Here is a 230,686-nt window from a genome sequence, read left to right as displayed (position 1 = left end):
GGTTGGCAGGCGAAAGATGTTTTTCTTCCTGACGATTATTTGATCAAACAACGCTTTCCGGGCATGACACCAGCCCAGATCCGGCGCTATGCCGAGCGCTGGAAGCCGTGGCGCTCCTATGCGTTATTGCATATCTGGTATACGGAAGGGTGGCAGCCGTCAGTTGATAGCGAAGTTGCTGGTATTGAGTAGCAGATCCAACGGCTGAGCATCAGCAATGATGTCGCCGTAGATCATATCAATACCGATGCCAGAAAGTGCGTCCATAATAAGCGGCATTTGCACGGGGCCGGCGATCGTTTTGATATCCAGTCGCTGTGCATGTCCCTGGATAATAGAAACCCACATTTCATCCATCAGGTTGCCGTGAACACTGGCACTGATCTCACTGTCGAGTAACAGGTAATCGACGGTGTGAAACTTCAGGTTTTCAACGATCTCTAAGTCACGTCCAACCTGGCTTAAAATAATCCGACAACCCGCGTGACGAAGTCGCTGAATGGCCGATAGGCTCTGAGCTGGATGCGATTTCATCACTCCGGCTGGAATGGTCAGGTGTAATAAGCGTGGTGGTAGCGAACTACGTTGCAACTGCGCCAGCATTTCATCCACAAGTTCGGTACTCAACAGTCCGGCGGCAGAAAGGGGAAGGGCAATACTGAGCCCCTTACTGGCAATCGCCGCCGCTGCATGCTGGAAAAATTCGTTAAAAACCCGACGGTCAAGCGCATGATTAAGCGCAGGGTCAACGAGTCCGGTTCGGAGGATATGCTCTTCGATAACATCACCGTCCTCTGTCCCCAGGCGCAGTGAGAGTAGCCAGAAGCTGAATGTCTCAGGAATGCGTGGAGAGGCCACACCCCGGGCGATCATGAGCATCGGGTTATGCGCAATAATGTGCTTCTGTTCATCAAACGACAGCAGTTCCCGTGAGACATGCGTCTGACTTTGCTGGGGTTCATACACACAGACCCGGCCACGCCCACTATTTTTGGCGGCATAACAGGCGATATCTGCCTGAGACATGACCTCAGTCGCGATATAATTTTTCTCATCGATCAGCGTAATACCCGCACTGGCGCCTATGCGGTGCAGACGGTCTTCCCACCTGAACTGATACTCGTTGATGGCGTTGATAATACGGCCTGAGATAAAGCGAGCGCTTTCGATGTTGCAATCAGGCAGCAACAGGCCGAATTCATCGCCACCGAGACGAGCCAGTACATCGCTGGTGCGCAGCATGCTGAGCATCAGAGAAGCCAGTTCGCGCAGCAGGGCATCGCCTGCAGCATGGCCCGCGCTATCGTTCACGGCTTTAAACCTATCCAGATCGATAAAGACCAGAACATGGCGTTGATGCGTATCGTGTACGGCTTGTAGCAATTGTTTCAGATGGTTCTCGAAGCTGACCCGGTTAGCAAGATGGGTGAGGTCATCATGCGACGCGCTGTAGCTCAGTTGGCGTAACATCTTACGTGACTCGGTGACATCCTGAATGACCAGTACGGAGCCAATGCTACCACCGTCAAGGGTACTGAGTGGCGTAATGCTGTACTGAATGTCGTAACTGCCGCCGTTACGGCAATGCAGAACCACCTCCTGCTCTATGGCAGTACGCGACATATCGGCACTGTAGATGTTTTCCATCAATGGGCCGTTATCACCAAAGGTAATTCGCAGCACTGTCAGTAACGGAATACCTATCGCGTCGTCCTGCTGCCAGCCGCTCATCTTCTCGGCAACCGGGTTCATGAAGGTCACGTTCATGTCGGCATCAATGCAAATCACCGCTTCGCCGATTGAGTCCAGCGTGATGTGCAGACGCTCTTTTTCCTGGTACAGCGCTTCGTTGAGCTGCTTCACTTCGGTCATATCCAAATTGATACCGAGTAAGCGTTCAACTTCTCCGTCTTTATTCAGTACCCGGTTAGCTAACGAGCGGATATGGCGCACGCCGTCACGTACTGCAATACGAAATTCGAGCTTAAAGGGAATTCGTGCTGCCAGAGAGTCGCGAATCACATTTTCAGCATGCTCGCGATCTTCCGGTACGACGCACTCGTACCAGACTTGCCAACTGGGTTTGATATGTGGCGGGACTTCATAGAGATCGAACATGCGCTTATCCCAACTGATCACGTCGGGTTGCAGTTCCCACTCCCAGATACCGATACCGCCCGCTTCGTTGGCGAGGGTAATGCGTTCCATCAGCCGCTTATTCATCCACTCGGTGTGCTTCAGGTCGTTTATGTCTTCAACCTGTGCAATAAAGTAGAGTGGGGTGTTGTCGCTGTGGCGTACCAGCGAAACGGCCAGCAATGCCCAGACGACGTCGCCCGCGCGCGTGTAATAGCGCTTTTCCATGGAGTAGCTATTGATTTCACCACGGACCAACATGCCGAGTTGTTCGAGGTCGTTATTCAGATCTTCCGGCCAGGTGAGCTGCTGGAAGGTCAGCGCTCTCAGCTCTTCCTGACTGTAGCCAAGAAACTGACACAACGCTTTGTTTGCCTGTAACCACTGCCCTTCGGTACCGACCAGCGCCATACCAATCGCAGAATATTCCATAGCATTACGAAAACGCGATTCGCTTTCCGAGATGTGTTTTCGCTCGGCCCGAAATGCGTACATCACCATAGTCATCATGTTGGCTGGCAACAGAATCATCAAAAACGGCAGCCACGGAATACTTGTCATCACATTCGCTTTCGGGGTGTAGAGCAGCGATGGGTTGGCAGCCAGCATCAGAGAGACCATCAGGATGGTGCTGAGAAAAATTAAAAATGCTTCCATACGCGGCAAACGGACGGCGCTCCACATCAGCAACACAATGACGCAGGTAAACGGCCACGGCACGTACATCATGGAGAGCCAACTGAACGTTAAGGTGACGAGCAGCGTGATGAGGGTCTCAAGCAGTAAACGTGGATCGCGGTGGCGCAGCAGATAATGAGGCTTGAATAACAGACCTAATGGCACCAGCGCCAGCGCGCCGATGGATTCGGAAAGCACCCAAATGAGAAACGTATTTAACGAGGTTCCCTCCGGGAGCAGTAGCCACATTAGCGCACCACCTAATAGCGGAGGTATGACGGCGCTACCCAAGGCCAAACGCGCCCAATCATTCAGATTCTGTAAGGGGTTATACCAAGGGAGCAGTTTGCGCAATAACATCGCGCCGACGACCGCTTCAATAATATTGATGGTCGTATAAGTATAGTTAAGCGAATCTCCAGGAAAAAACAGCAAAGACGCGCCGATGCTGCCGAATGAGCAAGCCAGCGCTATTCCGGGCCACATTTTTCCTGCATGGCGGTAAAACGCCACCATCATGATTGAGGTTGGAAACCAAAGCGGTGCCAGTTGGGTACCGAAATGCGACAGCTCCAGCGAGAATAGCGTAAAGATAAATGCTACCAGACCTAAACTGGCCAGGCGCAGCAGAGGATGGGGTAGGGTAACTAAAACATGTTGGAATTGTTTACTCATTACCACTTTACCCAAATCGCCGATGTCGGCCAGCAGAGTTACCGACCGCATCACATTTAATCTTCGTTTATGCTAGTACAAATAATTTACAATTTATACGCCAGTTGCTCATAAATTAACACGCTCAAGCCATTAATTCTTAAGGCGGGTGGATAAAACTTGAGCCTGCTTTAAAATTAACCGTTTTAATTTGCGACAGGGAAAGCATTGGTGCAGCCTGGGCTGGCATCGCGCTGCTGAAATCCCTATAATTGCCGCGTTTGGCGTTTCGACGCCGCCCTTCCTTACATCCAGGTTAATCAGGTCGCTAAATTTATGACTGATCAGTCCCATCAGTGCGTCATTATCGGCATTGCCGGCGCATCGGCTTCCGGCAAGAGTCTTATTGCCAGTACCCTTTATCGCGAATTGCGTGAACAAGTCGGTGACGAACATATTGGCGTTATTCCCGAAGACAGCTATTACAAGGATCAAAGCCATCTGTCGATGGAAGAACGCGTAAAAACGAACTACGACCATCCGAACGCGATGGATCACAGTTTGTTGTTTCAGCATCTGCAAACACTTAAACGCGGTTCCGCCATTGAATTGCCCGTTTATAGCTATGTTGAACACACGCGCACACAAGAAACTATTCATATTGAACCCAAGAAAGTCATTATTCTGGAAGGCATTTTGTTGCTGACGGATGCGCGTTTGCGTGATGAAATGAACTTCTCTATTTTTGTTGATACGCCGTTGGATATTTGCCTGATGCGCCGTATCAAGCGGGATGTGAATGAACGTGGCCGTTCAATGGATTCGGTGATGGCGCAATACCAAAAAACCGTACGTCCGATGTTCCTGCAATTTATTGAGCCTTCAAAACAATACGCCGATATTATCGTGCCTCGCGGGGGTAAAAACCGCATTGCTATCGATATTCTGAAGGCGAAAATCAGTCAGTTCTTTGAATAAGTTCAGCGAATTGTGTACCGTTCAGTGATAACCTGGTTCACCCTTAACGCGCCTGGCATTAAGGGGTTGAAGCACGAAAGGAGAAAGTGCCATGCGTTTATGTGACCGAGATATTGAAGCCTGGTTGGATGAAGGTCGTCTGTCGATCAATCCCCGTCCTCCTGTCGAGCGTATCAATGGCGCAACGGTAGATGTGCGTCTTGGTAACAAATTTCGTACGTTCCGCGGTCATACGGCGGCGTATATCGATTTGAGCGGACCGAAGGATGAGGTCAGCGCCGCGCTTGACCGCGTAATGAGTGATGAAATTGTCCTCAAAGACGGCGAGGCGTTTTTCCTGCATCCGGGTGAATTAGCGCTGGCGGTAACTTTCGAATCCGTTACGCTGCCTTCCGACCTTGTTGGCTGGTTAGACGGCCGTTCTTCGCTGGCACGTCTGGGCCTGATGGTACATGTTACGGCACACCGTATTGATCCGGGTTGGTCGGGGTGCATCGTCCTGGAATTTTACAACTCAGGAAAATTACCGTTGGCTCTGCGCCCCGGTATGCCGATTGGTGCACTGAGCTTCGAACCGCTTTCCGGTCCGGCAGCGCGACCTTACAACCGTCGCCAGGATGCGAAGTATCGCGATCAGCAGGGCGCGGTAGCCAGCCGGATCGATAAAGACTGAGTGTTTTTCAGTCCATTGGGGATAGCATGAGACGATTTCTGACGACGCTGATGATTCTTCTGGTCGTGCTGGTGGCCGGTTTCTCTGCGTTAGTATTGTTGGTGAATCCGAATGATTTCCGCGCATACATGGTGAAGCAAGTTGCTGCGCGTAGCGGATATCAACTGCAGTTAGATGGTCCTCTGCGCTGGCACGTATGGCCCCAGTTGAGCATTCTCTCCGGGCGCATGGTGCTAACGGCCGAAGGTGCCAGCGAACCTCTGGTTCGTGCCGACAATATGCGTCTGGACGTCGCCTTGTGGCCGTTGTTGAGTCACCAACTCAGCGTAAAGCAAGTCATGCTCAAAGGCGCGGTGATTCAACTCATACCTGAAACCGAGGCTGTGCGCGGAGTCGATGCTCCTGTTGCGCCAAAAGATAATACACTGCCGGATCTGGCAGAAGATCGTGGATGGTCGTTTGATATCGCTCGCCTGCGTGTGGCTGACAGCGTTCTGGTATTCCAGCATGAAGACGATGAACAGATAACGGTTCGTGATATTCACCTGAATATGGAACAGGATGCCCAGCATCGCGGAACGTTCGATTTCACCGGCCGCGTTAACCGCGACCAGCGCGACCTGACGTTGTCCATCAGCGGCGCTGTCGATGCGTCTGACTATCCGCATGATTTAGTCGCCAATATTGAGCAGCTGAGCTGGCAGGTACAGGGCGCTGACTTGCCGCCGCAGGGGATCCGCGGCCAGGGTCAACTGCAGGCTCGATGGCAGGAAGAGAAAAAACAGCTCAACTTTACGCAGATTAACTTAACTGCCAATGACAGTTCACTCGCCGGGCAAGCTCAGGTGACGCTGGCGGAGAAACCCGCATGGGACGTCGATCTGAAATTCGGCCAGCTCAATCTGGATAACCTGATCGTACGGCATGACGCTCTGGCGGCGACAGATACCGGGGCACAGCAGAGTCAGAGCCAGCCGACGCTGGCGCGACCGGTCATTACCTCGCAGGTTGATGCCGTCTCTTATCAGGGGCTGAAAGGATTTTCCGCCAATATTGCACTTCAGGCGGATAAAGTTCTCTGGCGGAAAATGGCATTTGATAATGTTTCTGCAAAAATCGTCAACCAGGCTGGCTTGTTGAATATCAATGAGTTGCAGGGGAAAAGTGACGGTGGATTGATCTCACTTCCAGGCTCGCTGGATGCCAGAAAAGGCTCACCACGGGCAGTCTTTCACCCGCGGCTGGAAGGCGTAGAAATTGGCACTATCCTGAAAGCCTTTGACTATCCGATTGCCCTTACTGGCAAACTGTCACTGGCTGGCGATTTTTCGGGCTCTGACATTGATGCGCAGGCATTTCGTCACAGCTGGCAGGGACAGGCCAATCTTGAGATGAGCAGCACGCGTATGGAAGGCATGAACTTCCAGCAACTGGTACAACAGGCGGTTGAACGTAGCGGCGGTGATGCAGGCTCACAACAGGATTTGGATAATACGACGCGGCTGGATCGCTTTGTGACCGATCTGACGCTGGATAACGGCAAGGTTACGCTGGATAACATGGAAGGGCAGTCTGCCATGCTGGCGCTTTCGGGTAAGGGCACGTTAGACCTGGTTGAGCAAAATTGTGATACTCAGTTTAACGTGCGCGTGCTGGGCGGATGGAATGGGGAAAGCAAATTGATCGATTTCCTTAAAGCGACCCCGGTTCCACTCAGGGTCTATGGCAAGTGGCAGTCGTTAAACTATAACCTGCAGGTGGACCAACTCTTGCGTAAGCATATGCAGGATGAAGCGAAACGCCGGTTGAACGACTGGGCCGATCGCAATAAAGACTCTCGCAACGGCAAAGACGTTAAAAAGCTGCTGGATAAACTTTGAACCCTGGTGCCGGATGGCGGCTTCAGCCCCATCCGGCATGTTGCTTATACCTCGTAATCCATCTCTTCTTCACTGCGCAGTGGTATCAACTGGACTTTCTGCACTCGATGGTTTTCTACTTGCAAGGTTTTCAGCAAATAGTCGCCAACCTGTACTTCCTCTCCGGTTTTCGGGATACGTTGCAAATACTCCATTAACAGCCCGGCAATGGTGTGATACTCACGTTTCTCATCTAATGGGAGCGGGACATACTGCACCAGGTCTTCCAGCGGCATATGGCCGTTTGCCGTCCACGACCCATCGGCATTTTTCTGAATATCATGACGAGCGTCGATCTCTTCGACTTCATTTGGCAAGTTACCCGCGATGGTTTCCATCACGTCGCTCAGCGTCACAATTCCTTCCACCGAACCAAACTCATCGGCCACAAAAGCGAAGTGTGTACGGGCATTACGGAACTGCTCCAGCGCCGGAAGAAGCGGCAGGGTTTCCGGGAATACCAACGGCTGGCGAAGTAAGACGCGCAAATCGAGCGGTTCGCCACGCAGCGACTGTTGCAGAAGGTCAATCACATGCACCACACCGAGCAGTTCTTCCTGTTCATCTTCTCCGGTTACGACCAGACGCGTATGCTGGTTTTTCTCCAGTAGTGTGCGAATTTCTGTTTCCGGTGCATTGAGATCAATATGCTCGATATCATGGCGTGACGTCATGATGCTGCTGACGGTTCGCTGATTAAGGTTCAGTACGCGCTCAATCATCCGCCGTTCTTGTGGTGCAAAAATCTGGCCTTCATGATGATCCGCCAACATGGCGGCAGTTTCGGCATCCAGCTCGGCATCTTCTTTTTGACCGCTTATCAGGCGCATCACCGCCTCGGCGGTACGCTGGCGTAACGTGTGGTTAGCCGACAGGAAACGACGACGGTTAAAAATAGCCAACTGGTTCAGGGCTTCTATCATGACCGAGAAGCCGATAGCCGCGTACAGATAGCCTTTCGGTATGCGAAAACCAAAGCCTTCCGCGACCAGGCTGAAACCAATCATCAGCAGAAAGCTCAGGCACAGAATAACAATAGTTGGGTGGCTGTTAACAAAGCGGGTCAATGATTTACTGGCCAGCATCATCAGGCTGATGGCAATAATCACCGCCGCCATCATGACCGCCAGATGATCAACCATACCAACAGCGGTGATCACCGAGTCCAGAGAGAAAATGGCATCCAGTACCACAATTTGCGCGACCACGCCCCAAAATTTCGCACCCCGACGTTGGGTGGGATTGTCGCTGTCTTTGCCTTCCAGCCTTTCGTTAAGCTCCATCGTCGCTTTGAACAGCAGGAAGAAGCCGCCAAATAGCATGATCAGGTCACGGGCACTGAAGCTGAAGTCCCGAATGCTGAACAGCGGTGTGGTCAGCGTCACCAGCCATGATATTGACGCCAGCAGCAGCAGGCGCATAACCATTGCCAATAGTAGCCCGGTAATACGCGCTTTATCCCGCTGCGATGGCGGAAGTTTCTCCGCGAGGATGGCAATAAAAACAAGATTATCAATGCCAAGAACGAGTTCTATCACGATTAGCGTGACGAGCCCGGCCCAGATTGACGGATCGGCAATCCATTCCATAGTAAATGCTATACCCATAGTTATATGACAATTGTCACAATTCGATCATGGGTAAAACCGACGAAAAATGCAATGGCGAGAAGGGATTTCTCTGCCCTTTATATCAGGACAGGGGCGAGAGAATAGTCTGAGGGTAACTGCAAGAAATGGCTTTATTTATGCAGTTATATTTAGGAAATATCGCAGGCTGGATATTTATATATTAACATTGTCAACATCAATAAAATCCTAAAAATATACATGTCTCACGCTTAATATTAATCTTAAAAGGCTACGTTTCAGGGCTCGGTATCTTGCCTGCTATTCGGTTAGCTGCAACAATTCTTCCCGTAATAATCAAAAGAGAAATATGTTGCCAGTATCGCACCATGCTATTACTGATGGGCAGGCGCCATGAATATGATGATAACTGCGAGGATGGGAAAAATATAAATTAATCAGTGCATTGGTAGCTAATAAAGCCAGGGGCGGTAGCGTGCCTGGTCGCCTGATGATAAACCTAAATTATTCTATCAAGAGACTGCAGATGAATTCATTTTTTTAGGACTGATGCCAGTTAAATTTCTATTCAATTAACGGCAAGGTAAATGCAAACAGGCGTAATGGCTATTTAAAACGCACGTGATAATTACTCTGCCAAAGTGATAAATAATCAATGATGAAATCCAAACTTAAATTGATACCAGTATTGGTGTCGGTAATATTGATCAACGGTTGTACCGTGCTTCCGGGCAGCAATATGTCTACCATGGGCAAAGATGTGATTAAGCAGCAGGATGCCGATTTTGATATCAACCGGATGGTGAATGTTTATCCGCTTACCCCAAGACTGGTTGAACAATTGCGTCCGCGACCGAATGTTGCTCAACCTAATATGTCGCTGGATCAGGAGATCTCCGGGTACCAGTACCGGGTCGGACCCGGCGATGTCCTGAATGTCACCGTCTGGGATCATCCCGAACTCACCACGCCTGCGGGACAGTATCGTAGCTCAAGCGATACGGGTAACTGGGTGCAACCTGACGGCACCATGTTTTATCCCTACATTGGCAAAGTTAGCGTGGTGGGGAAAACGTTGGCAGAAATTCGTAGTGATATTACCGGGCGCTTAGCGAAGTACATCGCAGACCCGCAGGTGGACGTTAATATCGCCGCTTTCCGCTCGCAGAAGGCTTACGTCTCCGGGCAGGTGAACAAATCCGGCCAGCAGGCCATCACCAACGTGCCGCTTACCATTCTCGATGCCATTAACGCTGCAGGCGGTCTTACCGAAGCGGCTGATTGGCGCAACGTTGTACTGACGCATAAAGGCCAGGAGCAACGCATTTCACTGCAAGCGCTGATGCAAAATGGCGACCTGAGCCAGAACCGCCTGCTCTATCCTGGCGACATCCTGTTTGTTCCGCGTAATGACGACCTGAAAGTGTTCGTGATGGGGGAAGTGAAAAAACAGAGCACCCTCAAGATGGACTTCAGCGGTATGACACTCACCGAAGCGCTGGGTAATGCGGAGGGCATTGACCTGACCACCTCCAATGCCAGCGGCATCTTTGTTATTCGTCCATTAAAAGGCGAGGGTGGGCATAACGGCAAGATAGCCAATATCTACCAGCTGGATATGTCTGATGCGACATCGCTGGTGATGGCGACTTCTTTCCGACTTCAGCCTTACGATGTGGTGTATGTCACGACCGCGCCGGTTGCTCGCTGGAACCGTTTGATCAATCAGTTGCTGCCGACCATTAGCGGTGTTCGTTATATGACGGATACGGCCAGCGACCTTCACAACTGGTAATCGCCATGTTTAACAAAATCTTAGTTGTCTGCGTGGGGAACATTTGCCGCTCTCCAACGGCAGAGCGCTTGTTAAGGCAATTCCATCCGGCGTTGACGGTGTCTTCCGCTGGCCTCGGCGCGCTGGTAGGTAAGGGTGCCGATCCATGCGCCATCAGCGTGGCGCAGGCACATAACCTGTCACTGGAGAATCATTGTGCGCGGCAGATCTCGGGACGAATGTGCCGGGAGTTTGACCTGATCCTGACCATGGAAAAACGTCATATTACGGCGTTGTGTGAAATGGTACCGGAGATGCGTGGCAAAGTGATGTTGTTCGGCCATTGGGACAGCGAACGCGAAATTCCCGATCCGTATCGTAAAAGTCGTGACGCGTTTGACGCGGTGTACGCCTTACTTGAACGGTCTGCCCGCCAATGGGCTCAGGCACTGAATACGGAGCAGGGAAAACAATGACAGAAAAAGAAAAACAGTCTGCAACGTCAGTAACAGGCAACGATGAAATCGATATCGGACGTCTGGTGGGGACCGTAGCCGAAGCACGTTGGTGGGTACTGGGCATAACCGCCGCATTTGCGCTGTGTGCGGCGGTCTACACCCTGTTTGTCACGCCGATCTACAGTGCCGATGCGTTGGTACAAATTGAGCAAAACACCGGCAGCTCGTTAGTCCAGGATATTGGCTCGGCGTTATCCAACAAGCCACCTGCTTCTGAAGCGGAAATTCAGCTTATTCAGTCACGACGGGTATTGGGCAAAACGGTAGCCGATCTCAATCTGGATATTTCCGTCACCAAAGATTCATTTCCTCTTTTTGGTGCCGGCTGGGACCGTCTGATGGGCCGCCAGAATGAAACGGTCAATATGACGACTTTCACCTTGCCAACGTCAATGAATGAACAGACCTTCACGTTGAGCGTACTGAACGACAAAAGTTATCAACTGGTGAGTGACGGCGGTTTTAGCGCGCGTGGTCAGGTTGGGCAGTTACTGAACCATGACGGTGTAACGATGATGGTTGAGGCGATTCATGCCAGTCCGGGTAGCGAATTTACCGTCAGTAAGTTCTCTACGCTTGGCACGATCAACAATCTGCAAAATAACCTGATGGTGACGGAAACAGGTAAAGATACCGGGGTGCTGAGTCTGACTTTCACGGGGGAAGATCGTGAACAAATCCGCCAGATCCTCGACAGTATTACCCGCAACTATCTGCAACAAAACGTGGAGCGTAAATCTGAAGAGGCCGCTAAAAGCCTGGCGTTTCTGGCAAAACAATTACCGGAGGTGCGCAACCGTCTGGACGTTGCCGAAAACAAGCTGAATGCATTTCGTCAGGATAAAGACTCCGTCGATTTACCTCTGGAGGCCAAAGCGGTGCTGGACTCGATGGTTAATATTGATGCTCAGTTAAATGAACTGACCTTTAAAGAAGCTGAAATCTCCAAACTGTTCACCAAAGCGCACCCGGCGTACCGCACGTTGCTGGAAAAACGCCAGGCGCTGGAAGATGAAAAAAACAAGCTGAACGGGCGTGTGACGGCGATGCCGAAAACGCAGCAGGAAATTGTCCGCCTGACGCGTGACGTGGAGTCCGGCCAGCAGGTCTATATGCAACTGCTGAATAAACAGCAGGAGCTGAAGATCACGGAAGCCAGTACGGTTGGCGATGTGCGCATTGTCGATCCCGCCATTGCCCAGCCCGGTGTCCTGAAACCGAAAACGGCGCTGATTATTCTCGGCAGTATCCTTCTTGGCTTGATGCTTTCAGTGGTTGGCGTGCTGCTGCGGTCGCTGTTCAATCGCGGTATTGAAAGCCCGCAGGTGCTTGAAGAGCACGGCATCAGCGTGTATGCCAGCATTCCCCTGTCAGAATGGCAAAAAGCCCGTGATAACGTGCAGACCATTAAAGGCGTTAAGCGCTATAAGCAGAGCCAGTTGTTGGCGGTGGGTAATCCGACTGACCTGGCAATAGAAGCGGTGCGCAGCCTGCGTACCAGCCTGCACTTCGCCATGATGCAATCACGTAATAATGTGCTGATGCTGACCGGGGTCAGCCCGTCGATCGGCAAAACGTTTGTCTGTGCCAACCTGGCTGCGGTTATCAGTCAGACCGACAAGCGCGTGCTGCTAATCGACTGTGATATGCGTAAAGGCTATACCCATGAGCTGCTCGGGACCAATAACGTCAACGGTCTGTCTGAGATCCTTAGCGGCAAGGGGGACATTCTCTCCTGCGCAAAACCGACTTCAATTGCACATTTTGACCTGGTCCCTCGCGGGCAGGTTCCCCCTAATCCTTCAGAACTGCTGATGAGCGAACGCTTTGGCGAGCTGATGACCTGGGCCAGTGCGAACTATGACCTGGTGCTGATCGATACGCCGCCAATACTGGCCGTGACCGATGCGGCTATCGTTGGTCGTCACGTCGGAACCACGCTGATGGTGGCGCGTTACGCGGTCAACACGCTGAAAGAGGTGGAAACCAGTCTGAGTCGTTTCGGGCAAAACGGAATTCAGGTGAAAGGGGTGATCCTCAACTCCATTTTCCGGCGCGCCAGCGGGTATCAGGATTACGGTTACTACGAATACGAATACACGTCGGATTCGAAATAGATAACTAACAGCAACGCATATCGAATGTAGGCCTGATAAGCGTAGCGCCATCTGGCAACTTTATCTGGGACAAAAAAATGACGACAGACAACCCGCTAATTTCTATTTATATGCCCACCTGGAACCGCCAGCAGTTGGCTATCCGGGCGATTAAATCGGTGCTGCGCCAGGACTATAGCCACTGGGAAATGATCATTGTCGATGATTGCTCTGCCGAGTATGAGCAACTGCAACAGTTTGTTGAGGCGTTAAACGATCCACGCGTGAGCTATACGCATAACGAGATGAACTCCGGCGCGTGCGCGGTACGCAATCAGGCCATCATGCAGGCCAGTGGGCAGTACATTACGGGGATTGATGATGACGATGAGTGGACGCCGAATCGCCTGAGCTCATTCCTTCAGTCTCGTCATCAACTGGTAACGCATGCTTTTCTATACGCTGATGATTATGTCTGTGAAGGTGAGGTTTATTCACAGCCAGCCAGTCTGCCGCTGTATCCAAAATCGATGTACTCACGCCGCCGATTTTATAAACGCAATATCATTGGTAATCAGGTCTTTAGCTGGGCCTGGCGTTTCAAAGCATGCCTGTTTGATACGACGTTAAAAGCCGCGCAGGATTATGACATTTTTCTGCGCATGGTGGTGGCCTACGGTAAACCCTGGAAGGTAAAAGAGGCGACGCAGATCCTGCATGTGAATCACGGCGAGATGCGCATTACTTCATCCCCACATAAGTTCTCCGGTTACTTCCAGTTCTATCGCAAGCACAAAGGTAAATTTGACCGGGCGAGTAAAAAATATCAGCTGTTTACCCTTTATCAGATCCGTAACAAGCGGATGAACTGGCGCACATTGCTGACGTTGCTTTCCATCCGTAACGGTAAGCGTCTGGCTGACGGTCTGCGAGGACGTTAAGTATGCTGGGTCAACATGTGAGAGCAAAGGTAATGCCATGAATATTCTGCAATTTAATGTTCGACTTGCCGAAGGCGGGGCGGCAGGGGTAGCGCTGGATTTACACCTGCGCGCGCTGGAAAAAGGATGGGCGTCGCGGTTTGTATACGGTTATGGCAAAGGAGGCAAGAGAAGCGCCAGTCACGGGAATTATCCGCACGTGATTAAACATGCGCCGCGTTTGACGTCGGCGGCGAATATTGCGCTGTTTCGCCTCGCAAACCGCGATCTGTTTGGCAACCTCGACAGTATGTATCGCACAATCATCCGCACCGCGGGCCCGCTGGTTCTGCATTTCCATGTGCTGCATAGTTACTGGCTGAACCTCGAAGAGGTAGTGGCGTTTTGCCAAAAGGTGAAGACACATAAGCCCGATATCACCTTTGTGTGGACGTTGCACGATCACTGGAGTGTTACCGGACGTTGCGCCTTTACCGATGGCTGCGAAGGCTGGAAAACGGGTTGCCAGAAATGCCCAACGTTAAGCAACTATCCCCCGGTTAACGTTGATAAAGCACATCAGCAACTGCCCGGAAAACGTCAAATGTTTCGCACGATGCTGGCGCTTGGCTGCCAGTTTATCTCGCCCAGTCAACATGTGGCGGAAGCATTTAACAGCCTGTACGGTGCCGGGTGTTGTCACATCATCAATAACGGTATCGATGTGGCGACGGAAGCGATTCTTGCTGACTTGCCGGTTCAGCATGAGCCACCGGGCAGACCGAAAATTGCCGTGGTGGCCCACGATTTGCGCTATGACGGCAAAACCAGCCAGCAACTGGTTCAGGCGCTTATCGCGCTCGGTGACAAAATAGAGCTGCATACCTTCGGTAAGTTTTCCCCGTTTGCCGGAGCAAACGTCATCAACCATGGGTTTGAAAGTGACAAACGAACCTTGCTGGGGTCGCTAAATCAGATGGATGGGCTGGTGTTCAGTTCGCGGGTTGATAACTATCCGCTAATCTTGTGCGAAGCGCTTTCTATCGGTGTACCGGTAATCGCCACGCACAGTGAGGCGGCACAGGAAGTGCTGGCAAAATCAGGCGGCAAAACATTCAGTGAAGCGGATGTTCTGCATCTGGTACAACTGAAAAAATCAGAAATTGCACAGGCGGTATTTGACACCACGCTGGCTACCTTTAGCCAGCAGAGCCGGACAGCATACAGCGGACAACAGATGCTGGAGGAATATGTCTCGTACTATCAGGGTCTGTAGCTATCTGGTGTTGCCGCTGCTGTATCTGCTGGTTAACGTCAAGCTTGCGCAACTGGGTGAAAGTTTCCCTGTCACCGTTGTCACTTTTTTACCGCTGTTGCTACTGCTGTTTGTCGACCGTATCAATATTAAAAAGCTGTTGATTGCGTTGGGAGTGGGTGGGGGGCTGACGGTGTTTAACTACCTGTTTGGCCAATCGCTGGATGCCAGCAAGTATGTAACATCCGCCATGTTGTTTATCTATACCGTGATCATTATTGGCATGGTGTGGAGCATTCGCTTCAAAACCATTTCGCCACATAACTATCCTAAGATTTTGCGTTTATTCTGGCTGGTGGTGGGGTTAGTGGTCGGTCTGGCGGCCGTTGAAATGACACAGATCATTCTCAGCGGTGGTAGCAGTATAATGGAAGCTATTTCGAAATATCTTATTTACAGCAATAGCTATGTGCTGAACTTTATTAAATTTGGTGGAAAACGTACCACTGCACTCTATTTTGAACCTGCATTTTTCGCTCTGGCGTTAATCTCAATTTGGCTCAGCATCAAACAGTTTGGTATCAAAACGCCCAGGACCGATGCTATGATTCTGACAGGGGTGATATTGTCAGGATCGTTTTCAGGGGTAATGACATTTATTTTGTTTTACCTGCTGGAGTGGGCATTTCAGTATCTGAATAAGGATGCGATAAAAAAGAAGTTACCCTTGGCGATTATCTCACTGAGTGTGTTTATGGTGGGCGTGATATTTGCCTTCCCCTACATCGCGACGCGTCTTGGTGATTTAGGTACTGAAGGCTCTTCATCTTATTATCGCATAGTAGGACCGTTGGTCATGGTTGGATATTCATTACTGAATGTCGACGGTGTAGTGAGATTTGGCTCACTTTATGAATATGTTGCATCATTCGGAATCTTTAACGGTGCAGATGTAGGTAAAACGATAGACAATGGTTTGTATCTGTTAATTATCTATTTTTCGTGGTTCGCCGTAATATTATCCCTGTGGTACATGGGGAAAGTAACGAAAATGATGATGAATGCGTTTGGTGATAATCAGAATTATCGGGTGCAGCTTTATCTTTTTACACCGTTGTCGTTGTTTTTCACCGGTTCAGTATTTAGTCCGGAATACGCATTTTTAATCGTATGTCCGTTTATTTTGCGCAAGGCGCTGAATATCGCGAGGTAATTTACATGCTGCTGAGTATTATCACCGTCGCTTTTCGCAATCTGGACGGGATCGTCAAAACCCATGCGTCACTGGCGCATCTTGCGCAGGCGAGCGATATCAACTTTGAGTGGATTGTTATCGATGGGGGGTCAACAGACGGTACACCGGCGTTCCTGGAGAATCTCAATGGAGAGCACCAGTTACGTTTTGTCAGCGAGCCTGATAACGGTCTCTACGATGCAATGAACAAAGGTATCGCTATGGCGCGCGGGCGTTTTGCACTCTTTCTCAACTCTGGCGATATTCTGCATGCCGATTCTGCACATATTATCCGCCAGTTAAAAACGCAAAGTGATAAATCGATGGTGATTGGCGATGCTTTGCTGGATTTTGGTAATGGTAAAAAAATGACGCGCCGGGCTAAACCGGGTTGGTATATCTACCACAGTTTGCCAGCCAGTCATCAGGCAATATTTTTTCCGCTGACGGGGCTGCAAACCTGGCATTATGATTTGCAATATAAAATATCATCGGATTATGCGCTGGCAGCAAAATTATACAAGTCCGGGTTCGCGTTTAAAAAACTGACTGGTTTAGTGTCGGAGTTTTCCATGGGCGGCGTATCGACTACGAATAATCTGGAATTGTGTCGGGATGCCAAAAGAGTCCAACGTCAAATATTGCGTATGCCCGGTTTTTGGGCTGAATTTTCTGAATACATACGTCTGCGTACAACCGCTAAGACAAAACACTTATATGGTAAAACGTAAGGTCACACTATGCAGGATTTAAACGGCTTCGCGGTGCCGAAAGGTTTTCGCGGCGGTGGTGCAATTAAAGTGCAATTATGGTGGGCGGTACAAGCAACATTATTTCACTGGTCACCACAGGTGATGTACCGCTGGCGTGTTTTTTTATTAAGGATATTTGGCGCAAAAATAGGAAAAAACGTAGTTATTCGGCCTTCAGTAAAAATTACTTATCCGTGGAAATTGACACTGGGGGATTACGCCTGGGTGGGGGATGACACGGTTTTATATACGCTGGGTAATATTACGATTGGGGCTCATACGGTTATTTCGCAGAAAAGCTATTTATGCACCGGAAGTCATGATTATGCCAGCCAACACTTTGATATTAGCGCCACGCCAATTGTGATTGGCGAGAAATGCTGGCTGGCGACAGATGTTTTTGTCGCGCCTGGCGTGACGATTGGCGACGGCACTGTCGTAGGTGCACGCAGCAGCGTTTTTAAATCGTTGCCGGCCAATGCCATATGTCGGGGTAACCCCGCAGTAGTTACGCGTAAACGCGTCGAGAACGTTACTCCCTGAAGGGATATTTTAAGAGGTAATAACATGTCAAAAGTCGCTCTCATTACTGGCGTAACCGGGCAGGATGGTTCTTACCTGGCAGAGTTTCTGCTGGAAAAAGGTTATGAAGTTCATGGTATTAAGCGCCGGGCCTCGTCATTTAATACCGAACGGGTAGACCATATTTACCAGGAACCACATGCGGGTAATCCCAAATTCCATCTGCATTATGGCGATTTGACGGACTCCTCTAATCTGACCCGCATTTTGCAAGAGGTTCAGCCGGATGAAGTCTATAACCTGGGTGCAATGAGCCACGTGGCGGTGTCGTTTGATTCACCAGAATATACTGCTGATGTTGATGGGATCGGCACGCTGCGTCTGCTGGAAGCGATTCGCTTCCTGGGTCTGGAAAAGAAAACCCGTTTCTATCAGGCCTCCACCTCTGAACTGTACGGTCTGGTTCAGGAGATCCCACAGAAAGAAACGACGCCGTTCTATCCGCGATCGCCCTATGCCGTCGCCAAACTGTATGCCTACTGGATCACCGTCAATTACCGCGAATCTTATGGCATGTATGCCTGTAACGGCATTCTGTTTAACCATGAATCTCCGCGTCGTGGCGAAACCTTCGTCACACGCAAAATTACCCGTGCAATTGCCAACATCGCCCAGGGGCTGGAGTCCTGTCTGTACCTCGGCAATATGGATTCGTTGCGTGACTGGGGACATGCCAAAGACTACGTCAGGATGCAGTGGATGATGCTGCAGCAGGAGCAGCCGGAAGATTTCGTGATCGCCACTGGCGTGCAGTATTCCGTCCGTCAGTTTGTGGAAATGGCCGCTGCCCAACTCGGTATTAAGCTGCGCTTTGAAGGTGAGGGCGTGAATGAAAAAGGCATTGTGGTTTCGGTGACTGGGCATGATGCGCCAGGGGTGAAACCGGGGGATGTGATGATCGCCGTCGACCCGCGCTATTTCCGTCCTGCAGAGGTTGAAACGCTGTTGGGCGATCCGACAAAGGCACACGAAAAACTGGGCTGGAAACCAGAGATCACACTGCGCCAGATGGTTTCTGAAATGGTTGCTCACGATCTGGAAGCAGCGAAGAAACATTCACTGCTGAAGTCCCATGGTTACGATGTTGTTATTGCACTGGAGAGCTAATGATGATGCAGAAGAAACGTGTTTATATTGCGGGACATCGGGGCATGGTGGGCTCTGCTATTTACCGACAACTCGCACAACGTGAAGATGTAGAGTTAATCATCCGTAACCGTGAGCAGCTCAATTTATTAGACACAACGGCAGTTAATGATTTCTTTACCAGTGAACATATTGACCAGGTTTATCTTGCCGCGGCAAAAGTTGGCGGGATTATGGCTAATAATAATTATCCATCTGATTTCATTTATGAAAACATGATGATGGAAAGTAATATCCTTCATGCGGCTCATAATTCAAATGTCGAGAAGCTATTATTTTTAGGCTCATCATGTATTTATCCTAAGTTTGCGCAGCAACCAATCAAAGAGAGCGAGTTGTTGCAGGGATCGCTGGAGCCGACAAATGAGCCCTATGCCATCGCTAAAATTGCAGGGATAAAACTGTGTGAGTCCTATAACCGGCAGCATCGCCGGGATTACCGTTCCGTGATGCCGACGAACCTGTATGGGCCTAACGACAATTTCCATAAAGATAATTCCCATGTGATTCCTGCGTTATTGCGTCGTTTTCATGAAGCCACCCAACGGGATGACAAGTATGTTGAAGTTTGGGGCAGTGGAAAACCCATGCGTGAATTTTTGCATGTTGATGATATGGCGGCAGCAAGCATCCATGTTATGGAGTTAGACAATGAGGTTTGGCAGGAAAATACAGAGCCAATGCTTTCTCATGTCAATGTAGGCACGGGGGAAGATTGCACTATTCGCGAACTATCCAACGCCATTGCAAAAGTTGTTGGTTTTCGCGGTGATATTATTTTTGATGCTTCTAAACCTGATGGGACACCACGAAAACTGCTTGATGTCAGTCGCCTGAGAAGACTCGGCTGGCATCATGAAATAGGACTTGAACAGGGGTTGGTTAATACTTATCGCTGGTTCCTTGATAATCAGCAGCGGTATCGGGGTGAGTAATGTTTCTCAATAATGAAGACTTCGCTAATGCGGTGCGCACGACGCCGCTGATCTCTCTGGACTTTATCATTGAGAATGAGTTTGGGGAGTTTTTAGTTGGGAAAAGAACTAACAGGCCTGCTCAAGGATATTGGTTTGTGCCCGGCGGTAGAGTATTAAAAGATGAAACGCTGGAACAAGCATTTATGCGTTTGACGGAAGAAGAATTAGGCCAGCAGTTTCCCATAACACACGGTCAGTTTTTTGGTGTCTGGCAGCACTTTTATGAGGATAATTTTTCTGGTTCTTCATTTACAACGCATTATGTGGTGCTGGGTTTTCGACTGAAGATTAATACCAGTACATCAATGTTGCCGTCAAAACAGCATGATACCTGGCGTTGGGCTAAAACAGATGAGCTGATTGCCGATGGGAATGTGCATAAGAATACGCAGGCATATTTCAACCCAGCGACGAAAGATCGGGTGCCCGGGATATGAGAATTCTGGTTTATGGCATCAATTACTCGCCCGAATTGACCGGAATTGGTAAATACACGGGAGAGATGGTGGAGTGGATGGCGAGCCAGGGGCATGAGGTTCGGGTGGTTACGGCGCCTCCTTATTATCCACAGTGGCAAGTCGGCGAACCTTATTCTTCCTGGCGCTATCGTCGGGAAGTTGGTGTCACCACTGTCTGGCGCTGTCCATTATATGTACCAACTCAACCTTCAACGTTAAAGCGGCTGCTACATTTGGGCAGTTTTGCCCTGAGCAGTTTTTTTCCCCTATTGGCTCAGTATCGGTGGAAGCCTGAATACATTATCGGCGTGGTACCCACGCTATTCTGTACACCAGGGATGCGTTTGCTGGCAAAACTGTCTGGCTCTCGTACCGTGCTGCATGTTCAGGATTATGAAGTTGATGCGATGTTGGGGCTGGGATTGGCGGCAACCGGAAATTCCACAATGATTGCGCGCATAGCCAAAGCATTTGAGCGTAGCAGTTTGTTGAATGTGGATAATGTTTCCACGATCTCCCGCTCTATGATGCAAAAAGCGCAGGAGAAAGGCGTTGCTGCAGAAAAAATTATCTTTTTCCCGAACTGGTCCGAAGTGGAAAGATTTAGCAAGGTGGATAGTGCTGATATAGCGCAAATTCGTCAGCGATTTGATTTGCCAACCGATAAAAAAATTATTCTTTATTCCGGCAATATTGGTGAGAAACAAGGCGTTGAAAATATCGTTGAGGCTGCAAGCCAGACTCAGGATAAACCATGGATATACGTTATTGTGGGTCAGGGAGGGGGAAAATCCAGGATGGAACAAATGGTCAAGGAACGAGCCCTAACGAATGTTAAGTTCTACCCCCTGCAACCATACGAAATGTTGCCAGCGTTATTAAGGTTGGCAGATTGCCATTTAGTCATCCAAAGACGTGGCGCTGCAGATGCGGTTCTTCCTTCGAAGTTAACGAATATATTGGCGGTCGGGGGAAATGCCGTGATTACAGCAGAGATACACACCGAACTGGGGCAGCTTTGTCAGAAACATCCCGGTATTGCGATCTGTATTGAGCCAGAATCAGTTGAGATGCTTGTGGCCGGTATTACGGAGGCAATCACTATGCCTGAATACAATATGATTGCACGTTCATATGCAGAGTCTGCACTTGAAAAAGATAATGTCTTAAATCAATTTATTAATCATTTGAAGGGTTGACTTATGAGTCAGAATAACATTCATCCGGTAATTATTGCCGGTGGTTCCGGTAGCCGTCTGTGGCCATTATCCAGAACATTATATCCAAAGCAGTTCTTATGTCTGGATGGGCAAAATACAATGTTGCAATCGACAATTTGTCGTCTTGATGGACTGGATTGTTCACCACCGCTGGTAATATGTAATGAAAAGCATCGATTTATTGTTGCTGAACAATTGCAAGAAATCGATAAGCTAACGGGGAATATTATTCTTGAGCCACAAGCCCGGAATACCGCACCAGCAATCGCACTGGCAGCAATCGCAGCATGTAACAATAATTCCGATCATAACCCGTTGTTGCTGGTCCTGGCAGCTGATCATATTATCGAAGAAAATAAATACTTCCACGATGCAGTGACCTCAGCCATTCCGTTAGCCGAAAATGGCAAGCTGGTAACATTTGGTATCGTCCCGGATACACCGGAAACAGGGTACGGTTATATTCGACGCGGTGAAGTCAGTAGTACCCAGATTCAAGTTGATTCTGTTGCTTTCAATGTTGATGCTTTTGTGGAAAAACCTGACCTTGAAACAGCCGAAAAATATATCTCTGCTGGTGAATATTACTGGAATAGCGGTATGTTTTTATTCCAGGCCCGACGCTATCTTGAAGAGCTTGAAAAATATCGCCCGGATATTCTACAGGCCTGCTTGGTAGCGATGGATAACGCTGAACTGGACAATGATTTTATCCGTGTCAGTCGGGACGATTTCCAGGCTTGCCCAGAGGAATCGATCGACTATGCTGTAATGGAGAAAACCACGGATGCTGTAGTCCTGCCGATGAACGTTGGCTGGAGCGATGTGGGTTCATGGTCATCACTTTGGGAAATCAGCGATCGTAACCACGAGGGCAATGTTTATCATGGCGATGTCATTGACCATAATACAGAGAACAGTTATGTCTACGCCGAGTCGGGATTGGTAGCAACCGTCGGCGTAAAAGATCTTATCGTCGTCCAGACTAAAGATGCAGTATTAATCGCAAATAAAACGGATGTACAAGATGTAAAAAAAATCGTTGCACAAATTCAGGCGGATGGTCGCTCGGAACATCATATTCATCGTGAAGTTTTTAGACCCTGGGGAAAATATGATTCTATTGATGAAGGTGAACGTTATCAGGTTAAAAGGATAACCGTGAAACCCGGTCAGGGCTTTGCATTACGTATGCACCATCATCGCGCTGAACACTGGATTATTGTTGCGGGAACGGCAAAGGTCACGATCTGTGATGAGGTCCAATTATTAAGTGAAAATCAATCAGTGTATATTCCTCAGGGCACTATTCATTGTCTTGAAAACCCAGGAAAGGTTCCGCTGGAGATGATTGAAGTCCGCTCTGGAGTCTACCTTGAAGAAGATGATATTGTAAGATTTGGCACACATCATGAGCATATATAGAAATCTATTATTCTTTTCTGTTAACTGACTCTCTGCGAACTTTTATGAAATAAAATAACAGAGACTGGACTTTGTTATTTATTTAGGCAATCAGACCTGGGCTAACTATTGCCTGAAGAAGGAGATAACATGAGCCAAATAATCCGCGTTACCACTTGTGATATTTGTTACGGGTCAGTTGGTGATGTCCGCCTGAACGTGCGAACGCGCACTCTCCTGGCATTGCTGAATCAGTAATGCTGGTATTTCCCTTGCCCGATAAGGGCAAGTGGCGACTAACAGGAACCACGATGACACATCTAAAAAAGCGCGAACGAGCCAAAACCAATGCGTCGTTAATATCGATGGTGCAACGCTTTTCAGATATCACCATCATGTTTGGTGGATTATGGATAGTCTGCGAACTGAGCGGTTTGCCTTTCCTGTATATGCACCTGCTGGTGGCGTTAATCACGCTGGTCGTTTTTCAGATGCTGGGCGGGATAACGGATTTTTACCGCTCCTGGCGCGGAGTGAAAATTTCAACTGAGTTGGTGCTGCTGCTGCAAAACTGGACGCTGAGTCTGATTTTTTGCGCGGGTCTGATTGCCTTTAATAACGATTTTGATAACCGGTTTGCTCTCTGGCTGGCATGGTATCTGCTGTCAAGTATTGGCCTGGTGCTGTGCCGTGCGTTTATTCGCTACGGGGCGGGATGGTTGCGAAATCGTGGTTATAACACACGTCGGGTAGCGGTAGCAGGGGATCTTCCTGCCGGACAGGTGCTGCTGGACAGCTTTCGCCATGAGCCGTGGTTGGGGTTTGAGGTCGCGGGTGTTTATCACGACCCCATACCGGGGAAAAACGCCCGGGATTGGGCGGGAAATCTGCAGCAACTGGTGGATGATGCCAAAGCTTCACGCATTCATAACGTCTATATCGCTATGTCGATGAGCGATGGGGCGCGGGTAAAAAAACTGGTACGCGAACTGGCTGATACCACCTGTTCAGTGCTCCTGATTCCTGATGTTTTTACCTTCAACATTCTGCATTCACGGATTGAAGAAATGAATGGCGTTCCGGTGGTGCCGCTGTATGACACGCCGCTCTCGGGGATTAATCGTCTGCTGAAGCGCGCGGAGGATATCGTCCTTGCATCGTTAATCCTGCTGCTAATTTCTCCTGTGCTATGCGCCATTGCGCTGATGGTGAAGCTGACCTCAAAGGGGCCGGTAATTTTTCGTCAGACCCGCTATGGCATGGACGGGAAGCCGATCAAAGTCTGGAAATTTCGCTCCATGAAAGTGATGGAGAACGACGCGGTGGTTACCCAGGCCACACAAAACGATCCGCGTGTGACCCGCGTGGGTAACTTCCTGCGGCGGACGTCTCTGGATGAATTACCACAGTTTATAAATGTGCTGACAGGAGGGATGTCTATTGTCGGGCCGCGTCCACATGCGGTGGCGCATAACGAACAGTATCGTCAGTTGATAGAAGGGTACATGTTGCGCCATAAGGTGAAGCCAGGCATTACCGGTTGGGCGCAAATCAACGGCTGGCGTGGTGAAACCGATACGCTGGAAAAAATGGAAAAACGGGTAGAGTTTGACCTCGAATACATTCGTGAATGGAGCGTGTGGTTCGATATCAAAATCGTTTTTCTGACGGTGTTTAAAGGCTTCGTCAATAAAGCGGCATATTAATATGAGCTTACGAGAAAAAACCCTCAACGGTGCTAAATGGTCAGCCATTGCTACGGTAATCATCATCGGTCTGGGGCTCATTCAGATGACGGTTCTGGCGCGGATTATTGATAATCATCAGTTCGGGTTATTAACCGTGTCGCTGGTGATTATTGCGCTGGCCGATACGCTGTCTGATTTTGGCATCGCCAACTCGATTATTCAGCGCAAAGAGATAGGTTATCTTGAACTAACCACCTTGTACTGGTTAAACGTTGGGCTGGGGATAGTCGTATGTATTGCTATGTTTGCGCTCAGCGAAACCATTGCCGATGCGCTTAATAACCCTGAGCTGGTGCCACTGATTAAAACCTTAGCGCTGGCGTTTGTGGTGATCCCGCATGGGCAGCAGTTCCGTGCGCTGATGCAAAAAGAACTGGCCTTCAACAAAATTGGCCTGATTGAAACCAGTTCAGTACTGGCCGGTTTTACTTTTACTGTGGTTAGCGCGCATTTTTGGCCGATCGCCATGACGGCCACTGTTGGATATCTGGTGAACAGTACGCTACGTACGCTGCTGTTTGGCTATTTTGGCCGCAAAATATATCGACCAGGGCTGTGTTTTTCACTTTCATCCGTGTCGCAAAATCTGCGCTTTGGGGCGTGGCTGACGGCGGACAGCATTATCAATTATGTGAACACCAACCTTTCGACGCTGGTGCTGGCCAGAACCCTGGGGGCTGGCGTGGCGGGAGGCTTCAATCTTGCCTGGAACGTGGCAGTTGTACCGCCAATCAAACTGAATCCGATAATTACCCGAGTACTGTTTCCTGCGTTTGCCAAAATTCAGGACGATACCGAAAAACTACGGGTCAATTTTTACAAGCTGCTATCTGTTGTTGGCATTATCAATTTCCCGGCCCTACTGGGACTGATGGTGGTATCAAATAACGTCGTACCGCTGGTGTTTGGTGAAAAGTGGAACAGTATTGTTCCGGTGCTGCAATTGCTGTGCATTGTGGGTCTGCTGCGCTCAGTCGGTAATCCAATAGGCTCTCTGCTGATGGCCAAAGCACGGGTCGATATCAGCTTCAAATTCAATATATTCAAAACCTTTTTGTTTATCCCCGCGATCCTGGTTGGCGGAAATATGGCGGGAGTGATTGGCGTCACGCTGGGTTTTTTACTAGTACAGGTCATAAACACCATCCTGAGCTATTTCGTGATGATCAAACCGGTACTGGGACCGAGCTATCGGCAGTACATGCTCAGCCTGTGGCTACCGTTCTATCTTTCTTTACCCACGCTGGTGGTGAGCTACGCACTGGGAATGACATTGCAAAATAAATTGCCGTTAAGTGCGTTGCTGAGCCTACAGATAACCGCTGGCGCGCTGGCGTTTGTCGTGATGATTGTGCTGTCGCGTGATCCGCTGGTGGTAGAAATCAAACGCCAGTTCTGCCGTGGTGAAAAAATGAAAGCCTTGTTCCGCGCAGGGTGAATTGCGTTTGTTGTCGTCCGGGGACGGGAAAACCGTCATCCACACTGATTTTAAGAGGTCATGATGAAATTACTGATTTTGGGCAACCACACCTGCGGTAATCGCGGGGACAGCGCTATTTTACGTGGTTTGCTGGATGCCATTCATACGCTCCAGCCTGAGACGGAAGTGGATGTGATGAGCCGCTACCCGGTGAGTTCCTCCTGGTTACTAAACCGACCGGTGATGGGTGATCCTCTGTATTCACAGATGAAGCAGCATAACAATGCTGCAGGCGTCATGGGCCGTGTAAAGAAAGTGCTGCGTCGTCGCTATCAGCATCAGGTGTTGCTCTCGCGCGTCACCGATTCCGGAAATCTGCGCAATATCGCTATCGCTCAGGGGTTTACTGACTTTGTCCGTCTGTTGTCGCGTTATGACGCCATTATCCAGGTCGGCGGATCGTTTTTTGTCGATCTGTATGGCGTGCCGCAGTTTGAACATGCCTTGTGTTCGTTTATGGCTAAAAAACCGCTGTACATGATTGGTCATAGCGTAGGGCCATTTCAGGATGAACAGTTCAATCAGTTGGCGAACTACGTTTTTGGGCACTGCAAGGCGCTAATTTTACGCGAATCGGTCAGTCTGGAACTGATGAAACGCAGTGACATAACGACAGAGAAAGTCGAGTCGGGGGTGGATACCGCCTGGCTGGTAGACAACCATCACGATGACTTTGACCCGGGTTATGCCGTACAGCACTGGCTACAAGCGGCTGCAAAGCAGAAGACTGTCGCCATTACATTACGTGAACTGGCGCCGTTTGATAAGCGTCTTGGAACCACACAACAGGCCTATGAGCAAGCCTTTGCCGGCGTGGTTAATCGGATCCTTGATGAAGGTTACCAGGTGATGGCGCTCTCAACCTGTACCGGTATTGATAGTTACAACAAAGATGATCGCATGGTTGCACTGAACCTGCGTCAGTACGTTAACGATCCGGCCCGTTATCACGTGGTAATGGATGAACTAAACGATCTCGAAATGGGAAAAATATTGGGCGCATGTGACCTGACGGTGGGCACACGACTGCACTCTGCCATCATCTCGATGAACTTTATGACGCCGGCGATAGCCATTAATTATGAGCACAAATCGGCGGGAATTATGCAGCAACTGGGGTTAGCGGAAATGGCGGTTGATATCCGCCATCTGCTGGATGGTAGCCTTGAGGGCAGGGTTGCCGATACCCTGGGACGGTTGGCTGAACTTAACGTCAGGGTGGCGGAGGCTGTTAAGCGTGAACGTGAACACGGTATGCATATGGTGCAATCGGTACTAACGCGTATTGAGGAGGGGAAATGAAAGTCAGTTTTTTCCTGCTTAAATTTCCGCTGTCCTCTGAAACCTTTGTGCTGAATCAGATCACCGCGTTTATTGATATGGGGCACGATGTTGAAATTATCGCGTTATATCAGGGCGATCTTGATAACACCCATGCTTCCTATGTGGACTACTGTCTGGGTGATAAAACGCGATGGTTATTGAAAGAGCCGACTGGCAGGTTGGCGAAGCTGAAATATCGCACCACGACGATTTTACAAGGCATTACCCGGACAGCGACCTGGAAAGCGCTCAACGTTCCACGCTATGGCGATGAGGCGCGTAATCTGATTCTAGCGTCCATCTGTGCGCTAACCCCACGAGCATTCCTGGCCGATGTCTTTATTGCGCACTTTGGACCCGCTGGCGTAACGGCGGCCAAACTACGTGAACTCGGCGTGATTCGCGGCAAAATAGCCACTGTCTTCCATGGTATTGATGTTTCACACCGGGACATCCTTGCCCGCTATACCCCTGAATATCAGAAGCTGTTTCAGCGCGGTGATTTGATGTTACCCATCAGCAATCTCTGGGCCGGACGTTTGCGGAATATGGGATGCCCACCGCATAAAATTGCGGTATCGCGTATGGGGATTGATATGACGCGTTTTACACCTCGTGAGGTGAAAGCGCCGGGTACGCCGCTAGAAATTCTCTCCGTTGCACGGTTAACCGAGAAAAAAGGGCTGCATGTCGCTATCGAAGCGTGCCGCCAGTTGAAGGAGCGGGGTATCTCATTTCGTTATCGCATTCTGGGAATTGGCCCTTGGGAGCGTCGGTTACGTACGCTTATCGAGCAATATCAACTGGATGACGTGATTGAAATGTCAGGATTTAAACCCAGTCATCAGGTTAAAGAGATGCTTGAACAGGCGGATGTCTTCCTGTTGCCTTCTGTCACGGGAATTGATGGTGACATGGAAGGGATCCCGGTGGCGTTGATGGAGGCCATGGCCGTAGGGATACCGGTCGTCTCTACCGTTCACAGTGGGATCCCTGAGCTGGTGGAATCTGGAAGGTCCGGCTGGCTGGCACCGGAGAATGATGCTCAGGCCCTGGCGGAGCGATTAGCGACGGTCAGTGTGCTCGACAGTGAGCAAGTGAAGCCGGTGGTGGCGTGCGCCCGCGAAAAAATAGCCGCTGAATTTAACCAGCTTGCGATCAACAAACAGTTAGCCAGTCTGCTGAAAACGATGTAAATCGAGGTTGTATGCCAGAGAAAAAACTCTCCCGACGTACTTTTCTGACGGCAGGTTCTGCGCTTGTCGCACTGCATTCTCCCGTCGCCCGGGCGCTTGAATCATCGGGCAGCGTCAACATTCAGGATTACAATCCACAGGATTGGGTGGCTTCTTTCCGGCAGGCATTTATAGACGCGCAAACCGTTGTCGTACCTGCTGGTCTGGAGTGCAGGAATATCAATACCGCAATCGTGATCCCACCAGGTAAAATGTTGCATCTGCAAGGCGGGGTCAGTAGCAGCAGTCGTGGGCGATTTATTCTGCAGGATGGCTGTCGCGTGACAGGGGAGCAGGGGGGGCGCTTGCGAAATATTACCCTTGATGTTAGGGGATCCGACTGTGTGATAAAAGGCATAGCCATGAGCGGTTTCGCCCCCGTGGCGCAAATTTATATCGGGGGGAAAACGCAGCGAGCGATGCGCAACCTCACCATTGATGACATTACTGTCACTGATGCGAATTACGGGATCCTGCGTCAGGGGTTTCATAACCAGATGGATGGGGTACGGATAACCAACAGTCGTTTTAGTGATTTACAGGGGGACGCCATCGAGTGGAATGTCGCGATAAACGACAGTGACATCGTGATTTCAGACCATGTTATAGAACGCATCAATTGTACGAACGGAAATGTTAACTGGGGTATCGGTATTGGGCTGGCAGGTAGTACGTACGACAACACCTATCCAGACGAACTGGCGGTGAAAAGATTTGTGGTTGCCAATATAACGGGCTCGGATTGTCGGCAGTTAGTCCATGTCGAGAACGGCAAACATTTTATCATTCGTAATATTACCGCACAAAATATCACCCCGGATTTCAGCAAGAAAGCAGGTATCGACAATGCTACAGTCGCTATTTATGGATGTGATAATTTCGTTATCGATAATATCAATATGAAAAATAGCGCAGGGATGCTGATTGGTTACGGTGTGATCAAAGGACGATATTTGTCCATCCCACAAAACTTTAAGTTAAATAATATTCAACTGGATAACACACAACTCGATTATAAATTACGTGGTATTCAGATTTCCTCTGGTAATGCAACTTCATTTGTGGCCATTACTAACGTTGAGATGAAGCGCGCGACGCTGGAGCTGCACAACAAACCTCAACATCTTTTCTTGCGAAATATCAATGTGATGCAGCAATCCACCATAGGGCCGGCGCTTAAGATGCACTTTGATCTGCGCAAAGATGTCCGCGGTCAGTTTATGGCCAAACAGGGTACATTGCTCTCGCTGGCCAATGTTCATGCAGTTAATGAAGCAGGACAAAGCTCGGTTGATATTGACGGCGTAAACCACCAGGTCGTGAATGTCGCGGCGGTGAATTTTCGACTACCGGGCCGGTAATTTTACGACCATTCCTGGCTAAAAACCTACCCGGCTAAGATTATGATTACTGCATTCTGCCGATAAGCGGCGTAACATGCGTCCTAACTGAGCAATGTAATTCATACTGGCTAAAACAAGCTAAAAAGCTATAATTCAGCAACTATTGAATAGGTGAATGACTTAATGATTAATTTGAAAGCAGTTATTCCGGTAGCGGGCCTCGGGATGCACATGTTGCCTGCCACAAAGGCCATCCCAAAAGAGATGCTACCAATCGTTGATAAGCCGATGATTCAATACATTGTCGACGAGATTGTAGCTGCAGGTATCAAAGAAATCGTTCTGGTAACACATGCGTCTAAGAACGCGGTTGAGAACCACTTCGACACCTCTTATGAACTTGAATCACTGCTTGAACAGCGTGTTAAACGCCAGTTACTGGCCGAAGTGCAGTCCATCTGCCCTCCAGGTGTGACTATCATGAACGTTCGTCAGGCACAATTGCTTGGTCTGGGTCACTCGATTCTTTGCGCGCGCCCGATAATCGGAGACAACCCTTTCGTGGTGGTGTTACCTGACGTCATTCTTGACACGGCGAGCGCGGATCCGCTGCGTTACAACCTGGCCGCAATGGTGGCCCGCTTTAATGAGACCGGGCGTAGCCAGGTGCTGGCAAAACGTATGGCTGGCGATCTTTCCGAGTATTCCGTTATTCAGACCAAAGAGCCTTTAGACAACGAAGGTAAGGTCAGTCGCATCGTTGAATTCATTGAAAAACCCGACCAGCCGCAAACCCTTGATTCGGACCTGATGGCCGTAGGGCGTTATGTGCTTTCTGCTGATATTTGGGCGGAAATTGAGCGCACGCAGCCTGGTGCGTGGGGGCGTATTCAGCTTACGGATGCTATCGCTGAGCTGGCGAAAAAACAGTCTGTTGATGCCATGTTGATGACCGGCGATAGCTACGACTGTGGTAAGAAAATGGGCTACATGCAGGCATTTGTGAAGTACGGACTGCGCAACCTGAAAGAAGGGCCGAAGTTCAGGGATCAAATTTTAAAACTGCTGAGCTAGTGCTATTGCTACCCTCGTTGCCTACGATTTGAACCGAGTATCGTAGCAGTATATGTAAAGAGTAATGATTTGTCTGATACCCGCAGAATGCTGCTATAAATGTTTTTTTTTAAATTTCAAATACTAAAAAAGGTAGATCGGTAAGAAATTACCGGTCCGCCGTAGGACATTTTTCTTGTCTACACAGTGAATAAATAAGAGAATATTCGGTTGAGATATTCCTTAATTCGTTGAGGGTTATCAGCAATTTGTTTGCCCAACATAAAATGAGCAGTGTCCTGGTAGCTGTAGAGCCAGTGCGGTAGCGTGCCCATTTTTCATTGAGCGACGATGAAAATCTTCTGTTGGTTTAGTATAACGCATTGATATTTAAGGACCTAAGATGTTACTTCCTGTGATAATGGCCGGTGGTACCGGTAGTCGTTTATGGCCGATGTCGCGCGAGCTCTACCCAAAACAGTTTCTTCGTTTGTATGGACAGCGTTCAATGCTGCAAGAAACTGTGCTTCGTCTGGATGATGTCGATGCACGGGAACCGGTAGTCATTTGCAATCAGGAACACAGATTTCTTGTTGCTGAGCAACTAAGACAAATTAATAAGCTCTCTCATAATATCATTCTTGAACCCGTTGGCCGCAATACTGCGCCAGCAATAGCGCTGGCAGCATTAAGTGCAATAGAGAATGGCGATGACCCAATTCTTCTGGTATTAGCCGCAGATCACATCATTAACAATAAACCGGCATTTCACCAGGCGGTAAAGTCAGCATTTAAATTTGCCATGCAGGGGCGCCTTGTCACATTTGGGATTGTACCAACCGGTGCAGAAACGGGTTATGGCTATATTCACCGCGGTAAGGAAGAGGTTCTTGGTGAGAATATCGCTTACCAGGTTAGCCGTTTCGTAGAAAAACCGAACAAAGAAACCGCGGAAGGTTATTTAGCTTCTGGTGAATATTACTGGAACAGCGGAATGTTCATGTTCCGGGCCAAGAAATATCTTGAAGAACTGGAAAAATTCAGACCCGATATTCTTGAGTCCTGCAAGGCGGCAATCCGCGGTTGCAAAGATAGCGATGAGTTTATCAAGATCGATCGCGATCTGTTTATCGCTTGTCCGGATGAATCCGTTGACTACGCGGTCATGGAGAAGACGACAGACGCTGTCGTCGTTGGGCTTGATGCAGACTGGAGTGACGTGGGTTCCTGGTCGGCACTATGGGAAGTGAGTCCTAAAGATAAAAAAGGTAATGTCCTGACGGGTGATACCTTCATGCACAACGCAAATAACTGCTATATCAACACTGATGAAAAATTGGTCGCAGCTATCGGTGTCGATAATCTGGTGATCATCAATACAAAAGATGCTGTACTGGTCGTTGATAAAGATCAGGTGCAGGATGTTAAGAAAGTTGTTGAGTATCTTAAAGCTAATCATCGCAGTGAATATAAGCGTCACCGGGAAATATACCGTCCGTGGGGGCGATGCGATGTGGTGGTACAGACCGAGCGTTTTAATGTAAATCGAATCACCGTTAAACCGGGTGCAGCGTTTTCGATGCAGATGCATCATCACCGGACCGAACACTGGGTTGTGCTGTCTGGCACGGGTGAAGTAACGATTAAAGATCAAAAATTCCTGCTGACTGAAAACCAATCAACCTTTATTCCCATCGGAGCACAACATCGACTGGAAAACCCAGGCAAGATTCCATTGGAACTGCTTGAGATCCAATCTGGCTCCTATTTAGGGGATGACGACATTATTCGTATTAAAGACCAGTATGGTCGTTGCTAATTTTGAAGGTATAAAGATCTATGTCTAAGCTGACTTGTTTTAAAGCCTATGATATTCGTGGAAAATTAGGCGAAGAATTAAATGAAGATATTGCGTATCGCATTGGTCGCGCATACGGTGAATTCCTCAAGCCTAAAACAATCGTGGTGGGCGGTGACGTACGCTTAACCAGTGAGAGCCTGAAACTGGCATTAGCGAATGGCCTAATGGATGCGGGTACCGATATCCTCGATATTGGTTTAAGCGGGACAGAAGAGATCTATTTTGCAACCTTCCATCTTGGTGTAGATGGCGGCATCGAAGTCACCGCCAGTCATAATCCGATGGATTATAACGGAATGAAACTGGTTCGCGAAAATGCGAAACCTATCAGTGGTGATACAGGACTACGCGATGTACAGCGTTTAGCCGAAGAAAATAATTTCGCGCCTGTTGATGCCCAACTGCGCGGAAGCTACAAGAAGATTTCTATTCTTGACGCTTATGTCGATCACTTAATGGGCTACATTGATTTCGCGAACTTCACTCGTCCAATGAAGCTTGTGGTTAACTCTGGCAATGGTGCCGCAGGCCACGTCATTGACGCGATTGAAAAACGTTTCGTTGCTGCTAGTGTCCCCGTTTCATTTATTAAAGTTCATCACCAGCCGGATGGCACTTTCCCTAATGGGATCCCTAATCCTCTGTTACCAGAATGTCGCAAAGACACTGCCGATGCTGTTAAAGAACATGGCGCAGATTTGGGGATCGCATTTGACGGCGATTTTGACCGTTGCTTCCTGTTTGATGGGGAAGGGCAGTTTATCGAAGGCTATTACATTGTAGGTCTGTTAGCCGAAGCATTCTTACAAAAAGAACCGGGCGCGAAGATCATCCATGACCCGCGATTGACCTGGAATACTATCGATATTGTAACTAAAGCTGGCGGCATTCCTGTGATGTCTAAAACGGGCCACGCCTTCATCAAAGAGCGCATGCGTAAAGAAGATGCAATCTACGGTGGGGAGATGAGCGCACATCACTACTTCCGCGATTTTGCATATTGCGATAGTGGGATGATTCCGTGGCTTCTGGTTGCTGAAATGCTGTGTGTGAAGAAACTCTCTCTTACCGATTTAGTTGGACAACGTATGCAGGCGTTTCCTGCTTCCGGTGAAATTAACCGTAAGCTCGAAAATGCTAATACCGCGATTCAACGTATTTGCGATATATACAAGCCAGAAGCACTAAATATTGACCATACTGATGGCATCAGCATTGAATATGGTGATTGGCGTTTCAACCTTCGCTCATCAAATACTGAGCCTGTTGTAAGGTTAAATGTAGAGTCAAAAAATAATATTGCATTAATGCAAATGAAAACAGATGAAATTTTAGCGCTAATGGCAGAGAAATAAATGAAAGATTTGCTGCTGATTATATATAAGTATCGTTGGTTTATACTTGGAAGCGTTAAGCGAGAATTCCAAGTAAAGTATAGAACAAGTATGTTAGGTGCCATGTGGCTGATATTGCAGCCACTTGCTATGATATTAGTATATACGCTGGTATTTTCCCAGGTTATGAAAACCAGGTTGCCTGGTACTGGGGGGGTATATATGTATAGTATATATTTATGTATTGGTATAATTACGTGGGGATTGTTCGCTGAGATCGTAACTCGGTGTACGAATATATTTATTGAAAGCGCTGGTCTTTTAAAGAAGCTTAATTTTCCAAGGATTTGCTTGCCAATAATAGTAACATGCTCAGCAATAATTAATTTTGTTATTATTTACACGTTATTTGTTTTGTTTTTATTATTTACCGGAAATCTTCATCCTCATAATATAATTCAAATAATACCTCTTTTAGTGGTGCAAATTATATTTTCAGTCGGACTTGGTATGGTTCTCGGTATTCTCAATGTCTTTTTTAGGGATATCGGCCAGTTTGTAGGTATCTTATTACAATTTTGGTTTTGGTTCACGCCGATAGTATATGTGCTTGATGCGCTACCGGAAAAAGCACGGGAAATCTTAAGTTATAATCCATTAGCAATTCTTGTTGAAAATTATCAACGCATTTATATTCACCAGCAGTCAACAGATTGGATGAGTATTTTGCCTGTTTTGATATCAGGTGGTGTATTATGCGTATTGGGACTTTCATTGTTTAGAAAGCATGCATCTGATATGGTGGATGAATTATAATGGCAAAGATTGTAGTGCAGAATGTGAGTAAGGCCTATAAGGTGTACCGCACCAGATTTAGTCGCTTACTTGAATGGTTTTCACCAACGAATGCTATTCGACATGATAAAAAATGGATATTAAAAGGCATTAACTTCGTCGTGCAGCCAGGTGAAGCTGTTGGTATTATTGGTATCAACGGCGCAGGCAAAAGTACTCTTCTCAAGCTCATTACTGGTACGATAAAACCGACGACTGGTAAGATCGAACTTACTGGTAGGGTTGCCGCATTACTTGAGTTAGGGATGGGATTCCATCCTGATTTCACCGGCCGGCAAAATGTTTACATGTCAGGGCAACTATTAGGGCTCAGTAATGAAGATATCGAACGTTTGATGCCTGAAATCGAAGATTTTGCAGAGATTGGTGATTATATCGATCAACCAGTAAGAGTGTACTCTAGTGGTATGCAAATGAGGCTGGCATTTAGTGTAGCAACAGCTGTTAGACCAGATATTTTGATTATTGATGAAGCTTTGTCAGTGGGGGATTCATATTTTCAGCATAAGAGCTTCGATAGAATCCGTCAGTTCAGAACCGAGGGGACGACGTTGTTAATTGTATCGCATGATAAACTGGCAATACAGTCTATATGCGATAAAGCCATTCTCTTAAATGCTGGTGAGATAGAAATTCAAGGAGATCCAGAAACGGTAATGGATTACTACAATGCCATGTTATCGGAGAAGTCTACATCGGCAAAAAATATTAAACAAGAAGTCGAAAATGGAATAACAAAAACCATATCTGGAACCGGCGAAGCTAAGATTGAAAATGTTTCTTTGTTGAATAAAGAGGGCAAAGAGGCTGAGATTTTAGGTGTGGGTGAAAAAGTCACATTAGATATATCTGTGATTATACATAAGGATATCAAAGAGTTAGTTCTTGGATATATGATTAAAGATAGATTAGGGCAACCTGTGTATGGGACTAACACTTATCACAATAATAAACAGTTGAAAAACCTTCAGGCGGGACAAAAATTCAAATACCGTTTTGATTTTGATCTAAATATAGGGGAAGGCAGTTATTCTGTTGCGATAGCATTACATGATAAAGACACACATATAGGTAATAACTACGAATGGAGGGACTTGGCATTAGTATTTAATGTAATCAACTTTAGCCAAAGTCCATTTGTTGGGGTTGCGTGGCTACCACCCGAGGTACAGGTAGATGAAAGATAGCTTCTATAGTTCGTTCGAAGGGATGCATCGAGGTGATAGGGAAGATATTAAAAATCGCTTGCGTGTTTATCTGCCCTTTATTAAGCCCTTCTCATTAACATCAAGAGATCCTGTGCTGTTGGATCTTGGATGCGGTAGAGGCGAATGGTTGGAACTTGTCACTACAGTGGGGTTTACTGCCAAAGGGGCCGATTTAGATGAGGGCATGCTGTCATACTGTACTGACCTTGGTCTAGATGTTGTTCAAGATGATGCAATTAGCTTTCTAAAGCAATTTCAGGATAATTCTGTCGATGTTGTCTCCTCGTTCCATGTTGTAGAACATATCGGGTTTGATAATGTTAAATTACTTATCCAAGAGTCACTACGCGTACTTAAGCCTGGTGGGATGATTATTCTGGAAACACCAAATCCTGAGAATATTGTAGTTGCATCAAGTAGTTTTTATTTAGACCCAACTCATATACAGCCAATTCCAAACCAGCTATTGTCATTTCTAACTGAATATATAGGTTTTGCAAGAACAAAAGTATTAAGGCTTCAGGAAAATAAAACACTGTATAGTAAGGAAAATATTGAACTAATCGATGTCATTGCGGGCGTAAGTCCCGATTATAGTGTTGTTGCTCAAAAAAAATCTGATGATTCTGTATTGGCTCATTTTGATGAGGCGTTTAATTTAGAGTTTGGGTTATCATTTAATGTTCTTGCCAATAAGTTTGATTCAGGGTTAAATAATAAGTTCCATAAGCTCTCAATCGAAATCGATGCGCTTAAACGAGATCTCAATTTGATTTCTGAAGAATATAGCATACTCAGAAAACAAAACTCTGAATTGCAATCTCAGATTGTGAGACAAGATTCAGAAGTTACAAAACAAAATTCAGAAATTGCCAGGCAAGGTTCTGAAATTAATGAGGTTAGACATTTAATAAGTAGAAGTATTTTTAATAGGATTAAGGCAAAAATAAGGTCGATTAGGCGTTAAAAATGCTTCAAATTTAGGTGCGAAACAATGAGAGTATTTTTATCAAGAATCATTAGACGGTTATTTAGAATTATTAATTCTAATGAAAGGTTAAGAGAAATAATCATTAGACTTTTATTAAAATTGAATTTATATGATTCTTTGAAGAGAGTTTATACTAAAAGTAGTAAATCAGTCTATGTTCATAAAACCCCTGAGTCTCAACCTTCATTAGCCATGAGTGGAGATATTGTAATTGAACATAACTTGTCTGAGCAAACACAGCGGATGTTCGAAATCTTAAAAAATAATAAAGAGTAGTGATATATGCGTATTGTAATCGACATGCAGGGATTGCAGGCAAGTAACTCAAAAAGAGGGATTGGCCGATATATCTTAAACTTTGTGAAATCATTTGTTCAGCAAAATAAAGATAATGATATAATTTTGCTATGCAATGGAATGCTACAGGAGTCTGTTGGCGCCATTAAAGATGAGTTTTTCGAACACGTTGATGACATATCATTTCGTGTATGGTATTCAACACCAGGCGTTTCATATATTAATACAGAGAATAAATCTAAGATTGAAATCGCTGAAAGAATTCGTGAAAATTATATATCCAGACTTGAACCTGATTTAGTAATTTTAACTTCACTATTTGAAGGCTTAGTTGATGATGCAGTAACAAGTATCAATACCTATGAAAAGCCGGTGAAAACTGCCGTTATTCTATATGACCTCATTCCATTAATTCATGAAAAAATCTATTTAGAGAATCCAGTTGTTAAAGACTGGTATCTTAAGAAAATATTAAATCTTAAAAGAGCAGACTTTGTTCTTTCTATATCGCAGTCGTCAGGTAAGGAAGCTGTAGATTACCTACATTTTGATGCTAATAAAGTATTTAATATATCTACTGCAGCTTCATCATTTTTTGAAAAACGTGTTTATTCAGAGGGTGATATCAATGATTGGAAAATTAAATTTAATATAACGCGGAAGTATATACTTTACACTGGCGGTATTGATTTTAGAAAAAATATTGAAAGGTTAATTGAAGCTTATGCATTGTTAAGTTTTGTTCAACGCAAAGACTATCAATTGGCAATTGTTTGCTCAATTACAGAACAAGACCTTATAAGATTGAAGAAGCTCTGCAAAAAGGTCGGTTTGAATCATGATGAGGTTATCTTCACTGGTTATATTAGTGAAGAAGATTTGCTAATCTTTTATAATTTATGTGAGTTTTTTGTATTTCCATCATGGCATGAAGGATTTGGATTACCTATTCTGGAAGCTATGCAGTGTGGAAAAGCAGTGATCGGCGGAAAATACTCTAGCATTCCAGAAGTAATAAATAATAAACAAGCATTGTTTGACCCTTATGACATTGCAGATATCTGCTCAAGTATGTCTAACTTAATTAATGATAATTGCTTTCGGGAAGAACTTGAAAAACACTCTAGTAAACAGTGTGAATATTTTTCATGGGAACAAACTGCAAATTTAGCATGGGCTGCAATTAATAATAATATCAACTCAACTAAACTGAATGCGGCTGCTTTTGTCGAAAGCAATAATACATTAAAAAAACTTGCATATTTTTCACCCCTTCCACCGATGAAAAGTGGCATCGCACATTATAGTGCAGAACTGTTAAGAGAACTTACTGCCTTTTATCATATAGATTTGATCACCATATCTGGTGAAGAAATTAATGATCCTTTTCTTCATTCAGTTTGTGGTATTCAGACCATTGAATGGTTTAAAACGAATGCCGAAACGTATGATCGAGTAGTATATCATTTTGGCAATTCGAGTTTCCACTGGCATATGTTTGAACTTTTGAAAAACTATCCTGGCGTTGTAGTATTACATGATTATTTCTTATCCGGAATAGTTGCTCATATGGATCTGCATCTACATCATACAATTAATGGGTGGGAGAAGGAGCTATTCAAATCAAGTGGCTGGCCCGCTGTTTCTATGCGCTATAAAGCCGCAGATACTGCTGATGTGATTTATAAATATCCGTGTAATATATCGGTTCTTCAAAACAGTTTGGGTGTAATAACTCACTCGGAATACTCTAGACAATTGGCCATCAATGAGTATGGCGCTGGCTCGCTACCAAAATGGGAGACGATACCTCTCTTACGTATTCCAGCTAAAAACTTCAGCAAAGTAGATTCGCGTAGAGTATTAGGTCTTGACTCTGATGCATTGATTGTCTGTAGTTTTGGACTCATGGGGCCTACGAAATTAAATAAGGAGCTAATTCAGGCCTGGATTGATTCTCCTCTATCAAAAGACAGCAAATGTTATTTGGTTTTTGCAGGCGAAAAACCGGGTGACCGGTATGGCGCAATTATTGATAAGCTGATTAATAATTGCAAATGCAATATACGAGTAACTGGCTGGTTAAGCAATGAAGAGTACGGCCACTGGCTGTCAGCAGCAGACATTGGGGTTCAATTAAGATCAAACTCCCGTGGTGAATCTTCTGCTGCAGTATTGGATTGTATGAATTATGGGCTTGCAACGATAGTAAATGCGAATGGATCAATGGCCGAGCTGAAGCGTGATTGCGTTGAGATGCTACCTGATACTTTCGATAAAGAGGAGCTTGTTCAAGCATTAAGCAAATTATACACTGATACTTCTTATCGTTCGAAAATATCTAACTCTGCATTTGCTGAATTGCGAAAACATTACCATCCAAGGGTATGTGCTGAGAAATATGTGTCTGCAATTGAAAATTTCTATCGTAAGCCTTCACCACAACCACACCATATAATACGTGCTGTTACTAATTTGTTAGGTAGTAACGACAATGATTGTATAAGTGTGTGTGAGAGCATAGCCAAGAACTTTGTGCCGACGCCAAGAAAGAAAAAGTTATTTGTAGATATCTCAGAACTGATTCAAAGAGATGCAAAGAGTGGTATTCAGCGGGTTGTAAGAGAAGTTATAAGTAGTTTGCTGACTGAATCACCTAATGATTATAATGTTGAGTTAGTCTATGCAACAAATGAATCAAATGGTTTCTTTAATGCTAGAAAGTATGGATGCAAACTTTTAAATATTCCGGCCCATTGGGCTGAAGACAACCCTATTGACTATTATGAAGGTGATGTTTTTTTAGGCTTGGATTTGCAGCCAGAAATAGTGAGATCACAATATAAAAAGCTGAAGGAAATGCAAAATGGTGGGGTGCATATTAGCTATGTAGTATATGATTTATTACCGGTGAATCAACCACAACACTTTTTTCCTGGTGCTAAAGAAGCGTATAACGAATGGTTTTCAAAGATTACAACATTTGATTCTGCAATTTGCATTTCTAATACAGTTGCAAATGAACTTAGAGAGTGGGTTGCAGAGAATGAACCAAATAACTTAAAACGTCTATCTATTGATTACTTCCACTTAGGTGCTAATCCTGCTGTTAAGCCCTCAGTTCATAAAAACAAGGATGATCTTTATAGCGCTATTAGCAGTCTTAAAAATAAAAATACATTCCTTGTTGTCAGCACTATAGAACCACGCAAGCAGCATGCAGCGGTTCTGAAAGCCTTTGAGCAGTTATGGCTCGATAAATTAGATGTAAATTTGGTGTTTGTTGGCAAAGAAGGGTGGATGGTAGAAGATCTTATGAACAAGATTAAAAAACATCCTCAGCTTAATAAACGTTTTTTCTGGTTCTCAGGCATCGATGATAATCTTTTAACTGAGATTTATGAAATGTCTACTTGTCTAATTTGCGCTAGCACTGGCGAAGGGTTTGGGTTGCCAATAATAGAAGCAGCACAGCATAATCTACCTGTAATCGCCAGGGATATTCCTGTGTTCAGGGAGGTCGGCGGTGATGCAGTTTATTATTTTTCAGGGGATTCATCTCAAATTGCAGTGGCTATTAAAAAATGGATTTTGCTGAAAGAAAATCATAAAATACCAAAGATTGAAAATCTCAATTGGCTAACATGGTCACAAAGTACTAAGCAATTGATTAATGCTGTACTTAAAAATGTTCAACAGTTAAACGGTGAGTAAGAATAACATGGCTAAAAAAACTGCAATAATTACTGGCATTACTGGTCAAGATGGTGCCTACCTTGCTGAGTTGTTACTAGGAAAGGGCTACGTCGTTTACGGAACATACCGCCGTACAAGTTCCGTCAACTTCTGGCGTATCGAGGAATTAGGCATTAAAGATAACGCTAACCTTCACTTAGTTGAATACGATCTCACTGACTTGTCTGCAAGTATCCGTTTGATGCAAACCACTGGTGCTACAGAAGTTTATAATCTTGCGGCGCAAAGTTTTGTAGGCGTATCATTTGACCAGCCGGTGACCACTGCTGAAATTACAGGGATTGGACCGGTCAACTTGCTCGAAGCTATTCGCATTGTAAACCCTGCGATTCGTTATTATCAGGCATCAACGTCTGAAATGTTTGGTCTGGTGCAGGCGGTGCCACAGAAAGAAGATACCCCGTTCTATCCGCGTAGTCCGTATGGCGTTGCAAAACTGTATGCTCACTGGATGACCGTGAACTACCGTGAAAGCTATAATATCTTTGCATCAAGCGGGATTCTGTTTAACCACGAATCACCATTACGTGGCCAGGAATTTGTAACGCGTAAAATTACTGATTCTGTTGCTAAAATCAAACTTGGCAAACTTGATGTCCTTGAACTTGGTAATATGGACGCCAAGCGTGATTGGGGCTATGCGAAAGAGTATGTCGAAGGGATGTGGCGTATTCTGCAGGCAGAAAAACCCGATACCTTTGTGCTCGCAACTAATCGTACAGAGACCGTGCGTGACTTTGTCAGCATGGCTTTCAAAGCTGCAGGATTTACACTGCGCTTTGAGGGTAAAGACGAGCAAGAAGTGGGCATTGATGTTGCGACAGGGAAAACATTAGTTCGTGTAAATCCTAAATTCTTCCGTCCTGCTGAAGTTGATTTGCTGATTGGTAACCCTGCCCGTGCAAAAGAAATTCTGGGCTGGGAGCCAAAAACCTCGTTAGAGCAGTTATGCCAAATGATGGTTGAAGCTGATTTACGCCGTAACCAGCAAGGGTTTTCTTTCTGATGTTCGGCGCCGGCAAACATGCCCTGGTAACAGGGATTAATGGTTTTACCGGCCGCTATGTGGCAGCGGAGTTATCCGCTGCCGGATATCGGGTATTCGGTATTGGTGCAATGCCTTTTGATGGGCCTGATTATTATCAGGTTGATCTAATGGATACTGCGAAGTTGCAGGATATTGTGGAGCGCATACAACCAAACGTTGTTGTCCATTTGGCCGCTATCGCATATGTCGGGCATGGTGATGCGGATGCCTTCTATAATGTTAATTTACTCGGTACGCGTAATTTATTACAGGCTTTGAGCACCCTTAACAGCTCTCTGGATGGTGTGCTTCTCGCCAGTAGTGCGAACATTTATGGAAATGGTACAGCAGGGCAACTGAATGAATCTGCGGCCCCAAATCCTGCGAACGATTATGCCGTCAGTAAGTTGGCAATGGAGTATATGTCTCGCCTGTGGATGGGTAAGCTACCTGTATTCATTACCCGGCCATTTAACTATACTGGCGTCGGTCAGGCAGAAAATTTCCTCTTGCCAAAGATCGTTAAACACTTTAAATCAAAATCGCCGACGATCGAGTTAGGAAATATTGATGTTTGGCGTGATTTTACGGATGTTCGCGCGCTTAGCAATGCGTATGTAAAATTATTGCAGGCTAAACCAGTCGGTGAGGTTATCAACATCTGCTCTGGTCGTACATACTCATTGAGAAAAGTTATTGAGCTGTGTGAGAAAATAACAGGCCATCATCTTACCATCCAAGTAAATCCTGATTTTGTCCGGGCGAATGAAGTTAAAACGCTCAGTGGGGATCCGTCAAAATTGCAATCATTTATTCCAGATTGGGATGTTCCACCACTCGAAGATACTCTACGTTGGATGTTGGAAAGCGAGTAATGAAAGTTATATTTGGAACTGATGCAATAAAATACCCATTAACAGGTATTGGACGTTATGCATTTGAGTTGGCTAAATGTTTATCTGATGCTCCAGAAATATCCGAATTGTTTTTTTTAAATGGGCATCGACTCTCTCAGCAAATGCCTGTGGCTAAAGAAAATAGCTCTTCAACAGAAGGGCTTAAGAGCCTGGTAAAAAAGAATCGACTGGCTTCGGAAGTATATAGAATCACAGCACCATGGTTGAAGACAAACGTTTTAAAAAATCATAAAAATGCCATTTATCATGGACCCAATTTTTATCTACCTCCAAGAGTGGATCGTTGTGTTGTCACTTTTCATGATCTCTCGGTTTTTACGTTACCGGAATGCCATCCTCCTGAAAGAGTTCGGTATATGCGGAAAGAACTGTTGCACACTGTAAAGCGTGCATCAGTATTTATCACAGACTCTGATTTCACCAGATTGGAATTGATTAATTATTTTAATCTTCCTGAAAATAGAGTGTTTACTGCAAAGTTAGCATGCGGGAGTGAATTTAGGCCGCGCCCTGAGGAAGATATAATCTCTGTTCTAGGAAAATACAAACTTTCCTTTAAAAAATATTCCTTATTCACTGGATCAATTGAACCGAGAAAGAATATTACGACATTGCTTGATGCTTACGAGCGTCTGCCACTGTCACTGAGAATGCGAACACCTCTCGTAATTAGCGGGTTCAAAGGGTGGAATAGTGATACTTTGCATCGTCGATTTGAGCAAGGTGAACGAGAAGGCTGGTTACGTTATTTAGGATTTACGCCTTCAAGCGATTTGCCAGCACTGTATGCCGGCGCGGTTAGCTTCTTATTTCCATCAATTTATGAAGGATTTGGGCTACCTGTATTAGAGGCGATGGCTTCTGGTACTCCTGTTGTTTGTTCAAATAGCTCTTCACTTCCTGAAGTTGCGGGTAGCAGTGCGTTAATGTGTGATGCCATGGATGTTGAGACGCTAACGTCTTTAATTATGAAGAGTCTTACGGATACGGAATGGCAGGATAGTGCCACTAACAGTGGGCTATCACATGTTAGCCAATTTTCATGGAAACGATGCGCAACTGAAACGGTTGCTGCATATAAACAGGTGAAGTAAGACTAATGCTGAAAGTATTGCACTTTTATAAAACATACTATCCAGATACTTTTGGTGGCATAGAGCAAGTTATCTACCAGTTAAGTGAGTCTGGGGCTGAATATGATGTTGAATCAACAGTACTTTCTTTAAGCAAACGTGGGGATATTAATAATCAAAAAATTGGTGTACAGCGTGTTTTTTACGCAAAAACCAATTTTGAGGTAGCCTCAACACCATTCTCTCTATCTTGCATTAAGAAATTTAAAGAATTAGCAAATCAAGCAGATATTATTCATTACCATTATCCATTTCCTTTTATGGATATGCTTCATTTTTTGTGTCGAATAAAAAAACCAACAGTTGTTAGCTATCATTCTGATATTGTAAAGCAAAAGTTTATTTCTCGGTTATATTCACCACTAATGAATCGCTTTCTGAGCTCAGTTGATTGCATTGTTGCTGCTTCTCCAAATTACGCAAAGACTAGTACTGTATTACAGAAATTCGAATCTAAAGTAAAGGTCATCCCTTATGGATTAGATGAAGATTCTTATCCTAATGTCAGTGATGACAAAATAAATTATTGGCGTAAAAAATTCGGAGATAAATTCTTTCTATTTATTGGCGCGTTTCGTTATTATAAAGGGTTACATACCTTATTAGATGCTGTCCATTCTACAACCTTACCAGTTGTTATTGTCGGTGGTGGTGGTATTGAACAAGAGTTAAAGTTAAAAGCTAGAGAACTTAACTTATCAAATGTTCACTTCGTTGGCGCATTAAACGACGAAGACAAAACTGCATTGCTACAGCTTTGCTATTCGGTTGTTTTTCCATCTCACTTACGTTCAGAGGCCTTTGGTATCACTTTGCTTGAAGGGGCTATGTTTGGAAAGCCTTTAATTTCTTGTGAGATAGGTACAGGTACATCATATATAAATATTGATAAATATACTGGCATAGTTGTCCCTCCTGCAAATACGTTACTATTACGTGAAGCAATGAATCAATTATGGGATAATCCGCAGTTGGCAAGGGTTTATGGTAATAATGCTCATGAACGATTCAATAAAACATTTACATCAGTTAAAATGAGTAAGCAATACTTTTTATTATATGAAAGTCTGTTGCAACAAAATATTTTATAAATTGAAACATGTATTGGATGAATGATTTGATGAGAACATGTAAAAATATTAATTTAATTAATTGTTCGGAATACCTAATTCCTTTATTGATCGGATGTGTTTTTTTTGGTTATGTCTTTAATTATGATATATTGGATCCGGCAAATATAAGTTGGCTAACTGATGATCGTTTTCAATCATATATAGGTTGGGAGTTTTTTAGGCATACACCATGGAGTTTTCCTATTATTGGAAGAACTGATTATGGGATAGAGTTATCGTCATCCGTTGTATTTACAGATTCTAATCCGTGGCTGTCTATTTTTTTTAAGATTTTTTCACCGTTGTTACCGGATACATTCCAATTTAGTGGTATTTGGTTATTAATATGTGTTATCTGTCAGTCCATCATTTTATGGAAAATTGTCAGTTTATACTCCCCTGATAGAAATATCAAAATTATAGCGACGCTATTGATGCTCTTTAATCCCGCCTGGATGGCCAGGTCAGGGCATTTAACATTAATGGCATTTTTTACATTCACGGTTGCTATTTATTTATCCCTAAGATATTCAAAAGAAAAAGAACTAGATAATAACAAGTGGTTGTTGTTATTAGTTTTCTCTATTGGTATTCATTTTTATTTGTATTTCATGGTTTTTGTTAATTGGGCTATTGTTTATTTGTATGCTCTCTTTACTAAAGATAAATCGAAAAAAGAAATTGTTCAATACTTTTTTATTAACTCCATTATATCTTTGGTGATATTTTATACTTTAGGCTATTTAACAGTTGGCTCAGGTAGCAGTGTTGGTGGTTATGGTTATTTTAAAGCGAATCTTTTATTTCCGATAATTTCAGGTAGTTATTCGAGACTTATCGGGTTGGAAGTTTTTCACCCAGGAGAAAGCGAAGGTTTTAATTATTTAGGATTAGGGTTTGTTGTATTAATTCTAGTGATGGTTTTTTTCGGGAAGGTTAATATATTCAAAAAAATCAGGAACCACAAGCCATTATTCACAATATCTTTAGTTTTCTTTTTTTTAGCTTTATCAAATATTATTGCTGTTGGAAGTAAAGAGTTTGTAATTCCTCTTCCAGATTTTATTCTTAATATTTGTGGTAACTTCCGTGCTTCTGGGCGTTTTATTTGGCCAGTTACAATACTAATTTATATTTATTTTATATCAATAACTCTAAAGCTGGATGGAAAATGGCCTAAAATACTTTTGTCAGTATGTCTTTTAATTCAGATAGTCGATACGTCATTTGCATGGCATGCAAACCATCAAAGTATGTTTAAAAAGAACCAAGGACGCTTGTTTGTAAATACTTACCAGGTGCTGTGGAGCAATTATCTTAAAAAATATAGTAATATCCGTTGGGTTCCAACCGATAACTCTAGTAAAAGATGGGCAGAAATATCTTATTTTGCTAACAAGTATAAACAAAATACCGATGCTGTTTATTATGCAAGAATAGATACTTCTAAAGTAGCCTCGTTGAGAGAATCTATTTTCACTGAACTAGTCTCCGGTGAGTATAAAAATGATACTGCCTACATAATGGATAAAAATTACTCAGAAAACTTAAAACTTAAACCTGGTGACAGAATATTTAAATTTAAGGACCTATATGTATTGATGCCCGGAGTAATGAACTGTTCCGATTGTACAGTTGATACAGTGAAAAATTCCAGTTTTATTAAAGACAAAAAAATAGATGTTACGTCTCACGGAACAGGTAATATACTTTTGTCAAAAGGTTGGTCTTCCCCAGAGGTATGGGGAGCATGGAGTGAAGGTTATGAATCCAATATTCTTGTGCCTGATACAGTAAAAAATATGCAGTTGAGCGTTGAACCTTTTTTAGTTAGAGGCAAACATGAAACTATCAAAGTTAACTTTTATTGCGGAATAACGGAGCTTGCTAAGGTTAGTATAGGATTTGACTCGTCGAAAATTATAAATATAACATTAGATAATTGCGTGAAAAATAATAATGGACTTTTCATTATTAAAGCTTACATTGAAAATCCAGTCCAACCAAGAGAGTTAATCGCTGGAAGCAATGACTTTAGGTTTATCGGATTTGGATTAAAAGAAATTAGAGTTACATACTGATTTTTTATTTTAATATATAAAGATTTCATGTGGCTATAAACACTGCTATGTGTTTATAGCCATTTAAGCATATATGTTATCTGATGCTTATGTAAACTTAGCGAAAATATTTAGAGATCCTCCGACATAATTAATCTCTCAACGAAGGAAAAGGATGTGGATGAAATGTTTTTTACTGAGTATTAGGTGAACCCCGTGATTAAATTGGTTGAATCTAGGCACTGTTAATGGTGTCGACTTGGAGACCAGTTTTTCTGAAGCTAATTATCATCACAGGATGTTAAACTACGTTAGCATAAGAGCTTCAATTTTTCTGGCTGGTGTTGTTTTCAGGGAAGAGATCGGTTGAGCGGCTTCCATTCCGCAAGTAATATGTCAAACAGCACTAATCCACATATAGTCTATGTTTATTCTAATGCTTTTTATCATGCACTCCTGGAGATAAAGACAATTCCGATACAGATAAGAGATAAACCAATTAGTCTCATTGTGTTTATGTCTTCCTTCAGGAAAAAATAGCCAATTGCAGCAGTGATAATAAAACCAACTGATGAAAGTGGATAAGCCAAGCTTACCTCTACTTTTCCCAGTACAGTCATCCATAAGCCAATACTTAGTACATAGCACGACATACCAGCAATAAACCAAGGATTCAGGATTAATTGAATTGCAAATCCAAAATAACCTGCAATAGCATCAGGAAGAGGTGCTAATGTGAGCATTGTTTTCCGCATTGCAACCTGTGCAAGAGCATTTAGAGATACGCTTGTTAACGCTAGTAATAGAACAATCAAACTCATTTTTCACCACGACTTATAGGTAACTTGCGATCATAAAACCAGCAGTAGCTACAAAACCTAAACAAATACTCGTTCTATCCTTGATCGCGAAAACCACGGGATCATCCGTTAATACTTTCCTATGGCTAAGAAACCATATTCTCATTACCCAACAAAATACGCATATTGGTTCAAGCAATAGCCATTCAGGAGTACTGTAATTTATCTGCACCATTGCTTCCTGAGTCAGGAAAAGTAGCATGATTAAAATTGAACAGACCGCGCTACTGATACCAAAGGCTAATGTTAATGGCCAGTCTTGATGAGTGTAACCGCGACCACCAATTTTGTTAGTCATTGTTTGATCAGACTTGAGAATCTCAACATGTCGTTTTGCCAGAGCCAGTGAGAAAAATAGCAAGACTGAGAATGAATTCAACCATGGAGATAGGGGAAGATCATTCAATACCGATCCCATGATTATTCTTAATGTAAAAAGAGCACCGATGATTGAAACATCTAACATCGGAACTCTTTTTAGTTTGAATGAGTAGCAGAGCGTTAACATTACATAAATTAAAATACAGTATGTTAAACCTATTGACAAATTTATTGATATTATTCCGCCGATTAAGAATAGTATCAACGCACCAAGGAGTCCTTGAAATGTGGAAATATTTCCAGATGCAAGAGGTCTGTTTCTTTTTGTTTTATGTCGACGATCGGCTTCAAGGTCTGCAAGATCGTTAATAATATAGGTTGCGGAAGCAATTAAGCCAAATGCGACAAATGCCAATGTGGTTTTTGCAATAACGTTCGCATCATTTGCAATATGTGCCAGAAATATAGGAATAAAAATCAGTATGTTTTTAGCCCACTGATGTAATCTCAGTTGTTTTATCCATTGTTTGAAAATACTTACCTTGGCATCTTCAAAAGCAAGACATGGGATTTCACTTTTTATATCTTTCTTAAATGTATTCCCATTCCCTACAAGAATAACACCTTTAGACTCGTTCCAGATTGTAATATCAGCTTTATGGTCACCTGCATAAATAAAACCTTGCGGGAATCTATCTTTTAGCCATGCTAATTTATTGACCCCTTTTAAATTTAATTGGCTATCAGAACCTTTTACACCATCAAAGATCCCCAGATACTCATTTATAGAGTCTGCAATTTTTTGGTTAGAGGCTGTGACAAGATGGATTTCTCTTCCTTTGCGTTTTTCTGTTTTTAAATAATCTATTAGATTATGTCTGTAACAGAATGAGTCTGCATTTTGCGTTACAGTTTCTGTAACGAAGCGTTTAAAAGATGTTTTTCCATCAAATAAGGCCTTAGTTAATCCAAATATTTTAATTGGTTTTTTGAATAATATTGACACAATGCCTTCATGTAGTGTGTCAGTTTTAGACAGCGTGCCGTCTAAATCGACAACAAGAGGCACATTTATGTCGATAGCATCAAATGGCTTGGTGGACATTTACATTCCTTGGCTAAGCAGAATCTACACCGATTCTCAATCGAGAAGTATTGAAAACGTTATTAACTGATTATTTTATACAAACTTAGTTATATTTTAAAGAAAAAGATAGTCCCTGAGCCAGATTTTACCCAACTGTGCTTGTTGAGATCAGGTTATGGCTTCGATGCAGGGTTTTGCGATAGTATGTTAGAAATTATGCGAGTAATGCATCTGCTCGTTAGATCACCTGACAGGAGTACATAATGTCTAAGCAACAAATCGGCGTCGTTGGTATGGCTGTGATGGGGCGCAACCTGGCGCTCAACATCGAAAGCCGCGGTTACACCGTGTCCGTTTTCAACCGCTCACGTGAAAAAACGGAAGAGGTTATCGCCGAGAATCCGGGGAAAAAACTGGTTCCTTACTATACGGTAAAAGAGTTTGTTGAATCCCTTGAAACACCTCGTCGTATCCTGTTAATGGTGAAAGCGGGTGCTGGCACTGATGCTGCTATCGACTCCCTGAAACCTTATCTGGATAAAGGTGACATCATCATTGATGGCGGTAATACGTTCTTCCAGGACACTATCCGTCGTAACCGTGAGCTCTCCGCTGAAGGTTTTAACTTTATCGGAACCGGCGTCTCTGGTGGTGAAGAAGGTGCGCTGAAAGGCCCATCCATCATGCCGGGTGGCCAGAAAGAAGCTTATGAGCTGGTAGCGCCAATCCTGACCAAAATCGCAGCGGTTGCTGAAGATGGTGAGCCGTGTGTGACGTATATTGGTGCCGACGGTGCAGGCCACTACGTGAAGATGGTGCACAACGGCATTGAATACGGTGACATGCAGCTGATTGCCGAAGCCTATTCATTGTTGAAAGGGGGTCTGAACCTGAGCAACGAAGAACTGGCCAGCACCTTTACCGAGTGGAATAACGGTGAGCTGAGCAGCTATCTGATCGACATCACCAAAGATATCTTCACCAAAAAAGATGAAGATGGTAAATATTTGGTGGATTTCATTCTGGATGAAGCGGCGAACAAAGGTACCGGTAAATGGACCAGCCAAAGCTCTCTGGATCTTGGTGAACCGCTGTCTCTGATCACTGAATCTGTGTTTGCGCGTTACATCTCTTCGCTGAAAGATCAGCGTGTCGCTGCCTCTAAAGTCCTGTCTGGACCTAAAGCTCAGCTTGCGGGTGATAAGGCAGAATTTATTGAGAAAGTACGTCGTGCACTGTACCTCGGTAAGATCGTTTCTTATGCTCAGGGCTTCTCACAGCTGCGTGCTGCCTCCGACGAGCATAACTGGGATCTGAATTACGGCGAGATTGCAAAAATCTTCCGTGCGGGCTGTATTATTCGCGCGCAGTTCCTGCAGAAAATCACCGATGCCTACGCTAAAAATCCTGGCATCGCGAACCTGCTGCTCGACCCGTACTTCAAGAACATTGCCGATGAATATCAACAGGCACTGCGTGATGTCGTAGCGTATGCCGTGCAGAATGGTATCCCGGTACCGACATTCTCTGCTGCTGTTGCTTATTACGACAGCTATCGTGCAGAAGTATTGCCCGCTAACCTGATTCAGGCTCAGCGTGATTACTTCGGTGCGCATACCTACAAACGTACTGATAAAGAAGGTGTTTTCCATACCGAATGGATGGAATAAGTCTTCTGATAGTCACTGGCCCGGTTCTCTAACCGGGCTTTTTTTTATCTTAAATCTGATTGATTTACGTTGATTGCTTAATCTTTACTTAATATTTCTGGCGTACCCTGATCAAGAAAATCTGAATTGTTTTAACCTTCGTTGACACAATATTCGACAAAACGTTAAAACATTATTCTCTTATCAGGATGTACGACATCATGATTAAATATTAAGTTAATACTGAGAGCATGAAATGAAAATTACCATTTCTGGTACCGGATATGTTGGCCTGTCAAATGGTCTTCTTATCGCCCAACATCATCAGGTCATTGCTCTGGACATTGTCCCTTCACGTGTCGAGATGCTAAATAATCGGATATCTCCGATAGTCGATAAAGAAATTGAACAGTATCTACAATCAAGCGATATAAATTTCAAAGCCACGCTGGACAAGTACGACGCCTACCAGAATGCAGATTTTGTTATTATTGCAACGCCGACAGATTACGACCCGAAAACAAATTATTTTGATACCTCCAGCGTTGAATCAGTTATCAAAGATGTGATTGCAATAAATCCTGATGCGCTCATGGTGATTAAATCAACGGTGCCTGTTGGTTTTACGCAGACTATGCGACAGAAGTTTAACTCGGATAATATTATCTTTTCTCCTGAGTTCCTGCGCGAAGGAAAGGCACTGTATGATAACTTATACCCATCACGAATTGTCATCGGTGAACGGTCTGCTCGTGCTGAACGTTTTGCTGCCTTGTTACAGGAAGGGGCAATAAAGCAGGATATCCCGGTGCTGTTCACTGATTCTACTGAAGCTGAAGCCATTAAGCTTTTTGCAAATACCTATCTGGCAATGCGTGTTGCCTATTTTAACGAACTTGATAGCTATGCAGAAAGCCTGGGGCTTAATGCACGACAGATCATCGAAGGGGTTTGTCTGGACCCGCGTATTGGTAACCATTACAACAACCCTTCATTCGGTTATGGTGGATATTGTCTGCCAAAAGACACGAAGCAATTACTCGCCAACTATCAATCTGTACCTAATAATATTATTTCAGCCATCGTTGATGCTAACCGCACACGAAAAGATTTTATTGCTGATGCTATTCTTTCGCGTAAACCCAAAGTTGTCGGTATCTATCGCCTGATTATGAAAAGCGGCTCGGATAATTTCAGGGCATCGTCTATTCAGGGCATCATGAAACGCATTAAAGCGAAAGGTATCCCGGTCATAATTTATGAACCGGTAATAGCAGAAGAGAGTTTCTTCCATTCACGGGTTGAGCGTGATCTGGCTAAATTTAAACGTGAGGCCGATGTGATTATCTCTAACCGCATGGCAGAAGAACTGCAGGATGTCGCTGATAAAGTGTATACCCGCGATTTATTCGGTAACGATTAAACGCTCGGCGAAATAATGATACCGGCATCATGCCGGTATCAGTCTATTATTGATGACGTTTGCGTAAATTCTCAATCACCGTCGTCAGATCGAGATCCTGGTCCTGCAGCAGAACCAGCAGGTGATACATCAGATCCGATGCCTCATTGGTCAACTCGAAACGGTCATGCACGGTCGCGGCCAATGCTGTCTCAACACCTTCTTCTCCAACTTTCTGGGCAATCCGCTTCGTACCGCTGGCGTACAATTTTGCGGTATAGGAGCTGGCGGGATCTGCCGTTTTGCGCTCAGCCAGCAATTGCTCCAGTTGATACAGGAACAGCCATTGGTGGCTGGACTCACCAAAACAGCTGCTGGTGCCTTTGTGACAGGTTGGCCCAATAGGGTTAACCAGCACCAGTAGAGTGTCGTTGTCGCAGTCAGGTGCAATGCTCACGACGTTCAGGAAGTGACCGGATGTTTCTCCTTTGGTCCACAGGCGCTGTTTAGTACGCGAGAAAAAGGTCACTTTCCCGCTTTCGATCGTTTTATCCAGCGCTTCCGGGTTCATATACCCGAGCATCAGTACTTCACCGGAAACCGCATGCTGCACGATGACCGGCATCATCCCATCGGTTTTTTCCCAGTCCAGCTCGCGGCATTGTTGCTTGGTTAACATATCCTGATCTCCACGCCCTGTGTTGCCAGGTACGCTTTTAATTCGCCAATATTGATAATTTGCTTGTGGAAGACCGAGGCGGCAAGCGCGCCATCGACATCCGCATCCCTGAAGGCTTCGAGAAAGTGCTCCATCGTTCCGGCACCGCCTGAGGCGATCAGCGGAACGTGGCAAACTTCGCGCACTTTTTTCAATTGCTCAAGATCGTAGCCGTTACGCACGCCGTCCTGGTTCATCATATTAAGAACGATTTCACCGGCGCCCAGTTTTTGCACCTCTGTTACCCAGTCGATCGTTTCCCACTGTGTAACGCGCGTACGGTTTTCATCTCCGGTGTACTGATTGACGTGATACTTCCCGGTTTGTGCATCATGCCAGGTGTCGATACCCACCACGATGCACTGCACGCCAAAGCGATCCGCCAGGCGGGTGATCAACGTTGGGTCAGCCAGAGCCGGGGAGTTGATAGAAATTTTATCTGCGCCGAAAGACAATATCTTTGCGGCATCCTCTGGTGATTTAATCCCACCGGCGACACAGAACGGAATGTCGATCACTTCTGCCACGCGTGATACCCAGCTTTTGTCTACCACACGACCATCGCTCGATGCGGTGATATCGTAAAAAACCAGCTCATCTGCGCCTTCATCGGCATAGCGTTTCGCCAGCGGGACGATATCGCCAATAATCTCGTGATTGCGGAATTGAACACCTTTGACAACCTGCCCGTCACGAACATCAAGGCAAGGGATTATGCGTTTTGCCAGCATTGGATGGCCTCCTCAACGGTGAATTTACCTTCCAGCAAAGCACGACCCACAATGACGCCGCCAACGCCGGTTCCGCGCAGGGCGGCGACATCTTCAATCCCACCAATCCCGCCGGATGACTGAAATGCCACCTGGGGGTATTTCGCACACACTTCTTCGTACAGTGCAACGTTTGAGCCAGCCAGCGTGCCGTCGCGGGAGATATCGGTGCACAGCACGTGCTTCAGACCGACGGGTAAATAGGCCTCAACCAGTTCTTCCAGTGAAACCCCGGAATCTTCCTGCCAGCCGCTGACCGCAACCTGTTTATTCCCGTGCTCGTCAATCCGTACATCCAGCGCCAGAACCAGCGCGTCGGCACCAAAACGGGCAAACCAGTTCCTGACGACTTCGGGAGATTTTACCGCCGTCGAACCCACCACTACGCGCGCGACGCCAGCGTTAAGCAGCGCCTCAACATCTGCTTCGGTACGTACGCCACCCCCTACCTGCACCGGTACGTTTACGCCAGCCACCAGTGTTTTAATCAGCGGTATTTGCCGTTTCTGCGGATCTTTTGCCCCGGTCAGATCCACAAGGTGCAACACCTTTGCGCCTTGTGCGGCATAGCTTTGTAAACGGGGCAGGGGATCGTTACCGTAATCACGCTGCGTTGCGTAATCGCCCTGATGAAGACGCACAACCGTGCCGTCGATTAAATCTAATGCCGGAATAATCATTACATCTCCAGAAAGTTTTTCAGCAACTTCGCGCCAGCAGCACCTGAACGCTCCGGGTGGAACTGCACGCCAAAGAAATTATCTTTTTGTACCGCTGCGGTGAAGGGCTCACCGTAATTGCATTGCGCAATAGTCCATGGGTTCACCGGCATGGCGTAGCTGTGTACAAAATAGAAATACGCCCCATCCTCAATGCCCTGGAAAAGGCGGTTTCCGGCCTGTGGATAGACACGGTTCCAGCCCATATGCGGCAACGGCAGACCAAAATCGGTCATTTTGGGTACGTCTTGATCAATAATCCCCAGCAGGGAGACACCGTTACTTTCTTCACTGCGTCGACCAAGCAGCTGCATACCTAAGCAAATCCCCAGTACAGGCTGTGTGCATGCTTTGATCAGTTCAATCAGCTCACGCTCGTGTAGCTGATCCATTGCCGCCTGGGCGGTACCGACGCCCGGCAGAAACAGTTTATCGGCGCGCAGCACAACATCCGCATCGCGGCTAACTACCGGATCGTAGCCGTGGCGTGCGACGGCGGATTTCACCGAGTTCAGGTTGGCACAGCCGGTGTCGAGGATCACCACGTTCATCACAGCACCCCTTTTGAAGAAGGAAGCGTGTCGCCTTCTACGCGAATAGCCTGGCGCAGCGTGCGGCCAAAGGCTTTGAACAGACTTTCCACGCGGTGGTGGTCATTTTTACCTTTGGTTTTAAGGTGTAACGTGACGCCCATGGTGTAAGAGAGCGAACGGAAGAAGTGTTCGATCATCTCCGTACTCAGATCGCCGACGCGCTGGTAGGTAAACTCAGCCCGGTACTCCAGGTGTGGGCGCCCGGAGATATCCAGGGCGCAGCGTGCCAGGCACTCATCCATCGGCAGCACAAAACCAAAACGGTTGATGCCTCGTTTATCGCCCAACGCCAGTTTTAAGGCTTCACCCAGTGCCAGCCCGGTATCCTCAACGGTGTGGTGATCGTCAATATACAGATCGCCTTTGACGGCTATCTCCATACGAAAACCGCCGTGGGTCGAGATTTGATCCAGCATGTGGTCAAAGAAGCCGACGCCGGTATTAATTTTGCTGCGGCCTTCACGGTCCAGCCAGACTTTAACGTCAATCTGTGTTTCTTTGGTATTACGCTCAACGTGCGCGTAACGATCCCGTTTGGTTAGCTGCTCACCGATCATTGCCCAGTTAAGCGTGTCGCGGTGATAGCGTAACCCGGTGATACCCATGTTTTCCGCCAGTTGAATGTCGGTTGCGCGATCGCCGATCACGTAGCTGTTCTCGGTATCCAGCGCCTGTTCAATCAGGTATTGCTCGACCAGCTTCACTTTGGGTTTACGACAGTCACACTCGTCTGCCGGCAGGTGCGGACAGATCAGTACTTCATCAAATATGACGCCCTGCGAGGTGAAAACTTGCATCATCAGGTTGTGTGGACCGTCAAAATCCGCCTGCGGGAAGCTCTGTGTTCCCAGTCCATCCTGGTTGGTGATCATCACCAGCTTAAAGCCTGCCTTTTGTAGTTTTAGCAAGACCGGGACAACCTCCGGCTCAAAGGCAAGCTTGTCGAAGCGATCAACCTGAAAGTCACTGGGCGGCTCGGAAATCAGGGTTCCGTCACGGTCAATAAAAAGATACTTCTGGCTCATACTTGCTCCGCACGTAAGGCGTCAATGACGCGCTGGCTCTCTTCGCGGGTTCCGACAGTAATACGCAGGCAGCCGCTCAATGAAGGTTGTTTGTTCTGGTCTCGTAAGATAATGCCCTGATCCCACAAAGATTTAAATACGCTGCTTGATGCTGTGAAGCGCGCCAGAACATAGTTGGTTTCAGAGTCGAAAACCTGTTCTACGCAGCGGATGGTTTTCAGGCTATCAACCAGGTACTGACGCTCTTGCAGAATCTGCGCCACGCGCTCGCGCATGGCGGAAATGCCTTGCGGCGTTAGTGCCTGAGCGGCGATATCTGCCACCGGTGTAGAGAGCGGGTAAGGAGCGATCACTTTCAACAACAGGTTGATGACGTCTTCATTAGCTAGCGTAAATCCGCAGCGCAAACCGGCAAGGGCAAACGCCTTAGACAGGGTGCGCAGTACCACCAGATTTGGGTATTCCGATAGCCAGCCCGCCAGTGTGGCCTGCGGGCAAAACTCGATATACGCTTCATCGGCAACCACGATGGCTTTACCCTGCGTCATGTCGAGCAGTGAACGCAGATCCTGCGGGTTAATTAACTGGCCCGTCGGGTTATTGGGGCTGCAAACGTAAACCACTTTCACGCCATCAAGCTTGTCAGCGATGCCCTGTAAATCCAGTTGCCAGTCGGCAAGTGTCGGTACTGTACGGCATTCAACGCCAATGGTTTCCGCACTGACGCTATACATGCCATAGGTCGGTGGGCAGTAGAGAATCGCATCTTTACCCGGCTCGCAAAAAGCACGTACCAGCAACTCGATACCTTCATCAGCACCGCGGCTGACCAGTACCTGCGCCGGCTTAACGCCTGCATACTGTGCGTAGTTCTCGATCACTGCCTTCGGCTGACACTCCGGATAACGGTTCAGTGTTTGCTGAGTTAGCTGGAATTCAACGGCGGTAGGGAACTCATTGGCATTGAGCCAGACGTCGCCATTTCCGCCCAGACGACGAGCAGACTGATACGGTGTTAGCTCACGGACATTTTTACGGGCTAAATCAGTAACGCTGAGAATGTTGTCAGTGCTCATGCTTGCTCCTTCAGGGCGTTAACGCGCAGGGTAACGGCATTTTTGTGGGCTGTCAGTCGTTCTGCTGCGGCCAGCGTTTCGATGGTTGCGGCCAGGGCAGAGAAACCTTGCGGCGATAATTCCTGTACGGTCATCCGCTTCTGGAAATCGGCCAGTCCAAGACTTGAGCAGGTTGCGGTATAGCCGTAGGTAGGCAGCACGTGGTTAGTCCCGGAGGCATAGTCACCGGCAGATTCCGGTGACCAGTCACCGAGAAAGACAGAGCCCGCACTGGTGATGTCATCGACAAGTTCGCGAGCATTGCGGGTCTGAATGATCAGGTGCTCCGGACCGTACGCATTAGAAATTGCTACGCATTGCGCAAGGGAGCGGGTGACAATCAGACGACTGGCGCTTAACGCCTGCCGCGCGGTTTCAGCGCGTGGCAGCGCTGCAAGCTGGCGTTCTACTGCTTCAGCAACCCGGCTGGCCATACCGGCATCCGGCGTCAGCAGGATCACTTGGGAATCGGGGCCGTGTTCGGCCTGCGAGAGTAAGTCAGAGGCAACGAAATCCGGCGTGGCGCCGCTGTCGGCAATCACCAGCACTTCAGACGGACCTGCTGGCATATCGATGGCGGCGCCGTCCAGACGCTGACTCACCTGACGTTTGGCTTCGGTCACAAAGGCATTACCGGGGCCAAAAATTTTGTCCACTTTCGGCACGGATTCACTGCCAAATGCCAGCGCGGCAATAGCTTGTGCGCCCCCAACGTTAAACACATCCTGTACGCCGCAGAGCCGCGCAGCATACAGAATTTCATCGGCGATAGGTGGGGGAGAGCACAGCACCACTTTTTTACAGCCTGCAATGCGGGCCGGGGTGGCGAGCATTAACACTGTTGAGAAGAGCGGCGCGGAGCCCCCGGGAATGTACAGTCCAACAGAATTTACCGGGCGGGTAACCTGCTGGCAGCGTACACCGGGCTGCGTCTCAATATCGACAACCGGCAGTTGTTGCGCGTTATGAAACGTTTCGATGTTTTTCACGGCGACTGCCATGGCCTGTTTCAGGTCATTGCCAAGACGTGCGCCGGCGGCGGCAATCTCTTCAGCGCTGACTTTCAGCGCACTCACGTTAGTTTTATCAAACTTTGCGCTGTATTCACGTAGCGCTGCGTCACCGCGCGACTTTACGTTATACAGAATTTCGCTCACGGTACGGGTGATGCTATCTGACGCCGAGATTGCCGGGCGCATCAGTAATTCACTTTGCTGCTCTTCAGTACAGCTATTCCAGTCGATAATGGTATTAAAGCTCATAATCGTCTTCCTTTTTTTGCCGGATGGCTCGTTGTTTATCCGGCCTACGGGTCTTGTAGGCCCGGCTAGCGAAGCGCCACCGGGCAGCATAAGTGGAATTACTCCATCATCTTCTCAATGGGCAGCACCAGGATGGAGCTGGCGCCAAGCGCTTTCAGTTTTTCCATCGTTTCCCAGAACAGGGTTTCGCTGCTAACCATGTGCATTGCCACGCGCTGCTGATCGCCGGCCAGTGGCAAAATCGTTGGGCGTTCAGCGCCTGGCAGCAAGGCGATAACGTCGTCCAGACGTTCACTTGGCGCGTGCATCATGATGTATTTAGATTCGCGCGCCTGAATAACCCCCTGAATACGGGTCAGCAGCTTATCGATCAGTTGTTGCTTGGCATCGGCCATTTCTCCGTCACGCTGAATCAGGCAGGCTTTGGAGCGGTAAATGACTTCCACTTCACGCAGGCCGTTGGCTTCAAGCGTTGCACCGGTAGAGACCAGATCGCAGATTGCATCTGCAAGTCCCGCACGGGGAGCAACTTCGACAGACCCGTTTAACAAACAGGATTTGAACGAAACCCCTTTCTGGTCGAGATAGCGTTTGAGCAGATGCGGATAAGAGGTGGCGATACGTTTGCCGTTCAGTGCAGACGGACCGTCCCAGGCTTCGTCTACCGGGGTCGCCAGCGAAAGACGACAGCCGCCGAAGTCCAGACGACGTAACGTAAAGTAACGAGGATCTTCACCCTGTGCCCGGCGGTTGAGCAGTTCTTCTTCCAGCACGTTTTCACCGATGATGCCGAGATCAACGACGCCATCCATGACCAGACCCGGGATATCGTCATCGCGTACGCGAAGAATATCGATAGGCATATTTTCTGCCATCGCAATCAGGCGCTGGGTGTGAAGATTAATTTTAATGCCACAGCGGGCCAGCAATTCGCGTGAGTCATCGCTTAAACGGCCTGATTTCTGCATAGCTATGCGTAAGCGGGTGTTGTCTAACATTCTTTATCCCTCGTTATCCTGTCTGAATCGGTTTGGGTCGCGCACAAAAAAAAGCCCCCGGAAGAAATCTTCCGGGGGCTTTCTCATACGCTCATGCACCGCTGGAAGATTTAAATGTCTCCCAGCACACATCGCCTGAAAGACTAGTCAGGATGATGGTGATGATGGTGATTAAATTGAGCGCGTGTCATAAATTTTCTCGATGAATGCTTATTCATTTAATGTCTTTTAACCTAAACCACTTTAGCCACGGAAAGCAAGGGCTTTTTTTGATCATTAATTCATTTCATATTGATACTATGAATTGTCAGCCACCGTGGGCTGGCGTAGCCTTGGGTTATAGGCCAAAAGTCAGGAGAAAAGGCATGAAAAAGGTCGCAATTGTCGGATTAGGTTGGTTAGGCATGCCGTTAGCCATGTCTCTGGCGGCCAGGGGCTGGCAGGTTACCGGCAGTAAAACCACATTGGATGGGGTGGAAGCGGCCCGAATGAGCGGTATTGAAAGCTACTCGCTGCGCCTGGAGCCTGAACTGGTCTGTGAACCTGACGATCTCGATGCGCTAATGGATGCGGATGCGTTGGTCATCACCCTGCCTGCACGCCGGAGTGGCCCGGGCGAGACGTTTTATTTGCAGGCAATGCAGGAACTGGTCGACAGTGCGCTGGCGTATCGTATTCCACGGATTATTTTTACCAGTTCTACCTCGGTTTATGGTGATGTGCAGGGAACCGTGAAAGAGGGCACGCCACGCAATCCGGTCACGGCAAGTGGTCGTGTCCTGAAAGAACTCGAAGATTGGCTGCACAATCTGCCGGGAACGTCGGTGGATATTCTGCGCCTGGCAGGCCTTGTGGGACCGGGCAGACATCCAGGTCGTTTTTTTGCAGGTAAAACAGCACCTGATGGACAGCATGGCGTCAATCTGGTGCATCTGGATGACGTGGTTTCTGCTATCACGTTGCTGCTACAGGCGCCTAAAGGGGGACACATCTATAATATATGTGCGCCTATGCATCCGGCGCGCAATGTGTTCTACCCTCAGATGGCTCGTCAGTTGGGGATGGAACCACCGGATTTCCGGGACGGAGTGGATAACGGTAAAGGTAAAGTCATTGATGGCAACCGAATTTGTAATGAGCTTGGGTTTGAGTACCTGTATCCCGATCCGCTGGTGATGCCGATGGAGTGACAGATCAGCAGAGTGTCGCTGTATACCGCCAGGGGGCGAGTATGAAACCACTGCTGGATGTTCTGATCATTCTTGATGCGTTAGAGAAAGAGGGGAGTTTCGCTGCGGCGTCCGCAAAATTGTATAAGACGCCGTCAGCGCTGAGTTATACCGTTCACAAACTGGAAAGCGATCTCAATATTCAGTTGTTGGATCGCAGTGGACACCGGGCCAAATTTACCCGTACCGGACAGATGCTGCTGGAAAAGGGACGCGAGGTATTACATACCGTGCGCGAACTCGAAAAGCAGGCCATCAAACTGCATGAAGGATGGGAGAATGAACTGGTTATCGGCGTAGACGATACCTTTCCCTTTTCTCTTCTTGCCCCGCTCATCGAATCTTTCTATCAACACCACAGCGTGACGCGTCTTAAATTTATCAACGGCGTGCTGGGCGGCTCATGGGATGCTCTGATTCAGGGCCGGGCCGATATCATTGTGGGTGCCATGCGTGACCCACCCACAGCGAGTGACTTTGGTTTTGCGCGTCTGGGTGTGCTTGAACAAGCTTTTGTTGTTGCCCCCCATCATCCATTGGCGCAGGAACCGGAACCGTTGAGTCGTAGAACGATCAAACGTTTTCGCGCCATTGTGGTCGGCGATAATGCACATCCCGCGAACGTATCGGCTTCTCAACTACTTGACGATCAGGAAGCCATCACCGTTTTTGACTTCAAAACCAAACTGGAACTGCAGATAAGTGGTTTGGGGTGTGGTTATATTCCGCGCTATCTGGCACAACGATTTCTGGACAGCGGGGCCCTGATTGAGAAGAAAGTTGTCGCGCAGATTCTGTTTGAACCCGTGTGGATTGGCTGGAACGAGCAGACCGCGGGATTAGCCAGTGCATGGTGGCGGGATGAAATTTTAGCAAATAGTGCTATCGCGGGTGTCTATGTAAAAACGGTTGTCGATAATTCAATCGGTTAGGAAAAAATATTTTTTGACAAGGCTCTCATTCTCTTGTCATTTCGCCCTAATTTAGTGCAAAATACGCCGCTTGCAAAAAATGACATTAACCGACGTTTTAATACGCGTCGGTTATTTTTTTGCATCAAACCAATCATTCATAAAAGAGGCCGGGCTTCGTACCGGATAGATACTTACTTAAAAATCGACAGTTGTTGTCGCTGAGGATTAACAAAAAATGGGGCAATTTTTTGCTTACGCGACGGTTTCCGCCGTAATGGAGGATAACCATGTCGCATAACGCTACTCCAAACACCTCTCGCGTGGAATTACGTAAAACGCTTACGCTGGTTCCGGTTGTCATGATGGGCCTTGCCTATATGCAGCCGATGACGCTGTTCGATACATTCGGTATCGTATCAGGAATGACCGATGGTCACGTCCCGACAGCTTACGCCTTTGCACTGATCGCCATCCTTTTTACCGCACTGAGTTACGGTAAACTGGTGCGTCGCTATCCGTCTGCAGGCTCTGCCTACACTTACGCCCAGAAATCCATAAGCCCGACCGTTGGCTTTATGGTGGGTTGGTCATCACTGCTGGACTACCTGTTCGCACCGATGATCAACATTCTGTTGGCGAAAATCTATTTTGAAGCCCTGGTGCCGTCGATACCGTCATGGATTTTCGTGGTAGCACTGGTGGCCTTTATGACTGCTTTTAACCTGCGCAGCCTCAAATCTGTCGCGAACTTCAACACCGTGATCGTGCTGTTGCAGGTCGTGTTGATTGCGGTGATCCTCGGCATGGTCGTTTATGGCGTGTTCGAAGGGGAAGGTGCGGGTACGCTGGTGAGCAGCCGTCCGTTCTGGTCAGGTGACGCACACGTGATTCCAATGATCACGGGTGCCACTATCCTGTGCTTCTCGTTCACTGGTTTCGACGGTATCAGCAACCTCTCTGAAGAGACCAAGGATGCTGAGCGCGTGATCCCGCGTGCAATTTTCCTGACTGCGCTGATTGGTGGCCTGATCTTTATTGTCTCTACCTATCTGTTGCAGCTGTACTTCCCGGATATCTCTCGCTTCAAGGATCCGGATGCTTCACAGCCTGAAATCATGCTGTACGTAGCCGGTAAGTTCTTCCAGGTCGGCGCGCTGATTTTCTCCACCATTACCGTATTGGCATCCGGGATGGCGGCGCATGCAGGCGTAGCGCGTCTGATGTACGTGATGGGGCGTGACGGTGTATTCCCGAAAAGTTTCTTCGGTTATGTACACCCGAAATGGCGTACTCCGTCCATGAACATCATCCTGGTTGGCGCGATTGCCCTGCTGGCAATCAACTTCGACCTGGTGATGGCGACGGCGCTGATTAACTTTGGTGCGCTGGTGGCGTTTACCTTCGTTAACCTGTCGGTAATCTCCCAGTTCTGGATCCGTGAGAAGCGTAACAAGACGCTGAAAGACCACTTCCAGTATCTGTTCCTGCCGATGTGTGGTGCGCTGACCGTGGGTGCGTTATGGGTAAACCTGGAAGAGAGCTCTATGGTTCTGGGGCTGATCTGGGCTGGTATTGGTCTGATCTACCTGGCTTGTGTGACCAAGAGTTTCCGCAACCCGGTACCTCAGTACGATGAAGATATTGCGTAATAGCTTAATCTGACATCGAAAAACCGGAGACATGTTCTCCGGTTTTTTTATTCCGCTGCTTTATTTCCAGCCAATATTAATAACCGTTAGTTCTAAATTAGAGAATTTGGTTATTGGTTCTGAACCAGTTAGTCATGAATAATTTCCTGACTAATATACTTCTGGCTAATTAATTTATGTTTTCAATGATCTTAAGCGGGCTCATCTGTGGCGCGCTGCTTGGCTTTGTCATGCAACGTGGACGATTTTGTCTGACGGGCGGTTTTCGCGATATGTATATTGCGAAAAACAATCGTATGTTTTATGCGCTACTGATAGCCATCTCTGTGCAAAGCGTGGGTGTCTTTGCGCTGATCCAGGCGGGTGTACTCAGCTATGATGCCGGCACCTTCCCATGGCTGGGAACTGTTGTTGGTGGTTATGTCTTTGGCATCGGAATTGTTTATGCGGGCGGGTGTGCTACCGGAACCTGGTACCGTGCAGGAGAAGGGCTTATTGGTAGCTGGATTGCGTTGTTTACCTACATGGTGATGAGTGCGGTGATGCGCTCTACGCATGCGAGCGGGCTGAATCAGGCGCTGAAAAACTACAGTACTGAGCATAATTCCATTGCAGACACGTTGAACCTGTCCGTATGGCCACTGATCGCTATTCTGCTGGCGGTTACAGTATGGGTGGTGGCGAAAGAGCTGAGAAAACCAAAATTGAAAGTCACTACACTACCGCCTCGTCGTACCGGCCTTGCGCATATTCTGTTTGAGAAACGCTGGCATCCATTTGTTACTGCGGTTCTGATTGGGCTGATTGCGCTGTTGGCATGGCCGTTGAGTGAAGCAACCGGACGAATGTTTGGCCTGGGTATCACGTCACCAACCGCCAATATTTTGCAATTTCTTGTCGCAGGCGACAGTAAGTTTATTAACTGGGGAGTGTTCCTGGTGCTGGGCATTTTTCTCGGTTCATTTATTGCAGCGAAAGCCAGTCGCGAATTTCGCGTGCGCGCAGCCGACGCACCCACCACGCTGCGTAGCGCTTTTGGCGGTCTGTTAATGGGCTTTGGTGCCAGCATCGCGGGTGGTTGTTCGATTGGCAACGGTCTGGTTATGACGGCGATGATGACCTGGCAGGGATGGGTTGGCCTGGTCTTTATGATTTTCGGCGTCTGGACCGCGTCATGGATTGTGTATATCAGACCGCAGCGTAAGGCAAAACTAACCGCTGCTGCGGCAAATTAAGCGTAAGGATTGGATGATGGCAACTAAAAAACTGGATGTGGTCACGCAGGTTTGTCCGTTTCCACTGATTGAAGCAAAAGCGGCACTGGCAGAAATGGCAAGTGGTGATGAGTTGGTGATCGAGTTTGACTGTACCCAGGCCACTGAGGCAATCCCGCAATGGGCCGCCGAAGAGGGGCACGTGATTACTGATTATCAACAGGTGGGTGACGCCGCCTGGAGCATTACGGTGCAGAAAGCGTAAAGAGGATCCCTCCGCCGTCTGGCGGAGGGCATTTCATCTTCAGACTATCTCTTGCGCATACTGCCAGAGTGATTTCAGTAGCATCAGCTTCTCTTTGTTGTCAGCGTATTGCTGACTCAATATCTGCAATTCATTCGCGTAATTTTGCAAAAACTCCGGTGTGAATACCTGACGACGATGATCCAGCCAGCGTTGCTGCTCTCCCTCATCCAGTGTCCCGGGGAAATTGCGCGCGCGATAATTAAACAACAGTTTTTCAATGCGCTTGTCGACAAAAGTGATGTCCAGTGCGGGTAAATTGCGAGGTTCGGTTTCCAGAACGATCTTCATTGCGGCGCGGTCGGCATCGCTGAAAAAACCGTTGTATAACTGCGCATCTACGTTATCCGATGGCGCAAAGGGTTCTGCTTCGGCAAAAATAGCCACCACTTTATCGCGTACCTGCGGGTTTTCACGCAGGACTTTAAGATTATCCAGGCAATGCTGGCGGTTAATTCCGAGACGATCGGCATCTTCCGGACGTAGCGTATTAGCCTGTGCCAGAACCGGACATTTGTTGATATGCACCAGTTTAACCGGCACCGCGGCGTTATCTCCCAGATCGGCTTTGGCGGTGTAAAGACGTGCGCGCAGGGTATCGCTATCCAGTTCAAGCAAGGGAGAAATATCACCGGCTAAGTCGACCATAATAACCGCATTACGATTATCCGGATGCCAGGCGAGCGGGGCAACCCAACTGGTGTTACCTCGCCATGCACCGAACATCCCAGATACATGCACTAAGGGCTTCATTTGCGGGACATCAATCAACGCAGCCAGCTTGTGTTTATTGCGGTGACTGTAGAGATAGTCAAACAGACGCGGCTGACGTGACTTTACGAGTTGCGCCATGGCAATGGTGGCATACACGTCTGCCATCGCGTCGTGGGCATTAGCATGCTCAATGCCGTTGGCGCGAGTCAGATGCTCAAGGCGGAAGCTGGGTAGACCGTCGTCGTTTTCTGGCCAGTTGATCCCTTCCGGTCGTAGCGCATAGCAGGCGCGCATCACATCCAGCAAATCCCAGCGAGAATTGTCGTTCTGCCAGCTCCAGGCGTAGGGATCATAAAAATTGCGATACAGGATATTACGTGTCACTTCATCATCGAAGCGCACATTGTTATAGCCGAGGATACACGTTTTCGGCACGGTAAACAGCGCATGGATGCGGGCAGCAAAAGCGGCTTCATTCTCACCCTTATCACGTGCTTCTTGCGGCGTAATACCGGTTATCAGTACCGCTTCTGGTTGTGGCAGATAGTCGTCGGCGGGCTTGCAGTAAAAGACTTCGGGATCGCCAATGATATTGAAATCGCTATCTGTGCGGATGGCCGCAAACTGTGCGGGTCTGTCCAGTGCCGGATGGGTACCAAAGGTCTCGTAATCGTGGAAGAGAAAACCAGGTTGCTGCTTGCCGTCATTCATTGTTCAGTTATGTCCGGGATCAATTTAGCGCTTATCTAAGAATACCAAAAAATAGCGCGGTAATCAGCAACGGGATTATCAATGCTCGGCGGTGGCCGCAATAAAATTGCGGTAAACATGATTAAAATAAAACGAATTAATAGGTTTGGGGTTTTAAAGATATTTCATGAAATAAGGTCATGTTGACGTGTAAGCTTATAAATAAGTTAACTGATAACTATTATTGTTATTTTTACGTTTGTCAGTGCGTTCTGGAAACTTTAAAATTCTTTTATAAACAATAAGTTTTATTCTTGCCGGTTAACGGAGTTTCATTGTAATGAAATGTGAGTGAGGTTAAAAATTAATAATTTAAAGGCCATATAATCATTGGATATATCTAATAACAGGAGGTTATATGAGCATTAGTCGGCGTAATTTTTTGCGGGGTGTAGGTATTGGCTGCTCGGCCTGTGCGATAGGCAGTTTCCCACCTGGCGCACTGGCGCGAAATTCGCCAGAAAGTATTAAAGGGAAAACATCCCTGACGCCGAGTCTGTGTGAAATGTGTTCCTTTCGCTGTCCAATTCAGGCTCAGGTGATTAATAATAAAACAGTTTTTATCCAGGGAAACCCTAATGCCCCTCAGCAAGGCACGCGCGTTTGTGCTCGTGGGGGCAGCGGTGTTAGCCTGGTAAACGACCCGCACCGGATTGTTAAACCAATGAAACGCACCGGGCCGCGTGGCAGTGGCGAATGGCAGGTCATTAGCTGGCAACAGGCGTATAAAGAAATTGCCGAAAAGATGACGGCAATAAAAAATCAATATGGGCCGCAGGGCGTTGTCTTCTCCTCTAAATCCGGTTCGCTTTCCGGCCATTTATTTCATTTGGCGACGGCTTTTGGCTCACCAAATACCTTTACGCACGCTTCAACTTGTCCAGCAGGTAAAGCCATTGCCGCCAAAGTGATGATGGGTGGGGATTTAGCAATGGATATCGCCAATACCCGCTATATGGTCTCTTTTGGACATAACCTGTATGAAGGGATTGAGGTTGCCGATACGCATGAATTGATGACCGCACAAGAGAAGGGCGCGAAGATGGTCAGCTTCGACCCCCGGTTGTCGGTATTTTCCAGCAAGGCGGATGAATGGCATGCGATTAAACCGGGGGGAGACTTACCGGTGCTGATGGCGATGTGCCACGTCATGATTACTGAAAAATTGTATGACGCGGAGTTCGTTGAACGCTACACAACAGGTTTTGACCAACTGGCAGAGGCGGTACAAGAGGCCACGCCGGGATGGGCACAAAAGTTGGCCGACGTGCCTGCGGATGTCATTACCCGGGTAACTCGAGAAATGGCGGCCTGCGCCCCCCATGCGATTGTCAGCCCTGGTCACCGTGCGACTTTTTCGCAGGAAGAGATCGACATGCGGCGCATGATTTTCACCCTCAACGTGCTGCTGGGAAATATTGAGCGCGAAGGCGGCATGTACCAGAAAAAAGCCGCTGCAACCTACAATAAGCTGGCAGGAGAGAAGGTGGCTCCGGTGCTGGCGAAACCGGATGCCAAACTCCCTAAGCCAACGGCGCAGCGTATTGACCTGGTCGCGCCGCAATTCAAATACATCGCTGCGGGCGGTGGGGTGGTGCAGAGCATTATCGATGCTGTGTTAAACCAGACGCCTTATCCGGTGAAAGGATGGATTATGTCCCGGCATAACCCTTTTCAAACTGTGACCTGTCGGCCGGATCTGGTCAAAACCGTTGAGCAGTTGGATCTGGTGGTGAGCTGCGATGTCTATTTAAGCGAAAGCGCGGCCTATGCCGATTACCTGTTACCTGAATGCACCTACCTTGAACGCGATGAAGAAGTCTCTGATATGTCGGGGCTGAATCCGGCCTATGCGCTGCGCCAGCAGGTCGTTGAGCCTATTGGTGATGCGCGGCCAAGCTGGCAAATCTGGAAAGAGCTGGGCGAGCAACTGGGTCTTGGACAGTACTATCCGTGGCAAGATATGCAAGTACGCCAGCTATATCAGCTCAATGGTGACCATGCGTTATCTGCTGAACTGCGCCAGAAAGGGTATCGGGAGTGGGGCGTTCCACTGTTACTCCGTGAGCCTGAATCGGTACGCCAGTTTACTGCGCAGTATCCGGGAGCAGTGGCCGTTGACAATGATGGTACGTATGGCGAACAACTCCGCTTCAAATCCCCATCCGGAAAGATCGAACTTTATTCCGAAGAACTGGAAACTCTCCTGCCGGGCTATGGTATTCCGCGTGCACGCAATTTTGCGCTCAAGGCCGATAATGAACTCTATTTCATTCAAGGCAAAGTCGCGGTTCACACCAATGGCGCGACGCAATATGTTCCATTACTCAGCGAGCTGATGTGGGATAACGCGGTGTGGATCCACCCGAAAACGGCTGGAGAAAAAGGGATTAAAAGCGGTGATGACATCTGGCTTGAAAATGCGACGGGTAAGGAGAAAGGCAAAGCGCTGGTCACTGCCGGTATTCGACCCGATACGCTGTTTGTCTATATGGGATTCGGCGCCAAGGCTGGCGCGAAAACCGCGGCGACAACGCATGGGATCCACTGTGGCAACTTGCTTCCGCATGTGACCAGTCCGGTTTCCGGCACGGTGGTTCACACCGCTGGCGTTACGCTTCGTCGGGCATGAGAAAGGAGAACATCATGAATCAGCCAACAAATCCGTATGTCATGCTGCATGACGAGAAACGCTGTATTGGTTGTCAGGCGTGCACAGTTGCCTGCAAAGTTCTGAATGACGTGCCAGAAGGTTTTAGCCGGCTGCAGGTGCAGATCTGCTCACCGGAAAACGAACCTGAGGTGCTGTCTCACTTCCAGTTTGTCCGCGTCTCCTGCCAGCACTGCGAAGATGCGCCTTGTGTCAGCGTCTGTCCGACTGGCGCTTCGTTTCGGGACGAAAACGGCATTGTGCAGGTGGACAAGTCCCGCTGTATTGGCTGTGATTATTGCGTTGCCGCCTGTCCGTTCCATGTGCGCTACCTGAATCCACAAACAGGAATTGCAGATAAATGTAACTTTTGCGCAGACACCCGTCTGGACGCTGGACAATCGCCTGCCTGTGTTTCCGTATGCCCTACGGATGCGCTGAAGTTTGGTCGCCGTGATGACCCTGAAATTCAGCACTGGATTCTTCAAAAAGAGGTTTACCGTCAGCAGGATACGCGTAGCGGTGCGGTAAGTATTTTCCGGCGTAAAGAGATTCATCAGGAGGGAAAAGTATGAATTCTATCTGGGGAGCAGAGCTTAACTATGCGCCAGACTACTGGCCGCTGTGGCTCATTTATGCAGGCGTAGTCATTCTGTTAATGATTGCCGGTCTGGTGATGCATGCGCTGCTGCGTCGAATGCTGGCACCCAAAACGGCAGCCGGAGAAGAGCACCGTGACTATCTCTACTCATTGGCTGTCCGCCGTTGGCACTGGGGAAATGCGCTGCTTTTTATCCTGCTTCTGCTCAGCGGTTTGTTCGGCCATTTTTCTATCGGACCGGTAGCGCTAATGGTGCAGGTGCACACCTGGTGTGGATTCGCATTACTGGCTTTCTGGATTGGCTTCGTCATGATCAATGCCACCAGCGGCAACGGTAGTCACTATCGTGTGCAATTTAGCGGGTTGATAACGCGTTGCCTGCTGCAAACGCGTTTTTATCTGTATGGGATAATGAAAGGTGAGGCACATCCGTTTGCGGCAACAGCGGAGAATAAATTTAACCCCCTGCAACAGTTAGCCTATCTGGCCATCATGTATGCGTTGGTTCCGCTGTTAATCATTACCGGGTTGCTCTGTCTTTACCCGCAGATTATAGGCGCCGGGCCGGTGGTGCTGGTGCTGCATATGGTGTTGGCGATTGTTGGCATTCTGTTCATTTGTGCACATATTTACCTGTGCACATTGGGTGACACACCGGGGCAAATCTTTCGCAGCATGATTGACGGCTATCACCGTCATCGCAGCCATCATGCAGAAACAGCATCACATAAAGGCTAATCCTGCGCGTTTTTTGCAGGAGAAGTCCGTCTGACTTTCTTCTTTAACAGCAAGAAAATGTGCCTTATGTCACATTTTCTTGCAATTTATCCCTGTTTGTTCGGCAGAACTTCCGTAAAAAGAACGGCTATTTCTCCTGGTTATGAGGACATGCTGTTGAAACGCCGTTTGTTTATTGCCGCTTCGCTATTCGCGATAAGTTTTTCGTCCGCTTATGCGACTGATGTCGCCAGTTTTGCACCTCGGCCTCCCGCCATCAATGCTGGCGCGTGGGTGCTTATGGATTACACCACGGGCCAAATCCTGACCGCCGGAAATGAACACCAGCAACGCAACCCCGCCAGCCTGACCAAGTTAATGACCGGCTATGTTGTCGATCGCGCGATTGATAGCCACCGCATTAGCCCAACGGATATCGTCACAGTCGGACGTGACGCATGGGCGAAAGATAATCCGGTGTTTGTAGGCTCATCATTAATGTTCCTGAAAGAAGGCGATCGCGTGTCAGTACGTGATTTAAGTCGCGGCTTAATTGTCGATTCCGGCAATGACGCATGCGTCGCGCTGGCTGATTACATCGCGGGTGGACAGCCACAGTTTGTCGCGATGATGAACAGTTACGTTGAGAAGCTGAAGCTTAAAGATACACATTTCGAAACGGTGCATGGGCTGGACGCACCGGGTCAGCATAGCTCGGCCTACGATCTGGCCGTCTTGTCCCGGGCGATTATTCACGGGGAACCTGAGTTCTACCACATGTACAGTGAGAAGAGTCTTACCTGGAACGGTATCACGCAGCAAAACCGTAACGGACTGCTGTGGGATAAAACGATGAACATTGATGGCCTGAAGACCGGGCACACATCCGGGGCAGGATTTAACCTGATCGCCTCCGCAGTTGATGGACAACGTCGCTTGATTGCCGTGGTCATGGGAGCCGAGAGCGCGAAAGGGCGCGAGGATCAGGCACGCAAACTGCTGCAGTGGGGGCAACAAAATTTTGATACGGTGCAGGTTTTGCGTAGCGGTAAGCAAGTCGGCGTCGAACGAATCTGGTATGGCGATAAAGAAAAAATTAGCCTCGGTACCGAGCAGGATTTCTGGATGGCGCTACCTAAGGCTGAAGTCCAGAATATCAAAGCAAAATATGTTCTTGATAAGAAAGAATTGGTAGCGCCTATTGCCGCGCATCAACGCGTGGGGGAAATTGAACTCTATGACAGGGATAAGCTGGTGGCGCATTGGCCACTGGTCACCCTGGAATCAGTGAGTAAAGGCAGCGTATTTTCGCGTCTGAGCGATTACTTCCACCATAAGGTGTAATTTTTCACCCATGCTACTGACTGGCAAGAGTGCGAAACTGCTCACATAATAATCACTATTTCCTTGTGGCCGTAATACACAATAATTACACTGTATATAAATACAGTGTAATGACGGAGGTTATATGGAGTACGAGATAAAGCAAGTCGATAAACGCAGGATTGCCGGTTTTCATATGGTTGGACCGTGGGAGCAAACGGTAAAGCAGGGTTTTGAGCAGTTAGTCATGTGGGTGGATGACAAGCAGATAGTGCCGCTGGAATGGATCGCCGTTTATTACGACAACCCGGATGTTGTGCCTGCTGACAAACTGCGCTGCGATACTGTGGTTTCCGTCGCAGAGAATTTCGAGATCCCAGAGAACAGCGAAGGTGTGATACTGACTGAACTGGCCGGTGGTGAGTATGCTATTGCTGTTGCTCGTGTTGAAAATCATGACTTTGCGACGCCATGGTATCAGTTTTTTAATCTTCTGTTGCAGGACGCAACATACCAGATAGCAGCCAAACCCTGTTTTGAGATTTATATGAATAATGGCATGGAAGACGGTTACTGGGACATCGAAATGTATGTTCCAGTACAGCCGAAGTAGCTGTTTTTTGTGTAAATCAGGATAAAAGTCCTGGTGATAACGATGATGTTTTCACTAAAAAAGCAGGTACAATTCTGTTCTTTGCTATTCCCTGACGGAGTGGATGAGTGCGTGCCGATAAGTCGCTGAGTCCTTTTGAAATTCGTTTGTATCGTCATTATCGCGTAGTGCACGGTATTCGCATTGCGCTGGCGTTTCTTCTTACTTTTCTGTTGGTTCGCCTGCTGGATATTCCTGAAGGTACGTGGCCTCTGATCACGCTGGTGGTGATTATGGGGCCTATTTCATTCTGGGGTAATGTCGTCCCAAGAGCGCTTGAACGCATCGGCGGGACGATTCTGGGCTCAGTACTTGGGCTGGTTGCTCTGCGTCTCGAACTCCTGTCACTTCCGCTTATGCTGATATGGTGCGCAGTAGCGATGTTTCTCTGCGGCTGGCTGGCCTTAGGTAAAAAACCCTATCAGGCGTTGCTGATTGGTATAACGCTTGCCGTCGTCGTCGGGGCTCCCGCGGGTGACATGAATACAGCGTTGTGGCGCGGTGGCGACGTGATTCTGGGATCGTTACTGGCGATGCTGTTTACCGGCATCTGGCCGCAGCGGGCATTTATTCACTGGCGTATTCAACTGGCGCATTGTGTCACGGGTTATAACCGGGTGTATCAGGCTGCGTTGTCACCTAACTTGCTCGAACAGCCCCGACTGGAGAAGCATTTACAACAACTACTGAGTGACGTTGTCAAAATGCGTGGACTCATCGTTCCTGCCAGTAAAGAGACCCACATCCAAAAATCAATCTTTGAAGCTATTCAGACGGTTAACCGCAACCTGGTGTGCATGCTTGAGCTGCAAATCAACGCGCTGTGGGCGACGCGTACCAGTCACTTTGTGATGCTGAACGCGCATACCTTGCGTGAAACTCAGCTCAGAACGCAACAAGCGCTACTGACGATCACTCATGCGCTATACGAAGGTAATCCGCAGCCGGTGCTTGCCAATACCGAAAAACTCAATGATACCGTGGCAGAGTTGCGCCAACTCATCGCTGAGCATAAAGGCGATAATGTTGCTGAAACACCTATTCATGGCTATGTCTGGTTGAATATGGAGATGGCACGGCAACTGGAATTGCTCTCACATTTAATTTGTCGCGCGCTGCGCAAATAAAGAGCAGATGAGGGGATTGGTTTTACTGCTGCTTCGATTCAGCAAAGATTAAGGGTATGATACTGAAAAAGGCTAAAACCATTGGTAACTACAATGGCTTTACCCCCGATAATTCAGGTTTCAGCCATGCATTATCAATGCAGATGCAACTTGAAGTATGGCGGGCATGAAAGTAATGTTGACCCACTTTAGCCGTTGTTTTAACGAATCCGAATCTCACATTATCAGGGGTGTAAAAATGGAAACTACCAAGCCTTCTTTCCAGGACGTGCTGGAATTTGTTCGTCTGTTCCGTCGTAAAAACAAACTGCAACGTGAAATCCAGGACGTTGAGAAAAAGATCCGTGACAACCAGAAACGCGTCCTGCTGCTGGACAACCTGAGCGACTACATCAAGCCGGGGATGAGCGTTGATGCTATCCAGGGTATCATCGCCAGCATGAAAAGCGACTATGAAGATCGTGTAGATGATTACATCATCAAGAATGCAGAGATCTCTAAAGAGCGTCGTGATATCTCTAAAAAGCTGAAAGCCATGGGTGAAGTGAAAAACGGCGAAGCGAAAGCAGAGTAACGTTTTATGGCAGTAGGGGGCGCTGCTAAGCGGCGGCCCCTACTGTAGTTTTACCCCGCCTGTTACCATCCGCAGTAAATGCTGCTCAGGCCAGTGAGTTGTCAGTTTTTTCTGTGCCAGCATCCATTTGATGTAATCAACATCATGACGTTTTCTGTCCAGCATCAGACCCACCACGCTGCCGCTGTGCGCAACGTTCACCCCGTATAAATCACATTCTTCTACCAGCGCCAATAGCGAATCGAAATCTGGTTTTGGCAACAACATTTGGCTGGCGATTGCGCTAAGTGTGGCGGCCTCCCCCATCCGATAGGGATTTTGGCTAATACAGGCTTCCTGTACTTTTTCCCATGCGCGTTTAAGCGCGGGAGCACCGGCCTGTAACCCGGGCTGGCGCGGAATGCGGTGATAATCTGCGGTACGTAATGTTTCCGGACTTTCCAGAACCAACAGGTCAAGCTGGGGCTGCGCTTCACAAGGAATTTGCGTAGAAGCGTCGTTATGATCGAAAAGGGTTAACTGACGGAAAAGGGTGCTGTCGGTAGGTTCAAGAGATACGCAAAGCTGCGCCAGTGTAGGTTCATCAAGCTGATGACCCAGAAAATGAGCGGTGGCAAGCGCGGTGGCGGCAATATCTGCGGTGCTGCTGGCCATTCCTTTCGCAATGGGAATCGTTGACTGGATATCTATTCGAATATCCTGACTGATATGCGCCGGGTAGTGCCAGTGCTGCAATAACCGGTTAACCATCGCTCGCGAGAGTGGGCGTTCATCCACTTGTGGTGATCCTGAACTGACCTCGACGGTGCTATACCATTCAACCGGGCAGGAGACCAGCTTCTCACTGCCCAGAATCCAGCCCTGGATAAGTTCCCCGCACGATGCAGGACATTGCGCAACAGCCACGTCTTCACCTTTGTGATCAGCAATCCTCGGCGCATAGTGTCATGGCGATCGCGCTATTACCATGATTTGCCGCAATTTGCGGTGCAGCAGGATTAAGCAGGAATGTCCAATGTCACAGTTTCTGATATCGCTATACGCATAACATCCTGCGCGATCATCAACTCTTCATTGGTATTTATAACGGCCACTTTGACCAGCGCAGTTTCAGTTTGAATGAAGGTTGCGTTGCGCTGATTTTTTTCATCATCAACGGCCAGGCCTAAGAAATTCAGATTGTGGCAAATCGCAGCGCGTGCTCGGGCTGAGTTTTCACCAATTCCACCCGTAAATACCAAAGCATCCAGACCGCCCATCTGCATAATATAACTGCCTATTGTGGCACGAATTCGCTCTGCAAACAGCGTAAGTGCGAGTGCAGCCTGTGAGTCGCCTTCGTCTGCGGCGCGTTCAACGTCACGATAGTCTGATGAGATACCGGAAACCCCAAGTAATCCCGATTCATTGTTGAGGAGTTGGTTAAGTTGCTGCGGTGTTTTGCCTTCGCGCAGGGCAATCCACGGCAAAATTGACGGGTCAATATCTCCGCTGCGCGTACCCATCATCACGCCAGACTGAGGTGTAAAGCCCATCGAGGTATTCACCGATTTTCCGCCCTTGATGGCACAGATGCTGCTGCCATTACCAAGATGACAACATACGACGCGCAGTGCGCTGAGCGGGATGCCCAGCTTTTCAGCCAAAGCGGTACTGACGTATTTGTGGCTGGTACCATGAAAACCATAACGCCGAATTCCCAGCTCTGAGTAATAGCGCCAGGGCAGCGGATAAATAAAAGAAGGCTCAGCCAGCGTCTGATGAAAAGCAGTGTCAAAAACTGCGACGGCAGGAGCTTCGGGTAATAGCTGACGAAAAACAGCGATCCCCAGCGCATTAACCGGGTTATGCAGTGGTGCCAGTTCTGCAAGGCGCTCTATTTCGGCCAGTGTTTCATCGTTGACGAGGGCTGAGTCTTTAAAGGACTCACCACCATGTGCGACGCGATGACCGACGCCATCGATCTCTTCCAGATTTTTGATGATGTTCAGGCTAAGCAGTTTTTCCAGTAACAGAGTTACTGCTTCACGGTGATCGGCAACGGGTAACGTCTCCTGCCATTTCTGCACGGGTGTTTTAAGCGTGACCTGCGCGTCAGACATCCCGATACGTTCAATCAGCCCCTGGCAGATCATTTCACCCTGCGGCATCGCCAGCAACTGAAACTTAAGAGAAGAGCTACCTGCGTTTATGGCCATTATTTTGTGAGACATGACGGTTCCTTTGCATTCAGAAAAATGAACATCTCATCGACCCCGGTATTCTCCAGCGCGCTGGTGATAAACACGTTCTGCGCTCCTGCCTGCACCAACCAGCTTTCTACGAGTGAAATTCTCTGAGGGTTAGCTAAATCGGCTTTGGTGACGAGGCCGATAACAGGTCTGTTCATTGGGCCAGTAAAACCGGGAGAAAAAGGTGACCATGGGGCGTCAGCATTCAGTACCAGAGCGATAATGTCGGCTTCACAGGCGCTGGCCAGCAACGCACTGTACAGGCAGCGGTTCTCAAGATATTCACCTGGCGTGTCTATTGTCGTTGGCGACCAGACAATCGCCTGAGTTTTCTGGTAATGAAGTGCTTCTCCACGCAAACATTGTGTGAGTGATGTTTTACCGCACTGGCTGGGGCCAATTAGCATGATGCGTTTCATGTGGTTACGTCCGGGTAATAGGGCATGCAGTAAAACGCATCATTTCGCCAAGCGTTCTGGTTACCTGTTTCAGCGCGTACTCAACGGCTGAAACATCGCCCGTCAGTACGACTGCACCAGTAAAACGATCGAGAAAACCAATCTCTACCGCCCCGGATTTCGTGGCGATATCACAGGCGATAATCGAGGCTTCACTGGGCGTAATGGTTAAAATACCAATGGCCGAGATTGAATCCTGCAACCCCAGCTTTTTGAATAAATCCTTACCTGGATTAGCAATAAGGTGCGCCAGCGTGACCTGCTTGCCGGGTACGTATTCCTGGATCATGCGATCTGTCGGCGGTTGTCTGTCCATTATCCCTCCACTATTTGCCGCCACATGCTTTCATGCGGGCGTGGTATGACGGAGCGATAAACCAGCAGACCTTTTTCCCCGGCGCTTTCGCTGGCGACGGTCACGGCGTTATTGACATCGGAAACATCTCCCGCGACAACCATGTAGCATTTACCACCAATACCGAATGCCATATGCACCCGTACCAGCGTGACATTGGACGCTTTGACTGCACGATCGGCGGCACAGATACAAGCCGCTACGCTCCAGGTTTCAACAATCCCGACGGCCTGATGCTTATCCACACTGTTAAGACCGCTAATTGCCGGGAGAACGCTGGCATGAATGTTTGGGAGCACCAGACTGTCGACGAGCATATCGCCTGCAAGAGACGTCCCTGTTGCAATGGCCTGCTGTACTGCTCCTACGTCACCCCCGAGCATCAGTAAAAACTTTCCAGGGCAGATGGTTTTGCTGACCAGCAAATTCACATTCGCGCTTTTTAACATGGCATCACCAGCTTCCATTCCTTTGGCAATGCTGGTGAGTTCTAAAATCCCTATCGCCTGAGACATGATTAACCTCTTATTACTGTGATGGATTGTTCAGTAATTTCGCTGACAATACCGTCAATACTGGCGTGTACAGGTGCGCCTAATGCACCGGACGGCACATCGGCGACGCATTGACCGCGAACAACGCGTTCGCCTTGCTGTACACATGGAATGGCGCTGGCACCAATATGCTGACGTAGCAACAGCGTCGTTTTATCTGTGGGATAATCAGTCTCAGCCAGTGGCGCGTCGTGGTACCAGTCGCTGAGGCCAAGTTTGGTGATGAGCCGTTTAACCGGAATCAAACGGTACCTGGCCATTTCATCCTCAGGATTTAGCGGCCCTTCATAACGATGGTTGAGCGCCCGTAGCTCGCGTTTAAGCATGCGGTTGATTCGCATCGGCGAAATGCCTACCGGACAAGCCACACTTTCACAGACATTGCATTCTGAACAGGTCAGGGCAGTGAGCAGCAGCTGCGGTGTGGCCGCCTGTTGGTAGTTCACTGCGCGAACCAGCAGATGTGGTGATAGTTCATGGCCGATTAAATGTCTTGGACATAAATCAGTGCACAGACGACATTGCTCGCAAACGGTTTTTGCAACCGAAAGCACGGTGCGTTCGTCCTGCATTCGTCGTTGAATCAGCGCATGGGATTTGGGCAATACCAGTAGCCCCCCGGTGGTCTTGCTCACAGGGGTATCCAGCGAAGTTATCAGGCCACCCATCATCGGACCGCCGTTGATAAAACCCGGATCGTCAACGGTGGCGCCACCCGCCAGTGCCAGGACTTCGCGTAAAGACATACCGATAGGAACACTCAGTGTTAACGGTCTGGCGACCGCACCGTTGACGGTCAGAGTGCGACGGGTAACGGAGTACTGCTGTTCAACCGCTCTGGCGATATTGAGCACGGTCTGGACGTTATTGACCACCACTCCTACGCTAACGGGCAGCGCGGCTGGAGGAACCCGCCGTCCCGTTGCCATCCAGATGGTCAGTACCTCGTCACCAGCCGGATACACATCGGGTAAAATATGTAACCTGATGTTGGCGGGTAAAAGCGGTGTTAACGCATTGATGGCCTTCTGATACTTTTCTTTGAGGGCAATAATGCCTGCATTGGCTCCTGTTGCTGTCATGGCATACTGAACGCCACGTACTAGCCTTGCCGCCTGCACCGCCATTAATTGTTGATCGACTTTCAGCATTGGCTCGCATTCTGCGGCGTTCACCAGAAACGTATCAACCTGCGCCTGGAGTTTAACGTGTGCAGGAAATCCCGCACCACCGGCCCCAACCACGCCTGCTGCACGCACGCGATCGCGTATCGTTTGTGCGTCATAAAGAACATGTTCTGCCGTCATGGCTGTATTCATAATAATTCCTCAAGCAGTTCCTGAATGGCACTGGCATCGGCTACGCGGGGATTGGTTTGCAACGTGACATCAGCCAGCGCGGCCTGAACCATCGACGGTATACGTTGCGACCAGGTATGCTTCTCGTCTTTCAGTGCATCAATGAATGTCGGTAATGCGCACTGTTTTTTGAGTTGTTCAATATGATGAATGAGCGCATTGAGTGCCGCCGTATCATTCGCGCTATCCGGGCATAAATGGCAGGCTTTCGCGAAACGGGCATAGCGCTTTGCTGCCCGCGGGTCGCGTGCATTAAACTGAATGACACGAGTGAGTAACAGTGCGTTAGCCAGTCCATGGGGTAAGTGAAACTGACCACCGAGCTGGTGGGCAATAGCGTGATTGATACCCAGCCCCGCCTGGCTAAATGCCATCCCTGCCAACGTGGAGGCATTGTGCATTTTCCCTCGAGTTGCCAGGCAATTGCCTTTGCTAACCGCAACAGGTAGGTACTGGAAGACAATTTGCGCGGCTTTTTCCGCCAGAGCATCCGTGAAGTCACTGGCTTTTGTCGATACATAGGCTTCCAGCGCATGCGTCAGGACATCCAGACCGGTATTTGCAGTAATGGCCGGAGGGACGCTGACAACCAGCATAGGATCAAGAATGGCCATGTCAGGGTAAAGGGCGTTATTAAATAGTGGATATTTAATACCTTTCTCCGGATCGCTGATCACGCAGGCGCTGGTCACCTCCGATCCCGTGCCGCTGGTGGTAGGGATTGCGACACAGGTTTCAATTTCAATACCAAACTGACGGCTGAACCAGACGATAGCTTTGGCGGCGTCAAGTGCGGAACCACCACCAAAGCCAATCACGACATCCGGTTGCAGGGACTGCATTTGTGCAATCCCCTGAACTACCGTACCAATGGTTGGGTCGGGTGTGATATCACTGAAAATGCTGATGCGATTATCCGCGGGCAGCGTATTTCGCAGCTTTTCAATCAACGGAGAACGTGCGAGAAAACCATCGCAGATAATCCAGATATGCTTATTGGAGAAACGCTTAAGCACATCCAGACTTCCCTGGCCGCTGAACAATCGTGTTTGCAGTGAAAAGCTATTCATAACGGCCTCATTAGCGAATAGAAAAACCGTTGGTGAGCACGCAACGACGAGAGCGTGCGAAAGTTCGCGCTGACGTTGTGCCTTCACCGGTTGGAGTAGCAATAGTAAAGGTGGTAAAGCCTTCACCGCCGACACCAATACCGGCGTAAGAGGGGCCATTTTTCACAAAGATAGAGGTCTGAAGGGTGCGGGCAGCAAGATTCAGACGTGACACGTTTTGTGAATGCATGATGGCAGTGTGATGCAGTCCCTCTTCAACTTTCAGTGCCAACGCCAGTGCACTGTCAAAATCCTTTACGCTCACGATGGGCAGCATTGGCATCAACTGTTCGCTGGTGACCCATGGATCGTCATCATTGACGATGCCAATCAACAGGCGAGGTGTTTTTGCCGGAACCGGTATGTCCGCAGCTTCAAGCAGGGCTGCTGGACTCTTTCCAACCAGTTTTTTATTGGCTATGCCTTCAGGCAGACAGGCGGCGCGCAGTTTGTTGATGTCTTCGTTGTGCAGAAGTAACGCGCCAAATGACTGCATTTGTTGAACCAGGCGTTCGGCAACGGCATCAACAACAATCAGGCTCTTCTCGGCAATGCAGGGGAGGTTGTAATCAAAGGATGCGCCGTTGATGATATCTTCCGCCGCTTTAACAAGGTCGGCTGTTTCATCAACAATGCAGGGCGGATTGCCTGCGCCTGCGCCAATGACTTTTTTCCCGCTTTTCATGCCCATAGCAACAATGCCTGGGCCACCGGTAATCGCCAGAACTGCGATTTTAGGGTGTGCCATCATCTGCTGGGTAGCCTCAAAAGTGGGTTCTGTGACCGTGACGACAAGATTGCGAATCCCACAGCAGCGAAAAGCAATATCTTCAATCATGGCAATTAGCTTCAGTGAGACCGCTTTAGCACCCGGATGAGGGCTAAAATAAACGCTGTTTCCCGCAGCAAGCATACTGATGCTGTTGTTAATAATGGTTTCCGTGGGGTTTGTACTTGGCGCAACGGAGCCAATCACCCCAAATGGAGAGTACTCAAACAACACCATGCCGCCGTCGCCGGTTAGTGCCGTGGTGGTGAGATCTTCGATTCCCGGGGTGTTGTCCAGCGCGGCTTTATTTTTGAGGAATTTATCCTCTTTGTTGCCCATTCCCGTTTCGGCAGCGCTCTCGGCGGCCAGTGAAGCGAGGTGAGGCGTCAGTTCTTCTCGCAGGGCATTGATGATGGCGCTGCGGGTTTTCAATGGACATTGCTGATAACGCAGAAAAGCCTGATGCGCGGCATCAATTGCTTCGTCAACGGAAGGAAAAATTCCATTACCCTTAACTTCTGCTTTTGCCGGGGCGAGTTGTTCACTCAAAATGTTACGAATAAGCGTTTCAAGTTCTGAAGTATTCATTGATGTGTTCTCACGTTAATCGCCGCAATGGCCGTTTCTGCAATATCCATATCCTGCTCAACGCTTCCCCCGCTGATGCCAAGACCCCCAAGGATTAAACCCTCTCGCCATAATGCGTACCCGCCACCGAAGGTGACGATTTTTCCCTGCATATGGCTTTCCAGACCGTAAAGCGCGGCCCCTGGTTGCACCGCTGATGTCAGCTCGTGCGTGGCGGTTTTCATCGCCACGGCGGTCCAGGCTTTTTTCGGTGCCAGTTCGCTACTGACCAGCAATGCATCAGGCATGCGCCAGGTCACCATTTGAGTTCCGTTCGCATCAACAATGCAAATGACGACCGGAACCTGAAGTTCTTCTGCTCTCGTCACTGCAGTGCGAGTCAGTTGGTGGAGCTCCTGAAAAGACAGTGACATAGTCGGCTCCTGGGGGGGGGATGTACGGATGGCTGCGAGATAGCGCTCCGTCACTTTCTGAATAATATCGCTTTGATGGGCGTCATGATCTTCTGCTCGAGCAAGCGCATATAAGCAGTCGGACAGGCGATTGATGTAACGCATCAATACATGTCTGACGGAGATCTCAGTGGAGAGTTCGACCAGTCGCCGCTCTGCGCGGCGAGCCAGTGTGCGGGCAAAGTGCAGACGGCTGGCGGCCTCACTGCGGCCAGGTAAAATAAAGCTGCGTAGGGGCGGTACTCTCCCCATCGCGGTATCGATGGTGGCTTCCAGCGCCGCAATTTCTTCTGAGCTGATATAGCGTTGTTCTGGCGTTGGCTGTTCGCTTTCGCTGGCCAGTTCGGCGCTGAACCAGAAAAGCTGCAGTTGAATATTTTCAAGCAACTGGCGGTGCTGCGGGTTTTTCGCTGCGCAAACGCACAGGCTGAGCGCGGCGTTAAGTTCGTCCAGCGTACCGTAAGCCTCGACGCGCGGATGCGTTTTGCTCACGCGTTGTCCGGTAAAGAGGGCCGTTGTACCGGCATCGCCAGTGCGGGTATAAATCGCCATAGTTCCTCCTAACGAGAAAGTGTGTCGACAATGCCGACGATAGCCAGGTCGATAGCCTCATTAGGGCCGGAAAAAACGTGTCTGGCGCTGGAGCCGCTGCTGAGTAACACCAGTTCCCCAGTTCCAGCGCCGACAGAATCAACGGCGACTTCATCTCCACTCACAGGGGACGCGGGAAGCTCTCCGTCAGCACTCACCCGACGTACCAGCAACAATTTTTTTCCCACCAGTGATGGGGATTTTTGCGTGGAAACCACAACGCCTGTAACTCGGGCCAAATGCATAGCTCACTCCTGCTTAATTAATTGGACATTTCGCGTAGCGACAGCTTCCTGAGCCAGAGCCGTCACGACACATCGACGGCGTAGCACCAGTACGCCACCCTTCAATTGGGCGACGTCGGCGTAGCTGAGAAGCGTTTCAGGATGCAGCACGATGATTCGCCCCAGTTCGTCACAGAACTCCAGCGGCAGACGTGCGAGTGTTTTCACGGGGATCGCGGGTAACAACCGGTGTTGCAACGAAATTTTCACGCGGACTCCGCATGCCAGCGCTTCGTGGATCGTTACCACCGACATGTTGGCTGGGCAGCCCTCGGCAATTTGCTCCAGGAAGGGCAGGTCGGCCAGCAGGAGATGGAGCGACGAGTATTGGCAGCATAATGTCCGTGGATCGATTTCCCGTAACTGCGCGACGCTAAGGGAGATCGTGCTTTCCGCGCGTTTTTTTAATCGGGAAACAACCTCCTCGATAATGCGTTGCAGCAGTTCGTTGTTCATCGTGAGGTCACCAGTGTGGCAAATGCCTGCGGATTATCAGCGCCTGCGGCATTGGCTTCGTCTGTATCGATATGCATCTCAAGGCGCATATCCGGCGAAACGCGTACGGCGACATTATCGAAAATCAGTCGGCGTTCATCGCCATTGATTGCCACGGAGACTTTATCTCCATGAGAGACACGCAGTATCAGCGCATCCAGCGGTGACATATGGATATGTCGTTGGGCAACAATAACCCCGGAGAGTAACTCCAGTTCAGCAAAGGGGCTGATAAGACGAATGCCAGGCGTTCCCTGAATATTGCCGGACATGCGCAGCGGCGCAGCGATGCCTAATGTGCGGGCGTCGGTACGAGAAATTTCGACCTGGCTTTTGCTGCGCAGCGGTCCGAGTATGCGCACATTATTTAACTGACCTTTTGGTCCGACTAACGTGACAGTCTGCTCTGCCGCATATTGGCCGGGCTGCAACAGGCTCTTTTTCTCGCTAATCGGCTGATTAGGGAACAGGCGAGTGTAGTCCTCGGCGCAAAGGTGGATGTGGCGATTCGAAATCCCGAGAGGAATAGGGCGTTCACGCATTTCATCAAGGACTTTAGTGACCGTTGTCTCCAGTTGCTGTTTATCCATTACGCTTCACCTCGTTTACCTGAATGCAGACAAAGAGTGCGCGGCTCGCCCTTTTGACGAGGGCAGGCAGGGTCAAGACATAGATTGCAGCTAATCAACTCTGTCTGTTGCGCGGCTTCAGGTAATGCAATTTCTGTAGCCATCTCTTCTTGCTCTTGCGATACATCAGGTATCGGTTCTGGCGCTGGCTCAGGCTGCACGGGCACACTGTGGGAAAGAATGCCTTCTCCGGGTCTGGAAATGACCCTGTGCGCAACCAGTCCATTTCGCAATTCTGCTAAATTAGCACCGGTGGATATAGCCGCCTGAACGGAGGCCACATCCCCGATGATTTTGATCACCGTCCAGCCTGAGCCGTTGGTTTTTTCGAGGCCCACCAGCGTGATGGAAGCGGCTTTCGCCATAACGTCCGCGCAACTGATGGCTAATGCCAGACCACTAACTTCAAGTAATCCCAGTGATTGCTTCACGCTGTGCTCCTTGTTTGCGGCGGTTTATGCGGATTTAGGTAAAATGGCTTCAACGTCGCTGTGTGGACGTGGAATAACGTGACAGGATTTCACCTCTCCAACAGCGCTCGCTGCTGCGCTTCCTGCATCTACTGCTGCTTTTACGGCGCCGACATCCCCGCGGACCATCACGGTGATCAGGCCTGAGCCAATTTTTTCGTACCCAACCAACTGCACGTTTGCGGATTTCACCATGGCGTCAGCGGCTTCAATAGCGCCGACAAGCCCTTTTGTTTCAACCAGTCCCAGTGCGTTATTCATACTGCTTTTCTCCTGTGGATTATGAGTGGCAGTCCCGGAAAGGGATGCCTTTAACCAGCCGCGCAGCGTTATTACCAATGCTGCGGCGATCGTGGCTATTTTGGTGATACGTCAGCGTAAAAAGTGGCGCTGATGTCGGTAAGTTTTTGTAGTGCACGACCAGTTTTTCGCGACTGCAGCCAATGCCAACCAGCAATGGCGATTGGCAGGCAGCCAGCCATGCGTTGTGGATAACGTCAGTTGAATGGCTCTCCTGAATCAAAAAGGGGATCCCTTCTTCCTCAATACCCAGCAGCACGTCATTCCAGACGCCTGCGCAGTCATTAGTGGTGAAGATAACAATGGCTGGCGTGGTGAGATTACTTTCCATGAGCGAATGCCTTGTACCAGGAGAGAATCAACCCTGTCGCAACCGCGTTGCGCGGGCCTTCCGTACCCCGAATATTGCCGCGGCCCGCAACCAGGCGATAATGAGCCAGTGCATCAGTAACCAGCTGCGGAACTTCGAAGTCCAGCGAGGAACCTCCAACCAGCACGACAAAAGGAATATCGCGAATATTCCCGGTCGGGCTAACCTGTCGCAACGCTCTCAGCGCGTTGGTAACAAAAACACGCTCTTTAGCGCTGCGACGAATAGCACGAACTTTTTCCAGCGCCAGATCGCCGGGCAGTGGCACCAGTTCATCAGGTTTTACCACGCATACGCGAGCGAAGACGGTCGGCGGGAGAGGCGTTGGGAAGAACTGGACGCTGCCATCTTCGTGGCGCAGGTGGAACAAACTCTCCACTTTCGCCAGCGGGTACTTCTTGATCTCTTCCGCCAGATAACGGTCATCCAGACCCAGTTCGCGGGCAATAATCATCGTGACCATATCGCCTGCGCCCGCCAGGTGTGTGGCAATAATGTCACCCTTAGGATTAATGATAGAGGCGTCAGTCGATCCGGCCCCAAGATCCAGAATAGCCAGTGGACGTGTAGTACCCGGCGTGGTTAAGGCGCCCAGAATAGCGGCTTCGGCTTCAGCACCACCAACCTGCACATCAACGTTGAGCTTTTGCGTGATTTCCTGGGCAATCATCGCCATTTGCAGACGATCTGATTTCACCATAGAAGCAATACCAACGGCCTGTTCCAACGAAAACTCGCCGGCAAGTCCCCCGGTCACGCTGACTGGGACTGAAGTATCAACTGCCAACAGATCCTGAATAAAGATTTCATGACTGGGTTTGTTGGTTAATTCAGCCATTGTCTGGCGTACGTTCTCCAGCATGCCGCCAATATTGGTTCCCGCCTCTCCGGTGACGTTATCCAGTTTCGGGCATTCACCAACCGCTTTCATAATCGCGTCGGCACCTGCCGCGACGTCGACGCGCACGGTACGTCCCTGCGACTGCAGTTCCAGATTACCAGCGGGAATGGCGCGTGCTTTCACATCACCTGACGGCGTTTTTACGACCACGGCAGAACGGTTGCCGATCAGCGCCCGCGCCATCGGGACAATGTTTTTAGTCTCGTCGGCATTGAGGCCAAAGACGGTTGCAATCCCGTAGGGATTAGAAAGGGTTTCAATGACTTTTCCTGGAACCGCGACTTCAATGGCGGCCAGCATACCCAACGGGATGCGGTCGATGTGAAGCACTTCATCGACGATGGGCAGGGGATGAGTCAGACGATTGCTGACCAACACGCCGTCGTCCTGCTGCAAAATAACGCCAGTTAACTGGTATCCGGCGCGGACGGAGGCATTTATCATCGTGGAGACATCGGCGAAATCAAATGCTGATGACACTACCAGAATATAGGGCGTATCCGCCGGACGACTGAGCAGATCTTCCGGCGTAATAGTGATGCCCACACCTAACCCGACGCCGCCCGGCGTTTTAGGGTTATGGCCGATCATGGTGGATTCAGTGATGATGGTTTCGGTGATCGTTTCCATCGCCACGTCGCCAATGACCGGGGTGGCTTCGTTAATGCGGATAAGCGAAATATCGCTGACATTGATTCCAGCGTTTTTAGCCGCCAGCGCAAGTGCCTCCTGAATGCCAAACACATTACGCAATGTGCCCTTAATCCCGGTGGTTTCCGCCAGCGCGCTGCCGGTGATGCTTAGCGCGCCAGTCTCATCCAGGGTTGCCAGTGCGACTTCCGTGGATGAGTTGCCTATGTCAATGCCAGCTATATATCGCATGATCCAGCCCCTGAGTTAGTCGTCGCCTTTAAGTTTTTTACGCTCAACGTACAGCGCTGCCGCTTCACGAACGAAAGCTGCGCAGATCTTTGCCTGATAACGATTGTCGAGATCGTCGGCGATGGCCATCAGCTCGTCTTTCGTTGAGCGGTACGGGCGCAGCGCGTTGTAGATCTCAAGAATGCGGTCGTCAGGTACGGCGGTTAGCTCAGCGGCGCGCTCGAAGTTCATCGCCAGCCTGTCACGTCCGGCGTCTTTGGCGATTTCCGCCTGGAGGCGCAGCGTTTCAGGGGTGATGCGCATGTCTTGCGCCGTCACTTTGTTGCTCAGAACGTTTTCGAGCGTGAAGTCATCCAGGGTTTTGTTGGTTGCGGTTTTTACCCACTCAGGATGTTTATTCGCGAGAGGGTAGTCCGTGACTTTCGCGGTATGTGCTGATGAACTCGCCGTGGTCGGAGTTGCGGACTCTCCCTGCAGGCTGTTCATCCGGCTCAACACATCCCGAACCATCGATTCAATTGCGTCGGTATTCATGGAGTTATCCTTTATCAAAGCGCCACGCGCAGTTCCTGCGGGTTTTTGCCCGTCACGACGTATTTGGTCTCTTTAATGTGCAGAATGGCTGATTTCGCCTGGTACTTAGGACGAGCCATCTGGTCATTCAGCGTCGGGACCGGTTGCGGAGATTCACGTTTGGCATAACGCGCGGCGTTCTTACCAATCTGACGGTAGGTTTCCAGCGTCAGCAGCGGTGCCTGAGGGAACAGCTCCAGGTTAGAAAGCGGCGGTAATCCCTGCTGGTGAATAACCGTGGTGCCTTTTGACTGGATGCCGATAGAGATCCCGGAACCACTCAGACGATTACCTTCCACGGCAACAAACGCCACATCAGAGGATTTAAAGCAGCGGATAACGCGCGCTTTAATGCCTTCTTCTTCAATACCGGCAATCACTTCGCGCAAAATATTCTTGTGCGGAATACCGACGATATTGACGGTTTGTGAGAGCCCAAACGCCGGCCCTACGGCAATAATCACTTCGTCCTGCTGCTGACCTTGTTTGGCTTCGCCAATTTCGGCCAGAAAACTGTCGCCTTGTACCGCTGCAGCCTGTGGTGCGCTAGCCGCTGTCGTTGAGCGGAATGAGACAGGTTTGTCGCTGGTTTGCATTTCAGACAGTACGTCTTCAATTATCTGGCGCAGCAGCTTTTCATTGATTTCCATTTTTCACCCCTTAGCCAAGCTCGTTGGGATCAAGTGCGCCAGGGATGTTTTTAATTTCTTCCCAGCGTTCGCCTTGCAGGCGATAACCTGTTGCCGGACCGGCATAATCGTTGACGTCATTCACTGCGGACAGCACTTGTCCGTCGCCGACGATAATGGCGGAGGTATGCAGATAGTCTCCGGTTAACTTGGCTTTTTGGATGTTGAGCATGTCCTGAGCGACATCGGTAAACCCACCCTGAGCAAGTGCTTTCACCACTTCCAGGCCGTTACGGTTTTTATTGATGATCTCTTGCGCAAATTTGATGTCTTCAACGATGTTACGCTCTGGCATATCTTTTGAACCGTGGGCGTAGGTCGCGGCCTCGACTTCTTCGTCGGTGATTGGCGGTAATCCCATTCCGGCGAATACGGCCTGTAGCGCGCGAGCTGCTTTATTGCGAATGGCGATAACGTCTTCTTCACGCACCGGACGCAGACCACCATCGACTTTCAAATCGCGCTGGATGACGTTGTAATCGTCAAAATCTTCGGCATCCTCGTTGGAACCGGCGAACATGTTGTCGTAGTTCGGAACAGCGGAATAGCCAGATGAAATGAAATCTGTACCCGGCAAGAATTGCATCAGCAGACGCGCAGTACGACGCATATCGGAGTGGGTAAAGGTCTGGTCATTACTGGAGGCGCACTCCAGATCCAGAGAAGAACAGATCAGGTTTTCTGCCAGCACTGCACGAATGCCCGACGGTACAGCGGAAGGCACGCCGATGCAGCTTACGGAACCGTTTTGCAAACCCTGAACGCCAGCCGCCTTGGTGATGTAAATGCAGCGTGCTTCCAGATAAAGCATCGATTTGCCTTCGGCGTAGCCCATCTGAACTTCTGAACCGGAGCCAGAAGTGAAGCGCATTTTCAGGCCGCGTGAGGCATAAGAAGAGGCCAGAAAACCTTTTGACCATGGCGTGTCGTCACCGTCTGTAAAGACAGGTTCAGTACCGTAGACGGAGATGGTTTCTGCATAACAGGTGTGGCCCAGCATGCCGAGTTTCAGCTCGGTGGCCTCTTCCAGAGAACACTGAGTTAACACACCAGGGCGTCCAACCTGCGAACCTACCAGCAGAGCAATCGCGTTAAACGGCGCGTAACGCGCAACAGCAACCGTCGTTTCCTGCTCATCAAAGCCACGCCAGGCACCCTCTGCAGCATCGGCGGCAATCTGTACCGGGTTGTCTTTGACGTTAGTCACGTGCGCTTGTTGAGATGGGGTACGGCGGGCACGCATTTTCTGCATTGCCATCATCATCTCAACAACGTTCATGTGCGAAACCACTTCCACAATTTTCGCTGGCGTCATTGCCGTGGTCAGAGGAACAATGTCCATACGCTTGACGTTGGGGTCGCAAAGCATATTGGCGAGTTTAACCGAGTCCATCGCCATCACCTCTTCAGCGCGAGCCAGGTTAATGCCGTAGCGCGCAATGAAGTGGTCAATCAGATCAAATTCACTGGCGGATTTGCCGTCCAGTTCAGTGACCATTCCGTTGACGATTTTAATCGACGGCTTAGGGTCGTTCGGGCTTTCCATCGCAATGAAGCCTTCTTCGATCCACTCCTTAACGAAGCCGTCCTGATTCACAGGGCGTTTCGCCAGTGCTTCAAATCTTTTCGATCTCATGAATCAGCCTCACTGATATCAGATATAGGACGGACGGTCGTTTTTGGGTTCTGAGCCGAGGGTCGCCAGCACGGTTTTACCGATTTCACGGGCTGAGATGACGGCCTGACGCACAGCCCCAGAGTCACCGGAAATGACCAAAATGGCTTCGTTGCTGAAACTGGTGCCATGGGCAGGGGAGCTGTAGGCCACCACTTCAACATTGGCGGATTTCAGCGCCGTATCGGCCATCAGGACACCAACGGAGGCTGGGGCACCGACGATAACGCCACAGGCACGACCAATTGGCGCACCAAAGGCTTTTTCCAGCGCGTAGCTGGCGCGCGCCGTGTATTGCATTTCGATGTGTCCGGCTTCATTGGCGTATACATCGCCAAAGGTGCGATCCAGCTCTTTCAGCGCAACTTCAATCCCGCGCTTCACGTCAGAAACATCGTTACCGCCTAAGATAATCAGCGAGCCGTGACCTGCGCCGCCTTTGGTATCACGTGGCAACTCGATGCTGACGACTTCAGTATTTGTGGCTTTCACCGCTTCATCAGCGGCCATGATATGTGGACCCGCACCAGTACGTGCGCCAAGGATGCCAATGGAGCGATAACGCTTTTCAAGTTTCATCGCGTCCAGTAAGGCACTGTCTACGTTGGCGATTACCAGACCGACGGTGTCGCCAATCGCAGTACCGACAAACTCCGTTAAACTGCAGCTTTTCTCTGCCATAGCCGTTTCTCGTGTTGGGGGATTATTTTCAGGGATAGCTTGCTGTTCCGGCGTCGCCACGCGAGCAATCACCTGCGCCATGATCTGTTCAACCAGCTCATTGCTGCTCATTAGCTAATTCCCTTCGGTAAGATTTTTTCGACATCGGTGTGAGGGCGTGGGATCACATGTACGGCTTTCACTTCTCCCACGTTGCGTGCGGCGGCGGCACCAGCATCTGTTGCTGCTTTGACTGCGCCGACATCGCCGCGGACAATGACTGTTACCAGCCCCGAACCAATTTTTTCGTAGCCGACCAGCATTACATTGGCTGACTTCACCATTGCATCTGCGGCCTCTATGGCTGCAGTTAAGCCTTTGGTTTCTACCATTCCTAACGCTTCTTGTTGCATAAAGACCTCGCCTGGGTTGTCCCGATTTTCATGACTATAAAAAGAAGCGAGGAAAAAGAATGGCTGACTTGAAAGTATGAGTGAAAAAATAGTGAGGCTCTGGTGATATAAAATTGCTGTTGTTTATTTTATGGTATTGTTTTTATTGATTGTTTTTTGATTTGTTGATGTGATTATTTGGTTATGTTAATTCCAGATTTACACTTTTAGACGTGACAGGTGAAATATCATTTGCTATGCGGTGAAAATGAATTTGTGACGGTTATCTGAAAACATGATTATGCTATTGGCAATATTTTATTATTTCTAAAATCTACAAATAATAGAGGTATCCCCCGTCATCTGGCTTTGTTTAATAAAAGTGATGGCAAGAATTTGCTATCGCAACACGATTTTAAAAGTCATACCGCCCGCAGATTGCCAACAATTTGCCGACATGGCTTTTTATAGTAAGCCTCGAAGTATTCTACTTGCCAGCAAGGAGTCCGCTGGTAAAGACACGAACTCTGCTTAGAAGGTGTCACAATGAACGATTCACTAAAAGCGCAATGCATTGCTGAGTTTTTGGGTACCGGGCTGTTTTTGTTTTTTGGCATTGGATGCCTGAGCGCCCTGAAAGTAGCCGGTGCCAGTTTAGGGTTATGGGAGATCTGCATTATATGGGGACTGGGGATCTCTCTGGCAGTTTATCTGACAGCAGGGATCTCAGGTGCACATCTCAATCCCGCTATCACCATCGCACTGTGGCTGTTTGCCTGTTTTCCTGGCCGTAAAGTGTTGCCGTACTGCATTGCTCAGGTGGCTGGTGCCTTTGGTGGCGCTCTGCTCGCCTATTTGTTGTATGGCAGTTTGTTTATCGAGTACGAAACTGCCCACCAGATGGTACGCGGAAGTCTTGAAAGCCTGCAGCTTGCCAGCATATTTAGTACTTATCCTGCTGCCGCGCTCAGTGTCTGGCAGGCTGCGCTGGTTGAAGTGGTGATTACCTCGATTCTGATGGGGATGATCATGGCGCTGACTGACGACGGTAACGGTGTTCCTAAAGGTCCGTTGGCGCCATTGCTGATTGGTATTCTGGTTGCGGTTATCGGCGCATCCACCGGCCCGCTCACCGGATTTGCAATGAATCCGGCGCGTGATTTTGGTCCTAAATTGTTTGCATGGATGGCCGGATGGGGAGATGTCGCGATGACCGGGGGGCGTGATATCCCTTACTTCATTGTTCCGATTGTGGCTCCCATCATCGGTGCCTGTGCGGGCGCAGCAATTTATCGTTATTTTATTGGCAAAAATTTACCGTGTAATACGTGTAAGCTGGAGGAAAATGAGAGCTAGGTTCACGGAAGAAGTTTATTTTTGAAAGGCAAAAACTGTTTTCGTGATCCGGTTTCCTGAACCGCTGAAAAAGTCTCCCAAGAATGGGAGACTTTTGTTATGTTCGCTAATGACTTTCATCAATGCTCAGGATGGCAGGATGAAAATGAATGTAAATAATATGTTTTATTTATAACAATAAATTAACTGAGAGGTTTTATCATGATTTCTGCGAGTGCCCTGAACTCAGAACTCATTAATAAAATCGCACAGGATTTTGCGCAGGCCACCAGTCTGGCTGTTGTGGTTGTCAATATTCACGGTGATGAAATTTCTGAGCTTTTTAATTTCACCCCTTTTTGCCAGTTGATGCGCCAGCATCCTCAACACAGCACCCGTTGTCGTATGAGCGACCGCTGCGGAGGGCTGGAAGCGTCTAAATCCGATCAACCCTGCATCTATCGTTGTCATGCCGGACTTACCGATTTTTCCATTCCGCTGGTCATTGCGGGACATCTGGTTGGGTTTGTCTTATGTGGTCAGGTGCGCCTAAGCAATGACGTGGGGCTGGTGGATATTCTGAACGTGGACGATCGTTGGCAAGCCGATCCCGAACTGGTGAGTGAATTTCGTAATGTACCGGAAATGGACTATTCGCGGGTTATTGCTTCCGCGGATTTGCTAAAGCTCATTGTAGAAAATTGTCTTAAAAAACAACTGAATTTCGTCGTGATCAAAGACAATCCGCAACAGTCAGAGCCGGTGCGGGCTAATCGTAGTCCGAACCCTCATGACAGTAAAATGAAGAAAGCCTTACGTTATATTGATGCGCATTTATCAGACGAACTGCGTCTGGAAGATGTTGCCTCTCACGTTTATCTCAGTCCTTACTATTTCAGCAAATTGTTCAAAAAATATCAGGGGATAGGATTTAACGCATGGGTAAATCAACAGCGAATGGCGAGTGCCAAAGAGTTGCTTTGTCATAGCGACTGGAGCATTGCCAGTATTGCGCGAAATTTAGGCTTCTCACAAACCAGTTATTTTTGCAAAGTTTTCCGTCAAACGTACCAGGTTACGCCGCAGGCTTTCCGTCAGCAAATAAATGTCATCTCATCTGAAGAGACAGCTTAAATAGCAATAATTTGCTATTGCCGATTTTTGATATCGTACGCTATGTCAGTCATTATAAAATGAAAAATAACTACAGCAGTCAATAAATTGTCGTAGCGCAACAAAATAATAGTATTTGAGGGATAAACTGCACCAGTTTTTATTTTTGTGATGAGATACAGTGTCTGTATGAAAGACTTTCTTTATTCTTTAATGACGCTTTCATTCAAAAAATGAACATATGAATAAACGGGTTGAGGCCATAACATTGGTTGAATGTACCCGGCAAGATATTAAATTGAATTATTGTCATGAGGTCGTGAATTTGCCTCAAGACACAGAGCCAAATTAAATCGGCTCCTGAACTGACAGGTTTGCCACATTTGTGGTAGGGAAGGGGGTGAGAATCCCCCGCAGCCCCCGCTGCTGTGATGCTGACGACCCCGTATAGACCACTGATCGCAAGATTGGGAAGGACGGGCGAGGACGACGCTAAGCCAGAAGACCTGCCTGTCGGTGACTACCAACAACTTCGGTGGGAAGTGGGTTGCGCAGATGCATACAGTCGAGAGACTGGGTATCTATACACCCCTACCACCCTGAACAGGATCAGGGTATGGCGGCCAGTTTTCACGCATTTGTTCTTGCAGGTACCGGTAGCGGCTGTGGCAAAACCACGGTGACGCTGGGCTTGTTGAGCCTGATGAAAAAGCGCGGTTTACGCGTCCAGCCATGCAAAGTCGGTCCTGATTATCTTGATACTGGCTGGCATACCGCGGTGTGCGGCACGGCTTCCCGTAATCTTGATAGCTTCATGCTACCCGCCTCTACACTGAATGCTTTATTTTGCGAGCAGATGCAGCACGCGGATATTGCCGTTATCGAAGGTGTTATGGGGTTGTATGACGGCTATGGTACCGACCCAAACTACTGCAGCACCGCCGCGATGGCGAAACAGTTAGGCTGTCCGGTCATCTTACTGGTTGATGGCAAAGCCGTTTCCACTTCGATAGCTGCCACGGTGATGGGGTTTCAGCATTTTGATCCCAGTCTGAACATTGCAGGCGTGATTGTTAATCGGGTCAACAGCGAAACACATTACCAGCTACTCAAAGTTGCGATTGAGCGTTATTGCTCCGTGCCTGTGTTGGGCTATGTTCCCCGCATGGAGGGCGTCGCGCTCCCTGAGCGTCATCTGGGTTTAGTTACCGCTCGAGAGTCAGTTATCAACCAGCAGCCGTGGCAGGATTTTGCCGCGATGCTGGAACAGACGCTGGATATCGATGCGTTGCTGGCCTTAAGCACGTTAGACAACCTTCCTGTCGGTGAATGGCCCGCACTGCCTGCTGCAGATGCTGGTGCAGGGTTAACGCTGGCCATTGCTGATGACGAGGCGTTCAACTTTTACTATCCGGACAATATTACGCTGCTGGAGCGCACGGGGCTCAATATTGTCCGTTTTAGCCCATTGCACGACACCTGCTTACCCGACTGTCAGATGATTTGGTTAGGAGGCGGATATCCTGAGTTACATGCAGCAGCGCTGGCCGGAAATATCCCGATGCTTGAACAGTTGCGGACGGCGCATCAGCGTGGCGTCGCTATTTATGCAGAGTGCGGCGGGTTGATGTATCTCGGTAGCTCGCTGGAGGACAGCAACGGCGATTGCTGGCTAATGGCGGATATCATTCCTGGGCACAGCAAGATGGGCAAACGGCTGACCCGGTTTGGCTACTGCGAGGCACAAGCCACACAGCAAACATTGCTGGCAACGACTGGTGAAGTCCTGCGCGGGCATGAATTCCACTATTCCGATTTTACCCCAGACATCCCGGCTGTGATGAGTTGCCGCAAGGTGCGTGATGGCAGAACGCTGCAGGTCTGGTCTGGCGGCTGGCAGGCAGGAAATACCTTCGCCAGTTATCTGCACGTTCATTTTGCCCAGCGCCCCGAAATGCTCAATCACTGGCTGGCCGCTGCGAGGAACGCGCTATGACGATACTCGCATGGTGCATTGCCTGGCTGCTGGATTTTATCATCGGCGATCCGCAGAACTGGCCGCATCCGGTGCGCTGGATCGGCAACCTTATCTCCCTAGTCCAGCGAGTCATTCGGCGTTATTGCCATAGCGACCGCGCGCTTCGCATCGGTGGCGCGGTGATGTGGATTGTAGTGGTTGGACTGACCTGGGCTGTGTCCTGGGGGGTACTGGCGCTGGCGCAATCAATTCATCCCTGGTTTGGTTGGGTTGTTGAGGTCTGGATGATTTTCACCGTGCTGGCCGGGCGCTGCCTGGCAAACGCCGCGCAGGATGTAGAACGTCCGCTACGTGCCGGTAACCTGGCCGCCAGTAGGGAAAAGCTGTCATGGATTGTGGGACGTGATACCTCGCAACTACAGCCACAGCAGATCAATCGCGGCGTAGTGGAAACCGTAGCAGAGAACACCGTTGACGGCATTATTGCGCCGCTGTTCTTCCTCTTACTGGGCGGTGCGCCGCTGGCGATGGCCTACAAAGCGGTGAATACCCTTGATTCAATGGTGGGGTACAAACATGAAAAGTACCGTGCTATCGGCATGGTCAGCGCCCGTCTGGACGATGTCGCTAACTTTATTCCGGCAAGACTGAGCTGGTTGTTGCTGAGTGTTGCGGCGTTTTTATGCCGCCAGGACGGCGCACGCGCTTTGCAGATTGGCTGGCGTGATCGCTACAACCATAGCAGTCCAAACTGCGCATGGTCGGAAGCTGCTGTGGCCGGCGCATTAGGTATTCGCCTGGGGGGGCCCAATGACTACTTCGGCGAGCGTGTTGAGAAACCGTGGATTGGCGATCAACAACGAGACATTTCTGTAGACGACATTTCCCAAACGATTCGATTGATGTGGGTAGCATCGACCCTGGCACTGGCGCTTTTTATTGCGCTGCGCTGGCTGTGGCTCGGTGTCGCCTGAGGACAACAAAATGCACTATATCCAGCAACCTCAAGCAATTGAGGCCAAAAGTTTCGACATCATTGGCGAGATTATCAGTGAAACCCGCCCGGATTATCAGTTTGCCAGTCCGTTGCATGAAGCCATCATCAAGCGGGTGATCCACACCACCGCGGATTTCGACTGGCTGGACATTCTGTGGTTTTCCAGTGATGTGCTGGAACAGTTTTGCGCTGCATTGAGTCGCCCGAGCGTGATTTATACCGATACCACGATGGCGCTTTCCGGGATCAACAAAACCCTGTTGGCAAAATTCGGTGGCGAATGCCGCTGTTACATCAGCGACCCACGTGTGGTGCGGGCAGCAAAAGAACAGGGGATCACTCGTTCAATGGCTGCAGTCGACATTGCCGTGAAGGAAGAGGGCGAAAAACTGTTTGTCTTTGGCAACGCGCCAACCGCGTTGTTCCGACTGCTGGAACATGATGCACCTGTCAGCGGTGTGGTTGGCGTACCGGTAGGATTTGTTGGCGCGGCGGAGTCGAAGGACGCCCTGACACAAAGTCATCTACCCGCCATTGCCGCATTAGGTCGCAAAGGTGGCAGTAACGTCGCTGCCGCTATCGTCAACGCCATGCTTTATCACATGCAGGGGGAGCGATGAGCGACCAGTCCTTCGATACGCCAGTGTGGCACAACGGTAAAGCGCTGCGTAAAGGGTACACCACGGGATCGTGTGCGACGGCGGCAGCAAAAGTTGCTGCGTTGATGGTGCTGCGTCAGCATCTGATCCATCAGGTTTCCATTGTGACGCCTTCCGGGGTGACGTTATGCCTGAACGTGGAGTCACCGCATATCGAAGGGCAGCAGGCGATTGCCGCCATCCGTAAGGATGGTGGTGATGATGTGGACGCCACGCATGGGATGCTGATCTTTGCCCGCGTGACGTTAGACGATAGCAAAGAGATCGTCTTACAGGGCGGTGAAGGTGTCGGTACGGTGACCCGTAAAGGGATTGGTTTGCCGGTGGGCAGTTCAGCGATTAACCGGACACCTCGTCAGACCATTGAGTCCGCAGTACGTGAAGCGATTGGACCAAATCGCGGGGCAAGAATTGAGATTTTTGCGCCTGAAGGTGAAGAACGGGCGCAAAAAACCTACAACTCGCGCCTGGGGATTCTGGGCGGTATTTCGATCATTGGTACCACGGGTATTGTTACGCCGATGTCGGAAGAGAGCTGGAAACGTTCGCTATCGCTGGAGCTGGAGATCAAACGCGCGGCAGGGCTGGATCGCGTAGTACTGGTACCGGGTAATCACGGCGAACGTTTTGTGCGTGAACAGATGGGGATCGACACCCAGGTTGTGGTCACTATGAGCAACTTTGTCGGTTACATGATTGAAGAAGCGGTGCGCCTGGGATTTCGCCAGATCGTGCTGGTCGGCCACCCCGGCAAACTTATCAAAATCGCGGCAGGGATCTTCCATACCCACAGTCATATCGCCGATGCCCGCATGGAAACGCTGGTGGCTCACCTCGCATTACTTGGCGCGCCGTTGGAACTGCTGACGTTGGTCAGCGACTGCGACACGACCGAAGCGGCGATGGAACATATCGAAGCATACGGTTTTCAGCACATTTACAACCATTTGGCGAAGCGTATTTGCATGCGCGTCCTGCAAACCCTGCGTTTTACGAAAAACCCCCCGACCTGCGATGCCATCATGTTCTCTTTTGATAATCAGGTCCTCGGCAGCAATCGTCCGGTCGCAGAGATCGCAGAGGAGATGGAATGTTAACCGTTGTAGGGATGGGACCCGCTGGGTTGCATTTGATGACGCCGGTGGCGCGCGACGCGGTTGCAATGGCCGATGTGTTGGTCGGTGGCAAGCGACATCTGCAACAGTTCCCGGATTTTACCGGAGAACGGTTTGCTCTTGGCGCCAATATTCCGGAGCTATTGAGCTGGATAGGCGAACATCAGGCGCGAAATGTGGTGGTACTGGCATCCGGCGACCCGCTGTTCTACGGCATTGGCACGCGGATGGTGGCGCATTTTGGTATTGAAAATGTGCGTATTATTCCTGGTATTAGCGCCGTTCAGTATCTGTGTGCGCAAGCTGGCATTGATATGAATGACATGTGGCTGACCAGTAGCCATGGTCGCAGTGTCTGTTTTGATGAACTGGCGCGACATAACAAGGTTGCGATGGTGACCGATGCGCTGTGTGGCCCACGTGAAATTGCACAGCAGTTGGTTGCCAGAGGCAAAGGACATCGCTGGATGGTGATTGGCGAAAACCTGGCGATGGACAATGAGCGTATCCACTGCCTGCCTGTGAGCAAAATTACAGCCGACTATGACATGAATGCAGTGGTGATCCTCGATGAAAGATGAGCTTTTTCTACGCGGAGAGAAAGTGCCGATGACCAAAGAAGCGGTACGTGCACTCGCCCTCTCAAAACTTGAATTACACCGTGCCAGCCATCTGATTGATATCGGCGCGGGAACCGGCAGCGTGTCGATTGAGGCGGCGTTGCAATATCCAGGGCTGCGTATCACGGCGATCGAGCGTAATCCAGATGCGCTCAGGCTGCTGGACGAAAATCGTCAGCATTTTGCCTGTGCAAACATCGATATTTTTCCAGGGATCGCGCCGATGACGATTGCGGAAAAAGCCGATGCCATTTTCATGGGCGGTAGCGGCGGCCATCTGACCGATCTGATCGACTGGTCAATGCGTCAGTTACATCCCACAGGGCGACTGGTGATGACATTTATCCTTCAGGAAAACCTCAACACCGCGCTGGCACATCTGGACCATCTTGGCGTACAGGGTGTGGATTGCCTGCAACTGCAGGTTTCCTCACTTGCCACGCTGGGTAGTGGTCACTATTTCAAACCGAATAACCCCGTATTTGTTATCGCCTGTCAGAAGGAAGGAACCCATGTCTGAGATTTTTGATCCCCGTAGTGTGTGGTTTGTTGGCGCAGGTCCTGGCGATCGCGAGCTGATTACCCTCAAAGGTTACCGGTTGCTCCAGCAGGCACAGGTGGTTATCTATGCCGGATCGCTGATTAACACTGAATTACTGGAATATTGCCCGGCCGGAGCGGAATGTCATGACAGCGCCGAACTGCATCTGGAGCAGATCCTTGATCTGATGGAAGCGGGTGTGAAAGCTGGTAAAACCGTCGTGCGTCTGCAAACCGGTGATGTTTCCTTATACGGCTCTGTGCGTGAGCAAGGCGAAGAGCTGACCAAACGCGGGATCGACTGGCAGGTGGTGCCTGGCGTTAGCGCATTCCTGGGCGCGGCTGCGGAGTTGGGCGTCGAGTATACCGTACCGGAAGTGTCGCAGAGTTTGATCATTACCCGCCTGGAAGGTCGCACGCCGGTACCGGAACGTGAACAGCTGGAGTCGTTTGCCAGTCACCAGACATCGATGGCGATTTATCTTTCCGTCCAACGCATCCACCGGGTTGCTGAGCGTCTGATTGAAGGCGGTTACCCGGCGGCCACGCCAGTGGCGGTGATCTACAAGGCAACCTGGCCGGAAAGTCAGACCGTGCGCGGTACCCTGGCAGATATTGGCGACAAAGTTCGCGACGCCGGGATCCGTAAAACGGCGCTCATTCTGGTCGGTAACTTCCTGGGCTCGGAGTATCACTACTCCAAACTCTATGCGGCGGATTTTAGCCATGAATACCGTAAAGCCTGAATCACTTGCGCTATTTTGCCTGACCCCCGGCGGTGTTGTGCTTGCTAAACGTCTGGCGGCAATGCTGCCAGTAACCTGTTTCACCAGTGAAAAGCTGCTGGAGGAGGGGTTTATTCCCTTCGAAAACGGCTTTGCGAATACCGCGCGCGAGGCGTTTGCGAATTACTCAGCGCTGATTTTTATCGGTGCAACCGGCATTGCCGTGCGTGTGCTGGCTCCGCTGGTCAACGACAAATTTTGCGATCCGGCTGTGGTGGTCATTGATGAACGTGCCCAGCATGTTATCAGCCTGCTCTCCGGTCACGCTGGGGGCGCGAATGCACTGGCGCGTTATCTGGCGGGTATGTTGGGCGCTGACCCGGTTATCACCACGGCAACGGATGTCAATGATATGGCGGCGCTGGACACGCTGGCGTTTCAGTTAAATGCCCGTATGAATGATTTCCGCTCGGTGGTGAAGATCGTCAATCAGATGCTGGTCAGCAACAAACGGGTTGGTCTGTGGTGGGACGATGAACTGGCGCAGGACGTCAGCCATTGCGACCGCCGTGGATTTATCACGGTGACCGATCTCAATCAGCTTCCTGAACTGGATGCGCTGATTTGTATTACCTTGCGCAACAACCTGCCTGAGCTGCCTGTTGTGCACTGGAAGCTGGTACCGCAGCGAGTGGTTGCCGGAATTGGCTGTCGTCGGGATACGCCGTTCCCACTGTTAGCAGCACTACTGGCACGCCAACTCGAAGCCCAGCGCTTCGACCCGCTGGCGTTAAAAGCAATTGGCAGCATCACGCTGAAAAAAGACGAACAAGGGCTTATCCAGCTGGCCTCCTGTTGCCGCGTGCCTTTCGAAACCTTTACCGCTGACGCGCTGCGTGAGCATGAACACCGTTTTCCAGCCTCATCGTTTGTTCGCAAAACGGTGGGTACAGGAAGCGTTTCCGGTCCTGCAGCCTGGCTGCTGAGCCACGGACAACTGTTAGGCGATACCCTGCGCGAACAGGGCGTCACGATCACTTTGGGAGTTTCACACTGATGTTAAGCGTAATTGGAATTGGCCCTGGCTCGCAGGCAATGATGACCATGGAAGCCGTTGAAGCTCTCCAGGCGGCGGAAATCATTGTTGGTTATAAAACCTACACCCATCTGGTAAAAGCGTTCACCGGCGATAAGCAGGTGATCAAAACCGGGATGTGCAAAGAGATTGAACGCTGTCAGGCGGCGATCGAACTGGCGCAGGCGGGTCACAACGTGGCGCTGATTAGCAGCGGCGACGCCGGGATTTACGGTATGGCCGGGCTGGTACTTGAGCTGGTGAGCAAGCAAAAGCTGGACGTTGAGGTCAGGTTGATACCAGGCATGACCGCCAGTATTGCCGCCGCCTCATTGCTTGGCGCGCCGTTGATGCACGACTTCTGCCACATCAGCTTAAGCGATCTGTTAACGCCGTGGCCGGTTATCGAAAAACGTATCGTTGCCGCCGGTGAAGCCGATTTTGTTATCTGTTTCTACAACCCACGCAGTCGCGGCCGTGAAGGACATCTGGCGCGCGCATTTGAACTGCTTTCCGCCAGCAAGAGCGCACAAACACCAGTCGGTATCGTGAAGTCGGCCGGTCGTAAAAAACAGGAAAAATGGCTGACTACGCTCGGTGATATGGATTTTGAACCGGTGGATATGACCAGTCTGGTGATTGTCGGCAACAAAACCACCTATATACAGGATGGCCTGATGATCACACCACGAGGTTATGTGCTGTGAATTATGGCGATGTACTGGTCATGGGCGGCACCAGCGATGCGCGCATGCTGTGCCAGCAACTGGATGCGGCAAATGTCGCTTACACCCTGTCGGTGGCGACGCCGACAGGTAAGCAACTGGCAGGTGACATCAAAGGTCAGGTTCGTTGCGGGCGTCTGGAGCGCGAACAAATGATTGCCTGGCTGCAGGAAAACCGGACGCGCTGGGTGATTGATGCCTCGCATCCCTACGCCGAGGTGGTGAGTCGCAACATCATGAACGCCTGTGAAGCGGCCGGCGTGCTGTTGAGCCGCTATCAGCGACCTGAACAGTTGAGTGATTTAACTCACCCGCATCTGCACACCGTACAGAGCATCCAGCAAGCCAGCGGGGTTGCGCGGCGCTTCGGTGACCGCGTACTGCTGACGACCGGCAGTAAAGATCTGGCTACCTGGCGCGAAGAGTTACCTGAAAAAACACTGCTGGCGCGCGTCCTGCCTGTACCAGAAGTCATTCAGCAATGCGCGGATCTGGGGTTTGGCGTGGGTGAAATCTTTGCACTGTGCGGACCGTTTAGCGCCGAGTTCAACGCCGCGTTTTATCGCCAGTGTCAGGCTGATGTGGTGATCACTAAGGCATCAGGCGCGGAAGGGGGGTATCAGGAAAAAGTGCAACCCTGTCTGGATGCCGGTATCCCCTGCATCGTGATTACACGTCCGGCACCGTTGGTGACGGGAGAAGAGTTACTGGAAAGTCAGGCTGCCTTTGCGGCGCGTTTAACGCGCTGGCTGGCTGCTGCTTAAGGAGTTAGAGATGAAAAAGGCGCTTCTGGTGGTCAGCTTTGGCACCAGCTATCACGACACCTGTGAGAAGAATATTGTGGCCTGCGAGCGCGATCTTGCAGCCAGTTGCCCTGACCGCGACCTGTTCCGGGCGTTTACCTCAGGGATGATTATCCGCAAGCTCAAGCAGCGTGACGGCATTGAAATCGACACGCCGCTGCAGGCGCTGCAAAAGCTGGCGGAGCAGGGGTATCAGGATGTCGCGATTCAGTCGCTGCATATCATCAACGGCGACGAATACGAAAAAATTGTCCGCGAAGTACAAAGTATGCGCCCGCTGTTTTCTCGCCTGACGCTGGGTGTACCGCTGCTGAGCAGCGTTGAAGATTACGCCCAACTGATGCTGGCGCTGCAACAGCAAATGCCGGCGCTTGGCGAAAATGAAAAAGTGGTCTTTATGGGACACGGCGCCAGCCATCATGCCTTTGCCGCCTATGCCTGCCTCGATCACATGATGACGGCGCAGCGTTACCCGGCGCGGGTTGGCGCGGTGGAAAGCTATCCGGAAGTCGATGTGCTGATTGAAAGTTTGTCCCAGGAAGGAGTGACGGCGGTACATCTGATGCCGCTGATGTTAGTTGCTGGCGATCATGCCATCAATGATATGGCCTCCGACGAAGATGATTCTTGGAAAACGTTGTTTAACGCAGCAGGCATTCCGGCTACGCCATGGCTCAGCGGTCTGGGTGAGAATCCGGCGGTTCGCGCCATGTTCGTGGCACATTTACAGCAGGCGCTGAACGTAGCACTGGAGGAAGCAGCATGAGTGGCAAATTGTATGCTCTGAGCACCGGGCCTGGTGCTGCCGATCTGATAACCGTGCGCGCAGCACGCACGCTTGGGGCGCTGGATATTCTTTATGCGCCAGCCGGGCGTAAAGGCGGCGATAGTCTGGCGTTGTCGATTGTGCGGGAGTATATCGGCGAGCAGACCGAGGTTCGCTGCTGCCATTTCCCGATGAGTGCCGATAGTGCTGAAAAAGAGGCTGTCTGGGATGAGGTCGCTGCTGCGTTGGTACAGGAAGTGGAAGCGGGTAAACAGGTAGGTTTTATTACCCTCGGCGATGCCATGCTGTTCAGCACCTGGGTCTTTTTACTGCAGCGCATTGGTTCGCCTGACTGGTTGGAAATCGTCCCGGGCGTGACCTCTTTCGCTGCGATTGCCGCGCGTTCGAAAACCCCGCTCGCCATGGAGCAACAGTCGCTGGCAGTGGTCTCCTGTACCGCGCCGGAAGCTGAAATTCAACAGGCGTTAAAGCAGCATGACAGCCTGGTGCTGATGAAAGTGTACGGTCGCTTTGCGCGCATCAAAGCGTTGCTGCAGCAAGAGGGGTTGTTGGACTGCGCGCTGATGATGTCTGAAGCCACGCTGCCGGGTGAGCAGTGCTGGCGCCATCTCGACGAGGTGAGCGACGATCAGCCGCTGCCTTATTTCTCGACCATACTGGTCAACAAACAGTGGGAGTATGCACAATGAAGCTTGAACAACAGCTAAAACAGCTGTCTTTCAGCGGGTTGGCAGCGGCGCTATTACTGATGATTGTTCCTGAGCAAGCGTTCGCGATGCACATTATGGAAGGTTTTCTGCCGCCAATGTGGGCGCTGGCATGGTGGCTGCTGTTTTTACCCTGCCTGTGGTACGGGCTGGTGCGCCTGCGCCAAATCGTGCAGGAAGATAACCACCAGAAAGTTTTGCTGGCACTGTGCGGCGCCTTTATTTTTGTGCTGTCGGCGCTGAAAATTCCCTCCGTTACCGGAAGTTGTTCACACCCTACCGGCGTAGGCCTGGCGGTTATCCTGTTCGGACCTGGCGTAGTGGCCATCCTCGGGGCGATCGTTCTGCTGTTCCAGGCACTGCTACTGGCGCACGGTGGTTTGACGACGCTCGGCGCTAACGGCATGTCGATGGCGGTGATTGGCCCGGTAGTGGGTTACATGGTGTGGAAAATGGCCTGCCGTGCGGGGCTGCGTCGTGATGTCTGCGTTTTCCTGTGCGCGATGCTGGCGGATCTTGTCACCTATTTCGTCACCTCAGTGCAACTGGGCGTGGCGTTCCCGGATCCGTCTGCTGGCGCTACCGGTTCAATCATTAAATTTATGGGGATTTTCTGTCTGACGCAGATCCCCATCGCGATTGCGGAAGGGTTACTCACCGTGCTGATTTACGATCAGCTAACCAAACGCCAGTTAATAACCGCACAAGGACATTAACGATGAAAAAGACGCTGATTATATTGGGCATGGTCGTTGCGCTGGTGATCCTGCCGTTCTTTATCAACCACGGTGGAGAATACGGCGGTTCGGACGGTGAGGCGGAGAGTCAGATTCAGGCTATTGCCCCGCATTATGAGCCATGGTTCCAGCCGTTGTATGAACCGGCAAGCGGCGAAATTGAAAGTCTGCTGTTTACGCTCCAGGGATCGCTTGGTGCTGCCGTGATTTTCTATATCCTGGGTTATACCAAGGGCAGGCAACGCCGTGATGACCGGGCTTGACAGACTGAGCTACCAGAGCCGCTGGTTTCATGTCTCACCGCAGCGAAAATTCTTACTCTGGCTGGTGATGATGATTCTGGCCTTTACTCTGCCCCCGCTGGGGCAGGGTATCGAGATGTTGCTGATAGCGGCGCTCAGTTGCTGGCTGCTACGGGTTTCTTTCTGGCGCTGGTGTCGTTGGATGGCGCTACCATTTGGCTTTCTGCTGGTGGGCGTCGTGACGATTTTGTTTAGCGTCAGTCGCGACCCCCATACCTTACTGGCCAGCGTACCCGTGGGCAGTTTCTGGCTGGGGATCACCGCATCGGGCATACACACGGCCAATGAGACGTTCTGGCGAAGCCTGGCTGCGCTGGCGGCAACGTTCTGGCTGGTGCTGAATTTACCGTTTCCGCAGTTAATTATCCTGCTCAAACGTGCACATGTCCCACGACTGATGACCGAGCTGATTCTGCTGACCTGGCGATTTATTTTTATCCTGTTGGACGAGGCACTCGCCATTCATCGCGCACAAACGCTGCGTTTTGGTTATCGTAGCTTGCCGTTAGGTTATCGCTCGCTGGCGATGCTGGTGGGATTATTGTTTACCCGCGTGTTGATCCGTTATCAGCAAATGACCACCACACTGGATATCAAACTGTATCAGGGTGATTTTCACCTGTAAGGAAAAGTATGCTTGCCACCTCAGCGCTTTGGTTTCGCTACCAGGATGACCCGATTCTCAAAGGGCTAACGCTGGACTTTTCTCAACATGCCGTCACCGGACTGGTGGGGGCCAATGGCTGCGGGAAATCCACGCTGTTTATGAACCTGAGCGGTTTACTGCGCCCACAACAGGGGGCGGTGATGTGGCAAGGAAAACCGCTGGATTACAGCAAGCGCGGCCTGCTGGCGCTGCGCCAGCAGGTGGCAACCGTATTTCAGGACCCCGATCAGCAAATCTTTTATACCGACATCGACAGTGACATCGCGTTTAGCCTGCGTAATCTGGGCGTGGACGAGGCTGAAATTGCCCGTCGGGTGGACGATGCCTTGACGCTGGTCGATGCTCAACATTTTCGCCATCAGCCCATTCAGTGTCTCAGCCACGGACAAAAAAAACGCGTGGCGATTGCGGGGGCGCTGGTGCTGCAAGCGCAGTATCTGTTACTGGATGAACCCACCGCCGGTCTCGACCCATCAGGGCGTACGCAGATGATCGAGATTATCAAACGCATTGTGGCGCAAGGAAATCATGTGGTTATTTCCAGCCATGATATTGATCTCATCTATGAAGTCAGCGATGCGGTGTACGTTTTACGTCGCGGAGAAGTGCTGACGCACGGTACGCCGGGTGACGTGTTCGCCCGTACTGATCTTATTGAACAAGCCGGGTTAACTCAGCCATGGCTGGTGAAATTGCACACCGAGCTGGGTTTCCCGCTGTGTAAAACAGAGGCTGAATTTTTTAGCTGTATGCGAAAGAACGCACTGAAGGAGGCGTCATGACGCAGGCAATAATGTTGCAGGGAACGGCATCTGATGTTGGCAAAAGCGTACTCGTCGCCGGGCTGTGTCGTATTTTTTATCAGGATGGGCTGCGTACCGCGCCGTTCAAATCGCAGAACATGGCGCTGAACTCTGGTATTACGCCAGAGGGCAAAGAGATGGGCCGCGCACAAATTTTTCAGGCCGAAGCAGCAGGGATTACGCCAGATGTGCGTATGAATCCGGTGCTGCTTAAACCTACCAGCGACCGTAAAGCGCAGGTTGTGCTGATGGGCAAAGTCGCGACCGACATGGATGCGGTGAGCTACCACGAGTACAAACCGCGTCTGCGGGATCAAATCCTGTCAGTTTATAACAGTCTGGCGCAAGAGTTCGATGTGCTGGTGCTGGAGGGGGCGGGAAGCCCGGCAGAGATTAACCTGCGCGATCGCGATATTGTCAATATGGGCATGGCGGAAATGGCGTGCTGCCCGGTTGTTCTGGTGGCGGATATCGACCGTGGCGGGGTGTTTGCCTCCATTTACGGCACCCTGGCGCTGCTGCACGACCATGAACGCGCCAGAGTCAAAGGGGTCATCATCAATAAGTTTCGCGGCGATGTGGCGCTGCTGTATTCCGGTATTGAGCAAATTGAAGCGCTGACCGGGGTGCCGGTACTGGGCGTCATGCCATGGCTGGATGTGGATCTGGAAGATGAAGATGGCGTTGCGCTGCAAAAGGGCAAATATTTGCGTACTGATAAACGCGACATCGACATCGCCGTTGTGCAAATCCCGCACATTTCTAATTTTACTGATTTCAATGCGCTTGCCGCACAGCCGGATGTGCGCGTGCGCTATGTGCGCCAGCCTGAAGAACTGGCGGGGGCCGATCTGGTGATTCTGCCCGGCAGCAAAAATACGCTGGGCGATCTGGTGTGGCTGCGTGAGAGCGGGATGGCGCATGGCGTCGTGCAATTGCATCGTAATAACGTGCCGGTGGTGGGGATTTGCGGCGGCTATCAAATGCTCGGCGATACGATCATCGATGAAGTGGAGTCAGGGCTTGGCACGCAGCCGGGTCTGGGCTTGCTCAATACCGTCACCCATTTTGCCCAGCACAAAACCACCACTCTGGTTGAGGGGGAAATGTCCTCCTCGCTGCCTGACTGGCTGGCGGGCGCGGCGGGGTTATCCGTTCGTGGTTACGAAATCCATATGGGCGAAACGACGTTAACCGAAGAATGCCGGCCGGTGATGACGCTGCGCAAAGACGGCGGCAACGTAGCTGACGGCGCGGTTACGCCGGATGGACTGGCGTTTGGTACTTATCTTCACGGTCTGTTCGACAGCGATGAATTTACCCGGGCGCTGGTCAACGGCCTGCGCGTACGTAAAGGGTTAGCACCGCTGGATTCCACCTTCCATTACGCGCAATATAAATCGCAGCAGTTTGATCTGCTGGCGGATGCGATGCGGCAACACATCGATATTGAGAAAATTTATACCATCATGCAGCAACACCGGGAGCCCGTATGATGATTCTGGTTACCGGCGGTGCGCGAAGCGGCAAGAGTCGACATGCGGAAGCGCTGATCGCTAATTCTCCAAACGTTTTGTATATCGCGACTTCGCAGATCTTTGATGAGGAGATGGCGGCGCGAATTCAGCATCACCGCGATGGACGCCCTGCGCACTGGCGTACTGCTGAGCGTTGGCAACATCTTGATGAGCTGATCACGGCAGCGAACGATCCGCAGGAAGCCATTCTGCTGGAGTGCATTACCACGATGGTGACCAACCTGCTGTTTGCACTGGGCGGTGACAGTGACCCGGATAGCTGGGATTACGCGGCGATGGAGCAGTCGATCGAGGATGAGATCCGTTCGCTGATTGCTGCCTGTCAGAGCTGCCCGGCAAAGGTGGTGCTGGTCACTAACGAAGTGGGAATGGGGATCGTTCCGGAGAACCGTCTGGCGCGGCATTTTCGCGATATTGCCGGCCGTGTTAACCAACGCCTGGCGGCGGCAGCTGACGAGGTCTGGCTGGTGGTATCAGGAATTGGAGTCAAAATTAAATGAGTAAGTTGTTCTGGGCAATGCTCTCTTTTATCAGTCGCTTGCCCGTTCCTGCTCGCTGGTCGCAAGGACTGGATTTCGAGCACTATTCACGTGGCATTGTGATGTTCCCGCTGATTGGCGTGGTGCTGGGCGGGCTTACGGGGCTGGTCTTTATGGCGCTGCAGGCCTGGTGTGGTGTTCCCCTGGCCGCCCTGTTTGCCGTGCTGGCGCTGGCACTGCTGACCGGCGGTTTTCACCTTGATGGACTAGCTGATACCTGTGACGGCATTTTTTCTGCCCGTCGACGCGAACGGATGCTGGAAATCATGCGCGACAGTCGACTCGGGACTCATGGCGGACTGGCGCTGATCTTCGTGCTGCTGGCCAAAGTGCTGGTGGTGAGCGAACTGGCTTTGCGCGGAACGCCGATGCTGGCAGCACTGGCTGCAGCCTGTGTCGCCGGGCGGGGCTGTGCTGTTTTGCTGATGTATCGACATCGTTACGCGCGCGAAGAAGGGCTGGGCAATGTCTTTATTGGCAAAGTTAGTGGACGACAAACCTGTGTCACGTTGGGGGGCTCGGCGATCCTTGCGGCCGTCCTGCTTCCGGGCATGCGCGGTGTGGCAGCGCTGGTCGTTACGTTGGTGGCGATCTTCATTCTTGGGCAGTTATTAAAACGCACGTTAGGTGGGCAAACCGGCGATACGCTGGGGGCGGCCATTGAACTTGGCGAGTTGGTTTTCCTGCTGGCTCTGCTTTGAGTCAGTCAACATACTGGAACCCTTATGCAGACTTTATCCTCTTTACTTCACGCGATCCCTTCACCCGATAGCGCTGCAATGTTGCGCGCGCAGCAACATATTGATGGCCTGCTTAAGCCGCCGGGAAGTCTTGGGCGACTCGAATCTCTCGCTGTGCAACTGGCCGGTATGCCAGGCCTGAAGGGTGTGCCGCATGTCGGGGGAAAAGCGATGCTGGTGATGTGCGCCGACCACGGCGTGTGGGATGAAGGTGTTGCTGTTTCGCCTAAGATTGTTACGGCGATTCAGGCTGCCAATATGACGCGCGGAACGACCGGCGTCTGCGTGCTGGCCGCTCAGGCCGGCGCAAAAGTGCATGTGATTGATGTGGGAATTGACGCCGAACTCATTCCTGGCGTAGTGAACATGCGCGTAGCGCGCGGTTGCGGCAATATTGCACAAGGGCCGGCAATGCGTCGGTCACAGGCAGAAGAGCTGCTGCTGGAAGTGATCCGGTATACCCGAGAACTGGCAGATGACGGTGTAACGTTGTTTGGCGTCGGTGAGCTTGGCATGGCAAACACCACGCCTGCGGCTGCGATTGTCAGTGTGTTAACCGGTAGCGATGCAGAGGATGTGGTGGGTATTGGGGCTAACCTTCCGCTCTCAAGGGTAGGAAATAAGGTCGATGTTGTTCGCCGGGCCATTGCTGTCAATCAGCCGGACAGTCGTGATGGTATTGATGTGCTGGCAAAAGTGGGTGGTTTTGATCTTGTCGGTATGGCGGGGGTGATGTTAGGTGCGGCGTCTTGCGGTCTGCCGGTCATCCTGGATGGTTTCCTGTCTTATTCGGCGGCACTGGCTGCCTGTCAGATAGCGCCGGAGATTAAACCTTATCTGATCCCGTCACATTTCTCAGCCGAGAAGGGCGCTCGTACTGCACTGGCGCACCTGGAACTGGAGCCGTATCTCAACATGGGAATGCGTTTAGGTGAAGGCAGTGGTGCCGCGCTGGCGATGCCCATTGTTGAAGCAGCCTGCGCGATGTATAGCAATATGGGGCAGTTAGCTGCCAGTAATATTGTATTACCGGATGGCAAAGAAGCGTAGCCGCCCGTGACCCCGCTTTATGGTGGGGTTTTTTATGTGCATTCTCGTCGTAACCCCCTAAAACAGATAAAAAAGCTATACTTAACGGATATCTGCTGCGACGAAGGAAAGGAAAAAGATGCGTCGTGTAAAACTGCTGTGTGCTGTTGTTATGCTGCTCGCGAGTCAGGGATCGCAGGCGGTGAGCTACCCATTGCCTCCTGAGGGCAGCCGCCTGGTGGGAAGCCCTTTGACGATAACGATTCCCGCTGGTAACACGCAGCCTCTGGAGGCTTTTGCCGCACAGTATGGACAGGGATTGAGCAATATGCTCGAAGCCAATCCTGGTGTGGATGTGTTTCTGCCAAAGTCGGGTTCCACACTGGTGGTGCCACAACAATTGATATTGCCTGATACCGTACGCGAAGGCATCGTCATCAATGTCGCAGAAATGCGGCTGTACTATTACCCTGAGGGTGCCAATACGGTAGAGGTGTTACCTATTGGTATTGGGCAGGCCGGGAGGGAAACTCCGCGCAACTGGGTCACGGCGGTCGAACGTAAACAGGAAGCACCAGGCTGGACGCCCACGGCAAATACCCGGCGGGAGTATGCTGCTCGTGGGGAAAGCTTACCGGCGTTTGTGCCTGCCGGGCCAGATAACCCGATGGGGTTGTATGCGATTTATATCGGCAGGCTTTATGCCATTCATGGCACAAATGCGAATTTCGGTATTGGTCTGCGGGTAAGCCAGGGTTGCATCCGTTTGCGTAACGACGACATTAAATATCTGTTTGATACCGTACCGGTAGGGACGCGAGTGCAACTGATAGACCGACCGGTGAAATACAGCATAGAGCCGGACGGAAGTCGCTGGGTGGAAGTGCACGAACCCTTGTCACGAAACCGTTCGGAATACGAGTCTGACAGAAAGGTTCCCTTGCCGGTCACTCCCGCGCTGCGCATGTTCATCAGCGGGAATGACGTGGATGTGAGTCGCGGAAATCAGGCACTGGAGAGACGCTCCGGCATGCCGGTGAACATCAGTCTGGTTCAAATGCACGACTAATTTTCAGGGGAACCCTGAACCCTTCAGTCGGGATGGGGCGTTTTTTTAATTTGATACTGCCCCATTTTTACCACGCCAATATGGTCTGCCATCAGCTGTGCTTCGTGTTCGCTGTGGGTAACCAGCAGTGCCGTTTGCCCGGCAGCGCGCAAAATATCCCGCACCTCGTTGCCAAGACGCTCACGCGTGCGCTTATCAAGGCTGGAGAAAGGTTCATCGAGCAACAGAATTTCTGGATGCGGAGCCAGCGCCCGTGCCAGCGCGATACGCTGTTGCTGCCCGCCAGAAAGCTCATGAGGGTAATGGTTAGCATGACTGTGCAATTCCACCATTTTCAACAGCTCCGTCACTCTGGCCTGTTGCGCTTCACGCGGCATACGTCGTAAACCGAAGGCAACGTTTTGTTGTGCTGTCAGATGGGGAAATAAGGCGTATTCCTGAAAAACCATGCCGACATGACGTTTTTCCGGTGGCAGATGAACGCCGGGGCCAGCGATACGCCGCTCTGAGACATAGATCTCTCCACACTGCAGTCGTTCAAAACCGGCAACTGCACGCAGCACCGTTGTTTTCCCACAGCCTGAAGCGCCAAGCAGACAGGCAATTTCCCCTTTGCGTACCGACATTGAGAATCCGCTCAGGACCGGTTGCTGGCTGTTGCCGTAGGCAACGTGCACGTCCTGGAGTCGTAATGCGATTTCTGACATTGTTGCTCTCTTAACCACGGCGAGTCATCTGGTGACGCACCAACAATATAACGGGCAATGTACCTGCTAAAACAATCAGGAGCGCGGCGATCGCACCTTCTTCATAGGTTCCACGGGCAGCTTCTGCATACAGCAGAGTGGCAAGCGTTTCGAAATTTACCGGGCGCAACAGCAGCGTGGTTGGCAGTTCTTTCATCGCATCGGCAAAAACCAGCAATGCGCTGCTCACTAATGCCGGACGCAGTAACGGAAAGTGAACGCGGGCAAACGTTCCGGCACCGTTTTCGCCGAGCAAGCGTGAAGCCTGTTCGAGTGACGGCGGGATGCGGCCCAGACCGGAGTCCAGCGCGCCGATGGCAATTGCCTGGAAACGCATCGCGCAGCAAATGACCAATAAAATACCGGCAGACATCAGCGGTAACCCGCGAATATCCAGTAAGTCGGCCAGCCAACGATCGACAGCCATCGCCGGGGGCAAAAAACCAATCGCCAGAATCGTTCCGGGCACCGCATAACCGAGGGAGGCCAGACGCATCACACCGCGGCGAAAGCCTGGCATCGCGTTGTCTGCAGCGCTATGGCGTGCGCTCCAGGCTACCAGCAAGCTGACGCAAATCACCACCAGCGTGGTGCCTGCTGCCAGCAAGAGCGTATTTTGTAATGCTGAAAGCAACGAGGCGGACAGTGGGCTCGTGTCCCCTAAGCGTTTGGCGCTTTCCCACATCAAAAAGAGAACCGGGGCCACAAAGCCCAATATAACGGGTAGCGAAATGACAGCGCCAAGTAGCCAGCCGCGCCAGCCGTGCACGCGAGTGGGTTGGATTTCCCGCAGGCTGCGGCTGCTGAATCCTTGCTTTCTGCGTCCGTAAAATTCCAGCGTCAGAATGAAGAAGATAAACAACAGCATCATGCAGGCGATTTGTGCGGCGGCGGATAAATCAGAGCGAGAGATCCACGTGGTGTAGACGGTAACGGTTAACGTTTGTACGCCGAGGAACTCCGATGCACCAATATCGTTGAGCGTTTCCAGCAGTGCCAGGCTGATGCCGACAGCCAGTGCCGGGCGCGCCATTGGCAGGGCGACCCGGAAGAACGTCCCGGCAGCGCTGCATCCCAGCGTGCGGGCAGCCTCCAGTAAATGGGCCGGTTGACTGATAAAGGTGGCACGGGTTGTTAGATAGACGTAAGGATAGAGCACTAAACCGAGCAAAATAATCGCGCCGGAAAGCGAACGCAAATCCGGTAGCCGGAACTGTCGCGGACTGTCAAAGCCCAGCAGGAAGCGGATAAAGGTTTGCAGAGGGCCGATCGGATGCAGCAGATCGAGCCAGGCAAAGGCGACGATGTAAGTTGGCATCGCCAGCGGCAGCAGCAACGCCCAACTGAGGATCTTACGTCCAGGAAAGTCCCATGCTGTGACGGCCCAGGCGCTGCCTACGCCAATCACGCCAACCAACATGGCAACACCGGCTAACAGCAGCACGGTATTTTTTAATGCTGCAGGTAGCACAAACGTAATGAGATTGTCCCAGTGCGATAAATCCGACTGGGTAGCTTGCCAGATAAGCGCAATGATGGGAGTCAGAACGCCAAGCGCAATGCAAAGCGCCCCAAGGTGTAACGGCGTTAATAATGACTGCGGCCCGGAAACCAGGCCGCGTAACGTCGGAAACTGCAGAAGTTTATTGATCGAATCCAACTTTATCTACCAACAGACTTGCTTGTTTACGGTATTTCACGATTTCGGTTAACGGAATTTTATCGACATCAATCTCACCTATTGTGGCGTTGATCACTGGATCGAGTGTGACACCTTTCAGTACCGGGTATTCGAAGTTCGCTTTCGCGTACTGCTGCTGGGCAGGTGCGGAAACCAGATATTCCATTAGCTTAACGGCATCGGCTTTATTGGGGGCATAGCGTGCTACTGCAGCGCCGCTGATATTGACGTGCGTACCGCCATTTTCAAAGGTTGGCTTGACGACTTTAATTGCATCGCCCCACTGACGTGCATCGCTGCCTTCTTTGGCGTTTTTCATATGGCCGACGTAATAGGAGTTCGCCAGGCCAATATCGCAAATACCCCCGAGGATATCGCGGGCAACGTCACGGTCGCCGCCAGTCGCCTTACGTGCCAGATTCGCTTTCACGCCACGCAGCCATTCTTCCGTTTTGGCTTCGCCGTGATGTGCGATCATGGCGGCAATCAATGCAGTGTTATACGGGTGTTGTCCGGCACGGATACAGACTTTACCTTTGTACTCAGGGTTGGCGAGTTGCTCGTAATGCCAGTTATCGATTGGCATTGACTTCTCGGCGTACAACACACGCGCACGCATTGACAGCGCAAACCACTGGTTATCTGCGCCGCGGAGATTGGCCGGAATAGCCGCTTTCAGTGCTTCTGATTCTACGGGTTGTGTCACACCCGCTTCGACTAAATCGATAAGGTTCCCGGCGTCAACGGTCATCAGCAGGTCGGCAGGGGAGTTTTTACCTTCCGCTTTAACACGCTCAAGCATGCCGTCCTTGATATAGACCGTGCTGACTTTTATACCGCTGGTTTTCGTCCAGCTATCAAGCAGGGGCTGAATCAGGCCCGGTTCACGGGTGGTATACAGCGTTAACGCATCCTGGGCGAAAGCCGGCAGGCTGACAGAGAGAACCAGAGCAGAAGCAAGCGTGATACGGCGCAGTCCAGTGCGAGGCAGAGCATTCATCGTTTATATCCCAGCGTAATTGGAACGTACAGTGACCCGAGCAGGGGCTCATTTTTTTGCCTGCGTACAATAAATGATAATCACTAGCAATTACAATCATTGCAAAGTGTAAATAATTTACATTTACATAACTTTAATCAATGGTGTGAAGTGGCCTGTCCCTGTAATGGATAAGAAATTTAGCATCCATGAATACACTGGGTTGCCGGTTGCCTGGCGTTACCAGACGCAATCACTTAAGCCCGCGTAATAAACGAGACAAAGTGATTAAGCACCCGGCTGACCTCGCGGCTTTTTAGCCATATCATCATGGTGTTCACTTTACCTATCTGTGGCGTAATCGAGTGACTGCGGATAGGGAAGTTATTCTCATACTGTCTGACAACATTCTCCGGCAACAGCGCAATCCCCATCCCGGCACTCACACAGCCAAGGATCGCCTGAAAAGAGCCAAATTCCAGAGGATCGGCGCAATCGACCCCCTGTAGGCACAGCCATTCTCCCAGGCGGGAGCGATAGTTGCACCCTTTAACAAAGACCAGCGGCCTTGTCACCTGGAGGTCAGCGCCAGTAATGACATTCTGGTGCTCTGCCGTCGTTACCAGTACCAGCGTTTCCTGACATAACACGTGTGATTGCAGGGGCGAATTTTCCATATGCAGTCCCGGATGATCGGAAACGAATGCGATTTCCAGTTCATTGTTCAGAATGTGTTGCACCAGCGTCTCAGTAGGGGCGGTTTTCAGGTTTAACTCAATGGAAGGCATTTCGCGGTGGAAATTCGCCAGTATCGAAGGGAGACGTACCGCTGCGGTCGTTTCCATTGCACCAATACGCAATGGCCCCGCCACTTTTGTGCCCAGCATCGACAATTCCGCTTCCTCTAACAACGCCAGAATTTTGTTGGCGTAGCGCAGAAGCAGCTCGCCCTCAGGGGTAATGTAGAGTCGATTTTTCTCGCGCACAAACAGAGAGACATCAAGGCTGGCTTCCAGCTGTTTAAGGCGGGTTGTGACATTCGAAGAAACGCAGTGCAGACTACGTGCAGCAGCGGATATGGAGCCCGTTTCCGCCACCGTTTTAAACAAGTTCAGAGAGGTACTGTTCATAGAAGCATTACTCAAAGTGAATGTTTTCGTCATTTTTATTAACTTTTTATCATCATTTTCTTGTGTAAGATAACAATCAAACCTAATTCGTCTTCTGAGGCCAAAATATGGATCTCGATCACGGTGCTGTTGGCCTCCGTCCGTTGCGTACTGCTGTATTTGGTATGATCGTCTTGACCTTAGGAATGGGCATTGGGCGCTTTTTATATACACCTATGCTCCCGCTTATGCTTCATGAAGGACTGTTTACCTTTTCACAATTATCGATAATTGCCAGTGCCAACTACGCAGGTTACCTTGTTGGCAGCCTCCTTTTCTCTTTTGGTATTTTTAGCGCGGTCAATAAGTTAAGAGTGTCGCTGCTGGCCTCAGCACTACTTACCGTCATGCTGATATTTTTGATGGCAAAAGTGACTCAGCCAGAAATTATTTTGTTAATCAGGTTCCTTGCAGGTGTGGCAAGCGCGGGAATGATGATATTTGGTTCAATGCTGGTCCTTCAGCATACCCATAACCCTTTTGTTATCGCCTCTTTGTTTTCGGGCGTAGGAATGGGTATTTTTATCGGCAATGAATATGTCATTGCTGGTGTATCCTACGCCTTAAATTCACATGTGTTGTGGATTGGCGCAGCCATCATTTCAGCGATACTTTTCGTCATACTGACGATGCTATTGCCGAAAGATAAACATATGATCTCCCCAGTAAAAGCTGTCGCAGGCGCGGAGTCGGATATCCAGTGGTGGAATTTAGCCTTACTGTATGGCCTGGCGGGGTTCGGTTATATCATTGTCGCCACGTATTTGCCGTTAATGGCCACAGGGGTTGGCAATACTTTTTTAGCCGACCATATCTGGTCTATTGTCGGTCTTGCCGTTATTCCTGGATGCTATGGCTGGCTCTGGGCTGCCCGCAAATGGAATATATTATCCTGCCTGAGCGTTAACTTAATTGTGCAAGCAAGCTGCGTAGTCATGGCCATATTTATTAACTCGCCACTGCTGCTAACCATTAGCTGTATTGGATTTGGTGGCACATTTATGGGTACCAGCTCGTTAGTCATGCCGCTGGCCAGAAAAATAAGCGCGCCCCAAAAGATTAATCTCCTTGGTCTCGTTACGCTGACATATGGGGTGGGGCAGATCCTTGGCCCATTAGTCGTCAGTGTCTTCCAGAGTAATAAAAATGGAATGACCTATTCCATATTGTTGGGTGCAGTCTCGTTATTTATCGCAGCAGCGATTAGTTATTTGCAATACAACAAAGTTAAATATTCTGGTTATTCTGGAAAACAATGATAATAGTCTGTTTCAGCTAATAACATTAATAGTTATTGCGGCAGAACCCGTTTTCAAAAGCACTATGACTCTGTTCTGCTGCTTAACGGGTTTGCGCTCTTCTGGCTGTGCGCATTTCCCATAATTATCTGGTTTACAGGAGTTTCTATGCCCTATGTAAATCCCCCTGAGACCGATCCCGCCTATTCTGCTACTATTATTATGTCTTAGTAATGTGATCCACTCGTCTGATTGCCTGCTCAATTACACCCATGTTTATCTCGAGTTCAGGTTAATTAATATGGAAAATATATTGAATGCGGTTAGAAAGTGTATTGGTATCCGATGGTGCATTCGTGTTATAAACGATTAATGTGTTTGATATTTATTTAATCCATAAAACGTATGCTCTGTTGGAACAATAGATCACACCATAAAATACTATCATTTTCTATTGATGAGTTCAGGCTGTTTAGCCATATATTTGGCAAAAAAACGGAGTGCATACGAATATATGATAATTCTGAGTGCTGTTCAGAGTCAACCTGCTGAATAAGAGAATCCAATCTTCTTGATATAATGTTTTGAATTTATAAATGGAAATTATATGAATATAAAACTACAGTTAAAGGTAATGTCGTTCCTGCAATTCTTTTTGTGGGGAAGCTGGTTGAATACTTTTGGTTCTTATTTATTTATTACACTGGGGCTTAAAGGTGAAGATATTGGTGCGGTTTATAGTACACTTGGTATTGCCGCACTGATAACATCCCCTCTGTTGGGGATCGTTGCGGATAAATGGATCAGTGCTAAATGGATTTATGCAGCTTGTCATTTTTTTGGCGCGGTGACGTTATTTATTGCCGCATCTGTTGATACCCCTTCTTCCATGTTTATTGTCATTTTGTTGAACTCGCTGGTTTACATGCCGACGCTGGGGCTGAGTAACACGATTTCCTACTATCGCATTCAGAATGCGGGTATGGATATTGTGGCGGATTTCCCCCCGATCCGTATCTGGGGAACCATTGGCTTTATTGTTGCCATGTGGGCTGTAAGCCTGGCGGGTTTTGAACTGAGCCACATTCAGTTATATATCGGTGCTGTGGCTTCACTGGCCTTGAGCCTGTTCACGCTTACACTGCCGCTGGTTCCTGTCGCTAAGTCTAACAAGGCGTACGGATTGGTTGATATGTTGGGGCTGCGCGCATTTGCTCTTTTCAAAAATAAGAGAATGGCCATTTTCTTTATTTTTTCCATGTTGCTTGGTGCGGAATTACAGATTACCGGCATGTTTGGTAATACATACCTGCACAGTTTTGAGAAAATCCCAGAATTTGCCAGCAGCTTTGTGGTAACTCATGCGTCTATTCTGTTGTCCATTTCACAAATTTCGGAAGTGTGCTTCATCCTGGCCATTCCTTTTTTCCTGAAACGCTTTGGGATTAAAAATGTCATGTTAATGAGCATGATTGCGTGGATGCTGCGCTTCGGTTTATTTGCTTATGGCGATCCCTCCGTGGGCGGAACAATTCTATTAATTCTTTCTATGGTTGTTTACGGATGTGCATTCGATTTTTTCAATATTTCTGGCTCTGTGTTTGTTGAAAAAGAGGTCGATGCTTCCATTCGCAATAGTGCTCAGGGGGTATTCTTGATGATGGCTAATGGATTCGGTTGTATTATTGGCGGATTTGTAAGTGGTAAAGTGGTCGATCATCTGACCGTCGCGGGTAGTCCTGAATGGTCAACTATCTGGCTGGTATTTGCAGGATATTCACTGGTTCTCGCGGTCGTGTTTATGATGATATTCAAGTATAAACACAATAATTCCAGTACGGCGACAGATAGCTATGCATGATGATATCTTTATCGGCTTCAAGTTGCAGGGTAATTAACTACACCGCTGTTCGGCTCCTTCAGAGTCAGAATAAGCGTGATTTAAAAATTCCTGCGGTGTTTTATCCCGCAACTTGAAATATGCCGGGAATATAACGCAAAATTAATTATTCATATAAAAAGAGGGTATTATGGCGAATCAATTATATAATCAGTGCAGAGTATATTGCGCGCCCTGGCGACTGGACGCATTAAATTTAAATGACACTATTGATCGATGGATTGACGATGGTCTGCTCCCACCACTGGCGCATACGCTTCTGCCATACAGAGATGATGCCGGTTCATCAAGTGAAGAAGAAATCTTTGTCCGTGATGTAGCCAATATGGACAGCTGCGTTGGTATGATAGGGTATTTTGATGGTGGTACCTATGATTCAGGTTGTGCCTGGGAGGTGGGTTATGCATGGGCCCTGGGATTGCCCGTTCACCTGATTACGACTGACTTTCTTCTGTGGGCAGCGGGTGATTCCGAAGAGTTTTATCCCATAAGCAAACTGATGAATTATGTCGCTAAAGTTGTTTCAGTATTCGACACAGACACAAGTATCACAAATTACCGTGAGCAAACAACTGATATCCTTAATCGTGCGTTACATACTTTCCAGCATAATTTAATTGCGGATTTTGGGGGCGAAATTCCTCCAGCACTACCATTAACACCGTTGCCGATTGAGTATGATTATTATCTTGACCCCAATTTTATGTATACAGAACCTTCGCGAGGGTTGCTGGAGAATATTAAAAATGCAATTACCACCGCAGGGAAAACATATATTATCGGCGATAATATAAATGATATTGCTGCAGATATTGATAATTTAAGAAAAAGCAGGCAGGCTGTTTTTTATTCTGATGTCTTTGAGCCAGACGTAGATTCAGGCATTATGAATGGCATTGCTTACGCACTAAAAAAACAATCTATCATTTACTGTAGTAAACAGCAGCGCTACCATTCAGGGCTGGGCACTGATTATCTGAATCTGATGGTTACCTATTCAGCAACAATGACGCATTCATTTGCAGAACTTGAATCGTTGATTAAAAGTGGTGCAATAGTTTAATTATTATATTTAACATGAAATTTGGTTGAACCGTCATCAATATCATCATTTTTGAACAGGTCATGTTGATTGACGGTTTATTCTCTCCGAGCAGTACGACTGCCCACAAGTTAAAAACACGACCTGACATTGCAGAATGATGATGCCCGGATGGGCAAACGATAGCAATGCTCTTAGCGCTAAACTGGATGGCGCTGCTGAGGATGCCGGACTGAGTAATAATTATCCCATCATACAGTATCTGCTCCGAATTATGATTTATTCAACAGTACTGGTTATCTAACCAGGAAACACATGAATGAATCTACCAAATTGATAAAGTCAAAATGAGAAAATGAATGAATAATCAATCTCGCGCAAAATCTCATCAACTCAGTCGTGATGAATTACAGAACATATTAGCCGTTGCCCGCGGAGATGCGCCAGCAGATTATATGATTGATAACGTTACGGTTCTCGACCTGATTAACGGCGGAATGCTCCCCGGCCCGATCGTCATCAGCGGCAAGAGCATTGCAGGCATCGGCCCTGCCTATCAGGACGCCCCTGCTCGTCAGCGTATCGATGCCGGGCATGCCGTGGCGGTTCCCGGTTTCATTGATGCCCATCTGCACATTGAATCCAGCATGATGACGCCCGTGACCTTTGAAACCGCCACGCTGCCGCGCGGCCTGACCACCCTGATTTGCGATCCGCATGAAATAGTCAACGTGATGGGTGAGGAGGGGCTGCGTTGGTTTATCCGCTGTGCAGAACAGGCGCGGCAAAACCAGTTTATTCAGGTTAGTTCCTGCGTGCCGGCGCTGGCGGGCAGCGATATCAACGGCGCGGAATTTCCGCTGGCGCAAATGCTGCCCTGGCGTGACCACCCGCTGGTAACGGGGCTGGCGGAGATGATGGATTTTCCCGGCGTGGTGCGTGGCGACGACGCAATTCTCGATAAGCTGGATGCCTTCCGCCATTTGACGCTGGACGGCCACTGCCCATCGCTTTCCGGCAAGGCGCTGAACGCCTATATCGCCGCCAGTGTCGAAAACTGCCACGAGACGCACACCTTCGCTGAAGGGCGGGAAAAACTGAGCGCGGGAATGGCGCTGATGATCCGTGAAGGTTCCGCCGCCCGTAACCTCGACGCGCTGGCTCCGCTAATCAACGAACTGAACAGCCCGCAGTGTATGCTCTGCACGGATGATCGCAATCCGTGGGAGATCGCCCATGAAGGCCACATTGACGCGCTGATCCGCCGCCTGATCAATCAGCATCATCTGCCGGTGCATCTGGCCTATCGCGTCGCCACCTGGTCACCTGCGCGCCACTTTGGCTTAAAACATCTGGGGCTGATCGCCCCCGGCAAGCAGGCCGATATTGTGCTGTTAAGCGACCTAAACCAGGTGGAAGTCCGCCAGGTGCTGGTGAAAGGCCTGCCGGTCAACGCTGCCGAACTGGCCGCCGGAGAGGCCGAACGCCAGCGCCGTAGCCTGCCGCCAGAGGGTAACACTATTCGCCGCCAGCCAGTCAGCGCCGCCGATTTGACGATACCGCTGGAGACCGACGCCCGCTACCGGACTATCGAAATCATCCCTAATGAGTTGATTACCCACAAGCGGGAGAGCGTCTGGCTCGGTGATCGCTTCGATAGCGACGATATCTGCTTTATCGCCGTACTGGAGCGTTACGGGCAGCAGACGTCGCCAGCGCTGGGACTGCTCGCTGGTTTTGGCCTGCGTAAAGGCGCGCTGGCGGCCACCGTCAGCCATGACAGCCACAACATTGTGGTCATCGGCCACGATGCACGGGAGATGGCTCGTGCAGTCAATCAGGTGATCGCCAACGGTGGCGGCCTGTGCGTGGCGCTGGACGGTCAGGCCGCCGCACATCTGCCGTTGCCCATCTGCGGGCTGATGAGCCAGACGCCCGCTGCCGAACTGGCGCAGCAAATAGACGTGTTAAAAGCCGCCTGCCGACGCTGCGGCGTGATGCTGGACGAACCCTTTATTCAGATGGCGTTTCTTTCGCTGCCGGTCATCCCGGCACTGAAACTCACCAGCAAAGGCTTGTTTGACGGTGATGCGTTTACCTTCACCGATATACAGGTAAAAGTGCCTTCCTGAAGCAAAACCGGACGGTGCAATGCCGCCCGGTTTTGCTACCGAAGTGCACTCACTGGTATTCGTTCATTTTGTCAGATCGTAACCGGATATTTTCTGCCAACTGATATCCGCGTTCCTTCTATGGTAGAACAGACCAGGGCGCTGCAAGGTTCGCCACTTACCCTGAGACCAGCCCCGTCCGTTCCGCTATTATTGTGTTAGTAGTAAGAACCAACCAGCCTGATAGCCAGCTCAACGTTAGCAGGCATGGAGGCATCGTAACCGTACATATGACCATATTGCGGGCGCAGTGCTTCGGTGACGCGATTGATGATTGCATCACGCTGTGCGCGAGCAAATTCAGCGTGGTTGTTAGCAGTTTTATTCATGAATTTTCCGAATGCTTCTTCTTTTCGTGCTTTAAGGGTTGCTGCGCGTAAATCACTCAGAAAGCGATGCTGAAACTGGAAATCGTCGCGCGAGCCTACATTGCCATGTCCTCCGACAAAATAGTTCCAGTCGAGCGCTTCCACCTGCCGTAAGTTGGCATCGTGATAAACCGCGGTATCCGATACAGCAAAGCCCATCATTGGTAATTGATCGGGGTTAAGCAGATCTGGGCTGTGAACGACTTTTTCTTCTTTTAGCAACCATGCTGAATGATCGTCAGTGTGCGCAGCCTTTAAGAAACGGTGTAGTTCAACCGTCAGGTTTTCAAATGTGAATCGATCATCCGCGTTTTTCAGTACCCGATTTGCCACTGGTAATCGACTGTCCATAAAACGCATTTTTTCAGTGGTGGCCTCGCTGGCAACGATCTGCAATTTCACTCCTGTCTTTTGCGCTTCCTCAACCCAGAATGGACTGTCACCGATATGATCAACGTGGTAATGCGAGTAAATCAGCGTCGTCACTGGCAGCGTTGTAACATCGCGGATAGCCTGAAGTAGGAACTTCCCCCGTCCCTCCGGGGCATCGAACAGCAATACCCCCTTATCGCCAACATAAAAGGTGGTGGAATAGAAATAGCGCTGAACGTAATACGTCCGCTCGCCTATTTTCTGCAATATATAAGGCTGTTCCATATTTCTCTGATGGAGGTTATCAATCTTATTTCCGACGGGCAGCGTAATGTTAGCGGAGGGAGTCATGTAATGTGCATTAACGGTAGAGACCGCGGGGGTAGGGGCCTGTGCCAGTACACTGGCAGATGTTAGCGCTGTCACGATGAAAAATACCGGGCGAATTGTATTCATATTAAATCCTTTTTAATTTTCATGTTTTCATTTTTTGTAGTGATGTTTGCTGTAACTGGTAAATAATAGATGAGAGGCGAGTGGATATTAATGAAAATAAATTGAATAATTGCTTCAAAAATGCTGATTTTTATTGGGTGGATTTATATCTTCAGATACCCCATACTCTTTTATGGAGTTTTCAATAATGTCATTTATTCACATTAATTATATATAAAAGGAATGTTTTATATGGAAAATGTATTTGTGGTTTATTATTCAGGTTATGGTCACACCCAGTTAGTCGCGGAAAAAGTGGCTGAGGGTGCAAAGGCTGGGTTGATTGCCGTTGATTCTGAGGGGAATATTACCGAGCAGGATTGGGAAAAGCTTGATGCTGCAGATGCGATCATTTTAGGCTCACCAACTTACATGGGCGGCGCACCGTGGCAGTTCAAAAAGTTCGCTGATGCCAGTTCAAAAGCCTGGTTCACCCGTAAATGGCAGGATAAAGTTTTTGGTGGATTCACTAACAGCGCCAGCCTGAATGGTGACAAGCAGGTCACTCTGATTTATTTACAAACGCTTGCTTCACAGCACGGTGGCATCTGGGTGAGCCTGGGCCAGGCTCCGGCAAATGCGTTGGCTTCCACCCGTGATGATATCAATAATCTTGGTGGATCTGTTGGCCTGCTGGTGCAGTCACCTTCCGACGCTGGTGCAGATAAAATCCCGGCAGGCGATTTGCAAACGGCTTATCATTACGGTGAACGTGTGGCTGCGATTGCCGCGCGCATGAAGTAAAGTTTTTATCTTAGCCGGTGGTAGCTTATTAAAAATTACTCAGGCTAAATATTTAAGACATGGTATTTGTTTTAATAGTCAGTGCTAAAGGGTTCAAATTTTTGTGAACCCTTTTCATATTAGAATGCTGGACTTCGTTCTCCGCCTCCCACAAAACTCATAATATGTAATCAAGTACTGACCAGGGTTAAAAAGGGGTATCACTGCCGATATAGCAGGCCATTTTTTCGGGTAAAGAACTGTTCGAGCTCTGACAGCAGTGCATCCATCAAAGGTTGCCAGTTTTGTGCCGGGTAGGTTTTGCCCAGTGGTTGCCACTTTGAGACCCACAGCCGATGAAAGATTACATTTTCTCGTATTCAGTTCGGGCAATGACTTCATCCTGAATTGGCTTGCCAATTTCACATCAGTACTGCGCGTCGCGCAGCGTTCTGGAATCCACAATGTTGTACTGAATATAACCCGCAGTAATGCGGTGAAATGCTGTGTTTTCAGCGTGGTGACGGGCAGATGACCGATGGCCGGAAAGATATGATTTTCCATGCTGGTGAGAATACGCGCGGCATAATCAGCCGACTACTTTTTGTTGATTTTATGCCAGCCCCGCGCGACAGCTTTAAAACACTTTTCCGTTGACGCGGCGGCTTTTCAGTCAAGCGCTGTTGTGCAGGATTGATATTCTGCGCCAGTAATTTGCGGATATCGTCACGTTTCTGTTTTGCCTCAGCAAGCGAGATGAGCGGATAAGCGCCGAGACTGACGCGGGATTCTTTGCCACTGAAACGATATTTGAGATACCAGATACGCGAGCTGCCCGGATTGACCAGCAGATACAGACCGTGTGAATCGGAGAGCTTTACAGGACGAGACGAGGGTTTTAAGTTGCGGATTTTAGAATCGTTTAAAGACGTTTGGAGGTCACTCCAGAGTCGAACCAATCTGACTCCAAATCTGACCACCAAATTAACCGTATGCGGAGGGAAAACTAAAAACGCATCGGGAAAGATTTTCACGCTAACTTATTGAAACCTAATCATACAGGTATTTATAAGCACGCCTGAAAACAGGAATTTGGCTCCTCTGACTGGATGCGGATTGTTGTTTATCCTGTTGAATTTAATGGTATTTATTTTTTAAATCGAAAATAGAGCCCTCAATAAAGCCCCAAGTGCTATTGCTGTCTTGAAATGTGATATTTGTCATGTTTTAGATTGTTGTTCTGGTTGTAGATCGATATGACAGTTGGTTTTGTGCCAATAGCGGACCTTCCACCTATGACAGTTCGCTTTGTGCCAACAGCGGACTTTATGCTAATCAATAACAACGTGGTCGGGCTGGTGAATACGTTTAGCCAGTTTCTTTTGCAATGCCATGACCATCAGGGGAAACCCAGTTGCAGTTAATGCGCATACTACCAGCAATCGGTCTACGTTCTGTGTTGTTATGCCGTGGTCGGGCAGTAATAAGGACGACAAAAAGAATGCAAAAGTTGTTATCAGGGACATTATCGCAGTCTGTAATGAAGAAAAACTGGCACGTTGTTCATCCGCTGGATACTGGATCGTAACCGAAGATGATGAAACCAGCCGACTATACGAAGCACCAAGAAATAAAGTAATAAAGAGAACTGCGTTATGATAACCGGTTGCAGGGACCAGTAAACTTAGGACAAAAAGTAGCGTTGAGATTGTTGACAGCATCAGAGCGGAAAAACGTGATGTCAGAACACCTGTTATTTTTGTAGACAGATAACCTGCAATCCCTCCGCTTAAGAACAGCAAAGGCAGTTGGTTTTGTTGTGCTCCCAAATAATGGGTCATCAATGGGGTCAAAATGGGAATGATCAACATTGGGCTAAACTGTACCAGTGCATTACAAGAGGCAAAAAGCAGGGTTTGAGCATCAATAGATAGCTTGTTCTTAGCACGTGATTGAGCTGAATCCTTGGGAATAAAATAGGCTATAAGTGGTAAAGAGAGCAGACATAGAAAACTGATTGACCACAGAGAAATATGCCAACCATAGTGTGTGCAAAAATATAATATCGCTGGCATACCAACGATACTTACCATTGAAAATGATGCAATTACTGTTGCTAACATTTTCCCGCGCATGTTAACGGGAGAATGGTTTATCAAGATACTCGTCCCCACCCCCATCGTTGTACCACCAACTAATCCTGCACAAAATCGCAGAGCCAATAGCGCGTCAAAATTTGTTGTAAATGTAGACACAAGCGTTAGTGTTCCCAGCAGCAGCATGTTCTGGATTAAGAATCGCTTTTTATCAAATCGGTCTACCCAATAAAAAGCAGCAACACCGGAGAGAACCGAGCCTAATGTGTACATGCCGGAGACATATCCAGAAAATGAAACCGGAACCGAAAACGCCTCTGCCATAAAGGAAAAAACAGGTGTTAACGCCATGTACTCCAATGCATTAGTAAACTGGATAAAGGCGATGATGATGGCTATCCGCATTAGGGTTTTATGATTAAAAATCTGAGTAACCTGTGGCATAACAAGCAACCAATAAGAGAAGGATGCCAAAAGTTTATCTGCTATCAATAATCAGCATAAGATGGTAAAAATGGCATTTATTATTATCAAATGTGGGATTTACTATGCGTCCTGCTCTCGACTTTATTACCCTGAAAGTGTTCATTGCCGTTGTTGAAAGGGAAAGTTTCGTTGGCGCAGCCAAAGCCCTTGAAATGCCGACATCAAACGTAAGTCGTTGTATTTCTCAGTTAGAAGAAAAATTGAACCTACAGCTTATCGAGCGCAACACACGCCATATGAAGCTCACCCAGGCGGGGCAGTTGCTCTATACGCGAGCAAGACCACTGCTTGAAGCACTTGAACAAGCGGAGTCTGAATTAACACAAGGACAGGTCCAACTCAAAGGTCCATTACGTATCTGTATTCCCAATGAAATTGGTCCAGCATTGCTGGGTTCTGTTATTGCCGATTTTGCCTGTCAGTACCCAGATGTGGAGATCAGCTGTGTCACAAACTTGTCAGGCCTCGAATCTCTGCGAGATGACCTTGATTTAGCAATCATTGTGAGCCGTGGTCAGCTGGATGACAGTGACTATATCGCCCGTCACCTGGTTACGATCCCTTGCACCATTGTTGCAGCTCCCTCCGTCATTCGGCGTTATGGTACCCCTTCTCATATCCAGCAATTTGAAAAATTACCCTGCATTACAACAGTAAGCGCACTGAAAGGGGCACCTTGGCAATTCGTCAGTGCAAAAGGTAGGTTTGAGACAATTGCAGTTAAAGAGCATTATCGAGTAAACAGCGGAGAAATGGCAGGGCGAGCGGCGGTAGCAGGTGTCGGTTTTGCTATTCTCTCGAAACAAGCCTGCCAACCCTATATTAACGATGGGCGACTCATCGAGATTGAGTTTGAACAGTCTGCTGCCCCATTGCACTTGTTTGCACTTTATTCCAATCGACGCTACTTGCCCTCGAAAACAAGAGCACTTATTGATTTTATACATCAGAAGTTGAGCCATCTTCCCCTGGTAACGTAAGTCCGCATTGAAGAGCCACAACGAATTAGCGGCCGCTCCTCGCTCTTAGCTGACTGTCAAATTTGCCCATACACCAGCGCCACATACCGCCCACGCCCGTCACCATGCCCCAGATCCATCGCCACCATTGCCAGCGCTTCTTTCCTACTTAACCCCTGCGCCAGATAGTGACGAATGGCATCCTGTGTCCACGCATAACGCAGCGAATGCGGAGAATATGTGCCAGTCAGACCAATACGCGCGGCCTGGTTGTGCCAGTAATCCATCGCGCTTTTCAGATCCGGCTTGTCGATCAGTCGGTCATGACGGCTGTCTGCAACAGCTAAGGCATTGTCCAATGCTTTTTTAACTGCATCAGCATCCAGAATTACCGTTTCGCGGGGCCGCCCGCCTTTAGTGCCGAAAACCACCGTCAGGCGCGTGTTACCGCGTTCAACGGCTTGTTGCCACGTTTTCAATGATTGAGCGCTTTGTACCGCTTCCTGCGAGCGCAAACCCATCAATCGTGCCAGTTCCAGTGCTGCCGACAGTCCCGGATCTTTCATTTGTGCAGCCCCCAGCACATGGCGGTAATGATCTGGCGTAATAGCCTGCCGCGTACCGTTGCGCGATGCAGCAGACAGCCCCAGTGATTTATTAGTCAGCCGCTCATGCTCTGCTACTTGCTTACGCCCGGCCTGTTGCAGTACGGCACGCAGCGAGGCCATTTCATTTTGCAGCGTGCGTTTACCGATCCCCTGCGCCAGCCTTTCATGAACGTAGCTTTCAATGTGGCGGACCTTAATCTGCGCCACTTTCTGGATCTGGATATTCAGCGCCCGTAAATGGTGATCGAAACGTTGTACGATGTGGATGCGATCGTTCACCGTTTTATGGCTACCGCCACAGTGTTTCGCCAGCGCCTTCATTTCACCGCCTAACTTACCCATACACTCCCCCCAATTTTGAAAATACAAACAGTCTCCGGCGTATGCTTTTTGGCTGCGCCAGAACGATACCTTCACGCCGGAGTGGCAGTTTGTTGAGGTATAGGGAGTTTCAGCCCGTACGCTGTACGGGCTGCCTGCGGGAACAGGAGATTCTCCGGGGCGTCATGCCCCCCTCGGTATCGATCTTTTTCTCCTTTTCTGAACCGACAGCGGCCTGAAAGCGACGTGTCAGTGCGGGGGATTGAGGGCGCAGGCCAGATAAAACAGGGCTTGCGTCGGCATGGTGGAACGGCGTCACTTGCGCCCGTGATACGGGACTCAAGTGACGCCCGGTCAGGTGCCGTGCTCTGAAAGAGCCAATTCTGGTGCAGGTTTACGGTCACGCGGCAGCAAATGCTTTACGGCAATGCAGGTCGCAGCCCGTAACGTAAAGGGCTCTGGTGTAGCAGGTGCAGGATTTACCGGAAAGTTTCCGGTGCAGTGCAGCATTGACCAGAGATCTGGCGCAGGTAAAAGGCGCTGAAATTCAGCAAGTACAGATGAGCCGGAAACTCGGGAGATCCCGGCAAAGTGAAACAGCAGCCAGCGAACTGGCGCAGTAAAAGGATGTAGCGTGTATAACTTCGGGCCTCCGCCGCGATGTCCTGCGACCCGGTGTTTGCAGAGGTCTGCACCGGTAAAGGGATCAACCGTCCTGATAACAGGTGCTTCTTTCAGGTTGAGAAGCAAAGGGAGCTGTCAACGACAGCATAGAGCAGAAGGGAGATTACACCCGGTTTTCGCGAATGAAAAGGGGAAACCTTTTTTCTGGAAATTGAGTTGTTTGTGGATTTTTTCGTCATTTTGTGAATGGCCGTCTGCCGCGCTTCGCTTGTCTTCTCCCGATCTTCCGCCAGCAAAGCTGACAAAAGATCGGGAGAGTCGTTTTAGCTTTGACGGTATTCCGGCTTTCGGTAACGGGAAGGCCAGATCTGCTCAGGCGTAATGCCTAACTTTTCAGCGATCAGTTTTTCACCTTTGGGCCAGTGCCTTATCAGTGCATTCGCCAGCGTGGAGGAGGCCAGCCCCTCCTGACGGGAAAGTGCAGAAAGCGACGTTCCCCGCTTTTTCAGCGCCGCGATAATGTCAGCAGAGTGCCAGTCTGGTTGCATCATGCCGCCACCCCGTCAATAAACTTTAAACCATCAGGAGTGTGCAGCCAGCGTGGGGCTTTCATTTCAGCCGCGAAGTAATTGATCAGGTCGTACAACAGCCAGCTAAGATATTTTTCCGTTTCAGAGGAAAATCCCTGTCCTGCCAGCGTTTGGGTCAGGGCAAGGCAGTAGTTACAAATCTCGGTGCATTCAGGCCCAAAACGGGGGTAACTGGTGGGAAGGGTATCGACGGTCAGGCTTTCAACAAGATGGGGAGGAACCGGATCAAGCAGCGTGGGCTGTAACAATGTCAGACAGGCGTTGATCCTGCCGCAAAGCGCCATTTTCAGCGTGGGATCGTTGTTTTCAATCAGGGTTTCGGCAAAGTTTTCGCAGTGGCTGGCAAGGACGGTGAAGTCTGTGGCAGCGTTAAAAGGAACGGTCAGTAACGGGTGAGTCTGGATGGGGGTAGTAGCCATAGTGGCAGCCTCGTTGATTAGGTTTTGCAAACCTCACCAGACCGCTGCTAAACGGGGTGGTGAGACGTAACAGGGTTAGCAGACCGGCATCAACGGAACCGGCGAGCGCGAACGCTCCCCCGTTACGCCCCACCATAATACGGGGCAGTTACGGACGTAAAAAAACCGCACTACGGAAAACGGCGGCTGTCCGCGTTGATAGTCAGGCTGCTAAACCCGGCACCTGATTTTGCAGGTACGGCTAAAAGATACCGCGATTAGCCGCCAACATCAAGAGACACTCTGGAAGGCCGATCGCAGAAAATAAAAAACCCCACTGGTGAGGTGGGGTTCTTTATTTTTCGCTCTCAGGTCACAGACGGCGACCTGAGCGGCGTTGCGCGACAATACAACCTAGCGGTATAAGTCTAACCCGCTTTGAGCACCATTGCAAATGCACAGCCCGGCCTTATAATACGAGACGCTAAGTTTGTCTCGTCTCAGGCCAGACCGATTTCAAGCCCTGACTGCCGGACGGGTGGTGCCGCAGGCAGTGCCCCGGTCTGGGGCGCGGCAATACAACTTAGCAAATGTACACCTGCACCGACAGGCAGTGTAAGGGTAAGATGCAGGCGTTGCGCTCCTTTCAGAAGGAGAGCGAATGGACACGTTGATGCGTAAGCTGATTGTGCTCATTGCCGTACTGGAGCTGTTACTGGCTCTGCTGCGGTTGATTGATCTGCTGAAATAATTCACGGATTGAAACGCACTTAAGGGGAAACACCTGTTTCCCCTTTAATAACCTGTTGTATTACGATACTTTTTTCAGCCGACTGGCAAACTGATAGGGTGAAATATACCCGCCAGTATTTGCATCCAGATAATCCGCCCACCACTGCATCATCGCGATCCGCTCTTCCAGATACTCAGCCTTGTGGATATAAGCGGCGCGAACGCTGTTCCTTTCCTGATGGCTCATTTGCTTCTCAATGGCTTCTTTACTCCATAACCCCGACTCACTCAGAGCGCTGCATGCCATCGCCCTGAAGCCGTGGCCGCAGATCTCTTTTTTGGTATCGTAACCCATCACGCGCAATGCCTTGTTAACGGTATTGTCGCTCATACATTTATCCTGATCGTATTCGCCGGGGAAGACAAACACCAGATGGCCGGAAAGTGCTTCAACCTGCTTTAATATCGCGATAGCCTGATCGGACAGAGGAACGATATGCTGCGTTCTCATTTTTGTACCGCGGTGAGAAAATTTGACGTTCTCAATCTGTTCCCGTTCTTCCGGGATCACCCATAGCTTCTGCTGCCAGTCGATTTCACTCCAGCGGGCAAAACGTAACTCACTGGAACGCACGAAGAACAGCAGCGACAGCTTAAGGGCGTATCGGGTCAGCAGCCTGCCGCAGTAACTGTCCGTCCGGGTTAACAGTTCAGGTAACTTATCCAGCGGCAGGGCCGGGTAATGGCTGGTTTCCGGCGGGGTAAATTCGCCGTCCAGATCCAGCGCCGGGTTTGATTTAATTAACTGCTTCTTCACCGCATAGCGCATGATTTCGGTGACGTAGTTTTTCAGCCGCGCGGTGATCTCCAGAAAGCCTTTGTTCTCCACTTTGCGCAGGGTGAATAACAGCGTTTCCGTGGTGATCTGGTCAATAAGGCTGTCCCCGATATCCGGGAAAACATACATTTCCAGCCTGCGCTGGATGGTGTTTGCATAATGCGCAGACCAGTGCTTATGCTCACCGTGCCAGTTCATGGCTATTTGGCGGAATGTATGACCGTTTTTCTTTTTCTGTTGCGCGATTTTCTTGTCAGCGGAGGGATCGACCCCCTCACGTATTTTCGCACGCGCGGCATCGCGTAACTGTCGCGCTTTAAACAGGGACACATCCGGGTAGGGGCCGAAGGCCAGCTTTTTCTCTTTCCCGTCGATGCGGTACTTCATGTACCAGAGTTTTGAGCCATTGGGTTTGATCAGCAGGTACAGTCCCGAACTGTCTGCCAGTTTGAAGGGTTTTTCTGTGAGTTTAGTCTTGCGGATAGCGGTATCTGTTAATGCCATAGCGGGGGGCTCCATTTTCTCACCGAACCGTGAGGCCCCCGATTAAGCCCCCAAAAACTATGGATGTCAAGAAACCCGGTAATCCTTCGCAGGACAACCGGGTCAAGATAACTTCTTGTTTTTTATACGTTTCAGGACGTATAGGAACGTCATGAAACTAAAATTTGGCTCCTCTGACTGGACTCGAACCAGTGACATACGGATTAACAGTCCGCCGTTCTACCGACTGAACTACAGAGGAATCGTTGTGGAGGCTTATCTTAGCGGCGAAAAAACATTTGTCAAACCCCAATTCCTACATTGGGGATCAATTGGTGCTTCTCTCGACAGTTTGTTGCATTTACAGACATTTTAAATGGAAAAAACTTTGCAGCTTTTTTGATTCTCCCTCATCATTTGAAATGAGGTTTCAACTTTCTTCATTAAGGTTCACTTTGAACGTCTCCGCAGCCTTACGCCAGGTCGCATCCCGCACGCCCTGGTATGCCAAACGCAAGCGTTATAAAGTTCTCTTTTGGCGCGAAATTACCCCGCTTGCTGTCCCCATTTTTCTGGAAAACACCTGTGTACTCTTGATGGGAGTACTGAGCACCTTCCTGGTGAGCTGGTTGGGTAAAGAAGCTATGGCAGGCGTCGGGCTTGCCGACAGCTTCAACATGGTCATCATGGCATTTTTCGCCGCCATCGACCTTGGCACGACGGTGGTGGTTGCTTTTAGTCTCGGAAAGCGCGATCGCCGACGCGCCAGAGCCGCAGCCAGACAATCACTGGTGATCATGACAATATTTGCTGTCGTACTGGCGGCGGTGATTCACTATTTCGGTGAGCAGATTATTGATGTCGTTGCAGGAGAAGCCACCCCTGATGTAAAAGCGCTGGCGCTAACCTATCTGGAATTAACAGTGCTCAGCTACCCCGCTGCGGCAATTGCGTTAATTGGCAGCGGCGCACTGCGCGGTGCCGGAAATACCAAAATACCGTTATTGATTAACGGTGGTATGAACATCCTGAACATTATCATCAGTAGCATCCTGATCTACGGCATTTTTTCCTGGCAAGGGCTGGGATTCGTCGGCGCAGGTCTGGGGTTGACGATTTCACGTTACATTGGTGCCATCGCCATTATATGGGTGCTGATGATTGGATTTAACCCAGCGCTGCGCATTCCCCTGAAGAGCTATTTTAAACCGCTGAATCTTGCCATCATCTGGGAAGTCATGGGGATTGGTATTCCTGCCAGTATAGAGTCAGTCCTGTTTAACGGTGGCAAGTTACTTACGCAGATGTTTGTTTCAGGTATGGGTACCAGCGTAATTGCCGGTAACTTCATTGCCTTTTCGATAGCGGCACTGATCAACCTGCCGGGAAACGCTTTAGGTTCCGCGTCTACCATCATTACCGGCAGACGTCTGGGAAATGGACAGATTGCTCAGGCGGAAATCCAGTTGCGGCATGTATTCTGGCTCTCCACAATCGGATTAACCGCCATCGCCTGGCTAACCGCCCCGTTTGCAGGCGTGATGGCTTCGTTTTATACCCACGATCAGGATGTAAAAGAGGTCATTGTCATCCTGATTTGGCTGAACGCGGCATTTATGCCGATATGGGCAGCATCATGGGTTCTTCCTGCTGGATTTAAAGGTGCACGTGACGCCCGTTTCGCTATGTGGGTCTCCATGTTGGGGATGTGGGGCTGTCGTGTTGTTGCCGGCTACACCCTCGGGATCGTATTAGGATGGGGTGTCGTTGGCGTCTGGATGGGGATGTTCTTCGACTGGGCAGTACGGGCCGCGTTATTTTACTGGCGAATGGTCACAGGTCGTTGGCTGTGGAAATATCCACGTCCTGAACGTGAAAAGTATATAAAACAATCGTCTGCGTCTGAATAAGCGACGAAATGAAGAATATTTCAGCAAACGATCGCAAATATCCATTCAGGCTTTGACAATACAGACAGGCATCGCTAATATTCGCCCCGTTCACACGATTCCTCTGTAGTTCAGTCGGTAGAACGGCGGACTGTTAATCCGTATGTCACTGGTTCGAGTCCAGTCAGAGGAGCCAAATTCCTGTTTTCAGGCGTACTTAGAAGTACCTATATGATTAGGTTTCAATAAGTTAGCGTGAAAATCTTTCCCGGTGTGTATCTGTTTTTCCCTCTGCATCCGGAAAATTTGGTGGTCAGATCTGGGGTCAGTTTGGTTCGATTCTGGAGTGACCCCCAAATGTCTTTAAACGATTCAAAAATCCGCAACTTAAAACCTTCTTCCCGTCCTGTAAAGCTATCCGATTCACACGGTCTGTATCTGCTCGTCAATCCCGGCGGTTCGCGTATCTGGTATCTCAAATATCGCTTCAGCGGTAAAGAGTCCCGCGTCAGCCTGGGTACATATCCGCTGGTTTCTCTTGCCGAAGCCAGGCAGCAGCGCGACGGTATCCGTAAATTACTGACGCAGAATATCAATCCCGCCCAACAGCGCATGGTTGATAAAGCTGCCTCTTCGCCGGAAAAGTGTTTTAAAGCGGTGGCGCTGGGCTGGCACAAAACCAACAAAAAATGGTCGGCTGATTATGCTGCACGTATTCTCGCCAGCATGGAAAATCATATCTTTCCGGCAATTGGTCATATGCCCGTCACTCTGCTGAGAACACAGCATTTCACTGCATTACTGCGGGTTATTGAGGATAAAGGCTTCCTGGAAGTCGCGTCCCGAACCCGGCAGCAGCTTTGCAACATCATGCGTTATGCTGTTCAGCAGGGGCTCACCGAAAACAATCCGGCGCAGCATCTGGAAGGGGTTACTGCGTCACCGGTTAAAAACCACTATCCCGCCCTGCCGCCGGAGCGGTTGCCGGAACTGCTTCACCGCATTGGCGATTATCAGCAGGGACGGGAGTTAACAAGGCTGGCGGTGGTGCTGACTCTTCACCTGTTCATCCGTTCCAGCGAACTGCGCTTTGCCCGCTGGAGCGAAATTGATTTCAGACACAAAATCTGGACCCTTCCCGCCACCCGCGAGGCCATCGACAAAGTGCGTTTTTCAGGTCGTGGCGCAAAAATGCGTACTCCGCATATTGTGCCGCTTTCCCGGCAGGTGATTGCCATTCTGAAGCAGATACAGGACATCTCCGGCCATCTGGAACTGGTGTTCCCCGGCAACCATAACCCGTACAAGCCGATGAGTGAAAACACTGTTAACCGGGCGCTGCGCCTGATGGGATACAACACAAAAACCGATGTCTGCGGGCATGGATTCCGGGCAATGGCCTGTAGCGCCCTGGTGGAATCTGAACTCTGGTCGCGGGATGCCGTGGAGCGGCAGATGAGCCATCAGGAGCGTAACAGCGTGCGGGCGGCGTATATCCACCGCGCTGAACACCTCGACGCCCGTAAAGCCATGATGCAGTGGTGGTCGGATTATCTGGATGTGAGTCGCGAAGAATACATTGCACCGTATATTTATGCGCGGCGACATAAGGCAGCCTGAGCCAGCGGCAATGTAATTTGTTGATAATGAAAATGCAGATCCTGGTTGAATCCGGATCTGCTTTTTGTATTGAAAGAAGTTGCCTTCGATTCTTCGGTTATTAATCGGAAAGCATACAAAAAATTTTGAGGGCAAAAATTTTTGTATGAAAACCTATCAATATAAGCCGTATCGATAGGTAAATACCCAATTTTATTTGGGGCAAATAATTTTGTACGAAAACCTATCAATACGAACCATATCAACAGGCAACTACCTGAAATTATTCCAGTAGAATATTTTCAGGCACTTTCTTATCAATATCAGTAAATTGAAAGGTAAAACTCTGCACCAGTTGCTTTCCCGATAAAAATGATGGCTGAATATATCCCGGCATGTCCTTATCTGCACCAGATAATAATTCATCGGTAAACTGTACCAGAATCTGTTGCGACCTGCTGGCAGCATAATAACATAACAGGGCTGCGCCAGATACCCGTTAAATAAACACGGAACTGCACCCGTTTAACCTTTTAAGCCCTTTGGCCTTTTCCGGTCAGGCGCAGTTACCCTTAGCCGTCCCTTACCCTTTCCGGCCTTTTTCCTTTTACTGGCACAGTCACCGGAGCGATGGCCTGGTGACACTGCACCAGATATTACTGGGCTGCCCCAGCTTATCACCAGATTCTGAGTACCATGGGCGGTGACTGAGCAATCTGCTGTTCCAGTTATTAACAGATATCAGCCAGTCTCTCCTCACCGTCCGTAAACCTGCGCCACATACCGCCCGCGTCCGTCGCCGTGGCCCAGGTCCATCGCCGTCATCGCCAGCGCCTCCTGTTCGCTGAATCCCTGCGCCAGATAATGGTGAATGGCATCCTGCGCCCAGGCGTAGCGCAGCGAGTGTGCCGAGTTTTGCCCCGTTAAGCCGATCTGTTCCGCCTGTTTGCGCCAGAACCGCATCGCCTCTTTCAGCGTGGCCCGGTCAATCAGCCTGCCGTTGCGCTGTTCCGCAATGTTGATCGCATTATCCAGCGCCTTTTTAACTGCGCCAGCGTCCAGAACCACCGTTTCGCGGGGGCGTCCACCTTTAGTGCCGAACACCACCGTCAGCCGTGTATCGCCGCGTTCCAGCGACTGTTTCCATTTGTCGAATGACTGCGGACAGCGTACCGCCTCCTGCGAACGCAGCCCCATCAGCCTTGCCAGCTCCAGCGCGGCCGCCAGCCCCGGATCTTTCATTCGGGCGTTTTCCTGCACCGCCTGATATTTCCCGTCCGTGATCGCGCGGCGCGTGCCGTTGCGCGACGCGCCGCCGATACCCACCGCCCGGTTGCTGATCCGGTCGCCGTCAGCCAGTTTAACCCGTCCGGCCTGCCGCAAAACAATCCTTATCATCGCCATTTCGTTTTGCAGGGTACGTTTATCGATCCCCTGCGCCAGCCGGTGACGAATATAATCCTCAATATGCCGCGCTTTCAGATGCTGAACATAACGGATCTGCACATTCTGTTCGATCAGACGTTCACAGAAGCGCTTCGCCTGCGCCATGCGGTCACTGACCGTTTTATGTGCGCCACCCGCCTGTTTCGCCAGGTGCCGCATTTCCCGCTCCAGCATGCCCATTTATTCCCCCTTTATGACTGCAACAATTAACTGACCCAAAATCTGATACAGCTTCCCCGGCGCGTAGGCCGATAGCCCCTGAGTTTTGTCGGGGCTGCGAACGGTATCTGAGCGCCGGGGCGACGGCTGTTGAGGTGTGGCGGGGCGTCGGTTATGCTTTCAAAGCAGCCGCCCGCTTGCGCGGGTTATCCCCCGGATCGTCCAGATCCCCCTCTGATACCGGTTCATGTTCTCCTTGTGGTTAATAAATGGCCTGAAAAGGCGCGTCAGAATCCCGCGATGGGCTGGAACAGTTGATTTATCTGGTGCAGGTCGAAAAGGCTGCGTGCGTCACTTTCCCGCTCTGCGCGGTTAAAGTGACGCACTCTGTTGGTGCAGGGCTGAAACGTTGCGTTTCTGGTGCAGTTTTACGGTCACGCGGCAGCAAAGCCTGACGGCAATGCAGGCCGCTGCCCGTCAGGTAAAAGGCGCTGAGAGTGTCAGCCGGTATCGGTTGGCCGGGAGAATTCCGGCATGGTGCAGATTCAGGCCAGCATTCTGGCGCAGTAAAAGGATATTTGGTGTGGAAACTTTGGCCTCCGTCGTAATAATCCGCGACCCGGTGTTTGCAGAGGTCTGCACCGGCAAAGGGATCAACCGTCCTGAGGGTTCAGGTGCTTCTTTCAGGTTGCGAAGCAAAGGGCGCTGTCAACGACAGCATAGAGCAAGGAGGAGACTATGCCAGTACCGCTGACGCAGAAAGGAAAAACTGTTTTTGTGTCAAAAAGGTTTTTTGCAAACCTGTACTGCCGCGCTTCGCTTGCCTTCTCCCGCTCTTCTGACAGCAGGGCCATCAGAAGAGCGGGAGAGACAATTTAGCAATTTTCAGGCTTATGGTAGCGGGACGACTTAATTTGCTCTGGTGCAACGCCCGGTGTGCTGGCGATCACTTTTTTACTTTCATACCTGTACGTTATTACCTATTTTTTTATGTTAGTCGTTTTTTATTTCAAATATATTTATCACGAGAATAAATATGGTAATAACATGGATGTTTTATATTAATATATTCTGAAAAATAAATTAATTATCACTACGTCACGTTATTGCGTCGCCTCATCCTGTTTTATTGCGCTAAAAATATTTTTATTAGCCATTCCTTCGCATAATATCCCCACAAAAAACACCATACGGCGCTGAAGCATCACGCACAGGATGCAGCTTTGCTGTGCAACTTTACAGGGATTATCTCAATGAACCGAACTTACAACATCGTCTGGAACGCCGCCCGCAACATGTACGTGGTGGCCGGTGAATTCGCCCGCGGCGACAGCCGTCTCAAAACGCAGGTTAAAGCTGCTGGCCTTGCCTCCCTGCTGGGACTGTTCTCCGGTGCCGCGCTGGCAGACTTCACGCCGACTGTGACCGATGAAACCGTTAGCGGTGAAACGCTGAATTATAGTGACTCGCAGAATATTAACGCTGGCGGCACGGCATCAGACACCACCATCGATGGGGGGGGCAATATATTTTCTCTGGTGGCACGGCATCAGACACCACCATCGATGGGGGGGGAACGCAAATTATTTACGATGGCGGCACGGCATCGGGCACCATCATCAATAATAACGGAGAGCAACAAGTTCACGCTGGCGGCACGGCATCGGGCACCATCATCAATAGTAACGGAGAGCAAAATATTTACGATGGCGGCACGGCATCAGACACCACCATCGATGAGGGGGGAACGCAAAGGATTTACGATGGCGGCACGGCATCGGACACCACCATCAATGAGTGGGGAGTGCAAAATATTTACGATGGCGGCACGGCATCGGGCACCACCATCAATGATGGTGGGCTGCAATTCATTGTGGATGGCGGCACGGCATCGGACACCACCATCAATGAGGGAGCGCAATATATTTACGATAGCGGCACGGCATCGGGCACCACCATCAATGAGGGAGCGCAATATATTTACGATAGCGGCACGGCATCGGGCACCACCATCAATGAGGGAGCGCAATATATTTACGATAGCGGCACGGCATCGGGCACTACCATCAACGCTGGAGGGGGGCAGCAGATTTTATCTGGCGGCACGGCATCGGGCACCACCATCAATGAGGGAGCGCAATATATTTACGATAGCGGCACGGCATCGGGCACCACCATCAATGGGGGGGGAACGCAAATGATTTACGATGGCGGCACGACATCGGGCACCACCGTCAACAACGGCGGCAAGCTGGCGCTGGCAAATGATAGCGCGATACTGCAGGGCACCACCCTGATTAACACTGGCGGTATCCTTAAGTCTTACTCTAACGTTGTCACCAATAATGGCGTGCTGGAATTTAACGAGAATGCCTCACGCAGTGAATATAATGATCTCCAGGGGAGCGGCTCGCTGGTGAAAAGCGGTTCCGGCACACTGATGCTTTCCGGCAATAACACCTACAGCGGCGGCACCAGTATCAACGACGGGACGCTGGATGCCAGCAGCCCGACAGCGCTGGGTACCGGCGACGTGACCAACCATGCCACCCTTAACCTCAACGCTACCGGGGAGTACATCCTCGCCAGCCTGACCACCGATGATGGCGGTGTCACCTCACTGGCAGCCGGCACCACACTGACCACCGGCACGCTGAACCAGCAGGACGGCAGCACGCTGAACATCAACCTGGGCGACAACGCCAGCAGCCCGGTGATCACCGCCGACAGCGCCAGCCTTGACGGCACGCTGAATATCACCGGCATTGGTAACGTCGCGGACTCGCTGCAAAGCGACCCGTATACCTTCACTCTGATTGATACCAACAGCGCCATCAGCGGTGACTTCGACACCCTGACCATCGCCGGAATGGACGCGAAACAGACTGACTTCCTCACCGTGGACGGGCGTGTTGACGGCTCACAGTACCAGCTTGCCACCTCACTCTCCTGGTATGCTGATGTCGATGGTGCCGCCACCGACGCTCACGGCACTTTCACCCTGAGCAACCCGGACGGCAGCTTTGAGGTCAGTAGCGTACTGACGGATGTGAGCGCCAACAGCGGCTGGGACGGTCAAACTCTCACCAAAGCAGGCGATGGCATACTTATCCTTAGCGCGGCGAACACCTACAGCGGCGACACCAATGTCAACGCCGGCACTCTGTGGCTGACCGACACCGGCGTGATTGGCGCCACGGGCAGCACCCAGAACGTCAACGTCGCTTCCGGCGCCACATTCGGCGGCACCGGCGTGGTCAACGGCAACATCAGCAACAGCGGCAGCATCGCCATGAGCCAGAGCGCCACGGAGACCGGCCACACCCTGACCATCAACGGCGACTACAGCAGCAACAACGGCAGCCTGTATATGAACACCTATATGGGCGACGACAGTTCACCGACTGATAAACTGGTGATTACCGGCGACACCTCCGGCAAAACAACGGTTTACTTTACCGCCACGAACCCCGGCGAAGACGGGGCGGCCACCACCAACGGCATTGAGGTGATTGATGTCGGCGGCAGCTCGGGGAGTGAAGATTTTAAACAGGGCAACCGCGTGGTGATGGGGGCGTATGAATACCGTCTGTATCAGCATACCGACAGCGACTGGTATCTGGAGTCGAAGGCGAACAACGACGATGACGGTGGCGATGTCACACCGCCGGACGACGGTGGTGATGTCACTCCGCCGGATGATGGTGGCAATGTTACTCCCCCTGACGATGGTGGCGATGCCGCGCCGCAGTACCGTGCCGACATCGGTGCCTACCTCGGCAACCAGTGGATGGCGCGCAACCTGCAGATGCAGACCCTGTATGACCGTGAAGGCAGCCAGTTACGCAGTGACGACGGCAGCGTCTGGATGCGCTTCAAAGCGGGTAGTGCCGACTCCAAAGCTGCGGGCGGTAACGTCGATATCGACCACAACTACTCGCAAATCCAGTTCGGCGGCGACATCGCGGCCTGGGGCAATGGCGAGCAGAGCCTCACCGTCGGCCTGATGGGCAGCTATATCAACGCCGACTCCGACAGCACCGGCAACAAAGGCGCCGACGGCAGCCAGTTCTCCGCCAGCGGCAATGTTGACGGCTGCAACCTTGGCGTCTACGCCACCTGGTTTGCCGACGCCAAAAACCACAGCGGGCTGTATGTCGATAGCTGGTATCAGTACGGTTTCTACAACAACAGCGTCGATAACGAGGGCCTCGGGTCAGAAGACTATGACTCCAGCGCCAGCGCCGTCTCGCTGGAAACCGGTTACCGCTACGACATCGCGCTGAGTAACGGCAACACCGTCAGCCTGACCCCGCAGGCGCAGGCCACCTGGCAACACTATGATGCCGACAGCGTCACCAACCAGAGCAACACACGTATTGACGGCCAGGACAGCGACAGCTGGACTACCCGTTTAGGGCTGCGGGTTGACGGTAAGCTGCACAACAGTCACGCGGCAGTTATTCAGCCGTTTATGGAAGCCAACTGGCTGCACACCAGCGACGATACCAGCGTGTCGTTCAATGACGTGCGCGTGGACCAGGATATCCCGGCCAACCGCGCCGAGCTGAAGGTGGGTATTCAGGCGAACCTGAACAGCCAGTGGAGCGTCAGCGCCCAGGCGGCAGGGCAGACCGGCAGTAACGACTACCGCGACCTGAACGGCAGCCTGAACGTGCGGTATAGCTGGTAACGGCGTTCATAGTAATAAATATCCTCCGGCATAGCCGGAGGTTTTTCTGATGCGCCTATAAGGCTCTGTTACCAGCAGCGCCCTAACAGGCGCATACGATCTGACATTTGCATCAGACTTTGTTCCTTCTTCGTTCATCACGGTATGACGAAAGAGCCGGAGAAGAAAAAAGGGATCGGTATCTGAAATGGCTTTCTGTATTGAGAGTAACGGAAGGGCCGTCATTTCATCATAGTCAGAGCGAAAGCGTAGTATTGAGTCCGAGCAGAAAATTAGTTTACCTTCCATCATTTATCTGGCTCCTGATGTTATATAGCAATCCTTGTTTCATCTAACTCGCAGCCTTCATTGCGCTTTATCTGGTTCGAAAGAAAGCAGAGATGAGATGGTGTACAAACCATAGTACTCAACTTACATGCGGAAAGAAAAACCAGAAAAATTGGTGGTCATTCTGGTGGTCTTGACAACTCCAATTTTTAGGTTTAGCTTATCAATCAGCCAGTTAATGGCTAAGGCGATCCCAGTCAGAGGAGCCAAATTTAGAGAAGCCCGCTTAAGGAAACTTAAGCGGGCTTTTTGCTTTTTAGCTTTTCGGTAAATCCACCTGACATGCAGGTGGATGCTTTACAGACTGGGTATTATCAGAACTGGTAGCTGGCGGTGAGGCTGACGTTACGCGGCTCACCATAGACGATAGAACCGTCGATATTGGTGTCGTAGGTTTTATCGAACAGGTTATTGAGGTTACCCTGCACAGAGAAGTTTTTCGTCACCTGATAGCGGGTGAACAGATCTACAAGGGCGTAGCTTCCCTGTTCCGCGCGGAATGTGCCATAAGGCGTGACCGTATCACTATACACTCGATTCTGCCAGTTAACCCCGCCGCCTACAGTCAGTTCCGGTATGGCTGGCAGGCGATAGCGGGTGAACAATTTTACCGTAGTACGCGGCAGGTTCGGATTGACGGCATTGCCTTCGTTGTCATCCGCAACGTACCGCGTTGCGCCGAAAGTCATCTGCCAGTTATCCGTGATCGCACCGTTCACTTCGAATTCAACGCCTTTGCTGACCGTTCCATCCATCGCTTTAAAGGCCGTATCCCCATTGCTACCGGCGATTGGTACGCCGGTTGATTGCGCCACGTTATCCTGCTCAATGCGGAATACGGCGAGGGTGGTGGTTAAACGGCTGTTCATCCAGTCTGATTTCAGACCAACTTCGTAGTTGTTGCCGGTAATAGGGGAGAGATATTTACCGGAACTGTCGCGTTTGTTCTGCGGCTGGAAGATAGAGGTATAGCTGGCGTAAGTGGACCAGTTATCATCGATGTCATACACCAGACCCGCATAGGGCGTGGTGTGGTTTTGTTCCATGCTGTAGGCCAGGGTGTCGATACGCCAGTTGGTATAGCGCGCGCCGACGATCAAATGCAATGGGTCGGCGAGCGAAATACGCGTTGCGGCGTAGAGTGATTTCATGTGCGTGGTGTCGTCCTGGGCCAATGACTGTGGGCTCCAGTTGGTTTCCGGGAAGTTACCGTCGTAGGTATAGAAGCTACCTATTTCGTTGGGGAAGACGTTTGCCCACGAGCTCTCATAACGGTTATTTTGCTTGCTGTAACTGCCACCCAGCATCAGGTTATGCTGACGACCAAACAGGTCGTAGCCACCATCGGCAAAAAGATCGACGGCATCGATTTTACGCTTGCCGCTGTTCCAGCCTGTTCCACCAACGTAATCATAGCCCGGTCCATAGTTGCCATAGGGACCAATCAGTGTGCCGTCAGCTTTATTAACGTAAGCGTCGACGTACATCATCTTACTGTCGAACTTGACCTCGGAGTGGGTGGCATTCAGGGTTGTTTGCCAGGTATCCGCGAAACGCTGCTTGAGTGTCACGAAGACTTTGTTGATGTCTTTGTCATTGTAGGTCCAGTCCGGCGCGGTGCTGCGCGAGCGGTCGTAGCTGTTTTTGCTGCCATCGGTATTCCAGCGCGGCAACCCGCCCCAGGTTGGACTGTTGATATCAATACGCTGGTATTCGTAACCTGCCGACAGGCTGGTGGTGTCGCCCAGATCGGCATCGACAATCCCCGAGAAAAACATTTTTTCATTGTTATAACGGTCAAGCCAGGAATCGTTATTTTGATAACCCGCCACGATGCGGGCGCGCACGTTACCGTCTGCCGTCAATGGGCTTTGCAAATCGGTTACATAGCGCTGTTTATTCCAACTACCGTATTCCGCAGATACATTCCCGGTGAACTCGCGGCTGGTGGCATGCTTACGGATCATGTTAATAGATGCCGAAGGATTCCCCGTGCCGGTCATTAACCCGTTTGCACCACGAACCACTTCTACACGTTCAAACAAGGCCGTGTCAGAAAGGGCATCGCCGAGGTTCCAACGGGATTCAAAATAGGTCGGGATCCCATCGACCATGTAGTTATCGATCTGGAATCCGCGAGAGAAATAGCTGCTGCGGTCAGAGTCCGCCTGGCTTTTGCTGATCCCCAGTGTGTTGTCCATCACATCACCCAGTGTCTGGAGTTGCTGATCTTCCATACGCTGTTGGCTGACGATGCTGACCGATTGCGGGATATCTCGCTGTGTCATCTGCATTTTTGTACCTGCAGATGTCGATTTAACGCTGTAATCCTGCCCATCACTGGATGTGGCGGAGGCTGAACCATCAACGATCACGGTCTCTTCTGCGGAGGCGGCGAGGCTGGTACAAGGCAATAACGCAGCCGTAATACAGGCTGCCAGGAGGGATGGGACAATGGCAGAACGATGCTGTTCGTCCCTGTAGTGTGTTGTGAAAGACATCGGAAAGTCCTTGATAATTATTAATATTAAGTTCGAATCACGTGACTGCGCAATGAACCCTTTGGCTGTTAATTATTTTTTCTTCATGAGAATGCAAATGCGAAATATACGCATTCATATTCAATGTGTAAACAAATGCTACGCATAAATGAAATATTGTTTCAGTACTATGTCTGAGCGATAGCGCCGGGAAATGGTTATAAGAACAGCACTGGCAGGGCTTTTTGCTTAAAAAATCGAGGGTTAAAGTTGAAAGAGCGTGAGTAACTCGCTCATACTCTATACTCGCAGAGTCACCCGGCGTAGCATGGCACAACGCATGGGCTCTTAATGAAAAAGGAAAACGTCGTGGCAGAAGAAACTATATTCAGCAAAATTATTCGTCGTGAAATTCCGTCGGACATCGTATACCAGGATGAGCTGGTCACTGCGTTTCGTGATATTTCACCTCAGGCGCCAACGCATATTCTGATCATCCCGAACGTTTTAATCCCAACCGTCAACGATGTGACGGCAGAGCATGAGCAGGCGCTGGGACGTATGATCACAGTGGCGGCGAAAATCGCTGAGCAGGAAGGCATTGCCGAAGATGGATACCGTTTGATTATGAATACCAACCGTCACGGTGGTCAGGAGGTGTATCACATTCATATGCATCTGCTGGGTGGACGTGCGCTTGGTCCAATGCTCGCGCATAAAGGTCTTTAATAATGACCAGAGGATGCATTGCGCTTACGTTGGGTCTGCTGTTGCTGGCTGGCTGCCGTTCACACCCGGAAATTCCGGTCAGTGATGAACAGTCTCTGGTGATGGAATCAACAGTACTGGCGGCGGGTATCACTGCAGAGCCGCCTGAGTTAACAACGTCTGATATTCAGGCCTCAGCATCCTCGCGACTCTACAACGAAAGACAAGAACCTGTCACCGTTCATTATCGGTTTTACTGGTATGACGCCAGAGGGCTGGAGATGCATCCTCTGGAAGCGCCGCGCAGCGTGACTATCCCGGCTCGTTCGTCGGTAACGCTGTACGGCAGCGCCAATTATCTGGGGGCGCACAAGGTTAGGCTTTATCTTTATCTGTAAGGGGTGAATCTTGAAGATCAAAATGAATCGCTATGCACTGATTGCCGCGCTGGCGATGTTTCTCTCTGGTTGTGTGGCTCAACGTGAGCCAGCGCCGGTAGAGGAAGTGAAGCCGGTGCCGGAACAACCCGTGCAGCCGCAACAGCCAGTTCCGGTTGTACCCACAGTGCCAACCATACCGCAGCAGCCGGGGCCGATTGAACACGAGGACCAAACGGCGCAGCCAACCCCACGTCAGCGTCATTATGACTGGAACGGGGCAATGCAGCCGATGGTCGGCAAAATGCTGCAAGCTGAGGGGGTGAAAGCTGGGGGCGTACTGCTGGTTGATAGCGTGAATAACCGTACCAACGGCTCGTTAAACGCGGGTGATGCCACCGAGACTTTGCGAAATGCACTGGCGAATAATGGTAAATTTACCCTGGTTTCTGCGCAGCAGTTGGCAGTAGCCAAGCAGCAGTTGGGCCTGTCGCCGAACGATAGCCTGGGAACACGCAGTAAAGCGATTGGTATTGCCCGTAACGTTGGCGCTCAGTATGTGCTCTATTCCAGCGCTTCCGGTAACGTCAATTCACCTGCGCTGCAAATGCAATTAATGCTGGTACAAACTGGCGAGATAATCTGGTCAGGTAAAGGTGCCGTTCAGCAACAATAACAGGCTGACGCGCGATGAAGTTTTGTCGCGCTATTTCTCGCAGTATCATCCCGTCGTCTCCAGCCAAAGTGGTTTGAGCGGCGGGAGCTGCATCATCGAACATCAAGCCCACCGTTTAGTGCTGCGCTGTCATCACGATCCCTACGCGCCAGAATCGCATTTCTTACGCCACTATCATGCGTTAAAGCACTTGCCAGAAAGTCTTGCGCCGCGTCCTCGCTTTTATACGCGCGGATGGATGGCCGTCGACTTTTTTCACGGTAAGGTAGAATCCAGATTACCGGACGCCGACGAACTCGCTGGCTTATTGTATCATCTGCACCAGCAGCCCCGATTCGGCTGGCGAATCAGCCTGCTGCCGCTACTCGAGCAGTACTGGCAGTGTAGCGATCCGGCGCGTCGTACGCCGTGCTGGTTGCGCGCCCTGAAGCGGCTTAGAAAAAGCGGTGAGCCTCGACCTTTGCGCCAGGGGCCGCTGCATATGGATATCCACGGCGACAACATCGTACGTACAGACTCAGGGCTGCGGCTGATTGACTGGGAATATGCCGGCGACGGTGATATCGCGCTGGAGCTGGCGGCGGTATGGGTCAGCGATGAGTCCCAGCACCAACGGCTGATTAGCGCCTACGCCCAACGCGCGCATATTGAGCAAGACGCGCTCTGGCGACAGGTCAGGCGATGGCAACCCTGGATAATGATGCTGAAGGCGGGGTGGTTTGAGTATCGCTGGCAACAAACCGGCGATCGACAATTTATCAGGCTGGCCGATGAAACCTGGCGGCAGCTAACAATGAAAGGATAAGGAGAGCAGTGTGGGCCCAGTAATGTTGGATGTCGAAGGGTATGAGCTGGACGCTGAAGAGCGTGAGATTCTGGCACATCCACTGGTAGGCGGGTTGATCCTCTTTACCCGAAATTATCATGACCCGGAACAGTTGCGTGAATTAGTGCGTCAGATCCGCGCGGCATCGCGTAATCATCTGGTGGTGGCGGTAGATCAGGAAGGCGGCAGGGTGCAGCGTTTTCGCGAAGGTTTTACCCGTCTGCCTGCGGCGCAATCTTTTGCTGCACTGCATGGGCTGGAAGAGGGAGGCAAGCTGGCAGAGGACGCCGGATGGCTGATGGCCAGTGAAATGATCGCGATGGATATTGATATTAGCTTCGCGCCCGTTCTGGATGTGGGACATATCAGTGCTGCGATTGGTGAACGTTCTTATCATGCCGAACCCGCGCAAGCGTTGGCGATGGCAACCCGCTTTATTGATGGCATGCATGCGGCCGGAATGAAAACTACCGGTAAACACTTCCCCGGACATGGTGCAGTGACGGCGGATTCGCATAAAGAAACGCCAACCGATCCGCGTCCGGAAGCCGAGATCCGCGCGAAAGATATGTCGGTATTCCAGACGTTAATCACTGAAAACAAACTGGATGCCATTATGCCGGCGCACGTCATTTACAGCGATGTAGACCCGCGACCCGCGAGCGGCTCACCCCACTGGCTGAAAACAGTACTGCGCCAGGAGCTCGGTTTCGATGGCGTGATTTTCTCCGACGATTTGTCGATGGAAGGCGCAGCAATTATGGGGAGCTACGCAGAGCGCGGACAGGCATCGCTGGATGCAGGTTGCGATATGATCCTGGTCTGCAATAATCGTAAGGGTGCGGTCAGTGTTTTAGATAATCTGTCGCCGATCAATGCAGAACGTGTTACACGTTTGTATCATAAAGGTTCATTTTCACGTCAGGAACTGATGGACTCGGCTCGCTGGAAGACAGTAAGCGCCCAGCTCAACCAGCTTCATGAGCGTTGGCAGGAAGAGAAAGCAGGTCATTAACGCAAGTTTGGCGAGGATGCGATGATTATCTATTTACACGGTTTTGACTCTAACAGTCCGGGCAACCACGAGAAAGTATTGCAACTGCAATTTATTGACCCGGATGTCAGGCTGATTAGCTACAGTACGCGGCATCCTAAACATGATATGCAGCATCTGCTGAAAGAAGTGGACAAAATGTTGCAGCTTAATGTGGATGATCGACCGTTGATTTGCGGCGTTGGGCTGGGGGGGTATTGGGCTGAACGGATTGGTTTCCTGTGTGATATTCGTCAGGTGGTGTTTAACCCTAACCTGTTCCCGTATGAGAATATGGACGGGAAAATCGACAGGCCGGAAGAGTATGCTGATATCGCCACAAAATGTGTGACCAACTTCCGCGAGAAAAATCGCGATCGCTGCCTGGTTATTCTGTCACGCCATGATGAAGCCTTGAATAGCCAGCGTTCGTCGGAGGAGCTGCATCATTACTATGAAATTGTATGGGATGAAGAACAAACGCATAAATTCAAAAACATCTCCCCGCATTTGCAGCGAATCAAAGCGTTCAAGACGTTAGGTTAATCTTTACTGAGCGTTTAAAAAGCCAGCCTCCGGGCTGGTTTTTTTATTCTTAAAGTCTGGGTTGTCTATCTTTTCAGCATCAAAACTTGATACACATCAATTTTGGTATGACCAATGCACCGTTCGTGTTATTCTCACTCTCGAGGAACATTTTCATTATCGTAACTTGTTGTTAATTAAAGGCTATATACATAACTTTTAATTAACAATTGGTTAATAAATTTGAGGGGGTCACGTTGACTACACCATTGAAAAGGATCGTGATTGTCGGCGGCGGTGCTGGCGGACTGGAAATGGCGACGCAGTTGGGTAAAAAACTGGGTCGTAAGAAAAAGGCAAAAATCACGCTGGTAGACAGAAACCACAGCCACCTGTGGAAACCGTTGCTGCACGAAGTGGCAACAGGATCGCTGGATGAAGGTGTTGATGCGCTGAGCTATCTGGCGCATGCCCGAAACCACGGATTCCAGTTCCAACTGGGTTCGGTGATGGATATCGATCGTGAAGCGAAAACCATCACGATTGCTGAGCTGCGAGACGAGAAAGGCGATCTGCTGGTCCCTGAGCGTAAAGTGCCATATGACACGCTGGTGATGGCACTGGGCAGTACGTCCAACGATTTCAACACGCCGGGCGTCAAAGAGAACTGTATTTTCCTCGATAACCCGCACCAGGCGCGTCGCTTCCACCAGGAAATGCTGAATCTGTTCCTGAAATATTCCGCAAACCTGGGCGCGAACGGCAAAGTGAATATCGCTATCGTCGGCGGCGGTGCGACGGGGGTTGAACTCTCCGCTGAGCTGCACAATGCGGTAAAACAGTTGCACAGCTATGGTTATAAAGGGCTGACCAACGAAGCGCTGAACGTCACATTGGTGGAAGCTGGTGAGCGTATTCTGCCTGCGTTGCCGCCGCGTATTTCCAGCGCCGCGCATAACGAGTTAACCAAACTGGGCGTACGTGTACTGACTCAGACGATGGTAACCAGCGCTGACGAAGGTGGGTTGCATACCAAAGATGGCGAGTACATCAAAGCTGATCTGATGGTGTGGGCAGCAGGTATCAAAGCGCCAGACTTTATGAAAGAGATTGGTGGTCTGGAAACCAACCGTATCAACCAGCTGGTGGTTGAACCAACCCTGCAGACGTCGCGTGATCCGGACATCTATGCGATTGGTGACTGTGCTTCCTGCGCGCGTCCGGAAGGGGGTTTTGTGCCGCCGCGTGCCCAGGCTGCGCACCAGATGGCATCCTGCGCGATGAACAACATTCTGGCACAGATGAACGGTAAACCGCTAAAAGCGTATCAGTATAAAGATCACGGTTCTCTGGTTTCTCTCTCCAACTTCTCTACCGTGGGCAGTCTGATGGGGAACCTGACGCGTGGCTCAATGATGGTGGAAGGGCGTATTGCGCGCTTTGTCTACATTTCACTGTACCGTATGCACCAGATTGCGCTGCATGGTTACTTCAAAACCGGCCTGATGATGTTGGTTGGCAGCATTAACCGCGTGATTCGTCCGCGTCTTAAACTGCACTAATACTGGCCTATAATGCCGGATGGAATGCTTCATCCGGCACTTTCTTTCAGAGTTCTCTGAATCATGCTGCTTTACCCCCTTTCTCCGCGATTTTCATCCGTAATCTGATTGGCATTATTTACCTCCTGTTGCAAAGTTGTTGCTAATAGCAAAAAAGGAGGAAGTCCCGTGAATAAATCAATGTTGGCGGGTATAGGGATTGGCGTAGCTGCTGCGCTGGGTGTGGCAGCGGTGGCCAGTCTAAACGTTTTTGAGCGTGGCCCACAGTTTGCACAAGTCGTCTCTGCAACACCGATTAAAGAAACGGTAAAAACACCGCGCCAGGAATGTCGTAACGTGACGGTTACTCACCGTAAACCCGTACAGGATGAAAACCGTATTGCCGGTTCCGTGCTGGGTGCGGTTGCCGGGGGCGTAATTGGTCATCAGTTTGGTGGTGGGCGCGGCAAAGACATTGCGACCGTTGCCGGTGCGTTAGGTGGCGGTTATGCCGGTAACCAGATTCAGGGGTCAATGCAGGAAAACGATACGTACACGACCACACAACAACGTTGTAAAACGGTCTATGACAAATCAGAAAAAATGCTGGGCTACGACGTAACGTATAAAATTGGCGAGCAGCAGGGAAAAATCCGTATGGATAAAGATCCCGGTACGCAAATTCCGCTGGATAACAACGGCCAGTTGGTTCTGAATAACAAGGCGTAAAATAGCGTTATCCTGAACATTAGCCCCCCATCGCTCAGGCTGGGGGGCTTTTTTTATTAGAAGGTTAAGGCATAGTTCAAACCAAAGGTGCGACCCCGACCTTTGTATTCATACAAGGATGGACTGCCATAAGTCGGGCTGTAGAGTAACGGTGCACGCTGTCCCCAAAGGGTGGTGTACTCTTCATTCAGCAGGTTCTCAACGCTAAAGGTCAGTTTACCCAGCGGGAGCTGATAGCTGCCGATAAAGTCCATCGTATTGTACCCATCCAGCTTGTTGCCACTGGCGTCGCTCAGGTCAAATGTCTGTTGACTCTGTACTCGCAGCGACCACGGTTCCGGCGCCCAGCCAACCCATGCTGTTGCTTTAGACGGCGAAGCCAGAGTGACATCCCATTTTTGCCATTTACCGTTTTGCTTCACTTCCGATTTAATGATGTTGAAGTTACTTCCCAGGCTCCAGTCCGTATCAGCAATGAAATAATCCACCGCGCCTTCAAGGCCATAAATCCGGCGATCGTCGGGCTGTACGTTAATGGTCATATCGTTGCGGTTAACGACGATCGATTTATCAGATATGGAATAGTAAGCGGCGAGCTGTGTACGCAGGTTATCGCCGGTGTAGCGCCACCCCAGTTCGTAAGAGTTAACTTTAATGCCTTCCAGACGTGAATCCGCTACGTTAACACTGCGCTGGAGCTGATAATGATCGCCAACCAGCGAGTAGGTACCGTTGCCGTAGTATTTTCCAGGGTCGGGAAGTTCCACACCTTGAGAGAAGTTGAACCAGGTCTGCTGGCGATCGGTCAGGTGTGCGAGGATGCCCGCGTTAAACAGGAAGTTATCATAGTCTGTTTTGCCACCCGGGATACTATCAGCAGAGTTCGCCAGACCCGTTGCGATGCCTTGTTGCTGCGTATAGCCGACAAAATCATCAACGCGGTTTTCAGTCCACTGGTAGCGGATACCGCCGCTGAGCGTAAAGATGTCATTAATGTCGTAGCTGTTTTGCAGGAAAGGCGCAAAGTTGGTGATGCTGTAACCGGGATAGCGCCCGGTGGTGTAGGCCGTTCGGTTATCCATACCGCCAGAGGGGAGGGAATAAGCCAGATCGAAGAATTCTTGATTGGAATCGAATGTTTCGTGATCGGCGTCGATACCCCATGTCAGTTCCCAGTTTTCCATCAGCTGGCTGTTGAGGGTGATTTTGGCACCAAACTGGTCAGTATCCTGTTGTGATGCGGAGAAACTGGTGACCTTACCTTTGCTCAGCGTAGGGAAGGGATAGAATTTAAGTGATTCGTCACGGTAATAGATCTGGCTGACCAGATTCTGGCCGAAGAAATTAGCATCGGAATATTGCAGGCTGATCAGATGCCGTTCCGTGCCGGGGATACGGTCGGAATTGAGACCGCTGCTGGTATTAGCGTTGCCGGTTCCCGTCACGGCAGACATGTTCTTGCCGAGATCCAGTCCGTAGTCGTCATCGCCCTGGCTTTTGTAGTACTGCGTAACCAGCTGCAGCTGGCGGTTGTCATCAAGCTCAATCGTCCCGGTACCCATCAGATCCAGACGATCGGAATGCTGCAGACCGGTTTGGGTATTATCGAGCATTAAGGCGTCGTGGTTGGCATCATACCACCCCCCAAACCGTTGATAAGCGACAGACATGCGTCCGGATGCGCGGTCGGTTCCTCCGCTAACTGCGGCGGCAACACGTTCGTCATGATCGTTACTGTTGTTGAACCCGCTTTTGCTGCCCAGCTCGAGTTCGACTTCACGCTCAGGCTGACCTTTTTTGGTGACGATGTTGATCAAACCACCGGTACTTCCGCCGCCATACAGCGATGTTGCCCCGGAGATAACTTCAATGTGTGCAATATTAAACGGATCAATGGAGTCGAGCTGGCGGCTGTCGGTGCGGGAAGAGTTGAGACGAACACCGTCAATAAGCACCACGATGGCACGACCACGCATGTTCATCCCGTAGTTGGTTCGTCCCTGGCTGCTGACGTCGATTCCGGGGATCAACTGAGCAAGAACATCCTTAAACTCTTTCCCCCCCTGAACCTGCTGTTCAATCTCGCTTCCTTCGATAACCCAGGTCGTTTGCGCCATCTCTGCCACGGTGCGTTGGCTCCGGTTGGCGCTGACGATGAGATTATCTTCCTCAGCTGCAATAGCCGGCAGAGTTAAAGATAACAGGAGAGGATTGAGCACCCAGAGACGCTTATGCATTTGTGTTCCTTTTAAAAAAGTCGGTCTGTTTTTGTTAGGGCGGTAGAGAAACCGATGGTTACATTGTGTAACAGGCGTTAAAACAAATGCGAATATTGATGATAATAATTTTTGTTATCAACATATTTTACAAAAAATGATCGGATAAGATGATGAAAACAATGAAAAATGTGTGGGTAATATGCGGGAATTTAGCCGGGAGCCTTATCAGCTCCCGGTGGCGTCAGTGCAGCGGGGGAAATAGCGGAAATACGTTAAGCTTTGATGAGTTCGGGCCACAGTCGCAGGGTTGTGCGAGCGATTTGCATCAGCTTTTCAAACGTGGCACCTTCGCGGGCGCTGATCGACATCCCCTGTAAAATACAGTTCAGATATTCAGCCAACTTTTGTACATCGCAGTGTGCCGGTATTTCACCCTTTTCCTGTCGTTGATGCAGAAACTGAGCCAGCGTCTGCTCCTGCATGGCGTGACGGGATTTAACCGTGTGCGCAATGTCCCGGGAGGAGGCGGCCAGCGTAGCGGATGTGTTAATCATAAAACATCCCGCAGGCGTGTCTTTACTGGTGAAGCAGGTCGCTATTGCGGTGAAATAGTCCCCGAGTGCAGATTCGAGGCTTTTTTCTTCACAAAAAAGTTGGGCTTCGTGTTTTGCCGCGAATCGACTGATATAGCGGTCCAGCACGGCACGAAACAGTCCTTCCTTATTGGTGAACTCCGCATACAGCGTAGGCGCTTTTGCCCCGGTTGCTTCTACGAGATCGGCGAGCGATGTCGCTTCATATCCGTGCTGCCAGAAGAGTGTCATGGCCTTATCAAGCGCGGCTTCCCTGTCGAACACTTTTGGTCGGCCACGGCTTTTTTTTGCACAACTTGTCGTTTCAGTTGTCATGGTGCCGTTGTACCTGGTTGGGTTTATTGAATAACCATTATAAAAATAATCGCGCAGACACTCCAGTGCATTCACCCTAAAAATAATTTAATGCTATTAATATGAAAAATAAGGCCTTTGTTCTTTAAATAACAATCGTTATAAAAAAATATTGACGTGTGACCTGGATCACATCTATGATTTACCTATCGATCGTTAAGTTAATCGCTTACGGCACACATTCATCTGCTAAAGGTAACTATCATGAAAAACGTAAAAACTCTTTTTGTCGCTGCTGTCCTGAGCTCACTTTCATTTGCAAGCTTTGCCGCTGTTGAAGTTCAGGCTACACCGGCAGGCCAACAGAAAGTCGGTATTATCTCTGCCAACGCCGGGACTAACTTAGGTTCTCTGGAAGATCAACTGGCACAGAAAGCAGATGAAATGGGTGCGAAGTCATTCCGTATTACTTCTGTTACCGGTCCTAACACTCTTCACGGGACGGCAGTTATCTACAAATAAGTTGTAAACCCTCGCTATGCCACTGCGAATTCAATAAAAAACCCCCGCGGGAACAAACCGGCGGGGGTTTTTTTATGACCTGAATTTACAGCGTTTGTTCAGGAACATCGTGGTGGCGTGTCACGTCTACAGGCATACCTGAACGTAGCTCCATTGCATGCTCCATCACAACTGCGTCTGTTTGTGCCGCATTTTTAAAGTTCTGCATTGATGAATTCAACACGATTGGCAGTAACTGCGGGTCGTCATTAATCTTTACTGACAGCGGTTGGTGTACTTCAACCAGGCGCATACCGTTAGGTTCAACGGAGGCTTTAATCGGCGTGTTGATGATGTTCACTTTGGTTCCCGGCGTAACCTGACGGAATAAGGTTTCAATATCACCGTCACGCAGGCGAATACACCCGGAACTGACACGCATACCGATGCCAAAATCCGCGTTGGTTCCATGCAGCAAATACACACCGCCGTAAGCAGCTAAGCGGATAGCATGATGCCCCATCGGGTTATCCGGCCCGGCAGGTACTACGGCAGGGAGGTCGATACCATTGGCTTTATACCGTGCGCGGATATTCGCCGTTGGTGTCCAGGTCGGGTTGGCACGCTTATCAGAGATGGTGGTGACCATTGTTGGCGTCAGGGTGTCGCCGCCTAACTGGCCAATGCCAATGGGATACACGGTCACCGATTTTGTCCCTGGCTGGTAATAGTAAAGACGCAGTTCGGCGAGGTTAATGACAATCCCTTCGCGTGGGGCATCTGGCAGCAGAGTTTGCAATGGGATGGTTAAAACACTGCCCGGGCGAGGTACGTATGGATCGACGCCGGGGTTAGCCTGCAGCAGCGCTAAAAAGCCGACGTTGTATTTTTTCGCAATGGCTTCCAGCGATCCGCCGTTGTTTTCGACAACGTGAGTGGCATTTTCACCCACCAGTTTGCTGCCAGGCGGCGGGAGCGGCCAGGTATTCGCTTGAGCCGGAAGCGCTAACGCGACGGTCGCCGCGAGTGTAAAAAGCGTTAGCCAGCGAGAGAGTTGTTTCTTGTTTAACATCACCATAAATCCATTGTTTTTACGTGGTTTTTATAATGTAAAAGTAAACAGGAATTATGGCGGTTTGCTGTGTCGGGAAGTGCAGGGAAGTGCAAAGAGTTTGTAAATTCATCGGCCGGGCAAGCACCGTGCTCACCCGGCCGGAACGCTACGCTACGGCGTTTTCTTCAAGTTGACGCATAAACTGACGTACCCAGTCGATACGGGTTTTACGCTCGCTCAAATCTTGCATGAACTTCAGCCGGGTTGGGCCATCCAGACGGAAGTGTTGGGGTTGCTTTTGCAGTAAGCCAATCAGCCACACCGGGTTGACGTGGTTCTTCTCGGCAAACTCAATCGTCCCGCCTTTTTCATTGCCTTCGAGTTTTCTGATGCCCAGTTTTTGCGCTTGCTGGCGCAAACGGGCAATATCCAGCAGCGTACGGGCCGGGTCAGGCAACAAACCAAAACGGTCTATCAGCTCGACCTTAATTTCTTCCAGCTCGTTTTCGCCTTTCGCACTGGCAATCCGCTTGTAGAACGACAGTCGCGTATTCACATCGGGGATGTAGTCATCTGGCAGTAGCGAAGGCATCCGCAGCTCGACTTCAGTTTGCTGGTTGGTGAGATCTTCGAGCGACGGTTCGCGTCCCTCTTTTAGCGCATCAACCGCGTTCTCCAGCAGTTCCATGTACAGTGAGAAGCCGATGGTTTCCATCGAACCGCTCTGATCTTCACCCAGCAGTTCCCCCGCGCCGCGAATCTCGAGGTCGTGAGTGGCCAGCGCAAAACCTGCACCCAAATCTTCCAGTGATGCAATTGCCTCAAGGCGTTTTTGTGCATCGGTGGTCATTGCTTTCGGATGCGGCGTCAACAGCCACGCATAGGCCTGATGGTGTGAGCGTCCCACACGTCCGCGCAACTGGTGTAATTGCGCCAAACCGAAGTGGTCGGCACGTTCAATGATGATGGTGTTCGCGGTGGGAATGTCGATCCCGGTTTCGATGATGGTGGTACACACCAGCACGTTGAAGCGCTGATGGTGGAAATCGTTCATCACGCGTTCCAGCTCGCGTTCGCGCATTTGCCCGTGTCCAATCCCGATACGCGCTTCCGGTACCAGCTCTGCCAGCCTGTCAGCGGTTTTCTGGATGTTTTCAACATCGTTGAACAGATAGTAGACCTGCCCGCCGCGCAGCACTTCACGCAGGATAGCCTCGCGAACCACCAAATTGTCATACTCGCGCACAAAGGTTTTGACGGCCAGACGACGCGCTGGCGGTGTGGCGATAATTGACAGATCGCGCATGCCACTCATCGCCATATTGAGCGTGCGCGGGATCGGGGTTGCGGTCAGCGTCAGAATATCGACATCGGCGCGCATTGCTTTAATTCGCTCTTTGTGACGGACACCGAAGCGGTGCTCTTCATCGACAATCAGCAGACCCAAATCTTTGAGTTTCACATCGCTTTGCAGCAGTTTGTGCGTGCCGATGAGAATATCGATTTTACCTTCGGCAACCTGCTCCAGAATCTGCGCTTGCTCTTTGGCGCTACGAAAACGGGACAGCATCTCAATACGTACCGGCCAGTTGGCAAAGCGGTCACGGAAGTTGTCGAAGTGCTGCTGGGCGAGCAGGGTGGTCGGCACTAAAACGGCCACCTGTTTGTGGTTCTCGACGGCGAGAAATGCGGCGCGCATCGCCACTTCGGTTTTGCCGAAGCCGACGTCACCACACACCAGACGATCCATGGCCAGCGGCTGACACATATCGCTGAGCACCGCGTTGATCGCCTGTGCCTGGTCGGGCGTGGTTTCAAACGGGAAGCTGTCGCAAAATAGCTGGTACTGCTCACGGTCATGCTTAAAGGCAAAACCTTCTTTCGCCGCGCGCTGGGCATAAATATCCAGCAACTCCGCCGCGACATCACGCACCTTCTCAGCGGCTTTCTGCCGGGCGCGTGACCAGGCATCGCCGCCAAGTTTATGCAGCGGCGCATTCTCTTCCGCGCCACCGGCGTAGCGGCTGATCAGATGCAACGACGACACCGGCACATACAGTTTGGCGTCGTTGGCGTAGGTGAGCATCAGGTATTCACCGGTGATGCCGCCGGCTTCCAGCGTGGTCATCCCGGCATAGCGACCCACGCCGTGCTCAAGATGCACGACGGGCTGCCCCGGATGCAGCTCCGCGAGGTTTCGGATCAATGTATCCGGGTTAATCGTGCGGCGGGAATCCTGGCGGCGGCGAGCCACACGTTCACCAAGGAGATCGCTTTCGCAAATCAGTGCCAGGTTGCGTTTGGTATCAATGAAACCATGTTCTGCCGCACCAATCATCAGATAACGACCGCTGTCGGCGGCTTCATCAAGGCGTAAAATACGTTTAGGCGCGACTTTGATGCGAGCCAGAAGCTCGCCGAGTGCTTCACGGCGACCTTCACTCTCTACCGAGAAAATGACCGGGCCGCTGAAGGTTTCCAGGAATTTACGCAGCGCATCCAGCGGCGATTTCTGTTGCGCTTGTACGGCGATGTCCGGCAGCTTCTGGAATCCCAGATTAGTGTTTGCCGCTTTGTTTGCCAGACTTTCGGTTTTGAGCTGGACGCGAGGCCAATGTTTAAGCTCGGAAAACAGTTCGTCAACCCGCAGCCACAGCGATTCTGGCGGCAGCAGTGGGCGCATCGGATCGACACCCCGGTTCTCAAAACGTGACAGTGTATCCGCCTGGAAACGCTCTGCGCTGGTTTCAATATCACCGGTATTCACTAACAGCGTATTGGCAGGGAAGTAACTGAACAGCGGTGGCAGCGGCTCACTGAAAAACAGCGGTTGCCAGTATTCAATCCCGGCAGGTAACGTGCCTTTACTGACCTGCTGATAAATATGTTCGGCGTCGCGTTTAACTTCAAAGGTGTCGCGCCACTGACTGCGGAACAGCTCAATGGCTGTTTTATCGGTTGGAAATTCGTGGGCAGGCAGCAAATTAATGGCATCGACTTCTTCCAGCGTGCGCTGAGTGTCAGTATCAAACAGGCGCAGGCTGTCGATTTCATCATCAAAGAAATCCAGGCGATAAGGCAATTCGCTGCCCATCGGAAACAGATCCAACAACGCGCCACGCGTGGCGTATTCACCGTGTTCCATGACCTGATCAACATGGCGATAACCGGCGCTGTCCAGTTGCTCACGCAGGGCATCACGCGACAGGCGCTGACCCTTTTTCATCACCAGTGCATGGCCGTGTAGATAGCTGTGCGGACAGACGCGCTGCATCAACGTGTTGACCGGTACGATCAGCACACCGCGTTGCATCGCAGGCAGTTGATACAACGTGGAGAGTCGCGAGGAGATAATTTCCTGATGTGGGGAAAAACTGTCATAGGGCAGCGTTTCCCAGTCAGCCAGATTCATCACCATCTGGTCGGTAAACTGACGAATTTCATCATGCAGACGCAAGGCATTTTGCATGTCCGGCGCGATAAGCACCACTGGTCCCGGATGGTGTTCGGCGATTTCTGCGACCAGCGTCGCGCAGGCGGCACCGGTAAGTTCACCCAACTGGCGCTGATCGCCAGCTTTTGCTGGAAGCGTGTAACGATGTTGTTCAGGCATTCGGTTGTCAGGATCTCGTTTGGATATACGTCTGATAAGCAATGTTCTTTATTATCCGTGATCGTTTCTCATAAGCAAATTGATTCGCCCCCGGATGGGGGCAAAAAGCGCGTAAGGTTTAGCGGGGAACGGTGGAGAAAGACGGCGGGGAGAAGAGCAGGTCGGCAACGGTTTTTTGTGAAATTTTTCGAACCATTAGTCCGACCAGCGTACACAACAGTAAGCAGGCGAACGGATACACCAGTAGCAGGGCCAGCTCTACGTTTGCGGACCAGGCGGTATGATTGAGTTTGGGAAGCAGCATTAAACTTATCAGTTCCACCAGAATTCGGTGGGTAGTGTAGATGGCGATGGTATTGGCACCAATCACGCTTAACGGACTGGACGTGCGCATACCAAAGCGGAGCTCAAATTGATAAAACAGCTTCATGATCAGCACAATGGAAAGAAGAGAAAGCAATAGTGAGACATTTGCCAGCCACGCGACGGCGGCGACGATTGTGCTAACCAGAAAAAGCACAGAATGGCGGCGCAGGGGAACATCTTTGATCCACATCATCAGCGTTGTGCCAAACCAAGCGCCGAGGCTGTAGTATGGCAGATTACGTATTACGCTGTTCAGCCCCCACCATGGGGTCGGGAAAAAGTTGATTGCCACACTCAGGAATGCAAACAGCACCAGTAGCGGCAAGGCCCAGCGGCTGAAGATCTTACACAGGACAAAATAGACAATCAGCGCATACAGATACCACAGACTGGTACTGGCTGTGAGCATTCCCCGGGTAAAGTCTCCCACCGAACCGGCATAGGCTGCATTGGCCGCATGGCCCAGGTCGCGTTGCGGAGCCAGCCAGTTATTGAGCGTGGTCAACGCCAGCCATTGCACGATTCCCCACAGTATCAGCACCCAGGCAATACTCCAGATGCGTTTGTCTACACAGGTTGTCCACGGGACGTTTGTAATGTAGCGGCGGATCAGATAGCCCGAAATAAAGAAAAAGACTGGCATGCGAAACGGTGCCAGATACAGATTGAGGTAGATCCAGCATTTGGTTAGCACCTGTGAGAGTGGATGCTGAAAGGTAGTGAGATGGGGATAAAAGGTAATGACTGAGTGGTAAATGACCACCAGGAAGATACATAACCCTTTGATTTGATTAATCCATAACTCTTTTTTATTCATTGCAGTGGCGTATCCATATTGTGTGAGATAGCTTGCCATCCTGCAAAACCCTGCGTTCACTGTAATGCGTAACCGTCTGCTTTTTATTTTTTTAAGATAAAGATCAGGAAAATGGATGAGGGCAAAGTGGAAACTTTAGCGAATTGATTTGGTTATACTTTTCAGAACAATGCTGACGAACACTTACGGTTCAGTCATTTACCCATCCCGCTTTCGCTTATATACTCGTGACTTTGCTAACAGCAACCAGACGGATTTCATGTACCAACCTGTCGCTCTATTCATTGGCCTGCGTTATATGCGTGGGCGTGCAGCAGATCGCTTCGGTCGTTTCGTTTCCTGGCTCTCTACCATTGGCATTACTCTTGGGGTAATGGCGCTGGTCACAGTATTGTCGGTGATGAACGGTTTCGAACGCGAGCTGCAAAATAACATCCTTGGTCTGATGCCTCAGGCTATTCTCTCGGCTGAGCAAGGCTCTCTTAACCCGCAGCAGTTGCCGGAAAAAGCCGTGGTATTGAACGGCGTCAACCGTGTTGCGCCGCTAACAACGGGCGATGTGGTCCTGCAGAGCGCGCGTAGCGTGGCGGTAGGGGTGATGCTGGGCATCGACCCGGCGCAAAAAGATCCGTTAACGCCGTATCTGGTCAATGTGAAGCAAACAGATCTCGAACCGGGTAAGTATAATGTCATCCTCGGTGAGCAGCTTGCCGGACAGTTAGGTGTGAACCGCGGCGATCAAATTCGCGTGATGGTGCCTTCTGCCAGTCAGTTTACGCCAATGGGACGCTTACCGAGCCAGCGTCTGTTTACGGTGATTGGCACTTTTGCCGCCAATAGTGAAGTTGATGGTTATCAGATGTTGACCAACATCCAGGATGCGTCACGTCTGATGCGTTATCCGGCAGGCAATATCACCGGCTGGCGTCTGTGGCTAAATGAACCGCTCAAGGTTGATTCGCTGAGTCAACAAACGTTGCCGCAAGGCACCAAATGGCAGGACTGGCGCGAGCGTAAAGGTGAGCTGTTCCAGGCTGTGCGGATGGAAAAAAACATGATGGGGCTGTTGCTGAGCCTGATCGTAGCGGTAGCGGCGTTTAATATTATTACCTCGCTGGGTTTGATGGTAATGGAGAAGCAAGGGGAAGTGGCGATTTTACAAACGCAGGGGCTCACGCCGCGGCAAATAATGATGGTGTTTATGGTTCAGGGGGCCAGTGCCGGAATTATCGGCGCGCTGCTGGGCGCTGTACTGGGCGCGTTGCTTGCCAGCCAACTGAACAACCTGATGCCGATTATCGGCGTGCTGCTGGACGGTGCCGCGTTGCCTGTCGCTATTGAGCCGTTGCAGGTGATCGTCATTGCACTGGTGGCAATGGCCATCGCGCTGCTGTCTACGCTTTATCCTTCCTGGCGCGCTGCCGCCACTCAACCCGCTGAGGCTTTACGTTATGAATAAGATCCTGTTGCAATGCGACAACCTGTGCAAACGCTATCAGGAAGGCACGGTGCAGACTGATGTTCTGCACGATGTCAGTTTTTGCGTCGGCGAGGGTGAGATGATGGCGATTGTCGGCAGCTCAGGCTCCGGCAAAAGTACATTGCTTCATCTGCTCGGCGGGCTGGATACACCGACTTCCGGCGATGTCATTTTTAGCGGTCAGCCGATGAGCAAACTCTCGTCAGCGGCGAAAGCGGAACTGCGTAATCAGAAGCTCGGATTCATTTACCAGTTCCACCATTTGTTGCCAGACTTTACCGCGCTGGAAAACGTGGCGATGCCGCTACTGATTGGTAAGAAGAAGCCAGCTGAAATTACCGAGCGCGCACGTGACATGCTGAAAGCGGTTGGGCTGGATCACCGTGCCAGCCACCGTCCGTCCGAACTGTCAGGCGGCGAGCGTCAACGTGTGGCGATTGCCCGTGCGCTGGTGAATAACCCGCGTCTGGTGTTGGCAGATGAGCCAACAGGTAACCTTGATGCGCGTAACGCGGACAGTATTTTTGAGTTACTGGGTGAGCTGAACCGTTCTCAGGGCACAGCATTTCTGGTTGTGACGCACGATCTGCAACTGGCGAAGCGCATGAGCCGCCAGCTTGAAATGCGCGATGGTCGCCTGACGGCCGAACTGAGCCTGATGGGAGCAGAGTAATGGCTTCGCCTTTATCGTTATTGATTGGGTTACGTTTTAGCCGTGGTCGGCGGCGCGGCGGCATGGTGTCGCTGATTTCCGTGATTTCTACCGTCGGCATTGCGTTGGGCGTGGCGGTGTTGATCGTCGGTCTAAGCGCGATGAACGGATTTGAGCGAGAGCTGAACAACCGTATTCTGGCCGTGGTTCCGCACGGTGAGATTGAAGCCGTAAATCAGCCGTGGAACAACTGGCAGGAAGCACTCGATAAAGTTCAGAAAGTGCCTGGTATTGCCGCTGCGGCGCCTTATATCAACTTTACCGGGCTGGTGGAGAGTGGGGCGAATCTACGTGCAGTACAGGTGAAGGGCGTTGATCCGCAGCAGGAACAACGCTTGAGCGCGTTGCCATCCTTCGTGCAGAACCATGCCTGGGATAATTTCAAAGCCGGTGAGCAGCAGATAATCATTGGCAAGGGTATTGCCGACGCGCTGAAGGTGAAGCAGGGGGATTGGGTGTCAATTATGATCCCTAACGCCAGTGCGGATCATAAGTTACAGCAGCCTAAACGCGTGCGTTTGCACGTTACCGGTATTCTGCAACTGAGCGGTCAGCTCGATCACAGCTTTGCCATGATCCCAATGGAAGATGCGCAGCAGTACCTGGATATGGGCTCCAGCGTTTCCGGGATTGCCCTGAAGGTCAACGATGTCTTTAACGCCAATAAGTTGGTCAGAGACGCTGGTGAAGTGACCAACAACTATGTCTATATTAAGAGCTGGATCGGTACTTACGGCTATATGTATCGCGATATCCAGATGATTCGCGCCATTATGTATCTGGCGATGGTGCTGGTGATTGGTGTAGCCTGCTTTAATATCGTTTCCACGTTAGTGATGGCGGTAAAAGACAAAAGCGGCGATATTGCGGTATTAAGAACGCTGGGGGCGAAAGACGGGCTGATCCGCGCCATCTTCGTCTGGTATGGACTGCTGGCGGGTCTGTTCGGTAGCCTGATAGGTGTGGTTATTGGCGTTGTTGTTTCTCTGCAGCTCACACCGATCATCAATGGTATTGAGGCGCTTATCGGCCATCAGTTCCTCTCGGGCGATATTTATTTTATTGACTTCCTGCCATCTGAATTGCACTGGCTGGATGTGATTTACGTGTTGGTGACAGCATTGTTGCTGAGTCTTTTGGCTAGTTGGTATCCGGCGCGTCGCGCCAGCAATATTGACCCTGCAAGAGTACTTAGCGGCCAATAACAACAAGATATACACCAGGCATTCATGCTGTCCCAAGGCGGCAAGCCCGATAATCACCAGACGCATAAACAACGATGTGACTGGGCGTGAGGGTGCAACCAACGCAGAGGCAGCATGAAGGAAGACGTGTATCAAGGAGCGGTGATGTATTACGGGTTTGACATTGGCGGGACAAAAATTGCGTTAGGCGTCTTCGATAATCACCGTCGTTTGCAGTGGGAGAAACGTGTCCCTACGCCGCGTGACAGTTATGACGCTTTCCTTGATGCGGTGTGCGCTCTGGTGACGGAGGCGGACCAGCGCTTTGGCGTTAAGGGTTCAGTAGGGATTGGTATTCCTGGCATGCCTGAGACCGAAGACGGCACGCTGTACGCGGCTAACGTTCCTGCTGCCAGTGGCAAACCGCTGCGGGCCGATCTCAGCGCACGACTGGATCGTGATGTGCGTCTGGATAATGATGCCAACTGTTTTGCACTCTCCGAAGCCTGGGACGATGGGTTCACCCAGTATCCGTTAGTGATGGGCTTAATCCTCGGCACCGGTGTCGGTGGTGGCCTGGTGCTTAACGGAAAGTCTATCACCGGACGTAGCTATATTACCGGCGAGTTCGGTCATATCCGTTTGCCTGTTGATGCGTTGACGTTGATGGGATTTGATTTCCCACTGCGTCGTTGCGGATGTGGTCAACTGGGGTGCATCGAAAGCTATCTTTCCGGTGGCGGATTTGCATGGTTGTACCAGCATTACTACCATCAACCTCTGGATGCCCGTGAAATTATCGCCCTCTGGGAGCAAGGCGATGAGCATGCGCGTGCACATGTAGAGCGTTATCTGGATTTGCTGGCCGTTTGCCTGGGGAATATCCTGACTATCGTCGATCCAGATTTAGTGGTGATTGGCGGTGGCTTGTCGAACTTTACCGCTATTACGACGCAGTTGGCGGGCAGGCTGCCACGTCATTTACTGCCCGTTGCCCGTGTGCCGCGTATTGAGCAGGCACGACACGGTGATGCGGGTGGGATGCGCGGAGCCGCTTTCCTACATCTTACCGATTAATACAAAGAGGTTGTTATGCTGTCGCGTCGGGGTCATCGATTAAGCCGTTTTCGTAAAAATAAACGCCATTTGCGCGATCGCCTGCGTCAACGGATCTTTTTCAGAGACAGAGTGGTGCCTGAGTTGGTGGAAAAACCAAGGGTGTTAGTTCTGACTGGCGCGGGGATTTCCGCTGAGTCAGGGATTCGTACCTTCCGTGCTGCGGATGGTCTTTGGGAAGAACATCGGGTTGAGGATGTGGCAACGCCGGAAGGATTTAGCCGTAATCCTGGGCTGGTTCAGTCATTTTATAACGCCCGCCGCCACCAGTTACAGCAACCCGAAATTCAACCAAATGCGGCGCATATTGCGTTAGCAAAACTCGAAGCCGAGTTGGGTGATCGCTTTCTACTGGTAACGCAAAATATCGATAATCTGCACGAACGTGCGGGAAGTCAGAACGTTATCCACATGCACGGCGAGCTTCTTAAGGTTCGCTGTTCGCAAAGCGGGCAGATTTTAGACTGGACAGGGGACGTCACGCCAGAAGACAAATGCCATTGCTGTCAGTTTCCGGCGCCGCTGCGACCACACGTGGTGTGGTTTGGTGAAATGCCGCTGGGCATGGATGAAATTTATATGGCACTGGCGATGGCAGATGTTTTCATTGCCATTGGCACGTCAGGGCATGTTTATCCGGCCGCGGGTTTTGTCCACGAAGCGCGTCTGCATGGGGCGCATACGGTGGAGTTAAATCTTGAGCCAAGCCAGGTGGGTAGCGAGTTTGAAGAGAAGTATTACGGCCCGGCAAGCCAGGTGGTGCCCGAGTTTGTTGAGAAGTTATTGAAAGGTCTGTGATTTTTTGTCGGATGGCGGCGAATGCTTTACCCGGCCTACAGCGCTCATTTGTCCAGGCCCGATAAGCGTTGCGCCATCGGGCAGTGATGATGCGCCGGATGCGACGCTGGCGCGTCTTATCCGGCCTACGAGGAAGGCAATTAACGTCCTGCTTTTAGCTTCTGATAATACTCTTCATAGATGGCGCTGGCGGAACCGACATCGTTCTGCCATTCCCCTTTGTTGATGGTTTCTGCATCCGGATACAGGGTTTTATCGTTAGCCACTTCCGGACTTAAAAGCTTACGTGCCGCCAGGTTTGGCGTCGGGTAACCGATGGTTTCCGCGACTTCTTTCGCGACATCCGGGCGCAGCAGGAAGTTAATTAGCTTCAGCGCACCTTCTTTGTTTTTGGCATTTGCCGGAATAGACAGGCTATCCATCCAGAAAATACCCCCTTCTTTCGGCCAGACGACTTCCAGCGGTGTACCCGCCTGACGCGCCACGAATGCAGAGCCGTTCCACACCATACCCAGATTAACTTCGCCTTCCATATACGGATTAGCCGGGTTATCGGAGTTGAAGGCTGCAACGTTAGGCATTAGCTTCTTGAGTTCGTTATACGCGGCTTCAATCTCTTTCGGGTCGGTGGTATTCCCGGAGTATCCCAGCTTGCGTAGCGCCATCTGGAATACTTCGCGGGCATCATCCGTTAACAGCAGGCTGCCTTTGTATTCCGGTTTCCACAGGTCAGCCCAGCTGGTCACGGTTTTTGGATCAATAGCGTCACTGTTAATACCAATGGCCGTCGCACCCCAGATATAAGGAATTGAGTAGTCGTTGTTCGGGTCAAACGGTTTATTGAGCATTTCCGGATCGAGGTTGTGGAAGTTGGTTAACTTCGACTTATCGATCTTTTGGATCATGCCTTCCTTGCGCATTTTGTCGACGTAATAGGTGGAAGGCACCACCAGATCGTACGCACCGTCTTTGTAGGTTTTGAGCTTGGCGTACATGGTCTCATTCGACTCGTAGGTCGAATAGATAACCTTGATCCCGGTCTCTTTAGTGAACTGTTCCAGTAGCCCTGGCGGAACGTATTCGGTCCAGTTATAGAAATAAAGCGTGTTGTTATCATCAGCGTGAGCGGCGCTCATGCCCAGTGCCAGAGCACCCGCCGCGAGCAGGTGGCGTGACCATTTTTTCATTTAACGTCCCCTGAATGAAAGGCCTCAACGGCCCTTGGTTTTATCACGTGCAATAAGCTGGCTGGCGATCACCATAACCAGCGACAGAACCAACAAAATGGTTGCCAGTGCGTTCACTTCTGGTGATACACCGACTTTAACCATTGAGTAGATTTTTAATGGCAAAATTTCATAGCCCGGCCCGGTAACGAAGGACGAAACGACAACATCATCCATCGACAGCGTAAAGCTCAGTAACCAACCGGCAGCCACCGCAGGCATGGCCAGTGGCAGAATGATTTTGCGTAGAATAGTCACTTCACTGGCACCCAGGTCTTTTGCTGCTTCAAGCATACGTACGTCAAAGCCTTTCAAACGTGAGTAGACCGTTACTACCACAAAAGGCAGGCAGAACGTGATATGTGAAAACAGTAGCGACCAGAAGCCCAACTGAATGCCAATCAGCATAAACAGCACCAGCAGCGAAATTGCCATCACGATATCCGGCGACATCATCACCACGAACAGCATGCCACTGACGAACGGTTTACCGCGAAAACGGTAGCGATATAAGGCGACCGCAGTCAGTGAACCGATCAGTGTGGCAAAGGTCGCGGAGAGCACGGCCATCGTCAGTGAGTGCTGTGCCGCCTGAAGCAAACTGTCGTTGTTCATCAGCAGGCCGTACCATTTGGTGGTAAAGCCTTGCCAGTTAATGCCGAAGCGCGAGCTGTTAAAGGAGTTCACAATCAAAATGATGATTGGAATATACAGGTACGCGTAGATAGCGGTCATAAAACCGCCGCGAAGCAGTCGACCGATCATTCGAGTTCCACCTTCTTGTTCAGAAGGCGGGATGCTTTCAGAGCATTGAAAATAATCAACTTTTTCTCTTCTCCAAAATCTCTCCAAAACTTCCCACCAAAACAGACAACCAAAAATAAGCGGCCATCACTAAGGCCGCGAATTTTACAACAATTTTCCAGGTGATCGGGAAAAAATGCCCATTTAAATGACCAGCCTTACCCATTCCTGACCGCGAGTGTCGTTATAGCGATCTGTTGTTGCCTGCACTTGATGGCCTGGTAGTGTTTTGGTATCAATGCCTTGTGCGCGATATAGTCGCTCGGATACAGGCAATGTTCAGTTTCCACATGCTTTTGTTGGCACACCATATCTGGTTGTACCGTCAGATATTTCTTCAGGTACTGAAGGGGTGAATACTGTCGGGTGGGAGTTATCAAATAGCACGGCAGCAGGAGCCAGAATTCTTTCTGCAGACTCTAAATCTTCGGTGATCGCTACCACCCTTTCTTGTATCGCAATTGGTAAGGGGGTTGTATGAAGTATTGCGCGTTGAATGACGGATTTTATGGCGACAACACTCCCGATGACAAAATCCCGGGGAGTTTTGTGCATATCAGCGATGACGAAGGCCAGAGAATTTTAGACAGCCAAATTAATGGTCGGATTCAGTCCGATGATAATGGTTTTCCTGTTCTGGTGCCGTACCCGGAATTAACAAAAGATGAGCAACAGGAACGCGCCGGGCAGAAACGACAGACACTGAAATCAGTCGCTGATACAGAAATTTCATAGCGGCAGGATGCCGTTGATACGGGTTGATACGACAAAACCTGTCTGGCCCGCGGCTCCAGAAAAATAGTACAGACGAATTAAGAGGTGTCGACTCACATAAAATCACGGGTTTTATTCATTTACCAACCAAAACTCAGCCTCTCCAAACATTTCCTGGACTGTCCGGCTTATCTGACCTTTCTCATGCTTGCTGGCGTCAGTGTTGATCGCTGGTGGTATTCAGCATAGATACTAAAAATGGCGCTGTATATGCGCCATTTTACTATCTCATTGATGGTATCAGCGGGTTGTCCCCAAAGGGATTTCCGGATCCGGTTGGTGAGTAATCCTGTTACGTAGATCTCGTCGAATAATTTCGATGGACCAGAACCAGATTAAATGACCAAAAATTTCGGATACATTCTCATACCATGGAAGGTCAGCGAGAGGAGGGGTCAGTCCCATGAGAGGGAAGGAAATCATATGTACGAAAAGCTGGGCTAATGCACCAGCCAACAACCCCTGCCAGAGTTTAATTTTGGGAAAAACTTCTGCAACTACACAGTAGCCTACGGCGAACACAATAGAAAAAATGATGTGTGTTACACCAACCCAGTTAAACACATGCCCGGCAAAGGTGTAGACCGCTGCGTTAGGATCTGCAAGTCCCATCCAGTCTCGCAGAAAAATATATGGAGGGTTCAGAAAATTGCGGGAGCAATCAATTTGTCCCGCCGCTCGGATTAATGATTCCGGAACACATGCGGTAGTAAACATATCAGACGGGCTACGGGGCGGCAAAGGTACTTCAGCCCCCCATTTAACGAATGCTGATACGATACCGGCGATTAACCCGATAAAAGCAGCCAGGCCATAACGTCTGCGGTTAGGTGGGGTTTGTTCAAATATATTCATATTTCATCCATTGAATTTCATTACATTAACGTAATCACTAAGTAGTATTCATAAAAAACAATGAATGTAAAGAATTGTATGTGGCTGTATGTTCTGCTCATGAGTTAGTAACAGGGATCCCTAAAATGATTGGAAGCTATCAGGTTACTTTCTCCTTATTTTGCAGGGTGATATCATCCTAATACCTTCCTTCTATAAGGATTATAGGATGAGTATCATTTATGTTGTTGTTTTAACTTATGTAAAGCCGCTAGAGGAAGTTGACGCTCAAATTCCAGCGCATGTTGAGTGGCTTAAGAAAGGCTATGCAGATGGTGTCTTTTTGGCATCAGGAAGAAGAGTTCCTCGTAATGGAGGGGTCATACTTGCGAAATGCGACAGCCTTGAATCATTAGAAGAGCGCCTCAGCCAGGATCCATTCCAAAAGTTGAATATCGCTAAAGTCGACATAATTCCCTTCGAGGCCAGTATGAAAGCTCAGTTTTTGGAAAATATGCTCTGACAGAATCGTTCTTCAGTTCGCTGAAAAAAGAACGTATCAGAAAACGCATCTATAAAGCCTGGGCGCTGGCCCGGGCGGATATCTTCGATCACATTGAACTGTTCAATAATCGATCGCGGCGCCACAGCTATCTCGGCGGTGTCAGTCCATGATATCCGATGATGGCTTTATCTCAGGGAGCAATTTTTGAAGATCAGCAAGGTGGTATTAGCGAGTGTAGTGATGTTAACAGGCTGTGTGGTCGCTGATATGGATTCCTCAAATTACGACTATGTCCCCTGGGTCCAGGTATTCCAGAAACCGGAGGCATCTGGCTTAACCAATGTTACACAGCGTAAAGTTGATCTGTATAGCTGCGGTGTTAACCCAAGGGCAAACCTTGACGGCAATAACTGGAGTCTGAATGGCATAGAGCCTGGAGAGACAATTGAGAGTTTTAATGCCCGGAGCAATCACATCCTGAGTTGCATGGAGGGAAAGGGATATAAAGTGCATGGATTTGCTGAGTGCGGCCCGAAAAAGTCCCCGACAGGGCTTTGTCCTAATTAACCTGAACAGGGATGCTGAGTTGACACATTTTTACTAAACCTAAATATTGGGGTTGGCATGCAGTTTACTTGAGGGTAAAAAGCATGCCAAAAAGTATGTTATCTTATTGAATAATATTAATTAACTGTCTATGTCGCTAACCTTCTTGTTCAACAAGCGGGAAGCGCGCCAGTAGATCAGCAGCATCAGCCCCATGACGATGGTCAGGGTAATACTGGTGGCGGCTCCAAACGGCCAGTCGCGGATGTTCAGGAATTGCACTTTAATCACATTACCAATCAGCAGGTTTTTCGCGCCGCCCATTAGATCGGATACGTAAAACAACCCCATGGCTGGCAGCATCACCAGCAAACATCCGGCAATAATTCCCGGCATTGTCAGCGGAATAATAATGCGGGTGAAGGTCTGAAGTTTGCTGGCACCCAAATCGCGCGCAGCTTCGAGTAACGGTTTATCCAGTTTCTCAATACTGGAGTAGAGCGGCATCACCATAAATGGCAGCAGGATATACACCAGGCCAATAATGACCGCGCTGGGGGTAAACATAATGCGAATGGGCGTATCAATCACGCCGAGCCACAACAGAAACTCGTTGAGATAGCCTTTGGTACTGAGGAAAATTTTGAGACCGTAGATGCGAATAAGCGAGTTGGTCCAGAACGGAACAATCAGCAGGAACAGCAGCAGTGGACGCACTTTCTCCGGCAGTTTGACTAAAAACCAGGCAAACGGATAGCCGAGTACCAGGCAGGCGAGTGTGGCAATCAGCGCCATATTGAGGGAATGAACCAGCACCTCAAAATAGAGCGGATCGAGCAGGCGAGCATAGTGTTCCAGCGTAAAGACCATTTTGACGAAATTAGCGTCGTCGCGGGTCAAAAAGCTGGTGCCGATGATCATCAGGTTGGGCAGAAAGACAAACAACACAAGCCAACCGACAATGGTGACGATCACCACACTCTGGAATTTACTTGTGTTCTTCATCAGCCAGTACGACCTCCCAGCTTTCTACCCAGTTAATCGCCATTTTCTGGTCGAGCGAGTGGTCAAAGTCAGGATCGTCTTCGTTGAAGAATTCGCTGACCATTCCCATCTTGCCATTTTCCAGTTCCACAACCGACTCCAGCGTCATGCCTTTATAGTTACGTTCACGCACGTAACCGATAAGTCCTTCAATATGATTATCGTCGTTGATTTCATCCACGCGCAGATCTTCCGGGCGTAACAGAACGTGCAGTTTCTGCCCGGGAACTACCGCGAAGTTGACGTAAATATTGCACTCGCGGCCTTCAACGTTAGCACGAACACGCTGTTCGTCCAGACGTTCAATGACCGTCGCGTTAAACATATTGATCTCGCCGATGAATCCGGCGACGAACAGATTCTTCGGTTCTTCGTAGATTTCTCGCGGTGTGCCATCCTGCTCAATTTTGCCATCACGCATGACCACAATGCGGTCTGACATTGTCAGTGCTTCTTCCTGATCGTGGGTGACAAAAACAAAAGTGATACCGAGTTTACGCTGTAACGCTTTCAGTTCGTTCTGCATCTGCTTACGCAGTTTATAGTCCAGCGCAGAGAGAGACTCATCCAGCAGAAGCAAACGCGGTTTATTGACCACCGCACGGGCAATCGCCACGCGCTGCTGTTGGCCACCGGAGAGTTGATGCGGTTTTCGCTGAGCGAACTCTTCCAGTTGCACCATGCGCAGGGCTTCAGTAACGCGAGGAGGAATATCGGCTGCAGGGGTTTTCTGCATGCGTAAACCAAAGGCCACATTCTCAAACACGGTCATGTGGGGGAATAACGCATAGCTTTGGAAGACGGTGTTCACGTAGCGGTTTTCCGCAGGAACGTGAGTGATGTCCTGGTTGTCCAACATAATATGACCGGAATCAACCGTTTCCAGACCGGCAATCAGGCGAAGAACGGTTGTTTTACCGCAGCCAGAGGGGCCAAGCAGCGTGAGAAATTCGCCATTGTTGATGGTCAAATCCAGGCTGGAAATCACCTCTTTGCCATCGAAACTCTTGCGAATTCCCGCTAATTGCACCAGTGGAGAAAGCGAACGCGGTTGTTTATTCAATTTTTTACTCTGTCCCATGTAAACGCAACGGATGGCTGACCGATGCGGGGTTTGTGGTTAACCACCTTGATGACTCTTAATGAGGGCGGTTATTCTACGGCAAACCATTGTAATCGCCAATCCTTGTTGCGAATTACTGACTTAACCCTATAGTCAGAGGGGATGTCAGGGAGAAATATTCTCACTTGCGGGGATAAAAGTGACCTGACGCAATATTTGTCTTTTGTTGCTTATTGATAATGTTGTCACAAAAAGTGAGGGTGACTGCATGGATAAACTACTTGAGCGTTTTTTACACTACGTGTCGCTGGACACCCAATCAAAATCGGGCGTGCGGCAGGTACCCAGCACCGAAGGACAATGGAAGTTATTACAACTGCTCAAACAACAGCTCGAAGAGATGGGGCTGGTTAACATTTCACTGAGCGAAAAGGGGACGCTGATGGCAACGTTGCCCGCTAACGTTGCAGGCAATATTCCCGCGATCGGCTTTATTTCCCATGTGGATACCTCACCGGATTTCAGCGGTAAAAACGTTAATCCACAAATCGTTGAAAACTACCGCGGCGGCGATATTGCGTTAGGCATTGGTGATGAAGTTCTGTCGCCGGTGATGTTCCCGGTGCTGCATCAACTTCTGGGTCAAACGTTGATCACCACAGACGGTAAAACGCTGCTGGGCGCGGATGATAAAGCCGGTGTGGCGGAAATTATGACCGCGCTGGCTGTGCTTATTCAAAAAGACATTCCGCACGGTGATATCCGCGTGGCCTTCACGCCGGACGAAGAAGTCGGTAAAGGCGCAAAACACTTCGACGTTGCAGCATTCGATGCGCAGTGGGCCTACACCGTTGACGGCGGTGGCGTAGGTGAGCTGGAGTTTGAAAACTTCAACGCCGCATCGGTCAATATCAAAATTGTCGGCAACAATGTGCATCCCGGTACTGCAAAAGGGGTGATGGTGAATGCGCTGTCGCTGGCTGCCCGTATTCATGCGGAGGTTCCGGCAGATGAAAGCCCGGAAGCGACGGAAGGCTATGAAGGTTTTTACCATCTGGCAAGCATGAAAGGTACGGTCGATCGGGCTGATATGCACTACATTATCCGCGATTTTGACCGTAAGCAGTTTGAAGCGCGTAAACGCAAAATCATGGATATCGCCAAAAAGGTCGGCAAAGGGTTACATCCGGACTGCTATATCGAGCTGGTGATTGAAGACAGCTACTACAATATGCGTGAAAAAGTGATCGAGCATCCGCATGTGCTGGATATCGCTCAGCAGGCAATGCGTGATTGTGACATTGAGCCGGATCTTAAACCCATTCGTGGTGGCACCGACGGCGCGCAACTGTCGTTCATGGGATTACCTTGCCCGAATCTGTTCACCGGTGGCTATAACTATCATGGCAAACATGAGTTTGTAACCCTGGAGGGAATGGAAAAAGCGGTGCAGGTGATTGTGCGTATTGCGGAATTGACGGCGAAACAGTAGCCGCTTTTGCCGGTAGATGCCGGATGGCGCTTCGCTTATCCGGCCTACAAATATCGTATCCCGTAGGCCGGATAAGCGAAGCGCCATCCGGCGCACTCTCAATAGGTTACCCTTCGAAGAACCAGTATCCGCTATTCACCAGTGCGGCAAGCATGGCAAGGAAAGACGGATCTTCCAGCGCATCCTCAAAGTTCTCGGCCGTCAGCACGATATGGCTGGCTAGCGCTTCCAGGGCAGGACGATGCGGAGAATCAATTTTTTCACCGTTGGCGTAGACGTCGTCGCCGATGCGCAATACGCGCAATCCGCCCAGACGCACTAACACATCCCCTTGCTTCAGGGCATCGTAAATTTCATCTGGCTGATAAGGCGGCTCAGGCGGAGCAACGTCCAGTTCATGACGCGACTGAGAGATAAACTCGCCAAACCACTGTTTAAAATGCTCCGGCTGGTTAATGAGCCCCAGCATCATTTCGCGCAGCTTGTCCATTTCCTGTGGCAGCACGTCTGCTGGATGGTCGCGTGGCGGTAGATCTGGATCGCTGTAGTACGTGCTACCCAGTTCGCGTTGCAGAACGTAATCAGCAAATCCGCTGATCAACTCCCGGGTATTCGGTGCGCGGAAACCTACCGAGTAATTCATTGCGTTTTCCAACGCGTAGCCTTCGTGCGGGAATCCAGGTGGAATATACAAAATATCGCCGGGTTCCAGCTCTTCATCGATAATGGCTTCAAACGGGTCGACCTGAAGGAGGTCCGGGTGAGGACAGTGTTGTTTCAACTGCAGTTTTTCACCTACGCGCCAGCGACGGCGACCGGTTCCCTGTATGATGAACACATCATACTGATCCAGATGTGGGCCAACACCGCCGCCGGGGACGGAGAAGGAGATCATCAGATCGTCGATACGCCAGTCCGGCAGTTCGCGGAATGGGCGCATCAGCGCGGCGGTTGGCTCGTGCCAGTGATTGACCGCCTGCACAAGAAGCGACCAGTTGTTCTCGCCGAGATGGTCATAGCTTTCAAAGGGACCGTGGCTAACCTGCCATTTACCATCCTGGTGGCTGACGAGCCGGCTGTCGACTTCGCTTTCCATTGCCAGTCCAGCCAGTTCGTCAGGAGAGAGTGGGTCAATAAAATTGTTAAACCCGCGTTTTAAGACCACCGGGCGCTTCTGCCAGTGGCGTTCAAGAAAATCGGGCCAGTTAAGTGTGAGTTGGTATTCCATAATGAGCATCCCGCAGGCTGGTATCTGCAACCGATTATAACGGATACTTAACCTCAAGCGTGAAGTCAGTACATATTTATTACATATAAAGATTACTCGTCTTTTTGTCCCGGATGTTGGCGGCCGAAAACAACTTCCATGCGCGCTCCGCCCAGCAGACTGTCGCCAGCGATAATCTGCCCGTCATATTGCTCGGTGATCTCACGTGCGACGGCCAGGCCCACACCTTGCCCGGGGCGTAAGGTATCCACGCGCTGACCGCGGTCGAACACCACTTCACGTTTACTGCGTGGAATACCGGGGCCGTCATCTTCTACCACAATGTGCAGATGATCTTCTGTTAATTGCGCTGAGATCTCGACAAATTCCAGGCAATATTTACAGGCGTTATCCAGGACGTTACCCAGCACTTCGACGAAATCGTTCTGTTCACCCACAAAGCTTATCTCAGGCGAAATGTCGAGATTAATGTTAACCCCTTTACGCTGGTACACCTTGTTTAATGCAGAGGTCAGTTTATCCAGCAACGGTGCAACCGGATGCAATTCCCGGCTGAGAAGGGCGCTACTGCCGCGCATGCTGGCACGATGCAGATAATAGCCAATTTGCTGTGAAATACGGCTAATTTGCTCCAGCATGACGGGTTCAGCATCGCTTACGCTCATTTTCTCATTACGCATTGAGCGTAGCGTGCTTTGCAATACGGCCAACGGTGTCTTCAGGCTATGGGTGAGATCCGTTAACGTGGTACGGTATTTATCGTAGCGCTCACGTTCGCTCTTTAATAAGCGGTTGAGGTTGCGCACCAGACTGGTGAGTTCACGCGTGGTGGCAGGATTAAGCATCTCGCGATGATGTTCTTCAAGCTCACGGACTTCGCGCGCCAGTGATTCGATAGGTCGCAGGCTCCACCAGGCCGCCACCCATAACAGCGGAATGACCAGCAACAGATTGGCGACCAGCACATATATAAACCAGCTCCAGACCATATATGAGCGTTTGAGCTCAATAGGAATGGTATCAACAACCACAATGGTCAGTTGTGGCATCCTGGCGGTGGCAGGGTAGATGTTCACCGCCACGGAGTGGGTCATTTCAGCGTTATCGTCATCTTCTCTGACTTCTCTTAGCTTCTGTTGCGCCGAATGATCTTCGCGCAGCAATGTACTGGTGGCGTCGACATTGGCTTCAATCTCATGAAAACCATTTGTCTTTAGCCAGTCTGGGTGAATACGTTGTACCAGCCAGGGAACGTCGCGTTGGGCCCAGAGCAGTTTACCGTTTTCATTATAAATCAGCGACATTGTAGGGCTTTGCATATCGAGATTTTCAGGTAGCTCGACATTGATTTTGCCGTTTTCCCATTTGGCCAGTGTATAGAACAGATTACTTTCGCCACGCAGCAGACGAAATGTTGTTTTATCAAAGCTGACGCTATAGCCAACCAAAGCCACCATGCCATAAGCCAGCGAGAGGACCAGTACAACGCCTGCGGTTGCCAGCAAAAAGCGCAGCCGCAGCGATAACGGGAAAAAATGACGCAGTAATTTATTCATTAGCGCAGTTCAAAAAGATAACCCTGCCCACGTACGGTGGTGATCACTTCATGCGGATATTGCGCCTGAATTTTTTTACGCAGACGTCCCATCAGGACATCAATGGTGTGACTTTCACGCAGTTCGGCATCCGGGTAGAGCTGTAACATAAGCGAATCTTTACTAACGACTTTGCCGCTATTACGGATCAGCGTTTCCATAATGGTGTATTCGAAAGCCGTAAGTTTGATCACTTCATCGTTCACGGACAGTTCGCGGCGAGAAAGGTCCACCTGAAATGGCGGAAGCGAGATTATCTGCGAGGCCAGGCCACTATTGCGGCGCATCAATGCCTGCATTCTTGCAACCACTTCTTCAATGTGAAACGGTTTGGTGACGTAATCATCTGCACCGGCACTGAGCACTTCCACTTTGTCCTGCCAGCCTTCACGGGCAGTTAATACCAGAATGGGCAATGAAACGTCATTACTGCGCCAGCGGCGGATCAGTGATAGTCCGTCTTCATCGGGGAGCCCTAAATCGACGATCGCAATATCCGGCAGGTGTTCATTAAGAAAATAGTCTGCTTCCTTTGCATCTTCTGCATCATCCACCTGGTGGCCTAAATCCTGGAGCTGAACCTTAAGGTGGTGGCGTAATAATGCATTATCCTCAACAACCAGCACGCGCATCATTGTTTCTCCCTAAATTCATGGTACGAATAGTTTAACGCTGATTATGTGGCAGTGGGGATAAACATTTAATAAACCGGGGGAAGGGATGTTAATGCGGCGATAAAAAGCCGGAATCGCTTACGCTTATCCGGCTTCTGTTCAGCATCTGGCGGAGTGCTGATTACTTCAGTTCATCAACCATGATGATGGCGCGACCAATGTAGTTGGCCGGTGTCATCGCTTTCAGGCGGGTTTTCTCGTCTGCCGGCAGGGCCAGACCGTCGATAAACTGCTTCATGCCTTCAGCGTCAACGCGCTTGCCACGGGTCAGTTCTTTCAGTTTCTCGTACGGTTTTTCAATGCCATAGCGACGCATTACGGTTTGAATCGGCTCAGCCAGAACTTCCCAGTTGTGATCCAGTTCATCCAGCAGGTGATCGCGGTTTACTTCCAGTTTGCTAACCCCCTTCAACGTAGACTGATAGGCGATCAGCGCATAGCCGATACCCACACCCAGGTTACGCAGAACGGTTGAGTCTGTCAGGTCACGCTGCCAGCGGGAAACCGGCAGTTTGCTCGCCAGGTGCTGCAGAACCGCATTGGACAGACCCAGATTACCTTCGGAGTTTTCGAAGTCGATCGGGTTAACTTTATGCGGCATGGTCGAAGAACCGATTTCACCCGCGACAGTTTTCTGCTTGAAGTGACCCAATGCAATGTAACCCCAGACGTCGCGATCGAAATCGATCAGAATGGTGTTAAAGCGGGCGATGCAATCAAACAGCTCGGCAATGTAGTCGTGCGGCTCAATCTGCGTGGTGTAGGGGTTCCACTGGATGCCCAGCGAGGTGACGAACTCTTCGCTAAACTGATGCCAGTCAACTTCCGGGTAAGCAGCGATGTGGGCGTTATAGTTACCCACTGCACCGTTGATTTTACCGAGGATTTCAACCTGGTTGAGCTGGCGATACTGACGTTCCATGCGGTACGCCACGTTTGCCATCTCTTTGCCCATTGTTGATGGGGTGGCAGGTTGGCCGTGAGTACGGGAGAGCAGAGGAATATCGCGATATTCAACTGAAAGCGCGGTGATGCCATCAATCAGTTGACGCCAGTACGGCAGTACCACTTCGTCACGTGCGGTTTTCAGCATCAGCGCGTGAGACAGGTTGTTGATGTCTTCTGAGGTGCATGCGAAGTGGATAAACTCGGAAACGGCGTGCAGTTCCGGGATATCCGCCACTTTTTCTTTCAGGAAATACTCAACTGCCTTCACGTCATGGTTGGTCGTACGCTCAATGGTTTTGATACGCGCAGCATCTTCTTCATTGAAGTTAGCGACGATCGCATCAAGGTAACCGATTGCGTCGGCAGCAAAAGCAGGAACTTCCTTGATCGCTGCGTGCGCGGCCAGTTTTTGCAGCCAGCGTACTTCAACCTGTACACGGAATTTCAGCAAACCGTATTCGCTGAAAATCCCGCGCAGCGCGCTGACTTTATCGCCGTAGCGTCCATCGACAGGGGAAACGGCGGTCAGTGAGGATAATTCCATAGATCACAACTCCGGGGTTAAATGAGCAAGAATTTGTTTTGCCTGAGTCGTCAGGCGATTACGAGAAAACATGAGTTGCAGACGGCCTCCACCAACCTGATGCCAGAGCACGGCAGCGCGAATGCCAGCCAGCAGCGAAGCGCGAACCTTAGCCTGAACCTGCGGGCTCTGGAGAATGGCCGGAGAACCCGTAACCTGAATACGCGGGCCGAGTGGGCTGATGACGTCAACATAAATGCCTGCCATCGCACTCATCAGCGTTTCTGACTGCAAATCAAAATGGTCCAGTTGGCGCTGCAAGCCGTTGATACGGTCTCCCAGCGTGTCCATAGCGCCTTTGGCGGCTGAAAGCTTACGCTCCAGCACCATCAGGCTTAATGTATAGCGGGTAAGTTCCGCGTTCAGCCCCTGACGACTGCTGGCGTTGAGCACGCCGAGCAGTGTTTCCAGGCCGAGACGCAGGTTGGCCTCGCTGCCGCCAAACACACCCAGCGTAGAGCTGGGATTCATGTCAATGACGCTGTTCAGTGAAACGTGTAATGCATCGGCATCACAATGCCCCTGGTGCGCCAGTTCTTGCACCAGGCGTGCCGACTGACAAATGCCTGCCAGGGCGAGGGTGATGTCATAATAATTCTTTGCCACGTTCACTGCTTCCTTGTATCAAATGTGTAAATAATTATACCGGCAGAGGCAGACGCTGCTCGATAATACCGCCGCCGAGGCACACTTCACCGTTGTAAAAGACCGCCGACTGACCCGGTGTTACCGCCGCGACGGGTTCGTCAAAACTCACTTCAATACGTTCAGCATCCAGCGCTTTAACGGTGCACGGAATGTCGGTTTGACGATAGCGGGTTTTCACTGTGCAGCGCATGGCGCCGGTGAACGGTTGACGGTCGACCCAATGTAATTGCTGTGCAATCAGGCCAACGGACATCAGGCGCGGGTGTTCATGACCCTGAGCCACAACCAGAATGTTGTTCTCGACGTCTTTATCCACGACATACCATGGATCTTCGGTACCTTCTTTTGTTCCGCCAATACCCAGACCTTTACGCTGACCCAGGGTGTGATACATCAGCCCCTGATGCTGGCCAATTTCTTCACCGTCAACGGTAATGATCTTGCCGGGTTGTGCCGGCAGGTAACGACCGAGGAACTCGCGGAATTTACGTTCGCCGATAAAGCAAATACCGGTGGAGTCTTTTTTCTTCGCAGTAACCAGACCCAGATCTTCGGCAATTTTACGGACCTGTGGTTTTTCCAGTTCACCTACCGGAAACAGGCTTTGTGCGATCTGCTCATGACCGAGGGTATAGAGGAAGTAGCTCTGGTCTTTGTTACCATCGAGTCCCCGCAGCAGGCGGCTTTTGCCGTCCACATCCGCGCGACGCACGTAGTGGCCAGTAGCAATGTAATCGGCACCTAAATCTTCAGCGGCAAATTCGAGGAAGGCTTTAAACTTAATTTCTTTGTTGCACAGAATATCCGGGTTCGGCGTACGACCCGCTTTGTACTCTTCAAGGAACAGTTCAAAGACGTTGTCCCAGTATTCTGCGGCAAAGTTGACGGTATGTAGCTCAATGCCGAGTTTGTCACAGACAGCCTGCGCATCCGCAAGGTCGGCGGCCGCTGTGCAATATTCCTCGCCATCGTCCTCTTCCCAGTTCTTCATGAACAGGCCTTCTACCTGATAACCCTGTTGTTGCAACAGCCAGGCAGAAACGGAGGAATCGACACCGCCGGACATGCCGACGATCACTTTTTTTGGGCTTTCAGACATAGGAATACTCACGACATTGAACTTCAAGGCGGCATATTCTAGCACGCAGCCCCTTACTTGACACCCTCTGTAAACGGCCAGTTAAATTCACCGATCATCGCCAGCGGGTAGCGTTGTCCGCTCTGATAGCAGCGAATACTCTCGGCAACCAACGGTGAGCGCAGGTTTGGCGCGCAGAGAACCTCTTCTGCGCTGACCCAGCGACAGCAGTCTATATCGCTGTCATGAGGTTCGGTAGCGCACATATTGGCAAGCTCGATAGAAAACAGAAAACGTAAAAAGGGCGTTTTGTCTGGGGCAATCCATTGATGCATTCGAATGAAATGCTGTGGCTGCGCGTGGATACCTGTCTCTTCCCATAGCTCGCGAGCGGCGGCCTGCACCAGGGTTTCATCGGCTTCCAGGTGCCCGGCGGGTTGATTCCACAACGCTTTGCCGTTGATGGTTTCCTCAACGACTAAAAACTTATCTTCTGCATGCACAATGCAGGCAACGGTGACGTGCGGTTTAAACATACCTGTTCCTTATACAGTTGCATCCCGCCATTGACCATTAGCGAGATTGTCCAGCGTGTAATTCCCCATCGCATAACGAATTAACCGCAGTGTAGGAAAGCCGACGTGTGCTGTCATGCGACGTACCTGACGATTGCGGCCTTCATATAAGGTGACTTTCAGCCAGGTGGTAGGGATATTTTTCCGCTCCCGAATAGGTGGGTTTCTCGGCCACAGCCATGCGGGTTCCTCTGTTACTTCAATACCTGCGGGCAGTGTGGGGCCGTCGTTCAGCGTTACGCCGGTGCGCAGAGCGTCCAGCGCTTCGGGTGTTGGCTCGCCTTCCACCTGAACATAATAGATTTTCCCCGTACGTTTGCCGGGTTGCGTCAAGCGGGCCTGCAGCGCACCGTCATTGGTCAGCACTAAAAGCCCTTCACTGTCGCGGTCAAGTCGGCCCGCAGCATAGATTCCCGGCACGGGAATAAAATCTTTTAACGTTTTGCGTCCTGCTTCGTCAGTAAATTGTGGCAAAACATCGTAGGGTTTATTGAACAAAACCACGCGTTTTGGCTGGTTTTCTTTACGCTGCCTGGTGACTTGTCGTGAGCTGAATCGCTCAACCCGGTGATTTCTAAAAGAAGTTTTTTGCATGGTATTTTCAGATTATATCAATTGCCGCATTATAGCCTAAGAACGAGTGTCTTTCATGGCGGCGAACATTAGGGTAGTATTGACATGCTCATTACAAAACATTAACAAAAAGTTGCTCTAACGCATTCGTGCAGCAGGACGCAAACGCACATGCAGCGCGATGACAGACGAGCAGAACCAGAAGCGCTCGAAGGAGAGGTGAATGGAAAGCAAAGTAGTTGTTCCGGCGGAAGGTAAGAAGATCACCCTGCAAAACGGCAAACTCAACGTTCCTGAAAATCCGATTATCCCGTTCATTGAAGGCGACGGTATCGGCGTTGATGTAACCCCACCGATGATCAAAGTTGTCGATGCTGCTGTCGAGAAAGCCTATAAAGGCGAGCGTAAAATCTCCTGGATGGAAATCTACACCGGTGAGAAATCCACCCAGGTTTATGGCCAGGACGTCTGGCTGCCTGCTGAAACCCTTGATCTTATTCGTGAATATCGTGTTGCCATCAAAGGCCCACTGACCACCCCAGTTGGCGGCGGTATTCGCTCTCTGAACGTTGCACTGCGTCAGGAACTTGATCTGTACGTTTGCCTGCGTCCGGTTCGTTATTACCAGGGCTCCCCAAGCCCGGTTAAACATCCTGAACTGACCGATATGGTCATCTTCCGTGAAAACTCAGAAGACATCTATGCGGGTATTGAGTGGAAAGCTGACTCCGCTGATGCTGAGAAAGTGATTAAATTCCTGCGCGAAGAGATGGGCGTGAAGAAAATCCGCTTCCCGGAACATTGCGGTATCGGTATCAAGCCGTGTTCCGAAGAAGGGACCAAGCGTCTGGTTCGTGCAGCGATTGAGTACGCCATCGCTAACGATCGTGATTCTGTTACCCTGGTTCATAAAGGTAACATTATGAAATTCACCGAAGGCGCGTTCAAAGACTGGGGTTACCAGTTGGCGCGTGAAGAATTCGGTGGTGAACTGATCGATGGCGGTCCGTGGGTTAAAATCAAGAACCCGAAAACCGGTAAAGAGATCGTGGTTAAGGACGTTATCGCCGATGCGTTCCTGCAACAGATCCTGCTGCGTCCCGCTGAGTACGACGTTATCGCTTGTATGAACCTGAACGGTGACTACATTTCTGATGCTCTGGCAGCACAGGTTGGTGGTATTGGTATCGCACCGGGTGCCAACATCGGTGACGAATGTGCGCTGTTCGAAGCAACCCACGGTACTGCACCGAAGTACGCAGGCCAGGATAAAGTGAACCCAGGTTCCATCATTCTGTCTGCAGAAATGATGCTGCGCCACATGGGTTGGGTAGAAGCGGCTGACCTGATCGTTAAAGGTATGAGCGGTGCGATCAACGCGAAAACCGTAACCTATGACTTTGAACGTCTGATGGACGGCGCTAAGCTGCTGAAATGTTCAGAGTTTGGTGACGCGATCATCGAAAACATGTAATCCAGATTCTGGGTTGTGTGAGAACGGGAGCCGGGTGGTTCCCGTTTTTTTTAATGAAATTCGATGGCGATTAATACAGCTATAAACCTGCCGCGGCTCGAAGCGAATATAGGGTTTACCACCCCAGATTTGTATTTTATACCCTCATGGTATTTGTGATTAGTGTTGGCGAACACAAATTGATATTTACGCCTGGCCTGTGCTGTAAGTTCAATGGGGCGGTTCTTGCCAGGATATCTCTACCCAGCAAGCAATCATATTTTTTATGGATGAGCAGAAAAAACAGATCCTGGTGATTCATTGCGCGGCACACATTCGATGAGGGGGCGAAGCCTCGGTTGGAAAAATAATATCCTGCCGTTGCTCGAAAAAATAGACCTTTATATTTATGTGTGTTTATTTTTACCGCCTGAACAGGCGGCTTATTTTTTGTACGGTAGTAGCGAAATTTACTGTGTCTCAAATAACAGTAATGGCCTTTTTTAAACAATACCAAAAAATAAAATTAGGTTAACTCTTTGATTTTAATGAATTAAAAGATGAGTGAGCTTGCATTATCAATAATCGCTGGGCTGCATGTGTAAATAGCATAATAACTAAATTATAATTCTCTTACATTCGATAGATTGGTGAGGTTAGAATGCGGTTAACTGTCATGCTGTTAAGCTTTGTCGTCACTACCCAGGTCTGGGCTGGTGAACTTTCCAAGCCTGTCGGTAAAGTCCTTTTAACAGTGTCCGGTAATATAGAAAATACCAATGAAGATGGGAAAGCTGTTTTTGATATCACCAGTCTCGAGAATCTGGGCGCGATAAGTTTCCAGACCTCCTCACCCTGGTATAATGGACGCACTACCTTTACGGGTATCTCACTGCAAAAGCTCATGGATTATGTCGGGGCAAAAGGTTCTGTTGTTAAGGTCACTGCGCTCAATGACTACACCACCGTTATCCCGCTCAGTGATTTCAAGAAATATAATGTTATTCTTGCTCTAAAAATCAACGGAGAATATATGCGCATCCGTGATAAAGGCCCACTATTCATCGTGTATCCCTATGACAGCATTCCTGAACTGAATAATCAGATTTTTTATTCAAGGTCAGCATGGCAGGTCAGCTCAATGAAAATTGAGTAGGGGTTCAGAGGACCATCATGAACAGAATACTGGCTGGCATTATATTTTTCCTTTTTATATCTACCGGATATATATCTTTCCTTGTGCACGAAAGACAACAAGAGTTACAGAAACTGACGCACTACACCGACTCATGGTCTGCTGTTCAAATGGTATCAGAATATTACCGATTTGAATCGTGGCTTGGTCTCTACATTAGTGATGATACGATAACGCTTGATGCTGTGCGTCTGCGTCTCGATATTATGCTCAGCCAGAGCGATTTAATAAAGGAAGGTGATTTAGGACATTATATAGAGAGCAATCAAGCGCATTATGAACTGGCTATACAGTTTCAAAAAATGCTTAATTATCTGGATGTTCATCTTGAGAAAATGAACCGTTCAGAACTCAAGGCATATTTGAAAGAAATGCATACGCTTGATGCACCGCTAGCCCGTCTTTCATCCGGTGCGTTAGATAAAGATGTTAGCTCGGTTAATAATACTAATACTAATATTCAAACCCTGTACTATATTTATTCAGCTACTTCAGTATTGCTTATAATATTGAGTGCGATACTGGGGATTCTGATTTTTTTTCAGAACAGAAACATTTTGAGAGCACATCTCCAGGTTAAGTGCCTTGCTGAGGAACTCCAGGAATCTAAAGAAAAACTGCAGATCCAGAATGCAAAACTGGAGTATGACGTCTATCACGACTCTCTCACCGAGATGAATAATCGCCAGTTATTCTGGGGGGATTTAAATAAAATCATCGAGATGGCAGAGAAAAACAATGACTCTGTGACGGTGATGTTGTTTGATTTAGATCGATTCAAAGAGGTAAATGATACGTATGGTCATGATGCCGGTGATATGTTATTACGCCAGATATCCCATCGTTTGATTTCTATGAGCCAGGGTTCAGACACGCTATATCGTTTAGGCGGCGATGAGTTTGCGTTTCTTTCGAGCGGTCTGACAGAGAGTCGTGCCGTTTCCCGAGCCCAAAAAATATGTGATTTTATCAACCAACCCTACACTATTTATAACGCAATTATAAATATAACCACGTGTGTTGGTATTGTTATCTCAGAAACTGAACGCCGTTCCGACTATCTTTATAAATTTGCCGATCTGGCGCTTTATGAAGCGAAAAATGAAGGCTCGGGTAAAATAAAAGTCTTCCGGCAGCGGATGTTAGAAAAGCTGCAAGAAAGCAGAACGCTTGAGCATGATATGGCAATGGCCATAGTGAATAAAGAGTTCGTGGTTTATTATCAGCCTATTGTCGATTCTTTCAGCCAGGAAATTTACAGCTATGAAGCCCTTATTCGTTGGATACATCCGCTAAAAGGACTTCTGTCGCCGGATAGTTTTATTCCTGTTGCTGAAAAAACAGGAATGATTAACGAGATGGGAAAATCAGTGCTTGAAATTGCTTGCAGGGAAGCGGCTTCCTGGGCGGTACCGGTTAAAATTTCAGTCAATGTTTCACCTGTCCAGCTAAGCAGCAAGGCCTTTGCCGGAATCGTGCTGTCCATTCTGAAAGAAACCGGACTTCCGGCAGACCGTCTCGAGCTGGAAGTGACGGAATCCTCTCTCTTTACGGAGAGCAATACGCCGATGAATACGCTTAACAAGCTCAGAGCCCTGGGAGTAAAAATCTCCATCGATGATTTTGGTACCGGATACTCTTCTCTTTCGCGACTAAGTCGGCTTGCCTTCGATAAAATCAAAATAGATAAGTCCTTTGTGCATTCGATATCTACACAGGAAGACGCCCTTAATATCATCAGGCTTATCACTGGTATGGCGAAATCGCTGAACATGAAAGCTGTTGCAGAAGGTGTCGAAACAGAGGAACAGCTGGCGAGCCTTCAGGCTCTGGGCTGCGACTTCGCGCAAGGGTATCTGTTTGGTAAACCGCAGCCGGGTATCAATGGGAAAATCAGAAACGGTTAAATAACGCCCGTTCCTCGTGCCCTGGTGATACGCTAAATCAGCGTAACGACAACGCACTTGCCAGCGCTAAGACGTTGGCAATTGCCGCTTTCGCTTGCGGACTGTTTTTCCAGCACGTCGAGCCGACCATCGACGCTGCTTGCTGGGTAATATCGTCGACAGTAGAGTTTTTGAGATCGGCAAGCGAGTGGAAACCAAGTTGCTCAAGCCGCTCGATGACTTTGGGGCCAACGCCTTTTAATGACAGAAGTGCCTGACGCTCAGTGGTTGAAAAGGGCATTGTCTCTCCTTACCTATGCGCAATACTGACAATCCGCTTACGAATACACACTGATAGCGGCCAGGCTATCAGTTATAGCCTGGCCAACAGAGGTAAGCAAAACTAGAACTGGTAGTTTAAGGATACCCAGTAGTTACGGCCCGGGTTGACGTATCCGGTCGTGGATTGTGCAGTCTGATAGTAGTCGCCCGCATAAGTACTATTGCGGCCGACCTGATACAGCGTGACGTCACTAAAGTCTTTATCCAGCACGTTGTTCACCGCCGTATTCAGCGTCAGTTCTTTGGTCAGTTTATAAGACATCCCCATGTCCAGAACGGTCCAGGCTTTTAAATTTGCACCTTTGTCGTCATACACCGCCTTTTGGACGGCGCTGAGGTTGTCGTAATTCTCCGTATAGCGTGGAGCCTTACCGCGGTAGCGAGCGCTCAGCCAGGCGTTCATATCTTCCGTTGCCTGCCAGTTCAGACGGGCGTTCGCCATGTGTTTCGGGGTATAACTCAGTGGCGCGCCTTTATTCTCGCCATCTTTTTGCTTGCTCTGGGTATAGGTGTAATTGAGAGATAAACTCAGCGAGTCCGACCACAGTGGGAATGTGCTGGCAAACTCGATACCATCGGTTCTTGCTTTACCGCTGTTGGTGTAGCTGTTGGTATTATCATCGATAGAATACGAAACGATTTTATTTTTGTATTCAGTATAGAAACCCGTGACGTTGGCGTTCAGCCCAGCGTCATTCTCATAGTAAAGCCCGGTTTCGTAACTGGTACTTTCTTCAGGTTTAAGGTTCGGGTTCCCGACGGTATTGACGGTTCCCTGTGCCGTTACGCCGCTGATGCCGTTATGAAGTTGGCTGAGCGATGGCGCTTTATAACCCGTTGTGACACCACCTTTGAGGGTCCACTCATCGGATACGTCCCAGACCATATAGGCACGTGGGCTGAGGTGCCCGCCAAAGACGTCGTTATGTTCATAGCGTGTCCCCACGGTTAAGGCCAGAGAATCGAGGATATGCCATTCATCTTCAGCATAGGCCGACCATGTTTTCTGGTGGAATGTCTCTCCGGTATTGGCCAGCACGACACCGTCCTTCATGCGGGCATCCCAGTATTCCCCCCCGAGAGTCAACAGGTGCGAGTCACCTAACGGCGTCAGCAGCATGGAATCCAGAATAACGTTGGTGTTCTTCAGTTCACGCGCGTCGCCAGCCCGGCTCGCGTTCTCTGGTGTCAGTGCCGAGGAGACCAACTGGCGGCCTTTGTTCTCGGTTTCATTCCAGCCCACAGAGGACTTCCAGGTGCCAAATGTTAATGCGGTATCGTGGCCGAGCGTCACTTTGTTACGTTCATAACGCAGCGTCTTATCATATCCGCCGGTCAGATTGCCAAGCTGTCCATCATCGTTATCGTAGCGTTGTCTGGCGGAATCGAGATCCAGCCACAACGTATTGCTGTCGCTGGTTTTCCAGTCCAGGCGAGTGCCGATATTGTAATTCTCAGATTCCGTAGGATATGGCACGCGGGTGGAAGAGGTATCACTCAGCGAAGTGACACTGGAGCCTTGACGCTGCGTGGTACTGCCGCGAACCTGCATATCCAGTACACCGGCGATCAATGGGCCGCTTGACCAGAAGTTGGCGACCGTACTGTTACCCCATTTATTACTTTCTTGCAGGTTAACGCCGGTATTAATGGACGTGCTCCATTTATCGGTGCTCTTTTTGGTGATGATATTGACGACGCCGCCAATGGCATCGGAACCGTATAACGTCGACATCGGACCGCGGATCACTTCAATATGGTCGATTGCTGCCAGTGGAGGCATAAAGCTGGTATTCATGGCCGAAAAGCCGTTCGGTGTTACGTCGCTGCTTCCATTTTGACGGATACCGTCAATCAAGAGCAGGGTATAGCTGGCGGGCATACCACGGATGCTAATTTCCAGACCGCCGGTTTTACCCGTGCTGCTTTCGACATCCACACCCTCCACAGAACGCAGAGCTTCACCTAAATCGTTATATTTATTGGTTTGTAACTCTTGCTGTGAAATAACGGAAACGCTGGCAGCCGCGTTGGTGATCTTTTTTTCGTAACCAGAAGCGGTTACTACCATCACGTCTTCAGCGAAGACAAAGGGGCTGGTAAACCCTATACAGGACAGAACGACAGAGGCAACAGGTTTTAAACGCATAGTCAAACTTCCTTTGTTAAAAATTCAAAGGCAGTAAGATAATTGATGAAAATGATAATACAAATAATTATCATTATATATTTACATAACTTGTCACTTACTGTGTCTTTCTTTAATAAATATACATAAATTGTCATGAATTTGAGGTAGGTAAAAACCGAAACGGGTGAATAGTTTTTCCTGCAACTATTGTTTCTTATTTAATATAAAGCCGAATAAATACGGTGATTTTGCTTAGCCACTTCAGTGAAGTGAAAGGTGAAAGTACCGGGTATTAGAAAGTCGTATGATGTTTTTTAAAAATCGTCATACTTTTCTGCGCTGTATCATTTTTTTCGGCATTACTGTCCGCCATAATCCCTTCCCCAGGAGACCGTCTAACGTAAATTGTTCGTTAAACGCGATAAAAATAACGTAAATCTGGATAAGAGAATGATTAAAGGCAAGCTGGCACTGCTGACGTGCGCACTGACTCTCGCATTAACCTCGCCACTCCTCGCTGCGCAAAATGCAGACAAAGGCCAGACGCTAAAACTGGCCATTGGGCCCGAGCCGACGGAGGGATTTGACCCGATGTTGGGCTGGAGTCATGGCAGCTATCTGCTGTTGCATGCACCGGTGTTAAAGCAAAATGCGGATATGAGCTGGGGAAACCTGCTGACGGAAAAAGTGGTGACCAGTGCCGACGGCAAAACCTGGACGCTGACGCTTAAGCCCGATCTCAAATTCTCTGATGGTTCGCCGCTAACGGCAGAAGATGTGGTCTTCACCTATAACAAAGCCGCAAAAAGTGGTGGAAAAATTGACATGGGGAATTTCACCCATGCCCGCGTGATAGATAACCGCACGGCAGAAATTACGCTCAGCCATCCGCAGAGCACTTTTGTGAACGTGCTCGGTTCGTTAGGTATTGTTCCGGCAAAACAATATGACGAAAAAACATTTGCCAAAAATCCGATTGGCGCAGGTCCTTACCGCCTGGTGAGCTTTCAACCGGGGCAGCAACTGATCGTGGAAGCAAACCCGTGGTATGCCGGTAAGAAGAATGATTTCAACCGGCTAGTGTTTGTATTCCTCGATGAGGATAACGCATACGCCGCAGCGCGTAGTGGCCAACTGGGACTGGTACGTATTGCGCCGTCGATGGCGGTAGCACCCACACAGCAGAATTTAAAACTGTGGGTTCGCGACAGTGTAGAAAACCGCGGTATTGTTTTCCCAATGGTTCCGGCTGGGAAGAAAGATGCTAATGGTTATCCGGTTGGGAACGATATTACAGCCGATATAGCTATCAGGCGTGCGATCAACTACGCCATTGACCGTAAGCAGCTTGCCGGGCAGGTTATGGAAGGTCATGCGATCCCCGCGTATAGCGCGGTTCAGGGGTTGCCATGGCAGGGGACTTCGGTGGCATTCAAAGATGGCGACGCTGAAAAAGCCCGGACGATTCTGGATCAGGCCGGCTGGAAGGTGGGCAAAGACGGAGTACGAGTGAAAGACGGTAAAGAGGCGCGTCTGACGTTGTGGTATGCCAGCGGCGACAGTACCCGTCGTGATTTAGCCGAGGCTGTGCGCGCCATGCTGGAGCCGGTAGGCATTGCAGTGTCGCTGCAGTCGGGTAGCTGGGAAACCGTTGAACGTCATATGCATGCTAATCCTACGCTGTTCGGCTGGGGGAGTCTGGATCCGATGGAGCTTTTCCATCACTACAGTGGGCAGGCGGCAGGTGTGGAGTATTACAACCCGGGCTACTACAGCAATCCGGTGGTCGAGCAACATCTCAAGCAGGCCATTGATGCACCAGACTGGCAAAAAGCGTTGCCTTTCTGGCAACAGGTTGAGTGGGATGGTAAACAAGGTGCAGGCGTAGAAGGGGATGCCGCATGGGCATGGCTGCTGAATATTCAGCACACCTATCTGGCGAATCCGTGCATTGATCTGGGCAAAGGTGCACCGGAAATTCACGGCAGCTGGTCATTGCTCAACAATCTTGATGAATGGACCTGGACCTGCCGTTGATGAAGTCTGTTTTAGGCCATGTATTACGGCTGATAGTGTTGTTAGTGCTGGTCGCGGCTGGCACTTTCATCTTGCTCAGCTTTTCACCGGTTGATCCAATCCGTGCCTATATTGGCAACGATTTGCTGCATGTTCCGCCGGAGCAATATGCACGTATTGCTGCGCGTTGGGGTCTGGATCAACCACTGTGGGAGCGTTTTTTCCACTGGTTCTTCCGCGTGCTACAGGGCGACCTTGGTTATTCGATGTTGTTTAATGCCCCTGTCGCCAGCGTGATTCAGGAGCGGTTTGCGACCTCGTTTGCGCTGCTGAGCGGAGCGTGGTTGGTTTCCGGTATATTGGGAACGACAATGGGGTTTGTTGCCGGCCGCTACCTGAACCGTTGGCCGGATAAGGCCATTTGCCGACTTAGCTATCTGCTTTCTTCCTTACCGACCTTTTGGATTGGCATGCTGCTGTTGGCGGTATTTGCGGTGCGCTGGCCGCTGTTCCCGGTCTGTTGTGCGTGGGAACCGGGAAATAACAGCGATATGGCAACGCTGACTGAACGTCTGCGCCATCTGGTTCTCCCTGTTTGCGCACTTAGCCTGCTGGGGCTGGGGCAAATTACGTTGCACACGCGGGAAAGTATCGCCAGCGTGATGAAAAGCGAATTTGTCCGCTTTGCGCGTTCGCAGGGTGACAAGGGGTGGTCTCTGTTGCGTCACCAGGTTCTGCGACACGCCATCACGCCAGCGCTATGTCTACAGTTTGCCTCGTTGGGCGAACTGTTGGGCGGTGCGTTGCTGGCTGAAAAAGTTTTTGCCTATCCGGGGCTGGGGCAGGCTACCATCGATGCCGGATTACGCGGTGACCTGCCGTTACTGATGGGGATTGTCTTGTTCAGTACCGTGTTGGTGTTTATTGGTAACTCTCTCTCGGCCTGGTTTGTCCATGTTTTGAATCGTGCGCTGGAGCGACCTGATGCTCTATAACCCGACGCCGACGCTTGTTCGTCTTCTGCTGTCCGTGAGCGGCCTGTTATTTATTGCAGTATATGGCGCGGCCACGCTGGATAATCCGTTGACCGTGAATCTTCTTGCTCGTCATCTTCCGCCTGATTCGCTGTACTGGTTTGGTACCGACAATCTGGGGCGCGACCTGTGGGTTCGTTGCTTTCAGGGGGCGCTAACCAGCCTGCAAATCGGCATTGGCGCGGCGCTGTGCAGCGGATTCATTGCGTTACTGATGGCGGCGACTTCCCGTTTGCATCCACGCCTGGATGTCGCCATGCGTCTGATCACCGATGCGATGTTGTCCATGCCGCACCTTCTGCTGCTGATTTTGATCTGTTTTACGTTGGGCGGTGGGAAAAGCGGGGTGATTATGGCGGTTGCGCTCACACACTGGCCGCGGCTGGCATTGATTTTACGTGCTGAAGCGGAACGCGTTGCCCACAGTGATTACCTGACACTCACCTGGCGACTGGGACATGGCCACTTTTACTGCTGGCGGCATCACTATTTACCTGCGCTATTGCCCCAGTGGTTAACGGGAACGTTGCTGATGTTCCCTCATGCGGTTTTGCACAGTGCAGCGTTAAGTTTCCTTGGCTTCGGGCTGGCACCCCACGAACCTTCGCTGGGACTGTTGCTGGCAGATGCGCTGCGGTTTATCAGTCATGGCGACTGGTGGCTGGTGCTGTTTCCAGGGCTGATGCTATTTCTCCTTGTGATGCTATTTGATCAACTTGCCCGGGCGGTACATCGTTTATGGTTGAGGGGTGATACATGTTGAGTTTGCGGCAGATGTCGCTGGAAGTGGCGCGTTATCGCTGGTACGGCGCAAAAAAATGGTCCTCGTTGCTGCAGGATGTTTCCTTTGATGTTGCGCCGGGCCAGATGGTGGCGTTAGTGGGGGGGAGCGGTGAGGGTAAGAGCCTGCTACTGCAATGCTTACTCGATCTGTTGCCGGAAAATTTGCGCTTTCATGGCAATATCACCCTTGATGGAAAAATGCTGGATAACAATGACATCAGGGCATGCCGTGGCAATACGTTTAGTTATGTTCCGCAAGGTGTGCAGGCGCTGAATCCGCTGCTGTCTATTGAAAAGCATTTACGAAGAGCCAGCCAGCTTTCCGGTCAGGCGTGGAATGCAGGGCAAATTGAACGCTTGCTCGAACGTCATCATCTGGAAACAACCGTGTTAGAGGCTTTCCCGCGTCAGCTTTCGGGAGGAATGACCAAACGCATTCTGGCGTGTCATGCCGCGCTCAGTCAGGCTCGTTATATCCTTGCTGATGAGATTACCGCCTGGCTTGATGCGCCTCTGGCAAATCAACTGCTGGAACAGCTACGCGGCCTGTGCGAGCGGGGCGCGGGCGTTTTATGGGTGACACATGATCTCACTCTGGCTGCACGTCACGCAGATCGCATTGTCGCGCTGCATCAAGGAACGGTGTCGGATAATGTCAGTCGGGAACAGCTTTTGCGCGGTGAAATTAGTGAACACCTGCAACGGCAATGGCGAGCGCTGCCCGAAAGAAATCAACTTTTTGGAGAGCGTTATGCTGTGCTGTCGTGATGTGTTCATTCGTCAGGGAGGTAAAATACTGTGGCAAAATCTCTCGTTCTCGTTGTCACCAGGGGAGCGCATTGGGATTTGTGCACCCAGTGGAACCGGAAAAACAACGCTGGGACGTGTGCTTGCGGGGTGGCAAAAGCCGACATCCGGCGACGTTCTGGTTGATGGCCAACCGTTGCCGCGCCATCAATATTGCCCGGTGCAGCTCGTACCACAGCATCCGGAATTAACCTTTAACCCCAGGCGGAGTACCGGTGATGCGGTTCATGATGCCTGGCGGCCAGATACAGAAACGCTTGCCCGACTGCATATTAAGCCGGAGTGGTTAACGCGTCGTCCCGGACAACTTTCGGGCGGTGAGCTGGCGCGAATTGCCATCCTGCGGGCGCTCGACCCGCGTACGCGTTTTCTGATTGCCGATGAAATAACTGCGCAGCTCGATCCCTCTATCCAACGGGATATCTGGGCGCTGCTGCTTGAAGAATGTCAGCGTCGGCCATTGGCTATGCTGATTATCAGCCATCAGCAGGCCCTGCTTGATCAGCTTTGTTCCAGCAAACTCATTGTAGCGTAAAATGAGACAAGGGCTTGCAGCTGGTCTATTGATTTAATTGGTGCGTTATATTATAACATTTCACTCGCAAATGATTTGAGGGTGAAATTTTGGCTATTTGTATTAAAAAATTGACAATAGCTCTGGGAATGCTTTTAGTCAGTGGTGCGGTTATGGCGCACGGTCATCATTCCCATGGTGCTCCGATGAGTGAAGCAGAACAAAAGGCGTCGGAAGGGGTGTTTGATGATAACCAGGTGCAAAACAGGGCGCTGACCGACTGGGATGGCATGTGGCAGTCGGTCTATCCGTATCTGGTGAGTGGCGAACTGGATCCGGTATTCAAAAAGAAAGCGGAGAAAGACAAGAGCAAAACGGCAGAGCAGGTTAAAGCCTATTACCGTAAGGGCTACGCGACCGATGTTGACACTATTGGTATTGAAAACGGCGTAATGGAGTTTCATACCGGTAAAAAGGTGGCATCGTGTAAGTATGATTATGCCGGATATAAAATTTTGAACTATACGTCAGGCAAGAAAGGTGTGCGTTATCTGTTCGAGTGTAAAGACGCTGGCAGCGACGCGCCGAAATACGTGCAATTCAGCGATCACATTATCGCGCCACGTAAGTCGAGCCACTTCCATATCTTTATGGGGAATACCTCACAGGCGGCCCTGCTTGAAGAGATGGATAACTGGCCAACCTATTACCCTTATCAGCTCAAGGGAGAAGAGGTGGTGGATGAAATGTTGCACCATTAATCCCGACTGAAACTGTCCGATGAAACCCGCCGATGTTGGCGGGTTTCTGTGTATTACACTGACAGGAACATTATTTCCCGGATGTCAGCGTGTTGTAGCTGGTCATCAGGTTGCGATAGTCAGGAATATGGTTGGAGAACAACGTTCCCAGCCCTTCAATATCGTTGCGCCAGTCACGGTGTAATTCACAGGCCAGACCGAACCATGTCATTAATTGTACGCCAGCAGATGACATACGATTCCACGCGGAATCACGGGTCAGCGGATTAAACGTACCGGATGCATCAGTGACCACAAACACGTCGAAACCGGCTTCAATGGCAGAAAGCGCAGGGAATGCGACGCAGACTTCGGTCACCACCCCGGCAATAATTAGCTGCTTTTTGCCTGTCGCTTTGATCGCGTTAACAAAATCTTCGTTATCCCAGGCATTAATCTGGCCAGGACGTGCGATATAAGGGGCATCCGGGAACAGTTCTTTCAGCTCCGGAACCAATGGACCGTTAGGTCCCGTTTCAAAGCTGGTGGTCAGAATCGTCGGGAGTTTGAAATATTTCGCCAGATCGCCTAATGCCAGAACGTTGTTTTTAAACTTGTCTGGATCGATGTCACGGACCAGTGAAAGTAAACCCGTTTGGTGATCGACCAGTAGTACGGCAGCCTGATCTTTATCAAGACGCTTATAAGCAATAGTCATTTTTCTTTCTCCATATGATGAGAGGGTGCCTTGCGGGCTGAATCTACTGATAAACATTAGTGGCTAAACGGGGCATTGGGTAGGCGCAAAAGTGGGTTTCATCGTTGCATATCTGGAACGAATAATGATGTTGCAACCGGACTGAAACAGAATGCTATATTCTAAAGCTTCTCTTTCCATCCCCTGACGCATTCGTTAGCATATTGTCTCGCAGCAAGTGCATGTGTTTTTTCAGGAAGAGGTTAACGTGTTCGCAGAGTATGGAGTTCTGAATTACTGGACGTATCTGGTGGGTGCTATTTTTATTGTGCTGGTACCGGGGCCAAATACGATATTTGTGCTGAAGAACAGCGTCGGTCGTGGAGTGAAGGGCGGTTATTTGGCAGCAAGCGGTGTGTTTATCGGTGATGCCGTCTTGATGTTTCTGGCCTATGCTGGCGTAGCTGCGCTTATCAAAACAACACCGGTATTGTTCAATATCGTTCGTTATCTCGGCGCGTTTTATCTGCTGTATCTCGGTGCGAAGATCCTGTATGCCACACTGAAATCGAAAGCCAACGACGCTGCACCAGAAGAAGTTCCGTTTGGCGCGATTTTCAAACGTGCATTAATTTTGAGTCTGACGAATCCTAAAGCCATTCTGTTTTATGTGTCGTTTTTCGTACAGTTTATTGATGTCAACGCGACTCACTCAGGATTGTCGTTCTTTATTCTGGCGATGACGCTTGAAATAGTGAGCTTTTTCTACCTGAGCTTCCTTATTTTCTCCGGTGCGTTTGTGACACAGTATATTCGTACGAAGAAAAAACTGGCTAAAGTTGGGAATTCCCTCATTGGCTTGATCTTTGTCGGTTTTGCCGCACGTTTGGCGACGCTTCAGTCGTAACGCTATTGGCCCGCTGTTGACGGCGGGCTTTCAGTATAAAGCTGTTCCCTTCATTGAAAAATGGGATTGTTATAACCAATAAATGGTATTTTAAATATATATTTTGAGGCGTACCCTGTTCACAGCAGCGATTTAATAAGACTCGCTGGTTGTCGACTGGAAAAGGGAAGAAAAATGCTTCAAATTCCACAGAATCATATTCATACACGCTCAACGCCGTTCTGGAACAAAGAAACTGCACCTGCCGGAATTTTCGAACGCCACCTTGATAAAGGTACCCGTGCCGGGGTTTATCCTCGACTTTCGGTTATGCAGGGGGCGGTCAAATATCTCGGATACGCAGATGAACACAGCCCGGAGCCAGTAGAGGTGATGATTATCGAAGCCGGTCAGTTCGGCGTTTTTCCGCCGGAAAAATGGCATAACATCGAAGTAATGACCGACGACACCTACTTTAATATCGACTTTTTCGTGGCGCCCGAAGTGTTGATGGAGAGCGCAAATCAACGAAAAGTTGTGCGTACCGGCAAGGAGTAAATCATGAGTAAAGCAACCTACACCGTTACAGTCACCAATAACAGCAATGGCGTGTCTGTCGATTATGAAACTGAAACGCCGATGACGCTGTTGATCCCGGATGTGGCCGCTGAAGTGGTTAAAGATCTGGTCAATACGGTGCGTTCATACGATACCGAGAATGAGCATGAAGTCTGTGGCTGGTAGGTATTAGTCTCTGCTACTGATTGAATGTATTCGTTTTTGATTTATAAACCTCTCTGCGTTTTGCTGGCGCAGCGAGGTTTTTTTATCTGTAAGAATCAGGGAAATATCCGGAAAAAGATTTCTTAAGAAAACCTTAAGGTCTTCGCATCGATTGCTAATAGTGGATTATTGACAGAGGTTATGATCGTGGAACTGTCACAATACAGAACCTCGCTTATGAAACTGAACACCCGACTTACATTACCCACTTTCATTCTTGGGCTAGTCATCGTAGCGATCCCGTTTACCGCGAACTGGAATGTACCTTTGCTCAACGGTACTGTCGTCAGATGGATTGAGAATGGTCAGGCGCTATGGCTGCTCTTTGGTGCGGTTTTTACTCTCAGCTACATCCGGCCTTTATCACGTCCCGAAGGTGAGAAGCAATTTTGGCTTTGGGCGGCTGTGTGGTGGCTGGTGTTGCTGGGGCGCAGCACCAGTTGGGGCCGTGATTATTTTCCGGAACACCCTAAACTTCTGTTCAGAACTATCTCAGTGGTATTGATTGCCATGATTATTCTGCCGGTACTGATATCGAAGCGCTTACGCCAGGATATTGCCCGTCGCTTACGCAATGAACCGCTGCCGCTATGGCTGTTAGCGATCACCACCTGTGCATTTTTGATCTCCGATACGGTAGAGCATCATCGTCTGTTGGCCCCAATCTTTTTGCACAATGCCCAGTACGGCGATCTCATTGAAGAACTGTACGAACTTCCGTTTATGGCGGGGTTGTTCCTGATGAATCTCGGTTTTATGCAGCGGGATAAGCAGGTGGAATCAGCTTCCATTCGCTTTAGTGAACCACAGTTGGAGAAGTAACGAGAAAATGCCTGAGTCTGGAAAGCCAGACTCAGGCGGCTTGGGCGATGACTTACTCAATGGCCTCGCACAGGCGTGATTTCATGTCGCTATACGTTTGTGCGGCATACTTCTCTGCCCATCCCTGATCGCTAATGTGCTCAATATTTACGGCGCAATATTTGGTTTCCGGCGTTTTCGAAATAGGATCGAGATTATCCTGGGTTAACTCGTTACACGCGCCAATCCACCATTGATAGGTCATATACACCGTTCCGGTATTGATGCGCTCGGAGACATCTGCTCGACTGATGACCTTACCGCGTCGCGAACTGACCCATACCAGGTCACGATGACGAATACCTAATTTTTCTGCATCATGAGTATTGATTTGCACATACCCAGGCTCATCTGCCAGGGCCTGCAATGCTGCGCAGTTGCCGGTCATTGAGCGGCACGAATAGTGGCCGACTTCGCGCACAGTGCATAACACCATTGGGTACTTTTCATCAGGTACTTCTGCAGGAGCACGCCACTGTGCGGCAAACAATTTACCTTTGCCATTGGCGGTATCAAACTGGCTGTCTGTATACAGATACGGCGTACCTGGGTGATCAAGCTCCGGACATGGCCACTGAACGTGGCCCATGTCACCCATTTTTTCGTAAGTCACGCCGTAGAAGAGCGGGCATAGCTCGCGCATCTCATCCCAGATTTGCTGGTTACTTTGGTACTGCATCGGATAGCCCATTGCGGTGGCCAGCAGACTGATGATTTCCCAGTCGCGTTTGACATCCCCCGTAGGTTCAATCGCCTTTTCAAACCGCTGGAATCCGCGATCGGCGCAGGTAAAGACGCCGCCGTGTTCGCCCCACGATGTTGCGGGCAGGAGAACGTCAGCCATTTCTGCCGTCTTGGTCATGAAGATGTCTTGTACCACGATAAAATCGAGCGCGTTAAAGCCTTCACGGACCAGACCCAGATCGGCCTCGGTTTGCAGCGGATCTTCACCCATGATGTAGTAGGCTTTGACTTTACCTTCGATTGCCAGATGGGGGACTTCGGTGATCCGGGTGCCGACCTTATCATCCATCAGATTTACGTCAATACCCCAGGCGTTGGCAAACTTCTCTCTCACGGCGAAATCGGTCACGTCCTGATACCCAGGGAACTGGTTAGGCAGCACCCCCATATCGCACGCGCCCTGCACGTTATTTTGCCCACGCACTGGCCCAACGCCGACGTTAGGGCGTCCCAGATTGCCGGTCAGCAACGCCAGGCTCGACAAACCACGAACCACGTCAACGGCCTGGCCAAACTGGGTCACGCCCATTCCCCACATCACGGTTGCCGATGGCGCTGCGGCAAATGTACGCATCGCCTGACGAACCTGCTGTGCGGGAACACCCGTTAAATGTTCAACGGCTTCAGGCGCATAGTCCTTCACGGTTTCCCAGTATGTTTCCAGTCCTTCCGCATGCTTTTGTACATACTCGCGATCGTAGAGCTGCTCTTCGATGAGGACATGGCCAAAGGCGTTAACCAGTGCCATATTACAACCGTTTTTTAACTGCAAATGTTGGTCAGCGATACGAGCAGTTTCAATACGACGTGGGTCGCAGACAATGATTTTTGCGCCGTTCTGGCGAGCTTTAATTACCCGGCGAGCCACGATCGGGTGCGAGTCGGCGCAGTTATAGCCAAAGATCAGCAGGCATTTTGAGTTTTCAATGTCGCTAATTGAGTTACTCATTGCACCATTGCCCAGCGTTTCCTGCAGCCCGGCAACGGAAGGGCCGTGGCAGACACGGGCGCAGCAATCGACATTGTTGGTGTTGAGTACGCCACGCGCGAATTTTTGCATCACGTAGTTGGTCTCATTCCCTGTTCCACGTGAAGACCCGGTGGTCATTATGGCGCGGGGGCCATAGGTATTTTTGATTTCAGATAAGCGTTTTGCGGTGTAACGAATGGCTTCATCCCAGCTAACGGGAGTGAATTTCCCACCTTTTTCATAGCGGATCATTGGTCGGGTCAGACGGGGAGTCAGAAGACGAGTGTCGTTCAGAAAGTCCCAACCATAGTAGCCTTTCAGGCATAACTGATTTTGGTTTGTTACACCCTCTGCGGCTTCGGCGCGGATGATTTTGTTATTTTCAACAACAAGCTTGAGCTTGCACCCGGCCCCACAGTATGGGCATACACTGGTGATTTTTTTCATCAATAACAGACCTGTTAAATGCTGAAATAGCGCGAATTGTAAACGGAGCCACGCGATACGCATCGTGGACTACGATTTGTCATAGTGACGGGCTGTTTAAGCATAAAGTGTGCCAGAAGTGAAAAACCAGCAATTACAGGGGCTGAGGGGGAGTGAGTAGACCTGAATGACTGACGATTCGACATTAATGACGAGCTACGTCAGGGAAAATGCCGCCATCAAATGGTTTAACCTTATGAAAGATCAGAAAAAGATGAAAATAACAGGTGATGCTGATCACAAATTTTAATTTTTCAGCGCTATGCTATGCTTTTATACAACGAGTGAATCGTTAACTCAAAAACATAGGTGAGGGATATTATGGGCATTATTTCATGGGTGATTTTCGGTCTTATCGCTGGGATTTTGGCAAAATGGATTATGCCAGGTAAAGATGGCGGCGGATTCTTTATGACCATTATCTTAGGGGTTGTTGGTGCGGTAGTGGGTGGCTGGATCAGTACCTTCTTTGGTTTTGGTAAAGTCGATGGTTTCAACTTTGGCAGTTTTGTCGTAGCCGTTATTGGTGCAATTGTGGTGTTGTTTATCTACAGAAAAATCAAAAGCTAAGAAAACATACTGACAATAAAGGCCACTGATATGTGGCCTTCTTCTCAGATTACCACCAACCCAGTTCTGTTCCCAGAACGACGATGACAGCCACGCCGATCATAATAAGCGTTGTTTTTTTCATCGTTATGCTCCTGGTGAGGCGTATCCGCCAATAAAGAACCAGGACAGGAAAACGACAGCGGAAATGAAAATAATAACGGGGAAAATAATACCGAGTCGCATACGCTTATCTGCCAGAATAATTTAAAGATGATTAAGCATAACAGGGCTTAATGTACGACAAAAGCGGTTTTATCCTGGCGTTTCTTATCCTGATACATCGCACTGTCTGCAAGATGAAGCGCACAGTTGACGTCTGTCTCCAGCGGGTCTATTTCCACAATGCCCAGGCTGACTCCCGGATAATACAGACAGATCTCACCCAGGTCATAGTCACCGCAAATTAGCTGCTGTAAGTGGTTTTTCACGCTTTGCAAGCGAACATACGGCGGCATTTCGTTTTCCATTGACAGGCTGGCGACTAAAAATTCGTCACCGCCCAGACGACCAAGAATATCATTCTCACTGCATCCACGGCGTAAACGCTGGCCAATTTGGATCAAAAACTGGTCACCGACTTCGTGGCCAAAACGATCGTTGATCAGTTTGAAATCATCTAAATCAATATAGGCGACAATAATTTTGTGCCTCAGGTGGCGTGCCAGCGAGAAGAGGGTTTCGATATTTTCAAAGATTGCCCGACGGTTAGGTAGCCCGGTCAGAACGTCAGTGTAGGAGTGGGCGATCAGCGCAGCATTCGCTTCACGTAATTGAGCAACCAGCGATTCTTTCTGAATAGACTGCGCTATCAGACCCGCGAACAGATGCAGTACCTGCTCACCTCGTTCGCTTAGCGGTTGTTGCTGACGACTGGTGGCGCAGAGGGTGCCATAGAACGTGCCATCTGGCAGGTGGACTGGAGTACTCAGAAAGGTTGTGATCTCCAGTGCGCGTGCGGCGGTACATTCTGGCCAACGCGCGGGAACGTTATCGCTATACAGACAGTTTGCGTCTATTGCGCGCTTGCAGAGTGTCTCATCCCACGGCACCGACAGCCCTTCGGGGAGCTGCATTTGCTTACTATTACGCGCATACAGAATATGCTGCAGGCGCGCATCTAAATCGACCTTAGTAAGATAGGTCGACTCCATCTCAGTGACTACCTCCAGCATCTCCAGAAGTTGCCGAACCAGACTCTCAACAGACTGCTCTGTGGCTAATGATTGTGAGACTCGGGCAAGGATCATGTCTGACATGAGAGGCAAATACTCCAGAATGCTGATAAGTCCTGTATTGCCCGCATAATAGAACATCGGAGAGAAAGATGAAACACGCTATCCGGGTCAAAATGTAGACATGGGATTGAAACTCGTCAGTAAAACATGGAGATAGGTGGGGAGTCGGGGTACTCTTCCTGCGTAACGTTTTTAACAGGAGTGAATATGAAACTTGCCTCTATTGTTGTGCCCGGCATTTTGGTGCTGGCGGGGTGTTCCACATCACCTGAAGCACCAGTACCACCGAAAATTGGCATGGCGAACCCGGCATCCGTATATTGTGAGCAAAAGGGCGGTGTGCTGGTTGCGGTGCAGACACCGCAAGGCGTAAGGTCGGATTGCAAACTACCCGGCGGCGAAGTTATTGATGAATGGGCGCTTTGGCGCAGAGATCATCCGGCAACGGGCAAATAACCCGCTGTCACAATTGACGTAACCACTCAGCCAGAACCAGCGCATGGTTTTGCTGCGTATCCTTCGCTGCATACAGCAGCGTTAACGGCTGTTGCCGGGCAATGTCCGCGAGTCGCTTGCCTTCCTGCTGTTGCTGGGCAAGTTCTGCGCGGTATTGCTCGGCGAAATGGGCAAAATCGATGATATCTGCGTGGAATGCCTTACGTAAATCAGATGAGGGCGTCAGCGCTTTATCCCATTCATTGAAAACAAGATCGGTTTTTTTCACCCCGCGCGGCCACAGCCTGTCGACCAGAACACGATAGCCATCACTTTTTTCTGCCGGGTCATACACGCGTTTACACTGAATATTCATCTCTTAATCCGCTCCGCTAAGCCACTGAACTCGTCTTCATTACGGTTAAATAAGATCGTAAAACGTGACTATTATAGCATTTTGGCCACATAGACTCTCAATTTAAGGGATTGTGGTAACAACAAAAAATCGGTAGGCTGAGGCTCCTTATGTTGTCCCTCATTGTCTGGACATAAGGAAAGTTAATGGAAATTTCCCCAGTTAAAGATACGCTTCGCATTGCGCTGGTGGGCGATTACAGCCCCGATATTGTGGCGCACCAGGCTATTCCCCTTGCCATCGATGATGCTGCTGCCGTTCTGGAATTAGTGGCTGATTATGACTGGCTCACCACATCTGATATTAGTAGTGGCGAAGATTTAGTCGGCTATGATGCCATCTGGGTGGTCCCTGGCAGTCCTTACCAGCACCCGGAAGGCGCGCTGACGGCAATACGTTACGCACGCGAAAACAGCATTCCATTTTTGGGCACTTGTGGCGGTTTTCAGCATGCTATTCTCGAGTATGCTCGCAATGTGCTGGGCTGGCGTGATGCTGCGCATGCGGAAACAGAGACCACGGGTCGTATGGTGATTGCACCGCTGACCTGCTCGTTGGTCGAAAAGACGGATGATATTGAACTGCGCGCGAATACGCTGATCGCCAGAGCCTACGGACGGGATGTCATTACAGAGGGGTATCACTGTAACTATGGCGTGTCGGAAGCTTTTGCCGCTGAGCTTGAAAGCGGCGATCTGCGAGTGACGGGTTGGGATGACGCTGGTGATGTTCGCGCTATTGAACTGGTGACACATCCGTTTTATGTCGGGACGCTTTTTCAGCACGAACGAGGGGCACTGGCAGGAAAGCCTGTACCGCTCGTCCAGGCACTGCTGCGCGCGGCCAGAGGATAACAACTGGGCAGGTTGCTTATTCGCCTGCCCGGTGTATTACCTGCTGGCGATCTCTTTCTCGCGTCCTGAACAGACGCCAAACACGGCCATGATGAGGGCTAGCAGCGCGACGCCAACCAGAGGGATCTGCCAGCTATCGTTAAGATCGTGAATTTTCCCCATCATCGGCGGCCCACATGCGGCCAGTAAATATCCGACAGATTGCGCCATGCCTGATAGCGCGGCAGCCTGGTGTGCTGAGCTTGCACGTAGCCCGATGAAGGTGAGGCCGAGGATCATCGTGGCACCGGAGCCAAAGCCAAACAGCACGGTCCACAGTGCCGCCTGCTCGGGCATAACTGCAAACCCTGCAGCGCCAACAGCGCACATTAACGAGACCAGTGCGGCGATAGTACGCTGATCTTTAAACCGATACAGAACGAGGGGGATCAGTAGCCCGGGCGCTGCGGTCGCCAGTTGCAGTAAACCATGCAGCGACCCCGCCTGTGCCTCACTGTAGCCGTGACTGATCATAATGGCGGGTAACCAGCCGATAATGACATAATAGATGAGTGAGTTGATGCCCAAAAACAGCGTGACCTGCCAGGCGAGACTGGAGCGCCAGATTGCGCGGGAGTGCAACGCTCGCGAATTACTGAGGCTGGCATTGGCCGTCTGGCGCCACTGAGGTAACCAGATCAATAACGCCAGCAGTGGAAAGATCATTAACATCATTAGCGCGCCGCGCCAGCCAAAGCCATTTAACGCCAGCGGCACGACCATTGCCGAACCCAGCGCTGCTGCAGCGCCCATCGTTAACGAATACGCCCCGGTGAGCTTTGCCACATGCTGTGAAAAATCACGCTTAATGAGTCCCGGCAAAAGGACATTTCCTAGCGCGATGCCACAGCCAATGACTGCTGTCCCACCAAACAAGGCTCCGGATGAGGGGAGTGAACGTATAGCAATACCCACACAGATCAGCAGCATGGCGGCTAACAGGCTGCGCTCAATGCCCCAACGGCGAGCGACGGTTGCCGCCAAAGGCGACACCAGCGCAAAAGCAAGCAGTGGTAATGTGGTCAGGAGTCCCGTCTGGGCGGTGGTCAGACCGTAGTCAGTGCGAATCGCGTCCAGCAGCGGGGCTGCGCCGGTAAACGTAACGCGTAGTGTGGTCGCGATCATCAGGATACCCGCAATTAACAGCGCACTGTTTTTACCACGGGAAGAAGGGGAGTTAGTCATTTTTTTCTCATATCGTCAGGCGAGGCGTTACCTTAGCGTTTTTACTCTGTGGATGAATCAAGCTAAAATGACAGTTTATCGCTAAAATCGGACATTCTTATGTTTGGGCTGAGGCTGGACGGGTATCAACCCGATCTTTACCACGATGCCGCCGTGGCTTTTTGTATTCAGGCTCAGGAAGATGAGCTTTTCAGCCCACTGCATCAACACCGCAAAGGTCAGTTAATCCTGGCGTTGCATGGTGCAATTACCTGTGAAGTGGAGAACGCCATGTGGATGGTGCCGCCGCAATATGCGGTGTGGATACCTGGTGAAATTCCGCACAGTAACCACGTTACCGTTGGCGCGCAGTTGTGCTTTTTATTCATTGAACCTCACGCAGTGGTGATGCCGGATCGGTGTTGTACGCTGAAAATAGCGCCATTATGCCGGGAACTTATTCTTGCGTTGGCGAGCAAAACGGATGCCCAGCTCTGTGAACCAGCCACCCAGAGGTTAACGCAGGTATTGTTTGACGAACTCCCACAGCAGCCACAGGAGCAAATGCAGTTACCGGTATCCGATCACCCGAAAATTCGCAAGATGGTGGCGACGATGGCGCGGGAACCTGCACAATGGCAAACACTGGGGCAGTGGGCCAACGTGTTTGCGATGAGTGAGCGTAACCTTGCCCGCCTGGTCGTCAAAGAGACGGGGCTAAGTTTTCGCCGCTGGCGCCATCAGCTACAGCTGATCCTGGCGCTGCAGGCACTGATCGACGGGCACAATGTACAACAGGTCGCTCAAATGCTCGGTTACGATTCTACGACCGCGTTTATCACCATGTTCAAAAAAGGTCTGGGTCAAACACCAGGTCGCTATCTGGCGGGGTTGACTACTGCTTCCCAACAATCAGCGACACCAGACCTGCCGCAATAAGCGGACCCACCGGCACGCCGCGAAAGAGGGCAACGCCCAATACTGTGCCCACCAGTAAACCAGCGACGAGTTGAGGTTGGCTGCCCATCAGCGTGACGCCGCGCCCGCCAAGCCAGGAGACAACAACGCCGACGACGATAGCGACCAGCGACTTCCAGTTTACAAAGGAGTGAATAAGCGTAGAGGGGGGCAGCGTGCCGCTGGCGATGGGAGCCATGACGCCGATCGTCAGAATAATAATCCCAACGGTAAGCCCCTGCTTTTCAATCCACGGGAAGAATGTATTCAGCGGAGTAACACGGACGATTATCAGCACCAGAATTGAAACGGCGACAGTGGTGTTGTGGCTGACAAAGCCCAGAGCTGCCAGTCCAAGCAGGATCAGCAGTGTGACATCAAACATCGTAGTTTCCTTGCCAAAAGAAAAAATAAGCCTGCTTACTGTACGCGTAAACGCGTGACGGAACAGGCTTTTTTTAATGATTATGATTTTTTTTGGGCGAACGCATAATATCGCGTTTTGATACTGATATTACCGGCCTGCTATTGTGCGCGATGGAATGGGACTAATTCAGGTTGCGCAATGCGCAAATAATCTTGAGTGTCCATGATCACGGACTTTTCCAGCAGTCCGGCATTGAACGCAATTTCATTAAAGCGCTCAAACAACAGCGGATCGGCAACCAGCCTGAGTTTTGGATGGAAACTAAACGGTGGGATAGCACCAAATACGCAGCCGGTCAGTTCATCCACTTCAGCCGGGCTGGCAAGTGATGCGCGTAAACCGCCGATATGTCCTGCAAGCTGGTTCAGGTCAGCCTGTTGGTCAGCCGGGAGAATGGCCAACACATGCTGATTAACGCCGTTGCCTTTGACCTTACAGACCAGGGCTTTTGCTCCCTGGCCGAGCGCGGTACCACGAATTGCAGAAACAGCCTCACATTTGCCAACGGCTTCATGGCTTACCACGCGGTACGTTGCGCCTTGCTCTGACAACAACGAAATTAAACGCTGATGCGTTGCGTTACCTTTGTTCACTTCCGTCATGACTTACTTTACTCCTGGTACAACAATGAAAATCCTGCAGAAAAATAATCACGCACCGGCGCGTTTTTTCTGTTTGTTCAGATAGAGCTGTGCATCAGATGCTTTGTAAGCATCATCAATAGTGTCGTTCGGCTGCATATTATAAACCCCGGCGGAGAAGCTGATGGATATATCATGCGCAATAATTTGTAAGTTATAGCGAATTCTCTCCAGCAGGCGGGGCGTTAAATCACTGGGATGGTCGATGAGGATGATACAAAACTCATCGCCGCCGAGGCGGATTGCGTAATCGCTTTTGCGAATGGAGCTTTGAATGGCTTTGGCCAGATGGGTGATAATCCGGTCGCCTTCTTTATGCCCTAACGTATCATTGATGACTTTCAACTTATCGCAGTCGATGGCGATAAAGGTGACGAGAGTGCCCGTATTGACCAACTGATGCAAACGTTGTTCGAGCGTCGGGGTTAAAACTTTCCGATTGTAGAGTCCGGTCATGGCGTCACTGATATTTTCGCGCGTGACGTTGTGATACAAGCGAAAATGCGTTCTGACCAAATTCAACAGCAGAATTGTTGCCAGCAGATAGAAAGCGAAGATTTTCCAGGACGAGACAATAAAATACATTAAATCAAGCGATAAAGTGATGCGTATACCGCCTGGAATGTCCTTCTCGTAGTGAACATAGTGAAACAGGTTAGTCTCACTTTGGTGAACGAGAATCTCTTTACCGGAGCTGGTATCTGAGAGCGTAACGTTAAGATAGCGCCATACCAGAGGCCGGTCGCTGGTATAAAAGATATTCTTTAAATTCTCTTTGTTGATATCCACCATTACTACACCTTTTAACTTACCGGTAGAGTAGACCGGTGTTAAAAAGCTCATCACCTTTTTCCCGGTCAGGTTATCCTGATAAATACTGGAGATCACCGTGCGCCCCGTGAAAATAGCGTCAATATCATTCTGGTCAATGCCGAGGGTACCTTTTTGCAAAAACGTCCAGTTATGTATCGCAAATTGGCGCGAGTCGATCCGGTCATAGAAATAGACGTAGTTATTTTTGAGGTCGACGTAATATCGTAATTTATACTCCAGCGTACCTAATCCCTGACCGTAGTCTTTCTGCTCACGATTAGCGCTTACCGCCTTATCAAAAGAGGGCAGCAGGAATATGTCTTCAAGTTGTTCGCTACATTTCGTTGAGGTGGTTTGCAGCGTCCCGTGCAATGGCGGGTAGTTATGCTCTGTGAGATTGAGTCCATGAGTGCCGTTAACGCTGTCGAAAGCGTTGCAAAGCGCTTTTTGTTGTTCGACAGACGCGGGTTCCTGAGGGGATGAAAATGTGCGCATCAGATGGGCGGCAATACTTTGATTAGTATACTTATCATAAAGAAACGATGAGTCGGCTTTCTCATTGATATAGCGCATGTACGCATTCATTGCTTTATCGCTGGCAATGAGCTCATAAACCAAAAAAGAAGACGTCAAAACAATTACGCTAACGGAGATAAAGAGCCTGAGCGCTTTATGATGCAATTTCATAATGATTTACAGCCCTGTAAGTCTGATACTTCAGTCTATCACACGGTATACCTCCTCTCTAACGCTACGGGGAAGGACATTTTGTAATAAAAAACATTCGTACTCTTCACCTTTAACGCTTAATGTTGTATTTATAATGCAACTTATAGAAAAGGAGACAGGCAGATGAGCACGACTGAAAAAGCGGGCCATACGTTCTTAGCCAGCCTGGGCAAAACCCGTCTGCGTCCGGGGGGCGTTGAAGCAACAGAGTGGTTGTTCAGCCAGTCACAGCTGACGCCCGACAGCCAGGTGCTGGAAGTGGCCTGTAATATGGCCACCACGGCAATAGAGATAGCGCAACGCTTTGGTTGTACGGTCTACGCTATCGATATGGATAAAACCGCGCTGTCAAATGCCAGAAATAATGTGGCAGCAAATGGACTGGAAAATCACATTCATGTGATGGCGGCGAATGCCAGTACCCTACCTTTTGCGGATAACAGCTTCGATGTGGTGATTAACGAGGCCATGCTGACAATGTATGCCGATAAAGCGAAGGCGAAATTAATTGCCGAATATTATCGCGTGTTGAAACCCGGCGGTCGTCTGTTAACCCACGACATTATGTTCACCACACAAAAACTGGATGCGAGCGAGCAGGGCAAGCTTGTGGAGGTGGTGAAATCAAACGTGAGTCCGATGACCAGACAAGGCTGGCGTGAGTTATTTCTCAACTGCGGTTTTGAACAGGTCATGCAGCATAATGGCGCTATGTCGCTGATGTCGCCACGAGGATTAATTCGTGATGAGGGGGTTACAGGGGCGATTAAAATTATGTTTAACGGTTTACGCACTTACGAAAATCGCCGTCGATTCCTGAAAATGTTTCGCTTCTTCCGTTCGCAACGCCATCAGCTAAACTACATTGCCTGCTGCTCTGTTAAGGGAAAATAAAAACAGGATGGGGCACTATTTATAAAATCAGTCAGCACATCTACGCGCTGACTGATTTGTTTAGGTTAATTATTACTGGTCGTACTTTGCTTATGAAACAGTTCGCGAAATACCGGGTAAATATCATCCTGGTCGCGGATATGCTGCATCGCAAAATTATCAAAGGTAGATTGCAGATGCTCATACTCACGCCACAGGGTCTGGTGTGCGCGCCGGGTGATTTCAATATAGCTATAATATCGCACCACCGGCAGCAGCTTTTTCGCCAGGATTTCATGACACAGTGGTGAATCATCTGCCCAGTTATCGCCATCCGATGCCTGAGCGGCATAGATATTCCACTGGGCAGGGTTGTAGCGATCTTTTACCACTTCATCCATTAACTTCAGGGCGCTGGAAACTATGGTTCCCCCCGTTTCCTGAGAGTAGAAGAACTCGTGTTCATCAACCTCTTTTGCCTGAGTATGATGGCGAATATAGACAACCTCCACGTTCTTGTAAGTGCGGCTTAAGAACAGATACAGCAGGATATAAAAACGTTTTGCCATATCTTTAGTCGACTGATCCATTGAACCGGAGACGTCCATCAGACAGAACATCACCGCCTGGCTGGAAGGATCGGGTCGTTTTTCATAATTCTTGTAGCGCAAATCAAAAGTATCTATAAACGGTACGCGTTCGATTTTTGCCCGTAATTCAGCAATTTCTTTGCGTAATCGCTCTTCTTCCAGCAACTGCGCAGGTTCACTTTTGGCGATGGTTTCCAGATCGGCCTCAAGCGCATGCAGTTCACGACGTTTACCCGCCGTCATTGCTGTGCGACGCGCCAGTGAGTTTTGCAAGGAGCGCACCACGCTGATGTTGGCTGGCACACCGTTGGAGGTAAATCCTGCACGGTGCGTTTTAAACTCCGTTAGCTGACGCTGCTGATTCTGCTTCAGGTTAGGCAGCGCTAAATCTTCGAACAGCAGATCAAGATATTCATCTTTAGATATCTGAAAGACGAACTCATCCTGACCCTCTCCATCCTGACTGGCCTGGCCTTGTCCGCTTCCTGAACCGCCGCCGCCCCCCTGCGGACGTTCGATACGGTCATTCTGGACAAAATGATCGTTACCCGGATGGACGCGATGACGCAGGCCACCGCGCCCCTGATGAAACATCGGTTCGCTAATATCATCGGTCGGAATAGAGACAGATTCGCCGCTATCTACATCGGTCACCGAACGCTTGTTAATGGCCTCGGAGATCGACTGTTTAATTTGCGATTTATAACGGCGCAAGAAGCGTTGGCGGTTTACCGTGCTCTTGTTCTTGCCGTTAAGACGCCGGTCAATAAACCAGGTCATATGCCCCCCGTACTGCCAACTGTTCGCCATGTCTGTAAGTGCCGGATGGCGCTGGCGCTATCCGGTCTACGGAACATTATTTTGCAAGCCCGGTAAGCGCATGCGCCACCGGGCACTTATGTTAAGACGATTTACGTACGCGCAAATACCATTCGCACAGTAAACGCACCTGTTTACGCGTATAGCCTTTTTCCATCATACGGTCGACAAAATCGTCGTGCTTTTTCTGCTCGTCAGTCGAGGTTTTAGCGTTAAACGAAATGACCGGCAGCAACTCTTCGGTATTCGAGAACATTTTCTTCTCAATAACCGTGCGCAGTTTTTCGTAACTGGTCCAGTTTGGATTACGACCGCTGTTGTTTGCTCTGGCGCGCAGAACAAAGTTGACGATCTCATTACGGAAATCTTTCGGGTTACTGATACCCGCCGGTTTCTCAATTTTCTCCAGTTCTGAGTTCAGCGACTCACGGTCAAACAGCTGACCGGTATCCGGGTCGCGATACTCCTGATCCTGAATCCAGAAATCCGCATAGGTGACATAACGGTCGAAAATGTTCTGTCCGTATTCAGAGTAGGACTCGAGGTAAGCCGTCTGGATCTCTTTGCCAATAAACTCGGCGTATTTCGGGATCAAATAGCCTTTCAGGAACTCGAGATAACGTTCGGCCTGCTCCTGCGGGAATTGCTCGCGTTCGATTTGCTGCTCAAGCACATAGAACAGATGCACGGGGTTGGCCGCGACTTCGGCATGGTCAAAGTTGAACACGCGGGAGAGGATCTTGAACGCGAAACGTGTGGACAGACCGTTCATCCCCTCATCAACTCCGGCGTAATCCCGGTACTCCTGATACGATTTTGCTTTAGGATCGGTATCTTTCAAGCTTTCGCCGTCATAAACGCGCATCTTCGAATATATACTCGAGTTTTCAGGTTCTTTCAGACGTGAAAGAATAGTGAAGCGAGAGAGCGTTTCCAGTGTGCCCGGTGCGCAAGGCGCATGGGTCAACTCACTGTGGTTAAGCAGTTTTTCGTAGATCTTGATCTCTTCAGATATACGTAAGCAATACGGAACCTTCACGATGTATACACGGTCGAGGAAGGCTTCGTTATTTTTGTTGTTGCGGAACGTCACCCATTCAGATTCGTTCGAGTGGGCGAGAATAATTCCGTTAAACGGCAGGGCAGAGATACCTTCTGTCCCGTTGTAGTTTCCTTCCTGGGTTGCAGTCAGCAGAGGATGCAGCACTTTAATCGGTGCTTTAAACATCTCTACAAATTCCATAATCCCCTGGTTGGAGCGGCACAGCGCACCTGAGTAGCCATAGGCGTCAGGATCGTTCTGTGCATGGTGTTCGAGTTTACGAATATCTACTTTCCCGACCAGAGCGGAAATGTCCTGGTTGTTTTCATCACCAGGCTCCGTTTTAGCGATGGCGATTTGCTCCAGAATAGACGGCCAGACTTTGACGACGCGGAATTTAGTAATGTCCCCGCCGAAATCATGCAAACGCTTCGCAGCCCACGGCGACATGATTGTGCCGAGATAGCGACGCGGAACCCCATACTCTTTTTCCAGGATCTGTGCATCTTCCTGCGGATTAAACAGGCATAACGGATGATCGTTAACCGGGCTACGTTCACCATTGGCGCTGAGGACATAAATGGGCACTCTTTGCATCAGCGATTTCAGTCGCTCTGCAAGCGATGATTTTCCCCCTCCCACCGGCCCCAGCAGATAGAGGATCTGCTTCTTCTCTTCCAGCCCCTGAGCCGCATGTTTCAGATAAGAAACAATCTGTTCAATCGCGTCTTCCATGCCGTAAAACTCTTCAAAAGCGGGATAACGTGCAATCACCCGATTCGAAAAGAGTCGAGAAAGTCGAGGTTCGTGGGCAGTGTCAACCATGACAGGCTCACCAATAGCCATTAATAGCCGCTCTGCCGCGTTGGCATAAGCACTGCGATCTTGCCGACAAGTGGTAAGAAACTCCTGCAGCGTGAACTCTTCGTCCTTGGCAGCTTCATAACGCTGGCGATAGTGATCGAATATATTCATGGTATGCCGTCCTTTCGTTTTTTAGCACATGTTAAGAGCCGTTCATATGAATAGTAGAGGCCCCTGAAGAGGTAAACTGAACGACGTCGCTGCTGAAGAAATAAGCAACTCTCATGCCATTTCGATGGTCAGGAGATCAACGTATTCGGTGATACACCTTCTAAATTTAAGCGTAGATGGCATTTGCAAAATTTGCCTGTACGCGCAAATGAATTTCAATGGCATATCAATAACTCATCAGCAAAAAAAGCACATGTTATGTAAAGAAATGGGGCTGAATTCATGTGCTGTTCACCGCACTGCAAACAAAATGCCATCACTCATTGAGAAATTAGGGGGTTACATTGGGCAGGTAATACGTAAAATAGTTGGGCTGAAGCGTATTGGCGGTTACACTTTCGTCGCTAAACATTTGAATAAGGAATTATGGATTGTGACCAAACTCAAACTTCTGGCACTTGGCGTGCTTATTGCCACGTCCGCGAGCGTCGCGCAAGCAGAAAGCAACCTGACGCTGGGCGCAGGCGTTGGTGTGGTTGAACACCCTTACAAAAACTACGATAGTGACGTTTACCCGGTCCCTGTTGTGACCTATGAAAGCGACAACTTCTGGTTCCGTGGTCTGGGCGGCGGTTACTACCTGTGGAATGACAATGCAGATAAATTATCTGTGATGGCGTACTGGTCGCCACTGTACTTCAAGCCTGGCGACAGCGACGATAGCCGTCTGCGCAATCTCGATAAGCGTAAGAGCACCATGATGGCCGGGCTTTCTTACGTGCATAACACACAATATGGTTTCCTGCGTACCAGCCTCGCGGGAGACGCACTGGATAACAGTAATGGTATCGTATGGGATCTGGCATGGCTGTACCGTTATACCAACGGGGGTCTGACGCTGACACCGGGGATTGGTGTTGAGTGGAACAGTGAAAACCAGAACCAGTACTACTATGGTGTATCGCACCACGAATCGTCCCGCAGTGGTTTACGCAGCTACGATCCTGAAAGCAGCTGGAACCCGTACCTTGAACTCAGCGCCAACTATAATTTCTTAGGCGACTGGAGCGTGTACGGTACTGCGCGTTACACCCGTTTGTCTGATGAAGTGACAGACAGCCCGATGGTAGACAAATCCTGGACGGCTCTGATCTCAACGGGTATCACCTATAAGTTCTGATGCATTTCCAATGCTGAACATGAGCCCGTGTTATGGACTGAACCCATTATGCGGGCTTTTTTGCCTGACGGGAATGAATGTTGATCTTAAGCATGAGAATTCACGATTTTTGCTGATTCTGCCTTATGCGATGCTGCAACGAATAATTAACGTGTTTTACCTGGTGTAGTTACCAAAAAGGAACGGATGATTTAATTAATCAGATATCGATTTGCTTACAGAATAAGAAATACAGGTGTCCCATCACCAATCATCGTTAGCGGCTAACAAAAGTCACTACGGCAATATACTGAAAATGCACTGTTTTGTTATGACTCCTGGACCTCAATCAACCTTGCAAGGCGTATTGCAAATATCTGACAACTATTTTCATCGTCTAATTTAACCATGAAAGTCATCTTTCATGTGAAAAGTAAAAAACAAAACGGTTAATTTTTATTTTACATTGCAGAAATATCATCTGCGATGAAGGTTTTTGAGTATAAACCTGGTATAGATAATGAAAAAGTTAATCATGATAGTTGTGATGGGCGGGGTTCTGGCGGGTTGTTCTACCGAGGCTTCTCGCATGAATGACTGTGAGAACAAGGGCGTCAGTCGGGACGCATGCTACGTTGCTGAGCAGAATCGTCAGGCTACAATCAATGCTGCAGCGGAAAAACAGGCTATGGAAAATGCACAGAGCCTGTACAGCACAAATGACGCTAATTCCAGCCATCATCATAGTCATAATAAATATTAAGGTTTTCCTCATGAAAAAATTAATTATTATCGCTGCGCTGGTGGCATCAACTGTTGCACCTGCTCATGCTATTAGCGAGGCTTACCGCCGTCAGTTACAGCATGATCATAAAACCATGGTTAGTGAAGTGAATGCTCCGGTTAACGGCAGTACGGTAAAACCCATACATGTGAAGAAACTGGGGGTTGATTTTAAACGTGGCGCCGATGGCATTGCCTACATAAATGGTAGCCCGGCAGCAAATGATGAAAATAATGCAGAGGCGCAAACCTATAGTGCAGGCTTGATTTCGGTTGTTGTGTATAAGAACGGAAAAATAAATGCCATGAAAGAAGGTAAATATTTAGGCCGTTTAAAATAATCTCTGCGCAGCTAAAACGTTATCTGTCTAAGTCCGGGAATAAATACTGTGCCCGGGCTTTTTATTGCATCTGATTAACGACGAACCTTCCAAACGAGGATGGTGCAATTTGTGCACCATCACAGGACACATCACCCGTGTTTTGCTTTACTGTGGTGCATGTACTCAGGGGGGAACTATGACAGTAAAACAGGTGATGTTTACGGAGCAGGTTTCGCTTCCTGCTATAGGGCAGGGAACATGGGGCATGGGGGAGAATCCCTGCCGTCGCCGTGATGAAGTCTCGGCGTTGCAGGCTGGCCTGGATCTGGGACTGCGTCTGATTGATACGGCTGAAATGTATGCTGATGGTGCAGCAGAAGAGATTGTTGGCGAAGCATTAGCGGGACAGCGCGATGGTGCATTTTTGGTTTCAAAAGTTTATCCGTGGAATGCCGGAGGCCAGAAAGCGATTGCTGCCTGTGAAGGCAGTCTGCGCCGGCTGAAAACCGACTATCTGGATCTCTATTTGCTGCACTGGACGGGGGACTTTACTTATGAAGAAACCGTCAGCGCCATGGAAAAACTCATCGCTCAGGGGAAAATTCGTCGGTGGGGTGTTTCGAATCTCGATTATGACGAGATGCAGGCGCTATGGCAGGTTGCAGGTGGACAACAATGCGCCACTAACCAGGTGCTATATCATTTAGCGTCGCGCGGCATTGAATATGACTTGCTGCCATGGTGTCAGCAACAGCAGATGCCGGTTATGGCCTATAGCCCGTTGGCACAGGCAGGACGGCTGCGCCGTGGTCTGCTCACTCATTCGGTGATTAGCGATATTGCACGTGCACACGATGCCAGTACCGCCCAGATCTTGCTGGCGTGGGTTATTCGTCAACCGGGCGTGATCGCGATTCCAAAAGCGGCAAGCGTAGCGCATGTCGAACAAAATGCCGCCGCGCTGAATATCACGCTCTCGGTTGATGAACTGAAGTTGTTAAATGAGGCATATCCGGCGCCAAAAGGTAAAACGGCGCTGGATATGGCCTGATTTGCCTGATGGCGCTGCGCTTATCAGGCCTACGGCTACGAGCGGTTTGTAGGCCGGATAAGGCGTTAGCCGCATCCGGCATGATGCGCAGAGTTGTCTTAGCGTTTAGCCACACGAATAGTCTGCGCGAGGCGAGATGGTTTTTCTTCGGTGGTTTTCTGCGGAGCGGTCGCGTAAGCCGTTTCTACACAAACAAACGTTTTGTAACCGTCATCCGGCATGTCGCCCATACTGACGGACAGCGCCGGGCCCGGGTTCCAGCCGACAACGTTCAGATGGTGGTGGTGCACGACATCGATATTGCGATTCAACGCATCATCATGAATCACGCTGCACGCTTCCGGATTCAGATAGACACGATCGGTACGATCCGGGAAGGTCTGGATACCATCGGCCAGCACATCTTCTTTGGCATCGTTCACTTTATCGATCAGACGGTCGCCAAGACCACTGACTTTCACTGCGGCAATATCACCCACGTTGAAGTAGGTATGCAGTGCGGAGGTGGTTTCAAACTCACCGTGGGCTTCCAGTTCGATTTCACAGGTAGCACCGACTTTAAAGCGGGCAAGCAGGGTAAAGTCGTGCGGCCATAGCTGACGCGTTTCAGCGTTGCTTTGCAGCTCAAACGTCAGAACCACGCCGTTGTCATCTTCGTTGTGTGCCTTCAGCGTCCAGGGCAGGTTACGGGCAAAACCATGCGAAGGCAGGCCCTGCTGGGCAGCTGGACCAAACCAAGGCCAGCAAATTGGTACTCCGCCCCGCAGCGCTACGCCGGTTTTAAACGGGGTATTGTTGCTTAACCACAGGACTTCCTCTTCACCATTTGGTTTCCAGGAAAGAAGATGTGCACCCTGCAGTGCGAAAGAAGCTTTAACCTGTGGGTGATCGACAACAATAACCTCCAGCTCATCAAGCTGGCGGCGGGAGAGGACAGGGGCAATTTGTTCGACTACCGGAAGTGCAAAAATTTTATTAATCATTACGCAATCCTTGGTATGTAAATATTTTGGTCATAAAAAAAGGCGACCGAAGTCGCCTTTTTGGATCAGATACTCATCTCAACTTATTTGGAGATGTGAGCAATCAGGTCCAGAACTTTGTTGGAGTAGCCGGTTTCGTTGTCGTACCAGGAAACCAGTTTCACGAAGTTGTCGTTCAGTGCGATACCTGCTTTAGCATCGAACACGGAAGTGCAAACTTCACCGTTGAAATCGGTAGATACAACGTCGTCTTCGGTGTAACCCAGAACGCCTTTCATCGGGCCTTCGGAAGCAGCTTTGATTGCTTTCTTAATTTCTTCATAAGAAGCAGCTTTTTCCAGACGAACGGTCAGGTCAACAACGGATACGTTCGGGGTCGGAACGCGGAACGCCATACCAGTCAGTTTGCCATTCAGTTCTGGCAGTACTTTACCTACAGCTTTAGCAGCACCGGTAGAGGACGGGATGATGTTCTGGGATGCGCCGCGGCCGCCGCGCCAGTCTTTGTGAGACGGGCCATCAACGGTTTTCTGAGTAGCGGTGGTCGCGTGAACAGTCGTCATCAGACCTTCGATGATGCCGAAGTTGTCGTTGATAACTTTAGCCAGCGGAGCCAGGCAGTTAGTGGTGCAGGAAGCGTTAGAAACGATGTCCTGACCTTCGTATTTGTCAAAGTTAGCGCCTTTAACAAACATCGGCGTGTTGTCTTTGGAAGGACCAGTCAGAACAACTTTTTTCGCGCCAGCAGTGATGTGCTTACGAGCGGTTTCATCTGTCAGGAACAGGCCAGTAGCTTCAGCTACTACGTCAACACCAACTTCGTCCCATTTCAGGTTAGCCGGATCACGTTCAGCGGTAACACGGATTTTTTTACCGTTTACGATCAGATGACCGTCTTTCACTTCAACGGTACCGTTGAAACGGCCGTGAGTGGAGTCATATTTCAGCATGTAAGCCATGTAGTCAGCGTCTAACAGGTCGTTGATTGCAACGATCTCGATGTCAGAACGTTCTTGAGCAGCACGGAAAACAATGCGACCGATACGGCCAAAACCGTTGATACCTACTTTGATAGTCATATATTCCACCAGCTATTTGTTAGTGAATAAAAGGTTGCCTGTAAAATTACAAAAACCTTACGCAGCGTCAAGCGGAATCGTGTCAATCATTGCGACAAATCAAACTGCTGCTTAAGCTTTGCGCAACTGACTCGCCTCACTCTTCCTTTGGGCTTGAAACCACATGGGGGCGGCGGCCCGAATTTTAAAGGGCAATCAAGATAAAAACGTGATATCGATCACGATTACTGGGCTGCCATTTCGCACGGATCAAGTTTAGAACAAAAGTTCGCACTACGGTGTTAATGTTTTGTTAGAATCTGTCTCGCGATGTGAGTTTAGATAAAGCGAGATGTGAGCAAATGGCTAAGCAACCTTCCCCAGAAGAACTGAAAAAAAATTTGTCCGAAATGCAGTTTTACGTGACACAAAATCATGGGACAGAACCGCCATTTACCGGGCGTTTGCTGCACAATAAGCGTGATGGCATCTACCATTGTCTGATCTGCGATAATCCCTTGTTTCGTTCAGAGACAAAATACGATTCTGGCTGCGGCTGGCCCAGCTTTTACGAGCCGGTGAGCGAAGAGGCTATCCGTTACATAAAAGATACGTCTCACGGCATGCAGCGCATTGAAATCCGCTGTGGAAACTGTGATGCGCATCTGGGACATGTCTTTCCGGATGGGCCTCAGCCCACAGGCGAGCGTTACTGCGTTAATTCAGCGTCATTGAACTTTACAGACGGCGAAAACGGTGAGCAAACGAAAGGCTGAAGAAACGATTCAGCTAATTATTCTACGGAGAGTGGATTTAACATGAATCTTGATGAGATGATCAACAGCATGACGCCGGAAGTTTATCAGCGCTTATCGACTGCCGTTGAACTGGGAAAATGGCCGGATGGCGTCGCGCTGACCGCAGAACAAAAAGAGAACAGTTTGCAACTGGTGATGTTATGGCAGGCACGTAACAACACGAATGCACAACACATGACTATTGATACCAACGGTGAGATGGTGATGAAGAGTAAGCAGCAACTAAAAGTGGAGTTTGGCATTACGCCCGAACCGATTGCGACGTTTAAATCCTGATTAACCTGGCCCGGCAAACATTGGTGTCGGGCCCGCAGTTGCTGTTATTTCTTGTTCATCATCGCTTTAAGGTCGGCAAACGGATTGTATTTCGCCTCGCCAACGTCTTTCTGCGCATCTTCCCCCGCCACTACGGTAGAACCATACTGATCCACCTCAGTGTATTTCGAATGCTCATGATCGTGGCAGTACAGGCACAACATCTCCCAGTTGCTACCATCTTCCGGGTTATTGGAATGGTCGTGATCAATATGGTGTACGGTTAATTCGCGCAGATTTGAGTACACAAACTCGCGGGAACAACGTCCACAGACCCAGGGAAAGAGCTTAAGCGCCTTTTCCCGATAACCGACTTCCAGACGGGCGTAATTTTTAGGGATGAAAGCCATACCAGCTCATGCCTCCAGTAGAAGATGAAAAGCTGCGCCAGAGAATGGCGCAGCGCAATGGGCTAATCATAACCTATTGTGGCAAGCGTTGGGATCAGTGTTTGATACCTAACGAATCGGCCAACTGCTTCGCCAACTGGTTTTTATCATCCGCACCATACTCCCAGAACATAGCGCCTCCCAGCCCCTTGCTCTTGATGTAGTCAGCCTTAATCGCTACCGAGCGCGGGTTTTCATAGGAGAGGGCAAAGAGTGCTTTTCCATCTGCAGACTGCACCGATAGCCACGGCACTTTTGCTTCATCATCCCAGTGCTGGCTAAAGCGCTTCTGCGGATCGTTGATCAACTTCGCCACAATATCGTTGTACTTCACATAGGTATCTTTGCTCAGATCGACGCCCAATGATTTGAACAATTCAATTTGCGCAGGCTCGAAATAGGGCTGAGTGGCTGGATTTTTCTGCGCGTCAGGTTTGCTCCAGTCAATGCCAGGTTCAACGGCGCGCTTCGGAACGCGTCCATAAAAACCGATGCCCAGGTTCATCTGACTCGCTTTTAGCCCAGCGGCGAGATAGTTGTTGACGACAAAATCGGCGCTGTACTTATCCGCCGCGGTGACCGTTGGCCATTGCGTCGAACCGTACAGATTCGAGTTGAAATACTGAGTACCGTAGGCCATGTCATAGGTCATCAGATTGATGTAATCGAGCGATGGCGCAATGGCTTTCACATCCACCCAACTTTTCGGACTTTCCGCATTCGCACCCACGGCGATGGTTAGCAGTTTTTTATGACCCAACGCGGCACGCAGTTCCGTTAACAGCGCGGTGAAGTTCGCGCGGTCGGCTGGTTGGCTTTCAACCAGTCCCCATGCGCCGTTGACCGGATATTCCCAGTCGAGGTCGATGCCATCCAGGCCATATTTCGCAATTATCTCCTGAGCAGACTGAATAAACACCGCGCGCGATTCTTTCGTTGCTGCAGCGCCGGAGAATCCGCGTGCGCCCCAGCCGCCGACGGAAAGCAGAACTTTGAGGTTCGGATTCTGTTTACGTAGCTGTGGAATTTTCAGCAAATCATCCTGTACTTTCTGTGAAAGCCAAATTTGATGGAGCTTGCTGACATCTTTTAAGGCGTCATTGGCCTCGTCTTTTTCATTGTTATAGACAAGGCCAAATGAGTAGTTGAGATGGGTTATCTGACGAACATCCAGTTTATTGATATCGCCGCCAGGACCGGCAGTGACGTCGCCACCGCCATTGAAGTAGCCAACAGACATCAGCGCACTGGCGGAAACAACGCTCGCGCAGAGCAGGGGTAATGCTGCCAACAAAGGCAAAAGTTTCATCGGTGTTCCTCTTTGACATTTAAACAAGCAGACACGCCACGGAAATGGCGTGGCGAAAAAACAGCACTTGCAGGTTAACAGTTTCATAACAGGAAAAATGCGAAGGGGTTCACGCCATGCTGGCGAAGCGGCAAAGCAGTTTGGGTCGGTGTTATCGGTTGGGGCATACACCACCAAATGGGGATGCGAGTCCCTTTTTTGGCCTACAGATTTGCATGAATGCGCGAATCTGTAGGCCGGATGAGGCGTTTTAAAGTTAGCGCTGGGTTTCCAGCCAGTCATCAAGTGTATACAGCGTTGCGCCTGCCGCTGCCATGTCCATAAAGGCGTTTGCACTGTCCTGGGGTTGAATATTGACGCCACGGCAGCCGTCGGTAATAACGCTGACGGTATAACCCAAATCGAGCGCATCCAGAACGGTAAATTTGACGCAATAATCAGTTGCCAGCCCCATGATGAGGAGGTCAGTAATATGATGTTGCTGAAGCCACGCATTCAGCGTAGTAGCCTGACGGCGACCGTTATCAAAAAACGCACTGTAACTGTCGACCAGCGGATTTTCGCCCTTGGTAAAGGTTTGAGTTATCGCTCGCTGGTTCAGCAGAGGATGCAGGGCGGCCCCATCACTGTGTTGTACGCAATGATCGGGCCAGAAGGTTTGCGCCAGGCCATCGAGGTGTCCCTGGCTGTAGGTCGCGACCTGATGCTGGCTGGCAAAGCTGCCGTGATGAGCCGGGTGCCAGTCCATGCTGGCAACGACGGTGTCACCGCGTAGGACATACCAGTCAATCAGACGGTTGGCAATATCGATTGTGCTGTCGCCTTGCGGAACGGCAAGCGCGCCACCGGCACAAAAGTCATTTTGTAAATCGACCAATAGTAAGGCTCGGGCCATGGGCATAAACTCCTTTATTCGTCCGGGGTGAGCTCGCCGCGCAGATTTTGCGTCATTGCTTCACGAATGGTCTGCGTATCCAGTCCCTGGCTCAGTAAATAGTGCAATTTGGTGAGTGTGGCTTCGACCGTCATATCCGCGCCGCCAATCACGCCAGCATGCGCCAGGGCATTCCCTGTCGCATAGCCACCCATGTTTACCTTGCCGGACATGCACTGGGTCAGGTTCACCACCACGATGCCACGCGAGCTCGCATCTTTAAGTTCTTGCAGAAACTCTTTATTTTGCGGCGCATTACCCACGCCGTAGGAACGCAAAATTAGCGCTTTTACCGGCTGGCGCAGGAAGTTACGCACCACGTCAGCGGAGATGCCGGGGTAAATGGTGACCACGCCGATCGGTTGCGGGGTAATGGGGTGAACAATCAGAGCGCCGGCGCCATGTGGCGCTGGCGGTGTCCCCAGGCGACGAATGTGGATCCCCGCTTCCAGCAGCGGCGCAAGGTTTGGTGAGGCAAAGGCGTCAAAACCATCGGCGTGCGCTTTAGTGGTACGATTGCCGCGAAACAGTCGATTGTTGAAAAACAGCGTCACTTCATTAATCGGGTAATTTGCCGCCACGTACAGCGCATTGAGCAGGTTGATTTGCCCGTCTGAGCGTAACTCGGCTAGCGGTATTTGTGACCCTGTCACAATTACGGGTTTGCCCAGATTTTCCAGCATAAAAGAGAGCGCCGAAGCCGTAAATGCCATGGTGTCGGTGCCGTGCAGAATAACAAAACCATCGTAATCGTCGTAGTGCGCTTTAATGTCTTCCGCAATATGCTGCCAGTCTTCCGGCGTCATATCGGAGGAATCCATCAGCGGGGCGTATTCATGGATGGTGAAGTCTGGCATCTCCGGACGGTGGAATTCAGGCATCAATGCCAGCTGGCGCTGCAGGTGACCGGAAACGGGAATATAACCCTGTTCTGAGCGCTGCATACCAATGGTACCGCCGGTATAGGCAACGTAAATCGATTTTTTCTGCATGACTTTTCTTCTGTCTCAAAGAAAACCCCTCTTCATCCCGAAGAGGGGTCAATAGTTAGCGAACGTTGGCGCAGGTCAGGCAAAACGCATAGCGGTTTTGCGGATCGTTGAATGCGGCCAGCTTATCGCTTTCGGCTTTTACTGCACTGGCCGCAGAGGCCAGCGGTGGTGGGAGCATGGCCTGAATGGCGTCAGGCAGCATGGCGCGAACGGAGCCTGACATGCTGTCCATCACCATATCAACGAATGTGGGTTCGTCCTGATAATACTCAATGTGCCACTGTTTCAGTTTTGCCAGTTCTGCAGCTTTCGCGACGGCATCATCGAAATCACCGAGGCTGTCTACCAGACCGTTGGCCTTCGCATCCTGCCCGGTCCAGACGTGGCCCTGCGCGATTTTGTCAATCTGCTCCGGTGTCGTCTTACGTGCATCCGCAACCAGCGTGATAAAGCGCTTGTAGCCGTTCTCAATGCTCAGTTGCATCATCTGCTGCACTTCCGGCGGTAACGCTTTGGTGATCGAGATATCCGCCAGTGGGGAGGTTGCTACGCCGTCAGTATGTACGCCGATAGAGTCCAGGCTGTTTTCAACGGTATTGATCACACCAAAGATGCCGATTGAACCGGTCAACGTGCTGGGGTTTGCCACAATGTAGCTGGCAGGCGTAGAGATCCAGTAACCCCCGGACGCCGCCATGCCGCCCATGGAGACAACAACCGGTTTACCCGCCGCTTTTGCCGCAGCCAGCTCAGAACGGATCACTTCCGAGGCGCTGACGCTGCCGCCTGGGCTATTCACGCGCAGGACAATGGCTTTCACTTTCGGATCAAGACGCGCTTCGCGGATTTGTGCGGCAGTGGTGTCGCCGCCCACATTCCCAGGGGTTTCTTCACCGTCCATAATCGCGCCATTGGCGAAGATAACGCCAATGCTGTCGCCGGTGTCAGCCGGGGTTTTCAGCGTGTAATCGTAGTAGCTGACAGAGCGGTAGTTTTTATCCGCTTTGCTCCAGCCAAACTGTTTGGTCAGCATTTTTTCAACTTCAGCGCTGGAGGCGAGTGCATCCACCAGTTTGTTGTCGAGGGCATATTTCGCGGTATCACCATCGACTTTCATCAAACCGTCCAGCATGGCCTGCGCGCCTGGGAACACCTGTTGCGCAGGAATTTGGCGGTTGGCGGCGACCGTGTCGAGATAGTTCTGCCACAGTTCGCCGATCCAGCGGCTGTCGGCTTCACGCGCGGCAGGAGACATATCATCGCGGATAAATGGCTCTACGGCAGACTTATAGGTACCGACGCGGAACACGTGCGTGGAAACTTTCAGCTTGTCGAGCAGGGATTTGTAGTACAGGCCGTTGGTGGCAAAGCCGTGCAGATCAACGGAACCTTGCGGAGAGAGGTAAATTTTGTTGGCAAAACTGGCGAGATAATACTGCCCCTGGCTGAAGTTATCGCCCACGGCAAAGACCGGTTTACCGCTGTCGCGGAACTCGCGTAGCGCTTTGCCGATATACTGCATGGACGGCTGATCGGCTCCGGCAAAGTTTTTCAGATCCATCACGATGCCCGTGATGTTGCGGTCATCTTTCGCCTGGCGAATGGTATTCACGATATCAAACAGGGAGTTTTCCTGCAGACGATCGGAACTGGCGCCAAACAGCTGACGACCAATCACGCTTAAGCGACTGGTGCTCGAGGGCTTATCAACAATCACGCCTGAGATATCCAGCAGCAGTGCGCCTCGCTCAGCATGTTCACTGGTGTTGCTGCTACTGACCTGCATCCAGATGCCCACGCCAACCAGTACCAAAAAGATGAAGAACAGGTTAAGCACAAATTCACGGACAAAATTGAGTAATCGCCATGTCCATTTAAAAAATCCGGCAATAAATCGCCACAGGGTTCGCATGTATTCTCCCTACCGATTAACAACACGCCACCCGAAATTCCGGAGAAAGGCGTTAAGATGAGGCTATCGTAATGACCCGACAGGCACTTGTCAGCAGGAATCGCCGCCTGTGCTGTAACAAAATCCGCTCACGTGTTAATTTTGTGAACAAATTTCATTGTTGGAGTTAAGCAAATGGATGCACTCGAATTACTTATCACCCGTCGCAGCGCCTCTCGTCTTGTCGAACCGGCCCCGGCAGGAGAGCAACTGCAAAATATTCTGCGCGCCGGTATGCGTGCGCCAGACCACAAATCGCTACAACCGTGGCAATTTTTTGTGATTGAAGGTGAAGGGCGCGAACGTTTTAGCGCCGTACTTGAGAAAGGCGCGATTGCCGCAGGTAGCGATGAAAAAGCTCAGGAAAAAGCGCGCAGCGCACCGTTTCGCGCGCCGTTGATTATTACCGTGGTGGCGAAATGTGAAGAAAGCGACAAGGTCCCAATGTGGGAACAAGAAATGTCTGCCGGTTGTGCCGTAATGGCCATGCAGATGGCGGCAGTTGCCCAGGGCTTTGGCGGTATCTGGCGCAGCGGCGCATTAACCGAAAGTACGGTCGTACGCGACGCGTTTGACTGTCGCCCACAGGATAAAATCGTCGGATTTCTCTATCTGGGCACACCGCAGCTCAAAGCCTCCACGACGATTAACCTTGCCGATCCGAGCGCATTCGTCCGTTATTTCTGATAACAACGGCAAAACTGTCTGGATTATGAGCAAAGAGACCCGAATTCAGACAGTCACTCTTACCACATCATGGAATGAGCGCTACCATATCCGCATTGCAATGACAGGAGATGTCCATGAGCAAGCAAGCTATTCGTTTAACGCAATACAGCCACGGAGCCGGTTGCGGTTGTAAAATTTCCCCCAAAGTACTGGAAACCATCCTGCACAGTGAGCAGGCGAAGTTTGTTGATCCGAACTTACTGGTGGGTAATGAAACCCGCGATGACGCGGCGGTATACGATCTGGGGAACGGCACCAGCGTAATCAGCACCACCGATTTCTTTATGCCGATTGTCGATAATCCGTTTGATTTTGGGCGTATTGCCGCCACTAACGCCATCAGCGATATTTTCGCCATGGGCGGCAAACCGATTATGGCAATTGCTATTCTTGGCTGGCCGCTTGATAAGCTGGCGCCGGAAATCGCCCGCGAAGTCACCGAAGGTGGGCGCTTTGCCTGTCGTCAGGCGGGTATCGCGCTGGCGGGTGGTCACTCTATTGATGCCCCTGAGCCTATCTTTGGTCTTGCGGTAACCGGCGTCGTGCCGACCGAACGTGTGAAGAAAAACAGTACCGCCGAGGCGGGATGCAAACTGTTCCTGACCAAGCCGCTGGGGATTGGCGTTCTGACGACAGCAGAGAAAAAATCGCTGCTGAAGGACGAACACAAAGGACTGGCGACGGAAGTGATGTGCCAGATGAACATTGCCGGCGCGGCATTCGCCGATATCGACGGCGTGAAAGCCATGACCGACGTTACCGGTTTTGGTCTGCTGGGGCATCTGAGTGAGATGTGTCAGGGTGCCGGCATTCAGGCGCAGATCGTCTACCAGGATATTCCTAAGCTTCCCGGTGTTGAAGAGTACATTGCACAGGGCGCAGTGCCGGGTGGCACCCAGCGTAACTTTGCCAGCTACGGACACCTGATGGGTGAAATGCCGCAGTCGGTACGCGATCTGCTCTGCGATCCGCAAACCTCCGGCGGTCTGCTGCTGGCGGTAACGCCGGAAGCTGAGGCTGAAGTGAAAGCGGCTGCGGCGCAGTTTGGCATCGAGCTCACCGCGATTGGTGAGTTAGTGGAAGCTCGTGGCGGTCGCGCCATGGTTGAGATCCGTTAACTCGATGCGGTTGTTTATTGCCGAAAAACCGAGTCTGGCGCGCGCTATTGCCGATGTGCTGCCGAAGCCGCATCGCAAAGGTGACGGCTTTATTGAATGCGGAAACGGACAAGTGGTGACCTGGTGTATTGGTCACTTGCTTGAGCAGGCGCAGCCAGACGCCTACGACAGTCGTTATGCTCGCTGGAGTCTGGTCGATCTGCCGATTGTCCCGGAAAAGTGGCAACTGCAGCCGCGTCCCTCGGTGACCAAACAGCTCAACGTCATTAAGCGCTTTTTGCATGAGGCCAGTGAAGTCATTCACGCCGGTGACCCCGATCGTGAGGGGCAACTGCTGGTGGATGAAGTGCTGGATTACCTACAACTGGCGCCTGAAAAGCGTCAGCAGGTGCAACGCTGCCTGATTAACGACCTCAACCCGCAGGCCGTGGAGCGGGCTATTGAGCGTCTGCGCGCCAACAGTGAATTTATTCCGCTGTGCGTCTCGGCGTTGGCGCGGGCGCGTGCCGACTGGCTGTACGGCATCAATATGACGCGCGCTTACACCATTCTTGGGCGTAATGCGGGCTATCAGGGCGTACTTTCGGTCGGGCGTGTACAGACGCCAGTGCTCGGCCTAGTGGTGCGTCGCGATGAAGAGATTGAAAACTTTGTCGCCAAAGACTTCTTTGAGGTAAAGGCGCATATCGTGACGCCAACTGATGAGCGTTTTACCGCTATCTGGCAGCCGAGCGAAGCGTGTGAGCCGTACCAGGATGAAGAAGGGCGCTTGCTGAATCGTACGCTGGCTGAACACGTGGTAAACCGCATTAACGGTCAGCCGGCGATAGTCACCAGCTATAACGATAAACGGGAATCAGAATCCGCGCCGCTGCCGTTTTCGCTATCGGCGTTGCAGATTGAAGCGGCGAAACGCTTTGGCTTAAGCGCACAAAACGTTCTGGATATCTGCCAGAAGCTGTATGAAACCCACAAATTGATTACCTATCCGCGTTCGGATAGCCGTTATCTCCCGGAAGAACACTTTGCCGGACGTCACGCGGTGTTGAACGCGATTAGCGTCCATGCGCCGGATCTGCTCCCGCAACCGGCGGTCAATCCCGATACGCGAAACCGCTGTTGGGACGATAAAAAAGTGGATGCGCACCATGCCATCATTCCTACCGCGCGCAGTTCATCCATCAACCTGAATGATAACGAAGCGAAAATCTACAACCTGATTGCCCGTCAGTATCTGATGCAATTTTGCGCGGATGCGGTATTCAGGAAGTGCGTTATTGAGCTGGACATCGCCAAAGGCAAGTTTGTCGCCAAAGCGCGTTTTCTGGCGGAAGCCGGATGGCGCACGCTGCTTGGCAACAAAGAGCGTGACGAAGATAACGACGGGACGCCGTTGCCGGTGGTGGCAAAAGATGACGAGCTGCTGTGCGAAAAAGGCGAAGTGGTTGAACGTCAGACCCAACCGCCACGACACTTTACCGATGCCACGCTGCTGTCAGCAATGACCGGGATTGCGCGTTTTGTGCAAGATAAAGATCTGAAAAAGATCCTGCGCGCAACGGATGGCCTGGGAACGGAAGCGACGCGCGCCGGGATTATCGAGCTGCTGTTTAAACGCGGATTTCTGGTGAAAAAAGGGCGTTATATCCATTCCACCGATGCCGGAAAAGCGCTGTTTCACTCACTGCCTGAAATGGCGACGCGTCCGGATATGACCGCGCACTGGGAATCTATCCTGACCCAAATCAGTGAAAAGCAGTGTCGTTATCAGGATTTCATGCAGCCGCTGGTGGGAACGCTATATCAGCTTATCGATCAGGCGCGCAGCACGCCGGTACGACGCTTCCGTGGCATTGCCGCTCCGGGCGGTAGTAGTGGTGAGAAGAAAAAGGGCGCGCCGCGTAAACGTACGGCGAAAAAAAGCCCGCCATCCGAAGAGGCAGGCATGTAGTTTGTAGGCCTGATAAGCGTAGCGCCATCAGGCTTTGCCGGATAAGGCACGTGTGCCGCATCCGGCGTACGGGATGAATTAAATTACACCCTGGCCCAGCATCGCGTCGGCAACTTTCACAAAGCCCGCGATGTTGGCGCCGCGCACATAGTTGGTTTGTTTGCTTTCACCGCCGTACTCGACGCAGGCATGGTGAATATCCAGCATGATGTGGTGCAGACGCGCATCCACTTTCTCCGCTTTCCAGCCCAGACGCGCGGCATTCTGCGCCATTTCCAGACCTGATGTGGCGACACCACCCGCGTTAGCGGCTTTGCCTGGCGCAAAAAGTACGCCCGCTTCGAGGAACAGGTCGGTGGCTTCGATGGTCGTTGGCATGTTCGCGCCTTCAGCCACGGCCTTGACGCCGTTGGCGATAAGCATTTGCGCGGCTTCCACATCGAGTTCGTTCTGCGTGGCACACGGCAGGGCGATATCAACCGGAACAGACCAGGGTTGTTTACCTTCCAGATAAGTCAGACCAAACTCACGGGCGTAATCCGCCACGCGACCGTCGCGGCTGTCTTTAATCGCGCACAGACGCGCCAGTTTTTCTTTGGTAAATCCACTTTCATCAACCACGGTACCGCTGGAATCGGAGGCGGTAACCACCCGCGCACCAAACTCCATTGCCTTCTCAATCGCGAATTGTGCAACGTTACCGGAGCCAGAAACCGCTACGCGCATCCCTTCAAAGCCCAGACCATGGCGTTTGAGCATCGCTTCGGTGAAATACACCAGACCGTAGCCGGTTGCTTCCGGGCGAATCAGGCTGCCACCGAAAGAAAGGCCTTTTCCGGTGAAGACGCAGGCGCTGTTATTGGAGAGTTTTTTCATCATCCCGGCCATAA

The 230,686-nt window shown here is 50.0% G+C and carries 212 protein-coding genes, 2 tRNA genes, 8 pseudogenes, 1 riboswitch and 1 other annotated feature (2 of these 224 only partly in view); of the genes and pseudogenes, 129 read left to right on the top strand and 93 right to left on the bottom strand.

Annotation, left to right across the window (positions count from 1 at the left end; all coding sequences use genetic code 11):
- Positions 1-192, top strand: the 3' end of a protein-coding gene (gene alkA, locus IB196_RS14020; RefSeq protein WP_040231874.1) for a DNA-3-methyladenine glycosylase 2. Its footprint begins 678 nt before the window's first position; the window shows 192 of its 870 coding nt (coding positions 679-870); the start codon falls outside the window, past its left edge; it ends in the stop codon at positions 190-192.
- Here the strand turns inward: alkA and IB196_RS14015 are convergent.
- Positions 160-3,489: a diguanylate cyclase gene (locus IB196_RS14015; protein WP_188232537.1), complete on the bottom strand. Its 3,330-nt coding sequence runs from the start codon at positions 3,487-3,489 to the stop codon at positions 160-162. The genes alkA and IB196_RS14015 overlap by 33 nt on opposite strands.
- 315 nt (positions 3,490-3,804) lie before the next feature.
- Between IB196_RS14015 and udk the strand changes: the two genes are divergently transcribed.
- From udk to asmA, 3 genes are all read left to right on the top strand, one after another.
- A complete protein-coding gene (gene udk / locus IB196_RS14010) occupies positions 3,805-4,446 on the top strand; it encodes a uridine kinase (protein WP_005128328.1) in 642 nt (213 codons plus the stop codon).
- A 91-nt stretch (positions 4,447-4,537) separates the two neighbouring features.
- Positions 4,538-5,119 carry a dCTP deaminase gene (gene dcd / locus IB196_RS14005; protein ID WP_003036774.1) on the top strand — a complete coding sequence of 194 codons (582 nt, stop codon included), beginning with the start codon at positions 4,538-4,540 and terminating at the stop codon, positions 5,117-5,119.
- Between the two features lie 26 nt (positions 5,120-5,145).
- Positions 5,146-6,999 carry an outer membrane assembly protein AsmA gene (asmA, locus tag IB196_RS14000; protein WP_149691690.1) on the top strand — a complete coding sequence of 618 codons (1,854 nt, stop codon included), beginning with the start codon at positions 5,146-5,148 and terminating at the stop codon, positions 6,997-6,999.
- A 44-nt stretch (positions 7,000-7,043) separates the two neighbouring features.
- Here asmA and IB196_RS13995 read toward each other — a convergent pair whose 3' ends face one another.
- Positions 7,044-8,627, bottom strand: a complete 1,584-nt coding sequence (locus tag IB196_RS13995; protein WP_040231876.1) for a TerC family protein — start codon at positions 8,625-8,627, stop codon at positions 7,044-7,046.
- Between the two features lie 655 nt (positions 8,628-9,282).
- On the opposite strand from IB196_RS13995, the gene IB196_RS13990 reads away from it, so the two are divergent.
- The 30 genes from IB196_RS13990 (at position 9,283) to IB196_RS13845 (ending at position 47,717) form a co-directional block, all read left to right on the top strand.
- A complete protein-coding gene (locus IB196_RS13990; protein ID WP_040231878.1) occupies positions 9,283-10,422 on the top strand; it encodes a polysaccharide export protein in 1,140 nt (379 codons plus the stop codon).
- Between the two features lie 5 nt (positions 10,423-10,427).
- Positions 10,428-10,877 (top strand): low molecular weight protein-tyrosine-phosphatase Wzb, encoded by a 450-nt coding sequence (gene wzb, locus IB196_RS13985; RefSeq protein WP_040231880.1) that lies wholly within the window; start codon positions 10,428-10,430, stop codon positions 10,875-10,877.
- Positions 10,874-13,036, top strand: a complete 2,163-nt coding sequence (gene wzc, locus IB196_RS13980) for a tyrosine-protein kinase Wzc (RefSeq protein WP_040231881.1) — start codon at positions 10,874-10,876, stop codon at positions 13,034-13,036. Before wzb ends, wzc begins: the two co-directional genes overlap by 4 nt.
- 77 nt (positions 13,037-13,113) lie before the next feature.
- Positions 13,114-13,956, top strand: coding sequence for a colanic acid biosynthesis glycosyltransferase WcaA (gene wcaA, locus IB196_RS13975; protein ID WP_005128312.1), 843 nt, complete (start codon positions 13,114-13,116; stop codon positions 13,954-13,956).
- Positions 13,957-13,993: 37 nt separating this feature from the next.
- Complete coding sequence (gene wcaC, locus IB196_RS13970; RefSeq protein ID WP_005128311.1) at positions 13,994-15,211, top strand: colanic acid biosynthesis glycosyltransferase WcaC; 1,218 nt, start codon at positions 13,994-13,996, stop codon at positions 15,209-15,211.
- Positions 15,186-16,403, top strand: a complete 1,218-nt coding sequence (gene wcaD / locus IB196_RS13965) for a colanic acid polymerase WcaD (protein WP_040231882.1) — start codon at positions 15,186-15,188, stop codon at positions 16,401-16,403. Before wcaC ends, wcaD begins: the two co-directional genes overlap by 26 nt.
- Before the next feature lie 5 nt (positions 16,404-16,408).
- The gene (gene wcaE / locus IB196_RS13960) at positions 16,409-17,155 is read left to right on the top strand and encodes a colanic acid biosynthesis glycosyltransferase WcaE (RefSeq protein ID WP_188232511.1); all 747 of its coding nucleotides are present in this window, start codon (positions 16,409-16,411) and stop codon (positions 17,153-17,155) included.
- Between the two features lie 9 nt (positions 17,156-17,164).
- Entirely contained in the window at positions 17,165-17,719 is a 555-nt protein-coding gene (wcaF, locus tag IB196_RS13955; protein ID WP_188232510.1) for a colanic acid biosynthesis acetyltransferase WcaF, read from the top strand.
- 24 nt (positions 17,720-17,743) lie between these two features.
- A complete protein-coding gene (gene gmd / locus IB196_RS13950) occupies positions 17,744-18,865 on the top strand; it encodes a GDP-mannose 4,6-dehydratase (RefSeq protein WP_040231885.1) in 1,122 nt (373 codons plus the stop codon).
- Between the two features lie 5 nt (positions 18,866-18,870).
- Complete coding sequence (locus IB196_RS13945) at positions 18,871-19,839, top strand: GDP-L-fucose synthase (protein ID WP_005128296.1); 969 nt, start codon at positions 18,871-18,873, stop codon at positions 19,837-19,839.
- Positions 19,839-20,318, top strand: a complete 480-nt coding sequence (locus IB196_RS13940) for a GDP-mannose mannosyl hydrolase (protein ID WP_005128295.1) — start codon at positions 19,839-19,841, stop codon at positions 20,316-20,318. The genes IB196_RS13945 and IB196_RS13940 overlap by 1 nt, the downstream gene beginning before the upstream one ends.
- Positions 20,315-21,538 (top strand): WcaI family glycosyltransferase, encoded by a 1,224-nt coding sequence (locus IB196_RS13935; RefSeq protein WP_005128294.1) that lies wholly within the window; start codon positions 20,315-20,317, stop codon positions 21,536-21,538. Before IB196_RS13940 ends, IB196_RS13935 begins: the two co-directional genes overlap by 4 nt.
- Positions 21,539-21,541: 3 nt before the next feature.
- Complete coding sequence (cpsB, locus tag IB196_RS13930; protein WP_188232509.1) at positions 21,542-22,984, top strand: mannose-1-phosphate guanyltransferase; 1,443 nt, start codon at positions 21,542-21,544, stop codon at positions 22,982-22,984.
- A gap of 290 nt (positions 22,985-23,274) precedes the next feature.
- A complete protein-coding gene (gene wcaJ / locus IB196_RS13925) occupies positions 23,275-24,669 on the top strand; it encodes an undecaprenyl-phosphate glucose phosphotransferase (RefSeq protein WP_149691688.1) in 1,395 nt (464 codons plus the stop codon).
- A gap of 1 nt (position 24,670) precedes the next feature.
- The gene (locus IB196_RS13920; protein WP_040231890.1) at positions 24,671-26,149 is read left to right on the top strand and encodes an MOP flippase family protein; all 1,479 of its coding nucleotides are present in this window, start codon (positions 24,671-24,673) and stop codon (positions 26,147-26,149) included.
- 63 nt (positions 26,150-26,212) lie between these two features.
- A complete protein-coding gene (gene wcaK, locus IB196_RS13915) occupies positions 26,213-27,493 on the top strand; it encodes a colanic acid biosynthesis pyruvyl transferase WcaK (RefSeq protein ID WP_040231891.1) in 1,281 nt (426 codons plus the stop codon).
- Positions 27,490-28,710 carry a colanic acid biosynthesis glycosyltransferase WcaL gene (gene wcaL / locus IB196_RS13910; RefSeq protein WP_005122449.1) on the top strand — a complete coding sequence of 407 codons (1,221 nt, stop codon included), beginning with the start codon at positions 27,490-27,492 and terminating at the stop codon, positions 28,708-28,710. Before wcaK ends, wcaL begins: the two co-directional genes overlap by 4 nt.
- 11 nt (positions 28,711-28,721) lie before the next feature.
- Complete coding sequence (gene wcaM, locus IB196_RS13905; RefSeq protein ID WP_188232508.1) at positions 28,722-30,110, top strand: colanic acid biosynthesis protein WcaM; 1,389 nt, start codon at positions 28,722-28,724, stop codon at positions 30,108-30,110.
- Positions 30,111-30,275: 165 nt separating this feature from the next.
- Positions 30,276-31,166, top strand: a complete 891-nt coding sequence (gene galF / locus IB196_RS13900) for a GalU regulator GalF (RefSeq protein ID WP_005122445.1) — start codon at positions 30,276-30,278, stop codon at positions 31,164-31,166.
- Between the two features lie 382 nt (positions 31,167-31,548).
- The gene (locus tag IB196_RS13895; RefSeq protein ID WP_005122441.1) at positions 31,549-32,964 is read left to right on the top strand and encodes a mannose-1-phosphate guanylyltransferase/mannose-6-phosphate isomerase; all 1,416 of its coding nucleotides are present in this window, start codon (positions 31,549-31,551) and stop codon (positions 32,962-32,964) included.
- Between the two features lie 20 nt (positions 32,965-32,984).
- The gene (cpsG, locus tag IB196_RS13890; RefSeq protein ID WP_188232507.1) at positions 32,985-34,361 is read left to right on the top strand and encodes a phosphomannomutase CpsG; all 1,377 of its coding nucleotides are present in this window, start codon (positions 32,985-32,987) and stop codon (positions 34,359-34,361) included.
- A complete protein-coding gene (locus IB196_RS13885; protein WP_188232506.1) occupies positions 34,362-35,156 on the top strand; it encodes an ABC transporter permease in 795 nt (264 codons plus the stop codon).
- Positions 35,156-36,382 carry an ABC transporter ATP-binding protein gene (locus IB196_RS13880; protein ID WP_149691685.1) on the top strand — a complete coding sequence of 409 codons (1,227 nt, stop codon included), beginning with the start codon at positions 35,156-35,158 and terminating at the stop codon, positions 36,380-36,382. The genes IB196_RS13885 and IB196_RS13880 overlap by 1 nt, the downstream gene beginning before the upstream one ends.
- The gene (locus IB196_RS13875; RefSeq protein WP_149691684.1) at positions 36,372-37,370 is read left to right on the top strand and encodes a class I SAM-dependent methyltransferase; all 999 of its coding nucleotides are present in this window, start codon (positions 36,372-36,374) and stop codon (positions 37,368-37,370) included. Before IB196_RS13880 ends, IB196_RS13875 begins: the two co-directional genes overlap by 11 nt.
- Before the next feature lie 306 nt (positions 37,371-37,676).
- Positions 37,677-41,405, top strand: coding sequence for a glycosyltransferase (locus IB196_RS13870; RefSeq protein ID WP_149691683.1), 3,729 nt, complete (start codon positions 37,677-37,679; stop codon positions 41,403-41,405).
- Positions 41,406-41,412: 7 nt separating this feature from the next.
- Complete coding sequence (gene gmd / locus IB196_RS13865) at positions 41,413-42,453, top strand: GDP-mannose 4,6-dehydratase (protein ID WP_188232505.1); 1,041 nt, start codon at positions 41,413-41,415, stop codon at positions 42,451-42,453.
- Positions 42,453-43,349: a GDP-mannose 4,6-dehydratase gene (locus IB196_RS13860; protein ID WP_149691681.1), complete on the top strand. Its 897-nt coding sequence runs from the start codon at positions 42,453-42,455 to the stop codon at positions 43,347-43,349. The genes gmd (IB196_RS13865) and IB196_RS13860 overlap by 1 nt, the downstream gene beginning before the upstream one ends.
- The gene (locus IB196_RS13855) at positions 43,349-44,485 is read left to right on the top strand and encodes a glycosyltransferase family 1 protein (protein ID WP_149691680.1); all 1,137 of its coding nucleotides are present in this window, start codon (positions 43,349-43,351) and stop codon (positions 44,483-44,485) included. The genes IB196_RS13860 and IB196_RS13855 overlap by 1 nt, the downstream gene beginning before the upstream one ends.
- Positions 44,486-44,490: 5 nt before the next feature.
- Positions 44,491-45,615, top strand: a complete 1,125-nt coding sequence (locus IB196_RS13850) for a glycosyltransferase family 4 protein (RefSeq protein ID WP_149691679.1) — start codon at positions 44,491-44,493, stop codon at positions 45,613-45,615.
- Between the two features lie 17 nt (positions 45,616-45,632).
- Positions 45,633-47,717 (top strand): DUF6311 domain-containing protein, encoded by a 2,085-nt coding sequence (locus IB196_RS13845; protein WP_145993821.1) that lies wholly within the window; start codon positions 45,633-45,635, stop codon positions 47,715-47,717.
- Positions 47,718-48,142: 425 nt separating this feature from the next.
- On the opposite strand, the gene IB196_RS13840 is transcribed toward IB196_RS13845, so the two are convergent.
- The gene (locus tag IB196_RS13840; RefSeq protein WP_101741459.1) at positions 48,143-48,517 is read right to left on the bottom strand and encodes an SMR family transporter; all 375 of its coding nucleotides are present in this window, start codon (positions 48,515-48,517) and stop codon (positions 48,143-48,145) included.
- Between the two features lie 13 nt (positions 48,518-48,530).
- Positions 48,531-49,982, bottom strand: coding sequence for a UbiA family prenyltransferase (locus IB196_RS13835; protein WP_101741458.1), 1,452 nt, complete (start codon positions 49,980-49,982; stop codon positions 48,531-48,533).
- 245 nt (positions 49,983-50,227) lie between these two features.
- Between IB196_RS13835 and gndA the strand changes: the two genes are divergently transcribed.
- The gene (gndA, locus tag IB196_RS13830; RefSeq protein WP_040231903.1) at positions 50,228-51,634 is read left to right on the top strand and encodes an NADP-dependent phosphogluconate dehydrogenase; all 1,407 of its coding nucleotides are present in this window, start codon (positions 50,228-50,230) and stop codon (positions 51,632-51,634) included.
- A gap of 235 nt (positions 51,635-51,869) precedes the next feature.
- The gene (gene ugd, locus IB196_RS13825; RefSeq protein WP_005128091.1) at positions 51,870-53,036 is read left to right on the top strand and encodes a UDP-glucose 6-dehydrogenase; all 1,167 of its coding nucleotides are present in this window, start codon (positions 51,870-51,872) and stop codon (positions 53,034-53,036) included.
- A 46-nt stretch (positions 53,037-53,082) separates the two neighbouring features.
- Here the strand turns inward: ugd and hisIE are convergent, their stop codons facing one another.
- From hisIE to hisL, 9 genes are all read right to left on the bottom strand, one after another.
- A complete protein-coding gene (hisIE, locus tag IB196_RS13820) occupies positions 53,083-53,694 on the bottom strand; it encodes a bifunctional phosphoribosyl-AMP cyclohydrolase/phosphoribosyl-ATP diphosphatase HisIE (RefSeq protein ID WP_040231906.1) in 612 nt (203 codons plus the stop codon).
- Entirely contained in the window at positions 53,688-54,464 is a 777-nt protein-coding gene (hisF, locus tag IB196_RS13815; RefSeq protein ID WP_040231909.1) for an imidazole glycerol phosphate synthase subunit HisF, read from the bottom strand. The genes hisIE and hisF overlap by 7 nt, the downstream gene beginning before the upstream one ends.
- Entirely contained in the window at positions 54,446-55,183 is a 738-nt protein-coding gene (gene hisA, locus IB196_RS13810) for a 1-(5-phosphoribosyl)-5-[(5-phosphoribosylamino)methylideneamino]imidazole-4-carboxamide isomerase (protein ID WP_005128084.1), read from the bottom strand. The genes hisF and hisA overlap by 19 nt, the downstream gene beginning before the upstream one ends.
- Positions 55,183-55,773, bottom strand: a complete 591-nt coding sequence (hisH, locus tag IB196_RS13805) for an imidazole glycerol phosphate synthase subunit HisH (RefSeq protein ID WP_005128083.1) — start codon at positions 55,771-55,773, stop codon at positions 55,183-55,185. Before hisH ends, hisA begins: the two co-directional genes overlap by 1 nt.
- Entirely contained in the window at positions 55,773-56,840 is a 1,068-nt protein-coding gene (gene hisB, locus IB196_RS13800) for a bifunctional histidinol-phosphatase/imidazoleglycerol-phosphate dehydratase HisB (protein WP_005128082.1), read from the bottom strand. Before hisB ends, hisH begins: the two co-directional genes overlap by 1 nt.
- A complete protein-coding gene (gene hisC / locus IB196_RS13795) occupies positions 56,837-57,916 on the bottom strand; it encodes a histidinol-phosphate transaminase (RefSeq protein WP_005128081.1) in 1,080 nt (359 codons plus the stop codon). Before hisC ends, hisB begins: the two co-directional genes overlap by 4 nt.
- Entirely contained in the window at positions 57,913-59,217 is a 1,305-nt protein-coding gene (gene hisD / locus IB196_RS13790; RefSeq protein ID WP_188232504.1) for a histidinol dehydrogenase, read from the bottom strand. The genes hisC and hisD overlap by 4 nt, the downstream gene beginning before the upstream one ends.
- 98 nt (positions 59,218-59,315) lie before the next feature.
- Positions 59,316-60,215, bottom strand: coding sequence for an ATP phosphoribosyltransferase (gene hisG, locus IB196_RS13785; RefSeq protein WP_005128078.1), 900 nt, complete (start codon positions 60,213-60,215; stop codon positions 59,316-59,318).
- A 45-nt stretch (positions 60,216-60,260) separates the two neighbouring features.
- Positions 60,261-60,383 (bottom strand) — a sequence feature (His leader region).
- Positions 60,359-60,406 carry a his operon leader peptide gene (gene hisL, locus IB196_RS13780; protein ID WP_101741515.1) on the bottom strand — a complete coding sequence of 16 codons (48 nt, stop codon included), beginning with the start codon at positions 60,404-60,406 and terminating at the stop codon, positions 60,359-60,361. It overlaps the preceding feature by 25 nt.
- A 174-nt stretch (positions 60,407-60,580) precedes the next feature.
- Here hisL and IB196_RS13775 point away from each other — a divergent pair, with 174 nt between their 5' ends.
- The 5 genes and pseudogenes from IB196_RS13775 (at position 60,581) to tsuB (ending at position 65,486) form a co-directional block, all read left to right on the top strand.
- Positions 60,581-61,405 carry an SDR family oxidoreductase gene (locus IB196_RS13775; RefSeq protein ID WP_149691676.1) on the top strand — a complete coding sequence of 275 codons (825 nt, stop codon included), beginning with the start codon at positions 60,581-60,583 and terminating at the stop codon, positions 61,403-61,405.
- 41 nt (positions 61,406-61,446) lie between these two features.
- Positions 61,447-62,431 (top strand): annotated as a pseudogene (locus tag IB196_RS13770) (LysR substrate-binding domain-containing protein).
- A gap of 214 nt (positions 62,432-62,645) precedes the next feature.
- A complete protein-coding gene (gene plaP, locus IB196_RS13765) occupies positions 62,646-64,007 on the top strand; it encodes a putrescine/proton symporter PlaP (protein WP_040231916.1) in 1,362 nt (453 codons plus the stop codon).
- 176 nt (positions 64,008-64,183) lie between these two features.
- A complete protein-coding gene (gene tsuA, locus IB196_RS13760; RefSeq protein ID WP_188232503.1) occupies positions 64,184-65,242 on the top strand; it encodes a thiosulfate utilization transporter TsuA/YeeE in 1,059 nt (352 codons plus the stop codon).
- Positions 65,243-65,258: 16 nt separating this feature from the next.
- Positions 65,259-65,486 (top strand): thiosulfate utilization sulfurtransferase TsuB/YeeD, encoded by a 228-nt coding sequence (gene tsuB, locus IB196_RS13755; RefSeq protein ID WP_005128065.1) that lies wholly within the window; start codon positions 65,259-65,261, stop codon positions 65,484-65,486.
- Positions 65,487-65,525: 39 nt separating this feature from the next.
- Here the strand turns inward: tsuB and sbcB are convergent, their stop codons facing one another.
- Positions 65,526-66,950, bottom strand: a complete 1,425-nt coding sequence (sbcB, locus tag IB196_RS13750) for an exodeoxyribonuclease I (RefSeq protein WP_005128063.1) — start codon at positions 66,948-66,950, stop codon at positions 65,526-65,528.
- 397 nt (positions 66,951-67,347) lie between these two features.
- On the opposite strand from sbcB, the gene phsA reads away from it, so the two are divergent.
- From phsA to IB196_RS13715, 7 genes are all read left to right on the top strand, one after another.
- Positions 67,348-69,621 (top strand): thiosulfate reductase PhsA, encoded by a 2,274-nt coding sequence (gene phsA / locus IB196_RS13745; protein ID WP_155020904.1) that lies wholly within the window; start codon positions 67,348-67,350, stop codon positions 69,619-69,621.
- A gap of 14 nt (positions 69,622-69,635) precedes the next feature.
- Positions 69,636-70,214 carry a thiosulfate reductase electron transport protein PhsB gene (gene phsB / locus IB196_RS13740; RefSeq protein WP_188232502.1) on the top strand — a complete coding sequence of 193 codons (579 nt, stop codon included), beginning with the start codon at positions 69,636-69,638 and terminating at the stop codon, positions 70,212-70,214.
- Positions 70,211-70,978: a thiosulfate reductase cytochrome B subunit gene (gene phsC, locus IB196_RS13735; RefSeq protein ID WP_005128058.1), complete on the top strand. Its 768-nt coding sequence runs from the start codon at positions 70,211-70,213 to the stop codon at positions 70,976-70,978. Before phsB ends, phsC begins: the two co-directional genes overlap by 4 nt.
- A 150-nt stretch (positions 70,979-71,128) precedes the next feature.
- The gene (gene dacD / locus IB196_RS13730; protein WP_137378377.1) at positions 71,129-72,301 is read left to right on the top strand and encodes a serine-type D-Ala-D-Ala carboxypeptidase DacD; all 1,173 of its coding nucleotides are present in this window, start codon (positions 71,129-71,131) and stop codon (positions 72,299-72,301) included.
- 124 nt (positions 72,302-72,425) lie between these two features.
- Positions 72,426-72,893: a DNA gyrase inhibitor SbmC gene (gene sbmC / locus IB196_RS13725; RefSeq protein WP_005128054.1), complete on the top strand. Its 468-nt coding sequence runs from the start codon at positions 72,426-72,428 to the stop codon at positions 72,891-72,893.
- Positions 72,894-73,000: 107 nt separating this feature from the next.
- Positions 73,001-74,059 (top strand): FUSC family protein, encoded by a 1,059-nt coding sequence (locus tag IB196_RS13720; RefSeq protein WP_040231920.1) that lies wholly within the window; start codon positions 73,001-73,003, stop codon positions 74,057-74,059.
- 238 nt (positions 74,060-74,297) lie between these two features.
- Positions 74,298-74,633, top strand: coding sequence for a DUF496 family protein (locus IB196_RS13715; protein ID WP_005128046.1), 336 nt, complete (start codon positions 74,298-74,300; stop codon positions 74,631-74,633).
- Between the two features lie 39 nt (positions 74,634-74,672).
- On the opposite strand, the gene IB196_RS13710 is transcribed toward IB196_RS13715, so the two are convergent.
- From IB196_RS13710 to pduA, 21 genes are all read right to left on the bottom strand, one after another.
- Positions 74,673-75,539, bottom strand: coding sequence for an L-threonine kinase (locus IB196_RS13710; RefSeq protein ID WP_188232501.1), 867 nt, complete (start codon positions 75,537-75,539; stop codon positions 74,673-74,675).
- Between the two features lie 92 nt (positions 75,540-75,631).
- Positions 75,632-76,846, bottom strand: a complete 1,215-nt coding sequence (locus IB196_RS13705; RefSeq protein ID WP_188232500.1) for an acetate/propionate family kinase — start codon at positions 76,844-76,846, stop codon at positions 75,632-75,634.
- Complete coding sequence (gene pduV, locus IB196_RS13700) at positions 76,831-77,283, bottom strand: propanediol utilization protein PduV (protein WP_005128040.1); 453 nt, start codon at positions 77,281-77,283, stop codon at positions 76,831-76,833. Before pduV ends, IB196_RS13705 begins: the two co-directional genes overlap by 16 nt.
- 4 nt (positions 77,284-77,287) lie before the next feature.
- On the bottom strand, positions 77,288-77,638 hold the full coding sequence (pduU, locus tag IB196_RS13695) for a propanediol utilization microcompartment protein PduU (RefSeq protein ID WP_005128038.1): 351 nt from the start codon (positions 77,636-77,638) through the stop codon (positions 77,288-77,290).
- Positions 77,638-78,192 carry a propanediol utilization microcompartment protein PduT gene (gene pduT / locus IB196_RS13690; protein ID WP_040231922.1) on the bottom strand — a complete coding sequence of 185 codons (555 nt, stop codon included), beginning with the start codon at positions 78,190-78,192 and terminating at the stop codon, positions 77,638-77,640. Before pduT ends, pduU begins: the two co-directional genes overlap by 1 nt.
- A 2-nt stretch (positions 78,193-78,194) precedes the next feature.
- Positions 78,195-79,550: a cobalamin reductase PduS gene (pduS, locus tag IB196_RS13685; protein WP_005128035.1), complete on the bottom strand. Its 1,356-nt coding sequence runs from the start codon at positions 79,548-79,550 to the stop codon at positions 78,195-78,197.
- Positions 79,547-80,659 (bottom strand): 1-propanol dehydrogenase PduQ, encoded by a 1,113-nt coding sequence (locus IB196_RS13680; protein ID WP_188232499.1) that lies wholly within the window; start codon positions 80,657-80,659, stop codon positions 79,547-79,549. The genes pduS and IB196_RS13680 overlap by 4 nt, the downstream gene beginning before the upstream one ends.
- A 10-nt stretch (positions 80,660-80,669) precedes the next feature.
- The gene (gene pduP, locus IB196_RS13675; RefSeq protein WP_005128033.1) at positions 80,670-82,055 is read right to left on the bottom strand and encodes a CoA-acylating propionaldehyde dehydrogenase PduP; all 1,386 of its coding nucleotides are present in this window, start codon (positions 82,053-82,055) and stop codon (positions 80,670-80,672) included.
- Positions 82,052-83,059, bottom strand: a complete 1,008-nt coding sequence (gene pduO, locus IB196_RS13670) for a two-domain cob(I)yrinic acid a,c-diamide adenosyltransferase PduO (RefSeq protein ID WP_188232498.1) — start codon at positions 83,057-83,059, stop codon at positions 82,052-82,054. The genes pduP and pduO overlap by 4 nt, the downstream gene beginning before the upstream one ends.
- A gap of 8 nt (positions 83,060-83,067) precedes the next feature.
- Positions 83,068-83,343: a EutN/CcmL family microcompartment protein gene (locus tag IB196_RS13665; RefSeq protein ID WP_003030211.1), complete on the bottom strand. Its 276-nt coding sequence runs from the start codon at positions 83,341-83,343 to the stop codon at positions 83,068-83,070.
- 3 nt (positions 83,344-83,346) lie between these two features.
- On the bottom strand, positions 83,347-83,838 hold the full coding sequence (gene pduM, locus IB196_RS13660; protein ID WP_005128030.1) for a microcompartment protein PduM: 492 nt from the start codon (positions 83,836-83,838) through the stop codon (positions 83,347-83,349).
- Positions 83,835-84,467 carry a phosphate propanoyltransferase gene (locus IB196_RS13655; protein WP_005128028.1) on the bottom strand — a complete coding sequence of 211 codons (633 nt, stop codon included), beginning with the start codon at positions 84,465-84,467 and terminating at the stop codon, positions 83,835-83,837. The genes pduM and IB196_RS13655 overlap by 4 nt, the downstream gene beginning before the upstream one ends.
- Entirely contained in the window at positions 84,467-84,937 is a 471-nt protein-coding gene (locus IB196_RS13650; protein WP_155020907.1) for a BMC domain-containing protein, read from the bottom strand. Before IB196_RS13650 ends, IB196_RS13655 begins: the two co-directional genes overlap by 1 nt.
- Before the next feature lie 24 nt (positions 84,938-84,961).
- Entirely contained in the window at positions 84,962-85,237 is a 276-nt protein-coding gene (gene pduJ, locus IB196_RS13645) for a propanediol utilization microcompartment protein PduJ (protein ID WP_001057752.1), read from the bottom strand.
- 19 nt (positions 85,238-85,256) lie between these two features.
- A complete protein-coding gene (locus tag IB196_RS13640; protein ID WP_005128024.1) occupies positions 85,257-85,607 on the bottom strand; it encodes a glycerol dehydratase reactivase beta/small subunit family protein in 351 nt (116 codons plus the stop codon).
- Complete coding sequence (locus IB196_RS13635; RefSeq protein WP_188232497.1) at positions 85,597-87,429, bottom strand: diol dehydratase reactivase subunit alpha; 1,833 nt, start codon at positions 87,427-87,429, stop codon at positions 85,597-85,599. Before IB196_RS13635 ends, IB196_RS13640 begins: the two co-directional genes overlap by 11 nt.
- 15 nt (positions 87,430-87,444) lie before the next feature.
- Positions 87,445-87,963 carry a propanediol dehydratase small subunit PduE gene (pduE, locus tag IB196_RS13630; protein ID WP_005128022.1) on the bottom strand — a complete coding sequence of 173 codons (519 nt, stop codon included), beginning with the start codon at positions 87,961-87,963 and terminating at the stop codon, positions 87,445-87,447.
- Positions 87,964-87,977: 14 nt separating this feature from the next.
- The gene (gene pduD, locus IB196_RS13625) at positions 87,978-88,652 is read right to left on the bottom strand and encodes a propanediol dehydratase medium subunit PduD (RefSeq protein ID WP_188232496.1); all 675 of its coding nucleotides are present in this window, start codon (positions 88,650-88,652) and stop codon (positions 87,978-87,980) included.
- 10 nt (positions 88,653-88,662) lie between these two features.
- The gene (gene pduC / locus IB196_RS13620; RefSeq protein ID WP_005128020.1) at positions 88,663-90,327 is read right to left on the bottom strand and encodes a propanediol dehydratase large subunit PduC; all 1,665 of its coding nucleotides are present in this window, start codon (positions 90,325-90,327) and stop codon (positions 88,663-88,665) included.
- An 18-nt stretch (positions 90,328-90,345) separates the two neighbouring features.
- Positions 90,346-91,158: a propanediol utilization microcompartment protein PduB gene (gene pduB / locus IB196_RS13615; protein WP_005128019.1), complete on the bottom strand. Its 813-nt coding sequence runs from the start codon at positions 91,156-91,158 to the stop codon at positions 90,346-90,348.
- Positions 91,158-91,439 carry a propanediol utilization microcompartment protein PduA gene (gene pduA, locus IB196_RS13610; protein ID WP_003030255.1) on the bottom strand — a complete coding sequence of 94 codons (282 nt, stop codon included), beginning with the start codon at positions 91,437-91,439 and terminating at the stop codon, positions 91,158-91,160. Before pduA ends, pduB begins: the two co-directional genes overlap by 1 nt.
- 525 nt (positions 91,440-91,964) lie before the next feature.
- Here pduA and pduF point away from each other — a divergent pair.
- The 23 genes from pduF to ldtA all read left to right on the top strand — a co-directional run bounded on the left by pduF (position 91,965) and on the right by ldtA (position 112,021).
- Positions 91,965-92,774, top strand: a complete 810-nt coding sequence (gene pduF / locus IB196_RS13605) for a propanediol diffusion facilitator PduF (protein ID WP_040231929.1) — start codon at positions 91,965-91,967, stop codon at positions 92,772-92,774.
- 201 nt (positions 92,775-92,975) lie between these two features.
- Positions 92,976-93,887: a regulatory protein PocR gene (gene pocR / locus IB196_RS13600; RefSeq protein WP_005123057.1), complete on the top strand. Its 912-nt coding sequence runs from the start codon at positions 92,976-92,978 to the stop codon at positions 93,885-93,887.
- Between the two features lie 332 nt (positions 93,888-94,219).
- A riboswitch (cobalamin riboswitch) is annotated at positions 94,220-94,395 on the top strand.
- A gap of 87 nt (positions 94,396-94,482) precedes the next feature.
- Complete coding sequence (locus IB196_RS13595; RefSeq protein WP_188232495.1) at positions 94,483-95,862, top strand: cobyrinate a,c-diamide synthase; 1,380 nt, start codon at positions 94,483-94,485, stop codon at positions 95,860-95,862.
- A complete protein-coding gene (gene cbiB, locus IB196_RS13590) occupies positions 95,859-96,818 on the top strand; it encodes an adenosylcobinamide-phosphate synthase CbiB (protein ID WP_188232494.1) in 960 nt (319 codons plus the stop codon). The genes IB196_RS13595 and cbiB overlap by 4 nt, the downstream gene beginning before the upstream one ends.
- Before the next feature lie 10 nt (positions 96,819-96,828).
- Positions 96,829-97,461, top strand: coding sequence for a cobalt-precorrin-8 methylmutase (locus IB196_RS13585; protein ID WP_188232493.1), 633 nt, complete (start codon positions 96,829-96,831; stop codon positions 97,459-97,461).
- Positions 97,458-98,597, top strand: coding sequence for a cobalt-precorrin-5B (C(1))-methyltransferase CbiD (gene cbiD, locus IB196_RS13580; protein WP_005123050.1), 1,140 nt, complete (start codon positions 97,458-97,460; stop codon positions 98,595-98,597). The genes IB196_RS13585 and cbiD overlap by 4 nt, the downstream gene beginning before the upstream one ends.
- Positions 98,591-99,196, top strand: a complete 606-nt coding sequence (locus IB196_RS13575; RefSeq protein WP_040231938.1) for a cobalt-precorrin-7 (C(5))-methyltransferase — start codon at positions 98,591-98,593, stop codon at positions 99,194-99,196. The genes cbiD and IB196_RS13575 overlap by 7 nt, the downstream gene beginning before the upstream one ends.
- Entirely contained in the window at positions 99,186-99,755 is a 570-nt protein-coding gene (locus tag IB196_RS13570) for a decarboxylating cobalt-precorrin-6B (C(15))-methyltransferase (RefSeq protein ID WP_005123047.1), read from the top strand. The genes IB196_RS13575 and IB196_RS13570 overlap by 11 nt, the downstream gene beginning before the upstream one ends.
- Positions 99,748-100,521, top strand: coding sequence for a cobalt-precorrin-4 methyltransferase (locus IB196_RS13565; RefSeq protein ID WP_005123046.1), 774 nt, complete (start codon positions 99,748-99,750; stop codon positions 100,519-100,521). The genes IB196_RS13570 and IB196_RS13565 overlap by 8 nt, the downstream gene beginning before the upstream one ends.
- Positions 100,502-101,557 (top strand): cobalt-precorrin 5A hydrolase, encoded by a 1,056-nt coding sequence (gene cbiG / locus IB196_RS13560; protein ID WP_005123044.1) that lies wholly within the window; start codon positions 100,502-100,504, stop codon positions 101,555-101,557. Before IB196_RS13565 ends, cbiG begins: the two co-directional genes overlap by 20 nt.
- A complete protein-coding gene (locus IB196_RS13555; protein ID WP_155020908.1) occupies positions 101,557-102,282 on the top strand; it encodes a precorrin-3B C(17)-methyltransferase in 726 nt (241 codons plus the stop codon). Before cbiG ends, IB196_RS13555 begins: the two co-directional genes overlap by 1 nt.
- Complete coding sequence (locus tag IB196_RS13550) at positions 102,279-103,064, top strand: cobalt-precorrin-6A reductase (RefSeq protein WP_040231939.1); 786 nt, start codon at positions 102,279-102,281, stop codon at positions 103,062-103,064. Before IB196_RS13555 ends, IB196_RS13550 begins: the two co-directional genes overlap by 4 nt.
- A 10-nt stretch (positions 103,065-103,074) precedes the next feature.
- A complete protein-coding gene (locus IB196_RS13545) occupies positions 103,075-103,869 on the top strand; it encodes a sirohydrochlorin cobaltochelatase (protein ID WP_005123036.1) in 795 nt (264 codons plus the stop codon).
- Positions 103,866-104,579, top strand: a complete 714-nt coding sequence (locus IB196_RS13540; RefSeq protein ID WP_005123035.1) for a cobalt-factor II C(20)-methyltransferase — start codon at positions 103,866-103,868, stop codon at positions 104,577-104,579. Before IB196_RS13545 ends, IB196_RS13540 begins: the two co-directional genes overlap by 4 nt.
- Complete coding sequence (gene cbiM, locus IB196_RS13535) at positions 104,576-105,313, top strand: cobalt ECF transporter S component CbiM (protein WP_003834098.1); 738 nt, start codon at positions 104,576-104,578, stop codon at positions 105,311-105,313. Before IB196_RS13540 ends, cbiM begins: the two co-directional genes overlap by 4 nt.
- 2 nt (positions 105,314-105,315) lie before the next feature.
- On the top strand, positions 105,316-105,597 hold the full coding sequence (locus tag IB196_RS13530; RefSeq protein WP_003030289.1) for an energy-coupling factor ABC transporter substrate-binding protein: 282 nt from the start codon (positions 105,316-105,318) through the stop codon (positions 105,595-105,597).
- Positions 105,584-106,261 carry an energy-coupling factor ABC transporter transmembrane protein gene (locus tag IB196_RS13525; RefSeq protein ID WP_149691664.1) on the top strand — a complete coding sequence of 226 codons (678 nt, stop codon included), beginning with the start codon at positions 105,584-105,586 and terminating at the stop codon, positions 106,259-106,261. The genes IB196_RS13530 and IB196_RS13525 overlap by 14 nt, the downstream gene beginning before the upstream one ends.
- Before the next feature lie 8 nt (positions 106,262-106,269).
- Positions 106,270-107,085 carry an energy-coupling factor ABC transporter ATP-binding protein gene (locus tag IB196_RS13520; RefSeq protein WP_005123032.1) on the top strand — a complete coding sequence of 272 codons (816 nt, stop codon included), beginning with the start codon at positions 106,270-106,272 and terminating at the stop codon, positions 107,083-107,085.
- On the top strand, positions 107,082-108,602 hold the full coding sequence (locus IB196_RS13515) for a cobyric acid synthase (protein WP_040231943.1): 1,521 nt from the start codon (positions 107,082-107,084) through the stop codon (positions 108,600-108,602). The genes IB196_RS13520 and IB196_RS13515 overlap by 4 nt, the downstream gene beginning before the upstream one ends.
- Entirely contained in the window at positions 108,599-109,144 is a 546-nt protein-coding gene (cobU, locus tag IB196_RS13510; RefSeq protein WP_005123030.1) for a bifunctional adenosylcobinamide kinase/adenosylcobinamide-phosphate guanylyltransferase, read from the top strand. The genes IB196_RS13515 and cobU overlap by 4 nt, the downstream gene beginning before the upstream one ends.
- Positions 109,141-109,884, top strand: coding sequence for an adenosylcobinamide-GDP ribazoletransferase (gene cobS / locus IB196_RS13505; RefSeq protein WP_040231944.1), 744 nt, complete (start codon positions 109,141-109,143; stop codon positions 109,882-109,884). The genes cobU and cobS overlap by 4 nt, the downstream gene beginning before the upstream one ends.
- Positions 109,885-109,908: 24 nt before the next feature.
- The gene (gene cobT / locus IB196_RS13500) at positions 109,909-110,973 is read left to right on the top strand and encodes a nicotinate-nucleotide--dimethylbenzimidazole phosphoribosyltransferase (RefSeq protein ID WP_040231946.1); all 1,065 of its coding nucleotides are present in this window, start codon (positions 109,909-109,911) and stop codon (positions 110,971-110,973) included.
- A 118-nt stretch (positions 110,974-111,091) separates the two neighbouring features.
- A complete protein-coding gene (gene ldtA, locus IB196_RS13495) occupies positions 111,092-112,021 on the top strand; it encodes a L,D-transpeptidase (RefSeq protein ID WP_005123027.1) in 930 nt (309 codons plus the stop codon).
- A gap of 23 nt (positions 112,022-112,044) precedes the next feature.
- Here the strand turns inward: ldtA and IB196_RS13490 are convergent, their stop codons facing one another.
- The 4 genes from IB196_RS13490 to IB196_RS13475 form a co-directional block, all read right to left on the bottom strand.
- Positions 112,045-112,728, bottom strand: a complete 684-nt coding sequence (locus tag IB196_RS13490) for an ABC transporter ATP-binding protein (RefSeq protein WP_005123026.1) — start codon at positions 112,726-112,728, stop codon at positions 112,045-112,047.
- A gap of 10 nt (positions 112,729-112,738) precedes the next feature.
- Positions 112,739-114,427: an iron ABC transporter permease gene (locus tag IB196_RS13485; protein WP_188232492.1), complete on the bottom strand. Its 1,689-nt coding sequence runs from the start codon at positions 114,425-114,427 to the stop codon at positions 112,739-112,741.
- Positions 114,411-115,448, bottom strand: a complete 1,038-nt coding sequence (locus IB196_RS13480; RefSeq protein ID WP_005123024.1) for an extracellular solute-binding protein — start codon at positions 115,446-115,448, stop codon at positions 114,411-114,413. The genes IB196_RS13485 and IB196_RS13480 overlap by 17 nt, the downstream gene beginning before the upstream one ends.
- Before the next feature lie 236 nt (positions 115,449-115,684).
- A complete protein-coding gene (locus IB196_RS13475; RefSeq protein ID WP_188232491.1) occupies positions 115,685-116,557 on the bottom strand; it encodes a LysR substrate-binding domain-containing protein in 873 nt (290 codons plus the stop codon).
- Positions 116,558-116,664: 107 nt separating this feature from the next.
- On the opposite strand from IB196_RS13475, the gene IB196_RS13470 reads away from it, so the two are divergent.
- From IB196_RS13470 to adeD, 4 genes are all read left to right on the top strand, one after another.
- Entirely contained in the window at positions 116,665-117,855 is a 1,191-nt protein-coding gene (locus tag IB196_RS13470; RefSeq protein ID WP_188232490.1) for an MFS transporter, read from the top strand.
- Positions 117,856-118,441: 586 nt separating this feature from the next.
- Positions 118,442-119,695 carry a nucleoside permease gene (locus IB196_RS13465; protein WP_188232489.1) on the top strand — a complete coding sequence of 418 codons (1,254 nt, stop codon included), beginning with the start codon at positions 118,442-118,444 and terminating at the stop codon, positions 119,693-119,695.
- 169 nt (positions 119,696-119,864) lie between these two features.
- On the top strand, positions 119,865-120,797 hold the full coding sequence (locus IB196_RS13460) for a nucleoside 2-deoxyribosyltransferase (protein ID WP_188232488.1): 933 nt from the start codon (positions 119,865-119,867) through the stop codon (positions 120,795-120,797).
- A 338-nt stretch (positions 120,798-121,135) separates the two neighbouring features.
- On the top strand, positions 121,136-122,908 hold the full coding sequence (gene adeD, locus IB196_RS13455; protein WP_188232487.1) for an adenine deaminase: 1,773 nt from the start codon (positions 121,136-121,138) through the stop codon (positions 122,906-122,908).
- 197 nt (positions 122,909-123,105) lie between these two features.
- Here the strand turns inward: adeD and IB196_RS13450 are convergent, their stop codons facing one another.
- A complete protein-coding gene (locus IB196_RS13450) occupies positions 123,106-124,143 on the bottom strand; it encodes an MBL fold metallo-hydrolase (RefSeq protein ID WP_005121111.1) in 1,038 nt (345 codons plus the stop codon).
- Positions 124,144-124,374: 231 nt separating this feature from the next.
- Here IB196_RS13450 and IB196_RS13445 point away from each other — a divergent pair, with 231 nt between their 5' ends.
- The gene (locus IB196_RS13445) at positions 124,375-124,926 is read left to right on the top strand and encodes a flavodoxin family protein (protein ID WP_005121110.1); all 552 of its coding nucleotides are present in this window, start codon (positions 124,375-124,377) and stop codon (positions 124,924-124,926) included.
- Between the two features lie 456 nt (positions 124,927-125,382).
- Here IB196_RS13445 and IB196_RS13440 read toward each other — a convergent pair.
- Positions 125,383-125,864: pseudogene (locus IB196_RS13440) on the bottom strand (Arm DNA-binding domain-containing protein); the annotation flags it as partial.
- Positions 125,865-126,236: 372 nt separating this feature from the next.
- Positions 126,237-127,445 carry an MFS transporter gene (locus IB196_RS13435; protein ID WP_188232486.1) on the bottom strand — a complete coding sequence of 403 codons (1,209 nt, stop codon included), beginning with the start codon at positions 127,443-127,445 and terminating at the stop codon, positions 126,237-126,239.
- 104 nt (positions 127,446-127,549) lie between these two features.
- Here IB196_RS13435 and IB196_RS13430 point away from each other — a divergent pair, with 104 nt between their 5' ends.
- Positions 127,550-128,467: a LysR family transcriptional regulator gene (locus IB196_RS13430; RefSeq protein ID WP_188232485.1), complete on the top strand. Its 918-nt coding sequence runs from the start codon at positions 127,550-127,552 to the stop codon at positions 128,465-128,467.
- Between the two features lie 56 nt (positions 128,468-128,523).
- On the opposite strand, the gene IB196_RS13425 is transcribed toward IB196_RS13430, so the two are convergent.
- From IB196_RS13425 to IB196_RS13400, 6 genes and pseudogenes are all read right to left on the bottom strand, one after another.
- Positions 128,524-129,396, bottom strand: a complete 873-nt coding sequence (locus tag IB196_RS13425; RefSeq protein WP_188232484.1) for an integrase domain-containing protein — start codon at positions 129,394-129,396, stop codon at positions 128,524-128,526.
- Between the two features lie 926 nt (positions 129,397-130,322).
- Positions 130,323-130,550, bottom strand: a complete 228-nt coding sequence (locus tag IB196_RS13420) for a helix-turn-helix transcriptional regulator (protein ID WP_188232483.1) — start codon at positions 130,548-130,550, stop codon at positions 130,323-130,325.
- Positions 130,547-131,008 (bottom strand): hypothetical protein, encoded by a 462-nt coding sequence (locus IB196_RS13415; RefSeq protein WP_188232482.1) that lies wholly within the window; start codon positions 131,006-131,008, stop codon positions 130,547-130,549. Before IB196_RS13415 ends, IB196_RS13420 begins: the two co-directional genes overlap by 4 nt.
- A gap of 31 nt (positions 131,009-131,039) precedes the next feature.
- A pseudogene (locus tag IB196_RS13410) lies at positions 131,040-131,244 on the bottom strand (host cell division inhibitor Icd-like protein); the annotation flags it as partial.
- 554 nt (positions 131,245-131,798) lie between these two features.
- Positions 131,799-133,061, bottom strand: coding sequence for an integrase arm-type DNA-binding domain-containing protein (locus IB196_RS13405; RefSeq protein WP_188232481.1), 1,263 nt, complete (start codon positions 133,059-133,061; stop codon positions 131,799-131,801).
- A gap of 165 nt (positions 133,062-133,226) precedes the next feature.
- A tRNA-Asn gene (locus IB196_RS13400) sits at positions 133,227-133,302 on the bottom strand.
- 160 nt (positions 133,303-133,462) lie between these two features.
- On the opposite strand from IB196_RS13400, the gene IB196_RS13395 reads away from it, so the two are divergent.
- The 3 genes from IB196_RS13395 (at position 133,463) to IB196_RS13385 (ending at position 136,549) form a co-directional block, all read left to right on the top strand.
- The gene (locus IB196_RS13395) at positions 133,463-134,950 is read left to right on the top strand and encodes an EmmdR/YeeO family multidrug/toxin efflux MATE transporter (protein WP_223237038.1); all 1,488 of its coding nucleotides are present in this window, start codon (positions 133,463-133,465) and stop codon (positions 134,948-134,950) included.
- 99 nt (positions 134,951-135,049) lie between these two features.
- Positions 135,050-135,125, top strand: a tRNA-Asn gene (locus IB196_RS13390).
- A 161-nt stretch (positions 135,126-135,286) separates the two neighbouring features.
- Complete coding sequence (locus tag IB196_RS13385; protein ID WP_188232479.1) at positions 135,287-136,549, top strand: integrase arm-type DNA-binding domain-containing protein; 1,263 nt, start codon at positions 135,287-135,289, stop codon at positions 136,547-136,549.
- Positions 136,550-137,284: 735 nt separating this feature from the next.
- Here IB196_RS13385 and IB196_RS13380 read toward each other — a convergent pair.
- Positions 137,285-138,154 (bottom strand): integrase domain-containing protein, encoded by an 870-nt coding sequence (locus IB196_RS13380; protein ID WP_188232478.1) that lies wholly within the window; start codon positions 138,152-138,154, stop codon positions 137,285-137,287.
- A gap of 1,232 nt (positions 138,155-139,386) precedes the next feature.
- Here IB196_RS13380 and IB196_RS13375 point away from each other — a divergent pair.
- The 3 genes and pseudogenes from IB196_RS13375 to IB196_RS13365 form a co-directional block, all read left to right on the top strand.
- Positions 139,387-139,470: pseudogene (locus IB196_RS13375) on the top strand (ESPR domain-containing protein); the annotation flags it as partial.
- Positions 139,471-139,628: 158 nt separating this feature from the next.
- Positions 139,629-139,934 (top strand): annotated as a pseudogene (locus IB196_RS13370) (AIDA repeat-containing protein); the annotation flags it as partial.
- A gap of 3 nt (positions 139,935-139,937) precedes the next feature.
- Positions 139,938-142,826, top strand: coding sequence for an autotransporter outer membrane beta-barrel domain-containing protein (locus IB196_RS13365; RefSeq protein WP_276683496.1), 2,889 nt, complete (start codon positions 139,938-139,940; stop codon positions 142,824-142,826).
- Positions 142,827-142,832: 6 nt separating this feature from the next.
- Here IB196_RS13365 and IB196_RS13360 read toward each other — a convergent pair whose 3' ends face one another.
- Positions 142,833-143,117: a hypothetical protein gene (locus IB196_RS13360; RefSeq protein ID WP_188232538.1), complete on the bottom strand. Its 285-nt coding sequence runs from the start codon at positions 143,115-143,117 to the stop codon at positions 142,833-142,835.
- A 124-nt stretch (positions 143,118-143,241) separates the two neighbouring features.
- On the opposite strand from IB196_RS13360, the gene IB196_RS13355 reads away from it, so the two are divergent.
- Positions 143,242-143,424 carry a hypothetical protein gene (locus tag IB196_RS13355; RefSeq protein WP_188232477.1) on the top strand — a complete coding sequence of 61 codons (183 nt, stop codon included), beginning with the start codon at positions 143,242-143,244 and terminating at the stop codon, positions 143,422-143,424.
- A gap of 43 nt (positions 143,425-143,467) precedes the next feature.
- Here IB196_RS13355 and fhuE read toward each other — a convergent pair whose 3' ends face one another.
- Positions 143,468-145,654 carry a ferric-rhodotorulic acid/ferric-coprogen receptor FhuE gene (gene fhuE / locus IB196_RS13350; RefSeq protein WP_188232476.1) on the bottom strand — a complete coding sequence of 729 codons (2,187 nt, stop codon included), beginning with the start codon at positions 145,652-145,654 and terminating at the stop codon, positions 143,468-143,470.
- A 348-nt stretch (positions 145,655-146,002) separates the two neighbouring features.
- Here fhuE and hinT point away from each other — a divergent pair, with 348 nt between their 5' ends.
- The 8 genes from hinT to IB196_RS13310 all read left to right on the top strand — a co-directional run bounded on the left by hinT (position 146,003) and on the right by IB196_RS13310 (position 152,048).
- Positions 146,003-146,362, top strand: coding sequence for a purine nucleoside phosphoramidase (gene hinT, locus IB196_RS13345; protein ID WP_005121105.1), 360 nt, complete (start codon positions 146,003-146,005; stop codon positions 146,360-146,362).
- A 2-nt stretch (positions 146,363-146,364) separates the two neighbouring features.
- Complete coding sequence (locus IB196_RS13340) at positions 146,365-146,739, top strand: YcfL family protein (protein ID WP_040231953.1); 375 nt, start codon at positions 146,365-146,367, stop codon at positions 146,737-146,739.
- Between the two features lie 22 nt (positions 146,740-146,761).
- Positions 146,762-147,394: a penicillin-binding protein activator LpoB gene (lpoB, locus tag IB196_RS13335; protein ID WP_040232002.1), complete on the top strand. Its 633-nt coding sequence runs from the start codon at positions 146,762-146,764 to the stop codon at positions 147,392-147,394.
- Positions 147,375-148,199 carry a thiamine kinase gene (thiK, locus tag IB196_RS13330; protein ID WP_040231954.1) on the top strand — a complete coding sequence of 275 codons (825 nt, stop codon included), beginning with the start codon at positions 147,375-147,377 and terminating at the stop codon, positions 148,197-148,199. The genes lpoB and thiK overlap by 20 nt, the downstream gene beginning before the upstream one ends.
- Positions 148,200-148,209: 10 nt before the next feature.
- Positions 148,210-149,235 (top strand): beta-N-acetylhexosaminidase, encoded by a 1,026-nt coding sequence (nagZ, locus tag IB196_RS13325; protein WP_005121101.1) that lies wholly within the window; start codon positions 148,210-148,212, stop codon positions 149,233-149,235.
- A 21-nt stretch (positions 149,236-149,256) separates the two neighbouring features.
- On the top strand, positions 149,257-149,799 hold the full coding sequence (gene ycfP / locus IB196_RS13320) for an alpha/beta hydrolase YcfP (RefSeq protein ID WP_048211962.1): 543 nt from the start codon (positions 149,257-149,259) through the stop codon (positions 149,797-149,799).
- A gap of 236 nt (positions 149,800-150,035) precedes the next feature.
- On the top strand, positions 150,036-151,340 hold the full coding sequence (gene ndh, locus IB196_RS13315) for an NADH-quinone dehydrogenase (protein WP_048211961.1): 1,305 nt from the start codon (positions 150,036-150,038) through the stop codon (positions 151,338-151,340).
- Between the two features lie 168 nt (positions 151,341-151,508).
- Complete coding sequence (locus IB196_RS13310; protein WP_149691654.1) at positions 151,509-152,048, top strand: glycine zipper 2TM domain-containing protein; 540 nt, start codon at positions 151,509-151,511, stop codon at positions 152,046-152,048.
- Between the two features lie 56 nt (positions 152,049-152,104).
- On the opposite strand, the gene IB196_RS13305 is transcribed toward IB196_RS13310, so the two are convergent.
- Together IB196_RS13305 and comR are read right to left on the bottom strand one after the other, a co-directional pair.
- Positions 152,105-154,285 carry a TonB-dependent siderophore receptor gene (locus IB196_RS13305; RefSeq protein WP_040231959.1) on the bottom strand — a complete coding sequence of 727 codons (2,181 nt, stop codon included), beginning with the start codon at positions 154,283-154,285 and terminating at the stop codon, positions 152,105-152,107.
- A 254-nt stretch (positions 154,286-154,539) separates the two neighbouring features.
- Entirely contained in the window at positions 154,540-155,175 is a 636-nt protein-coding gene (gene comR, locus IB196_RS13300; RefSeq protein ID WP_188232475.1) for a TetR family copper-responsive transcriptional repressor ComR, read from the bottom strand.
- Positions 155,176-155,418: 243 nt separating this feature from the next.
- On the opposite strand from comR, the gene bhsA reads away from it, so the two are divergent.
- On the top strand, positions 155,419-155,676 hold the full coding sequence (gene bhsA, locus IB196_RS13295; RefSeq protein ID WP_040231961.1) for a multiple stress resistance protein BhsA: 258 nt from the start codon (positions 155,419-155,421) through the stop codon (positions 155,674-155,676).
- Between the two features lie 85 nt (positions 155,677-155,761).
- On the opposite strand, the gene IB196_RS13290 is transcribed toward bhsA, so the two are convergent.
- The 3 genes from IB196_RS13290 to IB196_RS13280 all read right to left on the bottom strand — a co-directional run bounded on the left by IB196_RS13290 (position 155,762) and on the right by IB196_RS13280 (position 161,505).
- Positions 155,762-156,727 (bottom strand): L,D-transpeptidase family protein, encoded by a 966-nt coding sequence (locus IB196_RS13290; protein WP_040231963.1) that lies wholly within the window; start codon positions 156,725-156,727, stop codon positions 155,762-155,764.
- Positions 156,728-156,875: 148 nt separating this feature from the next.
- Positions 156,876-160,322, bottom strand: a complete 3,447-nt coding sequence (mfd, locus tag IB196_RS13285) for a transcription-repair coupling factor (RefSeq protein ID WP_040231965.1) — start codon at positions 160,320-160,322, stop codon at positions 156,876-156,878.
- Positions 160,323-160,440: 118 nt separating this feature from the next.
- Complete coding sequence (locus IB196_RS13280; RefSeq protein ID WP_188232535.1) at positions 160,441-161,505, bottom strand: acyltransferase family protein; 1,065 nt, start codon at positions 161,503-161,505, stop codon at positions 160,441-160,443.
- A 259-nt stretch (positions 161,506-161,764) separates the two neighbouring features.
- Here IB196_RS13280 and lolC point away from each other — a divergent pair, with 259 nt between their 5' ends.
- The 5 genes from lolC (at position 161,765) to cobB (ending at position 166,795) form a co-directional block, all read left to right on the top strand.
- Complete coding sequence (lolC, locus tag IB196_RS13275; protein WP_040231968.1) at positions 161,765-162,964, top strand: lipoprotein-releasing ABC transporter permease subunit LolC; 1,200 nt, start codon at positions 161,765-161,767, stop codon at positions 162,962-162,964.
- Entirely contained in the window at positions 162,957-163,658 is a 702-nt protein-coding gene (gene lolD, locus IB196_RS13270; RefSeq protein WP_003832278.1) for a lipoprotein-releasing ABC transporter ATP-binding protein LolD, read from the top strand. The genes lolC and lolD overlap by 8 nt, the downstream gene beginning before the upstream one ends.
- Positions 163,658-164,902 carry a lipoprotein-releasing ABC transporter permease subunit LolE gene (gene lolE, locus IB196_RS13265; RefSeq protein ID WP_005121085.1) on the top strand — a complete coding sequence of 415 codons (1,245 nt, stop codon included), beginning with the start codon at positions 163,658-163,660 and terminating at the stop codon, positions 164,900-164,902. Before lolD ends, lolE begins: the two co-directional genes overlap by 1 nt.
- Before the next feature lie 144 nt (positions 164,903-165,046).
- Complete coding sequence (nagK, locus tag IB196_RS13260) at positions 165,047-165,958, top strand: N-acetylglucosamine kinase (RefSeq protein WP_040231969.1); 912 nt, start codon at positions 165,047-165,049, stop codon at positions 165,956-165,958.
- Positions 165,959-165,973: 15 nt separating this feature from the next.
- The gene (cobB, locus tag IB196_RS13255; protein WP_040231971.1) at positions 165,974-166,795 is read left to right on the top strand and encodes a Sir2 family NAD+-dependent deacetylase; all 822 of its coding nucleotides are present in this window, start codon (positions 165,974-165,976) and stop codon (positions 166,793-166,795) included.
- Positions 166,796-166,935: 140 nt separating this feature from the next.
- On the opposite strand, the gene potD is transcribed toward cobB, so the two are convergent.
- From potD to IB196_RS13240, 3 genes and pseudogenes are all read right to left on the bottom strand, one after another.
- A complete protein-coding gene (potD, locus tag IB196_RS13250; protein ID WP_005121082.1) occupies positions 166,936-167,982 on the bottom strand; it encodes a spermidine/putrescine ABC transporter substrate-binding protein PotD in 1,047 nt (348 codons plus the stop codon).
- A 24-nt stretch (positions 167,983-168,006) separates the two neighbouring features.
- Complete coding sequence (gene potC / locus IB196_RS13245) at positions 168,007-168,786, bottom strand: spermidine/putrescine ABC transporter permease PotC (protein ID WP_003030794.1); 780 nt, start codon at positions 168,784-168,786, stop codon at positions 168,007-168,009.
- Positions 168,787-168,969: 183 nt separating this feature from the next.
- Positions 168,970-169,095, bottom strand: a pseudogene (locus tag IB196_RS13240) (integrase); the annotation flags it as partial.
- A 207-nt stretch (positions 169,096-169,302) separates the two neighbouring features.
- On the opposite strand from IB196_RS13240, the gene IB196_RS13235 reads away from it, so the two are divergent.
- The gene (locus tag IB196_RS13235; RefSeq protein WP_040231973.1) at positions 169,303-169,560 is read left to right on the top strand and encodes a hypothetical protein; all 258 of its coding nucleotides are present in this window, start codon (positions 169,303-169,305) and stop codon (positions 169,558-169,560) included.
- A gap of 111 nt (positions 169,561-169,671) precedes the next feature.
- On the opposite strand, the pseudogene IB196_RS13230 reads toward IB196_RS13235, so the two are convergent.
- A pseudogene (locus IB196_RS13230) lies at positions 169,672-169,773 on the bottom strand (DinI-like family protein); the annotation flags it as partial.
- 66 nt (positions 169,774-169,839) lie between these two features.
- Complete coding sequence (locus tag IB196_RS13225) at positions 169,840-170,454, bottom strand: YagU family protein (RefSeq protein WP_040231974.1); 615 nt, start codon at positions 170,452-170,454, stop codon at positions 169,840-169,842.
- 208 nt (positions 170,455-170,662) lie between these two features.
- Here IB196_RS13225 and IB196_RS13220 point away from each other — a divergent pair, with 208 nt between their 5' ends.
- Entirely contained in the window at positions 170,663-170,956 is a 294-nt protein-coding gene (locus tag IB196_RS13220) for a YciI family protein (protein ID WP_040231976.1), read from the top strand.
- Positions 170,950-171,108 (top strand): annotated as a pseudogene (locus tag IB196_RS13215) (IS3 family transposase); the annotation flags it as partial. The gene IB196_RS13220 and the pseudogene IB196_RS13215, both read left to right, overlap by 7 nt.
- Positions 171,109-171,625: 517 nt before the next feature.
- Here the strand turns inward: IB196_RS13215 and potB are convergent.
- Both potB and potA read right to left on the bottom strand, forming a co-directional pair.
- Positions 171,626-172,489, bottom strand: a complete 864-nt coding sequence (gene potB / locus IB196_RS13210; protein WP_188232100.1) for a spermidine/putrescine ABC transporter permease PotB — start codon at positions 172,487-172,489, stop codon at positions 171,626-171,628.
- Positions 172,473-173,609 carry a spermidine/putrescine ABC transporter ATP-binding protein PotA gene (gene potA, locus IB196_RS13205; RefSeq protein WP_188232101.1) on the bottom strand — a complete coding sequence of 379 codons (1,137 nt, stop codon included), beginning with the start codon at positions 173,607-173,609 and terminating at the stop codon, positions 172,473-172,475. Before potA ends, potB begins: the two co-directional genes overlap by 17 nt.
- A gap of 250 nt (positions 173,610-173,859) precedes the next feature.
- Here potA and pepT point away from each other — a divergent pair, with 250 nt between their 5' ends.
- Positions 173,860-175,083, top strand: coding sequence for a peptidase T (gene pepT, locus IB196_RS13200; protein WP_040231981.1), 1,224 nt, complete (start codon positions 173,860-173,862; stop codon positions 175,081-175,083).
- A gap of 106 nt (positions 175,084-175,189) precedes the next feature.
- On the opposite strand, the gene roxA is transcribed toward pepT, so the two are convergent.
- From roxA to rluE, 8 genes are all read right to left on the bottom strand, one after another.
- Positions 175,190-176,311 (bottom strand): [50S ribosomal protein L16]-arginine 3-hydroxylase, encoded by a 1,122-nt coding sequence (gene roxA / locus IB196_RS13195; RefSeq protein ID WP_188232102.1) that lies wholly within the window; start codon positions 176,309-176,311, stop codon positions 175,190-175,192.
- 92 nt (positions 176,312-176,403) lie between these two features.
- On the bottom strand, positions 176,404-177,867 hold the full coding sequence (gene phoQ / locus IB196_RS13190; protein ID WP_155020917.1) for a two-component system sensor histidine kinase PhoQ: 1,464 nt from the start codon (positions 177,865-177,867) through the stop codon (positions 176,404-176,406).
- Positions 177,867-178,538: a two-component system response regulator PhoP gene (phoP, locus tag IB196_RS13185; RefSeq protein ID WP_005121074.1), complete on the bottom strand. Its 672-nt coding sequence runs from the start codon at positions 178,536-178,538 to the stop codon at positions 177,867-177,869. Before phoP ends, phoQ begins: the two co-directional genes overlap by 1 nt.
- A gap of 163 nt (positions 178,539-178,701) precedes the next feature.
- Positions 178,702-180,072: an adenylosuccinate lyase gene (gene purB, locus IB196_RS13180; protein ID WP_188232103.1), complete on the bottom strand. Its 1,371-nt coding sequence runs from the start codon at positions 180,070-180,072 to the stop codon at positions 178,702-178,704.
- Positions 180,073-180,075: 3 nt separating this feature from the next.
- On the bottom strand, positions 180,076-180,717 hold the full coding sequence (gene hflD / locus IB196_RS13175) for a high frequency lysogenization protein HflD (RefSeq protein ID WP_005120991.1): 642 nt from the start codon (positions 180,715-180,717) through the stop codon (positions 180,076-180,078).
- A 34-nt stretch (positions 180,718-180,751) separates the two neighbouring features.
- Entirely contained in the window at positions 180,752-181,858 is a 1,107-nt protein-coding gene (gene mnmA / locus IB196_RS13170) for a tRNA 2-thiouridine(34) synthase MnmA (RefSeq protein WP_155020953.1), read from the bottom strand.
- Between the two features lie 53 nt (positions 181,859-181,911).
- Positions 181,912-182,373, bottom strand: coding sequence for an NUDIX hydrolase (locus tag IB196_RS13165; protein WP_005120989.1), 462 nt, complete (start codon positions 182,371-182,373; stop codon positions 181,912-181,914).
- Between the two features lie 9 nt (positions 182,374-182,382).
- Positions 182,383-183,006 carry a 23S rRNA pseudouridine(2457) synthase RluE gene (gene rluE, locus IB196_RS13160; protein ID WP_040233613.1) on the bottom strand — a complete coding sequence of 208 codons (624 nt, stop codon included), beginning with the start codon at positions 183,004-183,006 and terminating at the stop codon, positions 182,383-182,385.
- A gap of 202 nt (positions 183,007-183,208) precedes the next feature.
- On the opposite strand from rluE, the gene icd reads away from it, so the two are divergent.
- The 3 genes from icd (at position 183,209) to IB196_RS13145 (ending at position 187,540) form a co-directional block, all read left to right on the top strand.
- A complete protein-coding gene (gene icd / locus IB196_RS13155) occupies positions 183,209-184,459 on the top strand; it encodes an NADP-dependent isocitrate dehydrogenase (protein WP_005120987.1) in 1,251 nt (416 codons plus the stop codon).
- Positions 184,460-185,099: 640 nt separating this feature from the next.
- Entirely contained in the window at positions 185,100-185,594 is a 495-nt protein-coding gene (locus IB196_RS13150; RefSeq protein WP_040233614.1) for a molybdopterin-dependent oxidoreductase, read from the top strand.
- Positions 185,595-185,611: 17 nt separating this feature from the next.
- A complete protein-coding gene (locus IB196_RS13145; protein ID WP_182290598.1) occupies positions 185,612-187,540 on the top strand; it encodes a bifunctional diguanylate cyclase/phosphodiesterase in 1,929 nt (642 codons plus the stop codon).
- Between the two features lie 37 nt (positions 187,541-187,577).
- On the opposite strand, the gene IB196_RS13140 is transcribed toward IB196_RS13145, so the two are convergent.
- Both IB196_RS13140 and IB196_RS13135 read right to left on the bottom strand, forming a co-directional pair.
- Positions 187,578-187,820 carry a helix-hairpin-helix domain-containing protein gene (locus IB196_RS13140; RefSeq protein ID WP_040233617.1) on the bottom strand — a complete coding sequence of 81 codons (243 nt, stop codon included), beginning with the start codon at positions 187,818-187,820 and terminating at the stop codon, positions 187,578-187,580.
- Between the two features lie 102 nt (positions 187,821-187,922).
- Positions 187,923-190,010, bottom strand: coding sequence for a TonB-dependent receptor (locus IB196_RS13135; RefSeq protein WP_005120392.1), 2,088 nt, complete (start codon positions 190,008-190,010; stop codon positions 187,923-187,925).
- 432 nt (positions 190,011-190,442) lie between these two features.
- On the opposite strand from IB196_RS13135, the gene IB196_RS13130 reads away from it, so the two are divergent.
- The 6 genes from IB196_RS13130 (at position 190,443) to zinT (ending at position 195,907) form a co-directional block, all read left to right on the top strand.
- Entirely contained in the window at positions 190,443-192,029 is a 1,587-nt protein-coding gene (locus IB196_RS13130; RefSeq protein ID WP_040233619.1) for an ABC transporter substrate-binding protein, read from the top strand.
- Complete coding sequence (locus IB196_RS13125; protein ID WP_040233892.1) at positions 192,029-193,003, top strand: ABC transporter permease; 975 nt, start codon at positions 192,029-192,031, stop codon at positions 193,001-193,003. The genes IB196_RS13130 and IB196_RS13125 overlap by 1 nt, the downstream gene beginning before the upstream one ends.
- Complete coding sequence (locus tag IB196_RS13120) at positions 192,993-193,805, top strand: ABC transporter permease (protein ID WP_040233621.1); 813 nt, start codon at positions 192,993-192,995, stop codon at positions 193,803-193,805. Before IB196_RS13125 ends, IB196_RS13120 begins: the two co-directional genes overlap by 11 nt.
- The gene (locus tag IB196_RS13115; protein WP_188232104.1) at positions 193,799-194,593 is read left to right on the top strand and encodes an ATP-binding cassette domain-containing protein; all 795 of its coding nucleotides are present in this window, start codon (positions 193,799-193,801) and stop codon (positions 194,591-194,593) included. Before IB196_RS13120 ends, IB196_RS13115 begins: the two co-directional genes overlap by 7 nt.
- Positions 194,577-195,167: an ATP-binding cassette domain-containing protein gene (locus tag IB196_RS13110; RefSeq protein ID WP_040233622.1), complete on the top strand. Its 591-nt coding sequence runs from the start codon at positions 194,577-194,579 to the stop codon at positions 195,165-195,167. Before IB196_RS13115 ends, IB196_RS13110 begins: the two co-directional genes overlap by 17 nt.
- 128 nt (positions 195,168-195,295) lie before the next feature.
- Positions 195,296-195,907: a metal-binding protein ZinT gene (gene zinT / locus IB196_RS13105; RefSeq protein WP_233614741.1), complete on the top strand. Its 612-nt coding sequence runs from the start codon at positions 195,296-195,298 to the stop codon at positions 195,905-195,907.
- Positions 195,908-195,977: 70 nt separating this feature from the next.
- Here the strand turns inward: zinT and ycaC are convergent, their stop codons facing one another.
- Positions 195,978-196,604, bottom strand: a complete 627-nt coding sequence (gene ycaC, locus IB196_RS13100; RefSeq protein WP_005120379.1) for an isochorismate family cysteine hydrolase YcaC — start codon at positions 196,602-196,604, stop codon at positions 195,978-195,980.
- A 247-nt stretch (positions 196,605-196,851) separates the two neighbouring features.
- Between ycaC and leuE the strand changes: the two genes are divergently transcribed.
- The 4 genes from leuE (at position 196,852) to IB196_RS13080 (ending at position 199,074) form a co-directional block, all read left to right on the top strand.
- Positions 196,852-197,490, top strand: coding sequence for a leucine efflux protein LeuE (gene leuE / locus IB196_RS13095; protein ID WP_005120378.1), 639 nt, complete (start codon positions 196,852-196,854; stop codon positions 197,488-197,490).
- Between the two features lie 174 nt (positions 197,491-197,664).
- Entirely contained in the window at positions 197,665-198,027 is a 363-nt protein-coding gene (gene yeaR, locus IB196_RS13090; RefSeq protein ID WP_005120376.1) for a DUF1971 domain-containing protein YeaR, read from the top strand.
- Positions 198,028-198,030: 3 nt separating this feature from the next.
- Positions 198,031-198,213: a DUF1869 domain-containing protein gene (locus IB196_RS13085; RefSeq protein WP_005120375.1), complete on the top strand. Its 183-nt coding sequence runs from the start codon at positions 198,031-198,033 to the stop codon at positions 198,211-198,213.
- A 216-nt stretch (positions 198,214-198,429) separates the two neighbouring features.
- Complete coding sequence (locus tag IB196_RS13080) at positions 198,430-199,074, top strand: hypothetical protein (protein ID WP_040233628.1); 645 nt, start codon at positions 198,430-198,432, stop codon at positions 199,072-199,074.
- Between the two features lie 52 nt (positions 199,075-199,126).
- Here IB196_RS13080 and fdhF read toward each other — a convergent pair whose 3' ends face one another.
- Positions 199,127-201,274, bottom strand: coding sequence for a formate dehydrogenase subunit alpha (gene fdhF, locus IB196_RS13075; protein ID WP_040233894.1), 2,148 nt, complete (start codon positions 201,272-201,274; stop codon positions 199,127-199,129).
- Positions 201,275-201,634: 360 nt separating this feature from the next.
- Here fdhF and IB196_RS13070 point away from each other — a divergent pair, with 360 nt between their 5' ends.
- Positions 201,635-201,883 (top strand): GlsB/YeaQ/YmgE family stress response membrane protein, encoded by a 249-nt coding sequence (locus tag IB196_RS13070; RefSeq protein WP_005120370.1) that lies wholly within the window; start codon positions 201,635-201,637, stop codon positions 201,881-201,883.
- A 49-nt stretch (positions 201,884-201,932) separates the two neighbouring features.
- On the opposite strand, the gene IB196_RS13065 is transcribed toward IB196_RS13070, so the two are convergent.
- The 3 genes from IB196_RS13065 to IB196_RS13055 are packed head-to-tail and all read right to left on the bottom strand — an operon-like array spanning position 201,933 to position 203,181.
- The gene (locus IB196_RS13065) at positions 201,933-202,007 is read right to left on the bottom strand and encodes a hypothetical protein (RefSeq protein WP_137378469.1); all 75 of its coding nucleotides are present in this window, start codon (positions 202,005-202,007) and stop codon (positions 201,933-201,935) included.
- Positions 202,008-202,009: 2 nt separating this feature from the next.
- The gene (locus IB196_RS13060; RefSeq protein WP_086523648.1) at positions 202,010-202,108 is read right to left on the bottom strand and encodes a YoaK family small membrane protein; all 99 of its coding nucleotides are present in this window, start codon (positions 202,106-202,108) and stop codon (positions 202,010-202,012) included.
- 47 nt (positions 202,109-202,155) lie between these two features.
- Positions 202,156-203,181 carry a sensor domain-containing diguanylate cyclase gene (locus IB196_RS13055; RefSeq protein ID WP_040233631.1) on the bottom strand — a complete coding sequence of 342 codons (1,026 nt, stop codon included), beginning with the start codon at positions 203,179-203,181 and terminating at the stop codon, positions 202,156-202,158.
- A gap of 186 nt (positions 203,182-203,367) precedes the next feature.
- Here IB196_RS13055 and IB196_RS13050 point away from each other — a divergent pair, with 186 nt between their 5' ends.
- The gene (locus IB196_RS13050; RefSeq protein ID WP_005120367.1) at positions 203,368-203,616 is read left to right on the top strand and encodes a DUF333 domain-containing protein; all 249 of its coding nucleotides are present in this window, start codon (positions 203,368-203,370) and stop codon (positions 203,614-203,616) included.
- A gap of 7 nt (positions 203,617-203,623) precedes the next feature.
- Here the strand turns inward: IB196_RS13050 and IB196_RS13045 are convergent, their stop codons facing one another.
- On the bottom strand, positions 203,624-203,971 hold the full coding sequence (locus IB196_RS13045; protein WP_005120366.1) for a DUF488 domain-containing protein: 348 nt from the start codon (positions 203,969-203,971) through the stop codon (positions 203,624-203,626).
- Positions 203,972-204,156: 185 nt separating this feature from the next.
- Here IB196_RS13045 and IB196_RS13040 point away from each other — a divergent pair, with 185 nt between their 5' ends.
- A complete protein-coding gene (locus tag IB196_RS13040) occupies positions 204,157-204,864 on the top strand; it encodes a CTP synthase (protein ID WP_040233632.1) in 708 nt (235 codons plus the stop codon).
- A gap of 36 nt (positions 204,865-204,900) precedes the next feature.
- On the opposite strand, the gene IB196_RS13035 is transcribed toward IB196_RS13040, so the two are convergent.
- Positions 204,901-206,088, bottom strand: a complete 1,188-nt coding sequence (locus IB196_RS13035) for a CynX/NimT family MFS transporter (RefSeq protein ID WP_040233634.1) — start codon at positions 206,086-206,088, stop codon at positions 204,901-204,903.
- A 99-nt stretch (positions 206,089-206,187) separates the two neighbouring features.
- Here IB196_RS13035 and IB196_RS13030 point away from each other — a divergent pair, with 99 nt between their 5' ends.
- Entirely contained in the window at positions 206,188-207,006 is an 819-nt protein-coding gene (locus tag IB196_RS13030; RefSeq protein WP_040233635.1) for a helix-turn-helix transcriptional regulator, read from the top strand.
- Here IB196_RS13030 and IB196_RS13025 read toward each other — a convergent pair.
- The 3 genes from IB196_RS13025 to dgcJ form a co-directional block, all read right to left on the bottom strand.
- The gene (locus IB196_RS13025; RefSeq protein WP_005120361.1) at positions 206,963-207,409 is read right to left on the bottom strand and encodes a DUF441 domain-containing protein; all 447 of its coding nucleotides are present in this window, start codon (positions 207,407-207,409) and stop codon (positions 206,963-206,965) included. The genes IB196_RS13030 and IB196_RS13025 overlap by 44 nt on opposite strands.
- A 140-nt stretch (positions 207,410-207,549) precedes the next feature.
- Positions 207,550-208,053 (bottom strand): YbaK/prolyl-tRNA synthetase associated domain-containing protein, encoded by a 504-nt coding sequence (locus tag IB196_RS13020; protein ID WP_040233638.1) that lies wholly within the window; start codon positions 208,051-208,053, stop codon positions 207,550-207,552.
- A 48-nt stretch (positions 208,054-208,101) separates the two neighbouring features.
- Positions 208,102-209,592: a diguanylate cyclase DgcJ gene (dgcJ, locus tag IB196_RS13015; RefSeq protein ID WP_188232105.1), complete on the bottom strand. Its 1,491-nt coding sequence runs from the start codon at positions 209,590-209,592 to the stop codon at positions 208,102-208,104.
- A 165-nt stretch (positions 209,593-209,757) separates the two neighbouring features.
- Here dgcJ and IB196_RS13010 point away from each other — a divergent pair, with 165 nt between their 5' ends.
- Positions 209,758-210,528 (top strand): class I SAM-dependent methyltransferase, encoded by a 771-nt coding sequence (locus IB196_RS13010; RefSeq protein WP_005120358.1) that lies wholly within the window; start codon positions 209,758-209,760, stop codon positions 210,526-210,528.
- 65 nt (positions 210,529-210,593) lie between these two features.
- On the opposite strand, the gene IB196_RS13005 is transcribed toward IB196_RS13010, so the two are convergent.
- Entirely contained in the window at positions 210,594-211,877 is a 1,284-nt protein-coding gene (locus IB196_RS13005) for a YeaH/YhbH family protein (protein ID WP_048211926.1), read from the bottom strand.
- Between the two features lie 121 nt (positions 211,878-211,998).
- Positions 211,999-213,933, bottom strand: coding sequence for a protein kinase YeaG (yeaG, locus tag IB196_RS13000; protein WP_005120355.1), 1,935 nt, complete (start codon positions 213,931-213,933; stop codon positions 211,999-212,001).
- A gap of 433 nt (positions 213,934-214,366) precedes the next feature.
- Between yeaG and IB196_RS12995 the strand changes: the two genes are divergently transcribed.
- From IB196_RS12995 to IB196_RS12980, 4 genes are all read left to right on the top strand, one after another.
- Positions 214,367-215,113 carry a MipA/OmpV family protein gene (locus IB196_RS12995; RefSeq protein ID WP_005120354.1) on the top strand — a complete coding sequence of 249 codons (747 nt, stop codon included), beginning with the start codon at positions 214,367-214,369 and terminating at the stop codon, positions 215,111-215,113.
- 499 nt (positions 215,114-215,612) lie between these two features.
- Complete coding sequence (locus IB196_RS12990) at positions 215,613-215,855, top strand: hypothetical protein (protein ID WP_040233644.1); 243 nt, start codon at positions 215,613-215,615, stop codon at positions 215,853-215,855.
- Positions 215,856-215,865: 10 nt separating this feature from the next.
- Positions 215,866-216,216, top strand: coding sequence for a hypothetical protein (locus tag IB196_RS12985; RefSeq protein WP_188232106.1), 351 nt, complete (start codon positions 215,866-215,868; stop codon positions 216,214-216,216).
- 178 nt (positions 216,217-216,394) lie between these two features.
- On the top strand, positions 216,395-217,249 hold the full coding sequence (locus IB196_RS12980; RefSeq protein WP_040233647.1) for an aldo/keto reductase: 855 nt from the start codon (positions 216,395-216,397) through the stop codon (positions 217,247-217,249).
- A 98-nt stretch (positions 217,250-217,347) separates the two neighbouring features.
- Here IB196_RS12980 and IB196_RS12975 read toward each other — a convergent pair whose 3' ends face one another.
- Both IB196_RS12975 and gapA read right to left on the bottom strand, forming a co-directional pair.
- Complete coding sequence (locus tag IB196_RS12975; RefSeq protein WP_188232107.1) at positions 217,348-218,232, bottom strand: D-hexose-6-phosphate mutarotase; 885 nt, start codon at positions 218,230-218,232, stop codon at positions 217,348-217,350.
- 83 nt (positions 218,233-218,315) lie between these two features.
- Positions 218,316-219,311 carry a glyceraldehyde-3-phosphate dehydrogenase gene (gene gapA / locus IB196_RS12970; protein ID WP_003030697.1) on the bottom strand — a complete coding sequence of 332 codons (996 nt, stop codon included), beginning with the start codon at positions 219,309-219,311 and terminating at the stop codon, positions 218,316-218,318.
- 341 nt (positions 219,312-219,652) lie between these two features.
- On the opposite strand from gapA, the gene msrB reads away from it, so the two are divergent.
- Both msrB and IB196_RS12960 read left to right on the top strand, forming a co-directional pair.
- Positions 219,653-220,066: a peptide-methionine (R)-S-oxide reductase MsrB gene (gene msrB, locus IB196_RS12965; protein ID WP_040233651.1), complete on the top strand. Its 414-nt coding sequence runs from the start codon at positions 219,653-219,655 to the stop codon at positions 220,064-220,066.
- A 42-nt stretch (positions 220,067-220,108) separates the two neighbouring features.
- The gene (locus tag IB196_RS12960; protein WP_005121124.1) at positions 220,109-220,384 is read left to right on the top strand and encodes a YeaC family protein; all 276 of its coding nucleotides are present in this window, start codon (positions 220,109-220,111) and stop codon (positions 220,382-220,384) included.
- A 44-nt stretch (positions 220,385-220,428) separates the two neighbouring features.
- Here the strand turns inward: IB196_RS12960 and yajD are convergent, their stop codons facing one another.
- The 5 genes from yajD to sppA all read right to left on the bottom strand — a co-directional run bounded on the left by yajD (position 220,429) and on the right by sppA (position 225,959).
- The gene (gene yajD, locus IB196_RS12955; RefSeq protein WP_003030690.1) at positions 220,429-220,773 is read right to left on the bottom strand and encodes an HNH nuclease YajD; all 345 of its coding nucleotides are present in this window, start codon (positions 220,771-220,773) and stop codon (positions 220,429-220,431) included.
- 94 nt (positions 220,774-220,867) lie between these two features.
- The gene (locus IB196_RS12950; protein WP_149691636.1) at positions 220,868-222,121 is read right to left on the bottom strand and encodes a glycoside hydrolase family 18 protein; all 1,254 of its coding nucleotides are present in this window, start codon (positions 222,119-222,121) and stop codon (positions 220,868-220,870) included.
- 256 nt (positions 222,122-222,377) lie between these two features.
- Complete coding sequence (gene pncA, locus IB196_RS12945) at positions 222,378-223,022, bottom strand: bifunctional nicotinamidase/pyrazinamidase (protein ID WP_188092825.1); 645 nt, start codon at positions 223,020-223,022, stop codon at positions 222,378-222,380.
- A gap of 8 nt (positions 223,023-223,030) precedes the next feature.
- A complete protein-coding gene (ansA, locus tag IB196_RS12940) occupies positions 223,031-224,047 on the bottom strand; it encodes an asparaginase (protein WP_005121120.1) in 1,017 nt (338 codons plus the stop codon).
- Positions 224,048-224,102: 55 nt separating this feature from the next.
- Positions 224,103-225,959, bottom strand: a complete 1,857-nt coding sequence (gene sppA, locus IB196_RS12935; protein ID WP_149691634.1) for a signal peptide peptidase SppA — start codon at positions 225,957-225,959, stop codon at positions 224,103-224,105.
- A 174-nt stretch (positions 225,960-226,133) separates the two neighbouring features.
- On the opposite strand from sppA, the gene IB196_RS12930 reads away from it, so the two are divergent.
- From IB196_RS12930 to IB196_RS12920, 3 genes are all read left to right on the top strand, one after another.
- The gene (locus IB196_RS12930) at positions 226,134-226,685 is read left to right on the top strand and encodes an NAD(P)H nitroreductase (RefSeq protein WP_005121118.1); all 552 of its coding nucleotides are present in this window, start codon (positions 226,134-226,136) and stop codon (positions 226,683-226,685) included.
- A gap of 116 nt (positions 226,686-226,801) precedes the next feature.
- Positions 226,802-227,845: a selenide, water dikinase SelD gene (selD, locus tag IB196_RS12925; protein ID WP_149691633.1), complete on the top strand. Its 1,044-nt coding sequence runs from the start codon at positions 226,802-226,804 to the stop codon at positions 227,843-227,845.
- Between the two features lie 4 nt (positions 227,846-227,849).
- Positions 227,850-229,796 (top strand): DNA topoisomerase III, encoded by a 1,947-nt coding sequence (locus IB196_RS12920; RefSeq protein ID WP_155021241.1) that lies wholly within the window; start codon positions 227,850-227,852, stop codon positions 229,794-229,796.
- Between the two features lie 78 nt (positions 229,797-229,874).
- Here the strand turns inward: IB196_RS12920 and gdhA are convergent, their stop codons facing one another.
- Positions 229,875-230,686: the 3' portion of an NADP-specific glutamate dehydrogenase gene (gdhA, locus tag IB196_RS12915; protein WP_040233659.1), read on the bottom strand. Its footprint extends 532 nt past the window's final position; 812 of the gene's 1,344 nt are visible here — the last part of the coding sequence; its start codon lies off the right edge, out of view — the gene reads right to left on this strand; the stop codon is at positions 229,875-229,877.

The sequence above is a fragment of the Citrobacter sp. C6_1 genome (assembly GCF_014596835.2).
In the GTDB taxonomy this organism is placed as follows: Bacteria; Pseudomonadota; Gammaproteobacteria; order Enterobacterales; family Enterobacteriaceae; genus Citrobacter; species Citrobacter pasteurii.
The sequence above is the reverse complement of the archived record's forward strand: the minus strand, read 5'-3'. Positions and strand labels throughout refer to the sequence as shown.

Coding starts and splice junctions, on each gene's coding strand:
- IB196_RS14015 (WP_188232537.1), bottom strand. CDS start 3,489: ATGAGTAAACAATTCCAACATGTTTTAGTTACCCTACCCCATCCTCTG.
- udk (WP_005128328.1), top strand. CDS start 3,805: ATGACTGATCAGTCCCATCAGTGCGTCATTATCGGCATTGCCGGCGCA.
- dcd (WP_003036774.1), top strand. CDS start 4,538: ATGCGTTTATGTGACCGAGATATTGAAGCCTGGTTGGATGAAGGTCGT.
- asmA (WP_149691690.1), top strand. CDS start 5,146: ATGAGACGATTTCTGACGACGCTGATGATTCTTCTGGTCGTGCTGGTG.
- IB196_RS13995 (WP_040231876.1), bottom strand. CDS start 8,627: ATGGAATGGATTGCCGATCCGTCAATCTGGGCCGGGCTCGTCACGCTA.
- IB196_RS13990 (WP_040231878.1), top strand. CDS start 9,283: ATGATGAAATCCAAACTTAAATTGATACCAGTATTGGTGTCGGTAATA.
- wzb (WP_040231880.1), top strand. CDS start 10,428: ATGTTTAACAAAATCTTAGTTGTCTGCGTGGGGAACATTTGCCGCTCT.
- wzc (WP_040231881.1), top strand. CDS start 10,874: ATGACAGAAAAAGAAAAACAGTCTGCAACGTCAGTAACAGGCAACGAT.
- wcaA (WP_005128312.1), top strand. CDS start 13,114: ATGACGACAGACAACCCGCTAATTTCTATTTATATGCCCACCTGGAAC.
- wcaC (WP_005128311.1), top strand. CDS start 13,994: ATGAATATTCTGCAATTTAATGTTCGACTTGCCGAAGGCGGGGCGGCA.
- wcaD (WP_040231882.1), top strand. CDS start 15,186: ATGTCTCGTACTATCAGGGTCTGTAGCTATCTGGTGTTGCCGCTGCTG.
- wcaE (WP_188232511.1), top strand. CDS start 16,409: ATGCTGCTGAGTATTATCACCGTCGCTTTTCGCAATCTGGACGGGATC.
- wcaF (WP_188232510.1), top strand. CDS start 17,165: ATGCAGGATTTAAACGGCTTCGCGGTGCCGAAAGGTTTTCGCGGCGGT.
- gmd (WP_040231885.1), top strand. CDS start 17,744: ATGTCAAAAGTCGCTCTCATTACTGGCGTAACCGGGCAGGATGGTTCT.
- IB196_RS13945 (WP_005128296.1), top strand. CDS start 18,871: ATGCAGAAGAAACGTGTTTATATTGCGGGACATCGGGGCATGGTGGGC.
- IB196_RS13940 (WP_005128295.1), top strand. CDS start 19,839: ATGTTTCTCAATAATGAAGACTTCGCTAATGCGGTGCGCACGACGCCG.
- IB196_RS13935 (WP_005128294.1), top strand. CDS start 20,315: ATGAGAATTCTGGTTTATGGCATCAATTACTCGCCCGAATTGACCGGA.
- cpsB (WP_188232509.1), top strand. CDS start 21,542: ATGAGTCAGAATAACATTCATCCGGTAATTATTGCCGGTGGTTCCGGT.
- wcaJ (WP_149691688.1), top strand. CDS start 23,275: ATGACACATCTAAAAAAGCGCGAACGAGCCAAAACCAATGCGTCGTTA.
- IB196_RS13920 (WP_040231890.1), top strand. CDS start 24,671: ATGAGCTTACGAGAAAAAACCCTCAACGGTGCTAAATGGTCAGCCATT.
- wcaK (WP_040231891.1), top strand. CDS start 26,213: ATGAAATTACTGATTTTGGGCAACCACACCTGCGGTAATCGCGGGGAC.
- wcaL (WP_005122449.1), top strand. CDS start 27,490: ATGAAAGTCAGTTTTTTCCTGCTTAAATTTCCGCTGTCCTCTGAAACC.
- wcaM (WP_188232508.1), top strand. CDS start 28,722: ATGCCAGAGAAAAAACTCTCCCGACGTACTTTTCTGACGGCAGGTTCT.
- galF (WP_005122445.1), top strand. CDS start 30,276: ATGATTAATTTGAAAGCAGTTATTCCGGTAGCGGGCCTCGGGATGCAC.
- IB196_RS13895 (WP_005122441.1), top strand. CDS start 31,549: ATGTTACTTCCTGTGATAATGGCCGGTGGTACCGGTAGTCGTTTATGG.
- cpsG (WP_188232507.1), top strand. CDS start 32,985: ATGTCTAAGCTGACTTGTTTTAAAGCCTATGATATTCGTGGAAAATTA.
- IB196_RS13885 (WP_188232506.1), top strand. CDS start 34,362: ATGAAAGATTTGCTGCTGATTATATATAAGTATCGTTGGTTTATACTT.
- IB196_RS13880 (WP_149691685.1), top strand. CDS start 35,156: ATGGCAAAGATTGTAGTGCAGAATGTGAGTAAGGCCTATAAGGTGTAC.
- IB196_RS13875 (WP_149691684.1), top strand. CDS start 36,372: ATGAAAGATAGCTTCTATAGTTCGTTCGAAGGGATGCATCGAGGTGAT.
- IB196_RS13870 (WP_149691683.1), top strand. CDS start 37,677: ATGCGTATTGTAATCGACATGCAGGGATTGCAGGCAAGTAACTCAAAA.
- gmd (WP_188232505.1), top strand. CDS start 41,413: ATGGCTAAAAAAACTGCAATAATTACTGGCATTACTGGTCAAGATGGT.
- IB196_RS13860 (WP_149691681.1), top strand. CDS start 42,453: ATGTTCGGCGCCGGCAAACATGCCCTGGTAACAGGGATTAATGGTTTT.
- IB196_RS13855 (WP_149691680.1), top strand. CDS start 43,349: ATGAAAGTTATATTTGGAACTGATGCAATAAAATACCCATTAACAGGT.
- IB196_RS13850 (WP_149691679.1), top strand. CDS start 44,491: ATGCTGAAAGTATTGCACTTTTATAAAACATACTATCCAGATACTTTT.
- IB196_RS13845 (WP_145993821.1), top strand. CDS start 45,633: ATGAATGATTTGATGAGAACATGTAAAAATATTAATTTAATTAATTGT.
- IB196_RS13840 (WP_101741459.1), bottom strand. CDS start 48,517: ATGAGTTTGATTGTTCTATTACTAGCGTTAACAAGCGTATCTCTAAAT.
- IB196_RS13835 (WP_101741458.1), bottom strand. CDS start 49,982: ATGTCCACCAAGCCATTTGATGCTATCGACATAAATGTGCCTCTTGTT.
- gndA (WP_040231903.1), top strand. CDS start 50,228: ATGTCTAAGCAACAAATCGGCGTCGTTGGTATGGCTGTGATGGGGCGC.
- ugd (WP_005128091.1), top strand. CDS start 51,870: ATGAAAATTACCATTTCTGGTACCGGATATGTTGGCCTGTCAAATGGT.
- hisIE (WP_040231906.1), bottom strand. CDS start 53,694: ATGTTAACCAAGCAACAATGCCGCGAGCTGGACTGGGAAAAAACCGAT.
- hisF (WP_040231909.1), bottom strand. CDS start 54,464: ATGCTGGCAAAACGCATAATCCCTTGCCTTGATGTTCGTGACGGGCAG.
- hisA (WP_005128084.1), bottom strand. CDS start 55,183: ATGATTATTCCGGCATTAGATTTAATCGACGGCACGGTTGTGCGTCTT.
- hisH (WP_005128083.1), bottom strand. CDS start 55,773: ATGAACGTGGTGATCCTCGACACCGGCTGTGCCAACCTGAACTCGGTG.
- hisB (WP_005128082.1), bottom strand. CDS start 56,840: ATGAGCCAGAAGTATCTTTTTATTGACCGTGACGGAACCCTGATTTCC.
- hisC (WP_005128081.1), bottom strand. CDS start 57,916: ATGAGCACTGACAACATTCTCAGCGTTACTGATTTAGCCCGTAAAAAT.
- hisD (WP_188232504.1), bottom strand. CDS start 59,217: ATGAGCTTTAATACCATTATCGACTGGAATAGCTGTACTGAAGAGCAG.
- hisG (WP_005128078.1), bottom strand. CDS start 60,215: ATGTTAGACAACACCCGCTTACGCATAGCTATGCAGAAATCAGGCCGT.
- IB196_RS13775 (WP_149691676.1), top strand. CDS start 60,581: ATGAAAAAGGTCGCAATTGTCGGATTAGGTTGGTTAGGCATGCCGTTA.
- plaP (WP_040231916.1), top strand. CDS start 62,646: ATGTCGCATAACGCTACTCCAAACACCTCTCGCGTGGAATTACGTAAA.
- tsuA (WP_188232503.1), top strand. CDS start 64,184: ATGTTTTCAATGATCTTAAGCGGGCTCATCTGTGGCGCGCTGCTTGGC.
- tsuB (WP_005128065.1), top strand. CDS start 65,259: ATGGCAACTAAAAAACTGGATGTGGTCACGCAGGTTTGTCCGTTTCCA.
- sbcB (WP_005128063.1), bottom strand. CDS start 66,950: ATGAATGACGGCAAGCAGCAACCTGGTTTTCTCTTCCACGATTACGAG.
- phsA (WP_155020904.1), top strand. CDS start 67,348: ATGAGCATTAGTCGGCGTAATTTTTTGCGGGGTGTAGGTATTGGCTGC.
- phsB (WP_188232502.1), top strand. CDS start 69,636: ATGAATCAGCCAACAAATCCGTATGTCATGCTGCATGACGAGAAACGC.
- phsC (WP_005128058.1), top strand. CDS start 70,211: ATGAATTCTATCTGGGGAGCAGAGCTTAACTATGCGCCAGACTACTGG.
- dacD (WP_137378377.1), top strand. CDS start 71,129: ATGCTGTTGAAACGCCGTTTGTTTATTGCCGCTTCGCTATTCGCGATA.
- sbmC (WP_005128054.1), top strand. CDS start 72,426: ATGGAGTACGAGATAAAGCAAGTCGATAAACGCAGGATTGCCGGTTTT.
- IB196_RS13715 (WP_005128046.1), top strand. CDS start 74,298: ATGGAAACTACCAAGCCTTCTTTCCAGGACGTGCTGGAATTTGTTCGT.
- IB196_RS13705 (WP_188232500.1), bottom strand. CDS start 76,846: ATGTCTCACAAAATAATGGCCATAAACGCAGGTAGCTCTTCTCTTAAG.
- pduV (WP_005128040.1), bottom strand. CDS start 77,283: ATGAAACGCATCATGCTAATTGGCCCCAGCCAGTGCGGTAAAACATCA.
- pduU (WP_005128038.1), bottom strand. CDS start 77,638: ATGGACAGACAACCGCCGACAGATCGCATGATCCAGGAATACGTACCC.
- pduT (WP_040231922.1), bottom strand. CDS start 78,192: ATGTCTCAGGCGATAGGGATTTTAGAACTCACCAGCATTGCCAAAGGA.
- pduS (WP_005128035.1), bottom strand. CDS start 79,550: ATGAATACAGCCATGACGGCAGAACATGTTCTTTATGACGCACAAACG.
- IB196_RS13680 (WP_188232499.1), bottom strand. CDS start 80,659: ATGAATAGCTTTTCACTGCAAACACGATTGTTCAGCGGCCAGGGAAGT.
- pduP (WP_005128033.1), bottom strand. CDS start 82,055: ATGAATACTTCAGAACTTGAAACGCTTATTCGTAACATTTTGAGTGAA.
- pduO (WP_188232498.1), bottom strand. CDS start 83,059: ATGGCGATTTATACCCGCACTGGCGATGCCGGTACAACGGCCCTCTTT.
- IB196_RS13665 (WP_003030211.1), bottom strand. CDS start 83,343: ATGCATTTGGCCCGAGTTACAGGCGTTGTGGTTTCCACGCAAAAATCC.
- pduM (WP_005128030.1), bottom strand. CDS start 83,838: ATGAACAACGAACTGCTGCAACGCATTATCGAGGAGGTTGTTTCCCGA.
- IB196_RS13655 (WP_005128028.1), bottom strand. CDS start 84,467: ATGGATAAACAGCAACTGGAGACAACGGTCACTAAAGTCCTTGATGAA.
- pduJ (WP_001057752.1), bottom strand. CDS start 85,237: ATGAATAACGCACTGGGACTGGTTGAAACAAAAGGGCTTGTCGGCGCT.
- IB196_RS13640 (WP_005128024.1), bottom strand. CDS start 85,607: ATGGAAAGTAATCTCACCACGCCAGCCATTGTTATCTTCACCACTAAT.
- IB196_RS13635 (WP_188232497.1), bottom strand. CDS start 87,429: ATGCGATATATAGCTGGCATTGACATAGGCAACTCATCCACGGAAGTC.
- pduE (WP_005128022.1), bottom strand. CDS start 87,963: ATGAATACCGACGCAATTGAATCGATGGTTCGGGATGTGTTGAGCCGG.
- pduD (WP_188232496.1), bottom strand. CDS start 88,652: ATGGAAATCAATGAAAAGCTGCTGCGCCAGATAATTGAAGACGTACTG.
- pduC (WP_005128020.1), bottom strand. CDS start 90,327: ATGAGATCGAAAAGATTTGAAGCACTGGCGAAACGCCCTGTGAATCAG.
- pduB (WP_005128019.1), bottom strand. CDS start 91,158: ATGAGCAGCAATGAGCTGGTTGAACAGATCATGGCGCAGGTGATTGCT.
- pduA (WP_003030255.1), bottom strand. CDS start 91,439: ATGCAACAAGAAGCGTTAGGAATGGTAGAAACCAAAGGCTTAACTGCA.
- pduF (WP_040231929.1), top strand. CDS start 91,965: ATGAACGATTCACTAAAAGCGCAATGCATTGCTGAGTTTTTGGGTACC.
- pocR (WP_005123057.1), top strand. CDS start 92,976: ATGATTTCTGCGAGTGCCCTGAACTCAGAACTCATTAATAAAATCGCA.
- IB196_RS13595 (WP_188232495.1), top strand. CDS start 94,483: ATGGCGGCCAGTTTTCACGCATTTGTTCTTGCAGGTACCGGTAGCGGC.
- cbiB (WP_188232494.1), top strand. CDS start 95,859: ATGACGATACTCGCATGGTGCATTGCCTGGCTGCTGGATTTTATCATC.
- IB196_RS13585 (WP_188232493.1), top strand. CDS start 96,829: ATGCACTATATCCAGCAACCTCAAGCAATTGAGGCCAAAAGTTTCGAC.
- cbiD (WP_005123050.1), top strand. CDS start 97,458: ATGAGCGACCAGTCCTTCGATACGCCAGTGTGGCACAACGGTAAAGCG.
- IB196_RS13575 (WP_040231938.1), top strand. CDS start 98,591: ATGTTAACCGTTGTAGGGATGGGACCCGCTGGGTTGCATTTGATGACG.
- IB196_RS13570 (WP_005123047.1), top strand. CDS start 99,186: ATGAAAGATGAGCTTTTTCTACGCGGAGAGAAAGTGCCGATGACCAAA.
- IB196_RS13565 (WP_005123046.1), top strand. CDS start 99,748: ATGTCTGAGATTTTTGATCCCCGTAGTGTGTGGTTTGTTGGCGCAGGT.
- cbiG (WP_005123044.1), top strand. CDS start 100,502: ATGAATACCGTAAAGCCTGAATCACTTGCGCTATTTTGCCTGACCCCC.
- IB196_RS13555 (WP_155020908.1), top strand. CDS start 101,557: ATGTTAAGCGTAATTGGAATTGGCCCTGGCTCGCAGGCAATGATGACC.
- IB196_RS13545 (WP_005123036.1), top strand. CDS start 103,075: ATGAAAAAGGCGCTTCTGGTGGTCAGCTTTGGCACCAGCTATCACGAC.
- IB196_RS13540 (WP_005123035.1), top strand. CDS start 103,866: ATGAGTGGCAAATTGTATGCTCTGAGCACCGGGCCTGGTGCTGCCGAT.
- cbiM (WP_003834098.1), top strand. CDS start 104,576: ATGAAGCTTGAACAACAGCTAAAACAGCTGTCTTTCAGCGGGTTGGCA.
- IB196_RS13530 (WP_003030289.1), top strand. CDS start 105,316: ATGAAAAAGACGCTGATTATATTGGGCATGGTCGTTGCGCTGGTGATC.
- IB196_RS13525 (WP_149691664.1), top strand. CDS start 105,584: ATGACCGGGCTTGACAGACTGAGCTACCAGAGCCGCTGGTTTCATGTC.
- IB196_RS13520 (WP_005123032.1), top strand. CDS start 106,270: ATGCTTGCCACCTCAGCGCTTTGGTTTCGCTACCAGGATGACCCGATT.
- IB196_RS13515 (WP_040231943.1), top strand. CDS start 107,082: ATGACGCAGGCAATAATGTTGCAGGGAACGGCATCTGATGTTGGCAAA.
- cobU (WP_005123030.1), top strand. CDS start 108,599: ATGATGATTCTGGTTACCGGCGGTGCGCGAAGCGGCAAGAGTCGACAT.
- cobS (WP_040231944.1), top strand. CDS start 109,141: ATGAGTAAGTTGTTCTGGGCAATGCTCTCTTTTATCAGTCGCTTGCCC.
- cobT (WP_040231946.1), top strand. CDS start 109,909: ATGCAGACTTTATCCTCTTTACTTCACGCGATCCCTTCACCCGATAGC.
- ldtA (WP_005123027.1), top strand. CDS start 111,092: ATGCGTCGTGTAAAACTGCTGTGTGCTGTTGTTATGCTGCTCGCGAGT.
- IB196_RS13490 (WP_005123026.1), bottom strand. CDS start 112,728: ATGTCAGAAATCGCATTACGACTCCAGGACGTGCACGTTGCCTACGGC.
- IB196_RS13480 (WP_005123024.1), bottom strand. CDS start 115,448: ATGAATGCTCTGCCTCGCACTGGACTGCGCCGTATCACGCTTGCTTCT.
- IB196_RS13475 (WP_188232491.1), bottom strand. CDS start 116,557: ATGAACAGTACCTCTCTGAACTTGTTTAAAACGGTGGCGGAAACGGGC.
- IB196_RS13470 (WP_188232490.1), top strand. CDS start 116,665: ATGGATCTCGATCACGGTGCTGTTGGCCTCCGTCCGTTGCGTACTGCT.
- IB196_RS13465 (WP_188232489.1), top strand. CDS start 118,442: ATGAATATAAAACTACAGTTAAAGGTAATGTCGTTCCTGCAATTCTTT.
- IB196_RS13460 (WP_188232488.1), top strand. CDS start 119,865: ATGGCGAATCAATTATATAATCAGTGCAGAGTATATTGCGCGCCCTGG.
- adeD (WP_188232487.1), top strand. CDS start 121,136: ATGAATAATCAATCTCGCGCAAAATCTCATCAACTCAGTCGTGATGAA.
- IB196_RS13450 (WP_005121111.1), bottom strand. CDS start 124,143: ATGAATACAATTCGCCCGGTATTTTTCATCGTGACAGCGCTAACATCT.
- IB196_RS13445 (WP_005121110.1), top strand. CDS start 124,375: ATGGAAAATGTATTTGTGGTTTATTATTCAGGTTATGGTCACACCCAG.
- IB196_RS13435 (WP_188232486.1), bottom strand. CDS start 127,445: ATGCCACAGGTTACTCAGATTTTTAATCATAAAACCCTAATGCGGATA.
- IB196_RS13430 (WP_188232485.1), top strand. CDS start 127,550: ATGCGTCCTGCTCTCGACTTTATTACCCTGAAAGTGTTCATTGCCGTT.
- IB196_RS13425 (WP_188232484.1), bottom strand. CDS start 129,396: ATGGGTAAGTTAGGCGGTGAAATGAAGGCGCTGGCGAAACACTGTGGC.
- IB196_RS13420 (WP_188232483.1), bottom strand. CDS start 130,550: ATGATGCAACCAGACTGGCACTCTGCTGACATTATCGCGGCGCTGAAA.
- IB196_RS13415 (WP_188232482.1), bottom strand. CDS start 131,008: ATGGCTACTACCCCCATCCAGACTCACCCGTTACTGACCGTTCCTTTT.
- IB196_RS13405 (WP_188232481.1), bottom strand. CDS start 133,061: ATGGCATTAACAGATACCGCTATCCGCAAGACTAAACTCACAGAAAAA.
- IB196_RS13395 (WP_223237038.1), top strand. CDS start 133,463: ATGAGGTTTCAACTTTCTTCATTAAGGTTCACTTTGAACGTCTCCGCA.
- IB196_RS13385 (WP_188232479.1), top strand. CDS start 135,287: ATGTCTTTAAACGATTCAAAAATCCGCAACTTAAAACCTTCTTCCCGT.
- IB196_RS13380 (WP_188232478.1), bottom strand. CDS start 138,154: ATGGGCATGCTGGAGCGGGAAATGCGGCACCTGGCGAAACAGGCGGGT.
- IB196_RS13360 (WP_188232538.1), bottom strand. CDS start 143,117: ATGATGGAAGGTAAACTAATTTTCTGCTCGGACTCAATACTACGCTTT.
- IB196_RS13355 (WP_188232477.1), top strand. CDS start 143,242: ATGCGGAAAGAAAAACCAGAAAAATTGGTGGTCATTCTGGTGGTCTTG.
- fhuE (WP_188232476.1), bottom strand. CDS start 145,654: ATGTCTTTCACAACACACTACAGGGACGAACAGCATCGTTCTGCCATT.
- IB196_RS13340 (WP_040231953.1), top strand. CDS start 146,365: ATGACCAGAGGATGCATTGCGCTTACGTTGGGTCTGCTGTTGCTGGCT.
- lpoB (WP_040232002.1), top strand. CDS start 146,762: ATGAATCGCTATGCACTGATTGCCGCGCTGGCGATGTTTCTCTCTGGT.
- ycfP (WP_048211962.1), top strand. CDS start 149,257: ATGATTATCTATTTACACGGTTTTGACTCTAACAGTCCGGGCAACCAC.
- IB196_RS13305 (WP_040231959.1), bottom strand. CDS start 154,285: ATGCATAAGCGTCTCTGGGTGCTCAATCCTCTCCTGTTATCTTTAACT.
- comR (WP_188232475.1), bottom strand. CDS start 155,175: ATGACAACTGAAACGACAAGTTGTGCAAAAAAAAGCCGTGGCCGACCA.
- bhsA (WP_040231961.1), top strand. CDS start 155,419: ATGAAAAACGTAAAAACTCTTTTTGTCGCTGCTGTCCTGAGCTCACTT.
- IB196_RS13290 (WP_040231963.1), bottom strand. CDS start 156,727: ATGTTAAACAAGAAACAACTCTCTCGCTGGCTAACGCTTTTTACACTC.
- mfd (WP_040231965.1), bottom strand. CDS start 160,322: ATGCCTGAACAACATCGTTACACGCTTCCAGCAAAAGCTGGCGATCAG.
- IB196_RS13280 (WP_188232535.1), bottom strand. CDS start 161,505: ATGAATAAAAAAGAGTTATGGATTAATCAAATCAAAGGGTTATGTATC.
- lolC (WP_040231968.1), top strand. CDS start 161,765: ATGTACCAACCTGTCGCTCTATTCATTGGCCTGCGTTATATGCGTGGG.
- lolD (WP_003832278.1), top strand. CDS start 162,957: ATGAATAAGATCCTGTTGCAATGCGACAACCTGTGCAAACGCTATCAG.
- lolE (WP_005121085.1), top strand. CDS start 163,658: ATGGCTTCGCCTTTATCGTTATTGATTGGGTTACGTTTTAGCCGTGGT.
- nagK (WP_040231969.1), top strand. CDS start 165,047: ATGTATTACGGGTTTGACATTGGCGGGACAAAAATTGCGTTAGGCGTC.
- cobB (WP_040231971.1), top strand. CDS start 165,974: ATGCTGTCGCGTCGGGGTCATCGATTAAGCCGTTTTCGTAAAAATAAA.
- potD (WP_005121082.1), bottom strand. CDS start 167,982: ATGAAAAAATGGTCACGCCACCTGCTCGCGGCGGGTGCTCTGGCACTG.
- potC (WP_003030794.1), bottom strand. CDS start 168,786: ATGATCGGTCGACTGCTTCGCGGCGGTTTTATGACCGCTATCTACGCG.
- IB196_RS13235 (WP_040231973.1), top strand. CDS start 169,303: ATGAAGTATTGCGCGTTGAATGACGGATTTTATGGCGACAACACTCCC.
- IB196_RS13225 (WP_040231974.1), bottom strand. CDS start 170,454: ATGAATATATTTGAACAAACCCCACCTAACCGCAGACGTTATGGCCTG.
- IB196_RS13220 (WP_040231976.1), top strand. CDS start 170,663: ATGAGTATCATTTATGTTGTTGTTTTAACTTATGTAAAGCCGCTAGAG.
- potB (WP_188232100.1), bottom strand. CDS start 172,489: ATGAAGAACACAAGTAAATTCCAGAGTGTGGTGATCGTCACCATTGTC.
- potA (WP_188232101.1), bottom strand. CDS start 173,609: ATGGGACAGAGTAAAAAATTGAATAAACAACCGCGTTCGCTTTCTCCA.
- pepT (WP_040231981.1), top strand. CDS start 173,860: ATGGATAAACTACTTGAGCGTTTTTTACACTACGTGTCGCTGGACACC.
- roxA (WP_188232102.1), bottom strand. CDS start 176,311: ATGGAATACCAACTCACACTTAACTGGCCCGATTTTCTTGAACGCCAC.
- phoQ (WP_155020917.1), bottom strand. CDS start 177,867: ATGAATAAATTACTGCGTCATTTTTTCCCGTTATCGCTGCGGCTGCGC.
- phoP (WP_005121074.1), bottom strand. CDS start 178,538: ATGCGCGTGCTGGTTGTTGAGGATAATGCATTATTACGCCACCACCTT.
- purB (WP_188232103.1), bottom strand. CDS start 180,072: ATGGAATTATCCTCACTGACCGCCGTTTCCCCTGTCGATGGACGCTAC.
- mnmA (WP_155020953.1), bottom strand. CDS start 181,858: ATGTCTGAAAGCCCAAAAAAAGTGATCGTCGGCATGTCCGGCGGTGTC.
- IB196_RS13165 (WP_005120989.1), bottom strand. CDS start 182,373: ATGTTTAAACCGCACGTCACCGTTGCCTGCATTGTGCATGCAGAAGAT.
- rluE (WP_040233613.1), bottom strand. CDS start 183,006: ATGCAAAAAACTTCTTTTAGAAATCACCGGGTTGAGCGATTCAGCTCA.
- icd (WP_005120987.1), top strand. CDS start 183,209: ATGGAAAGCAAAGTAGTTGTTCCGGCGGAAGGTAAGAAGATCACCCTG.
- IB196_RS13150 (WP_040233614.1), top strand. CDS start 185,100: ATGCGGTTAACTGTCATGCTGTTAAGCTTTGTCGTCACTACCCAGGTC.
- IB196_RS13145 (WP_182290598.1), top strand. CDS start 185,612: ATGAACAGAATACTGGCTGGCATTATATTTTTCCTTTTTATATCTACC.
- IB196_RS13140 (WP_040233617.1), bottom strand. CDS start 187,820: ATGCCCTTTTCAACCACTGAGCGTCAGGCACTTCTGTCATTAAAAGGC.
- IB196_RS13135 (WP_005120392.1), bottom strand. CDS start 190,010: ATGCGTTTAAAACCTGTTGCCTCTGTCGTTCTGTCCTGTATAGGGTTT.
- IB196_RS13130 (WP_040233619.1), top strand. CDS start 190,443: ATGATTAAAGGCAAGCTGGCACTGCTGACGTGCGCACTGACTCTCGCA.
- IB196_RS13125 (WP_040233892.1), top strand. CDS start 192,029: ATGAAGTCTGTTTTAGGCCATGTATTACGGCTGATAGTGTTGTTAGTG.
- IB196_RS13120 (WP_040233621.1), top strand. CDS start 192,993: ATGCTCTATAACCCGACGCCGACGCTTGTTCGTCTTCTGCTGTCCGTG.
- IB196_RS13115 (WP_188232104.1), top strand. CDS start 193,799: ATGTTGAGTTTGCGGCAGATGTCGCTGGAAGTGGCGCGTTATCGCTGG.
- IB196_RS13110 (WP_040233622.1), top strand. CDS start 194,577: ATGCTGTGCTGTCGTGATGTGTTCATTCGTCAGGGAGGTAAAATACTG.
- zinT (WP_233614741.1), top strand. CDS start 195,296: ATGCTTTTAGTCAGTGGTGCGGTTATGGCGCACGGTCATCATTCCCAT.
- ycaC (WP_005120379.1), bottom strand. CDS start 196,604: ATGACTATTGCTTATAAGCGTCTTGATAAAGATCAGGCTGCCGTACTA.
- yeaR (WP_005120376.1), top strand. CDS start 197,665: ATGCTTCAAATTCCACAGAATCATATTCATACACGCTCAACGCCGTTC.
- IB196_RS13085 (WP_005120375.1), top strand. CDS start 198,031: ATGAGTAAAGCAACCTACACCGTTACAGTCACCAATAACAGCAATGGC.
- IB196_RS13080 (WP_040233628.1), top strand. CDS start 198,430: ATGAAACTGAACACCCGACTTACATTACCCACTTTCATTCTTGGGCTA.
- fdhF (WP_040233894.1), bottom strand. CDS start 201,274: ATGAAAAAAATCACCAGTGTATGCCCATACTGTGGGGCCGGGTGCAAG.
- IB196_RS13070 (WP_005120370.1), top strand. CDS start 201,635: ATGGGCATTATTTCATGGGTGATTTTCGGTCTTATCGCTGGGATTTTG.
- IB196_RS13060 (WP_086523648.1), bottom strand. CDS start 202,108: ATGCGACTCGGTATTATTTTCCCCGTTATTATTTTCATTTCCGCTGTC.
- IB196_RS13055 (WP_040233631.1), bottom strand. CDS start 203,181: ATGTCAGACATGATCCTTGCCCGAGTCTCACAATCATTAGCCACAGAG.
- IB196_RS13050 (WP_005120367.1), top strand. CDS start 203,368: ATGAAACTTGCCTCTATTGTTGTGCCCGGCATTTTGGTGCTGGCGGGG.
- IB196_RS13045 (WP_005120366.1), bottom strand. CDS start 203,971: ATGAATATTCAGTGTAAACGCGTGTATGACCCGGCAGAAAAAAGTGAT.
- IB196_RS13040 (WP_040233632.1), top strand. CDS start 204,157: ATGGAAATTTCCCCAGTTAAAGATACGCTTCGCATTGCGCTGGTGGGC.
- IB196_RS13035 (WP_040233634.1), bottom strand. CDS start 206,088: ATGACTAACTCCCCTTCTTCCCGTGGTAAAAACAGTGCGCTGTTAATT.
- IB196_RS13030 (WP_040233635.1), top strand. CDS start 206,188: ATGTTTGGGCTGAGGCTGGACGGGTATCAACCCGATCTTTACCACGAT.
- IB196_RS13025 (WP_005120361.1), bottom strand. CDS start 207,409: ATGTTTGATGTCACACTGCTGATCCTGCTTGGACTGGCAGCTCTGGGC.
- IB196_RS13020 (WP_040233638.1), bottom strand. CDS start 208,053: ATGACGGAAGTGAACAAAGGTAACGCAACGCATCAGCGTTTAATTTCG.
- dgcJ (WP_188232105.1), bottom strand. CDS start 209,592: ATGAAATTGCATCATAAAGCGCTCAGGCTCTTTATCTCCGTTAGCGTA.
- IB196_RS13010 (WP_005120358.1), top strand. CDS start 209,758: ATGAGCACGACTGAAAAAGCGGGCCATACGTTCTTAGCCAGCCTGGGC.
- IB196_RS13005 (WP_048211926.1), bottom strand. CDS start 211,877: ATGACCTGGTTTATTGACCGGCGTCTTAACGGCAAGAACAAGAGCACG.
- yeaG (WP_005120355.1), bottom strand. CDS start 213,933: ATGAATATATTCGATCACTATCGCCAGCGTTATGAAGCTGCCAAGGAC.
- IB196_RS12990 (WP_040233644.1), top strand. CDS start 215,613: ATGAAAAAGTTAATCATGATAGTTGTGATGGGCGGGGTTCTGGCGGGT.
- IB196_RS12985 (WP_188232106.1), top strand. CDS start 215,866: ATGAAAAAATTAATTATTATCGCTGCGCTGGTGGCATCAACTGTTGCA.
- IB196_RS12980 (WP_040233647.1), top strand. CDS start 216,395: ATGACAGTAAAACAGGTGATGTTTACGGAGCAGGTTTCGCTTCCTGCT.
- IB196_RS12975 (WP_188232107.1), bottom strand. CDS start 218,232: ATGATTAATAAAATTTTTGCACTTCCGGTAGTCGAACAAATTGCCCCT.
- gapA (WP_003030697.1), bottom strand. CDS start 219,311: ATGACTATCAAAGTAGGTATCAACGGTTTTGGCCGTATCGGTCGCATT.
- msrB (WP_040233651.1), top strand. CDS start 219,653: ATGGCTAAGCAACCTTCCCCAGAAGAACTGAAAAAAAATTTGTCCGAA.
- IB196_RS12960 (WP_005121124.1), top strand. CDS start 220,109: ATGAATCTTGATGAGATGATCAACAGCATGACGCCGGAAGTTTATCAG.
- yajD (WP_003030690.1), bottom strand. CDS start 220,773: ATGGCTTTCATCCCTAAAAATTACGCCCGTCTGGAAGTCGGTTATCGG.
- IB196_RS12950 (WP_149691636.1), bottom strand. CDS start 222,121: ATGAAACTTTTGCCTTTGTTGGCAGCATTACCCCTGCTCTGCGCGAGC.
- pncA (WP_188092825.1), bottom strand. CDS start 223,022: ATGCCCATGGCCCGAGCCTTACTATTGGTCGATTTACAAAATGACTTT.
- ansA (WP_005121120.1), bottom strand. CDS start 224,047: ATGCAGAAAAAATCGATTTACGTTGCCTATACCGGCGGTACCATTGGT.
- sppA (WP_149691634.1), bottom strand. CDS start 225,959: ATGCGAACCCTGTGGCGATTTATTGCCGGATTTTTTAAATGGACATGG.
- IB196_RS12930 (WP_005121118.1), top strand. CDS start 226,134: ATGGATGCACTCGAATTACTTATCACCCGTCGCAGCGCCTCTCGTCTT.
- selD (WP_149691633.1), top strand. CDS start 226,802: ATGAGCAAGCAAGCTATTCGTTTAACGCAATACAGCCACGGAGCCGGT.
- IB196_RS12920 (WP_155021241.1), top strand. CDS start 227,850: ATGCGGTTGTTTATTGCCGAAAAACCGAGTCTGGCGCGCGCTATTGCC.